The 222,332-nt window shown below is 67.3% G+C and carries 223 protein-coding genes, 3 tRNA genes, 1 pseudogene and 1 riboswitch (2 of these 228 only partly in view); of the genes and pseudogenes, 134 read left to right on the plus strand and 93 right to left on the minus strand.

Annotation, left to right across the window (positions count from 1 at the left end; all coding sequences use genetic code 11):
- The 4 genes from gltA to DFO45_RS12315 all read right to left on the minus strand — a co-directional run.
- Positions 1 to 824, minus strand: the 5' portion of a protein-coding gene (gene gltA, locus DFO45_RS12300) for a citrate synthase (protein ID WP_012170238.1). 481 nt of this gene lie to the left of the window's left edge; 824 of the gene's 1,305 nt are visible here — the first part of the coding sequence; its start codon is at positions 822 to 824; the stop codon falls past the left edge of the window.
- Between the two features lie 114 nt (positions 825 to 938).
- Entirely contained in the window at positions 939 to 1,568 is a 630-nt protein-coding gene (gene mobA / locus DFO45_RS12305; protein WP_133865086.1) for a molybdenum cofactor guanylyltransferase MobA, read from the minus strand.
- Between the two features lie 74 nt (positions 1,569 to 1,642).
- The gene (locus DFO45_RS12310; protein WP_208299784.1) at positions 1,643 to 4,264 is read right to left on the minus strand and encodes a glycosyltransferase; all 2,622 of its coding nucleotides are present in this window, start codon (positions 4,262 to 4,264) and stop codon (positions 1,643 to 1,645) included.
- A 214-nt stretch (positions 4,265 to 4,478) separates the two neighbouring features.
- The gene (locus DFO45_RS12315; protein ID WP_012170241.1) at positions 4,479 to 4,940 is read right to left on the minus strand and encodes a hypothetical protein; all 462 of its coding nucleotides are present in this window, start codon (positions 4,938 to 4,940) and stop codon (positions 4,479 to 4,481) included.
- Between the two features lie 231 nt (positions 4,941 to 5,171).
- On the opposite strand from DFO45_RS12315, the gene DFO45_RS12320 reads away from it, so the two are divergent.
- Positions 5,172 to 6,797, plus strand: coding sequence for a beta-1,6-glucan synthase (locus tag DFO45_RS12320; RefSeq protein ID WP_133865087.1), 1,626 nt, complete (start codon positions 5,172 to 5,174; stop codon positions 6,795 to 6,797).
- A 58-nt stretch (positions 6,798 to 6,855) separates the two neighbouring features.
- Here the strand turns inward: DFO45_RS12320 and DFO45_RS12325 are convergent, their stop codons facing one another.
- Complete coding sequence (locus DFO45_RS12325) at positions 6,856 to 7,230, minus strand: hypothetical protein (protein WP_133865088.1); 375 nt, start codon at positions 7,228 to 7,230, stop codon at positions 6,856 to 6,858.
- Between the two features lie 205 nt (positions 7,231 to 7,435).
- On the opposite strand from DFO45_RS12325, the gene DFO45_RS12330 reads away from it, so the two are divergent.
- The 4 genes from DFO45_RS12330 to glmS all read left to right on the plus strand — a co-directional run bounded on the left by DFO45_RS12330 (position 7,436) and on the right by glmS (position 11,958).
- Entirely contained in the window at positions 7,436 to 7,909 is a 474-nt protein-coding gene (locus DFO45_RS12330) for a TonB family protein (protein ID WP_133865089.1), read from the plus strand.
- 113 nt (positions 7,910 to 8,022) lie between these two features.
- Positions 8,023 to 8,442, plus strand: a complete 420-nt coding sequence (locus DFO45_RS12335; protein ID WP_133865090.1) for an energy transducer TonB — start codon at positions 8,023 to 8,025, stop codon at positions 8,440 to 8,442.
- A gap of 132 nt (positions 8,443 to 8,574) precedes the next feature.
- Positions 8,575 to 9,921, plus strand: a complete 1,347-nt coding sequence (gene glmU / locus DFO45_RS12340) for a bifunctional UDP-N-acetylglucosamine diphosphorylase/glucosamine-1-phosphate N-acetyltransferase GlmU (RefSeq protein ID WP_133865091.1) — start codon at positions 8,575 to 8,577, stop codon at positions 9,919 to 9,921.
- Between the two features lie 213 nt (positions 9,922 to 10,134).
- Positions 10,135 to 11,958 (plus strand): glutamine--fructose-6-phosphate transaminase (isomerizing), encoded by a 1,824-nt coding sequence (glmS, locus tag DFO45_RS12345; protein WP_133865092.1) that lies wholly within the window; start codon positions 10,135 to 10,137, stop codon positions 11,956 to 11,958.
- Here the strand turns inward: glmS and DFO45_RS12350 are convergent.
- Positions 11,945 to 12,511, minus strand: a complete 567-nt coding sequence (locus DFO45_RS12350; RefSeq protein WP_166657115.1) for a YcxB family protein — start codon at positions 12,509 to 12,511, stop codon at positions 11,945 to 11,947. The genes glmS and DFO45_RS12350 overlap by 14 nt on opposite strands.
- A gap of 440 nt (positions 12,512 to 12,951) precedes the next feature.
- On the opposite strand from DFO45_RS12350, the gene DFO45_RS12355 reads away from it, so the two are divergent.
- From DFO45_RS12355 to DFO45_RS12365, 3 genes are all read left to right on the plus strand, one after another.
- On the plus strand, positions 12,952 to 14,631 hold the full coding sequence (locus DFO45_RS12355) for a CHASE3 domain-containing protein (RefSeq protein WP_133865094.1): 1,680 nt from the start codon (positions 12,952 to 12,954) through the stop codon (positions 14,629 to 14,631).
- Positions 14,632 to 14,769: 138 nt separating this feature from the next.
- Entirely contained in the window at positions 14,770 to 14,949 is a 180-nt protein-coding gene (locus DFO45_RS12360; RefSeq protein ID WP_133865095.1) for a hypothetical protein, read from the plus strand.
- A 64-nt stretch (positions 14,950 to 15,013) separates the two neighbouring features.
- Complete coding sequence (locus DFO45_RS12365) at positions 15,014 to 15,526, plus strand: hypothetical protein (protein ID WP_133865096.1); 513 nt, start codon at positions 15,014 to 15,016, stop codon at positions 15,524 to 15,526.
- Positions 15,527 to 15,587: 61 nt separating this feature from the next.
- Here DFO45_RS12365 and DFO45_RS12370 read toward each other — a convergent pair whose 3' ends face one another.
- Positions 15,588 to 15,998: a YbaN family protein gene (locus tag DFO45_RS12370; protein WP_012170252.1), complete on the minus strand. Its 411-nt coding sequence runs from the start codon at positions 15,996 to 15,998 to the stop codon at positions 15,588 to 15,590.
- Between the two features lie 48 nt (positions 15,999 to 16,046).
- Positions 16,047 to 18,143 (minus strand): ATP-dependent DNA helicase RecG, encoded by a 2,097-nt coding sequence (recG, locus tag DFO45_RS12375; protein ID WP_133865097.1) that lies wholly within the window; start codon positions 18,141 to 18,143, stop codon positions 16,047 to 16,049.
- 142 nt (positions 18,144 to 18,285) lie between these two features.
- Here recG and DFO45_RS12380 point away from each other — a divergent pair, with 142 nt between their 5' ends.
- From DFO45_RS12380 to DFO45_RS12500, 25 genes are all read left to right on the plus strand, one after another.
- Positions 18,286 to 19,587, plus strand: a complete 1,302-nt coding sequence (locus DFO45_RS12380) for a YopT-type cysteine protease domain-containing protein (protein ID WP_166657116.1) — start codon at positions 18,286 to 18,288, stop codon at positions 19,585 to 19,587.
- A gap of 211 nt (positions 19,588 to 19,798) precedes the next feature.
- Positions 19,799 to 20,230: a hypothetical protein gene (locus tag DFO45_RS12385; RefSeq protein WP_133865099.1), complete on the plus strand. Its 432-nt coding sequence runs from the start codon at positions 19,799 to 19,801 to the stop codon at positions 20,228 to 20,230.
- Complete coding sequence (locus DFO45_RS12390; RefSeq protein WP_133865100.1) at positions 20,227 to 20,892, plus strand: L,D-transpeptidase; 666 nt, start codon at positions 20,227 to 20,229, stop codon at positions 20,890 to 20,892. The genes DFO45_RS12385 and DFO45_RS12390 overlap by 4 nt, the downstream gene beginning before the upstream one ends.
- A complete protein-coding gene (locus DFO45_RS12395; RefSeq protein WP_133865101.1) occupies positions 20,889 to 21,866 on the plus strand; it encodes an extensin family protein in 978 nt (325 codons plus the stop codon). Before DFO45_RS12390 ends, DFO45_RS12395 begins: the two co-directional genes overlap by 4 nt.
- 74 nt (positions 21,867 to 21,940) lie before the next feature.
- Complete coding sequence (locus DFO45_RS12400) at positions 21,941 to 22,594, plus strand: protein-L-isoaspartate(D-aspartate) O-methyltransferase (protein ID WP_043879119.1); 654 nt, start codon at positions 21,941 to 21,943, stop codon at positions 22,592 to 22,594.
- A 434-nt stretch (positions 22,595 to 23,028) separates the two neighbouring features.
- Positions 23,029 to 25,119: a TonB-dependent receptor gene (locus DFO45_RS12405; RefSeq protein ID WP_133865102.1), complete on the plus strand. Its 2,091-nt coding sequence runs from the start codon at positions 23,029 to 23,031 to the stop codon at positions 25,117 to 25,119.
- A gap of 107 nt (positions 25,120 to 25,226) precedes the next feature.
- A complete protein-coding gene (locus DFO45_RS12410; protein ID WP_245518073.1) occupies positions 25,227 to 26,465 on the plus strand; it encodes an alpha/beta hydrolase in 1,239 nt (412 codons plus the stop codon).
- A 155-nt stretch (positions 26,466 to 26,620) separates the two neighbouring features.
- Positions 26,621 to 27,652 (plus strand): M23 family metallopeptidase, encoded by a 1,032-nt coding sequence (locus DFO45_RS12415; RefSeq protein ID WP_245518075.1) that lies wholly within the window; start codon positions 26,621 to 26,623, stop codon positions 27,650 to 27,652.
- A gap of 114 nt (positions 27,653 to 27,766) precedes the next feature.
- The gene (nagZ, locus tag DFO45_RS12420; RefSeq protein WP_133865104.1) at positions 27,767 to 28,795 is read left to right on the plus strand and encodes a beta-N-acetylhexosaminidase; all 1,029 of its coding nucleotides are present in this window, start codon (positions 27,767 to 27,769) and stop codon (positions 28,793 to 28,795) included.
- A gap of 62 nt (positions 28,796 to 28,857) precedes the next feature.
- Positions 28,858 to 29,691 carry a ScpA family protein gene (locus DFO45_RS12425; protein WP_133865105.1) on the plus strand — a complete coding sequence of 278 codons (834 nt, stop codon included), beginning with the start codon at positions 28,858 to 28,860 and terminating at the stop codon, positions 29,689 to 29,691.
- Positions 29,692 to 29,786: 95 nt separating this feature from the next.
- Positions 29,787 to 30,485 (plus strand): SMC-Scp complex subunit ScpB, encoded by a 699-nt coding sequence (gene scpB / locus DFO45_RS12430; RefSeq protein ID WP_245518089.1) that lies wholly within the window; start codon positions 29,787 to 29,789, stop codon positions 30,483 to 30,485.
- Entirely contained in the window at positions 30,482 to 31,573 is a 1,092-nt protein-coding gene (locus DFO45_RS12435) for an ABC transporter ATP-binding protein (RefSeq protein ID WP_208299787.1), read from the plus strand. The genes scpB and DFO45_RS12435 overlap by 4 nt, the downstream gene beginning before the upstream one ends.
- A gap of 69 nt (positions 31,574 to 31,642) precedes the next feature.
- Positions 31,643 to 31,870, plus strand: coding sequence for a twin-arginine translocase TatA/TatE family subunit (locus DFO45_RS12440; protein ID WP_012170264.1), 228 nt, complete (start codon positions 31,643 to 31,645; stop codon positions 31,868 to 31,870).
- A 151-nt stretch (positions 31,871 to 32,021) separates the two neighbouring features.
- Positions 32,022 to 32,639, plus strand: coding sequence for a Sec-independent protein translocase protein TatB (gene tatB, locus DFO45_RS25225; RefSeq protein ID WP_245518076.1), 618 nt, complete (start codon positions 32,022 to 32,024; stop codon positions 32,637 to 32,639).
- A 33-nt stretch (positions 32,640 to 32,672) separates the two neighbouring features.
- Positions 32,673 to 33,473 carry a twin-arginine translocase subunit TatC gene (gene tatC / locus DFO45_RS12450; protein WP_133865106.1) on the plus strand — a complete coding sequence of 267 codons (801 nt, stop codon included), beginning with the start codon at positions 32,673 to 32,675 and terminating at the stop codon, positions 33,471 to 33,473.
- A 195-nt stretch (positions 33,474 to 33,668) separates the two neighbouring features.
- Entirely contained in the window at positions 33,669 to 35,147 is a 1,479-nt protein-coding gene (gene serS, locus DFO45_RS12455; RefSeq protein WP_133865107.1) for a serine--tRNA ligase, read from the plus strand.
- A gap of 394 nt (positions 35,148 to 35,541) precedes the next feature.
- On the plus strand, positions 35,542 to 35,865 hold the full coding sequence (locus tag DFO45_RS12460) for a septum formation initiator family protein (protein WP_012170268.1): 324 nt from the start codon (positions 35,542 to 35,544) through the stop codon (positions 35,863 to 35,865).
- A gap of 158 nt (positions 35,866 to 36,023) precedes the next feature.
- On the plus strand, positions 36,024 to 37,037 hold the full coding sequence (gene pdhA, locus DFO45_RS12465; protein WP_012170269.1) for a pyruvate dehydrogenase (acetyl-transferring) E1 component subunit alpha: 1,014 nt from the start codon (positions 36,024 to 36,026) through the stop codon (positions 37,035 to 37,037).
- Positions 37,038 to 37,047: 10 nt separating this feature from the next.
- Positions 37,048 to 37,395, plus strand: a complete 348-nt coding sequence (locus tag DFO45_RS12470) for a hypothetical protein (protein WP_012170270.1) — start codon at positions 37,048 to 37,050, stop codon at positions 37,393 to 37,395.
- A gap of 5 nt (positions 37,396 to 37,400) precedes the next feature.
- Positions 37,401 to 38,801, plus strand: coding sequence for a pyruvate dehydrogenase complex E1 component subunit beta (locus tag DFO45_RS12475; protein WP_133865108.1), 1,401 nt, complete (start codon positions 37,401 to 37,403; stop codon positions 38,799 to 38,801).
- A 15-nt stretch (positions 38,802 to 38,816) separates the two neighbouring features.
- Positions 38,817 to 40,196, plus strand: a complete 1,380-nt coding sequence (locus DFO45_RS12480; protein ID WP_133865109.1) for a pyruvate dehydrogenase complex dihydrolipoamide acetyltransferase — start codon at positions 38,817 to 38,819, stop codon at positions 40,194 to 40,196.
- Positions 40,197 to 40,343: 147 nt separating this feature from the next.
- Positions 40,344 to 40,580, plus strand: coding sequence for a YdcH family protein (locus DFO45_RS12485; RefSeq protein ID WP_012170273.1), 237 nt, complete (start codon positions 40,344 to 40,346; stop codon positions 40,578 to 40,580).
- 120 nt (positions 40,581 to 40,700) lie between these two features.
- Positions 40,701 to 42,119 carry a dihydrolipoyl dehydrogenase gene (gene lpdA, locus DFO45_RS12490; RefSeq protein WP_012170274.1) on the plus strand — a complete coding sequence of 473 codons (1,419 nt, stop codon included), beginning with the start codon at positions 40,701 to 40,703 and terminating at the stop codon, positions 42,117 to 42,119.
- A 145-nt stretch (positions 42,120 to 42,264) separates the two neighbouring features.
- Complete coding sequence (gene lipA / locus DFO45_RS12495; RefSeq protein WP_012170275.1) at positions 42,265 to 43,218, plus strand: lipoyl synthase; 954 nt, start codon at positions 42,265 to 42,267, stop codon at positions 43,216 to 43,218.
- 4 nt (positions 43,219 to 43,222) lie between these two features.
- Positions 43,223 to 43,681 (plus strand): type II toxin-antitoxin system RatA family toxin, encoded by a 459-nt coding sequence (locus tag DFO45_RS12500; RefSeq protein WP_133865110.1) that lies wholly within the window; start codon positions 43,223 to 43,225, stop codon positions 43,679 to 43,681.
- Positions 43,682 to 43,904: 223 nt separating this feature from the next.
- Here the strand turns inward: DFO45_RS12500 and aroC are convergent, their stop codons facing one another.
- On the minus strand, positions 43,905 to 45,020 hold the full coding sequence (gene aroC / locus DFO45_RS12505; protein ID WP_012170277.1) for a chorismate synthase: 1,116 nt from the start codon (positions 45,018 to 45,020) through the stop codon (positions 43,905 to 43,907).
- A gap of 193 nt (positions 45,021 to 45,213) precedes the next feature.
- Here aroC and DFO45_RS12510 point away from each other — a divergent pair, with 193 nt between their 5' ends.
- Positions 45,214 to 46,551, plus strand: a complete 1,338-nt coding sequence (locus tag DFO45_RS12510) for a hemolysin family protein (protein WP_012170278.1) — start codon at positions 45,214 to 45,216, stop codon at positions 46,549 to 46,551.
- A gap of 22 nt (positions 46,552 to 46,573) precedes the next feature.
- Here the strand turns inward: DFO45_RS12510 and DFO45_RS12515 are convergent, their stop codons facing one another.
- From DFO45_RS12515 to fabI, 4 genes are all read right to left on the minus strand, one after another.
- Entirely contained in the window at positions 46,574 to 47,164 is a 591-nt protein-coding gene (locus tag DFO45_RS12515) for a histidine phosphatase family protein (protein ID WP_133865111.1), read from the minus strand.
- A complete protein-coding gene (locus DFO45_RS12520; RefSeq protein ID WP_133865112.1) occupies positions 47,161 to 47,583 on the minus strand; it encodes a hypothetical protein in 423 nt (140 codons plus the stop codon). Before DFO45_RS12520 ends, DFO45_RS12515 begins: the two co-directional genes overlap by 4 nt.
- 35 nt (positions 47,584 to 47,618) lie before the next feature.
- Complete coding sequence (locus DFO45_RS12525) at positions 47,619 to 48,149, minus strand: hypothetical protein (RefSeq protein ID WP_133865113.1); 531 nt, start codon at positions 48,147 to 48,149, stop codon at positions 47,619 to 47,621.
- A gap of 69 nt (positions 48,150 to 48,218) precedes the next feature.
- The gene (gene fabI, locus DFO45_RS12530) at positions 48,219 to 49,046 is read right to left on the minus strand and encodes an enoyl-ACP reductase FabI (RefSeq protein WP_012170282.1); all 828 of its coding nucleotides are present in this window, start codon (positions 49,044 to 49,046) and stop codon (positions 48,219 to 48,221) included.
- A gap of 144 nt (positions 49,047 to 49,190) precedes the next feature.
- On the opposite strand from fabI, the gene DFO45_RS12535 reads away from it, so the two are divergent.
- The 3 genes from DFO45_RS12535 to DFO45_RS12545 all read left to right on the plus strand — a co-directional run bounded on the left by DFO45_RS12535 (position 49,191) and on the right by DFO45_RS12545 (position 49,916).
- Positions 49,191 to 49,267, plus strand: a tRNA-Pro gene (locus tag DFO45_RS12535).
- Between the two features lie 186 nt (positions 49,268 to 49,453).
- Positions 49,454 to 49,530: transfer RNA gene (locus DFO45_RS12540), tRNA-Pro, on the plus strand.
- Positions 49,531 to 49,664: 134 nt separating this feature from the next.
- Positions 49,665 to 49,916, plus strand: coding sequence for a Nif11 family protein (locus DFO45_RS12545; protein WP_133865114.1), 252 nt, complete (start codon positions 49,665 to 49,667; stop codon positions 49,914 to 49,916).
- Between the two features lie 18 nt (positions 49,917 to 49,934).
- Here the strand turns inward: DFO45_RS12545 and mgtE are convergent, their stop codons facing one another.
- The gene (gene mgtE / locus DFO45_RS12550; RefSeq protein ID WP_052285904.1) at positions 49,935 to 51,296 is read right to left on the minus strand and encodes a magnesium transporter; all 1,362 of its coding nucleotides are present in this window, start codon (positions 51,294 to 51,296) and stop codon (positions 49,935 to 49,937) included.
- 203 nt (positions 51,297 to 51,499) lie between these two features.
- Between mgtE and DFO45_RS12555 the strand changes: the two genes are divergently transcribed.
- Positions 51,500 to 51,739 (plus strand): hypothetical protein, encoded by a 240-nt coding sequence (locus DFO45_RS12555; RefSeq protein WP_133865115.1) that lies wholly within the window; start codon positions 51,500 to 51,502, stop codon positions 51,737 to 51,739.
- 36 nt (positions 51,740 to 51,775) lie between these two features.
- Here DFO45_RS12555 and DFO45_RS12560 read toward each other — a convergent pair whose 3' ends face one another.
- A complete protein-coding gene (locus DFO45_RS12560; RefSeq protein ID WP_166657117.1) occupies positions 51,776 to 52,924 on the minus strand; it encodes a glycosyltransferase in 1,149 nt (382 codons plus the stop codon).
- A gap of 487 nt (positions 52,925 to 53,411) precedes the next feature.
- On the opposite strand from DFO45_RS12560, the gene urtA reads away from it, so the two are divergent.
- From urtA to DFO45_RS12625, 13 genes are all read left to right on the plus strand, one after another.
- Complete coding sequence (gene urtA / locus DFO45_RS12565) at positions 53,412 to 54,674, plus strand: urea ABC transporter substrate-binding protein (protein ID WP_133865117.1); 1,263 nt, start codon at positions 53,412 to 53,414, stop codon at positions 54,672 to 54,674.
- 328 nt (positions 54,675 to 55,002) lie between these two features.
- Positions 55,003 to 56,625 (plus strand): urea ABC transporter permease subunit UrtB, encoded by a 1,623-nt coding sequence (gene urtB / locus DFO45_RS12570; protein WP_166657126.1) that lies wholly within the window; start codon positions 55,003 to 55,005, stop codon positions 56,623 to 56,625.
- Between the two features lie 5 nt (positions 56,626 to 56,630).
- The gene (gene urtC / locus DFO45_RS12575) at positions 56,631 to 57,755 is read left to right on the plus strand and encodes an urea ABC transporter permease subunit UrtC (protein WP_133865298.1); all 1,125 of its coding nucleotides are present in this window, start codon (positions 56,631 to 56,633) and stop codon (positions 57,753 to 57,755) included.
- Between the two features lie 6 nt (positions 57,756 to 57,761).
- Complete coding sequence (urtD, locus tag DFO45_RS12580; RefSeq protein WP_012170289.1) at positions 57,762 to 58,511, plus strand: urea ABC transporter ATP-binding protein UrtD; 750 nt, start codon at positions 57,762 to 57,764, stop codon at positions 58,509 to 58,511.
- Positions 58,512 to 59,069: 558 nt separating this feature from the next.
- A complete protein-coding gene (gene urtE / locus DFO45_RS12585) occupies positions 59,070 to 59,765 on the plus strand; it encodes an urea ABC transporter ATP-binding subunit UrtE (protein WP_012170290.1) in 696 nt (231 codons plus the stop codon).
- On the plus strand, positions 59,731 to 60,594 hold the full coding sequence (locus tag DFO45_RS12590) for an urease accessory protein UreD (RefSeq protein ID WP_133865119.1): 864 nt from the start codon (positions 59,731 to 59,733) through the stop codon (positions 60,592 to 60,594). The genes urtE and DFO45_RS12590 overlap by 35 nt, the downstream gene beginning before the upstream one ends.
- A gap of 10 nt (positions 60,595 to 60,604) precedes the next feature.
- Positions 60,605 to 61,225 carry an urease subunit gamma gene (locus DFO45_RS12595; RefSeq protein WP_133865120.1) on the plus strand — a complete coding sequence of 207 codons (621 nt, stop codon included), beginning with the start codon at positions 60,605 to 60,607 and terminating at the stop codon, positions 61,223 to 61,225.
- Positions 61,225 to 61,581, plus strand: coding sequence for a GFA family protein (locus DFO45_RS12600; RefSeq protein WP_133865121.1), 357 nt, complete (start codon positions 61,225 to 61,227; stop codon positions 61,579 to 61,581). Before DFO45_RS12595 ends, DFO45_RS12600 begins: the two co-directional genes overlap by 1 nt.
- A gap of 10 nt (positions 61,582 to 61,591) precedes the next feature.
- A complete protein-coding gene (gene ureC / locus DFO45_RS12605) occupies positions 61,592 to 63,307 on the plus strand; it encodes an urease subunit alpha (protein ID WP_133865122.1) in 1,716 nt (571 codons plus the stop codon).
- A gap of 44 nt (positions 63,308 to 63,351) precedes the next feature.
- Positions 63,352 to 63,969 (plus strand): urease accessory protein UreE, encoded by a 618-nt coding sequence (locus tag DFO45_RS12610; RefSeq protein WP_133865123.1) that lies wholly within the window; start codon positions 63,352 to 63,354, stop codon positions 63,967 to 63,969.
- Between the two features lie 21 nt (positions 63,970 to 63,990).
- On the plus strand, positions 63,991 to 64,689 hold the full coding sequence (locus DFO45_RS12615) for an urease accessory protein UreF (protein WP_133865124.1): 699 nt from the start codon (positions 63,991 to 63,993) through the stop codon (positions 64,687 to 64,689).
- A complete protein-coding gene (gene ureG / locus DFO45_RS12620; RefSeq protein ID WP_208299788.1) occupies positions 64,686 to 65,300 on the plus strand; it encodes an urease accessory protein UreG in 615 nt (204 codons plus the stop codon). Before DFO45_RS12615 ends, ureG begins: the two co-directional genes overlap by 4 nt.
- 22 nt (positions 65,301 to 65,322) lie before the next feature.
- The gene (locus tag DFO45_RS12625; RefSeq protein WP_133865126.1) at positions 65,323 to 65,967 is read left to right on the plus strand and encodes a DUF938 domain-containing protein; all 645 of its coding nucleotides are present in this window, start codon (positions 65,323 to 65,325) and stop codon (positions 65,965 to 65,967) included.
- A 5-nt stretch (positions 65,968 to 65,972) separates the two neighbouring features.
- Here DFO45_RS12625 and DFO45_RS12630 read toward each other — a convergent pair whose 3' ends face one another.
- The 5 genes from DFO45_RS12630 to DFO45_RS12650 form a co-directional block, all read right to left on the minus strand.
- A complete protein-coding gene (locus DFO45_RS12630; protein WP_133865127.1) occupies positions 65,973 to 66,857 on the minus strand; it encodes an MBL fold metallo-hydrolase in 885 nt (294 codons plus the stop codon).
- A 72-nt stretch (positions 66,858 to 66,929) separates the two neighbouring features.
- Complete coding sequence (gene scpA, locus DFO45_RS12635) at positions 66,930 to 69,086, minus strand: methylmalonyl-CoA mutase (protein WP_133865128.1); 2,157 nt, start codon at positions 69,084 to 69,086, stop codon at positions 66,930 to 66,932.
- A 261-nt stretch (positions 69,087 to 69,347) separates the two neighbouring features.
- Positions 69,348 to 71,180, minus strand: a complete 1,833-nt coding sequence (locus DFO45_RS12640) for a methylmalonyl-CoA mutase family protein (protein ID WP_133865129.1) — start codon at positions 71,178 to 71,180, stop codon at positions 69,348 to 69,350.
- A 25-nt stretch (positions 71,181 to 71,205) separates the two neighbouring features.
- Positions 71,206 to 73,233: an acetyl/propionyl/methylcrotonyl-CoA carboxylase subunit alpha gene (locus DFO45_RS12645; protein ID WP_133865299.1), complete on the minus strand. Its 2,028-nt coding sequence runs from the start codon at positions 73,231 to 73,233 to the stop codon at positions 71,206 to 71,208.
- A 144-nt stretch (positions 73,234 to 73,377) separates the two neighbouring features.
- On the minus strand, positions 73,378 to 74,910 hold the full coding sequence (locus DFO45_RS12650; RefSeq protein WP_012170303.1) for an acyl-CoA carboxylase subunit beta: 1,533 nt from the start codon (positions 74,908 to 74,910) through the stop codon (positions 73,378 to 73,380).
- A 211-nt stretch (positions 74,911 to 75,121) separates the two neighbouring features.
- Between DFO45_RS12650 and DFO45_RS12655 the strand changes: the two genes are divergently transcribed.
- Positions 75,122 to 76,543 (plus strand): short-chain fatty acyl-CoA regulator family protein, encoded by a 1,422-nt coding sequence (locus DFO45_RS12655; protein WP_133865130.1) that lies wholly within the window; start codon positions 75,122 to 75,124, stop codon positions 76,541 to 76,543.
- Here DFO45_RS12655 and DFO45_RS12660 read toward each other — a convergent pair.
- The gene (locus DFO45_RS12660; protein ID WP_166657118.1) at positions 76,521 to 77,753 is read right to left on the minus strand and encodes a glycosyltransferase; all 1,233 of its coding nucleotides are present in this window, start codon (positions 77,751 to 77,753) and stop codon (positions 76,521 to 76,523) included. The genes DFO45_RS12655 and DFO45_RS12660 overlap by 23 nt on opposite strands.
- Before the next feature lie 616 nt (positions 77,754 to 78,369).
- Between DFO45_RS12660 and DFO45_RS12665 the strand changes: the two genes are divergently transcribed.
- Both DFO45_RS12665 and DFO45_RS12670 read left to right on the plus strand, forming a co-directional pair.
- Positions 78,370 to 79,143 carry an SH3 domain-containing protein gene (locus DFO45_RS12665; protein WP_166657119.1) on the plus strand — a complete coding sequence of 258 codons (774 nt, stop codon included), beginning with the start codon at positions 78,370 to 78,372 and terminating at the stop codon, positions 79,141 to 79,143.
- A gap of 122 nt (positions 79,144 to 79,265) precedes the next feature.
- The gene (locus tag DFO45_RS12670; protein ID WP_133865133.1) at positions 79,266 to 80,621 is read left to right on the plus strand and encodes a glutamate--tRNA ligase; all 1,356 of its coding nucleotides are present in this window, start codon (positions 79,266 to 79,268) and stop codon (positions 80,619 to 80,621) included.
- Positions 80,622 to 80,688: 67 nt separating this feature from the next.
- Here DFO45_RS12670 and DFO45_RS12675 read toward each other — a convergent pair whose 3' ends face one another.
- Both DFO45_RS12675 and DFO45_RS12680 read right to left on the minus strand, forming a co-directional pair.
- A complete protein-coding gene (locus DFO45_RS12675) occupies positions 80,689 to 81,864 on the minus strand; it encodes a DUF2865 domain-containing protein (protein ID WP_133865134.1) in 1,176 nt (391 codons plus the stop codon).
- A 187-nt stretch (positions 81,865 to 82,051) separates the two neighbouring features.
- Complete coding sequence (locus DFO45_RS12680) at positions 82,052 to 83,149, minus strand: TRAP transporter substrate-binding protein (RefSeq protein WP_043879127.1); 1,098 nt, start codon at positions 83,147 to 83,149, stop codon at positions 82,052 to 82,054.
- A 165-nt stretch (positions 83,150 to 83,314) separates the two neighbouring features.
- On the opposite strand from DFO45_RS12680, the gene DFO45_RS12685 reads away from it, so the two are divergent.
- A complete protein-coding gene (locus DFO45_RS12685) occupies positions 83,315 to 83,854 on the plus strand; it encodes a CreA family protein (RefSeq protein ID WP_133865135.1) in 540 nt (179 codons plus the stop codon).
- A gap of 69 nt (positions 83,855 to 83,923) precedes the next feature.
- Here the strand turns inward: DFO45_RS12685 and DFO45_RS12690 are convergent, their stop codons facing one another.
- The gene (locus tag DFO45_RS12690; protein ID WP_133865136.1) at positions 83,924 to 84,259 is read right to left on the minus strand and encodes a hypothetical protein; all 336 of its coding nucleotides are present in this window, start codon (positions 84,257 to 84,259) and stop codon (positions 83,924 to 83,926) included.
- A gap of 478 nt (positions 84,260 to 84,737) precedes the next feature.
- On the opposite strand from DFO45_RS12690, the gene cysS reads away from it, so the two are divergent.
- Genes cysS through cimA form a run of 3 tightly spaced genes read left to right on the plus strand, consistent with a single transcriptional unit; the run spans position 84,738 to position 88,224 of the window.
- Entirely contained in the window at positions 84,738 to 86,126 is a 1,389-nt protein-coding gene (cysS, locus tag DFO45_RS12695) for a cysteine--tRNA ligase (RefSeq protein WP_208299789.1), read from the plus strand.
- A complete protein-coding gene (locus DFO45_RS12700; protein ID WP_012170313.1) occupies positions 86,123 to 86,614 on the plus strand; it encodes a GNAT family N-acetyltransferase in 492 nt (163 codons plus the stop codon). Before cysS ends, DFO45_RS12700 begins: the two co-directional genes overlap by 4 nt.
- On the plus strand, positions 86,611 to 88,224 hold the full coding sequence (gene cimA, locus DFO45_RS12705; RefSeq protein WP_133865138.1) for a citramalate synthase: 1,614 nt from the start codon (positions 86,611 to 86,613) through the stop codon (positions 88,222 to 88,224). Before DFO45_RS12700 ends, cimA begins: the two co-directional genes overlap by 4 nt.
- 14 nt (positions 88,225 to 88,238) lie before the next feature.
- Here cimA and DFO45_RS12710 read toward each other — a convergent pair whose 3' ends face one another.
- The 3 genes from DFO45_RS12710 to DFO45_RS12720 form a co-directional block, all read right to left on the minus strand.
- On the minus strand, positions 88,239 to 88,904 hold the full coding sequence (locus tag DFO45_RS12710) for a hypothetical protein (protein ID WP_133865139.1): 666 nt from the start codon (positions 88,902 to 88,904) through the stop codon (positions 88,239 to 88,241).
- Positions 88,901 to 89,983, minus strand: coding sequence for a hypothetical protein (locus DFO45_RS12715; protein WP_133865140.1), 1,083 nt, complete (start codon positions 89,981 to 89,983; stop codon positions 88,901 to 88,903). The genes DFO45_RS12710 and DFO45_RS12715 overlap by 4 nt, the downstream gene beginning before the upstream one ends.
- A gap of 246 nt (positions 89,984 to 90,229) precedes the next feature.
- Positions 90,230 to 91,654 carry an aldehyde dehydrogenase family protein gene (locus tag DFO45_RS12720; RefSeq protein ID WP_133865141.1) on the minus strand — a complete coding sequence of 475 codons (1,425 nt, stop codon included), beginning with the start codon at positions 91,652 to 91,654 and terminating at the stop codon, positions 90,230 to 90,232.
- Between the two features lie 307 nt (positions 91,655 to 91,961).
- Between DFO45_RS12720 and DFO45_RS12725 the strand changes: the two genes are divergently transcribed.
- The 3 genes from DFO45_RS12725 to DFO45_RS12735 all read left to right on the plus strand — a co-directional run bounded on the left by DFO45_RS12725 (position 91,962) and on the right by DFO45_RS12735 (position 94,963).
- Positions 91,962 to 93,059 carry an Ldh family oxidoreductase gene (locus DFO45_RS12725; protein WP_133865142.1) on the plus strand — a complete coding sequence of 366 codons (1,098 nt, stop codon included), beginning with the start codon at positions 91,962 to 91,964 and terminating at the stop codon, positions 93,057 to 93,059.
- A 90-nt stretch (positions 93,060 to 93,149) separates the two neighbouring features.
- Positions 93,150 to 93,941: a TOBE domain-containing protein gene (locus DFO45_RS12730; RefSeq protein ID WP_133865143.1), complete on the plus strand. Its 792-nt coding sequence runs from the start codon at positions 93,150 to 93,152 to the stop codon at positions 93,939 to 93,941.
- A gap of 179 nt (positions 93,942 to 94,120) precedes the next feature.
- The gene (locus DFO45_RS12735; protein ID WP_133865144.1) at positions 94,121 to 94,963 is read left to right on the plus strand and encodes a xanthine dehydrogenase; all 843 of its coding nucleotides are present in this window, start codon (positions 94,121 to 94,123) and stop codon (positions 94,961 to 94,963) included.
- 30 nt (positions 94,964 to 94,993) lie between these two features.
- Here the strand turns inward: DFO45_RS12735 and DFO45_RS12740 are convergent, their stop codons facing one another.
- A complete protein-coding gene (locus DFO45_RS12740; RefSeq protein WP_133865145.1) occupies positions 94,994 to 95,284 on the minus strand; it encodes a hypothetical protein in 291 nt (96 codons plus the stop codon).
- On the opposite strand from DFO45_RS12740, the gene DFO45_RS12745 reads away from it, so the two are divergent.
- Both DFO45_RS12745 and DFO45_RS12750 read left to right on the plus strand, forming a co-directional pair.
- On the plus strand, positions 95,267 to 95,977 hold the full coding sequence (locus tag DFO45_RS12745) for a carbonic anhydrase (RefSeq protein WP_133865146.1): 711 nt from the start codon (positions 95,267 to 95,269) through the stop codon (positions 95,975 to 95,977). The two genes, DFO45_RS12740 and DFO45_RS12745, sit on opposite strands and share 18 nt — an antisense overlap.
- 10 nt (positions 95,978 to 95,987) lie before the next feature.
- Positions 95,988 to 97,700 (plus strand): solute carrier family 23 protein, encoded by a 1,713-nt coding sequence (locus DFO45_RS12750; RefSeq protein WP_133865147.1) that lies wholly within the window; start codon positions 95,988 to 95,990, stop codon positions 97,698 to 97,700.
- A 33-nt stretch (positions 97,701 to 97,733) separates the two neighbouring features.
- Here the strand turns inward: DFO45_RS12750 and DFO45_RS12755 are convergent, their stop codons facing one another.
- The 12 genes from DFO45_RS12755 to DFO45_RS12810 form a co-directional block, all read right to left on the minus strand.
- Entirely contained in the window at positions 97,734 to 98,759 is a 1,026-nt protein-coding gene (locus tag DFO45_RS12755) for an Ldh family oxidoreductase (RefSeq protein WP_245518077.1), read from the minus strand.
- On the minus strand, positions 98,756 to 100,501 hold the full coding sequence (locus DFO45_RS12760; protein WP_133865148.1) for a hydantoinase B/oxoprolinase family protein: 1,746 nt from the start codon (positions 100,499 to 100,501) through the stop codon (positions 98,756 to 98,758). Before DFO45_RS12760 ends, DFO45_RS12755 begins: the two co-directional genes overlap by 4 nt.
- Before the next feature lie 23 nt (positions 100,502 to 100,524).
- A complete protein-coding gene (locus DFO45_RS12765; RefSeq protein ID WP_133865149.1) occupies positions 100,525 to 102,573 on the minus strand; it encodes a hydantoinase/oxoprolinase family protein in 2,049 nt (682 codons plus the stop codon).
- 19 nt (positions 102,574 to 102,592) lie between these two features.
- On the minus strand, positions 102,593 to 103,336 hold the full coding sequence (locus DFO45_RS12770; RefSeq protein WP_133865150.1) for an aldolase/citrate lyase family protein: 744 nt from the start codon (positions 103,334 to 103,336) through the stop codon (positions 102,593 to 102,595).
- 134 nt (positions 103,337 to 103,470) lie between these two features.
- Positions 103,471 to 104,265 (minus strand): ABC transporter permease, encoded by a 795-nt coding sequence (locus DFO45_RS12775; RefSeq protein ID WP_012170327.1) that lies wholly within the window; start codon positions 104,263 to 104,265, stop codon positions 103,471 to 103,473.
- Between the two features lie 12 nt (positions 104,266 to 104,277).
- The gene (locus tag DFO45_RS12780; protein WP_245518078.1) at positions 104,278 to 105,111 is read right to left on the minus strand and encodes an ABC transporter permease; all 834 of its coding nucleotides are present in this window, start codon (positions 105,109 to 105,111) and stop codon (positions 104,278 to 104,280) included.
- A 38-nt stretch (positions 105,112 to 105,149) separates the two neighbouring features.
- On the minus strand, positions 105,150 to 106,250 hold the full coding sequence (locus DFO45_RS12785) for an ABC transporter ATP-binding protein (protein WP_245518079.1): 1,101 nt from the start codon (positions 106,248 to 106,250) through the stop codon (positions 105,150 to 105,152).
- A 5-nt stretch (positions 106,251 to 106,255) separates the two neighbouring features.
- Positions 106,256 to 107,212, minus strand: a complete 957-nt coding sequence (locus DFO45_RS12790) for an ABC transporter substrate-binding protein (protein ID WP_332118352.1) — start codon at positions 107,210 to 107,212, stop codon at positions 106,256 to 106,258.
- A 190-nt stretch (positions 107,213 to 107,402) separates the two neighbouring features.
- Positions 107,403 to 108,074, minus strand: coding sequence for an RraA family protein (locus DFO45_RS12795; RefSeq protein ID WP_012170331.1), 672 nt, complete (start codon positions 108,072 to 108,074; stop codon positions 107,403 to 107,405).
- Positions 108,075 to 108,088: 14 nt separating this feature from the next.
- Complete coding sequence (locus DFO45_RS12800) at positions 108,089 to 108,895, minus strand: carbon-nitrogen hydrolase family protein (protein WP_133865153.1); 807 nt, start codon at positions 108,893 to 108,895, stop codon at positions 108,089 to 108,091.
- Positions 108,896 to 109,013: 118 nt separating this feature from the next.
- Entirely contained in the window at positions 109,014 to 109,976 is a 963-nt protein-coding gene (locus DFO45_RS12805; RefSeq protein ID WP_133865154.1) for a LysR family transcriptional regulator, read from the minus strand.
- A 107-nt stretch (positions 109,977 to 110,083) separates the two neighbouring features.
- Positions 110,084 to 110,293: a hypothetical protein gene (locus DFO45_RS12810; RefSeq protein WP_133865155.1), complete on the minus strand. Its 210-nt coding sequence runs from the start codon at positions 110,291 to 110,293 to the stop codon at positions 110,084 to 110,086.
- 106 nt (positions 110,294 to 110,399) lie between these two features.
- On the opposite strand from DFO45_RS12810, the gene DFO45_RS12815 reads away from it, so the two are divergent.
- On the plus strand, positions 110,400 to 111,092 hold the full coding sequence (locus DFO45_RS12815; protein ID WP_133865156.1) for an esterase: 693 nt from the start codon (positions 110,400 to 110,402) through the stop codon (positions 111,090 to 111,092).
- Between the two features lie 51 nt (positions 111,093 to 111,143).
- Here the strand turns inward: DFO45_RS12815 and DFO45_RS12820 are convergent, their stop codons facing one another.
- The 12 genes from DFO45_RS12820 to DFO45_RS12875 form a co-directional block, all read right to left on the minus strand.
- Positions 111,144 to 111,569, minus strand: coding sequence for an OsmC family protein (locus tag DFO45_RS12820; protein ID WP_043879140.1), 426 nt, complete (start codon positions 111,567 to 111,569; stop codon positions 111,144 to 111,146).
- A 385-nt stretch (positions 111,570 to 111,954) separates the two neighbouring features.
- Positions 111,955 to 112,749: an enoyl-CoA hydratase gene (locus DFO45_RS12825; RefSeq protein ID WP_133865157.1), complete on the minus strand. Its 795-nt coding sequence runs from the start codon at positions 112,747 to 112,749 to the stop codon at positions 111,955 to 111,957.
- A gap of 9 nt (positions 112,750 to 112,758) precedes the next feature.
- Positions 112,759 to 114,372, minus strand: coding sequence for an acyl-CoA synthetase (locus DFO45_RS12830; RefSeq protein WP_133865158.1), 1,614 nt, complete (start codon positions 114,370 to 114,372; stop codon positions 112,759 to 112,761).
- A 187-nt stretch (positions 114,373 to 114,559) separates the two neighbouring features.
- Positions 114,560 to 115,240: a ribulose-phosphate 3-epimerase gene (rpe, locus tag DFO45_RS12835; RefSeq protein ID WP_133865159.1), complete on the minus strand. Its 681-nt coding sequence runs from the start codon at positions 115,238 to 115,240 to the stop codon at positions 114,560 to 114,562.
- Positions 115,241 to 115,306: 66 nt separating this feature from the next.
- Positions 115,307 to 116,293 carry a class 1 fructose-bisphosphatase gene (locus DFO45_RS12840; RefSeq protein WP_012170339.1) on the minus strand — a complete coding sequence of 329 codons (987 nt, stop codon included), beginning with the start codon at positions 116,291 to 116,293 and terminating at the stop codon, positions 115,307 to 115,309.
- 106 nt (positions 116,294 to 116,399) lie between these two features.
- Positions 116,400 to 116,837: a dihydroneopterin aldolase gene (gene folB, locus DFO45_RS12845; protein WP_133865160.1), complete on the minus strand. Its 438-nt coding sequence runs from the start codon at positions 116,835 to 116,837 to the stop codon at positions 116,400 to 116,402.
- 53 nt (positions 116,838 to 116,890) lie between these two features.
- Positions 116,891 to 117,706: a hypothetical protein gene (locus DFO45_RS12850; RefSeq protein WP_133865161.1), complete on the minus strand. Its 816-nt coding sequence runs from the start codon at positions 117,704 to 117,706 to the stop codon at positions 116,891 to 116,893.
- Between the two features lie 80 nt (positions 117,707 to 117,786).
- Positions 117,787 to 118,917, minus strand: a complete 1,131-nt coding sequence (locus tag DFO45_RS12855; RefSeq protein WP_133865162.1) for an ATP-grasp domain-containing protein — start codon at positions 118,915 to 118,917, stop codon at positions 117,787 to 117,789.
- Between the two features lie 580 nt (positions 118,918 to 119,497).
- Positions 119,498 to 119,932, minus strand: a complete 435-nt coding sequence (locus tag DFO45_RS12860; protein ID WP_133865163.1) for an HIT family protein — start codon at positions 119,930 to 119,932, stop codon at positions 119,498 to 119,500.
- A gap of 164 nt (positions 119,933 to 120,096) precedes the next feature.
- Positions 120,097 to 120,939, minus strand: a complete 843-nt coding sequence (locus DFO45_RS12865; protein WP_133865164.1) for a transglutaminase family protein — start codon at positions 120,937 to 120,939, stop codon at positions 120,097 to 120,099.
- A gap of 101 nt (positions 120,940 to 121,040) precedes the next feature.
- Positions 121,041 to 121,991 (minus strand): alpha-E domain-containing protein, encoded by a 951-nt coding sequence (locus DFO45_RS12870; protein WP_012170345.1) that lies wholly within the window; start codon positions 121,989 to 121,991, stop codon positions 121,041 to 121,043.
- Positions 121,992 to 122,094: 103 nt separating this feature from the next.
- Entirely contained in the window at positions 122,095 to 123,510 is a 1,416-nt protein-coding gene (locus tag DFO45_RS12875) for a circularly permuted type 2 ATP-grasp protein (protein ID WP_012170346.1), read from the minus strand.
- A 162-nt stretch (positions 123,511 to 123,672) separates the two neighbouring features.
- Between DFO45_RS12875 and DFO45_RS12880 the strand changes: the two genes are divergently transcribed.
- The 3 genes from DFO45_RS12880 (at position 123,673) to DFO45_RS12890 (ending at position 127,467) form a co-directional block, all read left to right on the plus strand.
- Positions 123,673 to 124,422 carry a molybdopterin-binding protein gene (locus DFO45_RS12880; protein WP_133865165.1) on the plus strand — a complete coding sequence of 250 codons (750 nt, stop codon included), beginning with the start codon at positions 123,673 to 123,675 and terminating at the stop codon, positions 124,420 to 124,422.
- Positions 124,423 to 124,550: 128 nt separating this feature from the next.
- Positions 124,551 to 126,851 (plus strand): xanthine dehydrogenase family protein molybdopterin-binding subunit, encoded by a 2,301-nt coding sequence (locus tag DFO45_RS12885; RefSeq protein ID WP_133865166.1) that lies wholly within the window; start codon positions 124,551 to 124,553, stop codon positions 126,849 to 126,851.
- A 187-nt stretch (positions 126,852 to 127,038) separates the two neighbouring features.
- A complete protein-coding gene (locus DFO45_RS12890) occupies positions 127,039 to 127,467 on the plus strand; it encodes a cytochrome c (protein ID WP_081433957.1) in 429 nt (142 codons plus the stop codon).
- Between the two features lie 63 nt (positions 127,468 to 127,530).
- On the opposite strand, the gene DFO45_RS12895 is transcribed toward DFO45_RS12890, so the two are convergent.
- Complete coding sequence (locus DFO45_RS12895) at positions 127,531 to 128,196, minus strand: cytochrome b/b6 domain-containing protein (protein ID WP_133865167.1); 666 nt, start codon at positions 128,194 to 128,196, stop codon at positions 127,531 to 127,533.
- A gap of 251 nt (positions 128,197 to 128,447) precedes the next feature.
- Between DFO45_RS12895 and DFO45_RS12900 the strand changes: the two genes are divergently transcribed.
- A complete protein-coding gene (locus tag DFO45_RS12900; RefSeq protein ID WP_012170351.1) occupies positions 128,448 to 129,290 on the plus strand; it encodes a universal stress protein in 843 nt (280 codons plus the stop codon).
- On the opposite strand, the gene DFO45_RS12905 is transcribed toward DFO45_RS12900, so the two are convergent.
- Together DFO45_RS12905 and DFO45_RS12910 are read right to left on the minus strand one after the other, a co-directional pair.
- A complete protein-coding gene (locus DFO45_RS12905) occupies positions 129,284 to 131,833 on the minus strand; it encodes a cation-translocating P-type ATPase (RefSeq protein ID WP_133865168.1) in 2,550 nt (849 codons plus the stop codon). The two genes, DFO45_RS12900 and DFO45_RS12905, sit on opposite strands and share 7 nt — an antisense overlap.
- Positions 131,834 to 131,940: 107 nt before the next feature.
- Positions 131,941 to 132,177, minus strand: coding sequence for an Lrp/AsnC ligand binding domain-containing protein (locus DFO45_RS12910; RefSeq protein ID WP_043879143.1), 237 nt, complete (start codon positions 132,175 to 132,177; stop codon positions 131,941 to 131,943).
- Positions 132,178 to 132,397: 220 nt separating this feature from the next.
- A riboswitch (TPP riboswitch) is annotated at positions 132,398 to 132,503 on the plus strand.
- A gap of 39 nt (positions 132,504 to 132,542) precedes the next feature.
- Between DFO45_RS12910 and thiD the strand changes: the two genes are divergently transcribed.
- Positions 132,543 to 133,367 (plus strand): bifunctional hydroxymethylpyrimidine kinase/phosphomethylpyrimidine kinase, encoded by an 825-nt coding sequence (thiD, locus tag DFO45_RS12915; protein WP_133865169.1) that lies wholly within the window; start codon positions 132,543 to 132,545, stop codon positions 133,365 to 133,367.
- Between the two features lie 81 nt (positions 133,368 to 133,448).
- A complete protein-coding gene (locus DFO45_RS12920; protein ID WP_133865170.1) occupies positions 133,449 to 134,072 on the plus strand; it encodes a helix-turn-helix domain-containing protein in 624 nt (207 codons plus the stop codon).
- A 54-nt stretch (positions 134,073 to 134,126) separates the two neighbouring features.
- Here DFO45_RS12920 and DFO45_RS12925 read toward each other — a convergent pair whose 3' ends face one another.
- The 9 genes from DFO45_RS12925 to DFO45_RS12965 all read right to left on the minus strand — a co-directional run bounded on the left by DFO45_RS12925 (position 134,127) and on the right by DFO45_RS12965 (position 144,447).
- Complete coding sequence (locus tag DFO45_RS12925) at positions 134,127 to 136,808, minus strand: PepSY domain-containing protein (RefSeq protein WP_133865171.1); 2,682 nt, start codon at positions 136,806 to 136,808, stop codon at positions 134,127 to 134,129.
- 267 nt (positions 136,809 to 137,075) lie between these two features.
- Positions 137,076 to 137,849, minus strand: coding sequence for a ferredoxin--NADP reductase (locus DFO45_RS12930; protein WP_043880197.1), 774 nt, complete (start codon positions 137,847 to 137,849; stop codon positions 137,076 to 137,078).
- A 141-nt stretch (positions 137,850 to 137,990) separates the two neighbouring features.
- A complete protein-coding gene (locus DFO45_RS12935) occupies positions 137,991 to 139,034 on the minus strand; it encodes an HAD family hydrolase (protein ID WP_133865172.1) in 1,044 nt (347 codons plus the stop codon).
- A gap of 148 nt (positions 139,035 to 139,182) precedes the next feature.
- On the minus strand, positions 139,183 to 140,058 hold the full coding sequence (gene rfbA / locus DFO45_RS12940) for a glucose-1-phosphate thymidylyltransferase RfbA (RefSeq protein ID WP_012170359.1): 876 nt from the start codon (positions 140,056 to 140,058) through the stop codon (positions 139,183 to 139,185).
- Entirely contained in the window at positions 140,055 to 140,948 is an 894-nt protein-coding gene (gene rfbD / locus DFO45_RS12945) for a dTDP-4-dehydrorhamnose reductase (protein WP_348633841.1), read from the minus strand. Before rfbD ends, rfbA begins: the two co-directional genes overlap by 4 nt.
- Positions 140,948 to 142,003, minus strand: a complete 1,056-nt coding sequence (gene rfbB, locus DFO45_RS12950; RefSeq protein WP_043880200.1) for a dTDP-glucose 4,6-dehydratase — start codon at positions 142,001 to 142,003, stop codon at positions 140,948 to 140,950. The genes rfbD and rfbB overlap by 1 nt, the downstream gene beginning before the upstream one ends.
- A gap of 10 nt (positions 142,004 to 142,013) precedes the next feature.
- On the minus strand, positions 142,014 to 142,571 hold the full coding sequence (gene rfbC, locus DFO45_RS12955; RefSeq protein WP_133865173.1) for a dTDP-4-dehydrorhamnose 3,5-epimerase: 558 nt from the start codon (positions 142,569 to 142,571) through the stop codon (positions 142,014 to 142,016).
- 194 nt (positions 142,572 to 142,765) lie between these two features.
- Positions 142,766 to 143,554: a DUF296 domain-containing protein gene (locus tag DFO45_RS12960; protein WP_133865174.1), complete on the minus strand. Its 789-nt coding sequence runs from the start codon at positions 143,552 to 143,554 to the stop codon at positions 142,766 to 142,768.
- A gap of 143 nt (positions 143,555 to 143,697) precedes the next feature.
- Positions 143,698 to 144,447: a hypothetical protein gene (locus tag DFO45_RS12965; protein ID WP_133865175.1), complete on the minus strand. Its 750-nt coding sequence runs from the start codon at positions 144,445 to 144,447 to the stop codon at positions 143,698 to 143,700.
- Positions 144,448 to 144,748: 301 nt separating this feature from the next.
- Here DFO45_RS12965 and DFO45_RS12970 point away from each other — a divergent pair, with 301 nt between their 5' ends.
- The 4 genes from DFO45_RS12970 (at position 144,749) to DFO45_RS12985 (ending at position 148,159) form a co-directional block, all read left to right on the plus strand.
- Positions 144,749 to 145,555 carry a transporter substrate-binding domain-containing protein gene (locus DFO45_RS12970; RefSeq protein ID WP_043879147.1) on the plus strand — a complete coding sequence of 269 codons (807 nt, stop codon included), beginning with the start codon at positions 144,749 to 144,751 and terminating at the stop codon, positions 145,553 to 145,555.
- Between the two features lie 175 nt (positions 145,556 to 145,730).
- Positions 145,731 to 146,489: an amino acid ABC transporter permease gene (locus DFO45_RS12975; RefSeq protein ID WP_012170365.1), complete on the plus strand. Its 759-nt coding sequence runs from the start codon at positions 145,731 to 145,733 to the stop codon at positions 146,487 to 146,489.
- On the plus strand, positions 146,486 to 147,358 hold the full coding sequence (locus DFO45_RS12980) for an amino acid ABC transporter permease (protein ID WP_133865176.1): 873 nt from the start codon (positions 146,486 to 146,488) through the stop codon (positions 147,356 to 147,358). The genes DFO45_RS12975 and DFO45_RS12980 overlap by 4 nt, the downstream gene beginning before the upstream one ends.
- A 21-nt stretch (positions 147,359 to 147,379) precedes the next feature.
- On the plus strand, positions 147,380 to 148,159 hold the full coding sequence (locus tag DFO45_RS12985; RefSeq protein ID WP_133865177.1) for an amino acid ABC transporter ATP-binding protein: 780 nt from the start codon (positions 147,380 to 147,382) through the stop codon (positions 148,157 to 148,159).
- 24 nt (positions 148,160 to 148,183) lie between these two features.
- On the opposite strand, the gene DFO45_RS12990 is transcribed toward DFO45_RS12985, so the two are convergent.
- On the minus strand, positions 148,184 to 149,194 hold the full coding sequence (locus DFO45_RS12990) for an alpha/beta hydrolase (RefSeq protein ID WP_133865178.1): 1,011 nt from the start codon (positions 149,192 to 149,194) through the stop codon (positions 148,184 to 148,186).
- Positions 149,195 to 149,271: 77 nt separating this feature from the next.
- Positions 149,272 to 150,081, minus strand: a complete 810-nt coding sequence (locus tag DFO45_RS12995) for a CoA ester lyase (protein WP_133865179.1) — start codon at positions 150,079 to 150,081, stop codon at positions 149,272 to 149,274.
- A gap of 149 nt (positions 150,082 to 150,230) precedes the next feature.
- Here DFO45_RS12995 and DFO45_RS13000 point away from each other — a divergent pair, with 149 nt between their 5' ends.
- The 3 genes from DFO45_RS13000 to DFO45_RS13010 all read left to right on the plus strand — a co-directional run bounded on the left by DFO45_RS13000 (position 150,231) and on the right by DFO45_RS13010 (position 153,051).
- Positions 150,231 to 151,370 carry a CaiB/BaiF CoA-transferase family protein gene (locus DFO45_RS13000; protein ID WP_133865180.1) on the plus strand — a complete coding sequence of 380 codons (1,140 nt, stop codon included), beginning with the start codon at positions 150,231 to 150,233 and terminating at the stop codon, positions 151,368 to 151,370.
- Positions 151,367 to 152,050: a class I SAM-dependent methyltransferase gene (locus tag DFO45_RS13005; RefSeq protein WP_133865181.1), complete on the plus strand. Its 684-nt coding sequence runs from the start codon at positions 151,367 to 151,369 to the stop codon at positions 152,048 to 152,050. The genes DFO45_RS13000 and DFO45_RS13005 overlap by 4 nt, the downstream gene beginning before the upstream one ends.
- Positions 152,051 to 152,112: 62 nt before the next feature.
- Positions 152,113 to 153,051 carry a LysR substrate-binding domain-containing protein gene (locus tag DFO45_RS13010; protein WP_133865182.1) on the plus strand — a complete coding sequence of 313 codons (939 nt, stop codon included), beginning with the start codon at positions 152,113 to 152,115 and terminating at the stop codon, positions 153,049 to 153,051.
- A 20-nt stretch (positions 153,052 to 153,071) separates the two neighbouring features.
- Here DFO45_RS13010 and DFO45_RS13015 read toward each other — a convergent pair whose 3' ends face one another.
- Positions 153,072 to 154,874, minus strand: coding sequence for a class I poly(R)-hydroxyalkanoic acid synthase (locus DFO45_RS13015; protein WP_245518080.1), 1,803 nt, complete (start codon positions 154,872 to 154,874; stop codon positions 153,072 to 153,074).
- A 154-nt stretch (positions 154,875 to 155,028) separates the two neighbouring features.
- Between DFO45_RS13015 and DFO45_RS13020 the strand changes: the two genes are divergently transcribed.
- The 6 genes from DFO45_RS13020 to recJ all read left to right on the plus strand — a co-directional run bounded on the left by DFO45_RS13020 (position 155,029) and on the right by recJ (position 162,496).
- Positions 155,029 to 155,364 (plus strand): hypothetical protein, encoded by a 336-nt coding sequence (locus tag DFO45_RS13020; protein ID WP_133865183.1) that lies wholly within the window; start codon positions 155,029 to 155,031, stop codon positions 155,362 to 155,364.
- 184 nt (positions 155,365 to 155,548) lie between these two features.
- The gene (locus DFO45_RS13025) at positions 155,549 to 156,766 is read left to right on the plus strand and encodes an LL-diaminopimelate aminotransferase (RefSeq protein WP_012170375.1); all 1,218 of its coding nucleotides are present in this window, start codon (positions 155,549 to 155,551) and stop codon (positions 156,764 to 156,766) included.
- Between the two features lie 120 nt (positions 156,767 to 156,886).
- Positions 156,887 to 158,197 (plus strand): homoserine dehydrogenase, encoded by a 1,311-nt coding sequence (locus tag DFO45_RS13030; RefSeq protein ID WP_133865184.1) that lies wholly within the window; start codon positions 156,887 to 156,889, stop codon positions 158,195 to 158,197.
- A 7-nt stretch (positions 158,198 to 158,204) separates the two neighbouring features.
- A complete protein-coding gene (gene glpX / locus DFO45_RS13035; protein WP_133865185.1) occupies positions 158,205 to 159,188 on the plus strand; it encodes a class II fructose-bisphosphatase in 984 nt (327 codons plus the stop codon).
- A 239-nt stretch (positions 159,189 to 159,427) separates the two neighbouring features.
- Complete coding sequence (locus tag DFO45_RS13040; protein WP_133865186.1) at positions 159,428 to 160,567, plus strand: NAD(P)/FAD-dependent oxidoreductase; 1,140 nt, start codon at positions 159,428 to 159,430, stop codon at positions 160,565 to 160,567.
- A 117-nt stretch (positions 160,568 to 160,684) separates the two neighbouring features.
- Positions 160,685 to 162,496, plus strand: coding sequence for a single-stranded-DNA-specific exonuclease RecJ (gene recJ / locus DFO45_RS13045; protein WP_133865187.1), 1,812 nt, complete (start codon positions 160,685 to 160,687; stop codon positions 162,494 to 162,496).
- 3 nt (positions 162,497 to 162,499) lie between these two features.
- Here the strand turns inward: recJ and DFO45_RS13050 are convergent, their stop codons facing one another.
- Positions 162,500 to 163,786, minus strand: a complete 1,287-nt coding sequence (locus tag DFO45_RS13050) for a DNA polymerase IV (protein ID WP_133865188.1) — start codon at positions 163,784 to 163,786, stop codon at positions 162,500 to 162,502.
- 4 nt (positions 163,787 to 163,790) lie between these two features.
- Entirely contained in the window at positions 163,791 to 164,102 is a 312-nt protein-coding gene (locus DFO45_RS13055) for a DUF3572 domain-containing protein (protein ID WP_133865189.1), read from the minus strand.
- Positions 164,103 to 164,200: 98 nt separating this feature from the next.
- Here DFO45_RS13055 and DFO45_RS13060 point away from each other — a divergent pair, with 98 nt between their 5' ends.
- Positions 164,201 to 164,569, plus strand: coding sequence for a response regulator (locus DFO45_RS13060; protein WP_043879151.1), 369 nt, complete (start codon positions 164,201 to 164,203; stop codon positions 164,567 to 164,569).
- Positions 164,570 to 164,965: 396 nt separating this feature from the next.
- Here the strand turns inward: DFO45_RS13060 and rpmG are convergent, their stop codons facing one another.
- The 5 genes from rpmG to rnr form a co-directional block, all read right to left on the minus strand.
- A complete protein-coding gene (rpmG, locus tag DFO45_RS13065; protein WP_012115832.1) occupies positions 164,966 to 165,133 on the minus strand; it encodes a 50S ribosomal protein L33 in 168 nt (55 codons plus the stop codon).
- Positions 165,134 to 165,240: 107 nt separating this feature from the next.
- On the minus strand, positions 165,241 to 166,434 hold the full coding sequence (locus tag DFO45_RS13070; RefSeq protein WP_133865190.1) for an MFS transporter: 1,194 nt from the start codon (positions 166,432 to 166,434) through the stop codon (positions 165,241 to 165,243).
- A gap of 103 nt (positions 166,435 to 166,537) precedes the next feature.
- Positions 166,538 to 167,284, minus strand: coding sequence for an NUDIX domain-containing protein (locus DFO45_RS13075; protein ID WP_133865191.1), 747 nt, complete (start codon positions 167,282 to 167,284; stop codon positions 166,538 to 166,540).
- A complete protein-coding gene (locus tag DFO45_RS13080; protein WP_012170386.1) occupies positions 167,281 to 167,721 on the minus strand; it encodes a DUF983 domain-containing protein in 441 nt (146 codons plus the stop codon). Before DFO45_RS13080 ends, DFO45_RS13075 begins: the two co-directional genes overlap by 4 nt.
- A gap of 6 nt (positions 167,722 to 167,727) precedes the next feature.
- Positions 167,728 to 170,010 (minus strand): ribonuclease R, encoded by a 2,283-nt coding sequence (rnr, locus tag DFO45_RS13085; RefSeq protein ID WP_245518092.1) that lies wholly within the window; start codon positions 170,008 to 170,010, stop codon positions 167,728 to 167,730.
- 430 nt (positions 170,011 to 170,440) lie between these two features.
- Between rnr and DFO45_RS13090 the strand changes: the two genes are divergently transcribed.
- Positions 170,441 to 171,934, plus strand: a complete 1,494-nt coding sequence (locus DFO45_RS13090) for an MDR family MFS transporter (protein ID WP_043879153.1) — start codon at positions 170,441 to 170,443, stop codon at positions 171,932 to 171,934.
- An 18-nt stretch (positions 171,935 to 171,952) separates the two neighbouring features.
- On the opposite strand, the gene topA is transcribed toward DFO45_RS13090, so the two are convergent.
- Positions 171,953 to 174,631, minus strand: coding sequence for a type I DNA topoisomerase (gene topA / locus DFO45_RS13095; RefSeq protein WP_133865192.1), 2,679 nt, complete (start codon positions 174,629 to 174,631; stop codon positions 171,953 to 171,955).
- Between the two features lie 186 nt (positions 174,632 to 174,817).
- Here topA and DFO45_RS13100 point away from each other — a divergent pair, with 186 nt between their 5' ends.
- Positions 174,818 to 175,063, plus strand: a complete 246-nt coding sequence (locus DFO45_RS13100) for a hypothetical protein (protein ID WP_133865193.1) — start codon at positions 174,818 to 174,820, stop codon at positions 175,061 to 175,063.
- Here DFO45_RS13100 and DFO45_RS13105 read toward each other — a convergent pair.
- Positions 175,035 to 176,222 carry an MFS transporter gene (locus DFO45_RS13105; protein ID WP_208299790.1) on the minus strand — a complete coding sequence of 396 codons (1,188 nt, stop codon included), beginning with the start codon at positions 176,220 to 176,222 and terminating at the stop codon, positions 175,035 to 175,037. The two genes, DFO45_RS13100 and DFO45_RS13105, sit on opposite strands and share 29 nt — an antisense overlap.
- Before the next feature lie 101 nt (positions 176,223 to 176,323).
- On the opposite strand from DFO45_RS13105, the gene DFO45_RS13110 reads away from it, so the two are divergent.
- Both DFO45_RS13110 and DFO45_RS13115 read left to right on the plus strand, forming a co-directional pair.
- A complete protein-coding gene (locus DFO45_RS13110) occupies positions 176,324 to 176,899 on the plus strand; it encodes a TetR/AcrR family transcriptional regulator (protein ID WP_043879155.1) in 576 nt (191 codons plus the stop codon).
- Between the two features lie 67 nt (positions 176,900 to 176,966).
- Positions 176,967 to 178,232 (plus strand): cyclic nucleotide-gated ion channel, encoded by a 1,266-nt coding sequence (locus DFO45_RS13115; protein WP_245518081.1) that lies wholly within the window; start codon positions 176,967 to 176,969, stop codon positions 178,230 to 178,232.
- Positions 178,233 to 178,287: 55 nt separating this feature from the next.
- Here DFO45_RS13115 and DFO45_RS13120 read toward each other — a convergent pair whose 3' ends face one another.
- Positions 178,288 to 179,502 carry an NADP-dependent isocitrate dehydrogenase gene (locus tag DFO45_RS13120; protein ID WP_133865194.1) on the minus strand — a complete coding sequence of 405 codons (1,215 nt, stop codon included), beginning with the start codon at positions 179,500 to 179,502 and terminating at the stop codon, positions 178,288 to 178,290.
- Between the two features lie 261 nt (positions 179,503 to 179,763).
- Between DFO45_RS13120 and DFO45_RS13125 the strand changes: the two genes are divergently transcribed.
- The 5 genes from DFO45_RS13125 (at position 179,764) to DFO45_RS25235 (ending at position 183,541) form a co-directional block, all read left to right on the plus strand.
- Positions 179,764 to 180,663, plus strand: coding sequence for a cycloisomerase (locus DFO45_RS13125; RefSeq protein WP_208299791.1), 900 nt, complete (start codon positions 179,764 to 179,766; stop codon positions 180,661 to 180,663).
- A 139-nt stretch (positions 180,664 to 180,802) separates the two neighbouring features.
- The gene (locus DFO45_RS13130) at positions 180,803 to 181,672 is read left to right on the plus strand and encodes an RNA methyltransferase (RefSeq protein WP_133865195.1); all 870 of its coding nucleotides are present in this window, start codon (positions 180,803 to 180,805) and stop codon (positions 181,670 to 181,672) included.
- A 207-nt stretch (positions 181,673 to 181,879) separates the two neighbouring features.
- Positions 181,880 to 181,956: transfer RNA gene (locus DFO45_RS13135), tRNA-Met, on the plus strand.
- Between the two features lie 4 nt (positions 181,957 to 181,960).
- A complete protein-coding gene (locus DFO45_RS25230; RefSeq protein ID WP_245518082.1) occupies positions 181,961 to 183,130 on the plus strand; it encodes a hypothetical protein in 1,170 nt (389 codons plus the stop codon).
- A 27-nt stretch (positions 183,131 to 183,157) separates the two neighbouring features.
- A complete protein-coding gene (locus tag DFO45_RS25235) occupies positions 183,158 to 183,541 on the plus strand; it encodes a hypothetical protein (protein ID WP_245518083.1) in 384 nt (127 codons plus the stop codon).
- A 95-nt stretch (positions 183,542 to 183,636) separates the two neighbouring features.
- Here DFO45_RS25235 and DFO45_RS13145 read toward each other — a convergent pair whose 3' ends face one another.
- The 9 genes from DFO45_RS13145 to DFO45_RS13180 all read right to left on the minus strand — a co-directional run bounded on the left by DFO45_RS13145 (position 183,637) and on the right by DFO45_RS13180 (position 187,021).
- Positions 183,637 to 184,245: a MazG-like family protein gene (locus tag DFO45_RS13145; RefSeq protein WP_133865196.1), complete on the minus strand. Its 609-nt coding sequence runs from the start codon at positions 184,243 to 184,245 to the stop codon at positions 183,637 to 183,639.
- Positions 184,242 to 184,427 (minus strand): hypothetical protein, encoded by a 186-nt coding sequence (locus DFO45_RS13150; RefSeq protein ID WP_133865197.1) that lies wholly within the window; start codon positions 184,425 to 184,427, stop codon positions 184,242 to 184,244. The genes DFO45_RS13145 and DFO45_RS13150 overlap by 4 nt, the downstream gene beginning before the upstream one ends.
- Before the next feature lie 277 nt (positions 184,428 to 184,704).
- On the minus strand, positions 184,705 to 185,091 hold the full coding sequence (locus DFO45_RS13155) for a hypothetical protein (protein ID WP_133865198.1): 387 nt from the start codon (positions 185,089 to 185,091) through the stop codon (positions 184,705 to 184,707).
- 8 nt (positions 185,092 to 185,099) lie between these two features.
- Entirely contained in the window at positions 185,100 to 185,369 is a 270-nt protein-coding gene (locus DFO45_RS13160; RefSeq protein ID WP_133865199.1) for a DUF2312 domain-containing protein, read from the minus strand.
- A gap of 1 nt (position 185,370) precedes the next feature.
- Positions 185,371 to 185,742 carry a VVA0879 family protein gene (locus DFO45_RS13165; RefSeq protein WP_133865200.1) on the minus strand — a complete coding sequence of 124 codons (372 nt, stop codon included), beginning with the start codon at positions 185,740 to 185,742 and terminating at the stop codon, positions 185,371 to 185,373.
- A 25-nt stretch (positions 185,743 to 185,767) separates the two neighbouring features.
- Complete coding sequence (locus DFO45_RS13170; protein ID WP_133865201.1) at positions 185,768 to 186,289, minus strand: hypothetical protein; 522 nt, start codon at positions 186,287 to 186,289, stop codon at positions 185,768 to 185,770.
- Positions 186,286 to 186,414 (minus strand): hypothetical protein, encoded by a 129-nt coding sequence (locus DFO45_RS25410; RefSeq protein ID WP_280960284.1) that lies wholly within the window; start codon positions 186,412 to 186,414, stop codon positions 186,286 to 186,288. The genes DFO45_RS13170 and DFO45_RS25410 overlap by 4 nt, the downstream gene beginning before the upstream one ends.
- Positions 186,414 to 186,785 carry a hypothetical protein gene (locus DFO45_RS13175; RefSeq protein ID WP_133865202.1) on the minus strand — a complete coding sequence of 124 codons (372 nt, stop codon included), beginning with the start codon at positions 186,783 to 186,785 and terminating at the stop codon, positions 186,414 to 186,416. The genes DFO45_RS25410 and DFO45_RS13175 overlap by 1 nt, the downstream gene beginning before the upstream one ends.
- A complete protein-coding gene (locus tag DFO45_RS13180; RefSeq protein ID WP_133865203.1) occupies positions 186,782 to 187,021 on the minus strand; it encodes a hypothetical protein in 240 nt (79 codons plus the stop codon). Before DFO45_RS13180 ends, DFO45_RS13175 begins: the two co-directional genes overlap by 4 nt.
- Positions 187,022 to 187,183: 162 nt before the next feature.
- Here DFO45_RS13180 and DFO45_RS13185 point away from each other — a divergent pair, with 162 nt between their 5' ends.
- Positions 187,184 to 187,966 carry a WYL domain-containing protein gene (locus tag DFO45_RS13185; RefSeq protein ID WP_166657120.1) on the plus strand — a complete coding sequence of 261 codons (783 nt, stop codon included), beginning with the start codon at positions 187,184 to 187,186 and terminating at the stop codon, positions 187,964 to 187,966.
- 12 nt (positions 187,967 to 187,978) lie between these two features.
- On the opposite strand, the gene DFO45_RS13190 is transcribed toward DFO45_RS13185, so the two are convergent.
- A complete protein-coding gene (locus tag DFO45_RS13190; RefSeq protein ID WP_166657121.1) occupies positions 187,979 to 188,704 on the minus strand; it encodes a S24 family peptidase in 726 nt (241 codons plus the stop codon).
- 96 nt (positions 188,705 to 188,800) lie between these two features.
- Between DFO45_RS13190 and DFO45_RS13195 the strand changes: the two genes are divergently transcribed.
- Positions 188,801 to 189,085, plus strand: coding sequence for a hypothetical protein (locus tag DFO45_RS13195; protein WP_133865308.1), 285 nt, complete (start codon positions 188,801 to 188,803; stop codon positions 189,083 to 189,085).
- Between the two features lie 77 nt (positions 189,086 to 189,162).
- Here the strand turns inward: DFO45_RS13195 and DFO45_RS13200 are convergent, their stop codons facing one another.
- Complete coding sequence (locus tag DFO45_RS13200) at positions 189,163 to 189,384, minus strand: hypothetical protein (RefSeq protein ID WP_133865206.1); 222 nt, start codon at positions 189,382 to 189,384, stop codon at positions 189,163 to 189,165.
- A 479-nt stretch (positions 189,385 to 189,863) separates the two neighbouring features.
- Between DFO45_RS13200 and DFO45_RS13205 the strand changes: the two genes are divergently transcribed.
- The 3 genes from DFO45_RS13205 to DFO45_RS13215 are packed head-to-tail and all read left to right on the plus strand — an operon-like array spanning position 189,864 to position 191,426.
- The gene (locus tag DFO45_RS13205) at positions 189,864 to 190,364 is read left to right on the plus strand and encodes a phage regulatory CII family protein (RefSeq protein ID WP_133865207.1); all 501 of its coding nucleotides are present in this window, start codon (positions 189,864 to 189,866) and stop codon (positions 190,362 to 190,364) included.
- Positions 190,365 to 190,367: 3 nt separating this feature from the next.
- Positions 190,368 to 190,889: a helix-turn-helix domain-containing protein gene (locus DFO45_RS13210; protein WP_133865208.1), complete on the plus strand. Its 522-nt coding sequence runs from the start codon at positions 190,368 to 190,370 to the stop codon at positions 190,887 to 190,889.
- Between the two features lie 24 nt (positions 190,890 to 190,913).
- On the plus strand, positions 190,914 to 191,426 hold the full coding sequence (locus tag DFO45_RS13215; protein WP_133865209.1) for a helix-turn-helix domain-containing protein: 513 nt from the start codon (positions 190,914 to 190,916) through the stop codon (positions 191,424 to 191,426).
- Between the two features lie 50 nt (positions 191,427 to 191,476).
- Here DFO45_RS13215 and DFO45_RS13220 read toward each other — a convergent pair whose 3' ends face one another.
- Positions 191,477 to 192,145, minus strand: a complete 669-nt coding sequence (locus tag DFO45_RS13220) for a hypothetical protein (RefSeq protein ID WP_133865210.1) — start codon at positions 192,143 to 192,145, stop codon at positions 191,477 to 191,479.
- 99 nt (positions 192,146 to 192,244) lie between these two features.
- On the opposite strand from DFO45_RS13220, the gene DFO45_RS13225 reads away from it, so the two are divergent.
- Entirely contained in the window at positions 192,245 to 192,586 is a 342-nt protein-coding gene (locus DFO45_RS13225; RefSeq protein WP_133865211.1) for a hypothetical protein, read from the plus strand.
- A gap of 20 nt (positions 192,587 to 192,606) precedes the next feature.
- Here the strand turns inward: DFO45_RS13225 and DFO45_RS13230 are convergent, their stop codons facing one another.
- A complete protein-coding gene (locus DFO45_RS13230) occupies positions 192,607 to 192,858 on the minus strand; it encodes a hypothetical protein (protein WP_133865212.1) in 252 nt (83 codons plus the stop codon).
- Between the two features lie 107 nt (positions 192,859 to 192,965).
- On the opposite strand from DFO45_RS13230, the gene DFO45_RS13235 reads away from it, so the two are divergent.
- From DFO45_RS13235 to DFO45_RS13285, 11 genes are all read left to right on the plus strand, one after another.
- Positions 192,966 to 194,198 carry a site-specific DNA-methyltransferase gene (locus DFO45_RS13235; RefSeq protein WP_133865213.1) on the plus strand — a complete coding sequence of 411 codons (1,233 nt, stop codon included), beginning with the start codon at positions 192,966 to 192,968 and terminating at the stop codon, positions 194,196 to 194,198.
- Complete coding sequence (locus DFO45_RS13240; protein WP_133865214.1) at positions 194,195 to 195,199, plus strand: helix-turn-helix domain-containing protein; 1,005 nt, start codon at positions 194,195 to 194,197, stop codon at positions 195,197 to 195,199. The genes DFO45_RS13235 and DFO45_RS13240 overlap by 4 nt, the downstream gene beginning before the upstream one ends.
- Before the next feature lie 32 nt (positions 195,200 to 195,231).
- Positions 195,232 to 195,792: a transcription termination/antitermination NusG family protein gene (locus tag DFO45_RS13245; RefSeq protein WP_166657122.1), complete on the plus strand. Its 561-nt coding sequence runs from the start codon at positions 195,232 to 195,234 to the stop codon at positions 195,790 to 195,792.
- 10 nt (positions 195,793 to 195,802) lie between these two features.
- The gene (locus DFO45_RS13250) at positions 195,803 to 196,177 is read left to right on the plus strand and encodes an HNH endonuclease (RefSeq protein ID WP_133865216.1); all 375 of its coding nucleotides are present in this window, start codon (positions 195,803 to 195,805) and stop codon (positions 196,175 to 196,177) included.
- A 123-nt stretch (positions 196,178 to 196,300) separates the two neighbouring features.
- Positions 196,301 to 196,774, plus strand: coding sequence for an AraC family transcriptional regulator (locus DFO45_RS13255; RefSeq protein ID WP_133865217.1), 474 nt, complete (start codon positions 196,301 to 196,303; stop codon positions 196,772 to 196,774).
- Positions 196,775 to 196,781: 7 nt separating this feature from the next.
- Complete coding sequence (locus DFO45_RS13260) at positions 196,782 to 198,506, plus strand: terminase large subunit (RefSeq protein ID WP_133865218.1); 1,725 nt, start codon at positions 196,782 to 196,784, stop codon at positions 198,504 to 198,506.
- Positions 198,507 to 198,547: 41 nt separating this feature from the next.
- Positions 198,548 to 199,777, plus strand: a complete 1,230-nt coding sequence (locus DFO45_RS13265; protein WP_245518084.1) for a phage portal protein — start codon at positions 198,548 to 198,550, stop codon at positions 199,775 to 199,777.
- Entirely contained in the window at positions 199,774 to 200,361 is a 588-nt protein-coding gene (locus DFO45_RS13270) for an HK97 family phage prohead protease (RefSeq protein WP_133865220.1), read from the plus strand. Before DFO45_RS13265 ends, DFO45_RS13270 begins: the two co-directional genes overlap by 4 nt.
- Before the next feature lie 67 nt (positions 200,362 to 200,428).
- Positions 200,429 to 201,703, plus strand: a complete 1,275-nt coding sequence (locus DFO45_RS13275; RefSeq protein ID WP_133865221.1) for a phage major capsid protein — start codon at positions 200,429 to 200,431, stop codon at positions 201,701 to 201,703.
- A gap of 67 nt (positions 201,704 to 201,770) precedes the next feature.
- Entirely contained in the window at positions 201,771 to 202,139 is a 369-nt protein-coding gene (locus DFO45_RS13280; RefSeq protein ID WP_133865222.1) for a hypothetical protein, read from the plus strand.
- A complete protein-coding gene (locus DFO45_RS13285; protein WP_133865223.1) occupies positions 202,139 to 202,708 on the plus strand; it encodes a hypothetical protein in 570 nt (189 codons plus the stop codon). Before DFO45_RS13280 ends, DFO45_RS13285 begins: the two co-directional genes overlap by 1 nt.
- 166 nt (positions 202,709 to 202,874) lie before the next feature.
- Here the strand turns inward: DFO45_RS13285 and DFO45_RS13290 are convergent, their stop codons facing one another.
- Positions 202,875 to 203,261 carry a hypothetical protein gene (locus DFO45_RS13290; RefSeq protein ID WP_133865224.1) on the minus strand — a complete coding sequence of 129 codons (387 nt, stop codon included), beginning with the start codon at positions 203,259 to 203,261 and terminating at the stop codon, positions 202,875 to 202,877.
- A gap of 51 nt (positions 203,262 to 203,312) precedes the next feature.
- Between DFO45_RS13290 and DFO45_RS13295 the strand changes: the two genes are divergently transcribed.
- The 21 genes from DFO45_RS13295 (at position 203,313) to DFO45_RS13390 (ending at position 219,304) form a co-directional block, all read left to right on the plus strand.
- Positions 203,313 to 203,663, plus strand: coding sequence for a head-tail adaptor protein (locus tag DFO45_RS13295; RefSeq protein ID WP_208299792.1), 351 nt, complete (start codon positions 203,313 to 203,315; stop codon positions 203,661 to 203,663).
- Between the two features lie 8 nt (positions 203,664 to 203,671).
- Positions 203,672 to 204,148, plus strand: a complete 477-nt coding sequence (locus DFO45_RS13300) for an HK97-gp10 family putative phage morphogenesis protein (protein ID WP_133865225.1) — start codon at positions 203,672 to 203,674, stop codon at positions 204,146 to 204,148.
- Positions 204,145 to 204,534, plus strand: a complete 390-nt coding sequence (locus tag DFO45_RS13305; protein ID WP_133865226.1) for a DUF3168 domain-containing protein — start codon at positions 204,145 to 204,147, stop codon at positions 204,532 to 204,534. Before DFO45_RS13300 ends, DFO45_RS13305 begins: the two co-directional genes overlap by 4 nt.
- A gap of 19 nt (positions 204,535 to 204,553) precedes the next feature.
- Entirely contained in the window at positions 204,554 to 205,000 is a 447-nt protein-coding gene (locus DFO45_RS13310) for a phage tail tube protein (protein ID WP_133865227.1), read from the plus strand.
- The gene (locus DFO45_RS13315; RefSeq protein WP_133865228.1) at positions 204,997 to 205,428 is read left to right on the plus strand and encodes a gene transfer agent family protein; all 432 of its coding nucleotides are present in this window, start codon (positions 204,997 to 204,999) and stop codon (positions 205,426 to 205,428) included. Before DFO45_RS13310 ends, DFO45_RS13315 begins: the two co-directional genes overlap by 4 nt.
- A complete protein-coding gene (locus DFO45_RS24925; protein ID WP_166657123.1) occupies positions 205,428 to 205,583 on the plus strand; it encodes a hypothetical protein in 156 nt (51 codons plus the stop codon). The genes DFO45_RS13315 and DFO45_RS24925 overlap by 1 nt, the downstream gene beginning before the upstream one ends.
- Before the next feature lie 6 nt (positions 205,584 to 205,589).
- Positions 205,590 to 208,253: a tape measure protein gene (locus DFO45_RS13320; RefSeq protein ID WP_133865229.1), complete on the plus strand. Its 2,664-nt coding sequence runs from the start codon at positions 205,590 to 205,592 to the stop codon at positions 208,251 to 208,253.
- Positions 208,253 to 208,822 carry a hypothetical protein gene (locus DFO45_RS13325; RefSeq protein ID WP_133865230.1) on the plus strand — a complete coding sequence of 190 codons (570 nt, stop codon included), beginning with the start codon at positions 208,253 to 208,255 and terminating at the stop codon, positions 208,820 to 208,822. Before DFO45_RS13320 ends, DFO45_RS13325 begins: the two co-directional genes overlap by 1 nt.
- Positions 208,810 to 209,238 (plus strand): hypothetical protein, encoded by a 429-nt coding sequence (locus DFO45_RS13330; protein WP_133865231.1) that lies wholly within the window; start codon positions 208,810 to 208,812, stop codon positions 209,236 to 209,238. Before DFO45_RS13325 ends, DFO45_RS13330 begins: the two co-directional genes overlap by 13 nt.
- On the plus strand, positions 209,238 to 211,007 hold the full coding sequence (locus tag DFO45_RS13335) for a hypothetical protein (RefSeq protein WP_133865232.1): 1,770 nt from the start codon (positions 209,238 to 209,240) through the stop codon (positions 211,005 to 211,007). Before DFO45_RS13330 ends, DFO45_RS13335 begins: the two co-directional genes overlap by 1 nt.
- Positions 211,004 to 211,678, plus strand: coding sequence for a hypothetical protein (locus DFO45_RS13340; RefSeq protein WP_133865233.1), 675 nt, complete (start codon positions 211,004 to 211,006; stop codon positions 211,676 to 211,678). Before DFO45_RS13335 ends, DFO45_RS13340 begins: the two co-directional genes overlap by 4 nt.
- Before the next feature lie 25 nt (positions 211,679 to 211,703).
- Entirely contained in the window at positions 211,704 to 212,846 is a 1,143-nt protein-coding gene (locus DFO45_RS13345; RefSeq protein WP_133865234.1) for a hypothetical protein, read from the plus strand.
- Between the two features lie 40 nt (positions 212,847 to 212,886).
- Entirely contained in the window at positions 212,887 to 213,231 is a 345-nt protein-coding gene (locus tag DFO45_RS13350; RefSeq protein WP_133865235.1) for a hypothetical protein, read from the plus strand.
- A gap of 2 nt (positions 213,232 to 213,233) precedes the next feature.
- Positions 213,234 to 215,282 (plus strand): hypothetical protein, encoded by a 2,049-nt coding sequence (locus DFO45_RS13355; RefSeq protein ID WP_133865236.1) that lies wholly within the window; start codon positions 213,234 to 213,236, stop codon positions 215,280 to 215,282.
- A gap of 10 nt (positions 215,283 to 215,292) precedes the next feature.
- A complete protein-coding gene (locus tag DFO45_RS13360) occupies positions 215,293 to 215,586 on the plus strand; it encodes a hypothetical protein (protein WP_133865237.1) in 294 nt (97 codons plus the stop codon).
- A gap of 156 nt (positions 215,587 to 215,742) precedes the next feature.
- Positions 215,743 to 216,621 (plus strand): peptidoglycan-binding protein, encoded by an 879-nt coding sequence (locus DFO45_RS13365; protein WP_133865238.1) that lies wholly within the window; start codon positions 215,743 to 215,745, stop codon positions 216,619 to 216,621.
- A 1-nt stretch (position 216,622) separates the two neighbouring features.
- The gene (locus DFO45_RS13370) at positions 216,623 to 216,913 is read left to right on the plus strand and encodes a hypothetical protein (RefSeq protein WP_133865239.1); all 291 of its coding nucleotides are present in this window, start codon (positions 216,623 to 216,625) and stop codon (positions 216,911 to 216,913) included.
- Entirely contained in the window at positions 216,910 to 217,332 is a 423-nt protein-coding gene (locus DFO45_RS13375; RefSeq protein WP_133865240.1) for a hypothetical protein, read from the plus strand. Before DFO45_RS13370 ends, DFO45_RS13375 begins: the two co-directional genes overlap by 4 nt.
- Positions 217,295 to 217,546, plus strand: a complete 252-nt coding sequence (locus tag DFO45_RS13380; RefSeq protein ID WP_133865241.1) for a hypothetical protein — start codon at positions 217,295 to 217,297, stop codon at positions 217,544 to 217,546. The genes DFO45_RS13375 and DFO45_RS13380 overlap by 38 nt, the downstream gene beginning before the upstream one ends.
- Positions 217,546 to 217,773, plus strand: a complete 228-nt coding sequence (locus tag DFO45_RS13385; protein WP_133865242.1) for a hypothetical protein — start codon at positions 217,546 to 217,548, stop codon at positions 217,771 to 217,773. The genes DFO45_RS13380 and DFO45_RS13385 overlap by 1 nt, the downstream gene beginning before the upstream one ends.
- Positions 217,774 to 217,990: 217 nt before the next feature.
- Positions 217,991 to 219,304, plus strand: coding sequence for a hypothetical protein (locus DFO45_RS13390; RefSeq protein ID WP_133865243.1), 1,314 nt, complete (start codon positions 217,991 to 217,993; stop codon positions 219,302 to 219,304).
- 789 nt (positions 219,305 to 220,093) lie between these two features.
- On the opposite strand, the gene DFO45_RS13400 is transcribed toward DFO45_RS13390, so the two are convergent.
- Together DFO45_RS13400 and DFO45_RS13405 are read right to left on the minus strand one after the other, a co-directional pair.
- A complete protein-coding gene (locus DFO45_RS13400) occupies positions 220,094 to 220,339 on the minus strand; it encodes a hypothetical protein (protein WP_133865244.1) in 246 nt (81 codons plus the stop codon).
- A 215-nt stretch (positions 220,340 to 220,554) separates the two neighbouring features.
- Positions 220,555 to 221,295, minus strand: a complete 741-nt coding sequence (locus tag DFO45_RS13405; protein WP_133865245.1) for an SOS response-associated peptidase family protein — start codon at positions 221,293 to 221,295, stop codon at positions 220,555 to 220,557.
- A gap of 137 nt (positions 221,296 to 221,432) precedes the next feature.
- Between DFO45_RS13405 and DFO45_RS13410 the strand changes: the two genes are divergently transcribed.
- The 3 genes and pseudogenes from DFO45_RS13410 to DFO45_RS13420 form a co-directional block, all read left to right on the plus strand.
- Positions 221,433 to 221,657: a hypothetical protein gene (locus tag DFO45_RS13410; RefSeq protein WP_133865246.1), complete on the plus strand. Its 225-nt coding sequence runs from the start codon at positions 221,433 to 221,435 to the stop codon at positions 221,655 to 221,657.
- Positions 221,654 to 221,947, plus strand: coding sequence for a hypothetical protein (locus DFO45_RS13415; RefSeq protein ID WP_133865247.1), 294 nt, complete (start codon positions 221,654 to 221,656; stop codon positions 221,945 to 221,947). The genes DFO45_RS13410 and DFO45_RS13415 overlap by 4 nt, the downstream gene beginning before the upstream one ends.
- 309 nt (positions 221,948 to 222,256) lie before the next feature.
- Positions 222,257 to 222,332, plus strand: a pseudogene (locus DFO45_RS13420) (IS3 family transposase) (its annotated part continues 56 nt past the right edge of the window); the annotation flags it as partial.

Below are 222,332 nucleotides of genomic sequence, written 5' to 3' on the forward strand. Positions count from 1 at the left end.
GCTTCATTGGCGCCGCCGTGCGCCGGACCCCACAGGCAGGCGATGCCGGCGGCAATACAGGCGAACGGGTTGGCGCCGGACGAGCCGGCGAGACGCACCGTCGAGGTGGAAGCGTTCTGCTCGTGGTCTGCGTGCAGGATGAAGATCTTGTCCAGCGCGCGGGCGAGCGTCGGGCTCACCTTGTAGTCCTCGCAGGGGACCGCGAAGCACATGTTGAGGAAGTTGGAGGCGTAGTCGAGGTCGTTCTTCGGATACACGAAGGGCTGACCGATCGAATACTTGTAAGCCATCGCCGCCAGCGTCGGCATCTTCGCGATCATGCGGATGGACGCGATGAGGCGCTGCTGCGGATCGGAGATGTCGGTGGAGTCGTGGTAGAAGGCCGAGAGCGCGCCGACGCAGGCCACCATGATCGCCATGGGGTGCGCGTCGCGGCGGAAGCCGTTGAAGAAGCGGTTCATCTGGTCGTGAACCATCGTGTGACGGGTCACGGAGTGATCGAAGTCCGCCTTCTGGGCGGCGGTCGGCAGTTCGCCGTACAGCAGCAGGTAGCAGGTCTCGAGGAAGTCACCGCCCTCGGCGAGCTGCTCGATGGGGAAGCCGCGATAGAGGAGAACGCCTTCGTCGCCGTCGATATAGGTGATCTGGCTCTCGCAGGACGCGGTGGACGTGAAGCCCGGATCGTAGGTGAACATCCCGCTCTGGCCGTAGAGCTTGGAGATATCCACCACGTCAGGCCCGATGGTTCCTTTCTTGATGGGGAATTCCCAGCTCTTGTCGCCCACTGTCAGCTTGGCCGCGGTGGCGTTGTTGGTGGCGTCCATGAGATCTCCCTTGAAATCGGGCGGAAGCGCTGAGCGCTTCGCGGGTGCGAAGGCATCCGGGGCGCAGTCGTAAACCCTCCCTAAATCCGCCGCAAGCGTGACCACGCCTCCCCTTCAGGCAGAATTGCTGCCAGTCTGGCGGGCGAGATCCTCCGGTGCATTCAGGTTGGCAAAGGGGTCGTGCGGCTCGGTCGGCCATGGCACGCAAGCCGCTGCATGGGCTGACAGAAACTGCCCGACGCGGCGTTCGCCGGCCTCAAGATATGCACGCAGTGCATGACGCAGTGCGACCGGCCAGAGCGCGACGACCGGATGGGTGCGCGCCCCCGATGCGGCGTGTGCGAGATGCGGCCCATCCGCGCCGCCGGCCGCGAGGAGCCTCGTCACGAGATCGGCGGGAAGGCGCGGCGTATCCACAGGCGCACTGACCATCCATTCGACTTCGGGCTTCTCGGCCGCGAGGTGCTCCAGCCCCGCGAGCACGCCGGCCAGCGGCCCCGGATGGTCGGGCAGGGGATCGGGCAGCACCTGGAGGCCGAAAGCGGCGAAGCGCTCCGGTGGCCCGTTGGCGGACAGCAGCACGCCCTCCACTTGCGGGGCGAGGCGTTCCGCCACATGGGCCAGCAGCGGCCGCCCCTCGAACGTCACCAGCGCCTTGTCGACGCCGCCCATGCGCCGGGCCAGTCCGCCGGCGAGAATGAGGCCGAAGATGCGCGGGCGAGGGGGAAGCGGGAGAGCGGTCATCGGCCCACCATAGCAAAACGCCCGGCACAGGGCCGGACGTTCGCAGGATCAGCGGTGGGAAAGAGGCCGGAGCCTCACTCCGCGATGGGGGCCCGCAGGCGGGTGCGCAGGCCGAGCTTGGCGCGGAAGGCCTTCCAGGCGGCGAAGTCGTTGAGCTTCGAGCCTTCGCCCAGCGCTATCAGCGCGGCGGCGAGGAAGGGCAGGCTCTGGATCACCAGCGCGAGGGCATAGAGGTCCACTTCGCGGATGGTGTGCCAGTTCTGCATGTGCACCGCCACGCCGGCCGTGAAGAGCAGGCCGCCGATCACCGCTTCCCAAAGCGCCGGGAAGGAGCGGGCGGCGCCCGCCAGCCAGTTGCCGCCCTTCGCCGTGCGGGCGAAGGCCAGGTCCTTGTAGCGGAAGCCGTCGTACACCGCCTTGGCGACCGTGAACTGCACCGCCATGGCCGCGAAGGCGGCACCCAGCATGCGCAGCGGCGTGGTGGCGACGCGCATCCGGTACATGGCGATGAAGTGCAGCACATAGACCAGGAAGGTGGCGATGATCGGCAGCGTCAGCACGTGGGCCGGCACGGCAATGCCGAGGGCGAAGACGAAGGGCACGAACAGCAGCGACAGGATCGCGGCGAGCGCACCGACCGACTCGGCGCCGAGCCAGGTCACCCAGCCGAGCAGGAAGTGCCGGCGCTGGGCGGTGGTGAGGCGCGAGTTGCCGGGCAGGAACCGACGCCAGTGCTTCTTCACGATCTGGAAGCCACCATAGGCCCAGCGGTGACGCTGCTTCTTGAAGGCTTCAAACGTGTCGGGCAGCAGGCCCCAGCCGTAGCGCACGCGGGTGTAGTGCGTCTTCCAGCCGTTCTCGGCGATGGAAAGGCCGAGGTCCGTGTCCTCGCAGATGGTGTCGGACGACCAGGAGCCGGCCTCCATCATCGCCGCGCGGCGGATCAGGCACATGGTGCCATGCACCACGATGGCGTCTTCCTCGTTGCGCTGAACCATGCCGATGTCGAAGAAGCCGGCATATTCGGCATTCATCGCCTCGTGCAGCGGGCTCACCGCGCCGTCGCGATGGTCCTGCGGCGCCTGGACGAGACCCACGGTGGGATCGTCGAACATGGGCACGAGGTTCTTCAGCCAGTCGGGATGGACCACATAGTCCGCGTCGATGACGCCGATGATCTCGGCATCGTCCGCCGTGTGCTCGAGGGCGATGCGCAGGGCGCCGGCCTTGAAGCCCTGAACCTTCTCCGCATTGATGAACTTGATGTGGTCACCCAACGTCGCGCAGTGCGCCCGGACCGGCTCCACCATGGCGGGGTCGGGGGTGTTGTTGACGATGATGACCGCTTCGAAGTTCGGGTAGTTGAGGCGGGCGAGGCTGTCGATGGTCTGCTTCAGCATCTCCGGCGGCTCGCGATAGGCGGGCACGTGGATGGAGACCTTGGGGAAGCGAACCGGGACCGACGCGCGCTGGTTCTCTACCAGACGGCGCGGGGTGCGGCCGAAGGCGACGGAGGCCAGTTCCTCGGCGCGATAGAGCACCACCACCACCAGCGGGCCGAGCAGGAGGAAGCTCAGCGTGACGGTGATGTAGTTGCCGCCCGTCACATAGTGGGTCAGCCAGTAGTTGATGACGAGCGCCACCCAGGCGCCTACGCCATTGGCGGCGGCCGAGAGGGCGAGGCCCTGCGACATGGTCAGCGGCGCCATGCGCAGCATCGGCAGCGAGAACAGGATGCCCAGCAGCAGCGCGAGGACGGCGGCGTGGGTGTAGTTCGATTCCGTGATCGGGCCGGTGAGCGGGAACTTCAGGTGACGCTGGGCGTCCATGATGCCCCAATACTGGCCGACCGAGCCCTCGAACGACTTCCACGGGGCGTCGAACGCCTCGATGATGTTGTACTCGATGCCCAGAGCCTCGGCGCGGGCGGCGAAGGTGCGGATGACCTGCGCCTGCGCCAGCTCACCCGGCACGGAGGCGTCGCGGTTATAGCCCGCGCTCGGCCAGCCGAACTCGGCGATGACGATGCGCTTGCCGGGATAGGCGGCGCGCAGGCGGTTGTAGATGTCGATGGAGCGGTCCACCACCTGCTCGGCGGGGACGCCCTCCCAGTAGGGCAGGATGTGCGCGGCGATATAGTCCACCGCCGAGACCAGCTCGGGATGATCCAGCCACACGTTCCAGATCTCGCCGGTGGTGACCGGCGTGTTGGTCTGGCGCTTCACCTTGCGGATCAGCTCGGCCATCTCGGCGGCGCTCTTCTCGCCGCGGAAGATGGTCTCGTTGCCGACCACGAGGCCTTCGACGTTCGGGTTCTTGCGGGAAAGATCCACCGCGTTGCGGATCTCGCGCTCGTTGCGCGCCTCGTTCTTGTCGATCCAGGCGCCCACCGTGACCTTGAGGCCGCGCTCGGCCGCGATCGGAGGCGTCAGCTCGACGCCGCCGGTGGAGGAATAGGTACGGATGGAGCGGGTATAAGGAGCGACCGCCGCCACGTCGGCGCGGATCTGCTTCTCGTTCGTCGCCTCGCCGGCATCCGGGTCCGCCCCGCGCCCATAAGGCGCGAAGGACAGGCTCGTGAACCGATCGGTAACCGCAGGCGCGTTTACCTCGGGACGCAAGGATACCCACATCGCGGCGTGGAACGCCGTCACAACCGCAATGACTGCCGCCGCAGCAGCGAGACCGGGACGCATGGCCAGACCCACTCGAAAGGGAGATCGAACCTCAGAACGCACGCTTCCGACCAAGGTTCCTGGCGCGGAAGCGCGGGACATCCATTCGACCTGCCCCGTCGGTCGGCACTGTCGCGCTTAACGCAGTGCAATGAGACACTAACCGTCTCAAATCAAGTGGTAAATGTAGACTGTGGCGGCCGTTCGGCGCGGCTGCGTCCGCGCCAAGGTCTTATTATTGCGCAGGTGCAGCAACATAGTCGGGATTCACCCAGCATTGCTGCACGCGGCTGCCCAGACGCTCCTGCGTTTTTGGATCGATGTTGCCCTGGCGCACCAGGCAGCGGAAGGCCAGCTTCAGGTGCTCGCTCGGGCAGCCGAAGCGCTCGTAGAGCTCCAGATGACGGCGGGCGGTGTCGATGTCGTCGCGCCACAGCAGCGCGGCGATGCGGCGGCCGGTCCACACGCATTCGGGCAGGCCGGCTGCGCCGGGGAGCTTGGAGGCTTCGACGAATTCTTCCACCGAGCGGCGCTGCGCCTCGCGGGCGGCCTGCTGCTCTGGGGTGAGCTGCGGCTCGGCGGCCTGCGGCTTGGCGTCGCCGCCGCTCCCCTGGGTCTGGGCGGCCAGCGGCCCGGTGCAGGCGATCAGGAAGGCGCCCAGAAGGAGCGTGAGACGGAAGCTGTGCATGACGGCCATATGTTTGAAGACTTGTGCGGGGCGACGACGCGCATCGGCGAAGCGACGCGCAAATTAGAAGAAGGCTATGAGTTTGTCAGCAAGAGGACGCGAGCAAGCTTAAATCTCGTCCCCACAAGATGCGCGGCCCCGCCACGGCCATGCCGGCGCCTTGGTGGCTTCACACTGCCCGTGTGAAGCTTTATGCGGTTTTTCTCGTCCCGCCTGCGTCTTGGCGCCCCAGGAGTCCCCATGTCCGTGTCCTATCGCTTGCCGCTGCTGCTGGCCCTCGTCGTGTCGGCGGCCGTGGTCGGGCTGTGGGTCTGGGCCGGCCGGCCCGTGGCCATGCCGCCCTCGCCGCTGGCGGCGGGTGAGAAGCTGCAATGCGTCTCCTATGCGCCCTTCCGCGAGGGGCAGTCGCCGCTCGATCCGGGCCTCGTCATCCCCGAGAGCCAGATCGACGACGATCTGGCGCAGCTCGCCAAGATCACCGACTGCGTGCGCACCTATTCGGTGGAAAAGGGTCTCGACAAGGTGGCGCCCATGGCCCGCAAGCACGGCCTGACCATGCTGCAGGGTGTGTGGCTGGGCAACGACCGGGCGAAGAACAAGGTGGAGGTGGACCAGGCGGTCGCGCTCGCCAAGGCCTATCCCGATGTCATCAAGGCGCTGGTGGTGGGTAACGAAGTGATGCTCCGCGGCGAACTCTCCGCCACCGACATCTCCGCCATCCTGAAGGATGTGAAGGCGCGCGTGGCGCCGGTTCAGGTGACCTATGCGGACGTCTGGGAATTCTGGTCCCGCGCCCGCGCGCTCGCCAATGACGTCGATTTCATCACCATCCACATCCTGCCTTATTGGGAGGACCTGCCGGTCGCCGCCGACAAGGCCGGCCGCCATGTGGACGAGATCCGCCAGCACATGGCGCAGGAATTTCCCGGCAAGGACATCCTCATCGGCGAGACCGGCTGGCCGAGCGCCGGGCGCATGCGCGAGGGCGCGCTGCCGTCTCCCGCCGATCAGGCGCTCGTCATGCATGACCTGATGCGCCTTGCGAAAGAGAAGGGCTATCGGGTCAATGTCATCGAGGCCTTCGACCAGCCCTGGAAGCGGGCGAACGAGGGCACGGTGGGCGGCCATTGGGGCCTCATCGATTCCGGCACCCGCGCGCCGAAATTCATCTGGGGGCAGGGCGTCTCAAACCATCCCAACTGGCAGGCCCATGCGGTGGCCGGCGTCGTCGCCGTCTTCGCCAGCTTTGCCGCCGGCCTCTGGGGCGCGCGCCGCCGGGGCGCGGCCGTGCCGACCAAGGATTGGCTCGGCATTGCGGTGATCGCGTTCGCCGGTGGCGCGACGCTCGGTGCCGCCGTCTCCGCTCTGCCGCTGGAAAGCCTCGGGGTGGCCGGCTGGATGCGCAACGTCGGTTTCGTGCTGCTGGCGCTCCTGTCCGTGCTGGTGATTCCGGCAGTGATTGGGGCGGGCGTGCGTCTGCCGGCGCTGGCGGTGGCCCTTCATCCCGCCCGCCGTCGCACTGCTCCCGGCCTTCAGGTGGCGGCGGGCGTCGTTTTCGCGCTGGCGGTGCTGGCCATCGGCGAAGTGGGCTTCGAGCTGGTGTTCAACTCCCGCTACAAGGACTTTCCCTATTTCCCGCTGACACCGGTGGCGCTCGCCGTGGCGGTGCTGGCGCTGCTGCGCCGACCGGCCGGGGAGGCGCGGAGCCTTGCGGAAGATTTCGCCTTCTGGTGGCTGCTGTTCGCGGGCCTCTATATCCCGGTCAACGAGACGCTCCAGAACTGGCAGGCGCTGTGGTTCGGCGCCATCAGCCTCGTCGGCGCCCTCGCCCTGTGGCGGGTCCGGAGCGCCGCTCGCGTGGGGTGACCCCTGGGGCGGCTTTCACCTCGCCGGCGGAGGTCGCCTGAACGCGATGGCGAGCGGCTCAGGCCCGTCCGGGCCGGGCGAGGGAGAGTATGAGGATCATCGCGGCGATTGCGGACGCCACGTTGTTATAGAGCACGAGGCCGATGCCCGCGCAGGCGAGCGCGATGCCGAGCGTCACCACGTGCGGCCGCCAGAACTGGAGCAGGGCTCCCGCGAGCGCCAGAATGCCGAAGGCGCTGTACCCGAACAGCGCGATGACCGCCGAACGGGCCTGGCACTGGAAGGTCTGGAGTCCCGCCTCGCAGGCCAGCCCCACCACCGACGGCTCGATGATGACGTAGCGCATGTAGATCGCCCAGCTGGTCGCCAGCAGGGTGGAGGCGATCAGCCAGTTCATGGCGCGCGGGCTGGGGCTGAAGCTGCGGTCGGTCATCGGCGGGAGGCGTCCGGCATCGGGGAGCAAAGACATAGGCGGCCGAAATGGCACCGCCAAGGCGGGCTGACAATGAGTGAGGCTCGACTTTGGCCGAAATATCTCCAAAATGGCGGAATTCCGCGTGGTGTCCTGGGGCGTGCGGGAGCGCCTCGCACGCGGAGCGTCTTTCCGCGCCTGAGGCGTCCCGTTCCGGGAGGATGATATGAAACTGAAGCGCATGGCATTGGGTGCCGCGTTGAGCGCGCTGGCCTTTCTGCCGGCGGTGCCGGTTCTTGCCGCCGCCGATGCCCAACCCCAGAGCCGCAAGGACTGGATGAAGGCGGCCTGGTCACTCATGGCGACCCATCGGGCGCTGCCGGCGGACATTCCGGACCGCGCCGGGCGCTATGAAGTGGTGGTGGCCCTGCGGGTGCGGCGTGACGGGACGGTCTCGACCGCCGAACTCGTCCGTAGTTCCGGCCTGCCGTCCCTGGACAACAGCGTGCTGAAGATGGTGCTGCTGTCCGCGCCCTTCCCGCCCTTGCCGCCGGACATGCGGGAGAACGAGCTTCTGGCCATGCCGGTGGCCTTCTCCTTCGACCAGCCGGAAGGGCAGGAGCGCAGCGTCATCGACGCCAAGAGCCTCTTCGAATCGCGCAAGCTCATGGACAAGCGGCGGGCCGAGAACCGCCTCTGAGCGCCCCCTCGGGCGTGGGGCATGCAAAATTGTGCATTGCGTCAAGCTGGAGCTTGGCTATGACACCAACCGGTGTTGCCTGCCTTTCTTGATTCTTTGCCAAAGGCGCAGAAATGCTCCGTTTTTTGCTCTCGGCCCTGGTTCTGGGCGTGTGCGTTACGGCCGCCCAGGCAGAGGATCTGCCGCAGACGGTAGCCGAGTGGCGGCAGGCCGCCTGGACCCGCCTTGCGCAGTTGAGCAACATCCCACCTGAGGTTGTCGACAAGCCCGGTACCTATCAGGCGGAAGTCACGATCATCGTGCGCAGGGACGGCTCGGTGGCCCGCTCGGAGCTGGCCCAGAGCTGCGGCAAGGATGAGCTGGACGAGAATGCGCTGCGCCTCGCGCACATGGCTTCGCCCTTGCCGCCTCTGCCGCCGGACATGCCCTTCGCAACCATGAGCGTCACCCTGCCGGTGGTCTATGCCTATCCGCCCCGGCCGCCCCGGACGGTGCGGGAGCTGCGGCGGCTGCGCAAGGACATCTCCCGCTGATCGGTCGTCCGGTTTTCAGATACCGCGAGAGGCCGGCCTGCGGCTTTAGGGCGGTATTCATCCGGCAGGTGCATTCAATTTCCCCCGCTCGCCCTCTATGAGACGGGCATGAACGCGCAAGGGGAAAGTCCGATGTCCGAACGCAGCCTTCTGGTGGTGGTCCTCGCGGCGGGCGAGGGCACGCGCATGGCGTCCCGCCTGCCGAAGGTGCTGCACAGGATCGCCGGCCGTTCGATGCTCCACCATGTGCTGGAGACCACCCGGCAGGCGGGCGCCACCCGCGTGGCGGTGGTGATCGGGCCCGATCGCGAGGATGTTGCCGCCGAAGCGCACCGCGTGCGCCCGGACGCACAGGTGTTCGTCCAGACCGAGCGCCTCGGCACCGCCCATGCGGTGCTCGCCGCGCGCGCCGCGCTGGAAGAGCCGGCCGATGACGTGCTGGTGCTCTATGCGGACACGCCTCTGCTGAGGCCTGCGACGCTGGAAAACCTGCGCGCGCCACTGGCCGATGGCGCGGCCGTCGCCGTCCTCGGTTTCCGGCCCGCCGATCCCACCGGGTACGGCCGCCTGCTGACACAGGGCGATGCGCTGGTGGCCATCCGCGAGGAAAAGGACGCCACCCCTGACGAGCGCCGGGTGAATTTCTGCAATGCCGGCGTCATGGCGCTGCGGGGGCGCGAGGCGCTGTCCATTCTCACCCGCATCGGCAATGCCAACGCCAAGGGCGAATATTATCTGACCGACGCGGTGGAGATCGCCCGTGCCGACGGCCTCTCCGCTGTGGCCACCGAGGCCGAGGTGGACGAGGTGGCGGGCGTCAACAGCCGCCTCCAGCTTGCCGAGGCCGAGGCGATCCTCCAGGGCCGTCTGCGCCGGGCCGCCATGGCGGGCGGGGCGACGCTGGTGGCGCCGGAGACGGTCTTCCTCTCCGTCGATACCAGGCTCGGCCGCGACGTTCTCGTGGAGCCTAACGTGGTGTTCGGTCCCGGCGTGACCGTGGAGGACGACGTGGTCATCCACGCCTTCAGCCATCTGGAAGGCGCCCATCTGGAGCGCGGTGTCTCCATTGGTCCCTATGCCAGGCTGCGGCCGGGGACCCGCCTTGGGGAAGGCGTGCGCATCGGTAATTTCGTGGAGACCAAGGCGGCGGCCATTGATGCTGGCGCCAAGGTCAACCATCTCTCCTACGTGGGCGACGCCCATGTGGGGGCCAATGCCAATGTCGGTGCCGGCACCATCACCTGCAATTACGACGGCTTCTCCAAGCATCGGACCGAGATCGGCGCGGGCGCCTTCATCGGCACCAATTCCTCGCTGGTCGCACCGGTGAGCGTCGGGGCAGGGGCCTATATCGGCTCGGGCTCGGTCATCACCGATGACGTGCCGGCGGACGCCCTCGCGCTGGGGCGCGGCCGGCAGGCGGTGAAGGAAGGCTGGGCCGCCGCCCTGCGCGCCGCGCGGGGCAAGCCGAAGGTGTGACGATTGGAAAGGCGAAGTGATTCCTCACTTTTGCCCGAAGCAGGCTAGAGATTTGAACCTGAAGCTCGGCTTGCGGCGTGTCAGCCCAACGAACACCTGAAAGCTGCGTAGAAGAAAAGCTGTGTTGTTCGGTCGCGATGCAGGCCGGGCGACCTTCCCATACAGCACGTGCCGGAGCGCGTGCGGCGTGACCCTTGTGGAGTTCTATCCCTCATGTGCGGCATAGTCGGCATTCTCGGTCAGGGTCCGGTTGCGGAAGACGTCATCGATGCCCTGAAGCGGCTCGAATATCGCGGCTATGATTCCGCCGGCATCGCCACGCTGGAGCACGGGCATCTCGCCATCTGCCGAGCCGAGGGCAAGCTGCGCAATCTCGACCAGAAGCTCGCGCGCCATCCGCTCGCCGGCCACAGCGCCATCGGCCACACCCGCTGGGCCACCCACGGCAAGCCCTCCGAGCGCAATGCCCATCCCCACTCGGGCAAGAAGGTCGCGGTGGTGCACAATGGCATCATCGAGAACTTCCGCGAGCTGAAGGACGAACTGATCGCCGGCGGCGCACACTTCCTATCGGAAACCGACACGGAAGTGGTGGCCCTGCTGGTGGACCGCGAGCTGCGTGCCGGCCGCTCGCCCGTGGAGGCGGTGGGCAAGGTGCTGCCGCGCCTGCGCGGCGCGTTCGCGCTCGCCTTCCTGTTCGACGGCGAAGACGATCTCCTGATCGCCGCCCGCAAGGGCTCGCCGCTCGCCATCGGCTACGGCAAGGGCACCATGTATCTGGGCTCGGACGCCATCGCGCTCGGCTCCTTCACGGACGAGATCGTCTATCTGGAAGAGGGCGACTGGGCGGTCATCACCCGCGCCGGGGCGGAGATCCGCGACCTCAGCGGCGCGGTGGTGAAGCGGCCGATGGTGAAGGTACCGGCCGGGGCCATGCTGGTGGACAAGGGCAACCACCGCCACTTCATGGCCAAGGAGATCTACGAGCAGCCGGAAGTGATCCCCCACACCTTCGGCCATTATATCGACCCGACCAAAGAGACGGTGGTGCTGCCCGAACTGCCCTTCGATCTGGGCTCGGTGACGCACATCTCCATCACCGCCTGCGGCACCGCGCTTTATGCCGGTGCCGTTGCGGAATACTGGTTCGAACGCTTCGCCCGCGTGCCGGTGAGCATCGATATCGCCTCCGAATTCCGCTACCGCGAAACCCCGCTCCAGCCGGGCGGCATCACCATCGTGATCTCCCAGTCGGGCGAGACGGCCGATACGCTGGCCTCCCTGCGCTATGCGAAGGAACTGGGCCAGAAGGTGGTTGCGGTGGTGAACGTCCCCACCTCCACCATCGCCCGCGAGGCCGACGTGGTGCTGCCCACGCTGGCCGGGGTTGAGATCGGCGTCGCCTCCACCAAGGCCTTCACCTGCCAGCTCGCGACGCTCGCCTGCCTCGCCGTGGCGACGGGCCGGGCCAAGGGCGTGCTCACTTCCGATGATGAGCACCGCCTGGTGCGTGCCATGATGGAGGTGCCGCGCCTGATGACCGAGGCGCTGAAGCTGAGCCCGGAGATCGAGCTGCTCTCGCGCACCCTCGCGAAGGCGCAGGATGTGCTCTATCTGGGCCGCGGCACCAATTATCCGCTGGCGCTGGAAGGTGCGCTGAAGCTGAAGGAGATCAGCTACATCCATGCCGAGGGCTATGCGGCGGGCGAGCTGAAGCACGGCCCCATCGCGCTCATCGACGAAAAGATGCCGGTGGTGGTGATCGCGCCCTATGACCGGGTGTTCGAGAAGACCGTCTCGAATATGGAGGAAGTGGCGGCGCGCGGCGGGCGCATCATCCTCGTCACCGACCAGAAGGGCGCGGACCTTGCCAACGTCACCGCCATGCAGAAGCTGATCCTGCCCGAGATGCCGGCGACCATCGCGCCGCTGATCTATTCCATCCCCGTGCAGCTCATCGCCTATCACACGGCGGTGCTCATGGGCACGGACGTGGACCAGCCGCGCAATCTCGCCAAATCGGTCACCGTGGAGTGAGGGCAGGCGCCCTCATTTCCCCCCCGCCCATTCCCGTTTCGGCGGTGCGCAGCAGGTCGTCCTGCTGCGCCTGCGAGAGGAGGCGCCGGGGCACCATGCGGAACAGCGCGTCGCTCTCGAAGAAGAGGATCATGTGCCGGTCCTGCTTCATCTTGATGAGGTCGCGCCACGGCAGCGTCGCGTCGCCCTGCGGCGCCTGGGTCTGAAGCGCCTCGTCGGTCCACGCGAGTGTGAAGGGCTGGTTCAGCGATTTCTGCTGCGCAAAGATGCGGCGCGCGAGGCGGCCGTTGCGCCACCGGGTGGACCAGATCATGACGGCGGGAAAGAGCACTGCCAGCATCCCCGCCAGCGGCAGCGGGAGGTCGTCTCCTGACAGAGCCTTGATGGCAAAGACGGTGAGGCCCACCGTCACCAGATCAAGGAAGAGTACCGATAGGACGCCCCGCGCCGAGAGCAGGGCCTGGGTCTGAAATAGCTGATAGGCGCGCGCCACATCGTCGGCCGTGAGCTGGATCGAGATCGGGCCGCGCTGGGGGAGTGTCGTTTCCGTCATCAGTTTCTTTTTTGACCGTGTTCGGTCAATGGAATGCCATGACCGTCTTCTTGCAATGTTAAACGTGGATTTTCGTCTGTAAATGGTCGTGCCAAAGGTCTCGAAATCGCGATCACTACAATGGTGCCGACCTGATGTCTTGTGGTTCATCGTGCCGATAGTCTGGTTGCTGAGTGCTCAGGCACGCGCACCAGAGGGATATTCAAGAAAAGCGCGCGGTGGTTTGCGCATCGTGCACTGCGGTCTCGGCGTAAGTAAGTCCACGTATTCGCAGTCGCAATATTTTAAATGACGCAGGGGTATGCCGCGTTTTGGTTGGTTTTTGCCCCAACATGCTACCGCTTTGGAAGTTGATTCCGTATCCATCGCCACACGCACCGTGCCAATTTCGCCCCAGGCATCGAAACGGCTGTTGCTAGCCAAGAATTCCGGGGCGCCGTATGTTGAAGAACATGTCCATCAGGGCGAAGATCCTGCTCGCCTTCGCCGTCGTTCTGCTCGCCAATATCTGCAGCGGGGCGGTCATCCTGATGTCCAGTCGGACCGTTGACCGCAATGTGAACTGGACCATCCATACCTATGAGGTCCTGACGGAAGCTGATCAGCTTCTGATCTCGCTCATCAATCAGGAGACGGGCCTGCGCGGCTATCTCGTCACCGGCAAGACCTCCAGCCTTGAGCCCCTCACGGCGGGTGAAGCCGGCTATCGGCAGGCGTGGGCCAAGCTGAAGTCGCTCACCAGCGACAATGCCGTCCAGCAGCAGCGTCTCGATGCCATGCAGAAAGAGGTCGAGCAGTGGCAGCAGAACGTCTCGCGCGCCGCGATCGATCTCATGGGCAAGCCTGGACAGGAAAGCGCCGCGCAAGACATCGAGCGTTCCGGCAAGGGCAAGGCGAATTTCGACAAGATCCGGTCGATCCTGAGCGACTTCAAGGGCGCCGAGGCGTCGCTGCTTGAGGCGCGCGCCCAGGCCGTGGCGGCCGCGCAAACCGACATCGTTTATGCGGTCGTGCTGGCAGTGCTCGCCGTTCTGGCGCTGGCCGTCCTTGCAGCCGTCGCCCTGAATGCCCTGCTTGCCAAGCCCATCCGCCGTGCCATCTCCTCCATGGAGAAGATAAAGGGTGGCGACTACGCGACGCAGATCGACGATACGGACCGCCGGGACGAAATCGGTCTCATGGGCAATGCGCTGGTGTCGTTCCGCGACAGCCTCGGCGAGGCTGATCGCCTGGCCAAGGAAAACGCCGCGCGCGATGAAGTGGAGCGCCAAAGACTGGCCAAGCGCAACACCCTTGCGGCCGATTTCGTCTCCCGTATGACCGAGCTGTCGGCCGCCTTCGCCGCCTCTTCCGGGCAGGTGGCAAGCTCCGCCCGCAACCTGTCAGCCACGGCCGAGCAGACCTCCCGGCAAGCGCAGGCGGTGGCCTCGGCTGCGGAGGAAGCCGCGGAGAATGTTCAGACGGTTGCGGCCTCGTCCGAGGAACTGGCCGCTTCCGTTCGCGAGATCACCGGCCAGGTGAGCCATTCCGCTCAGGTTGCGGACGTCGCCTTCACTGAGGCTGAGAAGTCCAACAGCCGCATCGGCGAACTCGCCACGGCGGCTACCGCCATCGGCGACGTGATCTCCCTCATCAAAGGCATCGCCGACCAGACCAACCTGCTGGCGCTCAACGCCACCATCGAATCCGCCCGTGCCGGCGAAGCGGGCAAGGGCTTTGCCGTGGTGGCCTCCGAGGTGAAGCAACTCGCCTCCCAGACGGCCCGGGCGACCGACGAAATCGCGGCCAAGGTTGCGGAGATCCAGCAATCCACGCAGGGTAGCGTCACCTCCATGGCGGAGATCATGCGGGTGATCGCCAACATGAAGCAGATTTCCTCCTCCATCGCCGGCGCCGTCGAGGAACAGGGCGCTGCCACCGGCGAGATCGCGGAGAACTGTCAGCGCGCCTCCAGCGGCACGCAGATGGTGACGCAGAACATCAGCGGTGTCGGCCAGGCGGCCCAACTCACCGGCTCCGCCTCCACCGAACTTCTGGCGTTGTCCGAAGGGCTCTCCGGTCAGGCGGGCGATCTGAAGCAACTGGTGGAGACCTTCGTTCGGGACCTCAACGCCGCCTGAGCCGCAATCCGCCGCTCATCGCTTGACCCCAGCATCCCCCGCGACGCACGCGGGGGATGCTCTGCTTTCAAGGGGCCTGCTGCGCACGTCTCCGCGCCGATCTCGCCGCCCATCCCGACCTCGACCCTTCCGGCGCCGGTGCTGATCGCCACCATCGACCGGGTGGTCACCTGGGTCGAGGCCAATCCGCCCGCCAGCATTCCCGCCGCCGCTCGCCAGAGCACCCGCGCCGGCTGCGTTGCCCCGCGCGACCAGATCCGCACCGAGGCCGACAGCATCCGCGCCCAGCGAACCGCCAAGGGCCTGGAAAATCCCTGAGCGACGGCAACGCTTTCGCCGCCCGTGCGTTAGATTCAGGACAACTGGCAAGGGGGACCGCCGCATGCGCGTGTTGATCGCCGGCATGATGACCGTCACCGCAGCCCTGTCGCTGCCCGCAAACGTCCGGGCGGAGGGCTTTTCCACCCACGACCTCACGCCCTTCGCCACGCGGGTGACTGAGGCCATCGGCACGAACTGCCAGCCCGCCGCTGATCCCGCGCGCCTGACGCTGCTGTGCCCGGACGTCAAAGGGCCGCTCGTCGATATTTTCCTCAGGCGTCGGGACAGCGGCGACCGCATCGAACAGAATATGCGCGCCGGCAAAACCGGCCAGGCCGAGCTGGAGGCGCTCTGCCGCAAGATCAACGACCGTTGCACCGTGACGCTGCTCGACGTCGCACCTGCTGTTGGCTGGATCGGCGCGCAGCCGATGGGCCGGCAGGCCCTGTCCACCGCCGTCCTCGTGCGCGATGGCGATGAGCTGGTCGTTCGCGCCCTCGCCCCCGACCCGCAGGCCGCCCGCGCCGCAGTTGACAAGGCCCTCGCCATCGTCCGGCCGGTGATCGGCGACTGAGCCGCCCGCTTTCCCCTGCCCACCGACAGGAGACCACCGTGCGCCTGCGCACCGCCGCCCTCTATCCGTTCGGTCGCGTCGCCATGAAGATCGCGAGGCCGGCGAACAGGAGGCCGAGCCCCCACAGCACATAGATGGGCGCGCCGAAATACCAGGCGCCGGTCCAGCTTCCGATGAAGCTTGCGAAGGCAAACAGCTTGGCGATGAGCGGGATGGCGCCGGTCTCGCGCCAGCGCACCACGCTCGGGCCGAGATAGCGGTTGTTCAGCATCCAGGCCTCGAAGCGGGGCGAGGATTTCGCAAAGCACCAGGCGGCGAGGATGAGGAAGATGGTGCCCGGCATCATGGGCACCACCATGCCGATGGCACCGATGGTCACGAACACGAGCCCGGCGGAAAACAGCAGCCGCTGCAGCAGGATCTGGCGGAAGGTGGCGGCGGCGAACGGGGGCCGCGGCGGCTCGGTGGACACGGGGCAGGAAACCTTGGCAGGCGACGCACTGGGGCGCAGGGTGGCCCCTCAGCCGGCAGAGAGCAAGCGCACCGCCGCATCGCGCTCCTGCACATAGAGCAGCATGCGCACCCGCTCGCCCTCCGGGCCTTCGAGATCGGGATTGCCCGGCACCAGACGCGCAGCGGCATCGCGGGCCTGCGAGACGAGGGCGCCATGCACCTCCATGCGCGCCACCTTGAAGCCGGGCAGGCCGCTCTGCTTGGTGCCGAGCACGTCGCCCTCGCCGCGCAGGCGCAGGTCTTCCTCGGCGATGCGGAAGCCGTCCTCGCTCTCGCGCAGGATGGCGAGACGGGCCTTGGAGGTTTCGCTCAACGGCCCGCGATAGAGCAGCAGGCAGGTGGAGGCCTTTTCGCCGCGCCCGACGCGCCCGCGCAACTGGTGGAGCTGGGCGAGGCCGAAGCGTTCCGCATGCTCGATGACCATGAGGGTGGCGTTGGGCACGTTGACGCCCACCTCCACCACCGTGGTGGCGACGAGAATGCGCGCCTCCCCCGAGGCAAAGCGCGCCATGGCAGCGTCCTTGTCGGCGCCCGACATGCGCCCATGCACCAGTTCCACCGTCGGATCGCCGAACACCTTTTTCAGATGTGCGGCGCGCTCGGTGGCGGCGGCGAGGTCCGAGGTGTCGCTTTCCTCCACCAGCGGGCAGATCCAATAGGCCTGTGCCCCGTCGCGCAACTGTCGGCCGAGGGCGCCGACCACTTCGTCCAGACGCTCCAGCGAGACGGAGCGTGTGTCCACCGGCTTGCGGCCCGGCGGCTTCTCGCGCAGCTCGGAGCTGTCCATGTCGCCGAACAGGGTGAGGACGAGGGTGCGGGGGATGGGCGTTGCCGTCATCAGCAGCATGTCCACCGCCGCCCCCTTGCGGGAGAAGGTGAGGCGCTGCTCGACGCCGAAACGGTGCTGCTCGTCCACGATGGCGAGGGCAAGATCGGCGAACGCCACATCGTCCTGGATGAGCGCGTGCGTGCCCACAATGAGTCCGATGCGCCCGCTGGCGAGCCCCTCCAGAATGCCGGCGCGGGTGCGCCCCTTCTCGCGGCCGGTGAGCACCGCCACCTCGATGCCTGCGGCGGCGGCCAGCGGCGCGATGGTCTCCAGATGCTGGCGGGCGAGGATTTCGGTAGGCGCCATCAGCGCCGCCTGACGGCCCGCCTCGATGGCCGCGGCGGCAGCCAGCAGCGCCACCACGGTCTTGCCCGAGCCCACGTCGCCTTGCAGCAGGCGTAGCATGCGGGTGTCGGCCGCAAGATCGGCGCGGATGGCGGCGAGCGCCTCTTCCTGCGCGCCGGTGAGGCGGAAGGGCAGGGCCTTGAGGATGGCGGCGGCGAGCCGTCCGTCGCCGCGCGTCGGGCGGCCTCCGGCCTTCACCTGCGTCTGGCGCACGAGGGCAAGCGTGACCTGATGGGCATAGAGCTCATCGAAGGCGAGGCGCTCCCAGGCCCGGCCGGTGGGCAGGCCGTCCACCGGCGTCTCGGGCTGGTGGATGCGCTTCAGCGCCTCGCGGAAGGAGGGCCAGTCGCCCCGCTCCAGAAGCTCGGGCGGAATGGCCTCCGGCAGCTCGGGCACGCGGGCGAGCGCGGCCTCCATGGCGCGACGCACATGGCCGCCGGCGAGGCCTTCGGTCAGCGGATATTTCGGCTCCACCGGCGGCAGCCTGGCAAGACCGGCCGCATCGAGGATGCGGTCGGGATGGGTCATCTGCCGCATGCCGTCATAGAGCGTCACGCGCCCGCACAGCCAGCGCGTCTCGCCCACGGGCAGCAGGCGCTCGATGCGGGCCCGCTCGATGTTGAAATGCACGACGGTGAGATCGCCGCTGGCGTCGGAGACGAAGGTGCGATGCGGCGCGCGCCGGCCGGGGGGCGGGGCGCTGTGGCCATCCACGCGCACTTCCAGCGTCACGTCCGTTTCCGGCTCGGCCTCGAAGATGGTCGGCCGCGCCCGGCGGTCGATGAGGCCGGAGGGCATGTGGAAGAGGAGGTCGATGACGCGCGGATTTTCCCGCCCCAGCAGCCGCCCGAACGGGCGCACCATCTTCGGGCCGATGCCGGGAAGCGTGGTGAGGGGGGCGAAAAGCGGATCGAGCAAGGCCGGGCGCATGGGGCGCCGAAAGTGGCGGATGGGGGGGATTCGGGCAAGAGGAGGTACGGGGAGAGTGTTGCAGATTAGGAGGGTAACCGGCAGCCTTGGCGGCGCCAGGTCGCCCGTAGATCGCCGGTCGGCTTCGGGGGGAACATGTGCTATGAACCCGAAAGATCCCGCACACCTGATGGATAACTTCCGCGCGCTGGCTGGCATTGGCGTGGGAAACGGCATCAAGGTCAGTTTCAACCGGGCAACCTTTATGACCACGTTTCCGGGCGCATACTTCGAGCGCACGGATGTCATCGAGGACGAAGCGAAGAGCTCGTTCGTCGCCTCCAAGCTTCAAACCACCATTCAAGATGTGTTCGATACCGCCTATGGCGAAGTTGAGAAAAATCCGGCGCTCTTCGCGTCTGATCCCGGCTTGCCGCGTCGGGCCGTCGACGGCGTGAAGCAACTGGTTGAAAATTACAAACTTCTAATAATTATCGGTGGAATATCGCGCCTGGGAGAGCTCCCAGGTGAGCTCGAAAATTCATTCTATTTTTTTGAAAGTGAAGCGCCGCTCAATCTGGGTGTACGATATGCTGATTATCTGATTGTCTCTTTTTCGCAAGGGGATTATCTACCGCTAGATAATCTTGGCGTCTGCTGCGCGCTCTGTGTCGACTGGATTTCGCGTCGGCAGCAGGTTTGGCGTGCCAAGCCCTCTTTGGCGGTATCGAAAAAGATCAAGTCCGAGTTGGACGAGCCCCAGCGCACCGGCCTAGTAAAGGCGCTCGGCCTACCTACGCAGGTCGAGACTGCGCGCATCAAACGCAAGTTTCAGAGGCGCATCATACCGGCGCAGGAGGCCTATGAGAACTCGACTCGCTCCTCGTCGGCAGGGGTGTTGATGGTGATGCGCACCATGGAGGCGACAGCCAAGGACGTCGACGGCATGAAGTGGAAATTCGTTGCCGATGGGCCGAGGGTCTTACACGTCAAGCGCAGCATTAAGGCGGAAGAAGGAGAAGGCGAGCGCGTATTCCGCGAGATCTTCAGTAAGTGCAAGGCCCCCGTTGTCAGCGGGATGATTGCAACATGGGAAAAACAAGTGGCGTGGGCTAAGGAGCTCCGTGGTGGGGAGGCTCTCGTCCAATTGTACTCCAAGAAGTTGGAAGAAGAACGCGCCAAATTGCAAGGGCGCAGCCCCAATGCTGTTAACCCCAATGCCCTCACCTATGTTCTTTCCCTGAAGGGAGCCGAAGTGGCCGGTCATGCCATCGCGCTTTATCTAGACGATCTGCGTCTGACCATCTTTGATCCGAATTTCGGCGAGTTCGAGTTTCCCAAGGCTAACGAGGTCGATCTCTATCGATTTTGTTCCGATTTGTGGGAGCATTATCGGAACGCGAAAGAAGAGAAAAATCGGATGATTTTGTGGGCGCTGGAGGAATTTTATTTTGACGCTGAGTGAAGCGGGACAGGCTCGGTAAGAGGGCAGCCGCAGCTGCAATGGCGCGTGCGGCCTTTTGCGGGCATGGCCTCTGAGAGGCTCAGACGTTGGCCGTCTGGCTCATTTAAATTCCATATGTACGTCTGGGACCTTCCCATAGCTTCGGCGCGGCTGGAACAAGTCCGTCGTCGTGACGTTCCTTCACAGGTCTTAACACGACTTGGGAATGCCGATGTCCACGTCGCGCTTTGTTGGTCTGTCGCTTGCGCTTTTCTTGGCGCTCAGCGCCCCGGCGCTGGCGCTCTCCCCCGACGAGATCAACACAGCGCCCTTCGTCGCCGACCCGGCGACGCCGTCGGCCGCGAGCCCCTCTGACGCCACCAAGGAGCAGTCGGCCAAGTCCAAGTCTGGAAAAGCCGGAAAGGACAAGTCCGCCCGCAAGCGCGACAAGCAGAAGCCGAAGGGGCCGCAGGGGCTCATCGTCAAGGTGCAGGTGCTGCTCGCCCGCAAGAGCATCTCGCCAGGCGAGATCGACGGCAGGGATGGCGAGACTACCGCAAGGCCCTCGCGCAGTTCCGCCGCCAGAACAATCTGGGCGAGGGCGACCGGCTGGACGAGGCCACCTGGGCGGCGCTGGGCGGCCCGACCACCACGGACATCGTGACCACCTACACCGTCACCGCGAAGGATGCGCGCATGCGCTTCCCGCGCACCATTCCGCACGATTTCGCCAAGCAGGCGAGGATGAAGCGGCTCGATTTCACCAGCCCGACGGAGATGTATGCCGAGCGCTTCCACATGAGCGAAGGGCTGCTCAAGGCGCTCAATCCCCGTCTCAAGACGCTGAAGGCAGGCGATGCCATTTCGGTGCTTCAGGTGGCCCATGATCGCCCGACCCAGCCGGTGGAGCGCATGGAGGCGGTGAAGGCGACAGGCATGCTCGTGCTCTACGGGCCGGGCGACGCCATCATTGCCAGTTATCCCGCCACCATCGGCAGCGCGGACACCCCCTCGCCGGAAGGCGAATACAAGGTCCTGCGCATCGCCCATGATCCGCGCTACGAATACGACCCCAAGAAGAATTTCCAGCAGGGCCGCAACACCCGCCGCCTCATGCTGCCGCCGGGTCCCAACAATCCGGTCGGGACGGTCTGGATCGCCCTGTCGAAGCCGACCTTCGGCATCCACGGCACCCCCGCACCCTCGCAGGTGAGCAAGACCTCCTCCCGCGGCTGTGTGCGCCTCACCAATTGGGATGCGGTGGAGGTGGCGGCCCTCATCAAGCCGGGCGTGAAGATGCGCTTCGTCGAGCCCTTCGGCTCATGAGGCGGGTTGTGCGGGCCCTCGCCGGCTGCTTTGTGCTGCTCATGCTGGCGCCGAACGGGGCATCATCCGCGGCGGCAGCACCGCAGCGGCCGCCCGCCTCGGTGGGCCAGCCGCACCCGCCGCCAGCGCCCCTGCCGGCCGCGAAGCGACAGGGACGTCTGCCGCCCGATGGGGCGCCGCTGCCCGTGCCGTCGCCCCTGCGCATAGCAGTGGATGCCGTGAAGCGCCAGGGCGTGCCGGGCGCGCCGACGGTTCCGCTGCCTCTGCCGCGTCCGGTGGAGATCGGCAGAAAGCCGGCCGCGCCGCCGGTTGCCGAGGCACCCACACCCGCGCCCACGCCCCAGCCCAAGCCGGACATCGCCCCCGAGGACAGCGCTCCGACGCCCGAGCCCATGGAGGGTGAGGCCTATGCCGCCTGCCTCAAGACGTTCGAGGCCAAGGGCGGAGAGCCCGTGCCGCGGGAGCAGGGGGAGGGGACGTCGGACGGTGAGGGCGCCTGCACCATTCCCGGCGCCGTCACCTTTTCCCGCATCAAGCTGGCGGAGGGCGGCACGGTGGCGCTGGAAAGTGCCGTCACCGTGCGGTGCACGCTGGCGGTGGAACTCGCCGGATGGGTGCGGGAGGATCTGGTGCCGCTGGTGCAGCGCCAGGGCGGCGAACTCTCCGGCCTTACCGGCGTCGGCGGGCAGGCCTGCCGCCCGCGCAACGGCCAGAAGGGCGCGCAGATCAGCGAGCACGCCAGCGGCAATGCCTTCGATCTCCTCGGCCTCAAGCTGAAGGACGGCAAGGTGGTCGAGCTCTGGAAGGTAGAGGCGGGAACGAAGGATTTGCGAGCGGGCGTGCGCGAGAGCGCCTGTGCCCGGTTCCGCACGGTGCTGGGGCCGGGCGCGGATAGCGCCCACGCCAACCATGTGCATCTCGACATGCGCCAGCGCCGCAATGATTTCCGCATGTGCCAATGGAATGTGGACTAGGCGGGCGCCCGCGCCCCCGTGTTTCAATGGGGCGCGAAGGTGCTTTACAGTCGCATCGTCAGGGGGCGCTTGGCATGACCGACAGTGAAGCCGAACGGGCGGAAAGGGCCGCCTTCATCCTCAGCCTGCGGCGGCGGGGCATCCGGGATCTGGCGGTGCTGCGGGCGCTGGAACTGGTGCCGCGCGGCCTGTTCGTGGACCCGACTTTGCGTCGCCATGCCTATGAGGATGTGGCACTCCCCATCGCCTGCGGGCAGACCATGTCCCAGCCGAGCCTCGTCGCCCTGATGACCGAAGCCCTCGCGCTCAATGCCGAGCATACGGTGCTCGAGATCGGCACGGGCTCGGGCTATCAGGCCGCCGTCCTCTCCCATCTCGCGGCGCAGGTGGTGACCATGGACCGCTACCGGGCGCTGGTGGGCGAGGCGCAGACGCGCTTTCAGGTGCTCGGCCTGCGCAACGTCGCCGCCTTCGTGGGGGACGGCACGCAGGGCCTGCCGGGCCGCGCGCCCTATGACCGCATCATGATCACCGCCGCAACGGGGGAGGTGCCCCGCGCGCTGGTGGATCAACTGAAACCGGGCGGCGTCCTTATCGCCCCCATCGGCGCGCCCCGCGAAGTGCAGAAGCTTCGCCGGTTCATCAAGGATGGCGGCAACCTTGAGGCGAGCGACCTCATGGACGTGCGCTTCGTGCCGCTGGTCGCCGGGGTGGCCGCGCTGCTCTGATCCGTCCCGCCGACGCCGCGCGGACCCCTCCGATCTTCCCAAGGCCGACGAAGTCGCGCCGGTTCGCTCCGCCCGTGATGGGCGGTGGGGGCTGGCGTGTGCCCTCGATGCGCTTCCCGTAATCTTCCGGGTAGGGAGGTATTGGGTGGGGTAATTTTCATTTTGTAAAACTAAAATCTTCTGAAGAAGAAGTCCTCTAATCTGATCTTGATTTATTGACTCGGTCTAACGCAGATGTGAGCATGTATATGAAGTGAATTCGTGATCAATAAATTGGAGAGTTGCAGTTATTTTGTGGCTCTTCTTCTGGTGGTGGGATCGGGTCTGTGCAAATCGATATGAAAATCTCCGGCTCGGCTATGCCCAAGCCGGGGCTTCCCGTGCGGGCGAGCCTCTGCGCGTTTTCCGCCACGCTCGTCGCCGGATGCACGCTAATGGGCGCGGCGCCCGCTCTGGCGCAGCAGGCGGGTGGCGATGTGGTGCTTGATACCGTGACCGTTCAGGCAGATGGCCCCCGCTCGGCGCTGCCGCCGCCGTTCCCCGGCGGGCAGGTGGCACAGGGCGCGCAACTCGGCCTTCTCGGCAATACGGATCTCTTCAGCACCCCCTTCAGCCTCATCAGCTACACGAGCGAAGCGATCCGCGACCGGCAGGCGGTGACTGCGGCGGATGCGCTGATCCTCGATCCGTCGGTCCGCGTGACCAGTCCGCCCGGAGGGCTGCTGGATTCCTATTACATCCGCGGTTTTCCCATCAACGAAGGAACGGCAGGCGAAATCGCCTTCGCCGGCGTCTATGGGGTGGCGCCGTCCTTCCGCATCTTCAACGACTATGTAGAGCGCATCGAGGTCCTGAAGGGGCCGGGCGCGCTGCTCTACGGCATGTCGCCGAACGGCGGCGTGGGTGGCGTCATCAACATCGTCCCCAAGGTCGCCGAGGGCGATCTCACACGGCTGAGCACGGGCTATGCCTCCGATGCGAGCGGCAACCTCCATGCGGATGTCTCCCGCCGCTATGGCGAGGGTCAGGAATTCGGGGTGCGTTTTTCCGGCGGTCTGGCGGCCGGCGATACGCCGCTCGAGAACCAGTCCGACCGCTTCAAGGTTGGAGCGCTGGCCCTCGATTATCAGGGCGAGCGTTATCGCGCGTGGCTCAATGTCCTGGCGCAGAACGAGAACATCACCGCACCCTCACGTCCCTATTTCATGGCCAGCGGGGTCGCCGTGCCGCCGGCGCCCAACGGCAGCACCAACGTCACGCAGCCGTGGGAATGGTCCCGGACCGAGGACAAGTCCATCCTGCTGCGCAACGAGTATGACCTCACCGACAACATCATGGTCTTCGCCAACGCGGGCGGGGGCAATTCGCAGGTGGAGCGCTTCTTCGGCCTGCCGACCATCCTCAATCCCATTGGCACCACCTCGTCGGCGATCCAGTATTACGATCTCGACGTCAACCGCTACACGCTGGAGGGCGGCGTCCGCGCCAAGTTCCAGACCGGCTTCGTCAACCATACGCTGACGGTGCAGGGCTCCTATTATAACGAGACGCAGGACCGCGCCTTCCCGAAGAGCCCCGGCTCGGTGCTGTCCAACCTCTATGCGCCGGTGACCCGGCCGCAGCTCTATTACGTCCCGACGACGCCGACCCCTCTCTCCGACAGCACGCTCAGCGGCGTGTCGGTGGCCGATACGCTGGGCGTGCTGGAGGACCGCATCCAGGTCACGCTGGGCGCCCGCCTGCAGAAGGTGGAGTCCAACAATTATTCGGCGACCACGGGCGCGCGCACGAATCCCTATGACGAGACCGCCGTCTCGCCCATGGCTGGCATCGTCGTGAAGCCGCTGTCCAACGTCTCCTTCTATGCCAATTATATCGAGGGTCTGAGCCGCGGCGATCAGGCGCCTGCCACCGCGGCCAATGCCGGGCAGATCTTCGCGCCCTATCAGGCCAAGCAGGCCGAGATCGGCGTCAAGGCGGAGTTCGGCAAGCTGGTGACGACGCTTGCCCTGTTCCAGATTTCCAAGCCCAGCGCGGAGCTCAGCCCGACGCTCGTCTATTCGGTCAGCGGCGAGCAGCGGGTGCGCGGCATCGAACTGGAGGTGTTCGGTGAGGTGACGCCGGGCGTGCGGGTCGTCGGCGGCGTGACGCTGATGGACGGCGAGATCGTCCAGAGCGTGACGGCGGCGAGCCTCGGAAACACGCCCATCGGCGTGCCCGGCGTGCAGGCCAATATCGGCGGCGAATGGGACCTGCCCTGGATCAAGGGACTCACGGCCACCGGCGCGCTCATCTACACCGGCAAGCAGTACGTCAATCTGGCCAACACCCAGTGGCTGCCGGACTGGACGCGGGTGGATCTCGGCTTGCGTTACGTCACCACCATCGCTGACCACCGGACCACATTCCGGGCCAGCGTGCAGAATGTCGCGGACACCTCCTACTGGTCCGGCGTTGCCTCGTTCGGCACCTTCTCGCTGGGGGCGCCGCGAACCTTCCTCGTCTCCATGGACGTCGATTTCTGATCGGCCCGCATTGCGCCTCCGCTCCCGCTGATCTACCAAGAAGGCGGTGGCGGTGGAATGGTAATAGGATGCGTTTGATGCTGGCGGCGCGGCCTTTTCGATGCGTCATGGCCATCGCCGTGGTGCTGCTCGTCACCGCCTGCGGCGGTCGCCCGCCCGGTGTTCTCGTGCCCGTTCAGGCACCCGACGTGCCCGGCACCTCCAAGGTGTCGATGATCGTCGCCACCACCCGCGCCAAGGCCACCACCACGACGGACATGTTCTCCGGCGAGCGCGGCAAGGCGCCGAGCTTTGCGGAGATCACCGTCTCCCTTCCGCCGGACGCCGCCCGTCAGGTGGGCGAGGTGCAGTGGCCGCGCAGCGTGCCGGGCAACCCGGCCACCGACTTTGTCGTGACGGATGCGCAGGACCTCTCCATGCCGCAGGCGCAGGCCTGGCTGAACCGGGACGTCGCCAAGCGGCCGAAGCACCGCGTGCTGGTGTTCATCCACGGCTATAACAACCGCTTCGACGATGCCGTCTTCCGTTTCGCGCAGATCGTGCACGATTCCGGCGCGGACGTGACGCCGATCCTCTTCACCTGGCCTTCGCGCGGCAGCCTGCTGGCCTATGGCTACGACCGGGAGAGCGCCGTCTATTCCCGCGACGCCCTCGAGACCCTCCTCACCGCCCTCAACAAGGACCCCGCGGTGGGCGAGATTTCCGTGCTCGCGCACTCCATGGGCAATTGGGTGACCTTCGAGGCGCTGCGCCAGATGGCCATCCGCAACGGCCGGGTGCTGCCGAAGATCAAGAACATCATGCTGGCCGCGCCCGACGTGGACGTGGATATCTTCAACAGCCAGTGGCAGGACCTCGGCACGCCGTCGCCCAACGTCACCATCTTCGTCTCGCAGGATGACAAGGCGCTGCGCGTCTCCCAGCGCGTGTGGGGTTCGCGTGCCCGCCTCGGCCAGATCGATCCCGAGCAGGAGCCGTTCCGCAGCGAGTTCGAGGCCCGCAAGATCAACGTCTATGACCTCACCAAGCTGAACACGCCGGACGGGCTCAACCACGGCAAGTTCGCTGAGAGCCCGGAAGTGGTGCGGATGATCGGCGGGCGCATCGCCTCACAGTCCACCATCACGGATAGCCGCGAGGGCGTGGGCGATCGCATCGTGCAGGTGACGCAGGGTGCGGCTTCCGCGGTCGGCCAGGCGGCGGGCGTGGTCATCGCGGCGCCGGTGGCGGTGGTGGATTCCAACACCCGCGACAATCTGAGCTCGCAGGTGGAGAACCTCGGCGGCACCGTGTCCTCGACGGTGCATTCCACCACCAACATGATGACAACGCCCCCTTCACAATGAAGAGAGTTGTGGCTTGCGTGCCACAGTCTCGCTATTCTTGTGGCTGAGACGGATGCTTAAGCGGGCGTTTACCCGATCCGACTTTACTCCACGACATGTTCGGTGCGTGCGAGTTGGGTCACATGACATCTTCCGGCAAAATCTTGGGGCGTATTGTGACCGCGCGCTTTGCCGTGGTGGGCCTGTTGGCCGCCGGTGTGGCGGGTTGCAGCGCGGATGTGACACGATTCTCTGAAGCTGGCGGTGGCCCCCAGGCCTCCCTGCCGCGTCAGGGTTCGCCGGAGGTCACGGGGTCTCTGGGCGCCGCGCCCTCGGCGCGGGTTGATTCGGCGCCCATCGGCGCGCCGGTCGGTTCCGCCCAGACGGCCTATGCGCCGGCCAATACCTACGGCAATTCGGGCGGCCAGCCGCTCTACGGCTCCTCCGCCTACAACACGCCGCCCGTGGCGCCTGCGCCGCAGGCGGCTCCGGCGGCGCACACCGCCGCTGCTGCGGCGCCGCGCACCCCGGCGCCCGGTCCGCAGCCGCTCGGCACCTTGTCCTCTACCCAGCCGGCACCTGCCCGTGCGTCGCAGCCGGTTGCGGCCGCGCCGCTGGCTGCTCCGGCTACCGCGCCCGTCGCCGCAGCTCCCGCCGCGCCGAAGACGCAGCAGGTGGCTGCCGCGACCCCGGTCGTGACGCCCGCCACGCCGGCCGTTCCCGCCAAGACCGCGGCCGTGACGCCCGCCGCCACCTCCGCGCCCGCCGCGGCCAAGGTGGATGCTGCCGCCAAGGATGATGTGGACGAGGCTCGCTCGCCCGGTTCCGGTCCGCAGTTCCGCGCTCCGGTCCGTGGTCGCGTGATCTCCGGCTTCGGCCCCAAGCCCGGCGGCACCCGCAACGATGGCGTGAATTTCGCCGTGCCGGAAGGTACCGCCGTGCGGGCCGCCGAGGACGGCACGGTCGCCTATGCCGGCAACGAGCTGAAGGGCTACGGCAACCTCGTTCTCATCAAGCATGCGGACGGCTTCGTCACCGCCTATGCCCACAACAGCGAGATCAGCGTGAAGCGCGGCGACACCGTGCGGCGCGGCCAGATCATCGCCAAGGCGGGCCAGAGCGGCGGCGTCACCACGCCCCAGCTGCACTTCGAGATCCGCAAGGGTTCGCAGCCGGTCGATCCGAGCCAGTATGTGGCCGGCCTCTGACAGGCGTTCGGTTTCCTCCTGTCTTGACGGCCGGGCTTGCCCGGCCGTTTTTCTGTCTTCCCCGCAACTGGCGGGCCGCTTGACGCTCCCCGTGCCCGCCGATAGGCCGCAGTCATGACCTTTGCCCCTTCCGGAACCCGCGCCCTCATTGTCGGCCTCTCCGGCCTCCGCCTCACCGAGGGCGAGCGCGATTTCCTGCGCGCGGTGCGCCCCTGGGGCCTCATCCTGTTCGCCCGCAACGTGGATACGCCCGAGCAGGTGGCCCATCTGGTGGCCGAGGGGCGCGAGGTTCTGGGCTGGCGCGCGCCGGTGCTCATCGATCAGGAAGGCGGCCGGGTGCAGCGCCTGCGCCCGCCCTTCTGGATCGACTATCCCCCCGCCGAGCAGTTCGGCGCGATCTACAAGGCGGACAAGGCCCGCGCGCTGAAGGCGGTCCACCTCAACTCCCGCCTCATCGCCGCCGATCTCGCCGCCCTCGGCATCGACGTGGACTGTCTGCCGGTGGCGGACCTGCGCCTGCCGGAAGGCCACGGCGTTATCGGCAACCGGGCCTATGGCAGCGAGCCGTCCACGGTCGCCGCGCTGGCGAGCGCCGCCGCGCGCGGCCTCATGGAGGGCGGCGTCCTGCCGGTGCTCAAGCACATCCCCGGCCACGGCCGTGCCCCGGCGGACAGCCACGAGCATCTGCCCACCGTCACCGCCAGCCGTTCGGAGCTGGAGGCGACGGACTTTGCCGCCTTCATGTCGCTGAACACCCTGCCGCTCGGCATGACCGCCCACGTGGTCTATGCTGCCATCGACAAGCACAACCCCGCCACCACCTCGCGCGTCGTGCTGGATGATGTGGTGCGCGGTTTTATCGGCTTCGACGGGGCGCTGATGAGCGATGACCTGTCCATGAAGGCGCTCTCCGGCTCGTTCGCCGAACGCGCCCGCGCGTCCATCGCCGCCGGCTGCGATCTGCTGCTCCATTGCAACGGCCAGATGGACGAGATGCGCGCGGTGGCGAGCGAGAGTCCGCTGCTGGCCGGCCCGGCTGCCGAGCGCGCGGCGCGGGCGCTCGCCCGCCGCATCGATCCGCCGGCCACCGATCTCGACGCCATCCGTGACGAGCTGGCGGTGCTGCTCGAACAGCCGGTCTGATGGCGACCGGCGCGCCTCCGTCTGAGGAAGAGGGCCCCGCCGGGCCCGGTGCGTCCGATTTCATGGAAGACCAGCTCCCCGCCGCCGGTGAGGGGGCCTTCGTGGTGGACCTCGACGGTTTCGAGGGGCCGCTCGACCTGCTGCTGACGCTGGCGCGCACGCAGAAGGTGGACCTTCACCGCATCTCGATCCTGGCTCTGGCGGACCAGTATCTCGCCTTCATCGAGGAGGCGCGGCGGGTGCGCCTGGAGCTTGCCGCCGACTATCTCGTGATGGCGGCCTGGCTCGCGTACCTGAAATCCCGCCTGCTGCTGCCGGCGCCGCCCAAGGAAGACGGGCCGAGTGCCGAAGAACTGGCCGCCGCCTTCACCCGGCGCCTGCGGCATCTGGAGCGCATTCGCAAGGCGGCCGAGCAACTGATGGCCCGCGAGCGGCTCGGCGTCACCGTCTTCCCGCGCACCCCGCCGGACGAGAGCAATCCGGACACGCGGCCGGTGGTCTTCACCGCCACGCTCTACGACCTGCTCTCGGCTTATGCCACCCAGCGGCAGAAGCAGGCGTTGTCCTTCGTGACGCTGAAGACCCGCATGGTCTGGTCGCTGGCCGATGCGCGCGAGCGGCTGGAGCGGCTGCTCGGGACGACCTTGGGCGACTGGATGCGCCTCGACGAGTTCCTGATAGACTACATGACGACGCCGGAGCAGAAGGCGACCGCGCTCGCCTCCAGCTTCTCCGCCACGCTGGAGATGGTGCGCGAGGGCAAGCTGGACATCCGGCAGGATGCGCCCTTCGCGCCGCTCTGGCTGCGGTCGAGGACCGGGCAGGGTGCGGACCCGCCTGCGCCTTCGAGTGGCGAGGATACGGCTGAGGACGGGACGAAGGACGCGGGCGCTTGAACGGGGGACGCCGCTTGGAGGAAGGGGAGGGGCGGGAGCCCGAAGAGGTGGTGGCGGGCGCGCCAGCGTCGCGCCGTGCCGCTCCGCGCCTCGACCTGTTCGACGTCCGTCCGGACGACGAGCGCGCCGTCGCGCTGGCCCGCGATCTCCGGATCATCGAGGCGCTGCTCTTCACCGCTGCCGCCCCGATCGATTCCGCCGCCATTGCCGCGCGCCTGCCCGAGAAGACGGACATCGGAGCGCTGATGGACCTTCTCACTGCCGATTACGCCCGGCGCGGCGTCAATCTCGTGCGGGTGGCCGGCGGCTGGATGCTGCGCACCGCGCCGGACCTCGCGGCCGTGGTGAGCCAGGGTGCGGTGGAGACGCGAAAGCTCTCGCGTGCCGCGGTCGAGGTGCTCGCCATCATTGCCTATCACCAGCCAGTCACCCGCGCGGAGATCGAGGACATCCGCGGCGTATCCACCTCCAAGGGCACGCTGGATGTGCTGCTGGAGAGCGGCTGGGTGCGCCTGCGCGGCCGTCGCAAGGCGCCGGGTCGCCCCGTGACCTACGGCACCACGCCGGCCTTCCTCGTGCATTTCGGCCTCGACGCCCTTCAGGATCTGCCCGGCCTCGATGAACTGCGCGGTGCCGGCCTGCTCGACGGGCGCATTCCGGCCGGCTTCTCCATTCCGCTGCCTTCCGACGATTCGACCCTGCGCGACGATGAGGAGCCGCTGGAGAAGGAGCCGCTGGATCTCGCGCTGGCGCCGCTGCTCGATTATGCGGAGCGCGACGAGGAAGAGGAATGAACGCCGAAATGCCCATGCCGCGTGGCCGCTCCCCCGCAACCTTCGCCAAGGGGCTCGGCTTCGAGGCCATCACCCTGTCCTATGGTTCCGTCCAGGCGGTGCGCGGCCTCACGCTCGCGGTGGAGCCGGGGGAGGTGCTGTGCCTTCTCGGTCCCTCGGGTTGCGGCAAGACCTCGCTCCTGCGCCTCGCCGCAGGCATCGAGACGCCGGACAGCGGCCGCCTGACGGTGGACGGCATCGAGGTGGCGGGGCCGTCCGCCTTCGTGCCGCCGGAGCGGCGGGGCATCGGCCTCGTGTTTCAGGACTATGCGCTGTTCCCGCACCTGACGAATCTCGAGAACGTCATGTTCGGCCTCTCCCGCCTGCGGCGCGCGGAAGCGGAGGCGGAGGCCCGCCGGGCGCTGGCGCGGGTGGATCTGGAGCGCTTCGCGGGGGCTTATCCCCATGAATTGTCGGGCGGCCAGCAGCAGCGCGTGGCGCTCGCCCGCGCGCTCGCCCCCCGCCCTGGCATTCTCTTGCTGGACGAACCCTTCTCCGGCCTCGACCGGCGGCTGCGCGACCAGGTGCGCGCCGACACGCTGGCGGTGCTGCGCGAGGCCCGCGCCACCTGCATCATCGTGACCCACGACCCGGAAGAGGCCATGCGGCTCGGCGACCGCATCGCCCTGCTGCGGCACGGACTGCTGATCCAGCTCGGAACGCCGGAGGCGCTTTATCGCGCGCCCGCCGACATGGGTGTCGCCCGCTTCTTCTGTGAGCTTTATGAACTGCCGGGCGTCGTCTCCGGCGGCGCGGTGGAGACGGCGTTCGGGCGTTTTCCTGCCCCCGCGCATGTGCCGGATGGCCCGGCGGCGGTGGCGGTGCGGCCCCATGGCTTCCGGTTCTCCACAGGGGCGGGCGGCGCGCGGGGCCGGGTGATCGAGAAGCGTTTCCTTGGGGAAGTCGATCTCCTGGAAGTGATCGCGGAGGGTCTGGAGCGTCCGCTCGTGGCCCGCGTGCGGCCCGGCGGCGATATTTGCCGCGGTCAGGACGTGCAGATCCACGTCGATCCGGCCGAGGTTCTTGTTTTCGCCGCTTCCGAGCCCTAGTTTCTCAGGTCAAAGCGGATGGGCGGGGACACGCACGTTCCTCAAGGACGTCCTCACGGAGGGTGAGTTATGGGTTCGATGAGCATCTGGCACTGGATCGTGGTGCTGGCCGTGGTGCTCCTTCTGTTCGGTCGCGGCAAGATCTCCGACCTGATGGGCGACGTGGCGAAGGGCATCAAGTCCTTCAAGAAGGGCATGGCCGAGGACGACGACGCGCCCGCCAAGCCGGCCGAGCCGCCGCGCGCCGTGCCGCATCAGGCGACGCCCGCGCCGGAGAGCGAGAAGAAGGCGGTCTGACGGCCCCACGGCACGACGCTCGGCCGGGACATCGTTCCGGCCGATGGTATATCCGCGCGGCACTGAAGCGTTACCCCATCCGGCACCGGCGTTCCGCCAGGTGCCGTTGGCATGAAAGGGCCGCGGTTCCCGCCGCAGGCAGAGAGCCGTCATGTTCGATATCGGCTGGTCGGAGTTCATGTTGATCGGCGTCGTGGCGCTGATCGTCATCGGCCCCAAGGAACTGCCGTCCGTGCTGCGGACGGTGGGCAAGACGGTCACGAAGCTGCGCCGCATGGCGGGCGAGTTTCAGGGGCAGTTCAACGAGGCGTTGCGCGAGGCCGAACTGTCCGACATCCGCAACGATATCGGCAACATCGTCGGCGGCGTGAAGGACAGCGTCACCAAGTCCTTCCCCGGTACCGAGGCGTTCGACCCCCTGCGCAACATCCGCGAGGACATCCGCGCCTCGGTGGAGAGCGCCACCAAGCCGCCGGAGGCGGCGGTGACCCCCGAGGCGCCGGCGGTGCCGGCCTATGATCCCCATCGCGAGATGCGCGAAGCCATTGCGGGCGCCGTTGCCAAGGCGACCGGCAGCACCGCTGCGGCTGCCGCAACGGTTACCCCGCTCGCGGCCGCACCGACGGTTGCGGTGGAGCGCGCGCCGGCCGAGCCTCTCGTGCCCCTGCCGGGGCCGGCGGCGGAACCGGTGCTCGACACCGGCACCGATCTGTCGCAGAACCACGGCGCGCCTGCGCCGGCCGAGCACAAGTCTGCCACCGGCGCGTGACGCAGCGGAACAATCGAGGCATACGGACCTGACATGAGCGAGGAGGAAATCGACGCCTCGAAGGCCCCGCTGATCGAGCATCTGATCGAACTGCGCGCGCGACTGATCAAGTCGGTGATCGCCTTCCTGATCGCCTTCTTCCTCTGCTTCACCCTCGCCAAGCAGATCTACAACATCCTGCTGTGGCCCTATGAGTTCGCCTCCGGCTTCTCGGGCGGCGTGAAGCTGATCTATACGGCGCCGCAGGAATTCCTCTTCACGCAGATCAAGCTCGGCATGTTCGGGGCTGCGTTCCTGTCCTTCCCCATTGTCGCGACGCAGGTCTACATGTTCGTGGCGCCGGGCCTCTACCGGCACGAGAAGCAGGCCTTCCTGCCCTATCTCATCGCCACGCCCATCTGTTTCCTGATCGGCGCGATGTTCGTCTATTTCGTCGCCATGCCGCTGGCGATGACCTACTTCCTGAACATGCAGCAGACGGGCGGCGACGGTCGGGCGGAAATCTCGCTGCTGCCGCGTGTGTCCGAATATCTCTCGCTGATCACCACGCTGATCCTGGCCTTCGGCATCTGCTTCCAGCTTCCGGTCATCCTGACGCTGCTGGGCCGCATCGGCGTCATCACCTCGGACCAGCTCAAGAAGTTCCGGCGCTATGCCATCGTCGGCGTGTTCATCCTCGCCGCCGTGCTGACGCCGCCGGACGTGGTGAGCCAGCTGTCCCTTGCGATCCCGACGCTGCTTCTCTACGAAATCTCCGTCTATCTGGTGCGTGTCGTGGAGAAGCGCCGGGCGGCGGAAGAGGCGGCGCGCGAGGCCGGCTCCGGCGACGCCTGATCCTTCTCAAGGCACGCATCCTTTCGGGTTTCAACGATGGTCGGACGGCTCCCTTGGGGCCGTCATGGCCGGGCTTGCTCCGGCCATCCACGGACCGGGCGCCGCCGGCGCGGCGGGGCGGCGTGGATGCCCGGCGCGGGGCCGGCATGACGGCGAGGGGCGCCCGGCCATCCGGTCTGCGGCGGAGCCGGTTTCATGCATGACATCAAGTGGATTCGCGAGGAGCCCGAGGCTCTGGTGCGCGCGCTCGAGCGCCGTCAGGTGGCGAAGGACGAGGCGGTCGCGCTGCGCGACAAGCTGCTCTCCCTCGATACCGCACGCCGCGAGACGCTGACCAAGCTGGAAGGCCTGCTCGCCCGCCGCAATTCCGCTTCCAAGGAAATCGGCCAGGCCAAGGCCGCCAAGGACGAGGTCCGCGCCGCTGCCCTCATGGACGAAGTGGCGAAGCTGAAGGTGGACGTGCCGGAACTGGAGCAGTCCGCCAAGGCCATCGAGGCGGAACTGGACGGCCTGCTCGCCGCCATTCCCAACGTGCCGCTCGACAGCGTGCCGGAGGGCAAGGACGAGCACGACAATGTCGAGCTGAAGGTCGTCGGCACCAAGCGCAATTATGCCTTCACGCCGAAGCAGCATTTCGAGCTGGGCGAGGCGCTCGGCCTCATGGACTTCGAGACCGCCTCGAAGCTCTCGGGTGCCCGTTTCGTCGTGAACAAGGGGTCGCTCGCCCGTCTGGAGCGCGCGCTCGGCCAGTTCTTCCTCGACATGCATGTGGAGCAGCACGGCTACACGGAAGTGAACCCGCCGCTGCTGGTGCGCGACGAGACCATGTATGGCACGGCGCAACTGCCGAAGTTCCGGGACGACCAGTTCTTTGGCGTTAATCAGCAAGACGTTGTTGATCTCAATAAATTGTGGCCGGACGTTTCCGGTTGGTCGCAGGATACTCATTGGCCCGCAGAGCTTGGCACGCCCCCGAGTGATCCGGTTGCGAAGGCGTCTGAGTTTTGGAAGTGGGTTGGGCTCAAGCTGAAGCCGGACTTCACAAAAGCCGTACAGGAAATGGCGGGTCTTTGGCTCATTCCCACCGCCGAAGTGCCCCTGACCAATCTGGTGCGAGACTCGATCCTCTCCGAGGACGAACTGCCGCTGCGCTTCACCGCCAATACGCCTTGCTTCCGCGCCGAGGCGGGATCGGCGGGGCGTGACACACGTGGCATGATCCGCCAGCACCAGTTCACCAAGGTGGAGATGGTCTCCATCACCACGCCGGAGACCTCGGAGGAGGAGCATCACCGCATGCTCGCCTGCGCCGAGGCGGTGCTGCAGAAGCTCGATTTGCATTATCGCGTGGTGACGCTGTGCACCGGCGACATGGGCTTTGCCTCGCGCAAGACCTTCGACATCGAGGTCTGGCTGCCCGGCCAGAACGCCTATCGCGAGATTTCGTCCTGCTCGGTCTGCGGCGACTTCCAGGCCCGGCGCATGAATGCCCGCTACCGCCCCGCCGAGGGCAAGGGGCCGCGCTTCGTCCATACGCTGAACGGCTCCGGCGTGGCGGTGGGCCGCGCGCTGGTGGCGGTGCTGGAGACCTATCAGCAGGAGGACGGCTCTATCGTCGTTCCCGACGTGCTCCAGCCTTACATGGGTGGCGTGAGGGTCATCGCGAAGGCGTGATCCGAAGGGCGTTGCTGTTGTGCAGCCCGCTCCCTCCCCCCTTGCGGGGGAGGGCTGGGGAGGGGGGTAATACCCTCTCCACCTGAGCGTCCCATGAGCACCGCGGGGTCCGTTCCGGCGCCCCCGGTCGCAGCCGCGTGTACCCTCCTCCCAACGCTCCCCCGCAAGTGGGGAGGGCTTTTGCGCGGCGCGACACATCCTAACGTGCTGCTTCATCGGCTCGTTGGCAGTTCCCTCCCCCCTTGAAGGGGAGGGCTGGGGACGGGTAATGCCCTCTCCGTCCGAGCAGCGCCAAAGGTCCCCCCAGCCCGCCTCGGCCGCACTGCGCAGCAGGAGCTGCCGCGAACCTCACCCTTAACCGCGCTTCAACCTTACTGGGCCACACTTGGCGCCCATGCAGACCCGCTCGCGCATCCGTGCCTTCTTCTTCGCCCTGCTGCTCTATGTCGTGGCCGGCGGGGTGATCGGCTATTTCGCCTATCACGCCTACAATGGCGACCATGGGCTCATGGCCAAGCGGAACTACGAGCAGGACGTGGTGCGGCTGGAGACTGAACTCGCCGCCCTGAAGTCCCAGAGGCAGGCATTGGAGCACAAGGTCTCCCTGCTTGATCCCCGCTCCATCGACCCCGATCTGCTGGATGAAGAAGGTCGCAAACAGCTCGATTTCATCAATGCGAAGGACCTCGTATTGATCAAAGGGGAGAAAATGAACTGACAACAAGTTCATATCCCAAATGAACTTAAACGCAGTTCATTCCAGCAAAATCAAGCATTTGCAACGTGTTGCGGTGCAGCAAAGCACTTTTTCCGCTTTGGACTGTCCCTGAGGTGCGCTAGAGGAGAGGCCGGCTCTAGCGTTTCCTGAGGAAGTCGATGGCAGCGAGAAAACCTTCCGCCCGGGCAGAGGCGGCTCCGGCCGGCGTACCGACCTTCACCAAAGAGCAGGAATTGCTCGCCTATCGCGAGATGCTGCTGATCCGGCGTTTCGAGGAGAAGGCCGGCCAGATGTACGGCATGGGCCTCATCGGCGGCTTCTGCCACCTCTACATCGGCCAGGAAGCGGTCGTCGTCGGCATGCAGATGGCGATGAAGCAGGGCGACCAGGTGATCACCGGTTACCGGGATCACGGCCACATGCTGGCCACCGGGATGGAGTCGCGCGGCGTCATGGCCGAGCTGACCGGCCGCAAGGGCGGCTACTCCAAGGGCAAGGGCGGCTCGATGCACATGTTCAGCATCGAGAAGCAGTTCTTCGGCGGCCACGGCATCGTGGGCGCGCAGGTGTCGCTGGGCACCGGCCTCGGCTTCGCGAACCACTATCGCGAGAACGGCTCCGTCTCGGTCACCTATTTCGGTGACGGCGCGGCCAACCAGGGCCAGGTCTACGAGAGCTTCAACATGGCCGAGCTCTGGAAGCTCCCGGTCGTGTACGTGATCGAGAACAACAAGTACGCCATGGGCACCGCGGTGAGCCGCGCCTCCGCACAGACGGACTTCTCCAAGCGCGGCCAGTCCTTCAACATCCCCGGCGAGCAGGTGGATGGCATGGACGTGCGTGCCGTCAAGGCCGCCGGCGAGCGCGCCCTTGAGTTCGCCCGCTCCGGCAAGGGCCCCTACATCCTCGAGATGCAGACCTACCGCTATCGCGGCCACTCCATGTCCGATCCGGCCAAGTACCGGTCGAAGGAGGAGGTGCAGAAGATGCGGACCGAGCACGATCCCATCGAGCAGGTGCGCAACCGCCTGCTGGAGGCCGGCCTCGTCACCGAGGACGAACTGAAGAAGGTGGATGCGGAGATCCGCGACATCGTCAACGATGCCGCCGATTTCGCCACCCACGATCCGGAACCCGATCCGTCCGAGCTGTACACGGACATCGTGCGCTGACGAGCTGCCCGTGGCGGTCGTGGCCCTCATCGTCCTCTTTCTTGCGCTGGCGAGTGCCGTCGCCAGCTGGGGCGTTGCCGTGACCGAGGGATTGAAGGCGAAGGGGGCCGCGGAGGCGGCCGGCGGATCCCACGGCTCCGTCTCCATGGCCCATCTGGTGCTGTGGCCCTTCGCCGCCCGTCTGCTTTCCGGACCCGCCGCCGATCCTGCGCGCCGGGTGGGCAAGGCCCAGGTGGCCTTCATCGCAGCCTTGATGATCGCGGTTGCCGCGGTCTCCGTTTACACCAACCTTTCGGCCGTGCGCCCGCCGTCTGCCGCTCCGGCAGCCCCGGGAGCCGCTCCGTCCAGCAAGAGCTGACAGCCATGCCCGTCGATATTCTCATGCCGGCCCTGTCTCCGACCATGGAGAAGGGCAACCTCACGAAGTGGGTGAAGAAGGAAGGCGACACGGTCAAGGCCGGCGACGTCATCGCCGAGATCGAGACCGACAAGGCCACCATGGAAGTGGAGGCCGTCGACGAGGGCATCCTCGGCAAGATCCTGATCCCGGAAGGCACGCAGGACGTGGCCGTGAACACCCCCATCGCCGTGATCCTCGGCGAGGGAGAGGACGCCTCCGCAGCCAGCGCGCCGGCGCCGCAGCAGAAGGTCGCCGAGAGCGCCGCCCCGGCCTCCCCGGTGGCCGCCGCCGCCCCGGCGCCCCAGGCGAGCGTGCCCTCCGCCGTCGCCAACCCGCCGGTCGTCACCTCCCAGCCCGATCCGGAAGTGCCCGCGGGCACCGAGATGGTCACGATGACCGTGCGCGAAGCGCTGCGCGACGCGATGGCCGAAGAGATGCGCCGCGACGGCGACGTCTTCGTGATGGGTGAGGAGGTCGCCGAATATCAGGGCGCCTACAAGATCACCCAGGGCCTCTTGCAGGAATTCGGTGCCAAGCGCGTGGTGGACACCCCTATCACCGAGCACGGCTTCGCCGGCATGGGCGTGGGCGCCGCCATGGCGGGCCTCAAGCCCATCATCGAGTTCATGACCTTCAACTTCGCCATGCAGGCGATCGACCAGATCATCAACTCCGCCGCCAAGACGCTCTACATGTCCGGCGGCCAGGTGCAGTGCTCGGTGGTGTTCCGTGGCCCGAACGGCGCAGCCGCGCGCGTCGCCGCCCAGCACAGCCAGGACTATGCGTCCTGGTACAGCCACATCCCGGGCCTCAAGGTGGTGGCACCCTATACGGCCGCCGATGCCAAGGGCCTGCTCAAGGCGGCGATCCGCGATCCGAACCCGGTCATCTTCCTTGAGAACGAGATCCTCTACGGCCACTCCTTCGAGGTGCCGAAGCTGGATGATTACGTGCTGCCCATCGGCAAGGCCCGCATCGCCCGCGCCGGCAAGGACGTGACCCTCGTCTCCTGGTCCATCGGCATGACCTACACGCTGAAGGCGGCCGAGGAACTGGCCAAGCAGGGCATCGAGGCGGAGGTCATCGACCTGCGCACGATCCGTCCCATGGACGTGCCCACCATTATCGAATCGGTGAAGAAGACCGGCCGCTGCGTCACCGTCGAGGAAGGCTGGCCGCAGTCCGGCGTCGGCTCCGAGATCGCCGCCCAGCTCATGGAAAAGGCGTTCGACTATCTCGACGCTCCCGTGCTGCGCGTCACCGGCAAGGATGTGCCCATGCCGTATGCCGCCAATCTCGAAAAGCTCGCGCTGCCGAACGTCGCCGAGGTGATCGAGGCGGTGCGCGCGGTCACCTATCGCTGAGCGGGAGGAGCAGACATGCCCATCGAGATCCTGATGCCGGCCCTGTCTCCCACCATGGAGAAGGGCAACCTCGCCAAGTGGCTCAAGAAGGAAGGTGACAGCGTCAAGTCCGGCGACGTCATCGCCGAGATCGAGACCGACAAGGCCACCATGGAAGTGGAGGCCGTCGACGAGGGCGTCCTCGCCAAGATCGTGGTGCCGGAAGGGTCGCAGGACGTGCCGGTGAACCAGCTCATCGCGGTTCTGGCCGGCGAGGGCGAGGATGTCGCCGCGGCTGCGGCCTCTGCCGGCTCCGGCGGCGCCAAGCCGGCCGCGACGCCCGCTCCGGCTGCGGCCCCGGCTGCGGCTCCCGCCGCTGCCCCGGCGCCTGCGGCGGCTCCGGCTGCGGCCCCCGCTCCGGCGGCGGCGCCTGTCGCTGCGGCCCCCACCGGTGGCCGCGTGTTCGCTTCGCCTCTGGCCCGTCGCCTCGCGAAGGAGAAGGGCATCGATCTCGCGGTGCTGGCGGGCTCCGGTCCGCGCGGCCGCATCATCGCCCGCGACGTGGAAGGGGCGAAGCCCGGTGCGGCTCCGGCTGCCGCCGCTGCGGCCCCGGCCGCTGCTGCGCCCGCTCCTGCCCCCAAGGCGGCTGCGGCTGCCGCGCCCGCCGTGTCCGGCCCGACCGCCGATCAGGTCAAGGCGCTGTTCGCCGAGGGCACCTATGAGGAGGTGCAACTCGATGGCATGCGCAAGACCATCGCCAAGCGCCTCGTGGAGAGCGAGCAGCTCACCCCCACCTTCTACCTGTCGGTGGATTGTGACATCGACGACCTGATGAAGCTGCGCGAGACGGTCAACGCCTCCGCGCCGAAGGACAAGGACGGCAAGCCCGGCTTCCGCGTCTCGGTCAACGACTTCGTCATCAAGGCGCTGGCGCTGGCGCTCCAGAAGGTGCCCGCCGCCAATGCCGTGTGGGCCGAGGACCGCATCCTGCGCCTCAAGCACTCGGACGTGGGCGTCGCTGTGGCCATCGACGGTGGCCTGTTCGCGCCCATCGTGAAGAAGGCGGAGCAGAAGACGCTCTCGGCCATCTCCAACGAGATGCGCGACCTCGCCACCCGCGCCCGCACCAAGAAGCTGAAGCCCGACGAGTATCAGGGCGGCTCCACCTCGGTGTCGAACCTCGGCATGATGGGCGTGCGCGACTTCGTGGCCATCATCAACGCGCCGCAGTCCTCGATCCTGGCGGTCGGCGCCAGCGAGCAGCGGCCGGTGGTGCGTGGTGGCGAGATCAAGATCGCCACCCAGTTCACCGCCACCATCACCTGCGATCACCGCGTGATGGATGGTGCGCTGGGCGCCGAATTGCTCGCCGCGTTCAAGGGCTTCATCGAGAACCCCATGTCCATGCTGGTGTGACCGTCTGGCCGGGGGCGCCCCGCGCCCCCGGTTCCGCGCGGCCCGGTTCTGTCCCTGCGGCAGATCAAATCGCGGGGCGGCGGGACAGTGTAGCTGCTGGTGCCAGAGGCGGTGCGCCGCCTCAGCCAACACAGGAGGACGCTTCCCATGAGCCACACCCCGCACGAGATCCTCGCCGAGTTCCCCGAGCACGCGGACAAGATCCACGCTTTGCGGCAGGCGAACGCTCATTTCGCCCGTCTCTATGACGAGTATCACGAGGTCAACCGTTCGGTTCACCGGGCCGAGACCGATCTGGAGCCGCGCTCCGACGCCGACGTGGAAAGCCTCCGCAAGCAGCGGATGCGGCTCAAGGACGAGATTTACGCCCTGCTGACGCACTGATCCGGCGCGCCGGGGCCAAGCCTGTGCCAAGGCTTCGCTCCGGCCCCGCATCACGGGATGCTCGGCAGGAAGACCCCATCGACCCACCGGCCGCGCGCGGCGGAAGGGGAGGAGAGACCCATGGCTGAGACTTCCTACGATGTGATCGTGATCGGCGGCGGCCCCGGCGGCTATGTGGCCGCCATCCGCGCCGCGCAGCTCGGATTCAAGACCGCGGTGGTGGAGAAGAAGCACCTCGGCGGCATCTGCCTCAACTGGGGCTGCATCCCCACCAAGGCCCTGCTGCGCTCCGCCGAAATCTATCACTACATGGAGCACGCCAAGGACTACGGCCTCTCCGCCGAGAAGATCGGCTTCGACATCGGCGCGGTGGTGAAGCGCTCGCGCGGCGTGTCGCAGCAGCTGAACACCGGCGTCGGCTTCCTGATGAAGAAGAACAAGATCGACGTGATCTGGGGCTCGGCCACCCTGACGGCGCCGGGCAAGATCAAGGTCGAGGCCGCCCCCGATGCCCCCAAGGGCGCGCTGGGCGGCGGCGACTATCTCGGCAAGCACATCATCGTCGCCACAGGCGCCCGCCCGCGCGCGCTGCCCGGCATCGAGCCCGACAAGAAGCTCATCTGGACCTATTTCGAGGCCATGGTGCCCGATCGCATGCCGAAGTCGCTGCTGGTCATGGGTTCCGGCGCCATCGGCATCGAGTTCGCCTCCTTCTACAAGACCATGGGCGCCGACGTGACCGTGGTCGAGGTGATGCCGCAGATCCTGCCCGTTGAGGATGAGGAGATCGCCGCCCTCGCGCGCAAGCGCTTCGAGAAGCAGGGCATGAAGATCCTCTCCGGCGCCAAGGTGACGGGCGTCACCAAGCAGGCGGACAGCCTCACCGTGCACGTGGAGGATTCCAAGGGCGCCAAGCAGGACTTCCAGGTGGAGCGCATGATCTCCGCCGTGGGCGTGGTCGGCAATGTGGATGGCCTCGGCCTCGAGAACCTCGGCGTGAAGATCGAGCGCGGCATCATCGTCACGGACGGCTACGGCCGCACCAACGTGCCGGGCGTCTATGCCATCGGCGACGTGGCGGGGGCGCCCATGCTGGCCCACAAGGCCGAGCATGAGGGCGTGATCTGCGTCGAGACGATCAAGGGTCTCCACACCCACCCGATGGACAAGGCCAAGATCCCCGGCTGCACCTATTGCACGCCGCAGATCGCCTCCGTCGGCCTCACCGAGAAGAAGGCCCGCGAGCTCGGCCGTGACATCCGCGTCGGCCGCTTCCCCTTCATCGGCAACGGCAAGGCCATTGCGCTGGGCGAGCCGGAGGGTCTGGTCAAGACCATATTCGACAAGAAGACCGGCGAGCTGCTGGGCGCCCATCTCATTGGTGCGGAAGTGACCGAGCTCATCCAGGGCTTCGTCATCGCCATGAACCTTGAGACCACCGAGGAAGAGCTGATCCACGCGGTGTTCCCGCATCCCACGCTCTCCGAGACCATGCACGAGAGCGTGCTGGACGCCTACGGGCGCGTGATCCACACCTGATCGGGCGCCGGCGCCGGGGCGGCACTGTCGCGCCCGGCGCATTCCTCGTTTGCGGTGCGGCGCCTCGACGCTGGCGGCGGCCGCAGCTAAGACATATGTGAATGACGGCCCGGCTCGGGGCCGGCTCGAAACAGATGCGGTCCCCATGGTCACGGTCGTCAACACGCTGAACCGGCCCCGTCATCCGGAAAAGCAGAACCGTCCGGAAACGGAAGTCCTGCGCAAGCCTGACTGGATCCGCGTGAAGGCGCCGGGCTCCGCCGGCTGGTCCAACACGGCCGGCATCGTGCGCGCCAACGGCCTGCACACGGTGTGCGAGGAGGCCGGCTGCCCGAACATCGGTGAGTGCTGGGAGAAGAAGCACGCCACCTTCATGATCATGGGCGACACCTGCACGCGCGCCTGCTCTTTCTGCAACGTGCGCACCGGCATGCCCAAGGCGCTCGATCTCGACGAGCCGCAGAAGGTGGGCGAGGCGGTGGCCAAGCTCGGCCTTTCCCACGTGGTCATCACCTCGGTGGACCGCGACGACCTCACTGACGGCGGGGCCGAGCATTTCGCCCGCACGATTGCGTCCATCCGCAAGCTCAGCCCCGGCACCACTATCGAGATTCTGACCCCGGACTTCCTGCGCAAGCCGGGCGCCATCGAGGTGGTGGTCGCGGCCCGCCCCGACGTCTTCAACCACAATCTGGAGACGGTGCCGGGCAAGTATCTGACGGTGCGCCCCGGCGCGCGCTACTTCCACTCCCTGCGCCTGCTCCAGCAGGTGAAGGAACTCGACCCGTCCATCTTCACCAAGTCCGGCATCATGGTCGGGCTCGGCGAGGAGCGGAACGAGGTGCTCCAGCTCATGGACGACCTGCGCGCGGCGGAAGTCGACTTCATGACCATCGGTCAGTATCTCCAGCCCACCCGCAAGCACCACAAGGTGGAGCGCTTCGTGACGCCGGACGAGTTCAAGGCCTATGAGACGGTGGCCTATGCCAAGGGCTTCCTGATGGTCTCGTCCAGCCCGCTCACCCGCTCGTCGCACCATGCGGGGGACGATTTCGCCAAGCTCAGGGCCGCCCGCGAGGCGAAGCTCGGCCGGATCTGATCGCGTGCCCTCCTTCTCGACCAAGAGGGTGGTGCGCCACTCGCCGCTCAACATGTTCGATCTCGTGGCGGATGTGGAGCAGTATCCGGAATTCGTGCCGCTGTGCGAGGCGCTGCGGGTGCGCCGCCGGACTCAGAGTGGCGAGGGCGTCGAGATTCTCGTCGCGGACATGACGGTCGCCTACAAGCTCATCCGCGAGACCTTCACCTCCCGCGTGACGCTGGACCGCCCGCGCCGGGTGATTCATGTGGAATATCTCGACGGCCCCTTCAGCCGCCTCGATAACCGCTGGGAGTTCCTTACGGCGGGCGAGGGGCAGTGTGAGGTGCGCTTCTCCATTTCCTATGAGTTCCGCTCGCGCACGCTGGGCCTGCTGATGGGCGCCATGTTCGACGCCGCCTTCCGCCGCTTCGCGGATGCCTTCGAAAAACGCGCCGACGAGGTCTACGGCAAGGCCGCCTGAGGCGTTTGGCGGGTGAGCGCGGCCGGGCCATCGTGTTCGTTTCCGCACGACTGGCCTCCTCGTCTGATGGCACTACATCAGAATCGTGATGCCCGGACCTGATCCGGGCATCCAGAGATCGCGGCTTGGTGGGCCTTAAGAGGTCTGCGCCGTCCGCCCGGCGCGGACGGCCGGGACAAGCCCGGCCATGACATTCGGGCGGGCGAGCCCGCCTCTGGCGATGTCAGCCCCGCTGGAACGGCCACACCGGCGTCGTACCGACCTGCCCGCGATGGCGCAGGAGGTGGTCGGCCAGCACGCACAGCATCATGGCTTCGCCCACGGGCACGGCGCGGATGCCGACGCAGGGGTCGTGGCGGCCCTTGGTGATGAGGTCTTCCTCGGTGCCGAACTTGTCCACCGTGCGGCGGGGCGTGAGGATGGAGGAGGTGGGCTTCACCGCGAAGCGCGCCACCACGGGCTCGCCGCTGGAGATGCCGCCGAGGATGCCGCCGGCGTGGTTGGAGAGGAAATACGGCCGGCCGTCATTGCCGGTGCGCATCTCGTCCGCATTCTCCTCGCCGGTGAGGCGGGCGGCGTTGAAGCCCTCGCCGATCTCCACGCCCTTCACGGCATTGATGCTCATGAAGGCGGCGGCAAGGTCCGCATCCAGCTTGCCGTAGATGGGCGCGCCGAGGCCCGCCGGCACGCCTTCCGCCACCACTTCGATCACCGCGCCGACGGACGAGCCGCGCTTGCGGATGCCGTCGAGATAGTCGGTCCACACCGGCACCGTCTCCGGGTCGGGGCAGAAGAAGGGGTTCTCGCTCACCTGCGCCCAGTCCCAGCGGGCGCGGTCGATCTCGATCTCGCCGATACGGGTGAGAGCGGCGCGCACGGTCACGCCGGGCAGTACCTTGGCGGCGATGGCGCCGGCCGCGACGCGCATGGCCGTCTCGCGGGCCGAGGAGCGCCCGCCGCCGCGATGGTCGCGCAGGCCGTATTTCAGGTCATAGGTCACGTCCGCATGGCCGGGGCGGTAGCTGCCGGCGATGTCGGCATAGTCCTTGGAGCGCTGGTCCACATTCTCGATGAGCAGGCCGATGGGCGTGCCGGTGGTGACGAGGCCACCCTCCGGATGGTCCATGGTGCCGGAGATGACGCGCACCTGGTCCGGCTCGCGCCGCTGGGTGGTGAAGCGCGACTGGCCGGGCCGGCGCCGGTCGAGCGCAGCCTGCACCTCATCAACGGTAAAGCGCAGGCCGGGCGGGCAGCCGTCCACCACGCAGCCGATGGCCGGGCCATGGCTCTCGCCGAAGGTGGTGACACGGAACAGGTGCCCGAACGTGTTGAACGACATGAGGCTGGCTTCTCTAGAGATTGGCGCGCGGCGGGCCGGTTGATGCTCTGTAGAGCAGATGCCGCCGGGCTGGCAACGCAATGGCCATGCCCAAAAGCACTGTCGCACCTCAAACGGGCTTTTGACCGGCTGTCACGCACAGACGGGGCGAGCTGTGTTATGGAGGAGGTGACGGAAGGTCCAACACTCTCCCATGCCCATTCTCGAAATCGCGATTGTTCTTTTTCTTGTTCTCTTGAACGCCCTTCTCGCCGCGGCTGAGCTGTCCATCGTCTCGGTGCGTCCGGCGCGGCTCAAGGCCCGTGCGGACGCGGGCCATCGGGGCGCCAAGGCCGCCCTGCTGCTCGGCGCCGAGCCGGGGCGCTTCCTCTCCGTGGTGCAGATCGGCATCACCCTCATCGGCATCCTCGCCGGCGCCTTTTCCGGCGCCAGCCTCGGCGCCTATCTGGCGGAGGTCTTCGTGGGGGCCGGTCTGCCCCATTCGGCCGCCGATCCCCTGGGGTATGCCGTGGCGGTGGGCGGCATCACCTATGTTTCGTTGATCATCGGCGAGCTGATTCCCAAGCGCCTCGCCCTTCAGAACCCCGAGCGCCTCGCCTGCGTGCTGGCGCCGCTGATGCTCAGTCTTTCCAAGTTCGCGGCGCCGGCGGTGTGGGTGCTCGATGCCTCTGCCCGTGGCGTGCTGCGCCTGCTGGGCGAGAAGGACAGCAAGAAGGAAGCCGTCACCGACGAGGAAATCCGCGCCATCATCACCGAGGCGGAGACCGCCGGCGTGATCGACCCGGCCGAGCGGCGGATGATCTCGGGCGTCATGCGCCTGGCGGACCGCCCGGTCACCGCCATCATGACCCCCCGTCCGGATGTCGAGTGGGTGGATGTGACGGCCGATCCTGAGGAGATTCGCCAGATCCTGCTGGAGACGCCGCACAGCCGCGTGCCCGCCTGCGAGGGCTCGCCCGAGGAGACCGTGGGCGTCATCCAGGCCAAGAAGCTGCTGAACGCCTATCTGCGCGGCGAGACGCCCGATCCGCGGACCTTCGTGGAGGCGGTGCCCTTCGTGGTGGAAACCATCGGCGCGCTGGAGGCCATGCGCGTGCTGCGCGGGGCCAGCGTGCCCATGGGCATCGTGGTGGACGAGTATGGCGATATGGTCGGCGTCGTCACCGGCTACGACCTGCTCGCCGCCATCACCGGCACCATTCTGGAGCAGGGGGATGAGGCCACCATCGTGCTCGATGGCGACGAACCCCATGTGGTCCAGCGCCTCGACGGCTCCTATCTGATCTCCGGCGAGATGCCCATCGACGACCTGCACGATGTGCTGGGCGTGGAAATTCAGGTGGATGGCCGCTTCAATACGGTGGCGGGCTTTGCGCTGGCGCACCTGAAGGAGATGCCCAAGGTGGGCACGGTGTTCGACGCGCTGGGCTGGCGCTTCGAGATCGTGGACATGGACGGGCGGCGCATCGACAAGCTGCTGATCTCCCGCCCGCCGGTCCTGCACCGGCAGAAGACGCTCCGGACGGCCTGAGGGCCGTCCCGGGGATCAACGCCTAGTCCTTCACCTCGAAGGCGCCGTCGCTCAGCACATAGATGGCGCCCTGGCGGATCGGCACCACGGCGGCCTCGTTGGCCGGCATGCCGGCCCTGGCGTGCAGCAGGGCGCGGATGACGCCGCCATGGGTCACCACCACGCCATCACCCTTGATGCGGTCGATGGCGGCACCGGCCCTGTGGGCGAGGCCGGCATAGCTCTCCCCCTCCGGCGGCACGAAACTCCATGGATCGCGCTCGCGGGTGCGCACCCCTTCCGCGTCGCGGCGGCGGATCTCGGGCCACGTCATGCCTTCCCACTGGCCGAAGGAGAGTTCGGCCAATTGCGGGTCATGGGCGAAGTCGGAGGCCGGCAGGTTCATGGTGGTGCGCAGGATGCGCATGGTCTCCAGCGCCCGCCCGAGCGGGCTGGAGACGAAATGAAGGCCGGAGGCCTCACCCGCGAGCTGCGGCAGCACACGGCCGACGCGCGCCGCCTGGGCACGCCCGAGGCTGTTAAGGGGGATGTCGCGCCGCCCCTGGAGCCGGCCGGCCACGTTCCAGTCGGTCTCGCCATGCCGAACGAGAAAGAGGCGGCGCCGACCCGTCATCGCGCCGGCAGCGTCAGATAATGATCGTACCACTGGCCGAGCGGCGGGTAGGCCACGCGGATGTGGGCCTTGCCCGTGCCGCTGCCGCGCACGACGACGCCGGGCAGCGTTCGCCCGAGGCAGACGAGATAGCCATAATCGGTGCCGGTCACCGTGTAGGTGCCGGGCTCGACGGAGAGCTTCACGCCTGGCGAGGTGCTCACCACCGTGATGGTGGGCAGGCCGAGGTCGGTGCACTGCTGGTTGGCCGTGCCGGCGGCGAACAGAACGCCGCCCGAGCCGCCGCCGGTGTAATAGTTCACCACATAGGCGTCGGGGTCATTGTCCATGTGCTCGCCGGCACGGGACGCGGTGGCGCCCGCCGCCAGAAGCCCCAGCGCTGCCGCCAAGACGCGGCCGAAATGTCCGTTGCCCCTCATGGCTGCCTCCGGTTCCGGGCTGGCTTTCGTGGCGATCAGTTGCCCGGCACGTGGACGACGTGATCGTACCAGGCTCCGAGATAGGGATAGGTCACGCGGAGCGTTACGGCACCGCCCCCGCGCGGCGGCCGGCCGGCATAGCGCACGATGGCGCCGCCGACGGGCTGGCCGAGGCACTTGGTGGTCGCGCCGCCGTCGATGCCGGTCGCGACAAAGGTGCCGGGCGACACGCTCACCTTCGCGCCCGCGGGAGCCGAGATCACCTTGATGGTGGGCCGCTGGCCGGTCTGGCAGTTGAAGTCGGCCGTGCCGGCCGCGAAGATCGCGACGCCGGGGCCGCCCGCCTTGGTGGGCCCGGCGAGCGTCGGACCGGCGGCGATCATGTAGGAGAGGCCGCCTTCGGACGGCATGGAATAATTGGGGAAGACGGCGCCGCCCGGGCCGAAGAAGCGATCCCGCAGCGGGTACTGCTCCAGCGTCGGCGGGATGTCGGACCCGGCGAAGGCGGGAAGGGCGGAAGCGGCGAGGAGAAGGGCCGAGAGGGCAGGGCGCATCATCCGCTTCATCAATCGTCTCCTGATGTTCGATCCGGCCTGCCGCTCCGGGGAGGCCGCTTGCCGGTCACACCTTCCGCATCAGTCCCGCACGAGGGCGAGGTCCGGTGCGTCGGGGTGCTTCATGCCGACGATATGATAGCCCGCATCCACGTGCTGCACCTCGCCCGTAACGCCGCGGGAGAGATCGGAGATCAGGTAGACACCCGCATCGCCCACCTCGTCGGTGGTGACGGTGCGGCGCAGCGGCGAATTCAGCTCGTTCCACTTCAGGATGTAGCGGAAATCGCCGATGCCGGAGGCGGCGAGCGTCTTGATGGGGCCGGCCGAGATGGCATTGACGCGGATGTTCTTGGGGCCGAGGTCGGCGGCAAGATAGCGCACGCTGGCCTCAAGGGCCGCCTTGGCCACGCCCATCACGTTGTAATGGGGCATCCACTTCTCGGCGCCGTAATAGGTGAGGGTCACCAGCGAGCCGCCGTTCGGCATCAGCTTCTCCGCGCGCTGGGCCAGCGCCGTAAAGGAGTAGCAGGAGATGAACATGCTCTTGGTGAAATTGTCCGCCGTGGTGTCCACATAGCGGCCATCCAGCTCGTCCTTGTCGGAGAAGGCGATGCAGTGGATGAGAAAGTCGATGGAGCCGAACAGCTTCTCGGTCTCGGCGAACACCGCGTCGATGGTGGCGGGATCGGTGACGTCGCAATGGCCGACGATATGGCCGCCGAGTTCTGCGGCGAGCGGTTCCACGCGCTTCTTCAGCGCTTCACCCTGATAGGTGAGGGCGATCTCCGCGCCCTGCGCGCGCGCCGCCTTGGCGATGCCGTAAGCGATGGATCGGTTGTTGGCGACGCCGAAGATCAGCCCGCGCTTGCCCTTGAGGAGACCGCTCGCGCTGTCATTGGTCACCATGTCCACGTACTCCGTCGCTCGATCGTTGGCCCGCACCGGGCGGCGCTTCCTATGGCACGCGCGCGTTGGGGGTTCAAGCGAGGGCTGTGTGAGAACGCCCTTGCATGTGCGGACAGCGGCGTGCTAGAGGCAGCGCCCTGAGTTCGGAGTGTAGCGCAGTCTGGTAGCGCACCACGTTCGGGACGTGGGGGTCGCAGGTTCAAATCCTGCCACTCCGACCAGCATCCTCCGGATTATCCATCTTCTTCAGTGTTCCGCCCGCGGTCCTCGGCGACTCGCGCCTGCGATCCGGCGTTCTGCGCGGTCACGGGGCTGGCGATCTGCACAAACTGGGGAGAACGTCCATTTGCCGGCTTCTTGCCCATTCCCACCGACGGGAGCGCGTGCTACTCCGCCGCCACTGAGTTCGGAGTGTAGCGCAGTCTGGTAGCGCACCACGTTCGGGACGTGGGGGTCGCAGGTTCAAATCCTGCCACTCCGACCAGCATCCTCTCCGACTTTCTCCCCCTTTGCCGTTTTGCCCGCTGGTGGCGCCGCCCGGCGTTGCGGCTCGATCGTGGCAGGAACAGAGTGCGCTGCCGCGCGGTTGTTCCTCAGGACTGCGCAAGGAGGAGAAACATGTCCCAAGCCGATCTTGAGCGCCTGAAGGCGGACGCGTCGGGCAACACCGGCCTTGCCGAAGTGCTGGCTGAGTCGCTGTCGGGCTTCGCCTCGCCGGAGGATGCGGTGAACTTTCTGGCCTCGCGCGGATTCGACATCTCCGTGCGCGAACTCACCGACGCTGCGGCCGAGGAAGCCCGCAGCAGCGAGGGTGTCGGCCGCAACGAAGGCGCCTACGGCGCGCTGCTCCGCTTCATGGTCAATCACTGACGCGGCGTGTGGGCACCGTCAGAGGATGGTGCCCTTGAGGATCAGATAGGCGACGCTGAAGTAGATCATCAGCCCGGTGACATCGACCAGCGTCGCCACGAAGGGCGCCGACGCACTTGCGGGATCAAAGCCCACCCGTTTCAGGATGAAGGGCAGCATCGACCCGGCCAGCGAGCCGAAAGTGACGATGCCCACCAGCGCCGATGCGATGGTGATCGCGAGCAACTGCCAGTGCGGGCCGTAATCGAACAGGCCCAGCCCCTGCCAGACCATGATGCGGATCATGCCCAGCACTCCGAGGATGCCGCCGAGCATCATGCCGGTGGGGATTTCGCGCAGGGCGACCCTGAACCAGTCCTTCAACTGCACCTGACGCAGGGCCAGCGCGCGGATGATGAGGGAAGTGGCCTGCGAGCCCGAGTTGCCGCCCGAGCTCATGACCAGCGGCACGAACAGGGCGAGCACGATGGCCTTCTCCAGTTCGTCCGAAAACACCTGCATGGCGCTGGCGGTGAACATCTCCGAGACGAAAAGGATGCAGAGCCAGCCGGCGCGTTTCTTGATCATCTCCGTGAAGCTGATCTGCATGTAGGGCTCGTCTATGGCCTCCATGCCGCCCATGCGCTGCACGTCCTCGGTCTGCTCCTCGATCATGGCATCGATGACATCGTCGAAGGTGCAGATGCCGATGAGGTGGCCGGTGGAATCCACCACGGGAATCGCCAGCAGGTCGTATTTGGCGATCAGTCGGGCCACATCCTCGCGATTGGCCATCGGCGTCGTGGTGATGGGCGCATAAGGCTGCGCCACGGAGGCGATGGGCGCGGCCGGATCGCCCGAGATGAGGCGGCGCAGCGTCACGATGTTCTGGAGGCGCTTGGTCGCCGGATCGAGCACATAGATGGCGTATATGGTCTCGCGCGTGCGCTCGACGGCCCGGATGTGGTCGAGCGTCTGGCCGACAGTCCAGGTGGAGGGCACCGTGACCATCTCTGTGGTCATCAGGCTGCCGGCGCTGTCCTCGGGATAGGTGAGCAGGTGCTCGATGGCATTGCGGGCCTCCGGGGTGAGGCGGGCGCTCAGCGTGGCGTGGATTTCCGGATCGACCCAGCGCAGCACGTCGGCCGCCCGGTCGGTGGACATGCCCTCGAGGATGGCGACGGCCTTGTCGGCGGGCAGCATCTCGAGCATTTCCGAGGCCCAGGCGAAGGGCGGCTGGTCCATCACCTCCACGGCCCAGTCGGGGGGCAGGCGGGAGACGAATTCCGCCGCCTCCTCGGGCGTTTTGCCGTTCAGGAATTCGACGGTGTCGGCCACATGGGCGCCGCCGAGGCGCGTCAGCGGCAGCAGTCCCGAAGGAAGGGCGGTTTCGATGTTCATGCGCGGTCCCCCGGCGCTGTCGTCAGTCTTTCGTCCCACCGGCGGGGCCGGAAGGGACTGCTCGATTCTCGTCCTTCGTGGTGGCGGCCAGGAATGAACCGTGCGAACCCGCCCGGTCCCGCCGGGCGGCCAATCGACCTTGGAAGCCCGATCCGTCGCCTTCCGGAAGGGGATTTCCGGCGCGCGCATTCGAGTCATCCCGCATGCTGCTCGTCGGCATAAAGCGGAAACCGCCCGGCAAGACAATCCTGAACCGTTCGGAATCTGGCAGCGATCACCGGGTGCGGAAAGCCGCGCGCAAGGTTGCGGAACGTCAGCGGGGCGGGCGCGTTGAGAAGGAGAACTCACCTGTGGAGGATTTCCCCATGCGCGGCTTCGTTCTCTGGCTTCTCGGCGTGCCCTTTTCCGTGATCGTGCTGCTCTATCTCTTCAACGTGCTCTGATCGGCAGCACGCCATCCGACGCCGACGCGTCTTGCTTCAGGCGTCGGGCTCCTTGCGGCCCAGGAGTCGGCGCACGCCGCTCCTGATCCGCATTTCCGCGAGCAGGCCCACCGCCCGCGCCGTCTCCAGCGTCAGCTGGGAGGGAGCGAGGGGGTGGGGCGTCAAGAGCGGACTGATATTCTCAAGAACCGCCCACATCTGCGGAAAGCTCGGCAGGGCCGCGAGCTTGAAGGCATCCACGGGCGAGATGCGTAAGGTTGAGGCCCAGTTCGTCACCGTCCAGAGCTGGCCGGCGCCGAAGGCGCGCCGCATGGTACGGCGCAGACGCGCCCGGCGCACAACCTGCGCCACCGGCTCGAGACCGAGCGTGTCAAAAGCCACCTGTCCCTCGCTCCAGGCGCGGAACTGTCCACCGAGGCCGGCCGGATCCAGCCGCCAGGAGGCTGCGACCTGCACATCCGGATCGTGGCGGACGGAATGCCCGGTTCGCGTGAGGGCACCGAGGAGGCCGCTGGCGGCCGCCGAGGCTGAGGTGGGAATGCCACCGGCCTTCACATAGGCATCCACCGACACGGCGAGGCTTGCGGAAGAAGCTTCCCGGTGCGTCGGCCAGGGACTGCCATGCTCGCCGTCAATCAGATGGTCCACCTCGTTCAGGAGGCGGGCGTACCGATGGGCGCCCTGATAGCGGCGCCACAGGCCCTTCGGGAGCGACTGGTTGGCGTCCATCTCCACACGCCCCGCCACGGCATCCGCACCAAGGGCGATGTCCGCCACGTTGGCCGCGACCCAGTTGGGTGCGGGGCGGGCGTCGGCCTCGGTGGTGAGGATGATGCCTTTCGGCAGGCCGGAGGTGACGAAGAGAGACGCCGCCGCATCCATGACATGGCGGCGTGCCCAGGATGCGCCCGCCTTGTCCGAGGCCAACTCGATAGAGAGGATGCGAAGGGGCAGGGGAAGCGTCTCCCCGGCCTGGATCGCCACCTGCTCGGTGCGGTCGAGGCAGTTGTGCAGGAGGACGATGGTCGCGAAGTCGGGCGCGTCGCGCTGGGCCGCGAGCGCCTTCAGGCACTCCAGCAGGCGCACTTCTTCATCCTTGACCGGAATGGCCACGATCGCCTTCGGCGCCACAAGGGCGCGGCGCGGCGGCGCGACCACGCGGAAGGATAAGGGTTGATCCGCCATGCTCCTCGTCCCACCCACCTCACGAGGCCATTTGCCCCTGCCGTCGGCTCGTCCGGCGGAATAACCAAGCAGATTGGGAGGCGGCACCGGCAAGTCAACCCGAAGCCTCTCCATTGTGGCGTATTCGGGCGCCGTGCCACGCTGGCGCGCAATCCTCGCGAAAGCCTGCCTGCCTCTGTGCGACCCAGCGGAAGGGGGCTGCCATGGTGGCGCGAGCGATACAGGCGGGAGCCGGGTAGCTCAAACGGCGCTTTGGCCCGATCTTTATGCCTAAATTATAGCCAATCGCATCCGAAATGGTCTCAGTGTCGCCATGTGCCTGCGTTTTGAGCGCTATAACCGGCGCGTATACAATCATTCGGTGCCCTTCGCGGACATGGCACGCTGCTTGCTGATCTCCCTGCCGCTGGCACAGCGCCAGCCCATTTCATCGGGGAGAGAGCGGATGCTCGGTTTGCTGGGAAGAGCGGCTAAGGGACTTGGCGCGATGGCGGTAGCCGCCGCGGTTGCCGGTTCCATGGGGACGGCCGCCGCGCAGGAGACGATCAAGGTCGGCGTGCTTCACTCGCTGTCCGGCACCATGGCGATCAGCGAGACCACGCTGAAGGACGCCGTGCTCATGATGATCGAAGAGCAGAACAAGAAGGGCGGCGTGCTCGGCAAGAAGCTCGAGGCGGTGGTGGTGGACCCGGCGTCCAACTGGCCGCTGTTCGCCGAGAAGGCCCGCGAACTCATCACCAAGGACAAGGTGTCCGTGGTGTTCGGCTGCTGGACCTCGGTGAGCCGCAAGTCCGTGCTGCCCGTCTTCAAGGAGCTGAACTCCATCCTCTTCTACCCCGTCCAGTATGAAGGCGAGGAGAGCGAGCGGAACGTGTTCTACACCGGCGCCGCGCCGAACCAGCAGGCGATCCCGGCGGTGGATTACCTCGCCAAGGAAGAGAAGGTGGAGCGCTGGGTGCTCGCGGGTACCGACTATGTCTATCCCCGCACCACCAACAAGATCCTTGAGGCCTATCTGAAGTCCCGCGGCGTGAAGGCCGAGGACATCATGATCAACTACACGCCCTTCGGTCACTCCGACTGGCAGACCATCGTCGCCGACATCAAGAAATTCGGTTCGGCCGGCAAGAAGACCGCCGTGGTGTCCACCATCAACGGCGACGCCAACGTGCCCTTCTACAAGGAACTCGCGAACCAGGGCATCAAGGCCACCGACATCCCGGTCGTGGCCTTCTCGGTGGGCGAAGAAGAGCTCGCCGGCATCGACACCAAGCCGCTCGTCGGCCATCTCGCCGCCTGGAACTACTTCGAGTCCATCAAGACCCCGGAGAACGACGCCTTCATCAAGGCCTGGCAGACCTTCACCAAGAACCCGAAGCGCGTGACCAACGACCCCATGGAAGCCACCTACATCGGCTTCAACATGTGGGTTAAGGCCGTGGAGAAGGCCGGCACGGTCGATCCGGACAAGGTGATCGCCACCCTGCCGGGCACCAAGCAGCCGAACCTCACCGGCGGCGTCTCGGAGATGCTCCCGAACCACCACATCACCAAGCCCGTCTTCATCGGCGAAATCCAGGGCGACGGCCAGTTCAACGTGGTGTGGAAGACGGACGATCTGGTGCCCGGCGAAGCCTGGTCCAAGTATCTCGAAGGCTCCAAGAACCTCGTTGCCGACTGGGTGAAGTACAACTGCGGCAACTACGACACCACCAAGAATACCTGCCTCGGCGCCACCGCCGCCAAGTGAGCAGCAATGTGAGCTGAGGCCGCTCGGTCCTTGGGAAAAGCCATCTCCCGCTTGCGGGGGAGGGTTGGGAGGGGGCCGCCGCAAGGCGGATAGGTTGGCCCTTGTAAGCCGCCTCCTTCTCCTCCCCCCGGCCGTGCCCCCTCCCTATCCCTTCCCCGCAAGCGGGGGAGGGAACCTGTCCCGCAGCGTGGAGGGCGCACGCTTGTCTCTCCGCTTGCCTGACTGTCGCAGCGCCTTTCGCCGTTCGGCCAGCCCGACCCTTGAAGGTCGCAGAAGCGCCGGTGCCTTTGCCGCCCGCGCGCCGTGGGAAACGTCCCTGATGAGCCTGATCCGCCGCCTGCTGTCCGCCGCGCTGCTGCTCGCAGCCGCGCTTCTTCTCGCCTGGGCCGCGCCATCGGGCGTGCGCGCCCAGACCGCCGCCGGTGATCTTGCCCCGGCGCTCGCCAAGATTGCCGCCGACAGCTATTCCGACACCGAGGCCGCCCTCGGGATGCTGGCCACCAGCACCAATCCCCAGGCCGGCGTCATCGTCGCGGCGATCTCGGACAACCGCCTGCTGTTCGATCCGGCCTCCAAGGCCATCTATGTGCGCGCCAAGGATGGCAGCTTCACCGACGCGGCCACCGGCGCCGCCGTGAGCGCCGCGCCCGCCGGCCTCAAGCCCGTGCGCCTCAACAATCGCGTGCGCCGCGCCGCCGATGCGGCCGCCGGCGCCCTTTCGCTGCTTAATCCCGATCCGGCCAAGCGTCTTGAGGCGGCCGCTGCCGTCTTCAAGTCGCGCGATGCCAGCGCGCTTCCGACCCTGGATGCGGCGCTCGCCAAGGAAAGCGTCGCCAATGTGCGGGCCGCGCTGGAGCAGGCGCGCGCGGCCATCGTCCTCACCTCCGCCGCCTCCAGCGAGGCGGATCGGCTCGCCGCCGTGAACCTCATCGCCGCGCGCGGGGATCAGGAGGCGCTGGCGCTTCTGGCCAACGTGCCCGCCGATGCGCCGGCCTCCGTGAAGGCGGCGGCGGCCAACGGCACGGCCAAGATCAATCGCTCGCTCGCCATGTGGAACGTGGCCCAGAATGTGTGGTACGGCCTCTCGCTTGGCTCGGTGCTGCTGCTGGCGGCCATCGGCCTTGCCATCACCTTCGGCGTCATGGGCGTCATCAACATGGCCCATGGCGAGATGGTGATGCTTGGCGCCTACACCACCTATGTGGTGCAGGACATCATCCGCACCTCCTATCCCGGCCTCTTTGGCTGGTCGCTCGCCATCGCCCTGCCGCTGGCCTTCCTGTTCACGGGCCTCGTGGGCATCATCATCGAGCGCACGGTCATCCGCTTCCTCTATGGCCGGGCCTTGGAGACCCTGCTCGCCACCTGGGGCATTTCGCTCATGCTCCAGCAGGCGGTGCGCAGCATCTTCGGCCCCACCAACAAGGAGGTGGGCGCGCCCTCCTGGATGTCTGGCGCCTTCGACGTGGGCCAGTTGTCCATCACCTACAACCGGCTCTGGATCATCGTCTTCGCGCTGCTGGTCTTCTTCGCGCTGCTGGTGGTGCTCAAGCGCACCTCGCTCGGGCTCTATGTGCGGGCGGTGACGCAGAACCGGCGCATGGCGGCGGCCATGGGCATCCGCACCGGGCGCATCGATGCGCTCACCTTCGGCCTCGGATCGGGCATCGCGGGCATCGCCGGCGTCGCCCTCTCGCAGATCGACAATGTGAGCCCGAACCTCGGGCAGGGCTACATCATCGACAGCTTCATGGTGGTGGTGTTCGGCGGCGTGGGGAACCTCTGGGGCACGCTGGTGGGCGCGCTGACGCTTGGCGTCGCCAACAAGCTGCTGGAGCCCTTCGCGGGCGCGGTGCTCGGCAAGATCGCGCTCCTCGTCTTCATCATCCTCTTCATCCAGAAGCGCCCGCGCGGGCTGTTCGCGCTCAAGGGCCGGGCGGTGGAAGCGTGAACATCATGCGCGGCTCAGGCATTCTCGATCGCCGTGGGGCGATCTTCATCATCCTCGTGCTGGCGGCGGGCGTGCTCGTGCCGGCCGGCAATCTGCTGGCGCCCGCCGGCAGCCCGTTCCATGTGTCGGACTATCTGGTGCCGCTGCTCGGCAAGTATCTGTGCTACGCGCTGCTCGCCGTGGCAGTGGATCTCGTGTGGGGCTATTGCGGCGTGCTCTCGCTCGGCCACGGCGCCTTCTTCGCGCTCGGCGGCTATGCCATGGGCATGTATCTGATGCGCCAGATCGGCCCGCGCGGCGTCTATGGCAATCCCGTCCTGCCCGACTTCATGGTGTTCCTGAACTACAAGGAGCTTCCCTGGTTCTGGCTGGGCTTCAACCATTTCCCCTTCGCCGCGCTGATGGTGCTGGTGGTGCCCGGGCTGCTCGCCTTCGCCTTCGGCTGGTTCGCCTTCCGCTCGCGCGTTACGGGCGTCTATCTGTCCATCATCACGCAGGCCATGACGTTTGCGCTCATGCTCGCCTTCTTCCGCAATGACATGGGCTTCGGCGGCAACAACGGCCTCACCGATTTCAAGGACATCCTCGGCTATTCCATCACCGCCGGGACCACGCGTGGGGCGCTGTTTTTTGCTTCCGCCGTGGCGCTGGTGCTGGGCTATCTCATCTGCCGGGCGCTGGTTGTCTCGAAATACGGCAAGGTGCTGGTGGCGGTGCGCGATGCGGAGAGCCGCACCCGCTTCCTCGGCTACAAGGTGGCCAACTACAAGCTCGTCGCCTGGACGCTCTCCGCTATGCTGGCAGGTGTCGCCGGTGCGCTCTACGTGCCTCAGGTTGGCATCATCAATCCGGGCGAGTTCGCGCCTGCCAATTCGATCGAGACGGTGATCTGGGTGGCGGTGGGCGGTCGCGGCACGCTGGTGGGCGCGGCGCTGGGCGCGCTGGTGGTGAATGCGGGCAAGACCTGGTTCACCGGCGCGCTCCCCGAGGCGTGGCTGTTCGCCCTCGGCGCGCTGTTCGTGGTGGTGACGCTGTTCCTGCCGCGCGGCATCATCGGCCTGTGGGGGGATCTCTCCTCCCGCCTGCGCAAGCCAGCCGGCCCCGTGCCCGCGCCCAAGCCTGCGGAGTGAGACGACATGGAACCCGTTACCCAGTCGCTGCTCTATCTCGACAACATCTCCGTCGTGTTCGACGGTTTCCGGGCGCTCAACAAGCTCTCGCTGACCATCGAGGAAGCGGAGATGCGCGCCATCATAGGCCCCAACGGCGCCGGCAAGACCACGATGATGGACGTCATCACCGGCAAGACGCGCCCCACCGCGGGCGAGGCCATGTTCGCCGGCATCCACGACCTCACCACCATGGATGAGGCGGACATCGCCCAGCTCGGCATCGGCCGCAAGTTCCAGACGCCCACCGTGTTCGACATGCACACGGTGGAGGACAATCTGCTCCTCGCGGTGAAGTCCGACCGGCGGGCCTTCGCCAACATCACCTGGCGGCGCACGGCCCATGAGCGCGCGCGCATCGACGAGCTTCTGGAGCGCATCCGCCTCAAGGACCAGCGCCACCGGCAGGCGGCCGAACTCTCCCACGGGCAGAAGCAGTGGCTGGAGATCGGCATGCTGCTGGCGCAGGAGCCGCGCCTCTTGCTGGTGGACGAACCTGCCGCCGGCATGACCGATCAGGAAACCGCCGACACCGCCGAACTGCTGCGTGACATCGCCAAAACGCGATCCGTGGTGGTGGTCGAGCACGACATGCAGTTCGTGCGCGACCTCGGCGTGAAGGTGACGGTGTTACACGAGGGCTCCGTTCTCGCCGAAGGCTCGCTCGATCAGGTGAGCGCCAACGAGCGCGTCATCGAAGTCTATCTGGGGCGGTGAGGATGGCGTCCTCGCTTCGTTCCCGGCGTGCCCCCTCTCAACTCTCCCGCCCTGGCGCGCGAGCGCTTCTGGGTGCGCCCTCGCCACGCGCCTTCCCTCCCCCGTTGTGGGGGAACGTCCGGGCGGGGGCTGAGCGCGTGGGGTCTCGCGCATCGCGCAACAGCATAGGCGCACCCTCTCCGTTCGCTTTCCCTCCCCCCTTGAGGGGGAGGGCAGAGAGGGGGGTAATGCCCTCTCCATTTGCGCGGCGTTGCGCTTTGGGTGGTTATGGCGTCGTGTCTTCCGGCACGCGGGTGGATGGCGCGTATACCCCCCTCCCCAACCCTCCCCCGCAAGGGGGGAGGAGGTTAGAGGGTGCGCCAGGCTACGACCGTGCGCGTTGGTCTGAAGCGTTTTCCTCGCTCGGTGCGACAGGCCTCCTCGAGCCGCGGGCTCCCTCTCCCGCCTGCGGGGGAGGGCTGGGGAGGGGGCAAGTCGGGCGCTATCGACCCGCGGACCGCACCTCACCAAACCCCGCCCCACACAGACGCCAGTCCCAAAAATGAGCGGAGCCTCATCATGCTGAAGGTCGAGAACCTCGATCTCTATTACGGCGCCGCCCACACGCTGCGCAAAGTCTCGCTCGAAGCGGTGAAGGGGCAGGTGACCTGCGTGCTCGGCCGTAATGGCGTCGGCAAGACCTCGCTCCTGCGCGCCATCGTCGGGCAGCGCGCCATCGCGGGGGGCAGCGTCTCCTTCAACGGGCAGGACATCACCAAGATGCGCACCTATGACCGGGCGGCGCTCGGCATCGGCTTCGTGCCGCAGGGGCGCGAGGTGTTTCCGCTGCTCACCGTGAAGGAAAATCTGGAAACGGGCTACGCGCGCCTCGCCCGCAAGGACAAATATGTGCCGGACGAGGTGTTCGAGCTGTTCCCGGTTCTGAAGTCCATGCTCGGGCGGCGCGGCGGCGATCTCTCCGGCGGGCAGCAGCAGCAGCTCGCCATCGGTCGCGCCCTCGTGACCCGCCCGAGCCTCCTGGTGCTGGACGAGCCCACCGAGGGCATCCAGCCCTCCATCATCAAGGACATCGGTCGCGCCATCTCCTATCTGCGGGACAAGGGAGACATGGCCATCGTGCTCGTGGAGCAGTATTTCGAGTTCGCGCGCGAGCTGGCCGATTCCTTCATCCTGATGGAGCGCGGCGAAGTGGTGGCGCGCGGCGATAGGAGCGGGCTTGATGGGGACGACGTCCGCCGCCTCATGGCCATCTGAGGCGGCAAAAGGAGAGGGCGGTGCCCCGCGCCGGCAGCGGGCGGTGGGGCGCGTGCGCCTCGGCGTCAATGCCATCGCCGGCAGAAGCCGCGTCAGCGATGTGGCGGAAGCCGGCTCCATGCGGGTGCGGATGCCGCGCGTGTCGGGACCGGCGGTGGAGGGCGTGCTGGTCAATACGGCCGGCGGCGTCGCTTGCGGCGATCATTTCACCATCGAGGTAAAGGCCGAGGCGGACGCCCATGCGGTGGTCGCCACCCCCGCAGCCGAGAAGATCTACCGCTCCGACGGCGAGACCGCCCGCATCGACGTGGCGATCACGGTCGAGACGGGCGCGCGCGTGGACTGGCTGCCGCAGGAAACCCTGCTCTATGACGCCGCACGGCTCGCCCGCCGCTTCACCGTCGATCTTGCGCCCGATGCCACCTTCCTCGCCTTCGAGGCGATCGCCTTCGGCCGCGTGGCGCGGGGCGAGGAGATGCGCACCGGGCATCTGGAGGACCACTGGCAGGTCACCCGCGGCGGCGGCCTCATCTATGCCGATGCGGTGCGCCTGTCCGGCCCCCTGGGCGAGCTGCTGCGCCGCCCCACGGTTGCGGCCGGCAACCGGGCGTGGGCGACTTTGCTTTATGTGGCACCCGACGCCGAAGCGCGACTGGACGAAGGGCGCGCGCTCATGGAATCTGCGCGCAGCGAATGCGGCGCCAGCGCGTGGAACGGCCTTCTGGCCGCCCGCTGGCTGGCGCCCGATATCGAAACCCTGCGGCGGGACGCCGTCGCATTCCTGACTGCCTTCCGGGGGGCGCCGCTGCCCCGCGTCTGGGCCTTATGAGGAGACTGCCGTGCTGCTGACGCCGCGGGAGAAGGACAAGCTCTTTATCGCCATGGCCGCCGAAGTGGCGCGCAAGCGCCTCGCGCGCGGCGTGAAGCTCAACCATCCGGAGGCGGTGGCGCTCATCACCGATTTCGTGGTGGAAGGCGCCCGCGACGGCCGCACCGTCGCCGAGCTGATGGAGGCGGGCGCCCGCGTCATCACCGCCGACCAGGTGATGGAGGGCATCGCCGAGATGATCCACGACATCCAGGTGGAGGCGACCTTCCCGGATGGGACCAAGCTGGTCACGGTGCACAACCCCATTCGCGGACAGGCGTCCGAGGACGTGCCGGGCGAGTTCGTGACGCCGGAAGGCGAGATCGTCTTCAACGAGGGCGCCGAGCGGGTGACGCTCTCGGTGGCCAATACGGGCGACCGCCCCATTCAGGTGGGCAGCCACTACCATTTCTATGAGACCAATCCGGGCCTCGCCTTCGAGCGCGAGAAGGCACGCGGGATGCGCCTCGACATCGCCCCCGGCACGGCGGTGCGCTTCGAGCCCGGCGCCACCCGCGAGGTCACGCTGGTGCCGCTGGGCGGCAAGCGCGAAGTTTATGGGTTCCGTGGCGACGTGATGGGCAAGCTCTGATGGCACTCCAGCATTATTCCGGCAGCTGCCAGTGCGGCGCCGTGGCCTTCGAGGCCGATCTTGATCTGGACCGCACGGCCACCTGCAACTGCTCCCGCTGCCGGCGCGTGGGCGGCATCCTCTCCTTTGCTTCGCCGGAAGGTTTCAGGTTGAAGCAGGGCGAGGAAAAACTGACCGAATATCGCTTCAATACCGGGCGGATCAGCCATTTCTTCTGTGCCACCTGCGGCATCGAGCCTTTCGGCCGTGGCCTTGCGCCGACCGGTGAGTTCAAGGTGGCGGTGAATGTGCGCTGCCTCGACGACGTGGACCTGAAAGCGCTGACCCCCCGCGAATTCGACGGCGCGAGCCTCTGAAGGATACGCCATGACCAAGGCCCGTATGTCCCGTTCCGCTTATGCGCACATGTTCGGCCCCACAGTGGGCGACAAGGTGCGGCTCGCCGATACCGCGCTCTATATCGAGATCGAGAAGGACTTCACCGTCCATGGCGAGGAGGTGAAGTTCGGCGGCGGCAAGGTGATCCGCGACGGCATGGGCCAGAGCCAGGTGGCGAATGCCGATGGCGCGGTGGACACCGTCATCACCAATGCGGTGATCCTCGACCACTGGGGCATCGTGAAAGCGGACGTGGGCCTGAAAGACGGGCGCATTTTCAGGATCGGCAAGGCCGGCAATCCGGATGTGCAGAACGGTGTCGACATCATCATTGGCCCGGGCACCGAGGTGATTGCGGGTGAGGGCAAGATCCTCACCGCCGGCGGCTTCGACAGCCACATCCATTTCATCTGCCCGCAGCAGATCGAGGAGGCGCTATTCTCCGGCGTCACCACCATGCTGGGCGGCGGCACCGGTCCGGCCACCGGCACCTTTGCCACCACCTGCACGCCCGGCCCGTGGCACATCGCCCGCATGATCGAGGCGGCGGATGCCTTCCCCATGAACCTTGCCTTCGCGGGCAAGGGCAATGCCTCTCAGCCCAAGGCGCTGGAAGAGATGGTGCGTGCCGGCGCCTGCGCGCTGAAGCTCCATGAGGACTGGGGCACCACCCCCGCCGCCATCGACACCTGCCTCTCGGTGGCGGATGCCTTCGACATTCAGGTGATGATCCACACGGACACGCTGAACGAAAGCGGCTTCGTGGAGGACACCATCGCCGCCTTCAAGGGCCGCACCATCCATGCCTTCCACACGGAAGGCGCGGGCGGCGGCCATGCCCCCGACATCATCAAGGTGGCGGGCCTGCCCAACGTGCTGCCGTCCTCCACCAATCCGACGCGGCCCTATACGCGCAACACCATCGACGAGCATCTCGACATGCTCATGGTGTGCCACCACCTCTCGCCGTCCATCCCCGAAGACCTCGCCTTCGCCGAGAGCCGCATCCGCAAGGAGACCATCGCGGCCGAGGACATCCTGCACGACATCGGCGCCCTATCCATGATGAGCTCCGACAGCCAGGCCATGGGCCGCGTGGGCGAGGTGGTGATCCGCACCTGGCAGACGGCGGACAAGATGAAGCGCCAGCGCGGCGCGCTGCCCGGCGAGAGCGGCGGCAACGACAATCTGCGCGCCCGCCGCTATGTGGCGAAATACACCATCAACCCGGCCATCGCCCATGGCGTGTCGAAGCACATCGGCTCGGTGGAGGCCGGCAAGCTCGCCGACCTCGTGCTATGGTCGCCGGCCTTCTTCGGCGTCAAGCCGGATCTGGTGCTGAAGGGCGGCTCTATCGCGGTGGCCCAGATGGGCGATCCCAATGCTTCCATTCCGACCCCGCAGCCGGTGCATTACAGGCCCATGTTCGGCGCCTATGGCCGCGCCCGCACCCATTCCAGCCTGACCTTCGTCTCCAAGGCGGCAGTGGAGGATGGTCTCGCCGCCCGGCTCCAGACGGCCAAGACGCTCGTGGCGGTGGAGAATGTCCGCTCCGGCATTTCCAAGAAGGACATGGTGCTGAACGGCGCCACGCCCCATATCGAGGTGGACCCGGAGACCTATGACGTGCGCGCCGATGGCGAGCTTCTGGTCTGCGAGCCCGCCGAAGTGCTGCCCATGGCGCAGCGCTACTTTTTGTTCTAACCGGGCGCGACCGCCTTCGCCGGCCTCTGCCTCGGGAGCCTTACATGATCCGTTCGACCAAGATCGTCCGGCACCTCGCGGTGCGTCCCGACCGGGTGGTGGACACCATCACCCTCGACCATCACGCGCGCCATCGCCGCCGGGTCGCCATGACCGCCGACGGCGGGCTGGAGTTCCTGCTGGACCTCGACCGCGCCGCGGTGCTGGACCATGGCGACGCGCTGGAACTGGAGGACGGTCGCCTCGTGCAGGTGAAGGCGGCGGACGAGCAGTTGGTGGAGATCACCACATTCAATCCCGTGCGCCTGATGCGGGCCGCCTGGCATATCGGCAACCGGCACATTCCGGCGGAGATCACCGAAGAGGCGATCTATATCGTTCAGGATCCCGTGCTGGAGGCCATGCTGCGCGGCCTCGGGGCGGCGGTGAAGCCGGTGGTGCGTCCCTTCAAGCCCGAGCGCGGCGCCTATGAGGCCGCCGAAGCCCACGGCCATGGCCAAGCCCACGCGCATGACCATGGGCACGACCATGCCCATCATGACCACGCCCGTCACGATCATGCGCACCATGACCATGCGCACGACCACCACGGGCATGACCACGCCCACGATCACGCCCATGGGGCCTCCTGCGGCTGCGGCCACACGCACCACCATGACTGACGCCGCGACCGGGCGGCGGCCATGACGATGGCGGAAACGGGCGCGCCGCCGAGCGCGCTCGCGCTCTTTGCCTGGCTGTCTCCCGGTTTTCCGGTGGGGGCCTATGCCTATTCCCACGCGCTGGAATGGGCGGCGGAAGCGGGCGATATCACCGATGAGGCGAGCCTCGAAAGCTGGCTGCGCGATCTCATGCTGCTCGGCTTCGGCCGGGCCGATGGCATATTGCTCGCTCATGCCTATGTGGCTGGCGCGACCGGGGATATGCCGGCGCTGGCACAGGTGAATGCCCGCGCGGTCGCCCTTTCGCCCACCGCCGAACTGCGGCTGGAGACCTGCCAGCAGGGCCGCAGCTTCCTTGATGCCGTGCGCGCCGCATGGCCCCACGGCGGGTTGGACGCGGCGGCGGCGCATCTGCCGCCTGATGTCGCCTATCCGGTGGCGGTGGGCTATGCAGCGGCGCTGCATGACGTGCCCCGCGCGGCGGTGCTGGAAGCGTATCTCTTCGCCGTCACGCAGACGCTGGTTTCCGCCGCGCTGCGCATCGCGCCCATCGGCCAGACGGCCGGCACCCGCGTTGTGGCCCGCCTCATGCCGGCCGTGCAGGCGCTGGCGGGCGACATTCCGACCCTCACGCTCGACGATCTCGGCACCGCCAACTTCCGGGCCGATCTCGGCAGCATGCGACACGAAACCCAATACACGAGGCTGTTTCGATCATGACCAGCAACGGACCCTTGCGGGTTGGCATCGGCGGGCCGGTGGGCTCCGGCAAGACGGCGCTCATGGAAGCGCTCTGCAAGACCTTCCGCGAGCGCTACAACATCTGCGCCATCACTAACGACATATATACCAAGGAGGACGCCCGCCTCCTGACGGTGGCCGGCGCGCTGGAGCCCGAGCGCATTCTCGGCGTGGAGACCGGCGGCTGCCCGCACACCGCCATCCGCGAGGACGCCTCCATCAACCTGCGCGCCGTGGCCGACATGCAGGCGAAATTCCCCGGCCTCGAGATCGTGCTCATCGAGAGCGGCGGCGACAATCTGGCCGCCACCTTCTCGCCGGAGCTGGCGGACATCACCATCTATGTGATCGATGTCGCGGGCGGCGAGAAGATCCCGCGCAAGGGCGGGCCGGGCATCACCCGCTCCGATTTCCTCGTGGTGAACAAGACCGACCTCGCCCCGCTGGTGGGCGCGGATCTCTCCATCATGGAATCCGACACCCAGCGGATGCGCGGCACCCGGCCCTATGTCTTTGCCGCCATCCGCCATGGCAAAGGCGTGGAGGACGTGGCCGCCTTCATCGAGAAGGCGGGCGGCCTCGCGGCCTGAAGCGGCGCGAAAGGGAAGGGCGATGAGCAATTCCGTGCCCGACGCGCTGCCGGCGGCCGCCACCGGCCCGGATGGCCGCCTCGCCGCGCCCGCCGTCGCCCGCAACCGCGACGTGATCCTCGACGTGCTGCGGCCGCTTCTGCCGGCGAGTGGGCAGGTGCTGGAAATCGCCAGCGGCACGGGCGAGCATCTGGTGCATTTCGCCCGCGCTCTGCCGGGCCTCACGTGGCAACCCTCCGACCCTTCTCCCGCCGCCCGCGCGTCCATCGCGGCGTGGGCCGGGGCGGAGGGCCTTTCCAACGTGCTGCCGCCGCTGGACCTCGATGCGGCGGCGGCCGAATGGCCGGTGACGCAGGCGGACTCCATCGTCTGCATCAACATGATCCACATCAGCCCTTGGGCCTCGACGCAGGGCCTGCTCGCCGGGGCGCAACGCCTGCTGCCGCCGGGCGGCGTCCTCTATCTCTATGGCCCCTACCGGCGCGCCGACGTGCCGACCGCCCCCAGCAATGAGGCCTTCGATGCGGACCTCAAGCGCCGCAACCCGGCCTGGGGCCTGCGGCTGCTGGAGGATGTGGCCGCATTGGCGGGCACGCACGGGCTCATCCTGGAGCGTGTGGTGGAGATGCCCGCCAACAATCTTTCGGTGGTGTTCCGCCGCGCGTGAGGCCGTCAGGAGGCCTCGGTGACGGCCGTAAGGTTCTGCCGGTGCACCGCCTCATAAGGCGCGAAATAGCCGATGGCGCCAGAGGCGAAGTCCTCCGGTACGAAGGCGCGCAGATCGCGGACGGCGAGGCCCGGATCGGTGCGGGCGGCGATGAGGCGCTCCACATAGCGGCGGGTGGCGGCGATGAGGTCCGGCTGATAGCCGCCCGCTGCAATCACCTCGGCCGCTCCGTGATTGGGCAGGATGCGGGAGAGCGGCCAGCGGGCCATCTGCGCTAACGCCTCCAGATGGATCGCCAGGCGCTCGGGCTCGTCCACATAGGTGATGGGGTCTTCCACCGTATCACCGGCCAGCAGCAGGCCATCGGGCAGCAGGGCCACCGTGCCGTCGCAGCTGTGGATGTCCATCTGGCGCAGGGTCACGGGCAGCACGCCGACCTGCAGCGTGATCTCGCCTGAGAAGGTGCGGTTCGGCAGGACGAGCGGCCGGATGGGCGGATCGCCGCTCTCCAGCTTCGCGCGCTTCTCCGTGAGGATGTCCGCCGTCAGCGCGTTGGCGAGGATTTCGCAGTCCGCGAAGACCTCGTTTCCGGCCACATGGTCGTCATGCCAGTGGCTCAGCACCACGCGCATGTGCCGCACGCCCATGTCCTCCAGTGTCCGCCGGATGAGCCGCGCGTGCGCGAGCGAGATGTGCGTGTCATAGACCAGCGCCTCCTTGCCCTCCACGATGGCGTAGGAGGCGATACCCAGCGCATAGGCGCCATCATCCAGCCAGTTCGGAGCCTCGCTCCAGAGCCGGGTGTCCGCCACGCGCCCATCATAGAAAGCGAGCACGTTTGGCGCCGGCCGCAGCACGCGCAGGGTCGAGCCCATGGGGGCGAGGGGCATTGGGGGCTCCGGTGAGAGAAGGTCGCAGGCGGGAGAGGGCTTCGCGGAGCACCGGGAAAAGCCCCTCTGTCCTTACTCCGCCGCTTCCTGCGCATGTCCCAGGCGCTGGCTCAGCGTTGCCAGCAGATCGCGGGCGGCGTCGGCGATGACAGTGCCGGGGGGGAAGATGGCTTCCGCACCGGCGGCTTTCAGCGCCTCATAATCCTGCGGCGGCACGACGCCGCCCACCACCACCATGATGTCGCCGCGTCCTTCTGCCTCCAGCGCCGCCTTGAGCGCGGGCACCAGCGTCAGATGGCCGGCGGCGAGCGAAGAGATGCCCACCACGTGGACGTCATTCTCCACCGCCTGCCGGGCGGCTTCCTCGGGGGTGGCGAAGAGGGGGCCGATGTCCACGTCGAAGCCGAGATCGGCGAAGGCGGAGGCGATCACCTTCTGGCCCCGGTCGTGCCCGTCCTGTCCCACCTTGGCGACGAGGATGCGGGGGCGGCGGCCCTCATTGTGCTCGAAGGCTTCGGTGAGGCGCTGCACCTGCGCCACCTTGTCGGTCATGGCGCCAGCCTCCCTCTTGTAGACGCCCGAAATGGCGCGGATTTCCGCCCGGTGGCGACCGAAGACGGCTTCGAGCGCATCCGAAATCTCGCCCACCGTCGCCTTGGCGCGGGCGGCATCGATGGCGAGCGCCAGCAGGTTGCCGTTGCCGCGCGCCCCATTGGTCAGCGCCTCCAGCGCGGCGGCCACGCCCTGCGGGTCGCGCTCCGCCTTCAGGCGGCGCAGCTTCTCGATCTGCGCGGCGCGGACGGCGGAATTGTCCACCTTCAGCACGTCGATGGGTGTCTCGCGCTCGGGCTTGAACTTGTTGACGCCCACCACGATCTGGGCGCCGCCGTCGATGCGGGCCTGCGTGGTGGCGGCGGCTTCCTCGATGCGCAGCTTGGGGATGCCGGCCTCGATGGCCTTCGCCATGCCGCCCAGCGCCTCCACCTCCTGAATATGGTCCCATGCCTTGGCCGCGAGGTCGGCGGTGAGGCGTTCCACGAAGAAGGAGCCGCCCCACGGGTCGATCTGGCGGGTGGTGCCGCTCTCCTGCTGCAGCAGGATCTGCGTGTTGCGGGCGATGCGGGCGGAGAAGTCGGTGGGAAGGGCCAGCGCCTCGTCCAGCGCATTGGTGTGAAGCGACTGGGTGTGGCCCTGCGTCGCCGCCATGGCTTCCACCATGGTGCGGATGACGTTGTTGAACACGTCCTGCGCGGTGAGGCTCCAGCCGGAGGTCTGCGAATGGGTGCGCAGGGGCAGGGACTTGGGGTTCTTGGCCCCGAGATCGCTCATCAGCCGCGTCCACAGGAGGCGGGCGGCGCGCAGCTTCGCCACCTCCATGAAGAAGTTCATGCCGATGGCCCAGAAGAACGAAAGGCGCGGCGCGAAGGCGTCGATAGGCAGGCCGGCTTTGGCGCCCGCGCGCACATATTCGACGCCATCCGCCAGCGTATAGGCTAGCTCCAGATCCTGCGTCGCCCCGGCTTCCTGCATGTGGTAGCCGGAAATGGAGATGGAGTTGAAGCGCGGCATCTCCTTGGATGTGAAGGCGAAGATGTCCGAAATGATGCGCATGGAAGGTGCGGGCGGATAGATATAGGTGTTCCGCACCATGAATTCTTTCAGAATGTCATTCTGGATGGTGCCGGAGAGCTTGGCCGCCGGCACGCCCTGTTCTTCCGCAGCCACTACGAACAGCGCCAGAATGGGCAGCACCGCGCCATTCATGGTCATGGAGACGCTCATCTGATCCAGCGGAATGCCGGAGAAGAGCGTGCGCATGTCATAGATGCTGTCGATCGCGACACCGGCCATGCCCACGTCGCCGGCCACGCGCGGATGGTCCGAGTCATAGCCGCGGTGGGTGGCGAGATCGAAGGCGACCGACAGGCCCTTCTGCCCCGCCGCGAGGTTGCGGCGGTAGAAGGCGTTGGAATCCTCCGCCGTGGAGAAGCCGGCATATTGCCGGATGGTCCATGGCTGGGTGGCATACATGGTGGGGTAGGGCCCGCGCAGGAAGGGCGCGATGCCGGGATAGGTGTCGATGAAGGAGAGGCCCGCGATGTCCGCCGGACCATAGAGCCCCTTCACCGGAATGCCTTCCGGCGTCAGCCAGGGCGCGGGCGCATCCGCCGGCGGGGCAAGCTCCGGCGCGCGCCATTCGATATCGGCAAAGGCGGGCAAGCGGCTCATGGCGGTCATCCTACCTCATTTCGGGTGCGCGTTGGCGTCGCCCGTTCCATCCCGTTCCATCGGCCGTTGCGGCTCTTGTTGGGGCGCGGCCCTGTTCTCTCTTCGCGGCTCGCTCCCTCCCCCCTTGTGGGGGAGGGCCGGGTAGGGGGTAAACCGGGCGTGCCCTCTGGTCTTCCCCGTTCCCCAGCGTGCCCTTTCGGAGAGGGCATTACCCCCCCCCCTCTCAACCCTTCTCTGCACGGGGAGCGCTTAGCCAGGGTCTCACCCGATTCCCAGCGCCCGGTGCGCGCTCTTCAGCACCGCCAGCACGTCGCAGCCGGCGAAGATGAAGTCGTCCACGCCCGCTGCGCGCCACGTCGCCTCAAGATCGCCGCCCCGGCCCGCGAGCCACACCTGCCGGGCGCCCGCGGCCTTTAGCGCGGCCGCGATGGTGGCGGCCTCCGCTTCGTAGATCTCGTCGGAGGAGGCGATGCAGGCGATGGCCGTGCCGGAAGCCTTGAACGCGGCGATGAGAGCATCGAAATCCGCATAACCGTCGGTCACGGTCACGGCGAGGCCGCCCGCCTCGAACAGCGCCTTGGCGAAGGTGGCGCGGGCCGTGAAGGCGGCTATGGGGCCGAGCGTCGCGAGGAACACGGGCGGCGTACCCGCCGCCTCGGCGGCATCGCGCAGGGCTTCGAAGGGCTCCGCGAGCCGCTGGGGCGCGAGGGCGAGATCGTTCGGCGCTTCTTCCCGCGCGGGGGCAGGGGCGAGCACCTCCGGCAGGCTCTGGCCGAGGATGGGGAATTCCGAGGTGCCGGTGAGCGGCTCCCTGCGGGTGGCGATGTCCTTCGCCCGGCGCGCGCGGGTGGCCGCAACCTCTCCCTGCCACCAGCCGGAGGCCAGCGCCTCCGCGAGCCCACCCTTGCCTTCGATGGCGCGGAAGAGATCCCACGCGGCGGCCGCAAGGCCCTCCGTATGCGCTTCCACTGCGCCGGCCCCGGCACCGGGGTCGGCGACCCGATGGAGCTGGCTTTCCTCCAGCAGGATCAACTGCGTGTTGCGGGCGAGCCGCCGCGCCTGCGCGTCCGGCAGGCCAAGGGCCTGCGTGAAGGGCAGGACGGTGAGGCTGTCCGCCCCGCCCACCCCCGCCGCGAAGGCGGCGATGGTGCCGCGCAGCAGGTTCACATAGGGATCGCGCCGGGTGAGCGAGCGCCACGCCGTGGTGGCGTGCACCTTCAGCGGCCCTGCATTGATGCCGGCCTCCCGCAGCACCGCGCCCCACAGCAGGCGGATGGCGCGGACTTTCGCGAGCGTCGCGGTCTGGTTCACGTCCGCCGTCAGCGCCACCTCGATGCGGCCGGCGGCCTCTTCCAGCGGGAAGCCGCCCTTTTCCAGCGCCCGCAGATAGGCGACCGCCGTCGCCAGCACCGCCGCGAGTTCCTGCGCATCGCTCGCGCCGGCGGCATGGTGGATGGCGCCATCCGCTCGCAGCAGCGGCCCGGTGAAGCCGCGCGCCTTGAGGATGGACGCGGTTTCCGCCACCCGCTCGGCCAGAGCCGACCAGGGCATGGGCGCGCTGCCGCGCGCGGCCATGTCCGCGAGCGGATCAAGGCCGAAGGAGACGCTCACCCGCGCCGGATCGAGCCCGCGTGCCGCGATGAAATCGGCGAAGGCGAGGGCATTCTCGCGCCCCTTGAAGGCTCCGCTCTCCAGCCGCGTCTCGATGAGGTCCGGCATCACGCCGGCGAGCAGCGTCTCCAGCGCCGCACCGTCCGGCAGGCCGAAGCCGTGGGCGGAGGGAGACGAGGCATAGACGAGGGTGAGGCCCGACGCGCCATTCTCCAGATCATCGAGGATCTGGGCATTGGCGGCCGTAAGGTCTGGCTGGTCGACGCGCGCGCTGATCGTCCACGGCGCACCTGCCGCCCGTCCTGCGATGGGGGCGGCCTCTTCCTTGCGCGGTGGGAGGGCGTCCAGCGCAAGGCCCTCATAGGTGCGGGTCACGAGGCGCTTGTCATAGGGCGCGCCTTTCAGCACGCCTTCCACCAGCGACAGCCAGTCCGCCCGCGTTAACGGGCCCGCCTGCGTCACGAAGGGCAGGGTTGCGGTCATTGTGCGCCCCTTCCGTGTTTCGCGCTCACGCGAATTCGAGGATCACCGCGTCCACGGCGAGGCTATCGCCCGCCTTGGCGTGGACGGCCTTGATGACGCCGTCGCGCTCCGCGCGCAGGACGTTTTCCATCTTCATGGCTTCCACAACGGCCAGCGCCTCGCCCGCCTTCACTTCCTGACCCTGAGTGACGGAGATGGAGACCACGAGGCCAGGCATGGGGCACAGCAGCTCCTTGCCGCCGCCCGCGCTCTCCTTGATGGGCATGAGCATGGCGAGCGCGGCCTCGCGCTCGGTATAGACGCGGGCCTGCACGGCGACGCCACGGTGGGAAAGAGCAAAGCCGTTGGGGATGGGCCGCACCTGAACGTTCACCACGTCGTCATAGATGGTGCCGGCCCAAACGAGATCGCCGGGCTTCCAGGGGCTGCGCAGCATGTAGATGTTGGTCACCTGGCCGTGCCAGGTGAGCAGGTCCACGCGGTAGCCGGTCTCCGTGGTCTCGATCTCGGCGGGGAAGAGTTCCGGGCCGTGCTCGCCGATGAGCTGCACCACGCGGCGGCGCTCGAAGGTCACGGTCGGGCCGGAGATCTGGCCGGAAATCTTGCGCTTGCGCGAGTTCATCACGTGGTCGAGCGTGGTCGCGACCGCACAGAGCACCTTGGCGATCTCGCCTTCCGCCGGCGTCGCATGGAAGCCGGAGGGATATTCCTCGGCGATGAAGCCGGTGGAGAGATAGCCCTCCTGCCAGCGCGGATGGGACATCAGCGCCGAGAGGAAGGGGATGTTGTGGCCGATGCCCTCGATGGCGAAGGCGTCGAGCGCATCCGCCTGCGCCTCGATTGCCTTGCGGCGGGTGGGGCCGTGGGTCACGAGCTTCGCGATCATCGGGTCGTAGAAGATGGAAATCTCCCCGCCCTCATAGACGCCCGTGTCGTTGCGCACGGTGAGGCCGTTATGCGTGCCCTCGGCGGGTGGCTGGTAGCGCACGAGGCGGCCGGTGGAGGGCAGGAAGTTGCGGTACGGGTCTTCCGCATAGACGCGGCTTTCGACCGCCCAGCCGTTGAGCTTCACGTCGTCCTGCGTGAGCGCGAGCTTCTCGCCCGCCGCCACGCGGATCATCTGCTCCACGAGGTCGATGCCGGTGATGAGTTCGGTGACGGGATGCTCCACCTGCAGGCGGGTGTTCATCTCCAGGAAGTAGAAGCTCTTGTCCTGCCCGGCGACGAATTCCACCGTGCCGGCGCTGTCGTAGCCCACCGCCTTGGCGAGGGCGACGGCCTGCTCGCCCATTTGTCTGCGGGTCTCTTCGTCCAGCAGCGGGGAGGGGGCTTCCTCGACCACCTTCTGGTTGCGGCGCTGGATGGAGCATTCGCGCTCGCCGAGATAAATGACGTTGCCGTGCTTGTCGCCCAGCACCTGGATTTCGATGTGCCGGGGATCGACGATGAACTTTTCCACGAACACACGGTCATCGCCGAAGGAGGATTTGGCTTCCGACTTCGCGCGGTCGAAGCCGTCCTGCACCTCGTCGCGGGAATAAGCGATGCGCATGCCCTTGCCGCCGCCGCCGGCGGAGGCCTTGATCATCACCGGATAGCCGATCTCGTCGGCGATCTTCGCGGCTTCCTCGCCATTCTCGATCACGCCCAGATAGCCTGGGACGGTGGAGACCTTCGCCGCCGCCGCCGCCTTCTTGGATTCGATCTTGTCGCCCATGGCGTCGATGGCATGCGGGTTCGGGCCGATGAAGACGATGCCCGCTTCCGCCAGCGCGCGCGGGAAGGCGGCGCGCTCGGAGAGGAAGCCGTAGCCCGGATGCACGGCCTCGGCGCCCGTCTTCTTGCAGGCCTCGATGATCTTCTCGATCACCAGATAGGACTGGGCGGCCTGCGGCGGGCCGATGTGCACCGCCTCGTCCGCCATCTCCACATGGAGCGCGTCCTTGTCGGCGTCGGAATAGACGGCCACGGTCTTGATGCCCATCTTGCGCGCGGTCTTGATGACGCGGCAGGCGATCTCGCCCCGGTTCGCAATGAGGATCTTCGAGAACATCTGTTCGGTCCCTCGGCGCTTGGCGCGCTTGATGTCTTGCGCCGTCATGGCCGGGCTTGTCCCGGCCATCCACGGCCATCCCTGAAGCGTCGCCCTTGCGGCGCCGCGTGGATTCCCGGGACACGCCCGGGCATGACGACCCTGCTACAGGGGGAGGTTGTCGTGCTTCTTCAGCGGCTGCTCCACTTTCTTGGAGCGCAGCATGGCGAGCGCGCGGGCGATGCGCCGGCGCGTGGAATGGGGCTTGATGACCTCGTCGATATAGCCGCGCTCCGCCGCTACGAAGGGCGAGAGGAAGCGCTGCTCATATTTGCGGGTCTGCTCGGCGATCTTCTCCGGATCGTCCATGTCGGACCGGAAGATGATCTCTACAGCGCCCTTGGCGCCCATCACTGCGATCTGGGCGGTGGGCCAAGCATAGTTCACGTCGCCGCCCACGTGCTTTGAGGCCATGACGTCATAGGCGCCGCCGAAGGCCTTGCGGGTGATAATGGTGACGAGCGGAACGGTCGCCTGCGAATAGGCGAACAGCAGCTTGGCGCCGTGCTTGATGAGGCCGCCATATTCCTGCGCCGTGCCGGGCAGGAAGCCGGGCACGTCCACGAAAGTGACGATCGGGATCTCGAAGGCGTCGCAGAAGCGCACAAAGCGCGCGGCTTTTCGCGACGCATCCGCGTCGAGCACGCCGGCGAGCACCATGGGCTGGTTGGCGACGAAGCCCACCGTGCGGCCCTCGATGCGGCCGAAGCCGGTGACGATGTTCTTGGCGTAGGCGGCCTGGATCTCGAAGAAATCCGCCTCGTCCGCCACCTTCAGGATCAGCTCCTTGATGTCGTAGGGCTTGTTCGGATTGTCCGGGATCAGGGTGTCGAGGCTCTCCTCGACGCGGTCGGGGGCGTCGAAGGACGGCCATTCGGGCACGCCCACCTGATTGTTCAGCGGCAGGAAATCGATGAGACGACGGGTCTGGAGCAGCATCTCCACGTCGTTCTCATAGGCGCCGTCCGCCACCGAGGACTTGGTGGTGTGCACCTTGGCGCCGCCCAGCTCCTCCGAGGTGACGGTCTCGTTCGTCACCGTCTTCACCACGTCCGGGCCGGTGACGAACATGTAGCTCGTGTCGCGGACCATGAAGATGAAGTCGGTCATGGCCGGCGAATAGACGTCGCCGCCCGCGCACGGACCCATGATGAGGGAGATCTGGGGGATGACGCCCGAGGCGGTCACATTGCGCTTGAACACCTCGCCATAGCCGCCGAGTGCCGCCACGCCTTCCTGGATGCGGGCGCCGCCGGCATCGAACAGGCCGATGATGGGGGCGCGGGTCTTCAGCGCCAGATCCTGGATCTTGGTGATCTTCTGCGCATGGGCCTCGGAGAGGGAGCCACCGAAGACTGTGAAGTCCTTGGCGAAGACGAAGACCTGCCGGCCGTTGACCGTACCCCAGCCGGTGACGACGCCGTCGCCGGGGATCTTCTGGTTCTCCATGCCGAAATCGCCGCAGCGATGCTGCACGAAGGTGTCGAACTCCTCGAAGGAGCCATGGTCCAGCAGGAGCTCGATGCGCTCGCGCGCGGTGAGCTTGCCGCGCCCGTGCTGCGCCTGGATGCGCTTCTCGCCGCCTCCCAGCCGGGCGACGACCCGGCGGTTCTCGAGCTCTTCCAGGATTTCCTTCATCTGATACCCCCGCCGGTTTCCCTGCGGTCCTCACTCTAGCGATGGGGAACCCGAGAGGGAAAGACCACTCAGGGTTTCAGGCGCAAAGAATACTCCACTGCGGAGCGGACTCGTTGCGCCATCTCAACGGGGTAGCAGGTGCAAAGCGAATGCCGAAGATGTAAAAGAACCATTCTGCGAATTGTAAAAAATTCGCAATTGAGGAGGGGCCATGCGCCAGAAGGTCTTCGCCGGCCACGCGGTCCGCCGCCTGCGCGAAAAATTCAACCTGAAGCAGACGGAGCTCGCGGCCCGCCTTCAGGTCTCGCCCTCCTACATCAACCAGATCGAGAGCAACCAGCGCCCGCTCACCGCGCCGGTTCTCATCGCCATCAGCCGGGCCTTCGGCGTCGACATCACCACCTTCGGGGCGGAAGACCTCGACCGCATCGTGGCCGACCTGCGCGAGAGCGCGGCAGATCCCATGTTCCGCGATCTCGATCTCGGCCTTCAGGACATGAAGGCGGTGGCCAATCTCTCGCCCGCCTTCGCCCATGCTTTCCTCCGGATGCATGTGGCTCTGCGCCGCACCGCCGAATGGCGGGCCTCCCTCGACGACATGCTCACCGCCGGCGGGGACGGGGCGGACGAGGCCAAGCTCATCCCCTATGAGGAGGTGCGCGACTATTTCCACTACATCGACAATTACGTGGATGATCTCGACCGGGCGGCGGAGGCGCTGGCCGAGCGGCTGGGCGTGCTCGCCGGCAGCGATCCGGCCGGCGTCTTTGCCGAGCATCTGTCGCGCGTTCGCGGCGTGCGGGTGGACGTGGGGGCGGCCGACCCCGGCGCGCCGCTCTCCGCCCTCGACGCGCGGACCAAGCGTCTGGTCCTGTCCGGCGCCCTGTCCCCGCAGGCGCGGGCCTTCCGCCTCGCCGCCACCATCGCGCAATTGGAGCAGGCGGATCTCGTGGAGGGGCAACTCGCCCGTGCCGCCTTCCGCAGCCCCACCGCCCGCGAGATCGCCCGTCTTGCGCTGTTCAATTACGTGGCTGGGGCGCTGATCCTGCCCTACAGCCGCTTCCGGGCGCTGGCGCGCGAGCGGCGGCATGATCTCGATCGGCTGGTGCTGGAGACGGGGGCGAGCCTCGAACAGGTGTGCCACCGGCTGTCGACCCTCCAGCGGCCCGGTGCGCGCGGCGTGCCCTTCTATTTTGCCAAGGTGGACCGGGCGGGAAACATCACCAAGCGCCACAGCGCCACGCGCTTCCAGTTTGCCCGCCACGGCGGGGCTTGCCCGGTCTGGAACGTGCATCAGGCGTTCGAGGCGGGCGGGCAGACGCTGGTGCAGATCGGCGAGATGCCAGACGGCGTGCGTTATCTCTGTCTCGCGCGCGCCATCACCGTGCCGACGCTGCGCTACGGGCAGGCGCCCCGCGCTTATGCGCTGGGGCTCGGCTGCGAGGTCTCGTTTGCCGACGACATGATCTATGCGGACGGGCTCGACCTGAAGGCCGCACCCGCGGCGCGGCTCGGCGTCTCCTGCCGCATCTGTCCGCGACGGGATTGCGACCTGCGCGCCTTCCCGCCGCTGGACCGCGATATCCGCACCGACCCTGCGGTGCGGGGCGTCATCCCCTTCGAGATTCTTTGAGGGCGCGCCGCTCCGCCCGCAGTGTCTCGATGCGTGCGGCGATCGCCGCGCCCACCGCGTCCACGCCGTATGTGCTGCGGATCAGGGCTGCGCCGGCGGCGGCGCGGGCATCTGCGGCCGGGCCGTCGAAATAGGCGGCACGCAGCGCGGCCACCGCCGAATCGTGGCGGGGCTCGGCCCAGACCTGCCCCTCGGACCAGGAGTAGTCGCCCGGCGCCACCGGAACGAGGTCGTACTCGACGGGATAGCCGGTCTCTTCCGTCAGGAAGTCGGTGTTGCCGGAGAAGTTGGTGCCCACCACCCGTCGCCCGAAGAGCAGGGCTTCCGCCATGCCGGAGCCGAAGCCTTCCGACCGATGAAGCGAGACGTAGCAGTCGCAGGCGCGGATCAGGCTCACCATCTGCCGGCGCGGGATGTCCTGATGGATGATATGAATCCGCGGGTCGGCCTCAGCCGCCTGCTGCAGGGCGTCGTGCGTTGCCTGATGCAGCGTGTGATCGCCAATGGTCTTGATGATCAGTCGGACATCGCGGCTCGTCTGCGGGAAGGCCTCCGTGAAGGCGCGCACCACGGCCAAGGGATTCTTGCGTGCCGTGGATGAGTGATAATCGAACGAGAACAGGACGTAGAAGGCCTCCGGGGACAGGCCAAGGTCGGCGCGCTCCAGGAAGGGACCGTCCGTAACGTCTACGCAGGGCGGAACCACATGGATGGTGCCCCCGAAAATGGGCCGGAAGGCATCGCCCACGAAGCTGTTCGGCACCCAGATCTCGTCGATCGGCTCCAGCAGCGGGGCCCAGGCTTGGGGCGCGGCCGGCAGCTCCCAGAAGGTGCGCAGGACGACGTAGCTGTCCTTCAGGAGCATCTGGCTGATGTGCCCATAGAGATGGGGCAACTGGTCCGTCGCCAGATCCAGCACCGTGACCTCATAGCGGCGGAACAGATCGTAATGCTCGGGCAGGTAGGGCCCGATCATCCGCCTCTCTATGCCGAGCCGGAACGGATAGATGGAGAAGCGCCGGCTGTACTGGGCATAGGCCCGGATCTGCGTGCGCAGGGTGTGCCCGAGGCCGAGGCTTCCTTCCACATAGCCGAGGAAGCGCACGCCGCGTCTGGGCGGCAGGGGCAGGTGGGTGCTCAGCCAGGTCCGGGCCAGAATGTAGCGGGCGCTCCAGCGGGCGCGGCGGCGCGCCCATCGGGCGCCCGTCATGCTCTGCCCCAGCCGTTCAACGCCGCGCTTCAGCGCGCGCACCCACGCGCTCGCGCCCCGTGCTGCGCGGTCGCCGGGCTGTTCGTGGAAGATGCGAACCGGACGCCGGGCTGCAGGCGCCTCATCCTCGCGGCCCAACGCAATACGCCCGCCATCGAGGATGGCTGGGATTGCAGAGGAATACCGTTCAAAGTTGTTTGCCATTCGCCAACCTTGCGGGGCGCTCCCGCATCAGCGCCACGTCAAACTGGAGGTAAGAGCCCCATCTCCGTGCACCCACCCACGTTCCTCTCCGTTTGACCGCAAGGAGAGGAGGACGCAAGTCACAAATCTGTTCATGCCTCCACCAAGCTGCAGAATATAAAAGATAAAAAGTAAACGAAGAGATGTTGCTGAATGAAAGCGAATGTGGCCGAGAACCTTCCCGTGCGTCCGTCAAACCCATGCGTGCGGCCCTGAACCGCGGCCTCACGGATTCCTCTCCGGCATGCCCGAATGCGGCCATGCTCTCGGATGACAAAGGATATTCAATAAGGTGCAGGCCGAAGAGCGGGGCAAGCGGACGATGGGTTGGTGGCGTAAGGCCGGGGCGGCCGTTTGTTTCTGGATCTGCGGTGTGGGAGCGGCGCTGGCCGCACCCGGCTTCACCACCGGCAATGTGAACATGCGCGCCGGGCCGGACACCGCCTATCCGCGCGTGACGGTGATTCCCCCCGGCCAGCCCGTCGAGATTGTCGGCTGCCTCTATAATCAGTCCTGGTGCGACGTGATCTGGGGTCGGGCCCGCGGCTGGGTCTATGGCGAATATCTGGGCTTTGCCTATCAGGGCCGCACCGTGCTCGTGCCGGAATATGCGCCGGTGATCGGCATTCCGGTGGTGGGCTTCAACTTCAATAATTACTGGGGGACCTATTACCGGGGCTCGCCCTGGTGGGGCCAGTATGGCCGGTGGCAATATTACCAGCCGCGCCCGCGTCCCGGCTGGGGCCCGCCGCCTCCGGGGCCGGGGCCGCGTCCGCCGGGCTGGTGGCATGGCGGTCCGGGACCGCAGCCCTATTATCGCGGCCAGCCGGGCTGGAACGGTGGCTACGGCCGCCCGCCAGGACCGCCTCCGGGTCCTCCGCCCGGCCAGTACCCTCCGGGCCAGTACCCTCCGGGCCAATACGCTCCGGGGCACTATCCGCAGGGCCAGTATCCGCTGGCGCCCAATGCGCCGCGCCCCAACCAGTATCAGGTGGCGCCGCCCCCGCAGCGCCCGCCGCCGCAGCAGTATCAGACGGCGCCCAACCCGCCGCGTCCGCAGCCGCAACTGGTGAACCCGCAGGGGCAGTATCCCCGCGCGCCCAATGCTCCGCCGTGCCCGCCGCAAGGCTGCCCGCCGGGGCAGTGAGGGCGAAGGTCCCGCCGGGGAACCGACCGTTCCCCGTGCTTGCGGCTTGAGACGTTTTTGCCGGACGGTGCCCCGACCGAGGCGGTGGCCTTCCGGCGGCCGCCGCTCTATAGCGTCGGCCCATGCCCTACACGCCGCCCCCCGTCTTCCGTTTCGCTCCGTCGCCCACCGGCCTCATCCATGTGGGCAATGCGCGCACCGCCTTGCTGAACGCGCTGCTGGCCCGGCGGGCCGGCGGCACTTTCGTGCTGCGCTTCGACGACACCGATGCGCTTCGGTCCCGCGCCGAATTCGCGGAGGCTATCGCTCAGGATCTCGTGTGGCTGGGCATTCCGCCGGACCACACGGTCCGGCAGTCCGACCGGCTGCCTCTCTACGAGGCGGCGGTCGAGCGGCTGAAGGGCATGGGGCGGCTTTATCCCGCGTACGAGACAGAGGAAGAGCTCGACCTCAAGCGCGGCCTGCAGCGGGCCCGTGGCCTTCCGCCGGTCTATGACCGGGCGGCGCTGGCGCTCAGCGCGGCCGACCGGGCGCGGCTGGAGGCGGAAGGACGCCGTCCCCACTGGCGCTTCCGGCTGGACCAGCGGGTGGTGAGCTGGATCGATGGCGTGCGCGGCCCGCAGCAGGTGGACACGGCGAGTCTCTCCGATCCGGTTCTTGTGCGTGCCGACGGCAGCTTCCTCTACACGCTCCCCTCCGTGGTGGACGATCTCGACATGGGCGTCACCGATGTGGTTCGCGGCGAGGATCATGTCACCAACACCGCCGTCCAGATCGAGCTGTTCGAGGCGCTGGGCGGCACGGCCCCGCGCTTTGCCCACCACAATCTCCTGACGCTGCCGAATGGCGAGGGCCTGTCCAAGCGCCTCGGGCATCTGTCCCTGAAGGCGCTGCGGGAGGCGGGCGAGGAGCCGCTCGCGGTGGCGGCGCTGGCGGTGCTCGTGGGCACGTCTGAAGCGGTCGCGCCGGTGGAAAGCCTTGATGCGCTCACCGCCAAGGTGGATCTCGCCCGCATCTCCCGCGCACCGGCGCGGTTCGATCCGGCCGATCTGCCGGGCCTCACCGCGCGCACGCTCCATCTCCTGCCGTTCGCGGCGGTCAAGGCGCGTCTGGCGGAACTGGGTCTTGCCCCCGACGAAGCCTTCTGGCTGGCGGTGCGCGGCAATCTTGAACGCCTCGCCGACGCACGGGGCTGGTGGGACGTCTGCCGGTCCGACATGGCGCCGGCCATCGCCGACGACGACCGGGCCTTCCTCGCCGTGGCCGCAGACGTGCTGCCACCGGAGCCATGGGACGGAACGACCTACAAGGGCTGGATCGCGGCGGCCAAGGCAGCCGGCGGGCGCAGCGGCAGGGCGCTGTTCCATCCTCTGCGGCTGGCGCTGACGGGGCGCGAGACGGGGCCGGAGCTAGCGGCCTTGCTGCCGCTGATGGGCCGGGCGCGCGTCGAGGGCCGGCTGCGCGGGCGCACCGCCTGAGACCCTCCGGGCGCGGCGCAAACAAAAAGGGCGGGGAAGCCCCGCCCTTGGTCATGCCGCTGGCAGATCAGTAATTGCCGGTGCCGCCGGTGGAAGGCACCACGCGCACCGGTCGCTGCCCGGGCTGCTCGGAGGCGGGGGCCAGCGGGGCCGCATTGGTGGCCGAGGTGGCGTCCAGCTGGTTGCCGCCGCTGCTGCGCGGGGAGGCATTGCGGTTGCTGCGGCTCGACGCGGCGTTCTGGTCGCCCATCGGGCGCGGCTGGGACATGGCCTTCGCCTGTTCCTCGGTGACGAGGATGTCGCCCTTTTCCAGAGTGGACTGGTCGTCGAGGCCGGCAAGCGCCTGCGCCCAGGACTGGCCGGGGGCGCGGCAGGAGCAGCCCGAGACCATCTGCTTGCGATAGAGCAGGGCCGTCGGCAGCGACATGTAGGGCTTGCCGGTGACCGAGGTCGCCTGCTGGATGTCCTCACCGGGATTGCGATAGGTGTAGAGCTGGGCTTCCGCCGCCGGGCAGAGGCGGTGGCAGAGCGCGTCATCGCTGGCGAACTTGGCCGGGATGGTGGCGTAGGAAATCGGGAAGAAGAAGCCGTCGCAGGTGCGCACGCACACGGTGCGATAGGTTGAGGACTTCGGCAGGTCCATCGGCTGGACGTCGACGCCGGGCGCTTCCTCCGGCTCGCTGTTCACCGGACCGCCGAACAGGGTCTCGAAGAAGCCGCGAGGACGGGCCGCCTGGCGCTGCTGTTGCGGCTGCGGCGCAACGATGTTCTGGGCGGCGGCGCGGTACTGCGGCCCGCAATTGTTCTGGGCGAGGGCCACGATGAGCTGGCGGCGCTGGCCGTCCTTGTCGCCGTTGGCCCGATCAAGGCTGGCGATGGAAGCACGCAGACGCGAGATCTGGTCGTCCACCTGATCGCACTGGGCGGGGCGGGGCGGGCCCTGGAAGATGAAGAAGCCGCGCGGGGCATCGCAATTCATGCCCTTGGCCTGCGAGACCAGCTGGTCCAGCTGGAGGCGCATCTGCTGGGCCTGCTGGGCGCGCTGCTGGGCGGCCGGGTCGCCGCCGCGATCGATCTGGGCGAGCGCCCCTTCGAGCTGCATGCAGGAGGGGCCCGGACCCTGGGCCTGGGTCTGAACGGGCTGTCCCTGCGCCTGGGCCGGCATCACCGCCTGGGCCCCGGCCGCCACCGGCGCGAAGGCGAGCGCCGCCACCGCAAGGCTAATCCACCGCACTGCTGTCATTCTCATTCCCGCGCGCGGAGGTCTTGCGCCCGATCCCGTCGGGCCTGCATGCCTCCACGCCATGTCACGTGTCGCGCTTATAGCGCCCATGGGGCACGTGAACGATGTCCAAAGTTAGGACCCCAACAAAATCTGCGTGAGCAGAAATGCGATGGCCGGGGAGTGAGGCTCCCCGGCCACGGCACCATCAGTTCCGGCCGCGCATGCGGATGGAGAAGCTGTCGTAGGAGTATTCGGCGATCTGCCACCACACGAGCTGCTCGTTGCGCATCGCCAGCATGCTGTCGAGCGCCTTCTTGAAGCTGGGGTTCTGGGCCGCCAGCTCGTGATAGAGCTCGAAGGAGGCCTTGTAGCCCGCCTCCATGATCGGCTGCGGGAAGGCCCGCAGCTCCGCGCCCTGCTGCACCAGACGGCGCAGGGCGGGCGGGTTCACCGCGTCATACTTCGCCAGCATCCAGTTGTTGGCCGCCTCGCAGGCGTTGCGCAGAATGGCCTGATAGTGCTTGGGCAGCTTGTCCCACTGCTCCTGGTTGATAATGAGGTGCAGCATGGCGCCGCCCTCCCACCAGCCGGGATAATAATAATACTTGGCCACTTTCACGAGGCCGAGCTTCTCGTCGTCATAGGGGCCGACGAATTCGGCCGCATCGAGCGTGCCGCGCTCCAGCGCCGGATAGACGTCGCCGGGGGCGAGTTGCTGCGGCACGACGCCGAGCTTGGCAAGAACCTGACCGCCGATGCCGCCGATGCGGAACTTCAGGCCCTTGAGGTCGTCCAGCGTATTCAGCTCCTTGCGGAAGAAGCCGCCCATCTGGCAACCGGAGTTGCCGGCCGGAATGCCGAGGACGTTGTAGTTCTTCAGCACGCTGTTGATGATTTCATCGCCGCCGCCGAAGAACCACCAGGAGTGCTGCTGGCGCGAATTGAAGCCGAAGGGCACGCCGGTGCCGAAGGCCAGCGTCGGATCCTTGCCGATGTAGAAATAGGTGCCGGTGTGGGCGCATTCCACCGAGCCGTTGGACACGGCATCGAGCGCCTGCAGGCCTCCGACGATCTCTCCCGCCGGGAAGGTCTGGATCTGGAACTTGCCATCCGTGGCGTCGGAAACCATCTTGGCCAGCGTCTGGGCGGTGCCGTAGATGGTGTCCAGCGAGCGCGGGAAGGATGACGTCAGGCGCCACTTCACCTCGGGGCTCGTCTGGGCGATGGCCGGCATGGCGACCGTCGTCGAGGCAAGGGCGGCCGTGGCAGAGGCGCCGAGGAACCGGCGGCGTTGGCGATCCATGGGAACTCCTGGGGCTTCCTTGGTCTTGTTGGCGGGCTTGGTGTCATGCCGCGCGCGCGCCGTCAACGCTTCGTCACCTGAATGCGCGATCGCCGTCGCCGCAGCCCTTATCCCGTCGCATCCGCCGGCTTATATGACGTGCGCATCTGGAGGCGTGCCTTGCCCATGACCCCGTCCGTTTTCCGTTCCCTTCGCGGCGCCGCTCTCTTCGCCGGCGCCCTCCTGCTGGGCCTGTCCGCCATCAGTGCGGAAGCCGCCTCCCAGGAGCCGGATCCCATCTTCAAGAAGTCCACCGTTTGGAAGTTCATGACGCCGGACGACAAGCTCGCCGTCTATGGCATCGACGACCCGGTGGTGAACGGGGTGGCCTGCCATTTCACGACGCCTGAGAAGGGGGGCGTGAAGGGCATGATCGGCATTGCCGAGGAGGTGTCGGATATCTCGCTCGCCTGCCGGCAGATCGGACCCATCACCATCAAGGAGAAGTTCGAGCAGGGGGACGTGGTCTTCCGCCAGTCGCGATCGCTCTTCTTCAAGAAGATGCAGATCGTGCGCGGCTGCGACACCAAGCGCAACGTGCTCGTCTATCTGGTCTATTCGGACAAGCTGATCGAAGGCAGCCCGAAGAATTCCACCTCGACCGTGCCCATCATGCCCTGGGGCACATCGGGCGACGTTCCGCGCTGCGCGGATTACGTGAAGTAGACGTCTGGCGCAAAAGGCCGCCCGCGCCCTGTGTCGGGCGGCGGCGCACTCGGAAACGGGGCAGGTGCTTCAGCGGGTGCAGGCGATGGCGACCACGGGCTTGCAGGCCGGGCCGGTGCAGGCCTGCTCGGCCTCGGAAGAGGGCTTGCTGGCGCTGCCGGTCGAGCCGGTCACCGCGATGCGGCCGAAATCCAGAGCCCGGCCGTAATCATGGGTGCGGCACCAGGCGTTGGCGACTTCCGTGCCACAGGGCTCGCCATTGGCGAGGCAGGAATCCACGCCGTAGCCGTCCGAATTCTCGATCAGGAAGATGCGCGTGTCGGACGCCTTTGCGGGTTCCGCCGCCACGGCCGGGCCGGACGCGAGAAGGGCAAGGCCGCATGCGGCCGTCAGCAGGCGCGGCATTACGCGCGCGATCCGAGAATAAGGCTTCGTCATGAGGATGAAGGGCGACCTCTGATCGGAAGGGGGAGCCTTCTCGCGTGGATCGAACCGCCCGTTCTATCACCCGCGGCGAATCCGCCCGCGCATGTGTCCCGTGCAGTGCAGCACGGGCATAACCTCGGCGAGGTGTCACGGTCAATCCTGCCGATGGGGGAGAACGGAGGCGGGCGGGCGCAGCGAAAAGTCTTGACGGCGCCACGGCCGCCCACCATTGTCCGCGCCATGAACGGCCTTCAGATCATGTCCGGCATTTGCCTGCCGATTATTTGCGGTTAGCCCGAAAAGCTGGCCGCGGCCGTCCCTTGCTGCATCCCTGACGAGGAAGAATGGACGCTCCGGCCTGCGGGACGGGAGCGTGTGTTTTCATAATGCCGTGACAGCGGCACGTCTGCCCGCCGGCCCCGTGCGCCGGATGCGGCGCCAGAGGGAGAGCGGACCTATGGAGCTGCGGCTCTACAACACCCTGACGCGGTCGAAGGACGCCTTCCGCCCGCTCGATCCCAATCTCGTGCGCCTCTATGTGTGCGGCCCCACGGTCTATGACCATGCCCACATCGGCAACGCCCGTCCGGTCATCGTCTTCGACGTGCTGTTCCGCCTGCTGCGGCGGCTCTACGGCGCCGACCATGTGCGCTATGTGCGCAACATCACGGACGTGGACGACAAGATCAACGCCCGCGCGGCCGAGCGCAGCATCTCCATCCGCGAACTGACGGAGGAGACCTATGCCTGGTTCCGGGACGATACGGCGGCGCTCGGCTGCCTGCGGCCGGACGTGGAGCCCCGCGCCACCGAGCACATCCTTGAGATGCAGGCGCTGATCGAGCGGCTGGTGGCGAGCGGCCATGCCTATGTGGCCGAGGAGCACGTGCTCTTCCACGTGCCGTCCATGCCGGAATACGGCAAGCTCTCCCGCCGCCCGCTGGACGAGATGCTGAATGGGGCCCGCGTGGACGTCGCCCCCTTCAAGCGCGACCCCATGGATTTCGTGCTGTGGAAGCCGAGCACCGAAGGCCAGCCCGGCTGGCCCTCGCCCTGCGGCATCGCCACGCCCGGCCGTCCCGGCTGGCACATCGAATGCTCGGCCATGTCCTGGCGCCATCTGGGCGAGACCTTCGACATTCATGGCGGCGGCATCGACCTCGTGTTCCCGCACCATGAGAACGAGATTGCTCAGTCGCGCTGCGCCTTTGACAGCGGGTCCATGGCGCAGGTGTGGATGCACAACGGCTTCCTGCTGGTGGAAGGGGAGAAGATGTCGAAGTCGCTCGGCAACTTCGTCACCATCCGCGAGCTTCTGAACGACTGGCCGGGCGAGGTGCTGCGCCTCGCCATGCTCTCCACCCATTATCGCCAGCCCATCAACTGGACCCGGCAGGGCATCGGTTTCGCCGCCAAGACGCTCGACAAGTGGTACCGCGTCATCGGCGACGTGGAAGCGGAGACGGGGGAGGGCAATCCGTTCGAGAGCGAGATCGCCGACCGGCTGGGCGATGATCTCAACTCGCCCTCGGCCATCACCCACCTGCACCATCTGGCGGACGTTGCCGAGCATGAGGACGCCTCCTCGGCGCTGAAGCGGCGCTTCAAGGGCGCGGCCAATCTCATGGGCCTCCTGCACGAGACGGAGACCGAGTGGCGCGCCCGCCAGCGGGCCGCGGTCTCCGTGGACCCGGATGCCATCGCGGCACTGATCGCCGATCGCAACGCCGCCCGCAAGGCGCGCGACTTCGCCACCGCCGATCATATCCGCGAGCAGCTGGCCTCGCAGGGCATCGTGCTGATGGACAATAAGGACGGAACCACCTCCTGGGAGCTGACGCGATGAGCACCACGGCCCTGCGCCCCGCCTTGCCCGGCGACACCTCCATGCTCGCCTCCATCTTCCGCTCGTCCATCTTCGAGCTGACGGAGGAGGATTATGACGACGACCAGCAGGAAGCCTGGGCGGAGGCCGCCGATGACGAGGAGGCCTTCGGCACGCGTCTGGCTGACCAACTGACGCTGGTGGCGACCCGCGATGGCGAGCCCGTTGGCTTCGTCTCTGTGAAGGACAATGCCGTCATCGACCTGCTCTATGTCCGCCCGGACGTGGCAGGGGAGGGTGTCGGCACGCTTCTGTGCGATGCCGCCGAGAAGCTGGCCGAGGCCCGTGGCGCCAAGAGCCTGAAGGCGGATGCGAGCGACACGGCGCTCGGCTTCTTCCAGGCGCGTGGCTACGTGCCCCAGCGGCGCAACACCGTGCCGCTGGGCGAGGTGTGGCTCGCCAACACGACAGTCGAGAAGACCTTCGGCCCCGGGAGCGCCATGCAATGACCGCCGCCAGCCCCGCTGCGCGCGAACGGCTCTATCTGTTCGACACCACCCTGCGCGACGGGGCGCAGACGAATGGCGTGGATTTCACGCTGGCCGACAAGCTCAACGTCATCGGCCTCCTGAACCGGCTGGGCGTCGATTATGTGGAAGCCGGCTATCCCGGTGCCAATCCCACCGACACCCAGCTCTTTGGCCAGAAGCGACCCTCGGCCGCCAAGGTGACGGCCTTTGGCATGACCAAGAGGGCCGGCCGCTCGGTCTCGAATGATCCGGGTGTGGCCGCGCTGCTGGCGGCGGAGGCGGATGCCATCTGCTTTGTCGCCAAGGCTTCCGCCTTTCAGGTGCGGGTGGCGCTGGGGACCACGGAAGAGGAAAACCTCGCCTCCATCCGCGAGAGTGTCGCGGCGGCGGTCGCCGCCGGCCGCGAGGCGTTGGTGGATTGCGAGCATTTCTTCGACGGCTTCAAGGAAAATCCGGATTTCGCTCTCGCCTGCGCCGAGGCCGCCTATCAGGCCGGTGCCCGCTGGGTGGTGCTGTGCGACACCAATGGCGGCACGCTGCCCCATGAGGTGGAGGCGATCGTCGCCCGCGTGACGGCGCGCGTGCCGGGTAGCCACGTGGGCATCCACGCCCATAATGACACCGAGCAGGCGGTGGCCAACTCGCTCGCCGCCGTGCGGGCTGGCGCCCGGCAGATCCAGGGCACGCTGAACGGTCTGGGCGAGCGGTGCGGCAATGCCAATCTGTGTTCGCTGATCCCCACGCTGCTGCTGAAGGGCGACTATGCCGAGCACTTCGAGACCGGCGTGAGCCGGGAGGCGCTGGCGGAGATCGGTGTCGTGTCCCGCACGCTCGACGAGATGCTCAACCGCTCACCGGATCGCCACGCGCCTTATGTGGGCGAGAGCGCCTTTGCCACCAAGGCGGGGATCCATGCCTCTGCGATCCTGAAAGACCCGGCGACCTACGAGCATGTGCCGCCCGAGGCGGTGGGCAACCAGCGCCGCGTGCTGGTCTCCGATCAGGCCGGGCGCTCGAACGTGCTGGCGGAGCTGGAGCGCCTCGGGGTGCCGGTGGACCGGGCCGATCCGCGCCTCGCCCGCCTGCTGGACGAGGTGAAGAGCCGTGAGGCGCTCGGCTATGCCTATGAGGCGGCGGACGCCTCCTTCGCGCTACTGGCGCGGCGCATGCTGCATAGCGTGCCCGACTTCTTCACCGTGGAGCGCTTCAGCGTGAAAGTGGAGCGTCGCTACAATGCCAAGGGCGAGATGACGACGGTGGCGGAAGCCATCGTGAAGGTGCGGGTGGGGGACGAGGTCTTCATCTCCGCTGCCGAAGGCAACGGCCCCGTGAACGCCCTCGACGTGGCGCTGCGCAAGGATCTCGGCAAGTACCAGCCCTATATCGCGGGCCTTCGGCTGACGGACTATCGCGTCCGCATCCTCAATGGCGGCACCGAGGCCGTGACCCGCGTGCTCGTGGAGAGCACCGACGAGAGCGGGGCGCGCTGGACGACCGTGGGCGTCTCGCCCAACATCATCGACGCCTCATTCGAGGCATTGCTCGACTCCATCACCTGGCAGCTTCTGCGCAGCGGCGCGCCGGGCTGAGGTGTCCGTAGGCGTCAGGCGGTCTCCTCGATCGGGAAGGGCGTCGGCTGCCAGTATGGCGTCAGCTTACAGGCAGTGACCGTCTTCTGTTCCCAGTGATGGAGCACTCGAGCGACGGCGGGCCGGTCGTTCCTTATGAGCGCCGGCCATAGGTGTTCAAGAATGTCATTGAAGAGTGGGTACGGCTGGACCGCGGCCGTTGGGTTGGCCTCGCGCAGAACCTCCACCGATTTTTGAGCGTCTGATATTTTTCCAAGTGCCGCCTGTATAATAACCCGTGCCAGCGGAAGAGCGGTCCAGGAATAATTAATCTCCGAACATTCAGTGAAATTCAAAAAAGATTCGAAGCTATTCATTTCGCGGAGCCTTGGGAGGGCTTCTGATTCTGCTATTTCAATAAATGCGGATTGGTGATCTGGATGGTCGATTTCCCATATGCCTATAGGCCTGTATGGGAATTGTATGTTCCAATGAAAAGAGAGGGACGTTCGTTCGCGAAATAGGTAAGTTGCGCCCCAGCGGGGGTTAAATCCCGTCTTTCCGGCGCTGCTATCCATAATGATCCCGCGTGCAATATGAGTGACGGGCTTCAGGATTATCGTCCGGCCTATCCAGGCAAGATCGGGGTATTTTTGTAAAAGCGGCTCGGCAATTTTTTTCATTTGAGATGCGGTTGTCATCTGCTTCGGGGCCTCATTTCGGTTACTAATATGCGGCGTGTATTTGGCCTGAATTTCTGTGCGGCAAAGGCGATTTCGGTCATGCGTGCCTGGCTGAGGCCGCTCTTGCCGGTTTTTATGTCATAGACGCAAACTGTATTCTGAGGAGCGGCTTCTAAAACGTCGACCCTGATGCTCCCCTTTTCTCCGCGTCTTGCATCGTTTTCATCTTCGTTCTTGAGGTAAGATTTTTCCGAGGCCAGATCTGGATCATGCAGCGCTTTGATCCGTTTATCCAGTTCCACATGCACCGCAGTCCCGTAACTGGCTGCAGAATCGTAGTTTTCTCGCCTTAATTTGGAAGCGGATTCGTCAGTGTATTTTTGCACCTCGGCTAATCTTTTACATGCGCCAGAGAGCGTTTCTGTGTCCGGTTGGCCGATGTAGATGACCTGAAATGAGGCTGGATTTTCTTTGAAATACTCTCCTATCTTGTACGCAAGTAGAGGAGAGATGCCGTTCGTGGACATCCAAGTAAAAAGGGCGGATAAGAGCTGTTGCGTTTGCCTTGTAGGAAAATAAGCCGGTTGGACCTGATCTGCCGTCTCTGGGCCATGTTTGCCCCAGACACTCTGGCTGAGCAGGTCGCCTCGACCATCCCGGATGGTCTGGCTATTACCTGCGTTCTCGACAACCAACACGCTGCCGTCTATGTCCTCCACCGTGTGACGTGTGTCCCAGTCATCGGTGCCGTCGGGCGTATTATATTCTGAGAAAATGCGGCTGCCGTCGCGGTTCAGAACATGCTCGCTCGCAAGAGATCCGTCCGGGCGGTGGTGGGTACTGTGATATAGCCAACTCTCCTCGCCCGTTTCATCTTGCCGAACGCGGATGTGCTGCTGGTTGGGGCGAGATGGGGTGCCCGCGCTTTCACCATCGATCCATTGCCCCCCAGAGGGCGAGCCGGCAGGCGCCCGCGGCTGATCCACCCGATAGCGCTGCTCCAGACCGAAGCGCAGCAGCTTTAATTGGAGCGCCGCGTAGCTGATCTCGCTCCGCACCCGGTGAAGTTCGCGATCCTCAAACTGGCTCCAGGCCACGGCCGTCTCCAAATCAGATGTGATTGGAGACAGTATGTAGGAAATTATACCTAGGGGGATAACTTAGGTATCGGCGGGTCGGTTGCCCGGCGGCCTGAGTAGGAAAGCCGAGTTTTATCTGGATCTTGACCGCAGGACGCAGGATTGCGCGGCGCGGAACGGTCGAGACTTATCCCCCTTGCGGATGTCCTGTTCCTGCTCCGTCTTACGGAGGCGGCGGGCCTTCGCCCGCCGCTCCAGTTCAACTCACCCCCAGCCGATAGCGCCCTTGATCTCAAGGAAATCGTGAATGCCCCAGTCGGCATATTCGCGCCCGTTGCCGGACTGCTTGTAGCCGCCGAAGGGGGCGAATGTGTCCCAGGCGGGATAGTTGATCTGCACCGTGCCGGCCCGCATCCGCCGTGCAACCGTGCGGGCGTGGGCGATGTCCTGCGACTGCACATAAGCGGCGAGGCCATAGATGGTGTCATTGGCCATCCCGATCGCCTCTTCCTCGTCGCCATAGGAGAGGATGGAGAGCACCGGGCCGAAGATTTCCTCCCGCGCGATGGTCATGTCCTGCGTCACATGGCCGAAGACGGTCGGGCGCACGTAATAGCCGCGGTTGAGGCCCTCCGGCCGGCCGGGGCCGCCGGTGACGAGGGTCGCGCCCTCCTTGATGCCGGTCTCGATCAGCGCCTGGATCTTGTCGAACTGGATTTCGCTCACCACCGGGCCGAGCAGCGTGTCCTCGGCGCGCGGATCGCCCACCTTCACCCGCTCGGCGGTGGCCTTGGCGATGGCGAGCGCTTCCTCGTGCCGCTCGGCCGGCACCAGCATGCGGGTGGGCGCGTTGCAGGACTGGCCGGAATTGCCGAAGCAGCCGAGTACGCCCTTTGTCACCGCCTTCTCGAAAGCGGCATCGCGCAGAATGATGTTGGCGGACTTGCCGCCCAGCTCCTGCGAGACCCGCTTCACCGTGTCCGCCGCCGTCTTGGCGACGATGATGCCGGCACGGGTGGAGCCGGTGAAGGACACCATGTCCACGTCCCTGTGGCCGGCCATCACCTGGCCCACGTCCGGGCCGTTGCCATTGACGAGATTGAACACGCCGGCCGGCGTGCCGGCGGCTTCCATCACCTCGGCGAAGATGAGGCCGGTGATGGGCGCGATCTCGGAAGGCTTCAGCACCATGGTGCAGCCGGCGGCAATCGCCGGGGCGACCTTGCAGGTGATCTGGTTGAGCGGCCAGTTCCAGGGCGTGATGAGGGCGCACACGCCCACGGGTTCATACAGGATGGTTGTGGTGCCGCGCGTCTGTTCCAGCTCCATCTGCTCGAAGGCGGTGATGGTGGCCTCGATATGGGCGCGGCCGGAGGAGACCTGCGCATTGCGGGCGAAGGCGAGCGGCGCGCCCATCTCGCGGCTCACCGCCTGCGCGATGTCCTCGAAGCGGTCGTTATAGGCGGCGAGGATGCGCTTCAGCAGGGCAAGGCGCTCGGCCTTCGGGGTCTGCGAAAAGGACGTGAAGGCCCGCTTCGCCGCCGCGACCGCCTTGTCCACGTCCGCCGCCGTGCCCATGGCGATCTCCGTGAAGGCTTCCTCGGTCGAGGGATCAATCACCGCCAGCCGGCGCGGCTCCACCGGCTCGACCCACTGGCCGTCGATATAGAACTGGAGATGGTGGCTCATCATGCGTCCTCGGCTGTTTCCGCTCGAAGGGCGGGGCCTGCCGCCCCGTTGGAGTGCGCCATCTGAACCGGTTCGCCCGCCGCTGCCAAGCTGGAAAGGGGGGCTGCCGCACCGCGGTGCGGTTCCGAAGCATTTGCAACGGCTTGGCCTGTGCCTTAGGCTGGTGTCCGCGTCAGCGGGTCCGCCCCATGAGGCCTGCGGCGGCTTGGGAGAAGAGCCATGGTAGCACTCGCGGCCAGCGCCCTGAGGGCGCGTCCGGGCACGGCTTTACGCCGTGCCGCGCATCGCACGCGGGAGGTCGGGCACCATGGCTGAGCCGCGCTCCCCCATCCCGGTCTATGCCGCCCGCTATCGCGAGGCGGACCTGTCCGCGTTCTGCGAGGCCGCGTTGCGCGCTGCCGGCGCCGATGCGCCGACCGTCGATGCGGCGACGCGCGCCATGATGCACGCCTCCCGCCTGGGCGTGGACAGCCACGGCGTGCGGTTGCTCAACCATTATGTCTCGGCGCTGGAGGGCGGGCGCGTCGCCCGCGCGCCGCAGCTCACCTATGTGCGCGAGACGGGTGCGGTGGCGACGCTGGATGCCGGTGCCGCCCATGGGGCCCTTGCCGCCTATACGGCCATGGACCGGGCCATGGATCTCGCGAGCGGCTTCGGCATCGGGGCGGTGGCCATCCGCAATTCCTCTCATTTCGGGCCGGCGGGGGCCTTTGCCCTGGCAGCGGCGGAGCGCGGGTTCGTCGGGCTCGCCTTCTGCAATTCCGACAGTTTCGTGCGTCTTCATGAGGGCGCCGAGCGCTTCCACGGCACCAATCCCATCGCCGCCGCCGCGCCCGTGCGCGGTGCCCGGCCGTGGCTGTTCGACATGGCGACCAGCTCCGTGCCGTTCAACCGCGTGCTGCTCTACCGCAGCCTCGACATTCCGTTGCCGCGCGACGCCGCCTCGGACGCTGAGGGGGTGGATACGCAGGACGCGAATGCGGTGGATATGCTGGCGCCGCTTGGAGGAGCGTTCGGCTTCAAGGGCGCGGGCCTCGCGGGCCTCGTGGAGATCTTCAGCGCGCTGCTTTCCGGCGCGCTTCTCAGCTTCGACATCGCGCCCATGGTCGGGCCGGACATGGCGACGCCGCGCAATATCGGAGCCTTCGTGCTGGCGGTGCGCCCCAGCGCCTTCCTGGAGCCGGAGGCCTATGAGGAGGGCATGGCGCGCTATCTGCGCACGCTGCGCCGCTCCCGCCCCACCGCCGGCGGCGAGGTGCTGGCTCCCGGCGACCGTGAATGGCGCGAGGCGGACAATCGGGCGCGCATGGGCATTCCCGTGGATCCGGCGACAGCGGAGGCTTTCGCCCAGCTCTCCCTGCGCTATGGCCTTTATCTGCCCGAGACGCAGCCCACCGCGTACTGAACGGCCGATCACAGACGGGATGTGACGTCGCCCGCCTTGCGGCGCCGGCGCGCCGGGCGTTCAATGCCGTCGTCAGGCATGGGGAACGTGGTGACGGCGGGAAAGATCGACGCCCTTCTGGCGCTGAAGAGCGATGGCCGGCTGCTGGTCGGGCGCGACCGCATCCGGCTGCTGGAAGCGGTGGCGGAGCATGGCAGCATCACCCGGGCGGCAAAGGCCACGGGCTTCAGCTACAAGACCGCCTGGGAGGCGGTGGATGCCATCAACAACCTGCTGCCGACGCCGGCCTTCATCACCCGCACCGGCGGCCGGGCGGGTGGGAATGCGGCTATTACCGACGAGGGGCGGCGGCTGATCGCCACTTTCCACCGGCTGGAAAGCCGCCTCGCCGCCCTCTCCAGCCTCATCGCCGAGGACGGGCTCGATGGCCTGAGCGAGACGCTGCTCTGGACCGTGGGTGTGCGCATCTCGGCCCGCAACATGTTCCAGACCGAGATCACCCGTGTGCAGCGCTGGCCCGTGGACGTGGAGGTGAGCCTGAAGGTGAGCGAGATCGTCTGTCTGTGCGCGATCGTTACCAATTCCGCCGTGGAGGAACTTGACCTCAGGCCGGGGAGGCGGGTGCTGGCGCTGGTGAAGGCCTCCTTCGTGCATGTGCATGCCCCCGACGCCGTGCCGCCCGAGGCGCGCAACCGCTTTCCCGGCATCATCGCCGCACGCACCGATGCGGAGGTGAACAGCGAGATCCAGCTCGACATCGGCAATGGCAAGACCATCACCGCCGTCGTGCCGCGCCGGCTGGTGGATGCGGCAGGTTTCGCGGAGGGCGATGCCGCCGTCGCCACCTTCGATCCGGATCATGTGATCCTCGCCGGCGATTAGGATCGCGTGGCCTGTCGCTTTCTCGACAGGCGGCTGTCGGGCGTGCAGGACGTTATGTTGTGAAGCTGACGGCCGGAGCCGCGAAGGTTGTCCATTTCAGCCTGCAATAGCGTCAATCGCAGTTGGCCCCGCCTTTGCTTCATTCTCATTATGTAATCGTCTTACATAATGAGGCGGCAATGGATGGGACAGCGGCAGCCTTTCTGCGCAGCCGGCCGGAAGTGGCGATCGTGCTCGGCACGAACGAGATCGCATCCGCCGTGGCGATTCACCTTCACCGGGCGGGCTATGCGGTGGTGATGTCCCACGATGCCGCACCGCCGGTGATCCGCCGCCGCATGGCCTTCCATGATGCGCTGTGGGGCGATCCCGCTCCTGTGGAGGGCCTCGAGGCGGTTCCGGTGGAGCGCGTGAGCGAACTCTTTGCCATCTTCACGCACGGCGGGCGCCTCGCGATCACGCGCATGGGGCTCGTCGAACTGATGGTGATCGCGCCCTTCGCGCTGCTGATCGACGCCCGGATGGACAAGTATGCGGTGAAGCCGGATCTGCGGCATCTGGCGGATGTCACCATCGGTCTCGGGCCGGGCTTTGCCATCGGCCGCAATTGTGATGTGGCTGTGGAAACCCACCCCCGGCTCACCGGGCAGGTCGTGGCCCAGGGCGAGACGCAGGCAGGGGACCGTGTATCCCGCCGCCTGGGCAATTCCGGTGCGGAGCGCTTCGTCTATGCCGGCCTGCCCGGCCGCTGGCACACGGCCCACAGCATCGGCTCGCGGGTCTTCCGGGGCATGGTCCTCGGCCATCTGGAGCGGACGCCGGTGCTGGCGCCTCTCGACGGCGTGCTGCGTGGTCTCGCGCGCGACGGCATCGAGGTGCCCGGCGGCGTGAAATTGCTGGAGATCGACCCCCGCAACCGCTGGCAGGCCCGCTTTACCGGCATGGACGAGCGCGGCCGCGCCATCGCCGAGGCCACGCTCGCTGCCGCACGCGCCCACCGGGCACCGGCACCGCTGCACTGAGCCGCCACGCTGCCGTTGCTTCGGTAGACATCACCCCGCGCCATCCCTGAGCGTGCTTTGCCGGCTCTGGCGGGTCATCGGCGCCCGTGCGCCACGGCGGCTTGCGGCCGCGACGCTTCGCTCAAAGCCGGCTGCGCTTTCTCTGAGGCGCGCGGTCTGCCCGTCAGACACCTCATCTATTTCTGCGCGGATCGAGAGTTCTTCCTCGAACATTCCGGGGCGTGCAAAGGCACGAGATTCGGGGCATGATCGGTAATACTGCCCCGCTCGCCTGGATACGGCGCGCATCTTGAGGAACATGGGATGATCGACGACAGTCATACGGGTGATACTCCGTCCGCGTGCGCCGCCGAATGCCGGGATGTTGATCATCTTCTTGAGGGTGTCCGCCGCTTCAAGGCACGCTTCTACGACGAAGCGCCTGCGCTGATGCAGGGGCTGGTCGAGAAGGGCCAGAAGCCGGCGGTCCTGATGATCTCCTGTTCCGACTCGCGCGTCGATCCTGCGCTCCTGACGGGGGCCCTGCCGGGCGAACTGTTCGTGGTGCGGAACGTCGCCAATCTCGTGCCCGCCTATGCCCCGGACGACGGGCTGCACGGTACGGGCGCGGCGCTGGAATATGCGGTGCGCGACCTCGGCGTCGATCACATCGTGGTGCTGGGGCACGCCCATTGCGGGGGCATCAAGGCGATGCTGGCGACCGCCGGTGGCGAGCGCCAGCCGCGCGAGTTCGTGGGGCCGTGGGTGGAGATGGCGCTCGCCGCCAGCCGCCTGCATCTGCCCGCCGAGGATGGCGAACAGCGCGAGATGCCCCTCGACCATCTCAAGGCCGTGCCCTTCCTCGCCGAGCGCGCCTCCATCCTCGGCTCGCTGGACAATCTCATGACCTATCCCTGGGTCCGCGAGCGCGTCGAGGCCGGATCGCTGAGCCTGCACGGCTGGTGGTTCGATCTCGAAAGCGGTGACCTCTGGGTCACGGATGCTCCCGGAACGCCTCTGATGCCGGCCACCTGAGCCGGCCCCCATGCGCAAACCCCAGAATCTCGTCTATGGCGTGGACGATCTGCCGCCCGCGCGCGTCGGCCTATTGAGTGCGCTCCAGCAGGTGGCCTTCCTCAGCGCGCTGCTGAGCGTGCCCAGCATCGCGCTCGCAAACCTCGGGCTCGATGACGACCAGTTCCTGCGTCTCGCGGCGGCCACCCTGTTCTGCTCCGGCTTCGTGCTGGTCCTCCAGGGATTTGGCATCGGTGGGGTCGGCGCCCGGCTGTTCTATCCGCTCCAATGCACAACGGCGGCCATTCCAGCGCTCGTCTATGCCTCGTCCGCCGGCCTGTCGCTGGCCGAGAATTTCACCATGGTCGGCATGGTGGGCGTGTCCCAGGTGCTGTTTTCCTTTGTCATCTTCCGCCTGCGGGCGATCTTCACGGTGGAGGTGGCGGGGCTCGCGGTATTTCTCATCGGTGTCGGCCTCGGCCAGCAGGGCCTCTTTCTCGTGCTGGACCTGCCGCCGGACAGGCCCGACGCCATTGCCCATCTCACCATCGTCGGGGTAACGCTGGCGACGCTGGTCATCCTGCATGTGTATGTGCAGAGCCGGTTAAGGCTGTTCACCAACCTCATCGGCCTCTGCGTGGGGATGGTGCTGAGCGTCGCCCTCGGACAACTCGATCCCCATGACCTGCGCCTGTTCGCGGATGCGCGCGTCGTGGATTTCCCCCGTCCGCCGCTTTTCGGCTGGGCCTTCAACCTCGGCGCGGTCATCCCCTTCATGGTCACCGGCTTCGTCTTCGCGCTCACCTCCATGGGCGTGCAGACCATTGCCCAGCGCAACAATGACCGAGACTGGAAGAGCCCTGACCTCGTCTCCATCGGCCGGGGCATCCGTGCGGAAGGCGTGATGCATATGGTGGCGGGTTTTCTGAACGCCATGCCCATGGTGGCGTCGGGCGGCGCGGTGGCGCTGGCGGCGGCCTCCGGCTGCACGGCACGAGCGCTCGCCTTCTGGACCGGCGGCCTGTTGATGACTTTCTCGCTCCTACCCAAGGTGATCGGCTTCTGGCTGCTGATGCCGGTCTCGGTCACGGGCGCGCTCTTCATCTTCCTGTCCACCTTCACGACGGTGAACGGCATCCAGCTTGTGGCGAGCCGGGTGCTGGATGCCCGCAAGGTGTTGGCCATCGGCATGGGGTTCGTCGCCGCCATCGCCTACGAGCCGCTGCACCGGCTGCTGGACGGGCAGGTGCCGGGCCTGCGGCTGTTCACCTTCTCCGCCTTCGCGGTGTCCATCCTCGTCACGGTGGTGCTGCTCGCCATCTTCCGCATCGGCGTCACGCGCAAGGTGGTGCGGCGCTTTCCGGCCAGCGGTGCCCGGCATGACGACGTGGCGAACTTCATAGAGGCGGAGGGCGCGCGGTGGAGCGCGCGGGTGGACGTGGTGCAGCGCGCCGCGCAGGTGACCTGGCATGCGCTGGAACTGATCGGCCGCGATTATGTGGATCCCGAACGGCCGGTGATCGAGGTGACCACCCGCTATAACGATATCCTGTTCGACATCGTGCTGCGCTACGAGGGCACGGCGCCGGCCTTGGCGAGCCGCCCGCCGACGGCGGAGGAACTGCTGGAAAATCCTGCGCTGGCGGAGCAGTTGACGGGCTTCCTCATTACCCGCCTCGCGCCGGACCTGAAGATCCAGCGCATCGGCAGTTCGTGGGAACTGCACTTCCGCCTCCCGGTATGAGGGGGGAGCGGGTGTACCCGCCCCCGCACAGGATCAGCCGGCGATGGCCGTCAGCTTGTCCAGCAGCGCCTGAGGGATCTTCACGCCCTCGCGCGCGGTGCGCACCCGTGCCGCCGCGCGCCGCCCGCCGGGAAGGCGCGCACCCTCCTGATCGGTGATGGCGGCGAACAGATGGGCCATCCGCGCCGCCGCGTTCGGCCCTGCGAGCGGGCCGGGATCGACGGCGATGAACATCTGGCCCGTGCGCGGCGAGCCGCCCGCATTGTCCGCGAAGGAGGAGGCGTCGATGGAGAGATGCGCGCCCGTGAGCCAGGCGGCAAACATCTCCACGATGAGCGCAAGCCCCGCGCCCTTGTAGCCGCCGGCCGGCACCATGGTTCCCCCGGCGAGTGCCGCCTTCGGGTCGGTGGTGGGCTGGCCGTCCCTGTCCAGCGCCCAGCCGAGGGGAATGGCTTCGCCGCGCTGGTCGTGGACCACGATCTCGCTCTTTGCCACCACGCTGGACGACTGGTCCAGCACCAGCGGTTCGCCATCCGCGCGCGGCACCGCGAACGCGATCGGGTTGGTGCCGAACACCGGCTTCGTGCCCCCCACGGGCGCGATGGAGGCGGGCGCATTCACGAAGCCGAGCGCCATCAGGCCTGCCTTCGCGATGCGCTCCACGTGATAGCCGACAACGCCGCAATTGTAGGAGTTGGTCACCGCCAGCGCCGCGATGCCCTGTGCCCGCGCGGCATCAAGAAGAGCCGGCAGGCCGAGGTTGATGGCCGGATGGGCGAAGCCGTCCGCGGCATCCACGCGCACGAGGCCGGGGCGCGGGCGGGACAGGGTGGGCGTGGCCTTGCCGTCGATCTTGCCCACCTTGGCGTGGGCGCAATAGGTGGGCAGGCGGGCGAGGCCGTGGCTGTGCACGCCTTCCGCCTCCGCCGCCACGACGGAGGCCGTGACGGAGGGCTCGTTGGCCGGGCTGACGCCGCTCGCCTGTAAGGCCGCGCGGGTGAGGGCCTCCACCTCGGCAAGCGAGAGGAAGGCCATGGGAACGGATGCCGGGGCGCTCATGCGGCGACCCCGGTCTTGGCGCGGGCAGGGGTCTTGCTGCCACAGGTCTTGACGGTGGCGGCCGCGGCGGCAAGCTCCGGCGCACCATAGAGGGTGCGGGCCGCCTCGGGCGTCACGAGGCCTTCCGCCAGATCCTCGGCGAGCTTGGCCCGGTCGCGGCCCTTCGGGTCGCCGTAGCCGCCGCCGCCGGACGTCTTGATGGTCACGAGATCACCGGCGGAGAGCGGAATGCCGGAGACCTTGGAATTGAGACTCTCGGTGGTGCCGTCCGCATGGGTGACGGTGGTCGAGGAGAGGGAGCCCGGCTCGCCGCCCTTGATGCCATAGGGCGGGAAGCGGAAGCGCTCGAAATTGGTGGAGAGGGAGCCTTCCGCCGCCTCCAGCCGGAACTCGCGCACGAGGCCGAGGCCGCCGCGATGGGTGCCGGCGCCGCCCGTGTCCGGCAGCAGGCCGTAGCGAGTGAACACCACGGGGTATTTGGCTTCCACCATCTCGATAGGGGCGTTGGTGTTGTTGTGGAGGCCGCAGGAGAGCGCGCTCGCGCCATCACCCCCCGCATGGCCGCCCCAGCCGCCCACCTCGATGTCGAAATAGACCTGGCGCTTGGCGTTCGGCTGCACCAGCGAGACCGCATAGACATAGGAGATGGCGTAATAGGCCGCCGGAATCCGTTCCGGTGCGATCTGTGCCAGCGCGCCGAAGACGCAGGTGGCGATGCGGTGGTTCACCACCATTCGGCCGACCACGGGGGCGGGGAACTGGGCGTTCACCACGCTGCCCTTGGGCAGGTTCACGCTCACGGGCCGGTAGCAGCCGGAATTGGCTGGAATGTCGGAGCCCAGCGCCGCCAGCAGCGCGTAATAGACCGCCGAGCAGGTCATGGCCGGCGTGTTGTTCACCGGGCCACGCACCTGCGGGCTGGAGCCGGCGAAGTCGAGCGCGATGGTGTCGCCTTTCTTTGTGATGGTGATCTCAAGGCGGATGGGCGTGTCCGACTGGCCGTCGTCATCCACCGTCTCCACGAAGGAGGCGGTGCCGTCCGGCAGAGCCGCAATGGCGGCGCGCATCATGCGCTCCGAGCCATCGAGGATGGCGGACATGGCGGCGGAGAGGTTGGCGCTGCCATACTTCTTCGCGATGCGCGCCACTGCCCGCGCGCCGATGCCGAGCGCGGCGATCTGGGCGTTGAGGTCGCCGCGCGTCTCATCGGGCTGGCGCACGTTGTAGAGCAGCATCTCGAACACGCTGGTGTTGAGCGTGCCCTTGTCCACGAGGCGCAGCGGGGGAATGCGGATGCCTTCGTGGAAGATCTCGGTGGCCGCCGCATAATAGGAGCCCGCCGCGCCGCCGCCGACGTCCACATGGTGGCAGAGCGTGCCGACGATGCCGACGCGCTCGCCATCCACGAACACGGGGCGGAAGGTCTGGATGTCGGGGAGATGCTGGCCGCCGGCATAGGGATCGTTGGTGACGATGACGTCGCCCTCGTTCCAGCTCTCCAGCGGAATGTACTGCTCCAGAATGGTCTTCAGGCAGTCCGACATGGAGTTGAGGTGCACCGGAATGCGCGCGGATTGGGCGATGTTGCGCCCCTGCGCATCAAAGACGGCGGTGGAGAAATCGAGGATCTCGCGCACGACCGTGGAGCGGCTGGTGCGCCAGATGGTGATGCTCATTTCCTCGGCGGCGGCGACCAGCGCATTGCGGATCACCTCGAGGCGGACGGGATCGATGGGGCTCATGGCTCTCTTGTCCTTGGAGGCGATCAGTGGGTGGCCGCGCGCTCGGCGATGAGCGCGCCCGTGGCGTGGGCGCGGATGGTCCAGCCGGCCGGCACATAAGTGGCCGTGTAGGTCTCCTCCACCACGGCCGGGCCGGGCACGCCGGCGGGGCCGATGGCCTCGCGCGCCCAAACCTTGGTCTCGACGAAACCGCCGCGCCCATAGACCGGACGGGTCTTCGAACCGGAAGCGGTGCCGGCCGACGCGGGCGCCGGGGTCGGCTTGGCGAGGCGGCCGATGGCGGTGAGGCGCAGGGCCACGATCTCCACCGGTACGGCGGGCTCGTCATAGGAGAAGCGCTGCTTGTGGATGGCGTGGAAGGCGCTCGTCGCCGCCGCGACACCACGGGGCGAGAAATCCGCCGTGTCCAGCGGCACGCGCAGGTCGAAGGCCTGGCCCGCATAGCGCAGGTCCACCGCCCATTCGAAGCCGCAGTTCTCCGGTCGCACGCCGTCCTCGGCCAGCAGGCGGTTGGCCTCGGCGGCGAGGGCCTGCGCCTTCTGGGCCATGGAGGGGGCGAGATCGGAGAACAGGCCGATCTGCGTGGCGGAGAGGTCGTGGGTGATGTCCGACCACAGGATGCCCCAAGCCGAAAGCGTGGAGGCGTGGGCGGGGAAGATCACCTTGCGCATGCCGAGTTCCTCGGCCACCTCGCAGGCATGCACGCCGCCCGCGCCGCCGAAGGATAGGAGGGCGAAATCCTCCGGGTCCATGCCCTTCTCGAACAGCGAGAGGCGGGTGGCGGTGGCCAAGCTCGAATTGGTGACGGCGATGACGCCGGCCGCCGTCTCCTCCGGCGAGAGGCCGAGCTTGCCGGAAACCGCCTCTGCGGCCTTGGCGGCGGCCTCCCGATCGAGCCCCATCTTGCCGCCCATGAAGCTGGAGCCGTCCAGCCGGCCCAGCAGCAGGTTGGCGTCCGTCACGGTGAGCTGCTGGCCGCCGCGCCCGTAGCAGGCGGGGCCGGGCTCGGCACCGGCGCTGTGCGGGCCGATGCGCAGGCGCCCGCCGTCATCCACCCAGGCGATGGAGCCGCCGCCCGCGCCGATGGTACGCATCTCGATCATGGGCAGGCGCACTGGCAGGCCATCCACCTCGCCCTCGTTGACCATGGCGACGGCCCCTTCATGCACGACGGAGACGTCGAAGCTGGTGCCGCCCATGTCCACGGCGACGAGGTTCGGCTCGTCGAGGTCCGCCGCGAGCCGCTTGGCCGCCGCCGCCCCGCCCGAGGGGCCGGAGAGCAGCAGCCGGGCGGGCTCGCGCCCGGCCTTGGCGAGGCCCGAGACGCCGCCGTTCGACTGCACGAGATACACCTGCGTGGAGGGCACTTCCTCCTTCAGCTTGCCAGCGAGGCGGTCCGTATAGGTCTGCACCACGGGCACCAGCATGGCGTTGAGCACGGTGGTGGACATGCGCTCATATTCCCGCAGCTCCGGCGAAATATCGCTGGAGAGGGTGATGGCGACGCCCGGCAGCAGCTCGCGCAGGATTTCGCCGGCCCGGCGCTCGTGGGCCGGGTTGGCATAAGCGTGCAGGAAGCAGATGGCGACGGACTTCACCTCCGCCTCGCGCAGCTTGCCGGCGAGGAAGGCGACGGAGCGGTCGTCTAGCGGCTTCAGCACGCGCCCGTCCGCACCGATGCGTTCGGAGACGCCGAAGCACAGGCGGCGCTTCACCAGCGGCGCCGGGGGCGAGGCGGTGATGGCATAGACGTCGGTGCGGCCATGCCGGCCGATCTGCATCACGTCCTCGAAGCCGGCCGTCGTCACTACCGCGCCGAGCGGCAGCTTGCGCTCCAGCACGGCATTGGTGGCGATGGTGGTGCCGTGCAGCAGATACTGGACGTGATCGAGCGAGAAGCCGAAGCGCGCACTCGCTTCCTTGATGCCGGTGAGGAGACCGATGGACGGATCCGAGGGCGTGCTCGGCGTCTTCATCTGGTGGATCTCACCCGTCGAGGCGTCGAGAATCTCGATGTCGGTGAAGGTGCCGCCGATGTCGACGGCGATGCGGATGGGGGCCTGGGAGGTCATGACACGTTCCGGATGAGGATCACAGGAGGCCTTCGGAGCCGAGGCTATCCACGAGGCCGTGGAAGGCGGAGCGGATGAGGGCGTATTGCGCGCCCACCACCGTGATGTCGGCGCGGTGCAGCTTGCCGAAGGCGCGCTCGGGCGCCGTCCAGGCGGGCAGCACCCAGGGCTTGCCAGCGGCGCGAGCGGCGGCGCCGATGCGGGCGATGTCGTTCTTGTCGCTTTCGCTGAAGCTGTAGCGCGGGTTGCCGGCGGCCATGGACAGGTCGGTGGGGCCGGCGAAGAGGCCGTCCACGGTGGGCAGAGCGGCGATGGCCTCCACGTCATTGAGGGCTTCGCGGCTCTCGATCATCGGCCAGCACTTGGTGCGGGCGTTCTCATTGGCGCTGAAGCTGTCGTCCACCGGGCCGTAGCCCATGGTGCGGCCACCCGCATAGGAGCGCACGCCAAGCGGGGGATATTTGGTGGCCGCCGTCACGGCCTTCGCATGATCGAGCGCGCCGATGTGCGGGATGATGATCGCGTCCGCCCCGAAATCGAGCGCCTGCTGGATCGGCTCGGTGAGCGGGCCGAGCACCTTGGCATAGACCTTGATGCCGAGCGCCCGGCAGAAGGGGATCACCCGGTCGAGGTCATCGAGATTGAAGGTGCCGTGCTCGATGTCGAGCACCACCGCCGTGAAGCCGGCGCCCCGCGCAATCTCGATGTGCGGGAAAGAGGGCGAGGAGAGCCAGAAGGCGAACTGGGCGAGCTGCTGGGACATGAGCGATCTCCGGGCGAAAGCGTGAGTTCCCCCGTTCCCGCGCGAGGCGCAGGTCGGGGCGGACGGGTCTGGGCAAGGTCAGGTGCGGGCGGATCCCGCGAACTTGGGGCCGGGCGGGCGCAAGGCCCGTCCGGTCACTTCACAAAGGTCTTCGCAAGTCCGGCGGTGCGGTCCACCACGATGACAACGGCCAGGGTGAGCACCACCAGCAGCACGGAGATGGCGGCGACCAGAGGATCGGCCTGCTGTTCCACGTGGCGATACATGGCGACCGGAAGCGTGGAGATGCGCGGGCCGGTCATGAAGAGCGAGAGCACCACCTCGTCGAAGGAGACAAGGAAGCAGAGGGCGGCGGTGGACACCATGCCCGACCGCATCATCGGCAGGGTGACGCGGAAGAAGACGGTGAGCGGCGGCGCACCGAGCGTCGAGGCGGCTTCCTCCACCGGGATGGGCAGCGTGGCGAGCGCGGTGGAGAGCACGCGGATGGCATAGGGCAGGGTGACGATGAGATGCGCCACCACGAGCCCCTGAAAAGTGCCGAGCAGGCCGAGCGGGGCGAACACCAGCAGGATGGCGAGGCCGAGCACGATGGTCGGCAGCAGCAGCGGGGCGGTGAACAGGCCGCCCAGCGCCTCGGCGCCCGGCGGCTTGAGCCGAACCAGCGCATAGGCCGCCGGCAGGCCGACCAGCAGGGAGATGACCGTCACCACCACCGCCAGCAGGAGGCTCACCGAGAAGGCGGCGGTCATCTTGCTGTCGGAGAAGATGGCGCCGTACCACTTCAGGCTCCAGCTCGACGGCGGGAAGTTGAGGTAGGCGTCCCCGCTCAGGGACATGGGCACGATGATGAGGATCGGCGCCAGCAGGAAGAGGAACATCACGCCGGCAGCGATCTTCAGCGCGGGGGAGACGGGGCGTTCATCCATGGGCCGTCTCCGTCAGGCAATGCGCCGCAGGGCGCGGGTGTAGAGGGCCAGCGCTGCGCCGAACAGCACCAGGATGATCATGGAGAGCGTCGCGGCGACCGGCCAGTTGAGGGTCACGATGGCCTGATCGTAGATCTCGGTGGCCAAGAGGAACACGCGCCCACCCCCCAGCAGCTTCGGCGTGACGAAGGAGGAGATGGCGAGCACGAAGCAGAGCAGGCAACCCAGCGCCATGCCCGGCGCGGTGAGCGGCAGCACCACGCGCCAGAAGGTCTTCAACGGTGTCGCGCCGAGCGTCAGCGCCGCTTCCTCGCAACGCGGATCGAGCCGGCCGAAGCCCGAAAGCAGGGCGAGGATCATGTAGGGCATCAGGATTTCGGTGAGCCCGATGATGACGCCCGTGAGGTTGAACATGAGGCGCGGCGGCGTGAGGCCGACGAGGCCGAGCACATTGGCGATGAGCCCCTGCGAGGACAGGATGGCGATCCAGCCATAGGTGCGCACCACGGCTGAGGTGAGCAGCGGCGCAATGACCAGCACCAGCAGGATGGTGCGCCACAGGCCGGACGAACGGTGCAGATAGAGCGCGATGGGGTAGGAACACAGCAGCGTCAGCACCGTGATGAAGAGGCTGACGCCGATGCTGTTGCCGATCAGCTCCAGCGTGAAGCTGTCGCCCAGCACCGTGGACCAGGTGGTGAGCGAAAAGGTCTCTACCAGCGCGCCGGTCGCCTGCGATTCCTTGAAGGACATGCGCAGCAGGTTGAACACCGGCCACAGGAAGCCCACCGCATTCACGAGCGCGATGGGCAGGAGCAGCAGCATGGCAACCGCGGTCGGGCTCATGGGGCGCGCCGCGCGGGGTGCGGGAACGGCGAGCGTGCTCATGATGCGGCGTACACGAAGGTGTCCTGCGGGCGCCAGGACAGGGTGACGGGGGTTCCCGGCGCCAGCACCTGCTCGCCGCCGCGCGTGGAGGCTTCCGTCTTCAGCAGGGTGCCGCCGGCCTCCACCTCATACTCGAGGATGTCGCCGGCGAAGGTGGCCCGGGTGACGGTGCCGGAGAGGCTGTGAAGGTCGCCGCTTGCCGGCGCGGCGCCGGGAGAAAGCACGATGCGATGCGGACGCACCATGACCTCAACCGGGCCGTTGAAGCCGGGCGCGGCGACCTTCACGCCCGCCACCTCTGCGATACCCCCCGCAGCGGTGCCGGACAGGCGGTTGATGCGGCCCACGAAGCCCGCCACGAAGGCGGTTTTCGGGTGTTCATAGATTTCGTGCGGCGTGCCGAGCTGCTCCAGACGGCCGTGGTTCATCACCGCCACCTTGTCGCAGATGGTGAGGGCTTCCATCTGGTCGTGGGTCACGAAGATGGCGGTGATGCCGAGCCGCTTCTGGATGTCGCGGATCTCGTTGCGCATCTCGTCGCGCAGCTTGGCGTCGAGGTTGGAGAGCGGTTCGTCGAGCAGCAGGATGGAGGGCCGCACGACGAGCGCGCGGGCGAGCGCCACGCGCTGCTGCTGGCCGCCGGAGAGCTGGGCGGGGCGGTGGTGCTCCTTGCCGGTGAGGCGCACCATGGCGATGGCCTCGCGCACCCGCTCCGCCGCCTCGGCTTTCGAGACCTTGCGCATCTCAAGGCCGAAGGCGACGTTCTTCGCCACGTCCATGTGCGGGAAGAGGGCGTAGGACTGGAACACCAGCCCCATGTCGCGCCGGTAGGGCGGCACGCCTGTGATGTCGCGCCCGTCCACCACGATATGGCCGGACGTTGAGGGGGCAAGGCCGGCGATCATCCGCAGCGAGGTGGTCTTGCCGCAGCCGGAGGGGCCGAGAAAGGCGACCAATTCGCCCTTGGCCACGTCGAGATTGAGGTCGTCCACGGCATTGAAGGTGCCGTAGCGGCGGGTGAGGCCGCGCAGGGAGAGGAAGCCCTCGCCCTGCGTCTGGCGCTGGATCTCGTCGGGCGAGGTGCGGATCATGGCCATGTGCCTCACCGGCTGGCGGGCAGCACGCGGCGGCGCCACTGTTCGCCGATGGCGTCACGCACCTTGGCGAGCGCGATCCAGTCCACCGGGATCACCTTGTCCATGAACTTCACGGCGGTGCGGTCGAGCGCTTCGGGCGAGATGTCCGCTTTGGCGTTGGTGGGAGCGTAGAACATGCTCTCGGTGAAGGCCTTCTGGGCCTCGGGGCTCAGGGCATAGTTCACGAAGGTCTTGGCCGCATCGCCGCCGGGGCCGTTGGCCACGAGGTTGATGGTGTTGATCTGGAACACCGTGCCTTCCTGCGGGATGGTGGCCTTGAGCTTGCCGCCGGAGGTCTGGCTGTTGACCTGCGCGCGGGCGTTCCAGCCGGCGCCGACGGCGGCCTGCCCGGTGACGATGGGCGCATAGACCTCGGGCTTGGGCTCCCAGGTCTGGACGTTGGGCGCGATCTCGACCATCGCCGCAATGCCCTTGCTCACGTCCTTCAGATAGTCCGTGCCGCCGTTCGCCTTGTTGAGGATGATGACCAGCGAGAGCCCCTGAATGTCGGGCATTCCGGGGATCACCACCTTGCCCGCATAGCCCTTGTCGGCCATGGCCATCCAGGACTTCGGCGGCTCCTTCACCTGATCGGTGTTGTAGAGCATCACGAGATTGTCGAAGGTCACCGCGACGCCCGCCACGTCCGGAATACGGGCGTTGGGATAGAGATCCTTCACGTTGGGCGCGTTGGTCTCGTCGATCTTGGTGAACAGGCTCTCATCGGTGCCGGCCTTCGACACCGAGACGTCCATGATGGCGACGTCGGTCTGCGGCGCGGCCTTCTGGGCACGCAGGTTGCCGAGCATGGCGGCGGAGGAGGGCAGGGGGAAATAGGTGACCTTGATATCCGGATGCGCCTTCATGAAGGGCTCGATCACGGCCTTCGTGTAACGCTCCTGGAACAGGCCCGAATAGGCCATGACGGTGATGTTGCTCTCGGCCCAGGCGGCCTGAGAGAAGAGACCGAGGGCGAGCGCCGCAGCGGCCCCGAACTTCGCAGACGTCGTCATGTGGATCCCCTCTGGAAAAGGTGTGGGACGGGCCGGTGGTCCAGCCTCGGCTTCATGGTGACGGCCGGGCGGCTGAGTGTTGGCTCAGCCGCCCTCATGTTCAGGTGGCGGGCGCGAGCTTGGCTTCCACCATCGCGCGGGCGCCGGTGATGTCCGGCAGCTTCTCGCCGGCGGCGAGGCGGGCGAGCAGCTTGATCTCGTTCTCCTGCATCTGGATGGCGCGGGCGGCGATGGCGGGGGCCTGCGCCGGCTTCAGCACCACCACGCCGCTCTCGTCGCAGAGCACGGCGTCGCCCGGCTCGATGGTCTGGCCGCCCACATTCACCGGCACGTTCATCGCGCCTTCGAGGCCGAGAAGCTTGGTGGTGATGGGCGAGGGGCCACGGCACCACATGGGCATGTCCACCTTCACGATCTCGGAGAAATCGGTGGCCGGGCCGTCGATGACGCCGGCCTTCACGCCCGCCATCTTCATGGCGTTGGTGATGACGCCGCCCCAGCAGGCGTGCTTGTCGTCGCCGCAGCGCTCGATCACCACCACGTCGCCGGGGCGCACATAAGCGGTGAGATAGTGCAGCAGCGTGGAATCCGCGTGCGGGATGCGCAGCGTCACGGCGGTGCCGGCGACGCGCTTGCCCGGCAGCACGGCGCGGATCTCGCGGTCCACGAAGCCGGAATGCAGCACATGGCCGATGGTCGCCACCTCGCACTTCTCAAGCTCGGTCACGAGCTCGGGCGCGATCTGGGCGGGCATGGGATTGACGATGAACATAAGTGCGCTTCCGCTCAGGCGAGAACGTGGTGATTGGCGACGGGGACGTTGGCCCGCACCTTCTCGGTGTAGCCGAACTCCAGACGGCCGGTGGTGAAGCCCACCCCGTCGGAGGCCTGCGCGGTGATGTGGCCCCACGGGTCGATGACCATGGAATGGCCCCAGCACCACTTCTTGCCGCCCGCGTGCGGGCCGGTCTGGCCGACCGCGAGGAACCAGGTCTGGGTCTCGATGGCGCGGGCGCGGGCGAGGATTTCCCAGTGGTCCTTGCCGGTCATCAGCGTGAAGGCGGCGGGCAGGACGATGATGTCCGCGCCCTTGTCGCGCAGCTTGCGGAACAGCTCGGGGAAGCGGATGTCGTAGCAGATGGCGCAGCCGACCGTCTTGCCGCCGAGCGCGTAGGTGACCACGTCCTCGCCGCGCGAGACGGTGTCGCTCTCGCGATAGACGGTGCCGCCGGTGATCTCCACGTCGAACAGGTGGATCTTGCGGTAGCGGGCCAGTTCCTCGCCATCGGGGCCGAAGACGACGGTGGTGTTGTAGAAGGAATTGCCCTCGCGCTCGGCGACGCTGCCGGCGTGGATCGCCACCTTCAGCTTCTTCGCGAGCCCCTTCATGAGCTGGTAGGACTCGCCATCCGGGAAGGTCTCGGCGGCCTCCTGCGCCTGCGCCGGCGTATCACCGAGAAAGGCGTAATATTCCGGCAGCACGACGAGGTCGGGCTTGTCGGCGGCCACCGCCGCTTCGATCAGGGAGGCGGCGGTCGCGAGATTCGCGGCCTTGTCCCCCTGCGTGTTCATCTGGACCAGCGATACCTTCACGTCAGGTCTCCTGCCTTGGGTGACGGGAGCAGACCAGACCAAACCACGTCCGACAAACGCGAAATAATTGTCGGCGCTTACAAGAAATGCTTATGACAGCGGCACGGGCGGCGCGTGCCTATTTTGTGTGCGATGCAATGCGGATCTGGTTGCGGCGCGCATTGGCCGATGGCGTGAGCGTGGCCGCGTCTTCCGCCTTCGCCACTTGCGCCGCCATCCGGGCGATCAATGCGGGCAGGGTGCTGCCCGGCTCCTCGCGATAGACAGCGTGGAGGTGCAGGGGCGGCAGGTCCGCGTCCACGTCGAGCTGCATCAGTTCGCCCCGTTCCACCATCTCGCGAGCCACCTCAGTCGGCAGGACGGCGACGCCCATGCCGTCGCGGGCGAGGCGGGTGATGGTGGCGAGCGAGTTGGAATTGAGGATGCGCACCAGATTGAGGTTCGCGTCGAGGCCGGCGGACTCCATCAGACGCAGCACGTTCTGGTGGGGTTGCGAGCCCTTTGAGAAGGCGAAGATGGGGTTCGCCACGATGTCCACGAGCGAGAGGCGGCGCCCGTGCAGGCCGAGGTGCGGCGCGGCAAACCAGTGGCACTGATAGGTGCACAGGTCGATATTGCTGCACTCGGCCGCCAGTACGGGCCCGGCGATCAGCGCCAGATTCACCTGCCGGTCCAGCAGCAGGCGGGAGACCGTGAGGCTGTTATCCACCGTGAGGTCGATGTCCACGTCCGGATAAGTGGCCTTCACCGCTTCGATCAGCTTGGGCAGCCACGCATAGACGATGGAATCGATGGTGCCGATGGCGATGCGCCCGCGGAGGCTGCTGGCCTCGCTCACCCCGAGCCGCAATTCTTCGGTGAGGCGAACGATGGTTTCCGCCTGCGCCAGCGCCCGCTCGCCTTGCGGAGTCAGGCTCACATTGCGCAGGTCGCGCTCGAACAGCCGCACGCCGAGATCGCGTTCGAGGGTCGCGATGCGGTTGGAAACAGTCGCCTGGGTCGTGCAAAGCTTGTCCGCCGCGCTGGAGAAGCTCCGCAGCCGGGCGACCCACACAAAGGTTTCCAGGAAACGGATATTCATCGGCGTGCGCGGTCTCCGGCCAGTGGCGGAACAGACAGGCGCCGATGATGGGCTCTGGGGGACCGAACTGCAATGCAAGCGATGCGCTACCGGTCCCCCATTTCGCCTCAGGGGCGCCTGCTCTGATCGGGCGGTACGCGCACGTCCGGCGGGCGACGATCGTCCGGAGCGCTGTCCTCATATTCGGCGTCGTTCGGCGCAAGTGGCGCCTCCAACGGCGGCCGGGCCGGCGAGGGGCGGTCATTAAGGACTGCATCCTCATTGGCCGGGTCGACCACGAGCGGGTTCTGGTCAAGGGTGCGCGGGTCGCGGGTCATGAAGCCTCCCTGTCTGTGCTTGGGGCTTCAACGGAAGGCGGACGGCTTCGTTCCGCCATGTTGCACCGCGCCTTGATCCGGGGCAGGCATTCCGTAATGTTGTATTATGGATGCCAATCTCGCCGGACGGCTCAATTTCACCCATCGCCCGCCCACCAAGGAAGCCCTCCCGCCGGGACGGCACGACCTTGGGCTTTTCGAGCAGCGCGACGCGGTGCTCGTGGTGCCGGAGGGAATCGACCCAGCGCGACCGACCCCTCTCGTGGTGCTGTTCCATGGCGGTGGGGGCAGTGCGCAGAAGATCCTGCCCATGCTGGAGGCCCATGCCCAAGCCAACGGCTTCCTCCTGCTGGTGCCGCAATCCCTCTATCCCACCTGGGACATCGTGATCGCCGGCAACGGGCCGGACCGGGAGAGGCTCGACATCGCGGTCGCCGAAGTGGCGGACCGCTTTACCCTGGACCCGGAGCATCTCGCCTTCGCGGGCCATTCGGACGGCGGCAGCTACACGCTCTCGCTCGGCCTCACCAACGGGCAGTTCGTCACCCACCTCATCGTGTCGTCGGCGGGCTTCATGTCGGTGCACCATCAGGAGGGTGCGCCGCGGGTCTTCATCTCGCACGGCATCAATGACGAGCAGATCCCCATCGACCGCAGCGGCCGGGCGCATGCGGACCTGCTGAAGCGTGCCGGCTATGACGTGACCTATATCGAATATAACGGTCCGCACGCCTACCAGCCGCCCGTCGTGGCGCTGGCCGTGAACTTCTTCCTCGCCGACCTGCTCGCAACCGCCTGACCTCTCCGCCGGAAGCGGAGCCGCGAGCGGAGAACCGCCCGCGGCCCGCGCTCACGCGACCAGCGCGGCGTCGAGGCTGATGTCGGCCTTGAGCAGCTTGGAGACGGGGCAGCCCGCCTTGGCCTTGGCGGCGAGCTGCTGGAAGGTTTCGGCGTCCGCGCCGGGGATGGTCGCCCGCAGCGTCAGGTGGACGGCAGTGATGGCGAAGCCGTCCGACTGCTTTTCTAGTGAGACTTCGGCCGTGGTCTCCATGTGCGTCGCCGTGAAGCCGGCCTCGCCGAGGATGAGCGACAGGGCCATTGTGAAACAGCCGGCGTGGGCGGCCCCGATGAGCTCCTCCGGATTGGTCCCCGGCTTGCCCTCGAAGCGGCTGGCGAAGCCATAAGGGTAGGCGGAGAGCGCGCCGCTCTTGGTGGAGATGGCGCCCTTGCCGTCCTTGATGCCGCCTTCCCAGACAGCAGAACCCTGGGTCTTCATGCGTTGCTCCTTGCGTCGGTTCGGGCGCGCAACACGAAAGGGCCGTGCGCCACACCCTGTATAACGCGGAAGTCGTGAAACGGGTGCGACCCACGGGAGGTTGATCGTGCGGGTGGGCAAAGACGGCTGTTGAAGTCCAGCGGAAAAACGAGGGGGGAGATGTCTCTTTTACCGCCGCAGCGCGCTCCATGTTCCATATGGTGGAACACTTTCGGGCCCCGGCCTAACCTTTGTGAGCAAGTGATTTATTCACTTGCTTCATATGCTTCGTCTCCCTTAGCTTCTGGCCATTGGACCATTCCCGCGTGATGGTCTGGACGCCGGTCAGGCGCATCCTGCCGGTGAGGTTCAGGGGGGCAACCTCACCGGCGGATGATTCCGCGGGTCAGCGGCCGCGCCAGTCCGGCCGCCGCTTTTCGAGGAAGGACGCGATACCCTCCTTGAAGTCGGCACTGCCATAGACCTTGCGGATCAGATCCGAGTCCGAGGGCTGCAGTTCGGTGGCGAGACGCCGCAGGGCTTCCTTGGCCGTCTGCATGGTGAGAGGGGCATGGCCCTTCAGCTGCGTGCAGACCTCGACCAGCCTTGCCTCCAGCGCCTCGGGCGGGACGATTTCCGCATAGCCGGGCGGCAAGGTTTCCACCGCCGGCATTTCGGCGAGCATCAGCATGCGTTTCACGAGGCCGACGCCGAGTGTCGACGTGAGGCGGCGCAGATTGCCGGCCGAAAGCCCGTTGCCGAGCGTCCGCGCAATAGGGGCGCCGAACCGGCTGCCGGGCGTGGCGATCCTGAGATCGCAGGAATTGGCGAGGATGAAGCCGCCGCCTACCGCCCAGCCCTCGACTACCGCGAGGGTCGGCATGGGCAGGGCCTCGAGCGCGCTCACATAGGTCTCCACCCGCGCCTCGTAGGCAACGCCGTCCTGCCCGGAAAAATCGCGGAACTGCTCGATGTCCGTCCCGGCGACGAAGGCCTTGCCGCCGGCGCCGCGCAGCACGGCCACCTTGATCTCGTCGGTGCGCGCCAAGATCTCGCGGCAGGCGGCGTAGAGCTCCTCATACATCCGCCAGGTCATGGCGTTGCGTGCCGCGGGACGGTCGAAGGTAAGGGTGGCGATGCCGTCGCCAATGGCGAGGCGGGTGGTGCCGGCGTCCGGCGAGAGGGGCGGGGTTGATGTCATGGCGTTTCCTCAACCGAGGCGGCGCAGCTCGCGGCGCAGGATCTTGCCGGTCGCCGTCATGGGCAGCGCATCGGTGAAGGAAACGTAGCGGGGATATTCGTGCCCGGAAAGGCGGGTGCGCACATGGTCCTGAATTTCCGCCGCCAGCGCGTCGGAGCCGAGTTGGCCCGGTTTCAGCACCACCCAGGCCTTGATGGCTTCCGTGCGGACCGGGTCCGGCACGCCCACGACGCCCACCATGGCGACGGCCGGATGGCGCAGGATGCAGTCCTCGATCTCGCCGGGCCCGATGCGGTAGCCCGCGGACGTGATGACATCGTCCGAGCGGCTCATGTACCAGAGGTAGCCCTCCTCCTCCTGCCGGCCGAGGTCGCCGGTCAGCAGGAAGTCGCCGGCGTATTTGTCGGCGGTGGCGGCCGGGTTGTTCCAATATTCCAGCATCATCACTGGGTCGCCCCGGCGCACGCCGATATGGCCCTGCTCGCCGGTCGGCACCTCGACGCCGTCCTCGTCCACGATGCGCACGTCGTGACCGGGAATCGGCTTGCCCATGGCGCCGGGGCGGATGGGGAAGAAGTTCGAGTTGGAGCCGACCACCAGATTGCATTCGGTCTGGCCGTAGATCTCCCGGGCCTCGACACCCAGACGCTCCTGCACGAAGACGCCAAGCTCCGCGCCCAGTGTCTCGCCACCCGTCAGCAGGGAACGCAGGACGAGACCGGGGTGTCGTACGTCCGCCTGCCGCAGCAGCTTGAGCGCGGTGGGCGGCAGGAAGACGTTGCGCACCTTGTGCGTCGCCATCAGCGCCATCGCCGCATCGGGATCGAACTTCTTCGCGCGGTGCGCGAGCACGGGCACGCCGAGATAGAGGGTCGGAAACAGCACGTCGAAAAGGCCGCCGATCCACGCCCAGTCCGCGGGCGTCCAGTGCAGGTCACCCGGCTGCGGCATCCCTTGGTGGATGAATTCGATGCACGGCAGATGCCCGAGCAGGATGCGGTGGCCGTGCAGAGCGCCCTTGGGATTTCCGGTGGTGCCCGAGGTGAAGATGATGATCGCGGGGTCGTCCGGCCCTGTGTCGGAGGGCGTGAAGGCGTCCGATGCGCGGGCCATGGCGGCGTCGAAGGAGATGGCCCGCCCGTCGCCTTGATCCGGACCGGTGACGAACACATGGGTGAGGTCGGGCACCTCGTGCCGGATGCGGTCCAGTTTGGCGAGGCCCGCAAGGTCCGTCACCAGCGCCTTCGCGCCCGAATTGGCGAGCCGGAAGGAGAGCGCTTCGTCGCCAAAGAGCGTGAACAGCGGCACCGAGACCAGCCCCGCCTTGAAGGCTGCCAGATGCGCGATGGCGGTTTCGGGCGCCTGCGGCAGGAACACCGCCAGCCGATCTCCCCGCTCCAGTCCGCAGGCGGCGAGCACATTGGCGAAGCGGTTGGTGAGGCGCTTCAGTTCGTCGAACGTGTAGGTGACGAGTGCGCCGCTTTCCTCCACGAACAGCAGCGCCGGCTTTCCCGATCCGTCCGCATGGGCATCGACGCAGGCGGTGCCGATGTTGAAGCGATCGGGAATCCGCCAGCGGAAGGCTCGGACGAGATCGTCATAGCGCGCGGCCTCAGGCAGCATGGGCATGTCCTCCGGCGCCGCTTGCGGGCGCTTATCGTTCCTGTGCTGGCGCACAGCCGGCCGGAGCGTTGGCGCGCTCTGCCGGAGATCGGAAACGATCGAACGTTTTTTTAATGCGGAGGTCAAGGCGGCAGGAGCGTGGCCCCGCCGCATGAGTGATCGTCGGGCCGTGCGCGCCGGCGGCGGTTCAGGCCACGAGGCCGAGGGCGCTGGCGGCCGAACTGCGGATGGCGGCGATGTTGGCGCGGTAGCCTTCGATGCCGCCCTTGAAGACGGCCGAGCCCGCCACCAGCACGTCGGCGCCCGCCTTGGCGCAGAGGGCGCCGGTGGTGGGGTTCACGCCGCCGTCGATCTCCAGGCGGATGTCGCGGCCCCGGATCATGTCGCGGATGCGCTCCACCTTGGGCAGCACGTCGGGAATGAAGGCCTGCCCGCCGAAGCCGGGGTTCACCGTCATCACGCAGACAAGGTCGATCTTGTCGAGCAGGTAGGTGAGGACGTTCTCATGGGTCGCCGGATTGATGGCGACACCCGCCTTTTTGCCGAGGCCCCGGATCACCTGCAGGCAGCGGTCGAGATGGTCGGTGGCTTCCGCCTGCACCGTGATGATGTCCGCGCCCGCCGCCGCGAAGGCCTCGAGATACGGCTCCACGGGGGAGATCATCAGGTGCACGTCGAACACCTTGTCGGTGTGCGGTCGCAGCGCCTTGATGACGTCCGGGCCGAAGGTGATGTTGGGCACGAAGTGGCCGTCCATCACGTCGAGATGGATGTAATCAGCCCCCGCGGCGGCCACGTCACGCACTTCCTCTCCCAGCCGGGAGAAGTCCGAGGCGAGGATGGAGGGGGCGATGAGGGGACCGGTCATGAGGGGGCTCCGAGAAACAACGGCGGGAGGCGCTTGGCCTCCCGCATATGGGTGCGTTCTGCGCGTTCAGTAATAGCTGGCGATGTGTGCGACTTCCTCGCGCGAGCCGAACACCAGCGGGATGCGCTGGTGGATCTGCTTGGGCTGGATGTCGAGGATGCGGGTGGTGCCGTCGGTGGCCGCGCCGCCCGCCTGCTCGGTCACGAAGGCGATGGGGTTCGCCTCATAGATCAGGCGCAGGCGGCCGTCCGCATAGCCCTTCCGGCTGTCGCCCGGATAGAGATAGACGCCGCCGCGGGTGAAGATGCGGAAGGCATCCGCCACCAGCGAGCCCACCCAGCGCATGTTGAAGTCCTTGCCGCGCGGACCGTCCTTGCCGGCGAGGCAGTCGTCGATATAGCGCTGCGTGGCCTTGGCCCAGTGGCGCACGTTCGACTGGTTGATGCCGTATTCCTTGGTCGCGGCCGGAATCTCCACCTTCTCTCGGGCGAGGATGAAGGTCGCGGTGTCGTGGTCGAACACGAACACCTGCGTGCCCTGGCCGAGCGAGGAGACAAGGATGGTTGCCGGACCATAGACCAGGAAGCCGGCTGCGATCTGCGCCGAGCCAGGCTGGAGCAGCGCTGCGGCCGGGTCCGGATGCTGTTCCAGGTCGTAGGGCAGGATCGAGAAGATGGTGCCGATGGAGACGTTGGTGTCGATGTTGGAGGAGCCGTCGAGCGGGTCCACCGCCACCACCACGCGGCCGTGCGGATCGAGCGGGATCGGCGTCTCGCTCTCCTCGGAGGCGAGGAAGGCCACCGGGGCGCGGCCGAGCGCGTCCACCAGTTCTTCCTCGGCGATCACGTCCAGTTCCTTCTGGGCGTCGCCGCCGGCATTGGCCTCGTCGCCGCGCACCTTGCCGAAATCCTCGGCGAGGGGGCCACGGGCCACGAGTTCGGCGATCGAGACGCCGGCCTCGGCCAGACGCTCCACGGTGGCGGCCACGGCGCACCGCAGCGGATCGGCACCGGCCCAGTCGTCCAGGAAGGCCTGCAGGGTCACCTCGCTCACCGCGTCTCTCCTTTTACCGTTCGGACGGCGTCCTTATGGCCCAAGCCGGGCAGAAGGTCACGCCTCGCCCGGCCATAAAATGCGGCTGTGGCGGCGGTGGGGCGGCTCAACGGCCGCGGGTGATGTCCACGCCCACATCCCCGAACACGCCGGTGATGGGCGCTCCCGGCTTGCGCACCGCGATCCGCACCTGCTCGATGAGCGGGAAATGGTCGAGGAGGCGGGTGGCGATGCGCTCGGCGAGCGTCTCGATCAGGCGCACCGTGTCGTCCTCCACCACCGCTTTGATGTGGGTGTAAACGTCCTGATAGGAGACGGTGAGATGGGCATCGTCGGCCCAGGCGGCGGGGCGGGTGTCAAGCCACCAGTCCGCATCCACGATGAAGCGCTGGCCGAGCACCTGCTCCTCGGGATGCACGCCGTGGCGGGCGAAGAAGGGCAGGTCGCGCAGGAACAGCCGGTCGTTGCGCCGGGGACGGGGGGCGGCCTCCGGGGCGCTGCTCTCTTGGGGGCTCGGGAAGGCTTCGGGATCGGGAGCGGACATGGACGCCTCGCGCAACGGGACAGCGGCCGCCGGTGGGCGGCCAGTCCCTTCCGTCATGCGCGCAATTTGAGCTCGATGGCAACCGGTTGCGGCAGATGGGGCATCTGGGGCGGGCGCCCGTTGCGGATGAAATCCGGCAGGAAGGCCACGGGATTGACCCCGAGCGACTTGTGCAGCCCCACATAGCTGAGGGCAAGTCCGGGCGAGATCGCGGTGACGCAGGGGCCATCCGGCGTCCGGCAGATGTCGATGTCGAAGAGGCCGCTCAGTCCCGGCACGGCCCGGACGACAGACAATGCGAGGGAGGCGAAGGGACCGGAACGCTCCGCTGCGGCACCGATGGTCATCGCCGCAAGCCGCCCGTCGGGGGCGAGATGCCGATGGTGGAGCGCCAGCACCGCCAGTCCGTCCGAGCGGGCGAGGACCGAGAGCGACAGGGCATCGCCCCGCGCATTGGGGTCGGCCGGGATGCCCGCGGCGGTCAGGGCGGCAGTCAGGCGGTCAGGGGCCGAGAGCAGCTCGAGTGCCTCCGCCCGATGACCGATTACCCGCCGCCCGCACGCGCGGAAGGCACCGACGAGGGCGGCGGTGCGGCTCGCATCCCGCGACAGGGGCCAGACCAGATCCGCGTCTGCGCTCAGGGCACGCCAGGCGGCGCGGGGATCGACCCCTTCTCCCACGGCGGCCATGATCCCGTCCCCGGCGCCGAGGCGGTCATCCTGTGCGACGGTCACGGAGAGGCCCGGCACCGATTCCAGATCGTGCACGAGCACCGTGCGCAGCAGCAGCGCCTCGGCAACCGCTTCGCCGGGCAGGGGCTCGGCCCGCATGCCGCCGCCCGTGAGGAACTCGCAGACAAAGATCCGCATCCTCTTCCCCGCTTCGAAGCGGCCTTGCGCGCCTCGAGAGCTTCGGGGCCCGCCGTAAGGCCGGATCTTGCCGCCGGCGTTCAGACGGCGAGCGCGATCCGTTCGAGACCCAGCCATTCGCGCACCTCGTGCACGCGGTCCTCCAGCACCCGTTCTGCGGCTTCCGCGGTGGGGCCACCCGCCCGCACGGCGCAGATGTGGGCACCGGCGCGGACCGCGGTGCCCGGCGCCGGCCGGTCCACGGCCGCTGCGGGCCAGTCACTGTCCGGGATCAGCACGTCCTCTTCCGCATAAAGCAGGGCGCTGGCGCGATGTTCCGCTGGGACTGCGAGGGAGGAAGGCAGCTTTCCGCCGCAGGCGGCCAAATGCAGGCCCATGAGCGGCGGCAGAGGATCGGTGTCGAGAATGTCCAGCATGGCGCTGAGGCGGGGCGTGACCTCCACCAGCCACCAGCCCTCGCGGCCCACCACCACGTCGATGGAGACGAGGCCGACAAGGCCGCAGGCGCGCGCCACGGTCAGCGCCGCCGCGATCATCCGCCCCGCATGGGCGGTGGGCAGGGCGACCGGGCCCACCATGCCACCATAGCGGAAGGGTTGGACATCGTCGGGGTAGTGCCACTGCCGGCAGGCACCCACGAACAGGGCCTCTGTGCCGTTGGCCAGAAGCTGGATGGAATAGGTCTCGCCCGCCACCTCGCGCTGGAGGAAATGGCCGGGGGCAGGCGGCGTGAGGTCACCGAAATCGCGACGCCGGATATGCCCGCCGCCGGCCCCGCCGATCTTCTTCTCCAGCACCGGCCCGGCGGCAAAGCCGCTGTCGGGCGCCTCGATAGTGACAGCAGGGAAGGGAATCGAGAGCGCTCCGCACAAAGCGGCGAGGGCGAGCGGATCCTTCAGCACGCGCACGGTATCGGCCGTATTGCCGAGGATGGGATTGCGCGCGGCGATCCGTTCCATCAGGGCCGGATCGTCCTCGAGTCCGCTGCCGAGCACCACGGGCAGGCCAGCGGGAGCAAGGCCGGTGAGGGCGGCAATGAGGTCATCACCGTCGAAGGCATGGCCGTTGGCCCGGTGCACGCGCACGCAGCGCGCCGCCTTCGCGCAGGTGTCGAGATTGGCGAAAAGGTCCAGCGAGAGGGGCGACAGCCCCGCGCGCGCCGCGCTGGCAACGAGGGGACGGGCGCACAGAGAGATGATGGCAAGATCCATGTTGCGTCGGTCCGTCAGGAGCGAAAACGCCGCCAGGCAGCGCTTTCGGGAAGAGGAGGCGGCCGCGGAGCGGCCGGCAGGTGGCTCGTGCGGCAGGCTGCCGGCCCCGATCCGCGCGATCCTTGATCGGACCGGGGAAAGGCCTGCGCCCTAACGTCGCTCGGCGTGGGAACCGATGCGCGTCCTGCCGGAGGCGCCTTCGCCCGCCCTGCACCGCAGCCGGATCGAAGACAGTCCTTCGGCATCCTTGAGACTGACGGACCGATCAGACGGGTCTGACGGGATCAGGCTCGGCGGCGTTCTGCGGGCGTGTCGGTCCGGCCTCTGGCCGAAACCGCGACACCTGCGGGCCGGCGGCATGCGCCGCCCGCTTCCCGGAGTGCCACGCGGGACAGGCCTTCCACGAAGGCTGCGCACGGCGTGGAGACGATATCCGCGACGAGCCGGTCCATTCCGGCCGCCGCGTCAGATCCCCCCGCACGCGGTCAATCACCATAATGGCTTGTTAAGCATACCGGCCGAGGGCCCACGGTGGGAAGGCCCCTTCCGTGCGGCGCAGCATAAGCTTGGCCATAGGGGCTCAGCCGGCGAGGGCGGCCTTCAGCCGGGCCGCGTGGTCGGCCAGCACGTCATTGTTCTCCATTTCGCTGGCGGGCGGCTTCATGGCGACGCCGGCGACGCGCGGGATCACATGCACGTGCAAATGGAAGACCACCTGCCCGCCGGCTTCCTCGCTGAACTGCTGGAGCGTGATGCCGTCGGCCTTGAACACGCCCTTGGCGGCTCTGGCCACCTTCTGCGCCACCTTGTGCACATAGGCGAGATCCTCGGGATCGATGTCGAGGATGTTGCGGGCGGGGGCCTTCGGGATCACGAGGGCATGGCCCGGCGCGCGCGGCATGATATCGAGGAAGACGAGCGCCCGGTCGTCCTCATAGACCTTGTGGGCTGGCAGCTCGCCACGCAGGATCTTGGCAAAGACGTTGTTGGGATCGTAGGCGGGCGTCTCGCTCATGGTCTGTCCTCCGGGGACGGTCCCAGCGGGCCACGTCCCTTGCTCTTGTCATGGAAAGCGGCCGGCCGGACTGCGGCGCCCGCATCGGGAGATGCGCATCGCAGGCGCGGGCGAGCGGGTCAAGGTGCGCCCGCGCCGCGCCGGATCATGCTGCCGCTGCCGGGCTATTGCTGGCGCTGTTTCTGGCTTTGCTTGGCGGGCGAAGCCGGGCGCGCCTTCTGCAAGGCGTCGCAGGCCACCGCCTTGTTCTGTGCGCTGATGCCGGTGGAGAGCATGGGCGCGACGCCGTGGGAATCGAGCCCCGCGGCGAGGCGGACATAGGATTCCGTCGGGCAGAGATTGGCACCGCAGTCGAAGCCGACCCAGCCGATTCCGGGCACATGGGCTTCCGCCCATTCGCGGTAGGCGGCGGAGGCATCGTCCTGCGCCGCATAGCCGGAAACCTGCCGCGCCGGGATGCGCAGGGCGCGGGCCGCGCTCAGGAACAGGTGACTCAGCTCCGCCGAGGTGCCGGTCCCGGCCGCCAGCACCTTGGCGGCGGGAAGGGCGGCGGTCTCCGCATCGGCGGCGGCCTCGGGGAAGCGCTCGTGCAGGCCCACCATGAGAGCATGCAGCCGCGCCAGCGGCTCCTTCGCCTCGGCGGCGATCTCCGCCGCCAGCGCGTGGATGGCCTCGTCCGGCTCGGTGAGCATGGTCTGGCGCAGGAACAGGGACGGCGGGAAGCGCTCGGCGCTGCCGGCAACGATGCCGGTGGTGTCCTGCGCGTCCACCTCGCCCTCGGCGACCACCGTCATGGCCTCCACCGTGCCTTCGGCGGAAAAGCTATGGACCAGATTGCCGAAGGCATCCTCCTCCGCCATCAGCCGGGCGTCCGGCGTGACATCGAGCGTCCATCGCAGGATGTGCTGGCCCACATGGCTGCGCGGCGTCAGCCGCAACGTGGCAATGGCCTGCCGGGCTGCCGGCTCGAACCGATGCGTGATCTCATGGCGCACGCGCACCCGCATTCCCGCTCCCCCTCGCTCCGGCCGCGCCTTTCGTGCGGTCCGAATCCCAAGACCTCTGTATCCGGCAGGTATCCCATGCCCCTGGCCGGAGATCCGGCCCGTCAGGTCAGGTACTGCTCGGTGATCTCGTTGCCCAGTTTATAGTTGTCGACGATGAAATCGCTGATGAATTCGTGCAGTCCCGCCTGAAAGATGTCCTCGATGGAATGGTTGGACAGCTTGGCGAGCGTCGCGCGGGCAAGGCGCTGGGCCGGGCCCTGCCGGCCATAGGCGCCGGCGATGTCGTCGAGGCTGCGTGACAGGTTGTCGTAGCAGGCGGCGAGCGAGCGCGGCATCTGGCGGTTCAGGATCAGCAGGTCCGCCACCAGCCACGGCTTCACGCTGTCGCGATAGACCCAGTGGAAGGCGGTCAGCGCCGAGACAGAGCGCAGGATGGAGGCCCACTGGAAGTAATCGAGCGGCCCGCCGACGTGCTCCTTCTCGGGCAGCAGCACGTGGTACTTCACGTCGAGGATGCGCGCGGTGTTGTCCGCCCGCTCCACATGGGCACCGACGCGGGAGAACCAGTAGGCGTCGTTTCGCAGCATGGTGCGGAAGGTGGCGCCGTCGAAGCGCAGGGATGTCTCCTTCACGAAGGCGAGGAAACGCGCCAACTCTTCTCTGGTCATCGCCTTGTCGGGGAAGGCCCGCAGCTCGATCCAGGCCGAATTGATCACGTCCCACATCTCGGAGGTCAGCGCGGTGCGCACCGAGCGCGCATTGGTGCGGGCCACCTCGAAGGAATTGCGGATGGACGAGGGATTGGCGGGATCGAAGGCGAGGAAGGAGACCACATTCTCCTCGGTCGCATTCTCCAGCGGTCCATGGCGGGCAATGAAGCCGTCCGTGCAGCCGGCGGTCAGCACGGCCGAACTCCACTCATTGGTGGAGCCGCCGTAGGTCACCGGGGTATGGGACAGGCGCTGGGCCACGTCGAGGATGCGCGCGAGGCAGTCGGCGCGTTCCACATAGCGGCTCAGCCAGTAGAGGTTGTCGGCAGTACGGGAGAGCATGACCAGCCCATCTCACAGGAAGAAGGCGTGCGGCGCCAGAGGTGCCGCGGCGTTGTGACGGTTGCGTCCGCAGGACGGGACATGCGGACGCGCCCACCGGTCCTCAGGTATCCAGCACCCAGGTGTCCTTGGTGCCGCCGCCCTGGCTGGAGTTCACCACCAGCGAACCCTCCTTCATGGCAACGCGGGTGAGGCCGCCGGGCACGATGCGCACCTTGTCCGAGCCGGACAGGATGAAGGGCCGCAGGTCCACGTGGCGCGGGGCGATGCCCTGATCCACCAGCGTCGGGCAGGTGGAGAGCGCCAGTGTGGGCTGGGCGATGAAATTGGAGGGATCGGCCTTCAGCTTGGCGCGGAAGGCTTCGATCTGCGCCTTGTCCGACTTCGGCCCCACCAGCATGCCGTAGCCGCCGGAGCCGTGGACTTCCTTCACCACCAGCTCTTCGAGGTGCTCCAGCACATACTTCAGGTGATCCGCCTCGCGGCAGCGCCATGTCGGCACGTTGGCGAGCAGCGGTTCTTCCCCGAGATAGAATTTGATGATCTCGGGCATGTAGCTGTAGACGGCCTTGTCGTCCGCGACGCCGGTGCCCACCGCATTGGTGAGGGTGACGTTGCCGGCCTTGTAGGCGCTCATCAGCCCCGGCACGCCGAGCACGCTGTCGGGCCGGAAGGCGAGGGGATCGAGGAAGTCGTCGTCGAGGCGCCGGTAGATCACGTCCACGCGCTTCGGCCCCTCGGTCGTGCGCATGTAGACGATGCTGTCCTTCACGAAGAGGTCGCGCCCCTCCACCAGATCGACGCCCAGCTTGTCGGCGAGGAAGGAGTGCTCGTAATAGGCCGAATTGTAGATGCCGGGGGTGAGGATCACCACGTTCGGCTCGTGCGCGCCGTTGGGCGAGAGCGAACGCAGGGTGGCGAGGAGATCGTCGGCATAATTCTCCACCGGCGCCACGCGATGGAGCGAGAACAGTTCCGGGAACAGCCGCAGCATGATCTCCCGGTTCTCCAGCATGTAGGAGACGCCGGAAGGCGTGCGCGCATTGTCCTCGAGCACGTAGAAGGTGTCGGGATCGGTGCGCACGATGTCGATGCCGGCGATGTGCACGTAGAGATCGTGCGGCACCGGCTGGCCGTTCATCTCCGGCCGGAAGGCGGGGTTCTGATAGACGAGATCCTCCGGCACGATGCCGGCGCGCAGCACCTCGCGCTTGGAATAGACGTCCTTGATATAGAGGTTGAGCGCCTTGACCCGCTGCTCAAGGCCGCGCGCGAGCCGCGTCCACTCGTCATTGGTGATGATGCGCGGAACGATGTCGAAGGGAATCAGGCGTTCCTGGGCGTTCTGCTCGCCATAGACCGCGAACGTGATGCCGATTCGGCGGAAGATGAATTCCGCTTCCTTGCGCCGATGGTCCAGCACGTCGTGCGGAACGTTGGACAACCAACGGTTTAGCGTTTCATAGGCTTTACGAACGCTGCCGTCGTCACTGGACATCTCGTCGAACGCACGCGCCATCGGGACTGCCACTCCGCTTCGTTTCAGCCTATGTACAAACATCGTGCCAAGGAAGGGCTAACGCGCCAGCGCCATCCTTATTCCAGCGCAATGATGAAACGTGTGACTAATATTTAGGCTGCAGCGGGCGGTATGGCCGTGCTGCGGGCAGGAGAGCGGACCATGACGGAGGCACTCGGCACGCGAACGATCACCGCAGCGGTGCTGGTGATCGGCGACGAGATCCTTTCGGGGCGGACGAAGGACAAGAATGTCGGCCATATCGCGGAGCGTCTGACCGAGATCGGCGTCGATCTGCGCGAAGTGCGGGTTGTGCCCGATGTGGAGGAAGAGATCGTCGCGGCGCTCAACGCGCTGCGCCATCGCTATACTTACGTCTTCACCACCGGCGGCATCGGCCCGACCCATGACGACATCACCGCCGACAGCGTGGCGAAGGCGTTCGGCGTCTCCATCGATGTCGATCCCCGTGCCCGCGCGATGCTTCTCGAATACATTGCCGAAAAAGATCTCAACGAGGCCCGCCTGCGCATGGCGCGCATTCCGGCCGGCGCCGATCTCATCGTCAACGAGGTGTCCAAGGCGCCGGGCTTCAAGATCGGCAATGTCATCGTGATGGCCGGCGTGCCGCGCATCATGCACGCCATGCTGGAGGCGGTGCTGCCGACCCTCGACACCGGACCGAAGATGCTGTCGGAAACCATCCTGGCCAATGCCAAGGAGGGCGACATCGCCGGCCCGCTGCGGGAGATCGCCGAGCGCTTCCCCGGTGTGTCCATCGGCTCCTATCCCTTCCTGTCGGAGACGGGCCCCAACACCAATCTCGTGGTGCGCTCGCGCGATCCCGAGCTGCTGGCCAAGGCCGCCAAAGAGGTGGCCGACATGGTGGCGGCGCGTCAGCCGGCGGCCTGATACCGCAAGGCATGCCGGAGGTTCATGGGCTTCCGGCCCGCCATGCGGCGGCGCATCATCGCGCCTGCGCATGGGCGTGCTACCGATGAGCGTGCTACCCATGGGCGGCAGAACCGGTGGAGGTGCGGATGAAGTTCGGCGTCGGTCAGCCCCACACGCGCGTCGAGGACGCTGCCCTGCTCTCCGGTGCCGGCCGCTATGTGGGCGATGCCGCCGCCCGTGCGCAGGCCTACGCCGCTTTCGTGGTCCGCTCCCCCCACGCCCATGCGCGCTTCTCCTTCCCCGATCTCGGGGCGGCGCGCGTGCTGCCGGGGGTGAAGCTCGTCCTGACCGCCGAGGACATTGCCGAGTTCGGCTCCATGCCGGTGGCGGCCACCATCACCGTCACCGGTGAGGACCGGCTCTGGATCCCGCCCCATCCGGCGCTGGCGGGCGGCATTGCCCGCCACGTGGGCGATCCGGTCGCTGTCATCGTGGCCGAGACGCTGGACATGGCGCGGGATGCGGCCGAGGCGATGGAGATCGACTGGGAGCCGCTTCCCGCCGTCGCCGAGCTTGCCGCAGCCGCCGAGGACGAGGCACCGCTTGTCTGGACGGAGCGGCCCGGCAACATCGCCTTCACTTCGGAATTCGGAGACGCTGCGGCCGCCGACACCGCCTTCGCCGGTGCGGCGCATGTGGCGCGGCTGCGGCTCGTCAACAACCGCATCGTCACCAATTACATGGAGACGCGGGGCGTCATGGCGGAGGTGGAGGAGACGGGACGCATCCGTCTCACCCTCGGCAGCCAGGGCAGCCACCTGCTGCGCAATGCCATCGCCGACAAGGTGCTGAAGTGGGACCGCGAGGACCTGCGCGTGGTCACGCCGGACGTTGGCGGAGGCTTCGGCACCAAGATGTTCCCCTTCAGCGAATATCCGCTCATCGCCTTTGCCGCCCGCGTGCTGGGCCATGCGGTGGCGTGGATCGGCGACCGCAGCGAGCATTTCCTCGCCGACAGCCAGGGCCGCGACAACATCACCGACGTGGCGCTGGCGCTCGATGCCGATGGCCGCTTCATCGGCCTTGAGGTCGATACGATTGCCAATATGGGCGCCTACCTCTCCTATTACGGCCCGTTCGTGCCGTGGGGCGGCGCCTCCATGCTGCCCGGTGTCTATCGCATCGGCGCCTTCCATGCGCGGGTGCGCGGCGTCTATTCCCATTCGGCCCCGGTGGATGCCTATCGCGGGGCGGGCCGTCCCGAGGCGGCCTATGTGATCGAGCGCATCGTGGATGCGGCCGCGCGCGAGACGGGCATTCCGCCCGAGGAACTGCGCCGGCGCAACTTCATCCAGCCCGAGGAGATGCCGTTCCGCACGAAGACTGGGCGGCTCTATGACAGTGGCGAGTTCGATGGCCACATGACCCGTGCGCTGGAAGTGGCCGACCATGCCGGCTTTTCGGAACGGGCGGAACGCTCGGCGGCGGCCGGCAAGATGCGCGGCTTCGGCTTTGCCTGCTACATCGAGGCCTGCGGCGGGGGCACGGCCGAGCCGGCCTTCCTCACGCTCGGCACGGATGGCGGCGTCACCGTGAAGATCGGCAGCCAGTCGAGCGGGCAGGGGCACCAGACCGCTTATGCCCAGCTCGTCGCCTCCGAGCTGCAACTGCCGCTCGAACAGGTGCGGGTGCTCCAGGGCGACACCGACGATCTGCCGGCCGGTTCCGGCACCGGCGGCTCGCGCTCCATCCCCATCGGCGGCGCGGCCGTGAAGGGCGCGGCGCGGCACATGGCCGAGAAGCTCAAATCCCTCGGGGCCGAGGCGCTGGAGGCGGATGCGGCGGACCTCGAATTCCTTGATGGCGCCCTCGTGGTGGCGGGCACCGACCGGCGCCTGACGCTGGCCGAACTCGCCAACCATCCGGCGGCGACCGCCGAACATCTGTCGGCGACCGACGCCTTCTCGGCCTCCGAGGCCACCTATCCCAACGGCACCCATGCCTGCGAGGTGGAGATCGATCCCGACACCGGCGCCGTCGAGATCCTGCGGTATGTGGTGGTGGACGATTTCGGCGTGACGCTGAACCCGCTGCTGCTGGCCGGACAGGTGCACGGCGGCATCGTACAGGGGGTGGGGCAGGCGTTGCACGAACGCACCGTCTATGACGAAGACGGCCAGCTCCTTACCGCCAGCTTCATGGACTATGCCCTGCCGCGCGCGGCGGACCTGCCGGACATCCATTTCGAGACCCGCAACGTGCCCTGCCGCACCAATCCGCTGGGCGTGAAGGGCGCCGGCGAGGCGGGCGCTATCGGCTCGTGCCCGGCAGTCATGAACGCAGTGGTGGACGCGCTGGCGCGGGGCTGCGGCGTGACGCACATCGACATGCCGGCGACGCCGCTTGCGGTGTTCGACGCCATTACGAGCGTACAGCCGGCAACCTGACGCAACGTTCCCGGTTTCCTGGAAGAAACGTACCGGCGGACGGGAAAGGCAAAACGACCTGCAACTCTTGCGGGATGATCTGTGTCTTTACCATCACGCTTTCGAGAGTCGTCGCGAAGGCGGATGGTGACTGTCATCTGCGCAGTCTAGAACCAGTCTGGTTCCAATCGACTCGCAGGAGTTGTCGATGCGCATTGCGGTGCTTGCCGCCCTTCTCGTCCCCCTCGCCGCGACGGTGGTTGTCGCCCAGACCGATCCGATCGCCCAGCGCAAGGCCGTCATGAAGGAGATCGGCGAACAGACCAAGGCCGCCGGTGCCATCGTGAAGGGCGAGGCGCCCTACGATGCGGCCAAGGCCGCCGCCATCTTCAAGACCTATTCGGAAGGCGCGGACAAGTTCGGCGCGCTGTTCCCCGCGGGCTCCGACAAGGGCGACACCAAGGCCGCTCCGGCCATCTGGTCCGACCGCGCCGGGTTCGACGCCGCGCTCGCCAAGTTCAAGGCGGCGGTGGCGGCCAATATCGACAAGGTCGGCACCGCCGACGGCTTCAAGACCGCCATGGCGGCCGTCGGCCCCGAGTGCCGCGCCTGCCACCAGAGCTACCAGCAGCGCTGAGCGCATTCACCGGTCAGGGCAATCGGGCCGCGCCTTTCGGGGGCGGCCCTTTTCGTTTGGGCCTCAGCCGAGGGTCGAGATGAACCAGGCGATGCCCGCCGCCACCGCGAACAGGACGACCGCGAGCCCGGCATTGGCCATGCGCGGCGCGGGCATGCTCTCCGGCAGGCGCTTCCAGCCCGTCACCATGGGTCGCACCAGATCGTGGCGCTTCACCAGCGCATAGGCCATCACGGCCAGGACGTGCAGGATCACCGCGATCAGGATCAGGTTGAAATTGAGCTCGTGTAGGCCCGTGAGACGGTCGCTCATGGCGGAGCCCACGTATTTCGCCAGCGGGCCTTCCGAGAAGACCTGATCGTTCGAGAACAGGCCCGTGCCCACCTGGATGAGCAGCAGCGCCAGCAGGCCCAGCACCATCCAGCCGCCGGCGGCGTTGTGGCCGATCTCGGTGTCCGGCTCGCGGCGGGTGAAGTGGGCGAGGTGCTGGATGGCCTTCAGCGGGTTCTGGAGGAAGCGCGAGAAGCGCGCCGTGTCGCTGCCCACGAACCCCCAGGCCAGACGGAACAGCAGCAAAGCGATGATCGCGTAGCCGGTGCGGAAGTGCCAGTCGATCAGGCCGAACTCGGCCGTCAGGTAGGCGGCGGCGATCAGCAGGACCAGCGACCAGTGGAACAGGCGCGTGGGCGCGTCCCAGACCGTGACCTTGCGCAGCGGCGTGCTCGACATCAGAACCCCTCTCGTTTCGAGACCGTCTCTTGCGTATCCCTCTCGCGCCGCCAAGCGACAAAAGCGTGAATTTCACGGCCTTTGGCGCGCGCACGCGGAAATGATCGGCGGCGGGCATTGCCCTTGTCCCATATCAAGGGAGGCGACGTTACGTCATCTAGAGTGCGGTCGATACCACGGCGCGGAAAGCGGAACCGTGGGTCCATCGATCCGGCTCCCAGGTCGAGGCAAATCCCGAGCGGAGGCGCGCCATGCTCTACAATCTCAAGAACATTTTCACCGCCCTGTGCTGCTCCACCGAGGAGACGGAAACATCCAGCGCGCTGGCCTATGCCCTGTCGCTGGCGCAGGAGGCGGGCGCGCGGCTGACCGTCCAGGCGTCGGCGCAGAAGCTGTCGCTCCCTCACACCCGCGTCAGTTCCACCATCGGCGGCCTCGTGGCGGCGGAGAACGAGCGTCTGGCGCAACTCGCCGGAAAGCTTGCGGACGATGCCCGCGCCGCCGCTGAGCTCGGCGGCGTGGCGGTGCGCACCGAAGTGCCCCTGCTGCCGCACCTCGAACTGGTGGAGCGCTTCGTGGCCGAGGCCCGTGTCCATGACCTGACCGTCGTGGATGCGGAGAGCAGCGCCCTGTCGCCGGACCGCGCCCTCATCGAGGCGGCGCTGTTCCAGTCCGGCCGCCCGCTGCTGATCGTGCCGGAGGGCCACCCCGTGTTCCGCGGCCGCCGTATCCTCGTGGCCTGGGACGGCAGCGCGCGGGTGGCGCGGGCGGTCAACGAGGCCCTGCCGCTGCTGCGGGCCGCCGCCATGGTGGAGGTCCTCTCCATCATCGGCGAGAAGGATCTGTCCAAGGCCGTCCCCGGCGCGGGCATCGCCCCCCACCTGTCCGCCCATGGCGTCACCTTCGAACTGAAGGAGATCGCCGCGCCGGATGGCGATGCGGGCGAGGCGCTGCGCCTGCACGCGGTGGCGAGTGGCGCCGATCTGATCGTGATGGGCGCCTATGCCCATTCCTGGCTGCGGCAGATCACTTTCGGAGGCGTCACGCAGTCGCTGCTGCGCGCCGCCCCGCTGCCGCTGTTCCTGTCCTACTGAGGAGCCGGCCCCAGGCGGCGGACGATGCCCGTCCAGCCGCCTGCGAGCGCCGCAACGGCAAGCACCAGCAGGCACTGGCCGGCCGTCGGCCGCACGAGGCGGAAGATGTCCGTCAGCGTGGGGATCAGCAGGATCGCCGCGAGGACGCTGGCTGCGAGGGCGCCGATGATCCAGAACGCGGCCCGCCGAAGATCGAAGAATGCGGTGTCGGCCTCCGCCGATTCGGCGAAGGCGAGCACGAGATTTCCCAGCAGCAGCGCGCAGAAGGCGAGGGTGCGGGCTTCGCGTTCCGGGTGGCCGGCGTAGGACGACCACAGATAAAGTCCCAGCACCGCCGCCAGCAGCACCCCGCCCTGAAGACAGCCGAAGGCGATCTGCCGCAGGCCGAACAGCGTTTCTGAGGCGGGACGCGGCGGGCGTTCCATGGCGTGCCGCTCGCTGGGCTCGCTTTCGAAGACGAGGGCCGAGAGCGGGTCCACCACCAGTTCCAGCAGCACCACATGCACCGGATAGAGCAGGGGCGGCAGCCCCAGCAGCACCGGCAGCAGTGCGAGGCCGGCGATAGGGATGTGGATGGCGGTTACGTAAGTGAGCGCCTTGCGCAGGTTGGCGAAGATGCGCCGCCCGAGCCGGATCCCGGACAGGATCGAGACGAAGCGATCGTCCAGCAGCACGAGGTCCGCCGCCTCGCGCGCGACATCGGTGCCGCGCTGGCCCATGGCGATGCCGATATGGGCGGCCTCCAGTGCGGGCGCATCGTTGACCCCGTCTCCGGTCATCGCCACCACCGCCCCACCGGCCTTAAATGCTTCGATGATGGCGAGCTTCTGTTCGGGCATGATGCGGGCGAACACGTGCACGCCCTGCACCCGCTGCGGGAGGGCGTCTTGCGGGAGCGCGGCAAGTTCAGGGCCGGTCAGGGCGCCTGCCTCGCTTTCGATCCCGGCCTGCCGGGCAATGGCGAGCGCGGTTGTAGGATAGTCGCCGGTGATCATCACCACCGAGATGCCGGCGCGGCGGGCCTCCGCAATGGCGCCGGGAACATCCGGACGCACCGGATCCGCGAAGGCGATCAGGCCGCCAAAGGCGAAGGGCCGGTCCTCGGGCGCCTCCGAAGCGTCCTGTGCCGCCCGGCTCGCCACCGCCAGCACCCGCAGCCCCTGCGCCGCCAGGCCGGAGACGTCGCGGTCGAGATCGGCGTGCTCGCCCGGGGTGAGCCCGCACAGATGTGCGATCGCCTCCGGCGCGCCCTTGGCGGCGAACAGGAGCCCGTCCGGCAGATGCCAGAGCTGGAGGAAAGCGAGACGGTCAGGCTGCAAGGGAAAGGTGGACAGGAGCGCCAGCGTCTCGTCTTCCGGCGCCGGAACCGCCGCATGCACGGCGCGGTCCATGGGATCGACGGGCTGGGGGGCGCTGGCAAGGCGTGCAAGGCGCAGCAGATCGCCCGCCGCGCCGGCAGGCGGGCCTGCGGGCGCGACCGGGACCGTTCGCCCGGCGACCTGCGCCGCGACGAGCGCCATGCGGTTCTCCGTCAGCGTCCCGGTCTTGTCGGTGCACAGGATGGTTGCGGCCCCCAGCGTCTCGATGACCGCGCTCCGCCGCACCAGCACCTTCTGCCGGGCCAGCCGGAAGGCCCCGAGCGCGAGGAAGATGGCGAGCACCATCGGGAATTCCTCGGGAACCAGCGCGATGGAGAGCGTGATCCCGGCAAGCGCACCCTCGATCCAGTCGTGCCGCAGCAGGCCGTAGACCAGCGTGACGAGACCACAGAAGCCGATGGCGAGGAGGCCGAGCTTGCCGATGAGGCGGCTCATGGTCTGCTGGAGCGGCGTGGCTGCGGTCTCGATGGTGGCGAGGGAGGCACCGATGCGCCCGAGACGGGTGTCGGCTCCGGTGCGCACCACCTGCACCACGCCCTGTCCGCGGACGTTGAGGGTGCCGGCGAAGATGGCGCAACTGTCCTCGCCGCCCGGCGCGCGGCTGAGCGCCTCGGCCATGCCGTCCGCGGCGACACGCTTCATGACGGGCACGGATTCCCCCGTGAGGGCGGATTCGTCCACGGTGAGGGCATCGCCAGCCACCACGGCCCCGTCAGCCGGTACGCGGTCGCCTTCGCCGATCAGCAGAAGGTCTCCGGGCACGATCTCGCGGGCCGGGATCCGCAGGTGGTCGCCGTCGCGGAGGACGCGTGCCACCGGCTCGGCCAGCGCCCGGAGCGCAGCGAGGGCGCGTTCGCTGCGGGCTTCCTGGAGGACCACGAGGCCGATGGAGACCAGCGCACCGGCGCTGAGAAGCAGGCCCTCGCCGATGTCGCCGAGGAGGAGATAAAGCCCCGCGGCGAGCAGCAGCAGCAGGAAGAGCGGCTCGCGCAGGGTTCCGCCGATGATAACGGCGAAGGAACGCGTCCGGCTCCGCTGGAGCGCATTCGGCCCGTGGCGCACGAGACGCTGGCGCGCCTCCTCGGCGGACAGTCCGGTCGGCGGAGTGGCCGCGGGGGGAGGCTGCGGCACGGAGGCAGCGGGAGAACGGGTGGCGAGCGGCATCGGGGACCTGTCTGGTCTCGGCACCGTCACCCTTGCCCTCGGGCGCACCGGGTGCCTTGATCCGACGCAACGCATGATGACGCTGCGTCGGAAGGCGGATCGGCTGCTCAGAACGCCTTGAAGGTGATGATGGTGCGGGTGTCCTGGATGCCCGGCAGCTTCTGCACCTTCTCGTTCACGAAGTGCCCGATGTCGGTGGCGTCGGGCACGTAGAACTTCACCAGCAGGTCAAAATCCCCGGCGGTGGAATAGATCTCCGAGGCGATCTCGGCATCGGCGAGGGCGTTCGCCACTTCATAGGACTTGCCGAGCTGGCACTTGATCTGAACGAAGAAGGGGGTCACCGCGAACTCCTCAGGGCATTTCAGGCGAAGCGGCGCGCGTGAAGAAAATGCAGCCGGCCATGGGCGGGAGCCTTGCCGCGATTCGCCTGACGGCGGAAAGCCCCGCGCGCCAGCGGGCTCCGTCCGGCGCCGGCACACGTTGGACAAAAGCCTCGCCCCTGACAAGGGACAGCCGCCGCCTCCCACCTTGAAGCGGCGGGAGGCGGCAGCTACATCTTCTTCCATCTCGTCGGGGTGCCGTCCGTCACGGGCGGCTGAGAGGCCAACGCCAACCCGCGAACCTGATCCGGATCATGCCGGCGGAGGGAACCGAGACTGCGGCGCGCTTGCGTCCGCGCTCCCCGTCCGTGGAAGCGAGGCGCCAGATGAGCCAGAAGTCTCCCCCCATCGCCGTAACCATCGCCGGCTCGGATTCCAGCGGCGGCGCCGGCATCCAGGCGGACCTCAAGACCTTCTCCGCCCTCGGCGTCTACGGGGCGAGCGTCATCACCGCCCTGACCGCGCAGAATACGCTCGGCGTCACCGCCATCCACGACGCGCCGCCCGATTTCATCACCGCCCAGATGGACGCCGTCTTCTCCGACCTCAAGGTCGCGGCGGTGAAGATCGGCATGCTCTCGCGCCCCGCCACCATCGCGGCGGTGGCGGATGCGCTTGAACGGCTCGGGGCGCGCAACATCGTGCTGGATCCGGTCATGGTCGCCGCCTCCGGTGCCCGCCTGCTGGAAGACGCGGCCATCGCCACCCTCAAGACGCGCCTGCTACCGCTCGCCGACGTGGTGACCCCCAATCTGCCGGAAGCGGCCGCTCTGCTGAACGCGCCGGTCGCAGCGGACGAGGCCGCCATGCGGACGCAGGGCGAGGCTCTGCTGGCACTGGGCGCCAAGGCGGTGCTCATGAAGGGCGGGCATGGCGAGGGCGCGGAAAGCGTCGATCTTCTGGTGACGCGCGACGCCGTTCTGCGCCTGCCGGCGCCGCGCCACGCCACGCGCAACACCCATGGCACCGGCTGCACCCTCTCCTCGGCCATTGCGTCGGGCCTCGCGCGCGGGCTGACGCTCGCCGAGGCCGTGCGGGCGGCCAAGACCTATATCACCGGTGCCATTGCCGCCGCCGATCAACTGGAGGTGGGGCAGGGGCATGGTCCCGTCCACCACTTCCATGCCCTGTGGGGGCAGGCGGGGCTCTAAGGGCCGCTTTTGCTTGCTCCGTGCCGCTCCTTGCCGCTATCGTCCGAGGAAACGGACGAGTGTTCGGTAAAAGGGAGCGTCATGGCGCAGCGCGAGAAACCCCCGGAGCGGGGCAGCGGATTGGAACCGGGCGCCCATGCGATCACGGGCCAGCTTGGCAAGACCATCCAGCGGCTGCGGAAGGCCTATAATCTCTCGCTGTCGGACCTCGCCGAACAGTCGGGCGTGGCCAAGTCCATCATCAGCCAGATCGAGCGCAACGAGACCAATCCGACGCTCGCCACGGTCTGGCGCCTGTCGCAGGCGCTGGATGTGACGGTGGAGCGGGTGCTGGCCTCCTCCGACGAGGCGCCCTTCGTCGAGAAGCTGACCCGCGCCGACACGCCCATGCTCCAGTCGGAGGACGGCCTGTGCCGCCTCGCCATCATCGGCTGGATCAAGACGGTGGAGTGGCTGCAATATTACGACTTCCACGCTGAGCCCGGCGGCGTCCTCGATTCCGAGGGGCATCAGCTCGGGTCCATCGAGTGCCTCTCCGTGCTGGAGGGCGAGCTTGAGGTGGAAGTGGGCGGCGTCATCGAGACCGCCAAAGCCGGTGAGACGCTGCGCTATCGCTGCGACCGCCAGCACGTCATCCGCAATGTCGGCAGTGTGCCGGCGCATGCGCTGATGGTCTGCCTGCTCAAGGCTGCCGTGCTCGACTGAGCGGCCCGATGGCGGCGCGGGCGCCGCCATCGCGTTCTTCCGGGTCCATTCGGATCAGTACACGTCCCGCCGGTAACGGCCGTCCTGCGCGATGGCTTCCAGCGCATCGGCCCCGAGGATGTCGGTCAGCGCCTGATGCACCGCCGGCGCCATCCCCTTGAGGCTCCCGCAGACGTAGATGGCCGCGCCCTCGGCGACCCACGCCTTCACGCGGTCGGCCTCGCGCTTCAGCACATCCTGCACATAGAGCTTCTCCGCATCGCGCGAGAAGGCGGTGTCCAGCCGCTCCAGCGCGCCCGAAGCCGTCCAGCCGGCCAGCTCCTCGCGGAAATAGAAGTCCTTGTCCGCATTGCGCTCGCCGAAGATCAGCCAGTTGCGGTCCTGCCCCGCGTGAATGCGGGCTTTGAGCAGGCTACGCAGGCCGGCAAGACCGGTGCCGTTGCCGATGAGGATCAGCGGGCGCCCGTCCGACGGGGCATGGAAGCCGGAGTTCGGACGGATGCGCAGCGCCACCGTGCCGCCGATGGGTGCGTGGACCGTGAGCCAGCCGGAGCCGAGGCCATAGCCCTCCGGCGTGCGCGCCTGCCGCACGACGAGTTCCAGCCGTCCGTCCTGCGGGATGGAGGCCATGGAATATTCGCGGTGCGGCAACGGCTTCAGCCGTTCGGTGAAGTCCTGCGGCTGCCAGCCCGCGGCCTCCGCGGGAGCGGGCAGGTGGCGGCGGGCGAGGACCTGCCGCAGTTCCCCGTGGCTCTCCGCCACCGCAAGCTCCGCCGGCGCCGCCTTCTCCCAGGCGGCGAAGAAGGCATCGAGCGTGGCGGGTGCGTTCTCCGGCCCCACCTCGGCGACGTCGCCCGCACTCCAGTCGAGATCGGCGCCGTCGGCAGGCTCCAGCACCACATGGAAGGTGGGCAGGCCGACGCTGCCGGGATTGAGCTCCCGCCGCGAGACGAGCCGCCAACTGCGATAGGCCGGCGCGGTCCAGTCCGCCTCTACGGAGGTTCCCGTCAGCGCGCCGAGTTCGGCCTGCCAGTGGCGCAGCGCGGCCGCGTCCTCATGGTCCGCCTCCACGCGGTCGAACAGCGGCGTGGCGCCGCTGGTGCGCAGCCAGACATCGAGATCGCGGCCGAAGCCGCAGAAATGGGCATAGCTGCGTTCGCCCAGCGCCAGCACACCGTATGTGATCCCCGCCAGCGCTGCCGGCCCGGCCTGCATCAGCTTGGCGAAGGGGCGGGCGCTGTCCGGCGCCTCGCCCTCGCCGAAGGTGGAAACCACGAACAGCACCTGCCGCGCGGCAACCAGATCCTGCGGCCGCAACGTGCCAAGGGGAGTGACCCGCACCGGGCGGCCGGCGGCCTTCAGGAGGCCGGCGCTCTGCCACGCGAGGCGCTCGGCGGTGCCGCTCTGGCTGGCGAAGGCGATGAGGACGGGCGCGGCATCGGAGGTGACGCCGTCCGAAAGGGCCGCCGCCTGCCGGGCGACCTCCTTCTTCTTGCGGCGCCGGTCGAGATAGAGGAGCCAGCCGGTGATGGTGAACAGCGGCATGAGCAGACTGGCGATCATCATCAGGATGAGGCCCGGCATGCCGAAGAAGCTGCCCGCATGGAGGGGAAAGATGCTGCCCGCCAGCTTCAGGTTTAGTGGCAGGTCGGAATAGCGCTTGTGCTCCCGCACCTTGCCGCTCGCATCCAGCACGAGGGTGTTGCTGGCCCGCTCATGGTCCGCATTGAGCGGGATGTATTGGATGCTCAGGCTGGCGCCCTGCACCGGCAGGCGAAGCGAGGCCTGCGTGAAGCCGCCGCTTTCCTTCACGAACACCGGCCACAGCGTCGCGAGGTCCGCGCGTCCGCCGCCCTGTCCGCCTTGACCGCCCGCGCCTCCGGGGCCCCGCTGTCCGCGCTCTCCGCCGGGTTGGCCATTCTGTCCGCGCGCGCCCGCTTCGCCGGCCGGTGGCGTTCCGGTCTGGCCGGCCTGCGGTGGCGCACCCTGCGCGCCATTCGCCGCCTGCTGGCCCTGAGCCTGCTGCGGCGGGGCGCCGCCGGGTCCACGCTGGGCCGGCCGCGGGGCGCCCAGCACGTCGTAATAGGCGTTGCGATACCAATCGTACGACCACGTGAGGCCGGTGAGCGCCGCCAGGAGATAGAAGGGCAGAACCCAGGTGCCGACGATGGAATGCAGTTCCCAGAACAGGGAGCGGCCGCGCCGGCTGAAATCGATGAAGACCCACGTCTTCAGCGAGGTCCAGTTGCGCGGCCAGCGTAGATAGAGGCCGCTGAGCGCGAAGAAGATGAGGATGGCGGTGGAGGCCCCGACGATCTGCTTGCCCACCTCGCCCGCCGCCAGCCAGCGGTGGATGAACATGATGGTGAACATGGCATCCTCGCCCCGCGGCCGGGGCAGGAGCTTGCCGTCATAGGGATTCACATAGAGGAATTCGCCGCGCCGCTCTCCGGGCGGGGGCGCGAACATCACGCGGGCGGAGCGCTCGGGATCGCCGTAGACGGTGAGGCTCGTGACCGTCTTGTCCGGGGCCTGCGCCCGGATGCGCTGAATGAGCGCGTCCGGGGCGAGCGGCGCCGTTTCGGCCTTGCCGACGGTGAGGATGCCGGGGTTCAGAGCGACGAGGATCTCTCTCTCGAAGGAGAGCATGCCGCCGGTCACGCCCACCACCGCCAGCACGATGCCGGCCGTGATGCCGAAGAACCAATGCAGCTGAAACAGAACCCACTTCACCATCGGCGTCACGCCCCTCGACCTTGCGTGACTTGAACCCTGCCGTAACGGGAATCCTGCGGTGCTGGCGCAAAAAAGAATGCAGCGGCAGAAGGGATGCGGCGACGTGCTCAAGAACACCGCACAGGCATAGCAACGGGGAAAACACAGCTCAACGAGCCGGCCGATCAATGGAATAGTTATAAGTAAAAACAGGAGCGCCGCGCCCGGTAAAATCTCCGGCGCGGCGCTTTCCTTTTCGAGCCATCCTGCCTGCCGACGGATGCGGGGTCAGCGCTCCACGAACGCCTTCTCGATCACGTATTCCGCCGGGCTCGACTGGCTGCCCTCGTTGAAGCCGCGCGCTTCGAGCTGCTCCACCACATCCTTCAGCATCTGCGGGCTGCCGCAGAGCATCAGGCGGTCCTCGGCGGGGTTCAGGACGGGCACACCGATGTCCGTGAACAGCTTGCCGCTCTCGATGAGGGCCGTGATGCGCCCCTGATTGCGGAAGGGCTCGCGGGTCACGGTGGGGTAGTAGATCAGCTTCTCGCGGACCTGCTCGCCGATATATTCGTCGTTCGGCAGGTCCTTGGTCAGGAAGTCGTCATAGGCGAGTTCCGCCACCGTGCGGCAGCCGTGGATGAGGATGATCTGCTCGAAGCGCTCGTAGGCGTCCGGATCCTTCACAACGGAGAGGAAGGGCGCGAGACCCGTTCCGGTGGAGAGCAGATAGAGCCGCTTGCCGGGGGTGAGATTGTCCTGGATCAGCGTGCCCGTCGCCTTGCGGCCGACGAGGATCTTGTCGCCGGGCTTGAGATGCTGGAGGCGGGAGGTGAGGGGGCCGTTCTGCACCTTGATGGAGAAGAACTGGAGGTCCTCCTCATAGTTGGCGCTGGCCAGCGAATAGGCCCGCAGCAGCGGCTTGCCCTCCACCATCAGGCCGATCATCACGAACTGGCCGTTGAGGAAGCGGAAGCCCGGATCGCGGGTGGTGGTGAAGGTGAAGAGGTTGTCCGTCCAGTGGTGGACGCTCTTGACCGTCTCTTCGTTGAGATTGCTCATGAAACCCACTCGAACTGAAAGCCGGCCGGCGCGGGGCCGGTCTCCGTCTCGCGCACATCCAATCACGGTCGCGCACTGTGAAAGCTTTGCTTCCACTCTATAGCACGTATTTCCCGCGCTGCACTGCGGCGGCGCGTCTTTTTAACCGCTGCAAGGAGCGCCGGTCAGATGCGGCGCCACCAGGGCATCCAGATCGCCGCCCGTGAAGAGGAGGCCGCGCACACCCGCTGCCGCTCCGGCGGCGATATCGCTGTCCTTGTCGCCCACCATGAGGCTCATCTCGCGCACTGTGGGCCAGTGCGCCATGAGGTCGATCAACATGCCCGGCTCGGGTTTGCGCCAGCCAGTGGCGACGCGATAGCGCGGCTCCTCCGCCTCCGGATGGTCGGCGGCATAGCGGATGTCGTCCAGATGGGCGCCATGGGCGCGCAGCATCTCCTGGAGTGCCGCATTGCAGGCGATGGCATCGGCCTCCGCATAATAGCCGCGCCCGATGCCGGACTGGTTGGTGACGAGAAAGACGTTCCAGCCGAGATCGTTGGCCCGCTTCACCGCCTGCGCCGCGCCCGGCAACAGGACGAGCCGGGCGGGGTCGCTCACATAGCCATAATCCTCGTTCAGCGTGCCGTCGCGGTCGAGGAAGAGGGCGGGGCGCTCCGGACGCCCTGGGGTCGCCGCATGGCTGTCGCACACGGCAGCGGCCGGCAGCCGGAGACGGGCGACACCGGAGACGGTGCCGAGACGGGCCAATACGTCTCGTGGCGCATCCGCACCGGAGAGCGCGGGCAGGAGATCGCGGGCGAGGCCCGCGAGGCCCGCCGGCGCCGCGCCGTCGGGCCCCGCCACGATGGCCTGGGCGGGCGTTGCGAACAGATCGAGCCAGTTGGCCTGGATCACGCGGCCGGGATCGACCAGGAGGAAGCGGCGATCAAGCGGCAAAGCGGAGAGACCGCTCAGCCTGTCGAGCGCGTGGACGGCGATCCGCGCCAGATGGGGCAGGGGCGGCAGGGCCGCGATGATCGCATGGGCCCGTCCGGCGTGGTCCGGCGGCACAGGCACCAGAAGGCGGGTGAAGCCGAAGCGGGCGGCGTCGGTGAGGGCGCGGGCGAGGCCCGCGGCGTCCTCCCGGGCAAAGCCCCATGGGATCACCGCCTGCGTTGGCGGGGAAAACGCTCCGTCGCCCATGGCTCAGGCGCCCGGCTGCCGCGCCTGCGGCGATAGGAACGGTTCGCGGAGGATCGGGCCCACGGGCGGCTTCTTTCAGGCTGCCCCGGCGAAGGCCGCCGGGGGTGATCGTCAGGGTGCGGGCCGCGCCCGAGCCGGGCAGGCTCCGTCAGAGGAGGGCGCCGGAGGCGAGCTTGCCGAGATATTGGCCGTAGGTGGACTTCGCCTGCTCCTGCGCGAGCTTGGCCAGTTGCTCGCGGCTGATGAAGCCGGAGCGGAAGGCGATTTCCTCGGGCGAGGAAATACGCAGGCCCTGACGCTGCTCGAGGATCTGCACGAACTGTGCGGCTTCCACGAGCGAAGCCGGGGTGCCGGTGTCGAGCCAGGCAAAGCCCCGGCCCATGATGCTCACATTGAGCTCGCCGAGGTCGAGATAGGCCTTGTTCACGTCCGTGATCTCGATCTCGCCCCGCGGCGAGGGCGCGAGATTGGCGGCGATGTCCACGACGCGGTTGTCGTAGAAATAAAGGCCGGTCACCGCGAGGTTGGACTTGGGCTTCAGCGGCTTCTCTTCGAGGGAGAGCACCTTGCCGGTCTCGTCCATCTCCACGACGCCGTAGCGCTCGGGATCGGTGACGGGATAGCCGAAGACGGTCGCGCCGGTCTCGCGCGCCTGCGCGGTCTTGAGCAATTCCGGCAGACCGTGACCGAAGAACAGGTTGTCGCCCAGCACCAGCGCCACCCGGTCATTGCCGACGAACTCGCGGCCGACGATGAAGGCGTCCGCGAGACCGCGCGGAGAGGGCTGCACCGCATAGGAAATGTTCAGGCCGAACTGGCTGCCGTCCTTCAGCAGCTTCTGGAACAGCTCGCTGTCGTGCGGCGTGGTGATGATCAGGATGTCCCGGATGCCCGCCATCATCAGCGTGCAGAGGGGATAATAGATCATCGGCTTGTCGTAGACCGGCAGCAGCTGCTTGGACACGACGAGCGTGATGGGGTGGAGACGGGTGCCGGAACCTCCGGCGAGGATGATGCCTTTCACGATGCCTCCACGGGGCTCTTGGCGAGCAGCGTGTCCACCACCTCGACCGTGCGCTGCTGCCAGGGCGCGGCGCGGAAGTGGAATGTCCGCTCGAACAGGCTGGAATCAAGTTCGGAATTGGCCGGCCGTCGGGCCGGGGTGGGATACTCGGCGGTGGTGATGGCCGCCACCTCCGGCCTGCGGCCGGTGTAGGTCGCCGCCCGGTCGATGATCGCCTGCGCGAAGCCGTGCCACGTGGTGACGCCCGTGCCGCCCAGATGATAAGTGCCCCAGCGGGCACTCCCCGCCACGGCGGGCGCTGCCGCCGCGAGGATGCCCTCGGCGATGTCCCGGGTGGCGGTCGGACAGCCGCGCTGGTCGGCGACAATGGTCAGCCGGTCGCGGTCCTTGGCGAGCCGCAGCATCGTCTTGAGGAAATTGTTGCCATAGATGCCATAGACCCAGGCGGTGCGCAGGATGAGGTGCTTCTCGCCGGCGGCGCGGATGGCCGCCTCGCCCGCCGCCTTGGTGCGCCCGTAGACGCCGAGCGGCGCGAGCGGATCGCTCTCCACATAGGCGCCGATCTTGGTGCCGTCGAAGACGTAATCGGTCGAGATATGGATCAGCGGCACGCCCGCGCTGGCGCAGCGCTCGGCGATGAGGCCGGGCGCCACCGCATTCACCTTCGCGGCGAGATCCGGCTCGCTCTCGGCCTTGTCCACCGCCGTATAGGCGGCGGCATTCACCACCACGTCCGGCTTGTGGGCCTCGAGCGCCTTTGCCACCGCCACCGGATCGGTGATGTCGGTGGCGGCGCGGTTGAGCGCCGTGAGCGCAGGGCCCCGCTCGGCCGCAAGAGCCGTGAGTTCCCGGCCGAGCTGACCGTCGGCGCCGAGCAGGAGGACGCGCATCAGGAGGCGAGCCCCAGACGCTGGCCGGCATAGCGGTTGCGCAGCGGCTCCCACCAGGCGCGGTTGTCGAGATACCAGTGCACCGTCTTGCGCAGGCCCGTCTCGAAGGTCTCGCGCGCCTTCCAGCCGAGCTCGGTGGTGAGCTTGGTGGCATCGATGGCATAGCGCGCATCATGCCCCGGCCGGTCGGTCACGAAGGTAATGAGGTTTTCGCGCGGGCCGATCTTCGCGTCGGGGCGGATCTCGTCGAGGATAGCGCAGATGGTGCGCACCACGTCGATGTTCCGGCGCTCGTTGAGGCCGCCCACATTGTAGCTCTCGCCCGGCGTGCCGGTGGCGGCAATCAGGGCGAGGGCCTCCGCATGGTCTTCCACATAGAGCCAGTCGCGGATGTTCTCGCCCGTGCCATAGACCGGCAGCTTCAAGCCGTCGAGCGCGTTGAGGATGGTGAGCGGGATCAGCTTCTCGGGGAAATGGTACGGCCCGTAATTGTTCGAGCAGTTCGACATCACCGTCGGCAGGCCGTAGGTGTGGTGCCAGGCCCGCACCAGATGGTCTGACGCTGCCTTGGAGGCGGAATAGGGCGAATTGGGCTGATACGGCGTGTCCTCGCGGAACAGGCCCTCGGCCCCGAGGCTTCCGAACACCTCGTCGGTGGAGATGTGGTGGAAGCGGAAACCCTCCTGCGCGGCGCTGCCGAGCGTGCGCCAGTAGCGCAGCGCCTCCTGCAGCATCACGTAGGTGCCGTTGATGTTGGTGGTGATGAAGGCGCCCGGCCCGTCGATGGAGCGGTCCACATGGGACTCGGCGGCGAGGTGCATCACCGTGTCCGGCTTGAAGCCTTCCAGCGCGCCGCGCACCGCCTCGGCATCGCAGATGTCGGCCTGCACGAACTGATAGTTGGGATGATCCGCGACCGGGCCGACGGAGGCGAGATTGCCCGCATAGGTCAGCTTGTCGAAGTTGAGGACCGTGGCGCCGGTGGCGACGAGATGGCGCACCACGGCCGATCCGATGAAGCCGGCGCCGCCGGTGACGAGAACACGCTTGGCCATGTTGTCCACCTCAGGCGTAGATGAAGGGGCTGTCGAGATCCTTGAAACGCGGCAGGATCTCGTCCTTCTCGGAGACGAGCGCGTGCGACACGGGCCAGTCGATGGCCAGATCCGGGTCGTTCCAGATGATGCCGCCCTCGCTCGCCTTGGAATAGGCGCCGTCCACCTTGTAGAGCACGCGCACGTCGGGGGTTAGCGTGCAGAAGGCGTGGGCGAAGCCGTGCGGGATGAGGAGCTGCTCGCCCTTTTCCGCTGTCAGCGTCGCGCCGACCCATTTGCCGTAGGTGGGCGAGCCCTTCCGGATGTCCACCGCCACGTCATAGATGGCACCCGACACCACGCGCACCAGCTTGGCCTGGGAGAAGGGCGGGGCCTGGAAATGCAGGCCGCGGATGATGCCGGGGACGGTGGAGAGCGACTCGTTGTCCTGGATGAAGACGTGGTTCAGACCGGCGGCGTCGAGCGCGGACTTCTTGTAGGTCTCGCTGAAATACCCACGGGGATCTGCGAAGCGGGGCGGGGTGATAAGCACGACCTCGGGAATGTCGAGGCGGGTGATCGAAGTCATGTGGTCCAGCGTCTCCGCCAAATCGAGGACGACGGGTCAAGCCCGGCGCGGTTTGTCGATTACGGCCGTGTTTAGCGTCAAGCCGTCCATCTGTCTAAGCGATGTCGGGCAGGGGGCCTGCCGACGATGTCGCGCTCGTGCACCGGCTGATCGGCGTCCTTTCCGGCGTTTTGGCGGCAGCGGCCCTCCTGTCTTCAGGCGGCGTCCACCTCCAGCGCGAATTCGCAGGTGATGCACACGGGGTTGCGTCCCTGCGCCAGCCAGCCCTCCCGCAGCGTGCCACTGAGGCCGACGATGGCGATCTTCAGCCGCGTCCGCAGGTCGCCCGTCTCGTCGGGAGCGACCGTGCCATCGAGGACAAGGAATTCCGTCGCATAGTCCGCAAGGACCGGCCCGTCCTCGAACTCCGCCCCGATGATGCTCCCGAGGCTGCCTCGCACCCGCGCCCGGCTCACGCCGTGGGCGCGGCAGACGTCGGCGAGCGCCGCGCCGATTTCCACGTTCGGCCGCAGCCGGGCGAGGATGAGGCGGCGGCCGCTCTCGGGTGCGGGGGCGTCGCTCTCCGGCGTGAACAGGGTGAAATTGGTCTCCGCGTCGGGCCGAGCGGCGATGCGCGCCGTGCGCGAGCCGAAGGCGCGGGCAGTGATGGGGCGGGAGACCTGCGTTTCCAGCGGCAGGATATGGCCGCCGCCGCGCACGCCATCCGCCATCCGCCATGTGGCATGGCAATGGGTGAAGGGGCCCCCATCGCGAAATCCGAAGGTGATGTTGGCCTGCTCGATCCGCGCCTCGCCGTCCGGCGAATGGGTCTGGCTGTACCAGGCGGCATGGGTTTCGTCCGGCGCCGGCGCGGGCATCACGAAATGGAAGGGCGCAAGCCAGCCGTCCGTGAAGCACACGCTGCCGCCGGTCCATCCGGCGGCCAGCAAGGGCCGCGCGATGGCCTCGTTGAGGCTGAGACCGGGTTCGAGGGTGATGTCCATTTCTTCAAGACCGGTGCACACGCTCTCAAAGCGGCGCGCGGCAGCCGGTCCCGGCTGTTTCAGGGCCCTCAGCGACACAGGCGGTTCCTCACGACGTTCTTGTTCTTTGGACACTCTTGGCGCCCCAGACGGGAGATCAAGAGTTAGGTCGCGATGGCAGCGGTGTCCATGGCCCGCGTCCGGGTCGCGCGATCGCTCGCCCAAATCCAGAGCGCTGCCGCCAGCAGCAGCGAAAAGCCGATGGGGCCGTGCGGGGAAGCATGCGCCACCTGGATCTCCCAGCCGAAGCCCACGAGCAGCAGGGCTGCGGGCCAAGGCGCGCGGCGCGTGAGAACCAGCGCCAGCGCGGCGCTGACGGCGGCGATGAAGATGGCCCACGAGCCGCCGAGACTGATGACCGAGCCGATGCCGCCGGTGAGCGGATCCACCCAGTCGGCATTCAGCAGCTTGATGGCGCCGGCCGCCTCGTCCGCGGTCATGGCACCGGAGGTGCGCATGGATTCCACATTGAGGATCGAGCGGCCGAGGCCGATGCCGCCGATGGAATCAAGCGCCGTGTAGAAAATGAGGAACGCGAAGGTGGCGATGCGGGCCAGCCAGGCGAGGCCGCCCGCCACACCGCCCTCGATGGGCGCCATCAAGCGCCACAGGCCGACGGAGACGAGGCCGATCATCGGCAACTGGATGACGTGCAGCGTCACCCACCAGCGGGGGCCGAAATAGGCCAGCGCCATATGCTCGGGCTTGTAGGGCTGCTCGACGCACAGGAAGGCGAACATGCCGGGATCTCGGGTGAAGTTCGCCGGATGGAAAAGCTGGATGGACACAAGGACGATTGGTGCAATCACCAGCGTCAGCCAGAACAGAAGTCGATCCGAAAGCCTGTGTCCCATGCCGACTCCGTCGCATCTGCTGGTTGAATCTTAATGGCTTGCGGCCACCCGTCCATCATGCAGTGTGCACGGACGGTTGTATTCATGGCTGCATATTTTTTGTGCGCGACGACCGCCGCCATGTCATGCTGGAAAGGCGGATGCCGTAAGGTCCGGTTCGGCGGGAGCGTTGCATGAGGCGCGCGCTCGACTGGCTTGGTTCTTGCTGTGGCGTCGGCAGTCCCGCGTGAGTCTCGCCTCGCCGGTTCTGAATAATCGCGGCTCGGGGAGCTCAGCCCTCGGCCCAGGATGGGGATCCTCCATGAAAAAGCTTCTGATTGCGTCCGCCCTTGCCCTGCTCGCGGGCACCGTGGCGGCTTCCGCCGACGTGCTGGACAAGATCAAGGAGAAGGGCGTCCTGACGGTTGGCGTGAAGGCCGACTACAAGCCGTTCGGCTTCCGCGATCCCTCGGGCGCCATCGTCGGCATCGAGCCGGATCTGGCCGCCGACGTCGCCAAGCGCCTCGGCGTGAAGCTGGAGCTGGTGCCGGTGGTCTCCGCCAACCGCATCGAGTTCCTCCAGCAGGGCAAGATCGACCTGATGATCGCCACCATGTCCGACAAGCCGGAGCGCCGGAAGGTCGTGCTGGCCATCGACCCGCCCTATTATTCCGACGCGGTGAACATCCTTCTGTCCAAGAAGGTGAAGAACGTCACCAAGTGGGAAGACCTGAAGGGCAAGGTGCTCTGCGGCACCTCGGGCGCTTGGTACAACAAGGACGTGTCCACCAAGTACGGCGCCGAGGTGAAGGCCTTCGACGGCTCCGAGAAGCCGCTGTTCGCGCTCAAGGGCGGCGAATGCATCGGCTACCTGTATGACCAGACCTTCATTCAGGGCAAGCTGCTCGACGCCGAGTGGACCGCCGACTACGCGATGCCGCTGCCGGGCGTGATGGAAGCCCCGTGGATTCTCGCGGTGGCGCCGGGCGAGGACAAGTTCGCCAAGTTCATGACCGACACCACCCTCGACTGGATGAAGACCGGCTTCATCGTGAACGAGGAGAAGAAGTGGGGCATCGAGCCGACCGACTATTCCAAGCGCATGCACGAAGAGAAGAAAGGCTCCTGAGCCCAAAGGGGCGCGCGGCTTCGGCGGCGCGCCCTTCTGTGTACAGAACCGGCTTTCCGGACGCCCCCGCGGGCAAGCGGGTTTCCTGATGGTGAAAAATGTGTCAGGGGCCAAGCCTGCGGCAGGCTCCGGCCACCCGCCGCTCTCCCTCCTTCCCTGATCGACGGGCTGATCCATGGATCTCGTCGCGGAGTGGTTCCGCAACCTCTACGACACGACCGGCATCAACCTGACCATCGTCTATGATGCCTACGACCGGCAGCGCTTCGTGTCCGGCGTCGGCATGACGATCTATCTGTCGGTGGTGTCGATCCTCATCTCCATCGTCATCGGTGCCATCGGCGCCTGGGCGCAGGGCTCGCCCGTGCGCGCCATCCGCGCGCTGGTGAACGGCTTCGTCGTCCTGTTCCGCAACACCCCGCCGCTGGTGCAGATCTTCTTCTTCTACTTCGGCCTCGGGCAGATCCTGCCGCGGGTGGAGAATGACGACGGCATGATGGTGCAGATGATCTCCAACGTGCAGTGGGCGATCATCTCTCTGTCCCTCTTCGCCGGTGCCTATAACGTCGAGATCTTCCGCTCCGGTCTCGAGGCGGTGCCGCGCACCACGTCGGAGGCCGCCGAGGCGCTGGGCTATACGCGCATCGGCGTCTATCGCCACGTGCTGCTGCCGCTCGCTTTGCGCATCTGCCTGCCGGCGCTGAACAACAATCTCGTCAATCTGCTCAAGACCACCACGCTCGCCTATGCCATCGCCGTGCCGGAGACGCTCTATGTCTCCAAGCAGATCTGGAACGACAGCCAGAACGTGCCGGTGATGATGGTGGTTCTGCTGCTGGTCTATACCGGCCTCGTGGGCATCCTCGTCTACATCATGCATCGCTGGGAACGGGCGCTCGCCATTCCCGGCTATGGCCAGGGAGCGGCCTCATGAGCGGCGCGCCGTCCTCCACCGGCACCCTGCCGGCCAGCCCTCTTCCCGTCCTGCTGCCGTTCCGGCTTGGCGAACGCCAGCGGCGCTTTCCGCCATGGCGGATCACTTTGCTCCATGCGGCCGGCATCGTCGGCATCGGCCTCGTGGTCGCCGGCGGCGCCCATGCGCAGGGCGCACCGGGCCAGCTTTCCGCCTTCGGGGTGATCTGGAAGTGGTTCCCGCTGCTCATGTGGGGCTTCGGGTTCAACATCCTGATCTCTGTGCTGTCCATGGCCTTGGGCACGGTGGCGGGTCTCGGCCTCGGCCTTGCCGCCATCAGCCAGTCGGCGCCGCTGCGCCAGACGGCGTGGGGCGCGACGCAGTTCTTCCGCAACGCGCCATGGCTGGTGCTGCTGTTCTTCGCCATGTTCATGATCCCGTTCCAGTTCACCATCCTGGGCAAGACCATCCCCTTCCCGGACTGGGTGAAGGCGGTGATCGGCTTCGCCCTGCCGGTGATGGCGAACATGGCGGAGATCGTGCGCGGCGCCGTGAAGTCGCTGCCGAGCGGCCAGTGGGAGGCGGCGGAATCGCTCGCCTTCTCCCGCCGCCAGACGCTGTGGATGATCATCCTGCCGCAGTGCGTGAAGCGCATGCTGCCGCCTTGGATGAACCTCTACACGCTGGTCACCATGGCGACCGTGCAGGCCTCCATCGTGGGCGTCACCGAAATGCTCACCCTCATCGCGCAGGTGCATGCGGCCGAGGGCGGACGGCCTGACCTGCTGGCGCCGCTCTACGGCTTCGCCATGCTCTGCTTCTTTGTCTACTGCTACCCCATCGAGCGCTTCACGCTTTACCTTGAGCGGCGCTTCCAACTTCACCAATGATTGCCGTGCCGGAGACGCGCCTTGGCCGCCCCCACTTCCACTCCTGAGAATGAATTCGGCTGGACCCCGGACCAGCCGCTCGTCCGCGTGGTGGACGTGCACAAGTCCTTCGGCTCGCTCGAGGTGCTCAAGGGCGTCTCGCTCGACGTGCGCAAGGGCGAGGTGATCTGCATCATCGGCCCGTCCGGCTCGGGCAAGTCCACGCTGATCCGCTGCATCAACGCCCTCGTGCCTATCGACAGCGGCACCATCCGCGTCGAGGGGCAGGAGGTGAACGATCCCAAGCTCGACAAGCTGGCGCTGCGCCGCAAGGTCGGCATGGTGTTCCAGCAGTACAACCTCTTCCCCCACCGCACGGCACTCCAGAACGTGATGATGGCGCCCGTCCACGTGCTGAAGCAGAGCCGCAAGGAAGTGGAGGAGCGGGCCCGGGCACTGCTTGCCAAGGTGCGCCTTCAGGGCAAGGAGAACGCCTATCCCGGCCAGCTCTCCGGCGGCCAGCAGCAGCGCGTCGCCATCGCCCGCTCGCTCGCCATGAAGCCGGACGTGATGCTGTTCGACGAGGTGACGGCAGCGCTGGACCCTGAGACGGTCAAGGAGGTGCTCGTCACCATCCGCGAACTGGCGGAAGAGGGCATGACCTGCATTCTCGTGACCCACGAGATGGGCTTTGCCCGCGAGGTGGCGGACCACATCTATTTCACCGACAAGGGCCTCATCGTGGAACACGGCCCGCCGGCCGAGTTCTTCGCCAATCCCAAGGACGAGCGCACCAAGGCCTTCCTCGGCCAGGTGCTCTGAGAGCCGTCCCGCCGAGGCCGGCGCTCAGGGCTGCGGCACGAGAGGCCGCCGGCTCGCCTCGGCGAACAGGGGACGGCGCGCGGGCGCGGTGGCGAACTGCGTTTCCGCATGCGCCACCTCGTCGATGGCGGCCATCACCTCGGCCTGCGCGAAGTGGTGCACCATGTGACCCGCGTTCGGGATGACGCGGAGCGTGCTCTGGCGGATCTGGGCATGCAGGCGCTCCGAATGATAGGAGGCCGAGACCAGCCGGTCCTCGCCCCCCACCACGATGGCCACCGGCATGTCGAGGCCGTGATAGCGCAGCATGTTCTCCTGCGTGGCCGCGTTGAGGCGGGAGACGTCATCCGCCACCGCCACCAACTGCCAGGGCCGGAGCGTCATGCCCTGCATGACCGGCGTGAACAGGGCGGGCACGGGGTTTGGGCCGTAGATGTCCTCCATCATCTGCGGCCAGAAAAGACGCAGCAGCGGCGGCATCAGCGTGTAGTTGAGGGTCTCGTTGAGGCCTGGCGTCGCCAGCGCGCTGGTCAGCTTCATGTCCAGGCGCGGATCGGGGTAATAAAAGCCGGAGATCAGCACGAGCCCGCCGGCAAGGGATGGGTCCTGCAGGGCCATATTGACGGCCACCTGCGCGCCGAAGGAATGCCCGACCAGAATGGCATGGGAGACGCCGAGCCGGGCCAGCGCGCCGCGCAGCAGTTCGGCCTGCCGCTGCGGCGTCCAGGCGATGTCGCGCGGGCGCGGCGTGGTGCCATAGCCCGGCCGGTCGAAGGCGATGACCCGATAGCGCCGCGCCGCTTCCTTCAGAAGCCCCGCCAGGGCAAAATCGTTGAGGGATGAGCCGGCACCGTGGATGAAGACCACCGCATCGCCTTCGCCCATCTCCACATAATGCACCGGCACCCCATCGATGCTCACCTCCTGCCCCACATGGGGGCGGGCCGCTTCCGCCTGCCGCGCGCTATAGGTGTTGTAGCCGGCGAGCAAGGCGAGGGTGACGAGCACGAAGGCAAGGATACGGGCGAGGCGCATGGGAACTCCGGACCGCCCGCCGGTGCGGGCGGCGCCACCATGCCACGGGAGCGCGGTCGACGCGAAATGCCTGCGGCTCAGCCGATCTCCGCACGCTTCAGGATCTGCTCGGCTCGAATCCGGACCGGCGCATCCACCATGGCGCCATCCACCTTCACCGCCCCTTCGGATGCCGCAGCAAGGATGCGCTGCGCCCAGGCGATGTCCGAGGGGCTTGGCGCAAAGCCAGAGAGGACTGGGGCGATCTGGCTCGGATGGATGCACAGCTTGCCGGCAAAGCCGAGCCCGGCGGCATAAGCGGCATCGTCCCGCGCCAGCGTTGCGTCCGCGACCGTCGCCGTGACGCCGTCGATGGGGCCGGCGCGGCGGGCAAGGCGGGAGGCGAGCACGAGTTCCGAGCGCGCCATCAGCAAGGCCTCGCGGCTGTGGCTGCTGCCGAGATCGGCGCAATAGTCGATGGAGCCGAAGGCGAGCCGGGCGACCCCATGGGTGGCCGCGAGCGCGCGCGCATTGGCAAGGCCCAGCGCGCTCTCGATGAGCGCGATCACCGGCACGTCCGGCACGGCCGCATGGACGGTCGAGATGTTCTGCGCCTGCTCGGCCTTGGGCAGGATGATGCCGCTGAGGCGCAGCCGGCGGGCGAGGGCGAGGTCGTCCGCGAGGAAGGGGGTGCCGCAGCCATTGATGCGCAGCAGCAGCCGGCCCTCTGTCGGCCAGTGGGCGGCGATGGCGTCGCGGGCCTTGCCCTTGTCGGCGGGCGCCACCGCATCCTCCAGATCGACGATCACCGCATCGGCCCCGGCGGCGAGCGCCTTGCCGAAGCGCTCCGGCCGATCACCGGGCACGAACAGCGCTACGAGGCGCTCGGTATGAAGGAAGGTGGTCATGGGCAGCCCCCCGCTGTCGGACGGCGCCTAAAGTGCCGTGCGCGGACGCTGGGGCAAATAGCAAAATCAAAGCGCCGCCATCGCAAAGTCCTATGGGCGCGCACAGGCACTGGGCCGGTAGCTTTCGCGGGGGTGTGAGGAGAACGGACATGGCGGGCGATCTCGACGGCCTCCTGGTGGTCAGCGTGGAGCAGGCGGTGGCGGCGCCCTATGTCTCCGGGCGGCTGGCCGAGGCAGGGGCGCGGGTCATCAAGGTGGAGCGGCCCGAAGGCGATTTCGCCCGGGGGTACGACCATCTCGTACAGGGGGAGAGCGCCTATTTCGTCTGGCTGAACCGGGGCAAGCAATCGGTCTGCCTCGACCTGCGCCTCGAAGCGGACAAGGCCCTGCTGGCGAATCTCATCGCAAGGGCCGACGTCTTCATCCAGAATCTCGCCCCCGGCGCGGTGGCCCGCCTCGGCTTCGATCCGGAGGCGTTGCGGGCCGCGCATCCGCGCCTCATCACCTGCTCCATCTCCGGCTATGGGGAGGAGGGGCCGTACCGCGATCTCAAGGCGTACGACCTGCTCGTGCAGGCGGAGACGGGCCTCTCCTCCATCACGGGCACGGCGGAGGAGATGGCGCGGGTCGGCGTGTCCGTCTGTGACATTGCCGCCGGCATGACCGCCTTCCAGTCCATTCTTCAGGCGCTCTATGCGCGCGAGCGGACCGGGCAGGGGCGGCACATCGCCGTGTCGCTCTTCCATGCGCTCGCCGACTGGATGAACGTGCCCTATCTCCAGTACGCCTATGGCGGCCGCACGCCGCCGCGCGCCGGCCTTTCCCATCCCACCATCGCGCCCTACGGCGCCTATGCCTGCGGTGACGGGCGTTCGGTGCTCTTCTCCATCCAGAACGAGCGCGAGTGGGCGGCCTTCTGCCGCGAGGTGCTGCGCGCGCCGCAGCTCGCGGACGATCCGCGCTTCCGGGACAATTCCGCCCGCGTCGCGGCCCGGCCGGCGCTCGATGCCGTCATCGCCGAGGTGTTCGGTGCTCTCGGCCGGGACGCGGTGGTGGCGCGGCTGGAGGCGGCGCGCATCGCTTATGGCCGGGTTTCCACCCTGGCCGACCTCGCGGCGCATCCACAAAACCGATATGTGTCTGTGGAAACGCCGTCCGGCCCGGTGCGCATGCTGGGAGCGGGCGCGCTTGTGGATGGAATGTTGCCGCAGCCCGGTCCCGTGCCGGCCCTCGGCGCCCAGACGCAGGCCGTCCGCGCGGAGTTCGGCGGAAGAGGGAGTACAGAATGAGCCGTCCGGTCCGCACCAGCCTGTCCGTCATCGAAGACGCTCTGGGCCCGCTCGAAGGCAAGCATGTCCTCGACCTTGGCTGCGGCCACGGCGCGCTTGCCAAGGCGCTGGTGCGGCGCGGGGCGGAGGTGACGGGTGTTGATCCGCAGATCGAGGCGGTGGAGGCAGCCGAACAGGCGGTGCCGGAAGCGCGCTTCGTCCAGGCGGGCGCGGAGCATCTGCCCCATCGCGATGGCCTGTTCGGTGCGGTGGTGATCCTCAATGCCCTGCACCACGTGCCGGCGCCCCTCATGCGCGCGGCGCTGCGCGAGGCGGTGCGGGTGAGCGCGGGGCCCGTTCTGGTGATCGAGCCGCTGGCCGAGGGTTCCTTCTTCGAGGCGGTGCGGCTGGTGGACGACGAGACCGAAGTCCGCGCGCTGGCGCAGGCGGCGCTCACCGATGCGATTGCCGCGGGCGACGTCACCCTCGTGCGCATGGAGGAGTATGAGGACCACCGCGCTTTTTCCGGTCCCGAAGCCCTGTTGCGCAAGATCGTGGAGGTGGACCCCGCCCGCGCCGAGATCGCCGCCCGCCGGGCGCCGGAGGTGGCGGACGTGGTGCGCGCGGTGGCCGAGCCGCAGGGCGAGGGCTTCGTCCTCATCCAGCCCCACCGCGCCCATCTGCTGCGCCGCCCGTCATAGGTTTGCGCGCAGCTCCGGCGCGGGGATAGACTGAAAACTTATCCCCTGCCGGAGCCTGATCCTTGGACCTGCGCCAGCTTCGCTACTTTCTCGGCATCGTGGAGGCGGGCTCCTTCTCCAAGGCCGCGCAGCGTTTGCATGTGGCCCAGCCGGCGCTGAGCCAGCATGTGCGCAACATGGAACTGGACCTCGGCGTCGAGCTGCTGTTCCGCACGCCGCAGGGCGTCACCGTGACCGAGGCGGGCGAGACGCTGCTGCGCCATGCCCGCGCCGTGCTCGCCCAAGTGGCGGTGGCCCGCGAGGAGGTCATCGCCCGGCAGGCGGAGCCGGAAGGCGAGGTGCGCTTCGGCCTGCCGGGCACCATTTCCGAGCGCATCTGCGTGCCGCTGATTCTGGAGGCCCGCCGCCGCTTTCCGAAGGTGAAGCTGCGGATCGCCGAGGCCATGAGCGGCTTCGTGCTGGACTGGCTGCGCGAGGGCAAGATCGACCTCGGCGTGCTCTATCGCACGGTCTCGGATCGCAGGCTGGGCGCTCGTCTCGTGCTGCGCGAGGATCTGTGCCTGCTCGGCCCGGCAACGCCTCTGGCCCCCGAGCCACGCCTAAGCAAGGGCCATGTGTCGCTGGCCGCCGTGGGCGCGCTGCCGCTCATCCTGCCGAGCCCCGGCCACGGCCTGCGCGATCTTCTGGACGAGAGCGCGGCGGCGGCTGGCGCCGAACTCTCCACCGTCACCGATCTCGACACCTACGGCCAGATCAAGCTGCTGGTGGAGGCGGGGGTCGGCTATTCCATCCTGCCGGTGGCGGCCGTGCGCCGCGAGGTGGACGAGGGACGGTTGCGCACCTGGCCAATCGGCACCCCCGCGCTGACCCGCGACCTGCATCTGGTGCACCCCGCCGATCGACCGCTGGGCAATGCGGTGCGGGCGGTGGAGCAACTGGCGCTCGGCATCCTTCAGGAGCAGGTGCGCGACGGCACATGGCCGGCGACGCTCGCCGACTGAGGCGAGCGACACCCTGCCGCTCAGGCCTTCTCGCGCACGTAGCGGCCCGGGGCATCCTCGATGGGATTGAAGGCGGTGCCGCCCGGTTCGCGGGCAGGGACCTCGTCCGGATGCAGGGTGCTGAACCACTGCGCCCAATCCGGCCACCACGAGCCCTTGTGCTCCTGCGCCCCCTTCAGCCAGACGTCATAGTCCCCGCCGGTCGGACCGCCGGTCCAGTATTGGTACTTGTGCTTCACCGGCGGATTGACCACGCCCGCAATATGGCCGGACCCGGCCAGCACGAAGCGCACGGGGCCGCCGAGCAGGCCTGCGCCGATATAAGCGGAGTTGGGCGGCGCGATATGGTCCTCGCGGGTGGCGAGCGAATAGACCGGGATCGTGACCTTGCCCATGTCGATCTTCACGCCCGCGATCTCCGCCAGCCCCTTGGCGATGTTGTTCTGGAGATAGCAGTTGCGCAGGTAATAGGAGTGGTTCGCCGCCGGCATCCGCGTGGAATCAGCGTTCCAGAACAGAAGATCGAAGGGGAAGGGCTGTTTCCCCTTGAGATAATTGTTCACCACATAGGGCCAGATGAGGTCGTTGGACCGCAGCATGTTGAAGGCGTCGGCCATCTTGCGTCCTTCAAGATAGCCCATCTCCTTCATGCGACGCTCGATGACCGAGAGCTGCGCCTCGTCCACGAAGACCTTGAGATCGCCCGCGTGGGTGAAGTCGATCTGGGTGGTGAGGAAGGTGGAACTCGCCACCCGGTCATCTCCGGTCGCCGCCATGTAGGCAAGCGTGACCGCGAGCAGCGTGCCGCCCACGCAATAGCCGATGGTGTGCGCCTGATGTTCGCCGGTCGCCTTCTCCACCGCATCGAGCGCGGCGAAGATGCCATCGCGCATATAGTCGTCGAAGCCCTTGTCGGCGAGACGGGCGTCCGGATTGACCCACGAGATGACGAAGACCGTCAGCCCCTGATCCACCATCCACTTGATGAGGGATTTTTCGGGTGTCAGGTCGAGGATGTAGAACTTGTTGATCCAGGGCGGCACGATCAGCACCGGCGTCTTCTTCACGCTGGGCGTCGAGGGCGCATACTGGATGAGCTGCATCAGCTCGGTCTCGAAGATGACCTTGCCGGGGCTGAGCGCCAGATTGCGGCCCACCTCGAAGGCGCTCATATCCGTCTGGCGGATCTTGAGGTCGCCTTTGCCCTCCACCAAATCCTCGGCCAGATTCTTCATGCCGCGCACGAGGTTCTCGCCGCTGGAGGAGAGCGTCTCGCGGATCAGCTCCGGATTGGTCATGAGGAAGTTCGAGGGCGCCACCGCATTCGAGAGCTGGCGCACCAGGAATTCGGCCTTGTGCTTGGTGTGGGGATCGAGCCCCTCGGCCTCCTTGACCATGGACTCGGCCCAGTTGCTGGTCACGAGATAGGTCTGCTTCAAGGCGTCGAAGAACGGGCTTTCCCATTCCGGGTCCTTGAAGCGGCCGTCCTTGGGGTCGGCCTTCGCGATGGGCTCGGCCTTCTCGCCGGAGAGCTTCTGGAGCGCCCCCGCCCAGACGCCCATGTAGCCCATCATGAGGCGCGACTGGGCCTCGAAGGAGCGCTTTGGATCGGACATCCAGTAATTGGCCACCTCGCCGATGGTCTTGAGCGCATCGGCGATATCGTCCGCCATGTCGTCCGGCTTGCCCTCCTCGCGCGGACGCATGTAGGCAGCAACGGCCTTGCCGCCTTCCTCCACCATCTTCGCAAGGTTCTGGGCGAACGCCTCCATGTTTACGGAGGCAGGGCGCTCTGTCGTGGTCACGTCGCTCGGCGAGGCCATGGGGATTCCTTGAGACGATTCCGTCCTTTATAGATCGTTTTCCCGACGGATCTGTTTCGCGCCGTCAGCTTTGGCCATATTAATGCGGCCAGCAAGCGGGGGCGAGTGGCAGACGGGCGCAGGTCCGTCGAGACGCGTGAGGGATAGGATGGTCATGAGGCCACAAGGGGGCGCGCTGCGCCGGGCGGACAGGACGACGGGCGCGCGCCGGCTGGCGCTGCGGGCCGGGCGATTCGCCGCGGTCGTCGCTGCCGCCGCGCTGCTCGCCGGGTGTGCTGCGGGGCCGGATTCGCCCTTCGCCGTCTTCCAGCCGCGGGTGCCGGACCTGCCGAAGGTGGACCCCGCCGCCTATCCCAACCTCTCGACCCCGGATGTCGCCCGCAAGCCCACCCTCACGCCCGAGGCGCAGGCCAAGCTCCAGAAGGATCTGGAGCGGGTGTCCAAGGATCAGGGCAACAGTGTCCTTCAGTCCATCGAGAAGGGCCCCTAGAGGCTCAAGCTCCATTGCGCGCAATGACCCGCCGTGCGGCGGGCTTCGTTGCGTTGCAGCATGCCGAAGCGGGGGTCGAGGCCCTGAATGCACCGCTTTGGGTGGTTTTTGATTCACGGAAGAGTGCTAAAAGGGCCGTTCGCCGCGCCGGGAGGACAAGCGCGCGGCCTTTGGAGCTCGTGTCATGACTGACTTTCACCGTATTCGCCGGCTGCCGCCTTATGTCTTCGAGCAGGTGAACCGTGTGAAGGCCGCCGCCCGCAACAACGGCGTGGACATCATCGACCTCGGCATGGGCAATCCCGATCTCGACGCGCCGGCGCACGTGATCGAGAAGCTCAAGGAAACCATCGGCAAGCCGCGCACCGACCGTTACTCGGCCTCGAAGGGCATCCCCGGCCTGCGCCGCGCGCAGGCGGCCTATTACGAGCGCCGCTTCGGCGTGAAGCTCAATCCCGAGACGCAGGTGGTGGCGACGCTCGGCTCGAAGGAAGGCTTCGCCAACATGGCGCAGGCCATCACCGCCCCGGGCGACGTGATCCTGACCCCGAACCCGTCCTATCCCATCCACGCCTTCGGCTTCCTCATGGCCGGCGGCGTCATCCGCTCGGTGCCGGTGGAGCCCGATGCGCAGTTCTTCCACGCCATGGAGCGGGCGGTTCAGCACTCGATCCCCAAGCCCATCGCGGTGGTGGTGTGCTATCCGTCAAACCCCACGGCCACCGTGGCGAACCTCGATTTCTACAAGGACGTGGTGGCGTTCGCGAAGAAGAACGACCTCATCGTTCTCTCCGACCTCGCTTATGCCGAGCTCTATTTCGACGACAACGAGCCGCCGCCCTCCGTGCTCCAGGTGCCGGGCGCCATGGATGTGACGGTGGAGTTCACCTCCATGTCGAAGACCTTCTCCATGGCCGGCTGGCGCATGGGCTTTGCGGTGGGCAATGAGCGGCTCATCGCCGCGCTCGCCCGCGTGAAGTCCTATCTCGACTATGGCGCCTATACGCCCATCCAGGTGGCGGCCACTGCCGCGCTGAACGGCCCGCAGGAGTGCATCGCCGAGATGCGCGAGACCTACAAGCGCCGCCGGGATGCCATGGTGGACAGCTTTGGCCGCGCCGGCTGGACCATTCCCGTGCCCAAGGCGTCCATGTTCGCCTGGGCGCCGATCCCGGAGCCCTTCCGGGCCATGGGCAGCGTGGAATTTTCCAAGCTGCTGATCGAGAAGGCGGAAGTGGCGGTGGCGCCGGGCGTCGGCTTCGGCGAGCACGGCGACGAATATGTGCGCATCGCGGTCGTCGAGAACGAGCAGCGCATCCGTCAGGCGGCACGCAACATCCGCCGCTTCTTCGAGCAGGCCGGCACCCTGCACAATGTGGTGCCGCTGTCCGCCGCCCGTTGATCCGCTGACGGAAGGGGCGTCCCTCAGGGCGTCCCGTGCCAGCCTCGCGCTGGCACCGTGTCTATGATCCCGCCGCGGCCTGCCGGGTCGCGGCTTTCTTACAGGACATATGTTCGTTCCATGAGCCAGTTGAAGATTGGTCTGGCCGGCCTCGGCACGGTCGGCGCCGCCGTGGTTGGGATGCTGGAGCGCCGCGCCGGCGAGATCGCGGCCCGCACCGGCCGTGCCGTCAAGGTGGTCGCCGTCTCCGCCCGCTCGAAGTCCAAGGACCGCGGCGTCGATCTCTCCGCCGTGCGCTGGTATGACGACCCGGTGGAACTCGCCCGCGACCCGGACATCGACGTCTTCGTCGAGCTGATGGGCGGCGAGGGCGATCCGGCCAGGGCGGCGGTCACCGCCGCGCTTCAGGCCGGCCGCGCGGTCGTCACCGCCAACAAGGCGCTGCTTGCCCGCCACGGCCTTGAGCTGGCGAAGATCGCCGAAGCCTCGGGCGGCAGCCTGCATTTCGAGGCGGCGGTGGCCGGCGGCATCCCCATCGTGAAGACGCTACGCGAGGCGCTGGGCGGAAACCGCATCGGCCGCGTGTCCGGCATCCTTAACGGCACCTGCAACTACATTCTCACCCGCATGGCGGACGAGAAGCTGGCCTTCGACACCTGCCTGTCAGAGGCCCAGCGCCTCGGCTATGCGGAGGCTGATCCCACCTTCGACATCGACGGCCACGACACGGCCCACAAGCTGGCCCTGCTCACCAGCCTCGCCTTCGGCACACAGGTGGATGCGGACTCCATCTATGTGGAGGGCATCCGCTCCCTGACCCTCGCCGATCTGGAAGCGGCCGACGAACTCGGCTTCAACGTGAAGCTGCTGGGCGTTGCCGTGCGCACGGACGAAGGCATCGAGCAGCGCGTGCATCCGACCATGGTGCCCAAGGGCTGGCCCATCGCACAGGTCTCCGGCGTCACCAATGCGGTGGCGGTGGATGGGGACGCGGTGAACCTCACCCTCGTCGGTCCCGGTGCCGGCGGCGCGGCCACCGCTTCCGCCGTGGTGGGCGATCTCATCGATGTGGCCAAGGGCAACCGGGGCTTTGCCTTCGGTCTGCCGGTTTCGGCGCTTGAGCCCTGCGAGCGCGCGCCCATGCAGCGCCACGGCGGGGGCTACTACATCCGCCTGGCCGCCGTGAACAAGCCGGGCACCGCCGCCACCATCGCCGGCCGCATGGCGGAGGAGGGCATCTCGCTCGCCTCCATCGTGCAGCGCCAGCCGGCCCGGGCCGCCGGCGCCAAGACGGTGGGCCCCGAGGATGTGGCGGTGATCCTCATCACCTACGCCACCACCGAGGATGCCGTGCGCAAGGCCATCGACGCCATAGAGGCGGACGGGGTCATTGTCGGTCGCCCGCAGGTGATCCGCATCGAGAAGGACTGACGTCTCCATGTCCCGTGTCCCGCCCCAGCTCGACCGCCGTCTCGCCCTCGAACTCGCCCGCGTGACCGAGCGCGCGGCGGTGGCGGCGGCCGTCTATCGCGGGCGTGGCGACGAGCAGGCGGCGGACGAGGCGGCGGCCAACGGCGCCTTCAGCGAACTGTGCGACATGCCCATCTCGGGCGAGGTGGTCATCGGCCCCGGCCTTGAGGGCGAGGTGGCGCACCTGTTCCAGGGCGAGACGGTGGGCCGGGGCGGCGAGGCGGTGGAGATCGCCGCCGATGCCCTTGAAGGCACCACCTTGTGCGCCAAGAACATGCCGGGCTCCATGTCCGTCATGGTCATGGCGGCGCCCGGCGCGCTGCTGAAGGTGCCGCCGGTCTATATGGACAAGGTGGCGGTGGGACCCGGCTATCCCAAGGGTGTGGTCTCGCTCGCGGCCAAGCCCGAGGAGAACATCAGGGCCCTGGCCGAAGCCAAGGGTGTGCCGCCTTCGGAAATCACTGCCCTCGTGCTCGACCGGCCCCGCCATGCGGGGCTGATCGCGGCGGTGCGGGCGGTGGGAGCCTCAGTGAAGCTCATCACCGATGGCGACGTGGCGGGCATCATCCACACCACCGATCCCGCCGGGAGCGGGGTGGACATCTATCTCGGCATCGGGGGCGCGCCGGAAGGCGTGCTGGCCGCCGCCGCCTTGCGCTGCATCGGCGGCCAGATGGAAGGCCGCCTCATCCTCGACAGCGAGGACAAGCGCAGCCTCGCCAAGAAGCTGGGCATCCGCGACGGCAGCAAGGTCTATGGCCTCGAGGACATGGTGCAGGGCGACTGCATCGTCTCGGCCACCGGCGTCACCGACGGTGCGCTGCTGCACGGCGTGCGCATGCTGCGCGGGCGCGTGGTGACCGAAACGCTGCTGATGCGCGCCGCCACCGGCACCGTGCGCCGCATCTCGACCGAGCACCGCGACCCGCAGAAGTTCAACATCGAGGACTGAGCGGGATCGTCGCCCGCGACAGACCAGCCGCGCGGTCGCGCCGGCTTGCCCGGCCGCGCCCGTGCCTGTATCGAAGTCTTCGTCGCGAAAAACGATGCCCGTCCCTCGGGCATCGCGAACACGCCAGCCATGGGGTCTCCCCGGCTCGGCCAGCGTCTCCGAAAGCAACTGCCTGACCATCAGGCTCGCGCACCGTGAGCGTTCCCGCGCTCTGCGGCCGCGACGACTGGAGCGCACCCATGCGAACCCCCGTGACCATCATTGGTGCCGGCCTCGGCGGCCTGACGCTCGCCCGCGTGCTGCAAATGCACGGCGTGAGCGCCACGATTTATGAGGCGGAAGCCTCCCCCGACGCCCGGCCGCAGGGCGGCCTGCTCGACATGCATGCGAACAGCGGCCAGCGGGCGCTGAGGGCCGCAGGGCTGTTCGAGGCCTTCCTCCGCCTCGTGCGCCCGGCGGAAGATGCCAAGCGCATCGTGGACAAGACCGGCCGCATCCTCTTCGACAAGCCCGGCACGGCCTGCGGGGAGCGTCCCGAGGTCGACCGGGGAGACCTTCGGCGGCTGCTGATCGCCTCCCTCGCGCCGCAGACGATCCGGTGGGGCCGCAAGGTCGTGTCGGTCGTGGCGCGCGACGGCGGGCGCCACGAGGTCACCTTTGCCAATGGCGCGACGGTGATGTCCGAACTTCTCGTCGGTGCCGACGGGGCCTGGTCAAAGGTGCGCCCGCGCCTTAGCGACGTGCAGCCGGCCTATACGGGCACCTCGTTCATCGAGACGCTCCTGCCGGCAGGGACCGGCCGCCACGCGGCGAGCGCGGAACTCATCGGCAGCGGCACGCTCATGGCGCTTGCGCCCGGAAAGGGCATCCTGGCGCATCGCAACGCGGACGGCACGTTGCACGCCTATATCGCGTTGAACGAAGCGGAGGATTGGTTCCGCGCGCTGGACTTCAGCGACCCGAGTGGCGCTCTCGCACATGTCGCCGCCTGCTTCGAAGGGTGGGCGCCACCGCTCATCGCACTCATCTGTGAGGGGCGGCAGGCGCCCATTCTGCGTCCCATCCATGCGCTCCCCGCCGGCCTGCGCTGGCCCCGCGTGCCCGGCGTGACGCTTCTGGGCGATGCGGCGCACCTCATGTCCCCGTTCGCCGGCGCGGGCGCGAACCTTGCCATGCTGGACGGCGCGGAATTGGCGGGTGCGATCCTCGCGTCGCCGGATGACACCGAGGCGGCGCTCGCCACCTATGAAGCGGCGCTCTTTCCCCGCAGCGCGGCCGTCGCCGCAACATCGGCGCGCAACCTCGCCTGCTTCTTCGGCGAGACCGCTCCGCAGGGCGTGGCAGACCTGTTTGCGGGGGAGGTCGCCGGCCGGACATGACCGGCCACGGAGGCCACTTTCCCCACGGGCCAAGGCCTCTCTCAACCCGCCCGTCTGCGTGCCACGCGGGGGCGGGTCCCATTTTCAGGCTCGACGCGGCGCAGTTGCTTGGGCTTCATGCCTTTCGTGAACATCGCCCTGACGAATCGTCCCTTCCTGTCCGTCGCTCGCTCGGCCACCGGCCGCACCTGGCGCGACCGGTTGGACGTGCGCGCCTCGCAGATGGCGCTTGCCATCGCCCAGCGGCATTTCGTGCCGGATCTCGTGGCCCGTATCCTCGCTGGGCGGGGTGTCGACATCGACGACGTGCCCGCCTTCCTCGACCCCACCATCAAGGCGCTGCTGCCGGACCCGGACACCCTCACCGACATGGGTGGGGCGGTGGAGCGCATCGCTCGCGCCGTAACCAATGGCGAGCAGGTGGCGGTGTTCGGCGATTATGACGTGGATGGCGCCACCTCCACGGCTCTGCTCGTGGACGTGCTGCGCGGGGCGGGGCTTGATCCCTTCTTCCACATTCCCGACCGCATCTTCGAGGGCTACGGCCCCAATGTGAACGCCATCGAGCAACTGGCGGCGCGGGGCGTGACGCTTCTCATCACGGTGGACTGCGGCACCACCAGCACGGAGCCTCTGGCGGCAGCCCGGCGGCTCGGGCTCGATGTGGTGGTGATTGACCACCATCAGGCGGGCGAGCATCTGCCCGATGCCAACGCCATCGTGAACCCCAACCGGGAGGATGATCTTTCCGGCCTCGGGCATCTGTGCGCGGTGGGCCTCGTCTTCGTGACCGTGGTGGGACTCGTGCGCAAATTGCGCGAGATGGGCCACTGGACCGGCGAGCGCCCCGCGCCGGACCTGCTCGCCGCCCTCGATCTCGTGGCGCTGGGCACGGTGGCGGACGTGGTGCCGCTCAAGGGGCTCAACCGCGCCTTCGTCACCAAGGGCCTCATCGCCCTGCGCCGCCGCCAGCGGCCGGGGCTGACCGCTCTCATGGACGTCTCCCGTCTCGACGGGCCGCCGCGCCCCTGGCACCTCGGCTTCCTGCTCGGTCCGCGCATCAATGCCGGCGGGCGCATTGGCGATGCGACGCTCGGCACGCGCCTGCTGCTGACACAGGATCCCGCCGAGGCGCGCGCCATCGCCGCTGAACTCGACCGCCTCAACACCGAGCGTCAGGCCGTGGAGCAGGGCATCCTCGCGGATGCCGAGGCCGAGGCGCAGGCGGCCATGGGCATCGCGGGCGACGGCGCCTCCACCGTGGTTGTGAGCGGGCAGGGGTGGCACCCCGGCGTGGTCGGCCTCGTCGCCTCGCGCCTCAAGGAGCGTTTCAATCGCCCGGCTTTCGCCATCGCCTTCACCGGCGAGACCGGCACCGGCTCCGGCCGCTCCATTCAGGGCGTCGATCTCGGCAAGGCGGTGCGCGCGGCCGTGGAGGAGGGGCTTCTGGTGAAGGGCGGCGGCCATGCCATGGCGGCCGGCCTCACGGTGGAGAAGGCCCGCCTCGGCGACCTGCGGGCCTTCCTCGAAAACGCGCTCGCCCCCGACGTCGCCAAAGCGGCGGGCGAGGGCACGCTGACCATCGACGGGGCGCTCACGGCCAGCGGCGCCACGCCGGCGCTGCTCGATCAGGTGGCGAAGGCTGGGCCTTTTGGCGCCGGCAATCCCGAGCCGGTCTTTGCCTTCCCCTCCCACCGGCTCACCTATGCGGAGACCTTCGGCAACGGCCATGTGCGCGCCCGCCTCGTGGCCGGCGACGGCACCACGCTCAAGGCCGTGGCCTTCCGCTGCGCCGAGGAGCCGCTGGGCCGCGCCATCCTCAATGCGCGCGGGCGCAACCTGCATGTGGCCGGCGGCCTCGACATGGACCACTGGCAGGGCGAGGCCCGCGTCAGCCTGCGCATGCGGGACGTGGCCGAGGTCGGCTGACGCCTATCGACCCGCATCCGGCTTGCGTGCCGGCTTGTCCAAGAGGATGCCGCGCTTCAGCGCCCCGGCGCCGAATTTCGCCCGCACCGCATCCATGGCCGTTTCCGTCGCCTTGATGCGCTGGGTGGAGGTGTCCACGAGATCGGCCGGGTCCGCATCGCTGCCGGGCGAGAGATCGGAGAGGCCGACGCCGATGAGGCGGAAGGCGGTGCCGTCCACTTCCTTCAGCAGCAGGTCGTGTGCCGTGGCATAGAGCCGGGCGGCCAGATGCGTGGGGCTGTCGAGGCCGCGCGAGCGGGTGCGCAGGCGGAAGTCCGCCGTCTTCAGCTTCAGCGTTACCGAGCGGCCGGCGAGGTCCGACTGCTTCATGCGGGCGCAGACCTTTTCGCACAGGGCGTAGAGCGTCTGCTCCAAAGGGCGCAGGTCGCGCACGTCGGTATCGAAGGTGGTCTCCGTGGAGACGCTTTTCGCCTCCCGGTCCGGGGTTACGCTGCGGGCGTCGATGCCCCGCGCCAGCCGCCACAGCCGCAGGCCCTCCGCGCCGTAGCGGCGGGCGAGATCCTTCTCGTCCACCCGCTGGAGATCGCCGATGAGCTTGAACCCGTCCGCCGCCAGCTTGCCGCCGAACGAGGGGCCGACGCCCCAGATGAAGGTGACCGGACGGGGTGCGAGGAACTCCGGCGCTTCTTCCAGCCCCAGCACGGAATAGCCGCGGGGCTTGTCGAGGTCGGAGGCCGTCTTGGCGAGGAACTTGTTGGCGGCGAGACCCACGGAGACGGTGATCCCCACATCCCGCTCCACCTGCGCCGCGAAGCGCGCGAGCACGCGGGCGGGGCTCATGCCGTGCAGGCGCTCGGTGCCGGTGAGGTCGAGGAAGGCTTCGTCGATGGAGAGCGGCTCCACCAGCGGGGTCAAGGCCTGCATCATGCCCCGCACCTGCCGGCCCACGGCGGCATATTTCGCCATGTTGGGCTTCACCACCACAGCATCGGGACACAAGGCACGGGCCTTGAACATGGGCATGGCCGAGCGCACGCCGGAGATGCGGGCGATGTAGCAGGCGGTGGAGACCACACCCCGCGTGCCGCCTCCGATGATGACCGGCACGTCGCGCAGGGCCGGATTGTCGCGCTTCTCCACCGCCGCATAGAAGGCGTCGCAATCCACATGGGCGACGCTCAGGGCATGGATCTTCGGATGGCGCACGAGGCGCGGGCTGCCGCAGACGGTGCAGCGCGGGCCATCGCCTGCGTCCGCCAGGCAGTCGCGGCAGAAGCCCGGCGCGGCCATGGCGTCAGTGCCGCCGCACCACCGCGTCGGGATCGGCCGGCGGGCTCAGGAGATCGTGGGCGCGGGCCACCTGCTGCGGATCGAGATTGGCATGGGCGCAGAAGACCAGCAGCAGCGGCTCGTCGGACAGAATGTAGGAGAGGACGCCCGCCCCGAAATCCTTCCGCTTCACCGCGTCCCTGAGGCCGGAGGGGTCCATGCCCGTGGCTTCCAGGAAGCCGGCGATGCGCTCGCCGTCGCCGGCGAGGAAGGTCAGGGCCGCGAGGGCGATCTCGTCCGCCCGCGCCGTGGCGTCGGGCCGTTCCTTGATGGGCATTTGCGCTTCCGCAACGATTGGTCTCTAGCTATGCCATCTTGTCCGATCCGCTCGCCGGTGCGAAGCGGCAATGCGGCGGCCCGGGGGGCGATGCACACATGGCGAAGACCGTGATGATCGTGGAGGACAACGAGCTCAACATGAAGCTCTTCCACGACCTCCTGGAGGCGCATGGCTATCACACGGTCGAGACCCGCAACGGCATCGAGGCCATGGATCTCGCCCGCCAGCACCGGCCTGACCTCATTCTCATGGACATCCAGCTGCCCGAAGTCTCCGGCCTCGAAGTCACCAAATGGCTGAAGGCGGATGCCGAACTCAAGGCGATCCCGGTGGTGGCCGTGACCGCCTTCGCCATGAAGGGCGATGAGGAGCGCATCCGGGCCGGCGGCTGCGAGGCCTATCTGTCCAAGCCCATCTCCGTGGCGAAATTCCTCGAGACGGTGCGCCGATTCGCCGGCGGCTGAGGCGATCGGGTGCTCCCGATCCTGTGATTCACCATTCGTTCAGCTGTGTGGTTTCCAAAAGGCGAGCTTTGGGATAGCTTTACATCCCAGAAGGACAGCGGACGTTGCCCAGCGCCTTGGCGCGCAACGCCTGTTCTAGCCCTGCGGAGTGCCTAGGTCCGCCGCATCTCCTGGGTCCGTGGGGTTCGGCCGGCGGGTGGACGATCACGGGTGGCCTCCCCGTCCGTCCACCGCCGGCCACCTCTCCCTGACATGTCTGATCCTGCTGCCGCCCCGTGCGGGTTTCCGTGCGCGCCCCGCGGATATCCGTGCAGGTTGGGCGCCCACGGGGCCAAAGAAAAAGGCGCCTTCCGATGAAGGCGCCTTTCAGTCGGTCACAAATCGCGTGCGATCAGATCACTTGATCTTGGTCTCGCGGAATTCCACGTGCTTGCGCACCACCGGGTCGTACTTCTTGAGCACGATCTTGTCGGTCTTGGTGCGGGAGTTCTTCTTGGTCACGTAGAACACGCCCGTGTCCGCGCTGGACAGGAGCTTGATCTTGATGGTTGCAGCCTTGGCCATGTTCGTTCCTTGATGCCGTTCCGGCGCGCAGTCCGGATGGGCCGGCTTGCGGGAAAAGAATTACGGACGCGCTGCCGGTACGGCGGCTCGTGGGCGCGGAAACTCCCTCATCGGCCCTGGCTTGTCAAGCCGTCCCGTGCCTCCGCGCGCACGAGGCAGGCCACCACCACGGCCACATAGGTGCCGAGAAGCCCTGCAACCACAAAGGCGAAGCCGTAGGGATTGTAGGCATCCATGCCGAAGCCGACCACCGGCGGGCCGATGACGAGGCCGATGGAATAGAGCATCACGAAGGCCGCATTGGCGGCGGCAAGGTCCGCGCCACGGAATCGCTCGCCCAGATGCGCGAGGCCGACGGTGTAGATGCTGCCGACGATTCCCGTGGCGAGGAACACGGCCACCTTGAAGGCCAGCGTCTCCACGGGAACGAAGGGAAGGGTGGCCGCCCCCACGGTTCCGGCGAGCGCGCAGAACAGCAGCAGGTAGCGGCGGTCGATCCGGTCGCTGATGAGGCCGAGGGGGATCTGGAACACCACATTGCCCAGCACGGCGATGGTCAGAAGGAGCGAGGCTTCCGCGGCCGACAGGCCGAGCCGCACGCCATAGAGCGGCAGGAAGCTCATGACGGCGGTCTCCACCGCGCCGAACATCAGCGCCGCCAGCGTCGCAATGGGCGAGCGCCTTACGAATCCGAGGACGCCGTGGTGGTCTTCCTCATGGATCTTGGGCGTCACGCCGTGGGCGAGCAGGATGGGGATGAGGCCGAGCATCATCACCGCGGCGCCGGCGAGATACGGCTCCCAGCCGCGCGAACCGAGCACGCCGAGGATGACCGGCCCCATGGCGGCACCGATTGAGAGGCCGGTGGCATATAGGCCCATCATGAGCCCCCGTCGCTTGGGGGAGCAGACGGCGTTGATCCAGAATTCGCTCACCGCGAACAGCACGCAGAGCGCAGCGCCGAAGACGAATCGCAGCGGAAACCACATGGCGAAGGAGGGAATCGCCTTGAAGCCCAGCAGGGTCACGGCCGTCAGCACGATGGCGAGCGAGAGCACGCCCCGCACACCGAGCTTGCGGACCATGAGCGGCACGAAGGGGGCGGTGAAGATGGTGGCGATGCCGGCCACCGCCGTGTTCACGCCGATCCAGGTGTTGGCGATGCCGCGGCTCTCGAGCTCCAGCGCCAGCAGCGGGATCGACAGGCTGAGGCCGATGCCGACCACCGATACCGCGCCGATGGCGGCGGCAATGGAGGCGGTACGGCCCGCGCCGGAGATGGCCTGCTCGGGAGCGTGCATGAAAACCCTCGGTACCCTCGGCCCGCCGGCAGGAGGCGGGTGAACAGAACAAGCGACAGCCGCCGGATCGGCCCGGCGGCAACGGAAAGGCGCTGCGGCCGGTCTAGTCCAGCAGCGACCGGACAAACGTGCCGCGGCGCATGGCGTAGAACGGCACGGGCGCGTGACGGGGCAGGCCGGCGGCGAGCCGTGCGCCCACTTCCTCCAGCACGACGCGGGTGATGGTGGGCAGTTCCGCCTTGGCCGTTTCCTCGACCGTCAGCCAGCGCAGCTCGATGAGTTCCGAATCCGGCCCCACCTTGCCGTCCACGCGATGGGCGACGTCGGACACGTCGGCGAGGAAGAAGCGGGTGTCGAAGCGTTTCGGCCGGCGGGGCGGCGTGATGGCCCGCAGCACGAAGGAGAGTGCTTCGAGATTGGGATAGACGCCGTGCGCGGCAAAGGCGCTCCATTCGCCCTCCGGCGCCTCGGGCGCGCCCGCCTCGGTGGTGCCGATGAGCAGCCCGGTCTCCTCGAAGGTCTCGCGGATGGCGGCGGCGGCCAGCGCCCGCGCCCGCTGGGCGGAGGGCCGCTGGACATTGGCCATGAGGCGCCGCTCGCTGTCGGCGTCGAGCATGCCATAGACCGGCATGGCCCGGTCGCTGGCTTCCACGCGACCGCCGGGGAAGACGAACACGTTGGGCATGAAGCGGTGGCTGGGATGGCGCAGGCCCATGAGGATGCGCGGCGCCTTGCGGCTGCGGTCCACCAGGATCAGCGAGGCGGCATCGCGGGGGCGCACATTGGGCGAGTCCTGGCGGCGCTCGGCAGCGGTGAGGCGCTCGGCGAGGGCGTGGGTCGGCTGGGTCATGGGGTGAGCGGCGTCTTTCCGGCGGCCGCGGCAGGCGGCAGGGCCTCGTGTTCGGGACTGTCGGGATCAAAGCCGTGCATGCGCAGGGCCCACTGAAGGCCCACCAGGGCGCCCTTGGTGACGGGCAGCAGCGCAAGGCTGAGCAGGAGGGTCAGCGGCAGCCACAGGGCGAGATGCACCCACACCTCCGGCCGGTAGGCTTCCTCGACGATGACCAGGAGCGGCACCACGATGTGGCCGACCACGAGAATGGTCATGTAAGGCGGGGCATCGTCCGCCTTCTGGTGATAGAGCGCCTCGCCACAGGCGGGGCAGTGGTCCGCGACCTTGAGGTAGCGGCGGAACAGCTTGCCGACGCCGCAGGCGGGACAGAGGCCACGGGCGCCGCGCATCATGGCGCTGGCAGCGTCCCGTTCTGCATTCATGGTCTGCGTCATGCGTGCCTATCGTCCCTTGCGTGGCGCGCGCCCGGCGGTGCGCTTGGCAAAACCGGCCCGCGCCTTCGCGGCCTTGGAGGCGGGCCGTTCGGTCCCCCGTCCCTTGGCGGACTTGCCCCTCCCCAAATAGGAGCCTTCCGACAGAAGTTCAAACCGCAAGGCTCCCGCTACGGGAGCCGCTTCCACCAGCTTCACCTCCACCCGGTCCCCGATGCGGTGCATTTCGCCGGTGCGATCACCCACCAGGGCCTGCCGGGTCTCGTCGAAGCGGTAATAGTCCTGGCCGAGGCTGGCGGCGGGCACGAAGCCGTCCGCGCCCGTCTCGTCCAGCGCCACGAACAGGCCGGCGCGGGTCGCCCCGGTGATGCGGCCCTGGAAGACGGCGCCGATCTGCTCGGCGAGATGATGGGCGATCAGCCGGTCCACCGTCTCGCGCTCCGCCGCCATGGCGCGGCGCTCGGTGGCTGAGATGTCGGCAGAGATTTCCGCCAGCGTCTCGACGGTCGCGGTCTCGGGAAGTGCGTCCCCATCCGCGCCCAGCGTCCGCAGCAGGCCGCGATGCACCACGAGGTCCGCATAGCGGCGGATCGGCGATGTGAAATGGGCGTAGCGGCGCAGGTTGAGGCCGAAGTGGCCGTAGTTCTCCGAGGAATATTCCGCCTGCGACTGGCTGCGCAGGATCACCTGATTGACGAGGGGGGCGCTGTCGCCGCCGTCCACCATGCCGAGGATGCGGTTGAAGTGGGAGGGGCGCACCTGGTCGGTCTTCGGCAGGGAGATGTCGAGCGTCGCCAAAAACTCCCGCAGGGCCGACAGCTTGGCGAGCGTCGGTCCGTCATGGACGCGGAAGATGAGCGGCACCTTCTTCTGCTCGAGCGTCTCGGCGGCCGCCACATTGGCGAGGATCATGAATTCCTCGATGAGGCGGTGGGCGTCGAGCCGGGGCGGGACGATCACCCGGTCCACCGTGCCGTCCTCCTTCAGGAGGATCTTGCGCTCGGGCAGGTCCAGTTCCAGCGGTTGGCGGGCGTCACGCGCCTGCTTCACGCAGGCATAGGCGGCATAAAGCGGGCGCAGGACGCTTTCCAGCAGCGGCGCGGTGGTGTCGTCGCTCGCCCCGTCGATAGCCGCCTGCGCCTGCGCATAGGCGAGCTTGGCCGCCGAGCGCATGAGGATGCGGTGGAAGGAATGGCTGCGCTTGCGCCCGTCCTTGCCGATGACCATTCGGACGGCAAGCGCGGCACGGTCCTCCTGCGGGCGCAGGGAACACAGGTCGTTGGAGATGCGCTCGGGCAGCATGGGCACCACCCGGTCCGGGAAATAGACCGAATTGCCGCGCAGCAATGCCTCGCGGTCCAGAGCCGAGCCCGGCCGCACATAGGCGGCGACGTCCGCGATGGCGACCGTGACGATGAAGCCGCCCGCATTGTCCGGGTCTTCATCCGGCACCGCATGGACGGCGTCGTCATGGTCCTTGGCGTCGGGCGGATCGATGGTGACGAGGGGCAGCTTGCGCCAGTCTTCGCGGCCCTTGGCGGTCGCGGGCCTTGCGGCCTCGGCCTCGGCGATCACCTTGGCCGGGAAGGCGTTGGGAATGCCGTGGGCGTGGATGGCGACGAGGCTGATGGCCTTCTCGGTGGCGAGCGAGCCGAGGCGTTCCTTCACCCGCGCGGTGGGCAGGCCGAACACGCGCTGGTGCATCATCTCCACCGAGACGAGGTCGCCGTCCTCCGCGCCATTCTCGGCACCGGGCGGCACCTGAAGCTCGCGGCCGAGGTTCTTCTTGTCGATGGGGATGATGCGCCCGCCACCACTGCTGCCGGGAGGCGCCTTGCGGAAGACGCCGAGCTGCTGCTTGCGGGCTTTCTCCAGCACCTTGATGACGCGGCCGGTATAGCCGATGCCGGGCGCGGGATCGTTCGGCTCCACCCGCACCAGAATGCGGTCCGAGAGGCCGGGGGCGGGGCCACGCAGCTTGTCCGGGACGTGCAGCAGGATCACCGGCGCATCGCCGTGTTCCTCGCTGTCCCATTCCGTCGGCACGGCCAGCAGTTCGCCGTCGCCATCGCGACCGGTCACATCCACCAGCACCACGCTCGGGAGGCTGCCGGGCACATGCATGCGGCGCCGGCCGCCTTCCACGGCGCCCTCGTCCTTGAGGTCGCGCAGCAACGCCTTCAATTCGATCTTCTGGCCGGAGCCGAGGCCGAAGGCACGGGCGATGTCGCGCTTGCTCACCTTGCCACCCTGCGAGGCGATGAAGGCCAGCACCTCCTCCTTGCCGGGCAGCACGCCGGTGGCCTTGAAGGCGGGCGCGTCGGGCGTACGGGCCGCGCGGGTCTTGCGGCTGGGGGCAGGGCGTTTCGGCGTCGAGGGGCGTTTGGGCAAGGGCGTGTCCCGTGGCCCGCGGCGGCACGGGCAAAGATCCAGTTGCGCCGGGCGGCCTGACAACCCCGTGAGGCGCGCGAGGCCCCGGCACGGGCCGCAGGCTAGTGCAGCGGGCCCCTGATTTCAAAGTCATTCCACGATTTGTGGAAGGCAGCGGCCTCGGCTTGTGGCAGGATTGTGGTGGCGGCGCGCACCTGCCGCATACGTTGCGTCGGCGCCATGCGGCACCGGCCTTGTCCGGTTGGTGGTTGTGAAGAACAATAATCAGTACAACTTAGCATCTGAGGGCACCCCGGACACCGCCGCGCCGCCGGGCGTGCCAGAGGCCCCCATGTCCGTCACTGCCGCCGCTCCTGCCCAGCTCGACCATTCCGAAATCCGCTCCATCCTCTTCGGCGTCATGCTGGCCATGCTGCTGGCGGCGCTGGACCAGACCATCGTGGCCACGGCCCTGCCCACGATCGGCGCCGATCTCGGGGATTTCGAGAGCCTGTCCTGGGTCGTGACGGCCTATCTGCTCACGTCCACCGCCGTGACGCCGCTCTATGGCCGGCTCAGCGACGTGCATGGGCGGCGCATGATGATGCTCATCGCCATCTCGATCTTCTCGGTCGGCTCGCTCGCCTGCGCGCTCGCCCCCAACATGGTGGTGCTGATCTTCGCGCGCGGTCTTCAGGGGCTCGGCGGTGGTGGACTGATCTCGCTGGCCCAGACCATCATCGCGGACATCGTGTCTCCCCGCGAGCGCGGACGCTATCAGGGCTATTTCGCAAGTGTCTTCATGGCGAGCAGCCTGTGCGGGCCGGTGCTCGGCGGCGTGCTGGCCCAGCATCTGCATTGGTCGCTCATCTTCTGGATCAACCTGCCGCTCGGCCTTGCGGCCTATTTCATGACCGACCGCCAGCTCCGCCGCCTGCCGCGCCACGAGCGCAAGGCCAAGGTGGATGTCATCGGCGCGGTGCTGATGGTCGTCTCCACCATCTCTCTGCTGCTGCTTCTGACCTGGGGCGGTGTGCGCTACGCTTGGGACGCGCCGGAAATCCTCGCGCTCGGCGGTGCCGCAGTGATCTTCGCCGTGCTCTTCGTCTGGCGCTTGCGCACCGCCGACGAACCTTTCCTGCCGCTGCCGGTCCTCCTGCATCCGGTGGTGGCGCGCGGCACGGCCACCGCTCTGATGACCATGGGCACGCTGATCGCCCTGTCCATCAACGTGCCGCTCTATTTTGAGACCGCGCGCGGCCTGTCTGCCAGCCAATCGGGCCTCGCCCTCATTCCGCTCATGGGCGGCGTGGTGCTGGGGGCTCTCCTGGCCGGCCGGGCGCTGTTCATGCTCGAGCACTACAAGCGCGTGGCCATCTCCGGTATCGCGGTGGCCATTCTCGGGCTGCTGTTTCTGTCGCTGGGCCCGGAACGACCGCCGCTGCCGCTGATGCTGCTCGTGTTCGGCCTGATGGGCATCGGCATCGGCTGCGTGCTGCCCATCACCACGGTTTCGATCCAGAACGCCGTGGAGCCGCATCAGATGGGCACCGCCACCGGCACCATGAACTTCTTCCGCTCGCTCGGCTCGGCGGTTCTGGTGGCCGGCTTCGGCGCGGTGCTGATGGCCGCCCTTGGCCTGGGGCCGGGGCAGGGCAATCTCGAACAACTCATCGGCGGCGCCGATCAGGCGGGGCTCGCCTCCGCCTTCCGTATCGTCTTCGGCTGCGCTTCCGTCACGCTGATGCTGGGGCTTCTTGCGCTGATGAGCATGGAGCAGAAGCCGTTGCGCACGAGCGTCCGAAAGACCTCCGAAGAAGGCGGCGTGGTCGGCGTCGGCGAATAGCGCCGACGCCCTGTCCCGTCACTCCTCGGCCGCGGCGTCCGCCTTGGCCTTGGCGGTCTTCTTCGTCCCCGCAGCCTTGGTGGTGGTCTTCTTGGCGGCGGTCTTGGTCCCAGTCTTCTTGGCCGGGGCCTTCTTCGCGGCGCCGTCGGCGGACGCGCTCTTGCGTGCCGGCTTGCGGGCGCTCGGGGAGGCGGCGGCCTTGGCTTCGATCAGGGCAAGGGCCTGTTCGAGCGTCAGGCTGTCCGGATCCTGCGACTTCGGCAGCGTGGCGTTGATCTTGCCGTGGTTCACGTATGGCCCGAAGCGGCCCGCGCGCACCGTGATCGCCCCGCCTTCGGTGGGGTGATCGCCCAGCGTGCGCCCGGCCGGCGCCGTGCCGCGACCGCCGCGGCCGCGGGACTGCTTCTCCGCCAGCAGCACCACGGCCCGGTTCAGGCCGACGGTGAGCACGTCGTCCGCCGCTTCCAGATTGGCGTAGACCTTGCCGTGCTGGATATAGGGGCCGAAGCGGCCGATGCCGGCGAGGATGGGTTCGCCATCTTCCGGATGGGTGCCGACGCGGCGGGGCAGGGCCAGCAGCGCGAGCGCCGTCTCCAGGTCCACGTCCGCCGGGGCAAGGCCCTTGGGCAGGCTGGAGCGCTTGGGCTTCTCGCCGTCCACCGCCTCGCCGAGCTGGAGATAGGCGCCGAAACGGCCGTCTCGCAGAGTGACTTCGAGGCCTGTCTCGGGATCGGTGCCGAGCTTGCGCACGCCGTCGCCGCCCGCTTCGCCCTCGCCGCCCGAGAGCGGGCGGGTGTAGCGGCATTCGGGATAGTTCGAGCAGCCGATGAAAGCGCCGAACTTGCCCATCTTGAGCGACAGGCGGCCGCTGCCGCAGGTCGGGCACAGGCGCGGATCGCTGCCGTCTTCCTTGGCCGGGAAGAGGTGCGCGGTCAGGATCTCGTCGAGGGCGTCGATCACCTGCGAGACGCGCAACTCCTTGGTGGCGTCCACCGCCAAGGAGAAGTCGTTCCAGAAGTCGCGCAGCACCTGCTTCCAGTCGATCTCGGCGGCGGAGATCTCGTCGAGCTTCTCCTCGAGGTCGGCGGTGAAGTCGTACTCCACATACTTCTTGAAGAAGCTCTGGAGGAAGGCGGTGACGAGCCGGCCCTTGTCCTCGGGAACAAGGCGCTTCTTCTCCAGCTTCACATATTCGCGGTCGCGCAGCACCGCGAGCACGGCGGCATAGGTGGAGGGGCGGCCGATGCCGAGCTCCTCCATGCGCTTGACGAGCGAGGCTTCCGAATAGCGCGGCGGCGGCTCGGTGAAGTGCTGGTCGGTCTTGATCTCGCGCTTGTCGAGGGCCTCGCCGGCGCTCATGGCGGGCAGGCGGCGGCTCTCCTCGTCATCGTCCTCGTCGTCCTTGCCCTCGCGGTAGAGGGTCAGGAAGCCGTCGAACTTCACCACCGTGCCGGTGGCGGTCAGCTCCAGCTCGCGACCGGCGGCCTTGGCGATGATGTCGGCGGTGGTGCGTTCGAGCTCGGCCGATTCCATCTGGCTCGCGATCGTGCGGGTCCAGATCAGCTCGTAGAGCCGGGCCTGTTCCGCATCGAGATGGCGGGCCATTTCGCGCGGATGGCGCGAGGGATCGGTCGGACGGATGGCCTCGTGGGCCTCCTGCGCATTCTTCGCCTTGGTGGTGTATTTGCGTGGCGTTCCGGGCAGGTAGCGGGCGCCGTATTGCGCCGAGATGGCATTGCGCGTGGCAGTCACCGCCTCCGGCGCCATGTCCACGCCGTCGGTTCGCATATAGGTGATGAGACCGGCTGTTTCGCCGCCGATGTCCACGCCCTCGTAGAGGCGCTGGGCGATCTGCATGGTGCGGGCCGGCGCAAGGCCGAGCTTGCGGCTCGCCTCCTGCTGGAGCGTCGAGGTGGTGAACGGCGGCTGCGGATGGCGCCGCACGGGCTTGGCTTCCACGTTGCGCACGCTGAAGGCCGCCGTGTCGAGGGCCGCGCGGAAGGCGGCGGCCTCCTCGGCCGTGCCCACCGAGAGGCGGGTGATCTTCTTGCCGTCGGCCCCAGACAGGCGGGCTTCGAAGGTGTCGCCGCGCGGCGTCGCCAGCGTCGCGGCGATGGACCAGTATTCCTTGGCGACGAACAGCTCGATCTCGCGCTCGCGGTCGCAGACGAGGCGCAGCGCCACCGATTGCACGCGGCCGGCGGAGCGGGCGCCGGGCAGCTTGCGCCACAGCACGGGAGAGAGGGTGAAGCCGACGAGATAGTCCAGCGCGCGGCGGGCGAGATAGGCGTCCACCAGCGCCACGTCCACGGCGCGCGGGGCCTTCATGGCCTCCAGCACGGCCTGCTTGGTGATGGCGTTGAAGACGACGCGCTCGACCTTCTGGCCCTTCAGCGCCTTCTTCTCCCGCAGCACTTCCAGCACGTGCCAGGAAATGGCCTCGCCTTCGCGATCCGGGTCGGTGGCGAGGATCAGGCCGTCAGCCGCCTTGACCGCCTTGGCAATGTCGTTGAGCCGCTTCTGGGCCTTGGGATCAACCTCCCAGAGCATCCGGAAGTCCGCTTCCGGGTCCACCGATCCATCCTTGGAGGGAAGATCGCGGATGTGCCCGTAGGACGCGATGACCTCGTAGCCTGGTCCGAGATATTTGTTGATCGTCTTCGCCTTAGCCGGCGATTCGACGATGACGACCTGCATTGGACAACAATCTCTTGAGAAACGCCGCGGCCCCTGGCGGCGGTCGCAACATGGGGGGCGATGGCTGGGCTGTCAAATCCCCCCGTCCCCCGCGGCAGGCTCCGGGCATGTCCTCATTATACAACCTTAGGTAAGTTGTTGTTCTTCTCATATCCTTCAGGATGTATGTGGGTGGGGAGAGAGCAGATGGCGGCAGAGACGCACGGCGCCGGCAAGGAGGAGTTTCTCGCTTATGTGGGGCCGCTTGCGGGCGAGCTGGCCCGTCTGGCCCGCGCGCACCATCTGACCACGCTCGCCTATCTGCTGGACATGGTGCGGCTGGAAGCCAAGGGGCAGGCGAGCGTCCATCCGCTGAAGCCCGGAGCGCCTGCGCCGCGGCAGGACCTCGGGTCGGCGGTTGGCCTCACGGCAGACGCACCAGCGCGCCGGTGAGCGCGAGCAGGATGATGAAGGCTCCATAGAGATCGGCGGTGGCCACCAGACCCAGCGTGTGGGCGAGGGCCCCGGCGGCGAGGGCCGGGAGGCTGAAGGCGAGATAGCTCTCCACATAAAAGGCCGACAGCAGCATGCCCCGCTCACCCGGCGTTGCGAGCGGCACCAGCAGGCGCACCGCATTCATGAAGGCGCCGCCGAAGCCGAAGCCCGTTACCAGCATCCCGCCCACCATCACCGGTGCCGAGCCCACATGGGTGCCGGCGAGGATCACCAGAAAGCCGCCGGCGACCAGAAGGCTGCAGATGCGCAGCCCGAGGGGCGGCGCGACCGGGCGCATCAGCAGAACGGCGGAGGCGCCGGGGAGGGTGAGGGCGCACACCAGCAGTCCCCCGAGGATCGGCGAGGTGATCCCGGTTGCCGCCTTTACCAGCGAGGGCATCAGCGAAAGCGAGAAGGCGCCCACGGACCACAAGGCGATATTCGGCGCCGAGACCCGCAGCAGCATGCTGCGCGCCGCCACCGGCACCCGCACCCGCGGCACCAGCGAACCGAGCGCGCCCGGCTTCGTCGGTCCCGTCTCCGGCGTCGCCCAGATGAGCGCCGCCTGAAGGGCAAAGAGGCCGCCGAGCAGCGCATAGACGAGGTGCAGCGGCGCGGGTGCATAGAGAATGAGTGTGGCGGTGCCCAGTGCGCCGACAGCCATGCCCACCATGGGCGTGATGCTGCTGACCAGCGGCCCGACCCGGCGGTCGCAATCGATCACCCCGGCGCCGATGGCGGCCGTCGCCGCGCCGCTGGCATAGCCCTGCACGAGGCGGGCGAGAATCAGGTGGTTCACGTCCGCAGCGGCGAAGAAGAGCCCCATGGAGGCGAGTTCCAGCGCCAGCGCGCCAAAGATCACCGGCCGGCGGCCCACATGATCGGACAGGGCACCGATGGTGAGGAGTGCCGCCAGCAGGCCGAAGGCATAGCTGGCGAAGACGAGCGTCAGCATCGTCGGCGAGAAGCCCCACTGCTCCTGATAGAGGCGGTAGAGCGGCGTCGGGGCTGCGGAGGCGGCGAAGAAGGTGCCGAGGATCGCCCCCTGCAACGCGAGCGTCAGGGAGAGCCGAAGGCCCGTCGGGGGGAGGGGTGCGGCGTCCGTAGCCATGGACATGGGAGGCCTGAACTCTTATTGCAAAGAATGTGCGTTAGTGCGTTCTTAGCGCCTTCGCGCGGCTAAAGCAAATTATTTGCGTTAATAGGACCGCAGTGAGAATGGGTGAGGAGACGGGTCGCAAGGGGCTGAGGCCGGGCGGGCGCAGTGCGCGCGTGCAGGCCGCTGTCCATGCCGCCGTCCGGGACCTTCTGGCCGAGCGCGAGCGGGGCGAGATCAGCGTGCCGCTGGTGGCCGCCCGCGCCGGCGTCACGCCCTCGACCATCTATCGCCGCTGGGGCGATCTGCAGGACCTTCTGGCCGATGTGGCGCTGGAGCAGATGCGCCCCGACACGGATCCGGCGGAGACCGGCACGCTCCGAGGCGATCTCATCGCCTGGGTGGACCAGTATCGCGAGGAGATGTCCTCGGCGCCCGGCACGGCCATGATCCGGGATGTCCTCGCCAGTCTCGAAGGCTCCGACCCCGCACGCCAGTGCTGCGCCATCTCGCAGGCGCAACTGTCGGTGATCTTCGCGCGGGCGGCAGCCCGGGGGGAGGCGGTGCCGGACCTCGATCTGGCAACCGACCTGTGCATCGCGCCTGTCGTCTACCGCATCCTCTTCACGGACCGCCCCATGGACGGCGACTATGTGCGCACCCTGGTGGACCGCCTTCTGATGTCGCTGCGGCCGTAAATCTCTCTGGACGAAGATGCGACAGTCTTGCGCTGCGTCAGGACGCCATGCTGCCTCTTGGAGCATCATGGAACCGTCTGGATCGGGCGAGGCGGCAGTGGACGCAACGTGGGATATGAAGCGGTGGCGCAAGCGCGTCTATGAGGTGCTTGAGCGCGACGCCGTACGCGACACGACCGCCCATGTGGTGCATGTGGGCCTCATCCTGCTCATCCTCGGCAATGCGGCGGGGGCGGTTCTGGAGACGGTGCCGGAGATCGATACGGAATACCGGATCGAGCTGCATCTGTTCGAGATGTTCTCCTTCCTCGCCTTCAGCACGGAATATGCGCTCCGCCTCTGGGCGGCGCCCGAGCATCCCCGCTTCCGGGGGCTTCCTTCCGCCAAGGCGCGCTTTCGCTATGCGCTGACCGCCAACGCCATCATCGACCTTCTCTCCGTGCTGCCCTTCGGCCTCGTGCTGCTGGTGCATGCGGACCTGCGCACGCTGGCCCTCTTCCGGCTGGTGCGCTTCATGAAGCTTGCCCGCTATTCGCCGGGCCTCGCCTCGCTGGTGGAAGCGATCCGCAACGAGCGTCACGCTCTGGTGGCCTGCTTCGGCATCATCGGGGCGGTGGTGCTGATTTCCGCCTCCGCCATGTATATCGCCGAGCGGGAGGTGCAGCCCAAGGTCTTCGGCTCGATCCCGCTCGCGGCCTGGTGGGCGGTGGTGACGGTGACCACGGTCGGCTATGGCGACGCGGTGCCGGTGACCCTCGTCGGGCGGCTGATCGCGGCCGCCACCATGCTCTGCGGCCTCATCATGCTGGCGCTCCCCGTGGGCATCATCGCCTCGTCCTTCGCGGACGTGATCCGGCGGCGGGACTTCGTCGTGACCTGGGGGATGGTCGCGCGCGTGCCGCTGTTTGCGGACCTCGATGCCGCCGGCATCGGCGAGATCCTGCGCATCCTCTCCTCCCACACGGCCCAGCCCGGCGAGATCCTGGCGCGGCGGGGCGACCCGGCCCGCTCGATGTATTTCATTCTCTCCGGCGAGGTGCAGGTGGAACTGGAAGAAGGCATCGTGCTCTTGGGAGAGGGGCAGTTCTTCGGCGAGATGGCGCTGCTCTCCCGCACGGTGCGGAGCGGCACCATCCGCTGCCTCACCCGCACCCAGCTGCTCATCCTCGACGGTCGCGACCTTGAGGACCTGATGGCGCGCCGTCCGGAAATCCGCAAGCGCATCGATGATCTTCGGGGCACGCGCACGCTGCATCCGCTGAAGCCGCGTGGCGACATCCTCTCCGAGGAAATGGGCGACGCCCAGAACGACGACGGCCCGCGCCGCTCCTGACGAGCGAGGCGGGCCGCGGGAAAGGACCGGGCGCCGGTAAGGGCGCCCGGCGGCATCAGGCCGCGAGGGCCTTTGCGAGGTTCTCGGACACCTTGTCGAGGAAGCCCGTGGTGGACAGCCACTTCTGGTCGGCGCCGACCAGCAGGGCGAGATCCTTGGTCATGTCGCCGGCTTCCACCGTATCGACGCAGACCTTCTCGAGCGTGTCGGCGAAGCGCTTCAGTTCGTCATTGCCGTCGAGCTTGGCGCGGTGCGCGAGGCCACGGGTCCAGGCGAAGATGGAGGCGATGGAGTTGGTGGAGGTCTCCTTGCCCTTCTGGTGCTCGCGGTAGTGGCGGGTCACCGTGCCGTGAGCGGCTTCGGCCTCGACAGTCTGGCCATCGGGAGTCATCAGCACGGAGGTCATCAGGCCGAGCGAGCCGAAGCCCTGGGCCACGATGTCCGACTGCACGTCGCCGTCGTAGTTCTTGCAGGCCCACACATAGCCACCGGACCACTTGAGGGCGGAAGCGACCATGTCGTCGATCAGGCGGTGCTCATAGGTGAGCTTGCGCTTCTCGAACTCGGCCTTGAACTCGGCGTCATAGACTTCCTGGAAGATGTCCTTGAAGCGGCCGTCATAGGCCTTCAGGATCGTGTTCTTCGTGGAGAGATAGACCGGATAGTTCCGCATCAGGCCGTAGTTCAGCGAGGCGCGGGCGAAATCGCGGATCGACTCGTCCAGGTTGTACATGGACAGGGCAACGCCGGCGCCCGGGAACTTGTAGACTTCCTTCTCGATCTTCGTGCCGTCCTCGCCCACGAAGGAGATGGTCAGCGTGCCCTTGCCGGGCACCTTGAAGTCGGTGGCGCGATACTGGTCGCCGAAGGCATGGCGACCGACCACGATCGGCTGCGTCCAGCCCGGCACGAGGCGCGGCACGTTCTTGCAGATGATCGGCTCACGGAAGATCACGCCGCCGAGGATGTTGCGGATCGTGCCGTTCGGCGACTTCCACATTTCCTTGAGGTTGAATTCCTTCACGCGGGCTTCGTCGGGAGTAATCGTGGCGCACTTGACGCCCACGCCGTGCTTCTTGATGGCGTTCGCCGCGTCGATCGTGACCTGATCGTTGGTCGCGTCGCGGTTCTCGACCGAAAGGTCGTAATACTCGAGGTCGATATCAAGGTAGGGGTGGATCAGCTTGTCCTTGATATACTGCCAGATGATCCGCGTCATCTCATCGCCGTCGAGCTCGACGACCGGATTTGCGACCTTGATCTTCGCCATGGGTGACACCTCACGCGGATTCGTATCGTAATGGGGCCTCAGCGCCGGTCCACGCAGCCAGGCGCCGGTGTGCGCGTGATACTCCGATGCCGGCCCGAGCGGAAGAAGGGCATTGCGCCGACTTTAGGACAAGGTTTTCAGCCGGGCGGGCCGAGACGGCCTGTGGGAATGGGCGAGGGGTGTCGCGCGCCCGTCACAGCCGCTTGATAGGGGGGCGCCGGATCGAAGCCTTGCGGGGCGCCGCCCCGACCGGAGCCCGCCATGACCGTCCGCCCCGTTCTGACCATCCGCCCCGTTCCGACCGTGCGACCCGCGAGCGCAATGGCCCGCCGTGCCGGCGCCGGCCTTGCGCTCGCCCTCGTTCTGGCCACGCCCGCCGCCTCGGCGCAGGAACTGCGCCCCGCCGCCCAGACCATCGCCCGCTTCGAGGTGCCGGAGGCCCGGCAGGCCGTGGCGGTGACAGACCGTTATGCCTATGCCATCGACAACCGCATCATCGTCAAGCTGGACAAGGCGACCGGCAAGCCCCTGGCCAAATGGGAGGGGCCGAAGGCCGGCCCCATCATCCACATGGACAGCGGCGTGGTGCGCGACGGCAAGCTCTACACCGCCCACTCCAATTATCCCGACTGGCCGATGACCAGCTCCATCGAGGTCTGGGATGCGGAAAGCCTGAAGCATCTGGAAAGCCACAGCTTCGGCATCGAGCGGGGCTCGCTCACCTGGCTGGATCGCGATCCACAGGGCCGCTGGTGGGGCGCCTTCGCCAACTACAATCGCGTGTTCGACAAGAGCCCGCTCGCCTACGGCAACAAGTACGCAACGCAGGTTGTGCGCTTCAATCCGGACTGGAGCATCGCCGAGGCCTTCGTCTATCCCGATGCGCTGGTGGCGAAGTTCCAGGACATGAGCAATTCCGGCGGCGCCTTCGGGCCGGACGGGCGGCTCTACATCACCGGCCACGACAATGCGGAGCTTTACGTGGTGGCGCCGCCCGAGATGGGCTCGGTGATGCGCTGGCAGGAGACCATCCCGCTGGAGATTGCCGGCCAGGGCTTTGCCTTCGACCCTTCAGATCCCGGCGTGGTGTGGGGCATCATCCGCGGCAAGACCGCCGCCAGCAGCCTCATCACCGTGAGCCGCCTGCCCGCGCGGCCCTGAGGCGGCGTGCCGGAACCGGCGAGGGCACGAGGCGGCTTTGCTCCATCCGGTTCCGGCTCTATGACGGGCGCATGTCTGAGCACGTTCTTTCTTCCATGCCGCCCGCTGTCCCTTACCCGTCCTGCCGGGGAGGGCGCTGATGCCCGGCGCCGGAACCGACAGCACGAAGCCCTGGATCGCCGGCGGGCCGGTGGTGATCCTCGTCGAGCCACAGCTCGGCGAGAATGTCGGCTCGGCTGCGCGGGCCATGGGCAATTTCGGCCTCTCCCGTCTGCGCGTGGTGAACCCGCGCGAGGGCTGGCCGAACGAGAAGGCGCGCATCTTCTGCGCCGGTGCGGACCGAATCCTCGAAGACGCCCAGCTCTTCCCGGACCTGCGCAGCGCGCTGGCGGACGTGTCCTATGCGGTTGCCACCACGGCCCGCGAGCGGGGCATGGCCAAGCCGGTGAACGGCGCCGATATGGTCGCGCAGGATGCGGTGGTGCGCCTGAAGGCCGGTGAGGACGTGGCGCTGGTCTTCGGCCGCGAGCGCACCGGCCTCTATACGGAGGAGGTGTCGCTCTGCGATTCCATCCTCACCCTGCCGGTCAATCCCGCCTTCGCCTCGCTGAATTTGGCTACCGCCGTGGCTGTGACCGCCTACGAATGGTCGAAGGCGGCCACCGGCAATGCTCTGCCCTTCGCCATGCCCGAGCGCTCGCCGCCGGCGGACCGGGTCGATCTTTTCGCCTTCTTCGATCATCTGGAGCGGGAACTGGAGGAGGCGGCTTTTTTCCGTTCGCCGGAAAAGGCGCCTTCGACCACGCGCAACATCCGCAACATCTTCCATCGCTGCGAGCTCACCAAGCAGGATCTCGCTACCCTGCACGGCATGATCACGGCGCTCGTCGAGGGGCGCGAAGGCCGTGAGCAGCGCAAGGCCGAGCGCAACGCCAAGGCCGCCGCCAAGCGCAATCCGGCCTCCAGCACGGATATTGGCGCAGCCGGGGAGGGCGGCGCGGAGGGTTGAGCCCGACGCGGGTCTGCCATCCCCACCTCTTTCCGGGTCCCGAAACCTTTGCCGGGAAAGGGGTTGGATGGCAAAGCCGCTCGTGGCCATCCACAGGCGGCTCTTCCGCGGCGCTTTTTTTGGGCTTGGGGGTTTCAATGCCGGGGGGCGCTTGCTACATACGGCTCACCGAAGCAGACGGTTCGCCGGCAAGCAGTTCGGTTCTGACGCGGGGTGGAGCAGCCCGGTAGCTCGTCAGGCTCATAACCTGAAGGTCACAGGTTCAAATCCTGTCCCCGCAACCACTTTATGCATACCTTTGCGGCCCTGTTCGGTAACCCCGAGCAGGGCCGCAAGCGTTCCATAGAGCTCAAGGTCCCGGCCCGCAGCGTCGTCGTTCGGATAAATGATGACACTCTCCACCAGCGGGCGGGCCATGTCGATGATCTCGGCCCGCTGATCGGGCGGCAGGTGCTGCAGGCCCTCGCGCAGGGTGCGCACGAGATCGCGATACCAGCGCACCGCGCCGGGATGAAACTCCACCACCTCCGGTGCCGGCGCCGCTTCCGCCTTGAGGGCCTTGCCCTCGGCCGTCAGTTCGTTGAGCCGCGCCACCAGCGCCGTGGGGTCTGGCAGATCGGTCTTGGCGATGGTGTCCACGATGCGCGCCGTCTCGCGCTCGATCTCTCCCAGCCGCTTCGCCTTGCGGGCCGCCTCGCGCGCCGCGCCTTCGCGCAGGCGCTTGCGCTCGGCCACATATTCCGCACCTGCCGCCTCGATCACGTCCGGATGCAGCAGGTGGTGCTCCAGCGCGGAGAGGATGCGGTCCTCCAGCAGATTGAGCGAGATGAGCCGGCGGTTGCCGCAGGTGCCTTTCTCGCGCCGTGTGGAACAGCCCAGCTTGCGCGGCGCCGAGACCACGAACGACCCGCCGCAGGTGCCACAGCGGCACAGGCCAGAGAGCAGGTGCTTCGGCCGGCGGGACCGTGCCGCCTGGGGCGGCCGGTTGCCCAGCCGGGCCTGCACCGCATCCCAGAGCCCGCCGGGCACGATGCGCAGCTGGGGCACTTCCGTCACGTGCCGCGCCTCGGGCGCATTGGGGCGGGAGATGCGCTTGCCCGTGTCGGGGTCCTTCACGAAGCGCTGGCGATTCCAGACGAGCCGCCCCGCATAAAGCTCGTTGCGCAGGATGCCGTTGAGCCGCTCGCGGCTGCCGTTGATGGTGCTGGCGTTCCACGGGCCGCCACGCGGGCCGGGGATGCCGGCGGCGTTGAGCCGTCCCGCGATCTCGCGCGGCGAGCGGCCGGCGGCGAATTCCTCGAAGATGCGCCGGACGGTTTCTGCCTCGCCCTCGTGGATCTCGCGCTCGCCCGTGCCGGCGACGCGGTAGCCATAGCAGCGGCCACCGGCGCTCTTGCCCTCGCGCACGCGCCCCTGCAGGCCGCGATGCGTCTTGGCGGCGAGGTTGCGGAGGAATAGGGCGGACATGGTGCCCTTGAGCCCCACATGCATCTCGGTCACGCGGCCATCGGCCACCGTCCAGATGTCGATGCCGGCGAAGGCCATGCGCTCGTAAAGGGCGGCGATGTCCGCCTGGGAGCGGGAGAGCCGGTCCAGATCCTCCGTGAGGATGAGATCAAGCGCGCCGCGCCGGGCATCCGCCACCATGCGCTCGAAGGCATGGCGGCCGTGCACGCTGGCGCCGGACATGGCGTAATCGGCGTAAATCTCGGTGATCGCCCAGCCCTGGCGGGCGGCATAGGCGCGGCAGAGCGCCACCTGATCCTCAATGGACCGCTCGCTCTGCATCTCGCTGGAAAAGCGGGCATAGATGCCCGCGCGCCGCATGCTCACCCGCCACTCCCGGCCTGCGCGTCCTCGCGGGCATGATCCACCCTTGCCATGGCGCGGGCAATGGCCCGCGCGAGCGCGATCACCTGCGGGTGGGGCGGGGTAACGGTGGGAGGTGAGGGGAGGGGCATGGGTCAGTCCTCCCCGTTGGCGCCGGTCCTGCCTGCGGAGGCGGTGGTCGCGCGCCCATCCTCATATGCAATCCGCGTCTCTGGTGTGTCGGGATACCAAGGGTGCCCAGTCGGGATGGGCTCACCATCTTCCAGCGGGGACCCGTCGTCGAGGCGCACATAGGCGTCCCGCTCGGGGCCACAGCAGGTGGCATGCATCAAACCTTCGGTGATGTCGTGGATCACCATCTGGCCAAGCTGGAGGGGCTCGCGGCAGGCAAAGCAGCGGGGCGGTTCGTCAGCCATAATCCGATGAGGGAAGCCGTATTTCTCGGATGTCCTGTTGAACTTGGCGATGGCGGCGGCGTCGAGATCCACGCCCATTTTCTCCGCCAGATTGTAGAGGCAGATCAGGGCATCGCCGAATTCGTCGGCCAGATCCTCCGGCGTGGCGCGCGTGCCGCGCCAGCCGCCGGCCTCTCTCAGGATCTTCTTGATGACGTTGAACAGTTCGCCCACCTCACCGACGAACTCGATGGCGCGGAATCCCACATCCGGTTCCTGGCCGCTGTCCGCCACCCATTCCTTCTGCCGCGCGATGAGCGCTGTGCGCAGGTCGGTGAAGGTCGTCATGATGCCTCTCCGTTCTCGGGCTTGATGGCGAGCGGGCCGGCGAAGACGAAGATGCGGTCGCCGGGCTCGAAATCTTCCATGGCCGCGCCGGCATGGCGTGCCGGGTCGAAGCGCTCTTCCTTCAGCAGACCGAGCGCGCAGGCCTTGTCCTGAACGGCGCCGCCGCACAGGTCCGCGCCCAAGAATGAGCTGGCGCAAAGACCCATTTGGCGAAGGCGATGAGGCTGGCCACGTCGCCGCCCTCGGCCGGGGCGAGGGTCATTTCAGCGGCTGATGCCTCTGGCGCGGACTGCGCCGCGCTGGGCTGGGTCGCTGTCTCATCCCGATCAAGCGCCGTCTCGCCACGCGCCCATGACTGACGCTGCGCTTCGCGGTGCGCATGCTGCTCTTCAGGCGACAAAGCTTCAAAGCGCTGGCGGGCAAGCTCGATCTGGTCCGCGAGGGTGGCGTTTCGGCCCATCACACCCCTCCCAGCTTGGGAGCGCGTTCATCGCGCCAGGCCTGCCAGTCGGCATGGACCAGCGGATAGAGCGCGCCGACGATGGACTGCCAGCGCGAGGCGGTGTCGCGGTCGGCCAGCGTGCCGGTGCTCATGAAGATGTGGCGCAGGGTGGTGTTGCAGGCCTGCGCCAGAAGCGGCCACGCCTCCCGCATCTGCCCCCGCTCCTGCGTGCGGGCGAAGCTGGCGGCGGCGCCCACGGCCTCGATAAGATCCGGCATCTCGTGCCACTTGCGGGCGAGATCGGCATCCGGCCCATCGGCCGTGATGACATCCTGCGCCACCTTCACCAGGCGCCAGAGCGCGAGGCGGTGGGGTGTGTCGTCAGGCGGCGTCCGCTGATCCATCGCACACCTCACGCCATTCCGAGGGCTTGGAGATAGAGTTCCAGGATGGCTTCCTGCTCCTGGCGCTCCTGCGTGTCCTGCCGGCGCATCTTCACGATGGTGCGCGTGGCCCTGGTGTCGAAGCCTCTGGCCTTGAGCTCCGCATAGACATCCTTGATGTCGTCCGCGATGGCCTTCTTCTCTTCCTCGAGGCGCTCGATGCGCTCGATGAACTGCCGCAACTCATCGGCGGCAATGCCGGTGTCGGCGATATCGGCGGGGGCGTTGGGGGCGAGCATTTCAGCCCGCCGTCTCTATGAGGGCTGCGTGCTGCTGCGCCTCCTCGGGCGTCGCCACCTCAAAACGCGGATGGGCCCGCCCCTCGTCATCAACGACCTCAAGTTGATGAAGCTTGAGGAATCCTCCCAACGTCCAGTTGCACGGCCTGCCGTCGGGCTTCTTGCGAGGCGCACCTGCACCAGTCCACCGACCGATGCAGCTGAAGCCGAGATACTTTTCGACATCGTCGAAGGTGTTGCCGGCAAACGCCGCAATAAAATCGGAGGCGGACTGAACAGTGCCGCACAGAGGGCACTTGAAGGCCAGATGCACCTTGGCAACGCCCTGCGCCTTCAACGCCGAATGAAACTCGGGGATGCTCACGCGCTTCATGTCCTGGCCTTTCTGAATGGGTGGCTCACCCTTCGGCGGGCGCGCCGTCGTCTTCGCCGCAGCCGCGGCCAACTGTGCGGCCACCGTCTGCCGGGTTGGTGAAGTCGCGCCAGTGCACCCAGCCGCGCGGGCAGTGAAAGCCCCATGACCGGACGTTCGGGCCGGTGATGAAGAGCGTCCAGCACGGGCCGGCGTGCAACTCGATGCGATGCGCCGCCTTCGGGCCGCGCAGCTTCACGTCTCCCGCGCGGCGCAGGGTGCGGCGGTTGATGCCGCCGGCTGCGATGGTGTGCTCGGTATATTCCCCGCGCAGCAGGATGGAGCAGTTGAGCCACGGATGATCGTGCAGCGCGCGGTCATCATCAGACCGCAGGAAGCGGTGCAGATAGATGTTGAACAGGCGGTTGCGCGGGATGACCCACCAGCGCAGCAGATAGGGCGCCTCCTGCCCGCCGATGACCACATCCGGCGAGCGGCGGACCGCGACGCGCACAAGAGCGCGGGCAAGCGGGCCGGTGATGAAGGCGCGGACGGGATTGCGGATCATAGGTTCAGATCCTCCCCATAGGGGTCATTGGCGATGATCTGCGCCACGCGGCGCGCGAGGCAGAAGAGGGCGATGGCGAGCGCCAGGCCGCAGAGGCCGGCGGCGATGAGAAGGGCCGTGCCCATCAGGCATCGGGAAAGGACGGGGAGGCACCGGCACGGGCCTCCCCGTCAGGCTGGGTCCGCCGGGAGGAGGCGGGCCGGGAAGGGAAGAGCGATTGCGACGGGCGCTCGCCGACGAAATACGTCATCCCTTTGGGGATGCTGACCAGTCCGCCCTGCGCAAGGCGGGCACATAACTGGTCAAAAGGGGTGGCGGAGGCGCTCCGCTGCGCCTCCGCCGTTTCGCCGGACGGGGCGGGGGCAAGGTCCGGCAAAAGGATGCGGGCCGTGGGACAGCGACCCTCGAGCGTGGCGCGCACCGCAGCATCTTGCGGGCGCTCGTAATTGCGCTCGTTCTCGATGGGGCCGCGCGCAGCGGGCGTGCGGGCGCTCATCGCGTCGCCCTCGGCAGCACGCCTGCCTGCATCTGTGCGGTGAGGCGGCGGGTGTGGGCAATGGAGCGGGAGATGGCGCGATCGAGCGTGAGATAGGCGCTCACGAACACCACGCCGCAGGTGGCGAGCGTGCCGCCGATGACCACGGCGGGAATGCGGATTTCAGCCGGCGCCAGCGCGCCGAGCGCGATGCCGCACGCTGGCAGAGCCAGCGCGGCAAGCTTGCGAACAGTCATGGTGTGGTCCCCGCCGCTCATGGGTGCGGTGTGAGGGGAAAGCTAGTGAGGGAAATTTCCCCCGTCAAGCGCAATATGAGCAAAAAATCGCGCTACGCGCTTTGGTGGCCAGCGTCATTAAATGCGCCTTATCCGTGCTGTGCGCTTCGGGGGAGGCGACTGGTGTCTCAGAATGGCGGCGATGATGCCGGCGACATGATCGTTGGCGAGATCGAGGAAGACGTTGCCCAGGCGGGCATGGTCCTACACTTCCGCTACATCGCGTCAGATGGTGAAGAGACGGAGCGGCAGGTCTACATCTATCGCGTGGAGATGCGGCCCAACGGTCTGGTGCTTCTGGCTTTCTGTTTCATGCGCGATGCCGTGCGCGCCTTCCGGGTTGATCGGATCCGGTCGCTGATGAATGGCCGGACCGGTGAATTCATCGACGATCCTGTGGCGTTCCTGTCGGTCATTGCGCAGCAGGTCGAGGCGCCGAAGCGTCCGGAGCGCGCGCCTTCACTTCGTGTGCCCAAGATTGCCATGAAGCCCGCTCGGGAGATCGAGGTGAGGGTGCCGCGCCTGACGTCCGCTGACTACGCGCGCGTGCGGGACGTCGTGCGTCCTGCCTGCATTGCGCTCATGTCCATGGCCCGCGCGGATGGCACCCTTCATGATGCGGAAATCGAGATCGTGGCCGATCTGGTTTACGAGGCGGCGCGCCACCTGGGCATGGATGTGCCGCGCGAATCCCTTGCCGCTCTGATCTCGGAAATGACAGGGCTTTCGCCTTCCGGAAACCTGGTCACGCGGGCCATGCGGGCGCTGCGTGAGCCTGATGCGTTTCCTTTGGATCTGCCCGCGCGGCTGACACGCATGGCGCGTGCAGATGGGCTTGCAACGGAGGAAGAGCTCGCTGCGTTCCGTCTGATGATAACGACCCTGAAGCGGATCGAGATCACCTGAGTTACGCCGGCTCTAATCGCCGAAAACGTCCGCCATCGTCAGCACCCGGTGGACCGATGACACATACTCGCGGGGGATTTCGATCGTTGCTTCAGGGTTCGTCTGCCTGAGTGCGATGCGTGCGCCGGACCGTGAGGCGAGAATCTTCACATAGGTCTGGCCGGGGTCGGTGTCGTAATGCTGCGTCTGGACGATCACCGTATCGCCGGGCATCGCCGTCTCGTTGGGGTCCACGATGCACAGGTCGCCGCTGCGCAGCATGGGTTCCATGGAGCGGCCGGTCACCCGCACGGCATAGGCATTGGGAATTCCGGCGAGCCGGGGCGGGCGAAGGATGTAGCCGAGCGGTGCTCTTCCAAGCTTGAGGCCTGAAACGCCCTGAATGATCGAGCCGGCTGCCGTGCCCAGTACCGGAAGATCCTTGTTGAAGCTGTCGAGCGGCAGGTTGCTGGTGGCTGCTCGTTCCGGCTTCGGGTTGCCGGGTGGGGCTGGCGTTGTGGATTCCTCGGTGCCCGTCAGCAACCAGTCCGGCGTCGTCTCCAGCGCATCCGCAATCCGCTTCAGGCTGGTGGTGTTGATGCCGCGCTGCGTGCCTCTCTGAAGGCCATTTCGGATCACCCGCAGCAAGCTGGGCGATCCTGCGCGCACCCCTGCCTGTCGCTCGGTGATGCCGAGTGTGCGCAGGCGCTCGGAGACGCGGCGCAGGAAATCGTCTGGTTGCAGGGTGGTGCGGTCCATAGTGCGGGACATTACCCGCGCCTCATGGGTCCAAGGAGCGCTGAAAAAAGCTCACGCGCTTGACGGTGGGGGAAATATCCCCCATTTTTGCGCACCATGTCGCTCACATCCCATCTCATTCAGGTTGAAGAGGCGTTCCGGCGCGGGCGCAAAATCTCCCGCGCGCGCCTCTCTTCGCTGCTGTTCAACGATGGCAAGCGCCTGGGCGTGATTGCCGGCGGCGGTGATCTGCAGACGCGCAATTATGAGCGGGCGATGTGCTGGCTCTCGGCGAACTGGCCGGAGGGCGCAGAGTGGCCGGAGGGAGTGGCGCGGCCGGTGGCCGGTGCTCCCGATGAGCAGGCGGGCAGCGCGCAAGCCGCGCAGGAGGTGGCGCCGTGATCGGCGGGCCGGTCGCCCCGGCAGCCCGCGTCACGGCATGTCCCGCCCCCGGCACGCGCCGGGAAACGGGGCAGCGCCTAACCGGCCGCGTCGCGCGCGGCGGCAAGCGCCTCGATGATGCCATCGAGGGAGGAAACCGGAACAATCAGGTTTCCCACCACGGCGTCCATTTCCATTCCGCTTATGCCGTGCGGAACCGTCCATGTGAGCCTGGCGCACTGGCCTTCGAGGATCTGCACCTCGGCCAGCCTTGTCGTGAAGATGTCTCTGATCTCGAAAGCTTCGTGCCGCTCCCCCATACGTGTCCCCGCACCAAGAATGGTGGTCTATCCGCGGGGGCAATCGGATCATCTGGCGTCCTTAAGGTCAAGCATACGCAAGTGTGCGTAGTGGCGGGTTTTCTTGCCCTGTGGCGCCAGGAACGCACTTGTTACACGCCAAATCCGATCTTTTCTGCATTGCGTGCGATGGAATTTTGTCGTGTGTGGTCTGTCTGGCCGGGCGCGATATCTATCCGCTCGCGCCCGTTCGGCGCCGCGGCCGGTCCGGACCCCCTCCGGGGCCGGCTGCGGATGCCGCTGCGCATCTGCGCATCGCGCGCGCGCCGCACCTCTTCCACACCATCCCGCTCCTGCCGCCGCGCCGTCTTTGCGCGTGGCCTGCCCCATGGGCGCGACCTCTTTCCGACATCCGATCATCTGCGCACCTGCTCATCTGGCGCGCAGCTTCCGCTTCGTGGCGCGCACCGTCACGGAAAAACGCAAGGGAGGGCCTGACAATGAGCATCTATGAGGCGCTGAAGGCGGCGACGCGGGATCTGGTGGCCGCTGCCGGCGGCTGCACGCGGGCGGCCAAGGTCTCGCGCGTGGAGGCTGCGGCCTTCTCGCGCTACGGCCAGTGGGGCGATCCGCGCTGCATTCCCGTGGATGTGGTGGCGGATCTGGAGCAGGACGTGGGCGAGCCCATCCTCACCCGCATCCTGGCCGATGCGGCCGGCTATGTGCTGGTGCCCAAGGCGCAGGTGGCCGAGCGCGCCGCCCTGCCGCAGCACATGGCGGATGTGGCGGGTGCTGCGGGTGCCGCTGTCGCCGATCTTGCGCAGGCTCTGGCCGATGGCGTGGTGGATGCGCGCGAGGCGCGCGCCCTCAAGGCCACCTTTGCGAAGGCCCAGACCGAGCTGGCGGAAGCCGAGGCGGTGCTCGCCGATGTGGCGCAGGGCGGCTCGGCCGCGCCTGAGGCCACGGGCGCCAGCATCACCAGCCTGCGGCGGGGGGCGTGAGCCATGGATGCGGCTTCTCGCCTCGCGCAGCGTCTTGCGCGCCACCCATTCACAGATGCGGAGCGCGCGGCGCTGCGCGCCCGTCTCGCCCTCGGCCCCGATGAAAGCCTCGCGCGCCTCATAAGCGCGATGAAGGCGGACCGTCCCGTGCGGGCGGATGTCTTCCTCGCCGCCCACGCGGTGAAGGGCTGGGACCCGCTCACCTCGCGCCCGCTGCTGCCGGGCGTGCCGGCGGCGCGAGGGCCGATGGAATGGGGCTTTCTCGCACTCTCCCTGCGCCTTGCGCGCATGCAGCCGGGCCGGCCCGATCTCACCGGGCGGGCGGCGGCGCGGCTGGCGCGCGTCACGGCTTCCACATGGTGCCGGGCCGAGGGCGGCAAGGCGGTGAGCGTGCCCAGCCTCTTCGCGCTCTGTGCCTTCCTCGGACGCCACCCGCACGAGATGTGCGAACCGCGCCGTTCCACGGGAAACGCGCACTGCAACGCCTTGCAATCTCACAGCTACGCCGCTGCAGCGGTGGGCTGACAGACCCGAGCGGGGGAGGGGAGCATGCCAGCACTTGAGATGGACATCCCGCTGCTGCCCAAGGGCGTGGCGAGTGCCGCCGATTTGGCGCGCGCGGGGAATGAGCGGCGGCGGCGGATGATGCGGGATCCGATGATACGCGTTCCCGCACCGAAGCTGGATATGGCGGCGGATGCGCCCATGGTGGCGCAGCGTGCTCCGGCCCGCGACTGGCTGGCCGTGGCCTCGCTGGTGGAGGGGCTGACGGTGACGCCGCAGGAGGTGATCACCACCGTCTGCCGCCACTTCCGCATCGCGCCCGAGATGGTCCTCTCGCATCGGCGGGATGGCGACATCTGCCACGCGCGCCGCATCGCCATGTATCTGGCCGTGAAGCTCTGCGCCGTGTCCTCGGCCTATCTGGCCGAGGCCTTCAATCGCGACCGCTCCTCCGTGCTCCAGGCGGCCAAGGCGCTCAAGCAGTCCCTTGATGAACGCCCGACGCTCATCGCCGAGGTGGAACGCCTCTGGGACATGCTCGATCGGAGGGTGGGCTGATGACCTTAAGCGTCACAGGCATTGGGCAACCCAGAGATGTGTCGTTTGCCTCAGTTTCCGTGGACTTTCATCAGTCCGATAATACGCGTCCTGCTGGCCGCCATGCTCCGGTGGTAGCGGCCGAATTCAAGAACAGTCATCTTTCGGGCCTGCCGGCCAAATTCATCCTTCTGGATGCTAGAACGCATCCTGTCAGCTACTCTATCAGCAGATTTGCTAAATTTAATAAAAGAAATAATCGGAACAACAAGTGTCATGGGGATCATGTCCATGCGGGTTTCGATATATTCACGAAGCGTCGGGGCATTTATGTCGTCCATCATGGCGAAGTAGCTGTTGGCGCAGGCCATAAGTATGGTGACATCGTCAGAATCCGCCACAGATGTGAGACTGTCGTTGGTTACCCTCACGATGGCAGAGTTGTGGTTAATATATGTCGTGATTATCTGAGACATGCGATCGGTGTTCGATCGAGCGATCTGCTTATCAGACTCAATCTGTGCACTGACGGCGTTCCAGGCTTCTCTTGCGGCATACAACGCGGCAGCGACCGTGATCATGCCGGCGATGACGGCGCCGATGATGGCGCCCCAAAAGCCCAGCCATTCGCTTCTATGTTCGGCCAACAGTGTGTTCACTGTGCCATCGGCGAACGTTCCCACCGCCGATGCGCCCATAACGCACCCCAACACCAGTGCCGCCGCCATAGAAGGCAGCATGCTCCAATTTCTCATTTTTCCCATTCGCCCTCCCGTCCGCATCTGCCGAGTTTAGGGAAGCGGCTAGCGGCCCGTAAAGCGTTGGCGGGGGGTGCGTCCATGAAGCCCCGCCCCATCCACGTCTCGGACCACGCGCTCGTGCGCTATCTGGAGCGGGTGCACGGCATCGATTTCGACGATGCGCGGCGCAATGTCTCCCGCATTGATGCCCATCTCGTGCAGGTGGCGCGGGAGACCTTCAACCTGCCCGTGGATGCCGTGCGCGCGCACATCGCCGCCAGTGTCGCCGTGGCGATGGAGGCCCGCGCCCGCGCCATCGTGATCGACGGCTGGCGTTATGTGCTCGATCCGGTTGGCCGCATGGTCATCACCATCACCTGGGCGGCCCACAAGCACAGCGAGCCTGTGCGCCGCTGCACGCGGCGGGAGGCGGCGGAGTGACCGCCGCCTCGAATGCGCTCTCAGGCGCTCTCGCTAAAGGAGATTGTCGGATGTTGCATCTGCAGGGCAGCTGCGATTTCCAGCAGGCAGATCGCGCGCCAATCCGCGGACTCCGGCTTGGAGCCAGACCATGCGGGGTCAAAACTCAGGGACCAGTTTGGGCCGCCCGGCTGGTTATGCTCGTCAATTACAAGTCCGCCTTCTGGGAAATCCTCCTTGCGGTGTTCAAAATAGATGGCGGATATAAGTGTCGTTATTATAGTATCGTTCATACTAAAAGCTCCGATATTATGGGCGCAAAAGAAAAAGCGCCGCGCATATTTGGTGCCGGTCGCGGAAAAGCGCAAGGGTCTCGCTTCTCGATTCTGCGAGGCGTCCTATGAGCACGCCCACCACCTTCCTCGACGGGCGCGTGGCGCTCTGGCTGGGCGATGTGCGCGCCGCGCTGGCGGCCATGGCGCCGGACAGCGTGGATTGCGTCGTCACCAGCCCGCCCTACTGGGGCCTGCGGGACTATGGCGTGTCCGGCCAGATCGGCTTGGAACCGACGCTTGGCGAGCATCTGGCCGTGATGGTGGAGGTGTTCGATCTGGTGCGCCGGGTGCTCAAGCCCTCCGGTACGCTCTGGATCAACTATGGTGACTGCTACGCCACGACGCCCAATGGCCGCTCCGCCGCCGCCGTGAAGGCGCTCGGCAGCGATGACCGGACGTTCCGGGACAAGCCGATCTCGACCATTGGCGGCGCGCTGAAGCCGAAAGACCTCTGCATGGTGCCGAACCGCCTTGCCATCGCCTTGCAGGAGGCGGGGTGGTGGGTGCGCAGCGAGATCGTGTGGGCCAAGCCCAACCCCATGCCCGAGAGCATCCGCGACCGGCCGGCGACCGCGCACGAGAAGATCTTCATGCTCTCGCGCAGCGAGCGCTACTGGTACGACGCCGAGGCGGTTCGGCAGCAGCGCGTGTCCACCGGCGATTACAAGACTCCAGATGGGTGGGACACCGGGCCGGGCGGCCATGGGTCCGTCCACCGGCAGGGGCGCCAGAAGGGCGAGAGCGTCGCGGACAAGCGGCTGAAGCAGGACGCGACTGCCGCAGCCTCACCGTCGCCCGCTCGGTCCAGGCGGGTGGCTGGTTTCAACGAACGGTGGGATGCGACGCAGAAGGTGCGCGCCTCCGATGTCGCAGCACCCCGCCATGCCGGTGGCATTAACCACACCGGCATAGAGGACGTGCCGCGCGGCTCCCGCAACCTGCGCAACTGTGAGCCGGCGCCCGTGGCCGTCTGGCCCATCGCCACGCGGCCCTTCAAGGAAGCGCATTTCGCCACCTTCCCGCCGGATCTGGCGGAGCGCTGCATCCTCGCAGGCTGCCCGCATGGTGGACTGGTGCTCGATCCATTCGGCGGCGCAGGCACCACGGCCCTTGCCGCCTTGCGCCACGGGCGCCGCGCCGCGCTGATCGAGCTTAATCCCGAATATGCCGCCATCGCCCGCACCCGCATCGAAAGCGAGTGGATGGGCGAAGACGAACGCCGCCGCGCCCGCATGGCACGCGACGTGCCGGCCAGTCTTGGCAGCCTGTTCGACGGCATTGCGGAGGCGGCGGAATGAGCATCGAGGCCCTTCGCTGGGTGGAAGCGCAGGAAACCGGCTCTCCCGGCACGCAGCTGGTGCTCTTCGTGCTCGCCAATTACGCGGACGAGAACGGGGAGTGCTATCCCGCGCTCTCGCTGCTGGCCAAGCGTTCGCAGCAGAGCGTCGATACGGTGCGCCGCAAGCTGCAGGTGCTGGAAGAGCAGGGCTATATCGAGCGGCAGGAGCGCTGGCGGGAAAACGGCACGCGGACATCGGACCGCTTCCGCCTGCTGATGCGCCGCGCACCGGGCGGCGACCCACTAGATGTTGTGGGTACCCTAGCAGATTGCGAGGGTACCCACCCTGGCAATTTGCAAGGGTGTACCCCCGCAAGCTTTGCGAGGGGGACCCTAGCAACTGTGCTACCCCAAGAACCCCCATTTAACCCCCAGTTGAATAACCCCCCTGACCCCCCGGTGGGGGGCGGTGGGGGTGAACCAGATGTGGGTGAGGGGGATGGGAGCCAGCTGGATGCCTTCCTCACGGCCTTCGGCGAGGAACCCTCCGCCATCGTCAGCCGTCCGCCGGCGGCGCGGGCCTGGGCCAAGCTGACCCCGGTGGAGCGTGCCAACGCTCTGGCGGGCCTGCGGGCCTATCTGGACCACTGCCGGCGCCACAAGCGCAAGGTCTGCTCGCCTGCCACCTATCTGCGGGATCGATATTGGGATTCCTTCAAGGCCGCTCCCGAGCCCCAGCGGGCGGCGCCCGCCCGCAAGCTCGATGGCCGCAGCCAGGCGGTGGCCTGGGCGCGCAGCGCGGCGGACCGCTCGCGCTGGGTGTTCGTCGAGGAGGGCTCGGAGGCGTGGCGCGAGTGGGCCTCGGCCTTCCGGGAGGAAGGCGCGGCCTTCGCCACCGGCAGCATGAAGATGATCGACGTCGGCGGCGGCCGATACGAGCCGCGCCGTGGCCGCAGCTTCCCGATGGAGCGCCCGCCGCCCCGCGGCACCCCGGCCACGGATGCCGACGCTGCCGAGTGATGAGCCTGTGATTTCTGGGGATGGAGAGTGCGATGCGCGATGGGCACGACATCGGATGGACGGTGGTTCGAGTGGTCTCCGGCAAGGAATTCCATGTGCAGGCGCGCCTCGCCGGTCGCGGATATCGCGTCTGGTGTCCGTGGCACCTGAAAGAAGTGGAGGCTTCCGCAGGCCATGCGCGCTATGAAAAGACGGCTTATTACCCGTCATACATCTTCGTCTATTTCGCTCTCGGCCAGTCGACTGAGCGGGTGCGGCGCACCAAGTCTGTTGTCTCCATCATGACAATCGGGGCGGAAATCGTGAGTGTGCCGCCCCGTATCATGCAGAGACTGATGCGCGCGGCTGCGGAAGATGGCTACGTCTCGGCCAAGATTGAGGCTGCGCCAGCGGCTGATGTCTTCCGTGTGGGCGATGTGGCGCAGGTCAATAGCGGTCCCTTTGCGGACGTAATGGGCAAAATAGCGGCTATTGACGCTGACGGAGAAATCACCCTATGGATCGAGGCGTTCGGACGCCTAAGCCCCTTGCGCTTGACCCCGAACCAACTCCGTGAACCGCAGCCGGCCGAAGCCGGTCCCGTTTCACCCTGAGTGCGACGCTGTGGCGAAACTCAAATCGCTTGCGCCTCGGCTCTCTTCCACTTCCCACCGCATCGCGCCGCTGGCCGACAACACGCTGACCGAAAGCGCGCGCGACCGCACCGCCGCCGCGCCTTGGCGTAACTGGTACAAGCTCAAGCGCTGGCGCGATCTGCGGCTGGAAGTCCTGATCGACGCCAGCTTCCAGTGCCAGCGCTGCGGCCACATCGAGGACGACACCAGCAAGCTGGTCTGCGACCACAAGCGCCCACATCGCGGTGATGAGCGCCTGTTCTGGGATCGCACCAATCTCCAGTGCCTCTGCTCCACCTGCCACGATACGGCCAAGCAGGCCGAAGAGCAGGCGACCCTGCATCACAAGGGTATCTGGTATTGACCCTCGGCCGATGGCCGTCCGAGTTCACCCACCGCGCCGCCCACGGCCGGAGGGGGTGGTTCCATCCCTCAACCCCCCTCATCGCCCGGACCGGCGTCCCCCTCACGCGGAGATTTTTTTGGCATGGACGGGATTTTCGACCTGTTCGGCCAGCCGGTCACGCTGCGGGAGCGCAAGGCCGGTCGGCCCGAGCATGAGGCGACGCCGGAAAAGCGCAACAGAGTCATGATCTTGCTGGCGCTCGGCTGGACCAATGAGCGGATCGCAAGTGCACTTGCCATCTCCCAGCCGACGCTGCGCAAGTATTATGTTTCAGAGCTGCGGCAGCGTGACATCGCCCGCGACCGGCTCGATGCCACCCGCTTCGCCATGTGCTGGGAGCAGGCCAAGGCGGGCAACGTCGCGGCGCTCAAGGAGTTCGGCCGCATGCTGGAGCGCAGCGACCTGATGCTGACCCAGCGCGCCTATGGTGAGATGCCGGAGCCTGCCCCGCGCCCGCTGGGGAAGAAGGAGGCCGCCGCCCTCGAGGCGGAAACGGCAGGCGAGGGGAGCGAGTGGGGTGATGACCTGCGCTTCCCCGGCAGCACGGTGAACTGACGGCGCCATGTCCCTGCATGCCGAGAGCGGGCAGTTCCGCAGCCGCTGGGTGACAGCGGTCCCGGACTGGGAGGACCGCATCATCAACCGGCGCTCCCTGGTGCCGGATCTGCCGCTGTTCGAAGAGGAAGCCGACAAGGCGCTGCGCGTCTTCAAGCGCCTGCGCGTTCCGGACGTGATCGGCAATCCCACTTATGGGGAGTGCTGCGATCAGTGGGTGTTCGACTTCGTGCGCGCCCTGTTCGGCTCGTATGACGTGGCGCTCAAGCGGCGGATGATCCGCGAGTTCTTCCTTCTGGTCCCGAAGAAGAACGGCAAGTCCTCCATCGCCGCCGCCATCATGGTCACGGCGGCGATCCTCAACCACCGGCCCGAAGCCGAGCTGCTGTTGATCGCGCCCACGAAGAAGATCGCGGAAATCTCCTTCAAGCAGGCCGCCGGCATCATCCGCCTGGACCGGGATCTCTCCAAGCTCTTTCACCTGCAGCAGCACCAGAAGACGATCACGCACCGCCGCTCGCTGGCTGTCATCGTCATCAAGGCCGCCGACGCGGATGTCATCACCGGCTCCAAGGCCACCTTCATCCTGATCGACGAAACCCACGTCTTCGCGCAGAAGGCCAAGGCCTCGGAGGTGTTCGTGGAGATCCGGGGTTCGCTGGCCTCCCGTCCGGATGGCTTCCTGCTCCAGATCACCACCCAGTCCAAGGCGCCGCCCTCCGGCGTGTTCAAGACGGAACTGGACATCGCCCGGCAGGTGCGTGACGGCAAGATGGACCTGCCGCTCCTGCCGGTGCTCTATGAGTTGCCGCTCTATCTGTCCCGCGATGGCGGCTGGAAGGATCGGCGCACCTGGGGGATGGTCAATCCGAACCTCGGCCGCTCCGTGGATGAGGCGTTCCTTGCCGACGAACTGCTGAAGGCCGAGCGGGAAGGGGCCGCGCAGCTGGCGTTGCTCGCATCGCAGCATTTTAACGTGGAGATCGGCACGACCACCAGCGACGGGCGTTGGGCTGGCGTCGATTTCTGGGACGCCTCGGTGGATCCGTCGCTGACGCTGGAAACGCTTCTGGAGCGGTCCGAGGTCTGCACGGTGGGGATCGACGGCGGCGGGCTGGATGACCTGTTCGGCTTTGCCATCATCGGCCGCGAGCGCGGCACGCGGCGCTGGCTCTGGTGGGGCCGGGCGTGGGCGCATGGCGAGGTGCTGGAGCGGCGAAAGGATATCGTCGCCAACCTCATGGACTTTGAACACGACGGCGATCTGGTGATCTGCCGGAGCGCCACGCAGGACCTGACGGACGTGGCCGATCTGGTGATGCGCGTGCACGATGCCGGTCTGCTGCCGGAGCAGGCGGCCATCGGCCTCGATCCGCTCGGCGTCGCCGCGCTGGTGGACGAACTGGCACAGCGCGGCATTCCCGATGAGATGCTTGTGGCCGTGCGGCAGGGCGCGGGCCTGTCGCCCGCGAGCTGGGGCATGGAGCGCAAGCTGAAGGACGGCACGCTCGTGCATGCGGCCCAGCCGCTCATGGCCTGGTGCGTCGGCAATGCGAAGGCCGAAGTGCGCGGCGGCGCGGTGCTCATCACCAAGCAGACCGCCGGGCGCGCCAAGATTGATCCGCTCGTGGCCGGCTTCAACGCCGCCATGCTCATGAGCCGCAATCCGGAAGCGGCGGGGCAGGCCTTCTGCCCGTGGGATGACCCGGAATTCAGCCTGGTGACCGCATGAAATTCTGGCCCTTCCGGCGTGAGGTGCGAGGCGTCCCTTCGGTGGAAAATCCCACCGTTCCGGTCAGCGCGCACAACTTCCTCGCTTTCTTCGGCGTCGGCGGCAACCAATTGCCGCATGTCACGTTGGAAAGTGCGCTCACGGTGCCGGCCGTTCTGGCCGCAGTGAGCTTTTTGTCCCAGACGCTCGCGAACCTGCCGCTTCATGTCTACAAATCCCGACGCGGCGGAGAGACTGGGCGCGAGGATGGCCGCCTCCAGCGCATCTTTAATGAAGCGCCAAATGGCGAATGGTCGAGCTTCCGCGCGCGTACCTATTTCTGGCAGCAGGTGTTTACCTGTGGCCGGGGTCTTATGTGGGTTGAGAAGGGGCCGGCGGGGCAGGTGCTTGGGCTGTGGCCGCTTGACGCCTCCCAGACGCTGGTGACGCGACAGGGCGGCAAGGTGTTCTTCACCTATGCCGGGAAGACATATCCGGCTGCCGACGTGATCGACATCCCCTTCATGCTGAAGGACGATCAGCTGCAGTCGCGCTCGCCCATCGCGATGGGCGCCAAGGCCATCCAGCAGGCGCTGGCTATGGGCGATTACGGCAGCAATTTTTTTGCTGGCGGCGGGGTGCCACCGCTGTCGATGGAAGGTCCGATGCCGGCGGGCGCCGAGGCCATGAAGCGGGCCATGAGCGATGTGCGCACGTCGATCACGGCGGCCAAGGAGAGTGGTTCCGGCATCTTCACCATTCCGCCCGGCTACAAGCTCCAGCAGGTGGGCTTTGATCCAGCCAAGGGGCAGATGGTTGAAGGCCGGCTTTTCCAGATTCAGGAGATCGCCCGCGTCTGGGGCTTGCCGCCGGTATTCCTCATGGACTTGTCGCGCGGCACCTTCACGAACACTGAGCAGCAGGACCTGCAGCTGTCGAAGCATGTGATCTCGCCTCGGGCGAAGGCACTCGAGGACGAAATCAACCTGAAGGCCTTCGGCCCGACGCGCAACGCCACCTATGTGGAACATTCGCTTGACGGCCTGATGCGCGGCGACCTCTTGGCACGCATGGACGCGCTGGCCCGTGCCGTGAATAGCGCGCTGCTCATGCCCGACGAAGCGCGCGCCCTCGACAACCGGCCGCCGGCACCCGGCGGAAACCGCCTCTACATGCAGGGCGCTACCGTTCCGCTGGAAGCGCAGAATGCAGCGCCGCCCGCCAATCCCAATGCCACCGACCCGACACCCGCCGATCCGCAGGCAGCGCCGGCCGATGGAGCGCCCCAATGAGCCTGGAAAAACGCACGCTCTCGCGGCCGATGGAAGTGCGGGCCGCTTCCACCGGGCGCACCGCCGTGGGCTATGCCGCAGTTTTCAATTCGCCCACCCAGATCGGCGACTGGTTCATCGAGGAAGTGGCGCCCGGTGCCTTCGATGATGCGGTGGCCGGCGGCGATGTCCGCGCTCTGTTCGATCATAATTCGGCTCGGCTGCTTGGTCGCACCACCTCCGGAACACTGCGCCTCGGGCAGGACGCCATCGGCCTGGCCGTGGAGATAGACCTGCCGGATACCGGCGACGGCCGGGATGTGGCGACGTTGCTGGAGCGTGGCGACATTACCGGCATGAGCTTCGGCTTCATGGTCACCAAGGAGACGTGGGACGAAACGGGGAACATCCCCAAGCGGACGATCCAGAAGGTGGATCTGCTGGAAGTCTCCATCGTCTCGTTCCCGGCCTACGCGGATACGTCCGTGGCGCTCCGCTCGCTGGAAGGCCGGCGCAAGGAACAGCGCCGCCAGAACTTCAGCGCCGCCGCCCGCAGGCTGCGCATGAAAGCCCACCTGGACCTCGCCGTCCGGAGTAAAGCGTAGGCGCTCGCCTCCGCCCAATCCCTGCCATCGGCCTCGCATCGGCGAGGCCCGTATCAAGGATATCCCCATGCCCACCATCAGCGAACTGCGCGAGCGCCAGAACGTCATCATTTCCGAGGCCCGCGAGCGTCTCGACCAGATCGGCAAGACCACCGATGAGGCCCGCGCGAAGGAGCTGGAAACCCAGCACGATGCCGCCATGGCCGAGCACGACAAGATCGAGGCCCTGATCGCGCGTCAGGAGAAGCTGGATGCGCTCCAGAAGCGCGCCACGGAGCGCGAGGAAGAACAGCGCGCCAGCCGCCGGCCGATCCCGCCGGACGGCACCGGCTCCGCCACCGATGGCGGCGGCAAGGAGGTCTCCTATCGCGACGTGTTCGCCAAGGTGGTCTGCGGCGCCGAGCCGTCGAGCCTGTCGGAGGAAGAGCGGCAGATCCTGCGCAAGGGCGTCGCCGAGTTCCGCACCCAGACGGCGGGCACCAACTCCGCCGGCGGCTATACCGTGCCCACCGATCTGCTCAACCAGATCGAGATCAGCATGAAGGCCACCGGCCCCATGTATGACGGCACGATCACGCAGGAGTTTCCGACCGCCAGCGGCAACCCCACCAAGCTCCCGACCATCGATGACACGTCCAAGTCCGGCGGCGCTCACACCGAGGGTGCAGCCCTCACGGACGACGGCTCGGAGGACGTGACCTTCGGCCAGAAGAGCCTGGACGCCTATTCCTTCGACACGGAATTCGTGAAGTGGTCGTGGGAGCTGAGCATGGACTCCATCTTTGCAATGGAGGCCCTGCTCGGCACGCTTCTCGGCGAACGCCTGGGTCGCATCGCCAACCGCCAGCTCACGGTTGGCACCGGTTCGTCCGCACCCAACGGCATCGTCACCGCCTCTGCCCTCGGCGTCACCGCGGCCTCGGCCACGGCGATCACGGCTGATGAACTGATCGACCTCGAGCACGCCATCGATCCGGCCTACCGGAACGCGCCCACGGTCGGTTTCATGCTGCATGACACCACCCTGAAGGCGATCCGCAAGCTGAAGGATGGCGAGGGCAACTATCTCTGGACCAAGGGCGATTTCCAGGCCGGCGTACCGTCCACCATCAACGGGCGCCGCTATTTCATCAACCAGGACATGGACACGCTGGCCGCCGCCAAGAAGGTGGTGCTCTTCGGCGACTTCAAGAAGTACTGGGTGCGCAAGGTGGGCTCGCCCGTCATCGGCGTGCTGCGCGAGCGCTTCTGGCCGGATCTCGGCATCGCCGGCCTCATCCGCTTCGATGGCGAGCTGGCGAACAGCGCTGCCATGAAGCATCTCATCACCGCCGCGTCCTGACGCTTCGCGCTCAATGGCGGGCGCCTCACATGGCGCCCGTTCCCACCAAGATCAGGAGTGGCTTCCCATGAAGATCCGCATGCTCGTCAGCATTGCCGGCTCCGATTTTGCGCTGTCGCGGAATGATGAGACCGAGCGCTTTTCGCCCAATGAGTGCGCCCGCCTCATCGCCGCCGGCTATGCGGTCTCTCTGGAGCCCGCTGCGCCGACTGAGGTGTCTGCCTCCGAGGGCTCCGATGCCGGTGCCACGGGCGACACGCCGTCCGATGCTGCCGATGAGGCGGCGGCCGATGTGGCGCCTGCCGCCACGACTGAGGTACTCACCACTGAGGTCGCCGATGCAGCCGCCGAAGGCGACGCCCCGGCGGATGCCGAAGGCGAGGCGGAGCCCGCTCCGAAGTCCTCCAAGTCCAGGGCGAAGGGCGCCGACGCCTGATGTGGGCCACACCGCGCCGCACGTCGCAGGATGCCCTTGCCGAGCCGGTGACGCTCGAAAAGGCGAAGGGCCAATGCAACATCCTCGAGGATGATGCGGCCTTCGACGACAAGCTGGGCGACCTCATCACCACTGCGCGCGAGCATGTGGAGGCCTATTGCGGCGTGCTCTTCATCTCGCGCGGGCTGACCGCTTCCTGCGACTGCTGGCGGGATCTCGCCCGCCTTCCGGTGGGGCCTGTCTCCAGCGTCTCCGCCATCACCTATGTGGATGCGGACGGTAACACCCAGACGCTTGATGGGTCTGCCTGGGAACTGCGCATCGATGGGCTGGAAGCCGCCATCGTGCCCGCCTTCGGCGTCACGTGGCCCGCCATCCGGGCCGGTTCGCGCATCACGGTGACGCTCACCGCCGGCTTCGGCGCCGAGGGTGAAGAGCCATGCCCCAAGCCCGTGCGCCACGCCATCCTGCTTTTCCTCTCCCAGCAGTTCGAACAGCGGGAGCCGGTGCTGATCGAGGGACAGACCGTCTTCGACCACCTGCTGACCAACTTCCGGCGCTACGCCTGATGTGGGTTCGCTTCGTGCGGGATTTCTCGTGGGAGCCGCCGGAGCGGAAGGGGCGGGTGGCTCTCGCCTTTCGTGCGGGCGCGGTCGCCTTCGTGCGTCGGGCTTGCGGTTCGGCCGCTCTGGCAGCCGGGAGTGCGGTGCCCGCCCGCCGCCCCGAGAGACGGGTCTAGCGCCGGCTGTCGCTGGCCCGTGCCGTCTCCAGACGCTCCACGCGGTCGCTGATGCGCACATCGCATGTGACCGACGCACGGTCAGATGGGCCATAGGGCGGTTTCAGAACGGTGATGGTGGCGCGCCGCAGGGTGCCGCTGGCATCAGCGGATTGCACCGTGTCGCTCACCGCCTGCGGAGATGCATCAGCCAGCCCGAGACGCGCCAGGCAAGCGGAATGCACTTCGGAGAGACCGATGCCGTCCGGCTTGCTGGCGGGCACCAGCATGATCACCAGCAGCGCGCTTGCGGCAAGTCCTGCCGCGATCAGCAGCGCGTGCCGCACGAATGCGGAGCCGACCAGAAGGATGAGCGCGATGATGGCCACAAGGATCGTGAGCATGGCCGTGCAGCCTATGCCGTACCGGGATGACGTGCAAACGGGCGTAAGCGCATGATGGGTGCCGGTCGCCTCAATCGCCGCCTGCGCTTCGAGAAGCGGGCCGCCGTCGCCGAGGGCGACGGGCTCGGCTCCTATGAGGGGGCGTGGGAAGAACAGTTCACCGTCGCCGCCGCCATCAAGGCTTTGCGGAGCGGGGAAAGCGTCATCGGCGCCCGCCTCACCGGAACGCAGCCCGTCATCATCACGGTGCGCCTGTCCTCGCAGTCGCGGGCCATCCGCAGCGACTGGCAGGCGGTGGATGCCCACACGGGCGAGATCTTCGCCCTCACGTCGCCGCCCGCCGATACGGCGGGAGCGCGGATGTATCTCGACATCATGGCCACGTCCGGCGTGGCTTCCTGAGGCTTGCCATGGCGCTCAAGGGAACGGACAGGCTCACCCGCAAGATGCGGCGCATGCCGCCGGAGGTCCGCGCGCAAGCGCAGGAGGACGTGCTCAAGGGTGCGCAGGATGTGGCCGAGACGGCGCGGCAGTTGGTGCGCAGCCGCACGGGCCGCCTCAAGCGCTCCATCGGTGCGGTGGCGGGAGATGCGCCGGCCACCCGTGCCACGCAGGCGCTGCGCGGCGGCGGGCGCAAGGGGCTGAAGACGGACACCGATGCCATCTATGCCACGGCCTATGCGGGCGACGATGACGCCTATTATGCCGGCTGGGTGGAGAACGGCACGGCCCCCCACAAGCAGGGCGGCAAGTTCAAGGGCACGCACCATCCAGGCACGGCGGCGCAGCCCTTCTTCTTCCCCGCCTTCCGCGCAAACAAGAAACGCGCGAAATCGCGCATCGCGCGCGGCATCAGGAAAGCCATCAAGAAGGCGGCGCAGGGATGACGGCGCCCTCCGTTGCCCTGCAGAGGGCGGTCGTTGCGGCCCTCAAGGCGGTGCTCGCCGCGCCGGTCTTCGACCGGGTGCCGCCTTCCGACGAATGGCCGCGCGTGGTCATCGGCGAAGGGCAGGAACTGCCGAACCGCGCCGACTGCATGAACGGGCGCGAGATCTATCTCGATGTCCATGTGTGGTCGCGGGACGTGGGGCAGGGCGAAGCCAAGCGCATCGCCGGCCAGATCGCGGATGCCCTCGATGATGCGGACCTGACGCTGGACGGGAATGCCCTCGATCTCCTGCACCTCGATGGCGCGCGCTTCCTGCGCGACCCGGACGGGCGCAGCAGCCACGCGGTGGTGACCATCCGCGCCTTCACCCAGCCCGACCCCTGATCTTCCACGGAGAGACGCGATGACCCGGCCCACCACCCAGAAAGGCTCCAAGCTCCTGATCCGCCTTGGAGATGGCGCCAGCCCCGAAGTGTTCGCCGCGCCCTGCGGCCTCACCACCAAGGCGTTGAACTTCTCGGCCTCGTCCAATGAATTCAACGTTCCGGACTGCGACGATCCCGACGCGCCGACCTGGACCGAGCGCGTGGTCAGCGCCCTGTCCGCCGGCATCACCGGTTCGGGAACGCTGGCCATGGAGAGTCTGGAGACCTGGCGGGAGTGGTTTCTCTCCGCGCAGGCCAAGAACATTCAGGTCAAGTTCGATGCCACCGGCGCCAACGGCGGCGGCCATTACGCCATGTCTTCCATCCTCTCCACCTTCAACGTCACCGGCGAGGTTGGCGGTCTTTGCCAGATCGAGGTGGAGATGGCGTCCAACGGCGAAGTGACCTGGGTGCCGGCCACGTGAGCCGCAACGGCGACATCACGATGGATTGGGCGGATGGCACTTACACGTTCCGCCTGGGTATCGGCGAGCTGCGGGAACTTCAGGAGAAGGTGTCCGCTGCCCGCGTGCGCATCGGGGCCGAGCCCTGCGGCCCGGCCTTCCTCGCGGCCGAGATCGGCGCCGGCCGCTGGCTGGTGGACGATCTGCGCGAGACGCTCCGTCTCGGTCTGATCGGCGGCGGCCTCAAGCCGGCAGAGGCCTTGCCGCTGGTGCGCCGCTATGTGGAAGAGCGCCCGCTCAACGAAAGCGTCATTCCGGCCTATGCGGTGCTCACCGCTGCGCTGGTGGGCGCGCCCGACGAGCCGGTGGGAAAAAAGACCCGGCGGAGGCCAAGACAGAGGGCCGCGGCGTCCTCGCCTTCGCCGGCTGGTACGGCACCGGCGCCGTGATGGGGTGGACGCCGCGCGAGGTGGATGCCTGTTCCCTCTGGCAGTTCGCCGCAGCCGTGGATGGCTGGAACACCGCCAATGGCGGCGAGGAGGCCATGCCTGCCCCGCCTTCACCACGGGAGTTTCAGCAGATGCTTGACCGGGCCGGATGGTGATCGCTCATGGCGACTGAAGTCGAACGGCTGGTTGCGGTGCTTGAGGCGCGGACCACGGCCTTTGAAAAGGCCCTGGCCAAGGCCGTGGACACCACCAACACGCGCTCCCGCCAGATCGAAAAGCGTTTCGAGGGTTTGTCCACCAAGGTCAACTCCACGGTAGGGCGCTCCATGGGTGCGCTCGTGCCGTCTCTGGCGGGCGTCGCGGCGGCCCTGGGCACGGATCGTATCCTTGCCTATGCCGAGGCCTGGACCAGGGCGCAGAACGCGCTGCGCACTTCCGGCGTCGCGTCAGATCAGGTCAGCGGCACCCTCAACAGCGTGTATGAGATCGCGCAGCGGCAGGGCACCGCGCTTTCGCCGTTGGTCACGCTGTATGGCCGGGTGGCGCAGGCGGGCAAGGATCTCGGTGCGTCGTCCAGCGACATTGCCCAGTTCACCGAGGGCGTGGCCACGGCCCTGCGCGTCGCAGGTACGTCTTCTGAGGAGGCCTCCGGCGCGCTGCTCCAGTTGTCGCAGCTTCTGGGTTCCGGCACGGTGCGTGCCGAGGAATTCAACAGCGTGATGGAGGGCGCGCGGCCGATCCTCCAGACGGTGGCCTCCGGTCTTGAGGGTGCGGGCGGCTCTGTCAATCGCCTGCGGACGCAGGTGCTCGCGGGCACCGTGTCCTCGCGGGAATTCTTCCAGGCGTTCCTGCGCGGTATGGACAGCCTGGAGGCGGACGCTTCCAAGGCGACCGATACGGTCGGGCAGGCGATGAACCGCCTCACCAATGCGCTCACCAGGTTCATCGGCGAGACGGACCAGACGCTGGGCGTCACCCAGCGCATTTCCCAAGGCCTCACGGCCTTTGCCAAGAATTTCGATACGGTCGGCAACGCCGCCCTGATCGTGGGTACAGCGCTTGGCGTCGGCTTCGTCACCAATGTCGTCAAGAGCACGGGCGTGCTGCAGGCGCTTGGTTCCGCCGCGACCATCGCGGCAACGGACCAATACGGCGTGCAGCGGGCCATCCTCGCCACCACGGTCGCCTCGCGGGCTGGCACCATTGCGGTCGGCGCGTTTCGAGGCGCGTTGTCGCTGCTCGGCGGTCCGGTCGGCCTTGCCATCACCGGCGTTTCCGTCGCGCTCGCCATCATGTCTGCCCGCACCGCGGAAAGCGAAGCGCGCTGGGCAAGCTATACGGCGGCGCTCGACCGGGCAAAGGGCAAGGCGGCGGAGGTGGCGGCAGCGACTGGCGCTGCGGCGGCAAAGCTGAGCGAACAGCAGCGCAACGCCATCAGCAAAAGCATGACGCAGCAGAGTGCGGACATGCAGCAGGTGCTGGCGGACATCAATGCTGCCTTCACCCGCATTCAGAACACGGGCTCGAAAAGCTTCTCCGTCATCAACGGCGCGGCCGGTCTTGCCGAACTGGAGAGAATCCGGGCGAGCCTCGGCACCACGGTGGAAGAGGCCCTGAAGGCGAAGGAGGAACTTTACCGCCTCGCCAATTCCGATCCGCGCTTTCAGATGCTGGCGGACAAGCTGGCGCCGCTTCTGGACAAGCTGGCTGCCGTTCGTGCGGCAGCCGGCGAGGCGCGCACGGCCCTGGAGAATGTCGGCCCTTCCGCCGCGTCCATGATCGATGCTCAGGTGGGCAAGGCGCCGCCCGCCTACGATGCCCAACTGGACCCGACGCTGCGCGGTGCTGCAACCACCGGCTACATTAACGAACAGACGAAGGCTTACCGGCTGGCTGCGCGCGAGCGGAAGCTCCAGGCAGATGCGGAGGCGATTTATCAGGATGCCCAGTCAAAGGGTATCGAGCTCACCAAGAGCCAGGCGCGGGGTATCGCCGAATTCCGGGAACAGGCGGAGAAGGCCGATCAAGCGGCTGAGCGGTTCAAGGGCTTCCAGCAGGGGCTGAAGGGCTACGGCCTCCAGACGAACGAGCTGGAGCTTGAGGCCAAGCTCATTGGCGCCTCCACCTTCGAGGCTACGCGGCAGATTGAAGTGCTGCGGATGCTCAATCAGGCCAAGATGGACCAGATCGCGCTCTCGCCGCAGATGCTCGCGACCATCGAGGCGGAGGCCTCCCGCCGGGCGGCGGCCACTGCCGCCATCGAGGACGCGCGGGAAAAGCAGCAGCGCTTCATGGACCTTCAGCAGGAATTCGGCGATCTCGGCGTCAGCAGCATCCAGGGGCTGATCGAGGGCACCAAGTCGTTCAACGATGTGCTGAAGGATGGTTTGAGCCTCATCACACAGATGATCCTCAAGGCTACACTGCTGGGGCAGGGGCCGCTCGCCGGCCTCTTCGGCGGTTCGGTCGCCACCAGCAACAGCATGGGCGGCCTGCTGGGCATGATCTTCGGCGGCTTCCGGGCTGGCGGCGGCCCTGTCGCCAACGGGCGCAGCTATATCGTGGGCGAGAAAGGGCCGGAGCTCTTCACGCCCGGCACCTCGGGCGCCATCACGCCCAACAATGCCCTGCCACGCATGGGCGGCGGCCAGTTGCAGGTGGGCGTGAGCGTGGATGATGACGGCAAGATCCAGGCTTATGTGAAGAGCTACAGCGCCGCCGCCGCGCAGCAGGGCGCCGCCGCCGGCGCCTCCATCGCCATGCGGGCGACGCCGGGCATTGCTCGTTCCACGTTCGCTGATGACACAAAACGGCGGGGCCGCTGATGGCGCTCGATATCTCCGAGACCATCGCCGCGCAGATGGCGGGGCGGGTGGTGCGCATGAGCGTGCTCATCCATTTCGACTTCCTGTCCGGCCCGGTGCGCTGCTGGCCCGGCACAGGTCCCATCGTCTCCGGCGGTCACACCTGGACCGGCCTGCCGTTTGAGCTGGTCACCATCAATCCGGGCACGCCTTCGGTGGATGGGGCTGCGGAGGCAATGTCGGTCACCGTGTCCGGCGTCTCGCCGCTGTTCGTGTCCAAGGCGCTGGCAGAGGCAAGCGACGCCATCGGCCGGCGGCTCCAGATGTTCATGCAGTTCTTCGATGCGGACTGGCAGCCGCTGGATGGGCCGATCTCGCTCCGCAGGGGCAAGATGACCGGATTCTCGGGCTCGGACAGCGGGCCGAAGACGCGCACGCTCACCGTGAATGCCGAGGGGCCTTTCACCGCGCGGGGTCGCCCGCCGGCCACGTACCTCTCGAGCACCACGCAGCAGGCGCGCTTCCCCGGTGATCGCGGCTGCGAATTCCTCCCCGGCCTCCAGAACAAGGAAGTCGTATGGCCCAAATGACGCCACTGGCGGCCTATCTGCGCGCGGCAGCGGCGCGGCGCTTCTGCTGGGGCGCGTGGGGCGAACGCTCGCACGACTGCTGCACCTTTGCCTGGGACTGGGTGCATCTGCGCACGGGTGTTGATGCCATGGCCGATCTGCGTGGGCGCTATCGCACGTGCGATGACGCGCTGGCGCTGTTGCAGGCGGCCGGCTGCGCCACGCTGGCGGATGCGGTGCGCATCGGCGCCGCGCGCGCCGGCCTTCAACAGACGGACGATCCGCGGCCGGGCGATGTGGGGCTTGTCGATATGCATGATGGCCTGATGCCTGGAGGCATCCTCTGCATCCGCATGGATCATGCGTGGTGCGCGCCGGCCCTGCGCGGCATTGCGGAGACGCGCGTGCCGGCGCTCATCTGCTGGCGGGTGCCCTGATGGCGTTCCTGCTCGCAGCCCCCATCGCGGCCGGCCTCGGCGCCCTCGGCGTCGGTGCCGGCACGCCGCTCATCATCACCGGATCACTGGCCGGCGTCACGGTGGGCGCTGCGGCGGTGGCGAAGGTGGTCTCCGGCGTGGTCGCCCTCGGCGCCACGGTGGGGGCGAGCCTGCTGCTGAATCGCAGCAAGAAGTCACTCCAGCCCACCACCAACACCATCAACCAGGCGCTGCCCAACCGCTTTATCGACTGTGGGCGCGTGAAGACGGGCGGGGCCACGGTCTATTATGCGGCGCCGGGCGTGGCGCTGTGCGTGGGCAAGGTGCTCACCTGCGCCAAGATCAACGCGATTGAAGCCATCATGGTGGGCGATTATGCCAATGCGCCGGCGGGCGAGGGCGTGGCCTTCCCAGTCGCCGGCCCGTGGGCGCCGCGCGTGCAGGTGGAATATCGCCTCGGCTCGCCCGACCAGCCGGCCCTTGACCTGCTGTACGGCACCGGAGAATGGACCTCGGATCATCGCCTGCGCGGGCTGGCCTGCATCGCCGAGGTGTGCGTGCAGGCGGACGAGAAACAGCAGGCCAAGGCCTATCCCAACGGCGCGCCCAACGTCACGGCGATCATAGAAGGCGCCATGGTGCCGGACCCGCGCAACCCCGCGCACGATCTGGCCGACCCGGAAACCTGGACCTATTCCGACAATTTCGCGTCGGTGCTCCTGCGCTGGTGCCTTGATATCGATGGCTGGGGCCTCGATCCGGATGTCATCAACACCAGCCTCTGGCAGCAGGCCTGCACGGACAGTGATGCCGCCGTGGCGACGCCCGACGGAACCGAGCCGCGCTATCGCGCCTGGGGCCGCTACTCGACCGCCGCCGAGCGCAAGAGCACGCTGGATGATCTGTTGCAGACGGCCGGCGCCACGCTGATCGAGCAGCCGGATGGCACGGTGGGCCTGTTCGTCGGCAAGCACCGCGAGCCGGCCATCACCATCAGGGCGGAGCACATCCTCGAAAAGCAGTATGAGCGCTGGCCGGATGCGCTGGAGCGCGTGGATGGCGTCTCCGCCCGCATCACCTGGGAGGATGCCGACTGGCAGGAGCAGGAGGTGCCCACCGTCTGGTGGCCGGACGCCACCGGCTCGGACGTGGATGACCTGCCGCTCGCATGGTGCCCCTCGCCCTGGCAGGCCCAGCGCCTTGCCAAGGCGCGCCTGCGCCGCCTGCGGCCGGACTGGACGCTGACGCTGAAAACCACCCTCGTGGGCCTGCAATGCTATGGCGAGCCCGTGGTGCGGCTGGTGATCCCCGAGCTCGGCATCGACGGGACATTCGAGATCACCCAGCAGCCGACGCTCGATCCCACGGACATGACAGTCTCCCTTCAGGTGCGCTCCTATGCGGCGGACACCTGGACCATGGATCCGTCCGAGATGAATGCCATGGGCGCGGTCACGGAAGGCGGCGGCAGCTATGGCGTGCCGGAGCCTGAGGGGCTTGCCTCCAGCGTCAGCGGCACCACCACCATCACCGTCACCTGGGACACGGTGGCGGAAGAAAGCGCCTATACCAGCCAGGCGCAATGGCGCGTCTATTCGCCTTCGGCCGGTGCCGAGGATGGGTGGGCCGATGCGGCCTCGGTGGCGGCCGGCACCGCCACCGTCACCGTGCCGGGGCCGGACAGCTATGACGTGCGCGTGCGCCGCGTCACCGCCCGCGGGACCGAATCCGATTGGGCGATCCTGCCGGAAATCGAGGTGGCGCCATGACGATCCTGTGGCCGGACGTGCTGAAGGATGCGAGCTGCTCGCCGCCGGAGCTGCGCAATGCCGCGCGCGGCGGCGGCGCCTCCTTCACCGGCGCCGAGCAGCAGGTCTATTCCGACGCCGGCCGCTGGGAAATCTCCTACAAGGTGCCGGTGCGCAACCGCGCCCAGCGCCTCGCCTGGCGCGCGCTCATCGCCCGTCTGCGCGAGGGCGAGCCCATCTTCGCCAAGGTGTTCGACAAGGACCGGGCCAAGGGCTTCAACGGCGCCGCGCCCGCCGCCGCGCTCTCGGCTTCCGCCGCGGCCCGCGCCACCACCATCAGCCTCGCCGCGGCCAATCTGGCGGTGGAGGCCGGCGTGCATCTCACCATCGGCCAGCGGCTCTATCGGGTGAAGGAGGTGACGGCCTATACGCCCGCCGCCTCCATCCATCAGCAGCTCATCACCGATGGCCCGTGGTCGGACAGTGCGGTGTGGGTGGACGACGGCAGCCAGCCCGCCGCCTACACGCTCAAGATCACGCCGCCCCTGCGCGAGGCTGCCGCCAACGGGGCCACGGTGGACTTTGTGAACCTCGTCTGCCTGTGCGTGCAGGCAAGCGACGACGGCAACGGCGATCTTGCGCTGGACAACGCCAGCACCGGAACGCCGACCCTGAAGCTGGTCGAATACTGACCACCCCACACATCGAGGGCACATCATGACCATTGGGCATGTCGCCGTGAGCGACAGCGGCGCGACCGTGCGCGCCAAGATCAATGCGGCCATCGATGCGGCCAATGACGTGCCGGGCAAGGCGGACGCGGCGAGCGTCGCCGCCGCCATCGAAGCCGAGGCGGATGCGCGGACGCAGGCGGATGCGGACGAAGTGCAGGCCCGGCAGAATGGCGATGCCGCCGTGCGCCGGCTGCTGGCGCCGGTCAGCGGCTGGTCAGGCCGCCTTGCGGAAATGAGCCTGTTCGCCACTGCCGTCACCGCCGGCAAGCCGGAGGATGTGGCGCCGCTGGGGGCGGGCGCCTATGGGCTCTCGGCCTTGGATGGCGCGGTGGTGGTGCTGGCGGGCGCTGCCACGGTGGCGCCCATCGCGCTCACGCGCATCGAGCCGGGCCGCGTCTATCGCGCCCGCTATGTACTGCGCCGGGTGGTGGATACGGCGGATCCGGATGGCGACGGCGTGCGCCTTGCGCTCCACTGGCACACGGCGGCCATGGCGCCCCTGTCCGTGCAGGTGCTGGAAGACCTGCTGGGCATTGCCGTGGTGTCCGGCCGGCAGGAACACACCTTCACGTTCGCCGTGGCCGATGATGGCCAGGTGCAGGCCGTGGCGCCGGCGGGCGGGCTCTATGTGCGGCCCTTCATCCAGACCTATGGCTCGGGCACAACGCATGCCCTGCTGGCCCAGATCGAGGACATCACCGCGGCTGTGGACTGGTCTCCGGATGTGACCGAATTCCGCAACGGCCTCTCGGCGGCGCAGACGCAGATCAGCCTTCTGCAATCCGGCGTGAGCGATCTTCAGGAGCAGGTTGCGGCGTTCGATCTGCGCGCGCGGCAGGCGGCCTATCAGGAAATCGACAGCAACGCCGACATCCTGCTGTCGGTGGGCGCCAGCGCCACGGTCATTCGCCACACGGGCACGCTCACGGCCGCGCGGCGCGCGGTGCTCAACACCGTGGATGCCATCGAGGGGCAGACCTTCCGCATGGTGCGCACGGGCTCCGGCGCCTATCCGCTCAACATGCGCAATGGCGCCACCACGCTCAAGGCGATGATGCCGGCCACCTGGGCGGAATTCACCTTCGACGGCACCGGCTGGTTCCTTGCCGCCTCCGGCACGCTCTGACCTTCGGCGGCGCCGCCGCCACCTTCCCGAGGACATCCCCATGGCGACCTTTGAAGTCGCCGCAGGCACCGACTGGATCGCCACCTTGCAGGTGGGCGAGACGGCGGATCGCTGGCGGCTGGACGATTACGACATCTGGCTTCAGGCGCGTGTGCCCGGCACCAATGTCGTGCTGCTGGATCTCAGTCTCGATGATGGGCGGCTGGTCATCAGTGATCCGGTGGCTCGTCGCCTGGAGATCAATGTGGGCTGGGCGGACATCGCGCCGCTCGATGCCACCACCCTCGAATTCGATCTCCTTTACGCCAACCGCACCACCGAAATCCGGTCGCGCGGCGAGCGGCACACCCTTGTCATCACCCCCGGCATCACTGTGGAGCCCTGACCATGGCGCGCGCGCTTGCCAATCCCGTTCCCACGTCCGCGCCCCGCCAGGGTGTCGATGGCCGCACCACGCTTGCGAAGGCCCGCGCGCCGCTGGTGACCGATGGCCGTATCGGAGACTTCTTCATCGATACGGTGGCCAAGAAGCTCTATGGCCCCAAGGGTGCCGGCGGCTGGCCGGACAATGGCCTGATCAAGGGCGATCGCGGCTGGCTGCCCGTCCTCGCCGCCAAGAATGACGGCGCCCGCCGCGTGCACCAGGTGGTGGACTGGGCGGGCGGCGAGGGCGCCAAGCCGGCCACCGGTTCCTATGTGGGTGCCACCGGCCTCGTGAGCGCCATCGGCGACGCGGTGGACGTGCGCGGCCCGCAGGGGCCGGAGATGCTGATCTCCAGCCTGACGGCGGCCAGCGGCGCGGCGAGCTATGACACGCTGTTGCCCGTGGCGGAGGAGGGCGGAGACAATCGCCAGCGCGCCGTGCAGGGCATCGTGGGCGCCGGCGGCCATCTGCCCTTCAAGACGGTGAGCGATGCGGCTGCGGCCGACCTGCTGCCCACGGTCAAGGTGGTGACCATCCTTGACGCGACGGATGCGGACGGTGGCCCCGGCCACATCCGCGTGCGCGTGGATGCCGAGCCGGTGGATGGCCCCAAGCATCGATCCGCGGACCGTTACCTCTCGACGGGCGTCACCGACAGCGCCAACGGCGGATGGTGGGCGCTCGACACGAAGAGCATTGCGGCCGGGTCGCTCGTGCCTGTCCCGGTTGATGCAGACGCTGGCAAAGAGCTGATCGCGGTGGGGCTCCGCGCCTACATCTCTGTCCCGCCGCGCCGCATCAAGCTCACCGAATTCGGAGCTACCGGAGAGGTCAACCCCACCGTTGACACCGCGGCTTGGGCGGCGGCGCTCGCACGGATTGATGCTGATGGTGCGGGCAAGATCATTGAGCTGCCCACCTGCAAGCCCGGCCCGACTGGGGGGACTTATCTTGGGTCATCTTTGCAACTAACCAATGCTGCGCGCAATAAAACGTCCATTGTCGGTTCGGGGTTTGCGGGTCCGCAGTCAAGCACATATTCCGGCGGAAGCCGGGTTGTGACTAATATATCTTCCGGGTTCCCGATCGTATTGGGCAGCTCTCTTGCGCCGTATACGCACTTTTCGCTTCATGAGTTCACGATTGACAATCAAGGATCCCCCGCAAGTGGGGCAAATATACTTGTAAACAATGCGGCACAGGTAGATATCTACGTAGAGCATTGGCGTGGATATCATGGTGTGCAAATTGAAAATGCGGGAGGGCAAGCAATATGCCGGCTTAATGCGTCGACTTACTATTACTTGACTGGCAGAAGTATGGTTTTTGGGCTGGCTCAGCCATACTTTGCAAACGGTGTTTATGTTGATGGTGGCGGGAGCTATAGCTGCCAGTCCGCCGCCCTATTCATGAGGGCATCCGGCGTCTACATCAGCAAGCATGAAAGCTATCAGGCTACTGATGTTGCATGGGATTTTTCTGCTACCGGCATTGGTGTGCAGGGCGTGTGGCTGACGGACGTACTTGCTGATAGTGGCGCGTCACATGGCTACATTTTCCGAGGGACCGGCCCGATGGCGGAAATAAACATGACTGCGGCACAGGCGGGAAGCAATAACGGCGCCGGCATCGCCACGGAAGCGTCGACATTGCTCAATGGGCTGTATGTAAACGGCGGCCTTTTTGTCAACAACTTGCTTGATCTTGATCTCTATGGGGGCAAGAATCTCAATGTGAAAGGGTTGCAGGCTTGGTACGCTGCCACGGCTACGGCGCGGCTCAACCCGACCATGACAGGCGGCGTGGTAATCGAGGGGTGCCAAATGGGGCACGGCGGGTGGTTCCAGGCAGGTGGACTGCCATCCAGGACGCCTTATTGCGCTCTGATTGCAACTGGCGCGGATAATTATTTCGTGACGGGAAATACGATGCGCGGCGCCACGGTCTCTGCCGTTGCCGATGGCAATGCCGCATCCGCAACCCGCGTATCCACCGGCAACCGCATCTATTGAGAGGCTGATCATGGACGCCCTTAAAGCTCTGCCGCTGGCGCGCGCCGGCCTCACCGTTGGCGCGCTGCGTGCGCTGGCGTCTGCCGCCGCCACAGAGATGGGGGACAGCGTGGTGGACCCCAAGTTGCCCCGCTCCGCCGCCGCTGCGGCCTATCTTGAGGCTCTTGCGGGCCTCGACGATGCGACCGTGATCCGCGCCGACATTGCCGAGGGCGCGCGGCGCGGCGGCGCGGCCTGCCCCCTGCGCCAGACGGCGCTCAACATCCTGCGCGACTGCGCGCCCGATGACTGGAGTGCGTCGTGATCTCAGTCTCGCCGACGCTCTATGACGTACGCAATGTGGTGATAACGGGCAGCATCCGCATCATCGCGCCCAGCCGGCCAATCCTCATCGACGGATGACGGCCAGCCATGGGACGCGCCATGGCAAAGCCCTTCACACAATCCGGAGACCATCCCGATGCGAGCAATCGACATCGTGCGACGGGTCGCGCCCAAAGCGCGGCCCGAATACCTTGCCGCGTTTGAGGGCGGGGACGCGCAGCTTGAGGCGGCGGGTGTCACCACGCCGTTGCGGCTCGCCCACCTGCTGGCGCAGGTGCTGCATGAGACCGGCAGGCTCACCATTACGCGGGAAAGCGGGGCCTATCACGCGCCCCAGATTCTCGCGGTCTTCGGCCAAGGGATCCACTCGGCTGCCGTGAGACCTACCGAGGCAGCCAAGCTGGCGGGCGACGGGCCGAGCCTCTTCGAGAGGGTCTACGGCCTCGGCAACCCGTCCATGGCGAAGGCACTGGGCAACACCCAGCCGGGCGACGGCTGGACCTTTCGCGGCAACGGCCTGCTCCAGACCACCGGGCGCGGCCAGCATCGCGAGATGGGGCAGCGGTCGGGCGTCGGCGACCTTTTCGAGCGCGACCCGTCGCAGGTGACCGCGCCCGAACATGCGCTCAAGCCGGCGCTCGCCGAGTGGACGCGTGGCAAGTGCAACACGCTCGCCGACAAGGGCGATATCCGCCAGATCACCCGTATCATCAACGGCGGTTACAATGGCTACAGCGACCGGGTGGCGTGGCTGAACAAGGTCTGGGCGGTGCTCGGGACGGGCGAAGTGTGGCAGGCGGGAGCGGCCGATGATGCGATCGCCGACCTGCAAGAGAGCCTGAATACCTTGGGCTACGGCCTCAAGGTGGATGGGCGGCAGGGGCCGGCCACCACAGCGGCCATCCGCGACTTCCAGAGCCGGAACAACCTGACGGCGGATGGCATCGCCGGCCCGGTCACACTCGCGGCGCTCGCCGCCCGGCTGGCGCCGGCCAAGTCTCCGAAGGCGGCCTGACATGGCGGCGCACCCTTCCGGCGAGCCCTCCTGGCGCTGGCGACGCCTTGTCATCTTTTCGGTGGTGGGCGTCGCCATTTGGCGGCTCATCGTCCTCGAGGACAATCCCGACACCACCATCAACCTCGAGCTGGTGCGCGGATGGCTCATCCTCGTGGGCCTGCTCGTGCTCGGCTACACGGGCCTCGCCACCGTGCAGGACCTGCTCGCCATGTGGCGCACCGGCAGTGCGCTGCCCTATGCGCCGCCGCCACCTCCGCCGGCGGACAGCCAGACGGGAGGCCAGCCGTGACCATCCTCCTCTCCTTCCTGCCGTCGTGGTTCACCGCAGCGCTGGCTGGGCTCTCCATTGTGGCTGGCGTCGGAGCGGTGCTCTATGGGCTCCTTCCGGTCGCGCCATATCGGCGGATCGCCACGGTGGCCGGCGCCGGTCTTGTCGCGGCCGGCTGTTGGTTCTCCGGCGTCTCGGCCGGGCAGGCGCAAAGCGAAGCCGCCGCGCTGCGCCAGCAACTGGCCGACGCCAAGGTGACCGCCGCCGTTCAGGCAGCCCAGCTCAACGCCCTGCAGAGCGACAGCGCCGCTGCCGCCGCCCAAGTTTCCGACCTCACCAAGCTCAAGGATGCCGCCGATGCGCTCACCTCTCGCACGCCTGACGGCGCTTGCCTGCCTGCCGATGCTGCTGACGGCCTGCGATCCCTCTGGCCGCGCTGACATCTCGCTGGCGGACGTGCCGGCGGGTCTGCGGGCCTGCGTAGCTCAGGTGACCGGCCGGCCGGCGGGGCAGGGCGCCATGAGCCAGCGGCAGGTGGTGGCGCTCATTGCGGAGCTCCGCGCGTCCGAGCTGCGCTTGTCCGGCTGCGGAAAGAGGCTTCTGGCGCTCTATGACGCGCAGGCTGCGGCATTTTCGGGGAATGGCGCGCAGTGATGGACGAACATATCGACACGCGCGACCGCGTGATCCGCCTCGAAACACAGATCGAGCACATGGACCGCCAGATGGCAAGCATGTCGGCCAAGGTCGACGAAATGCATGCACTTTTGCAACAGGGGCGGGGCGCGAAATGGTTCATCTTCGCCTCCATTGCGGTCGGCGGCTTCGTCGCTGGGTTGCTCGGTAAACTTGCTGCCTTGGCGGCGCTATTACCTAGGTAACGCCAGCCGGCGCACTTCGGTCGGCATGCGCGAAGGTACGGTCCGCACTCCGGCCGACAAAGCAGCATATCCGCAGATGGCTGCCTATGCCTTGCATAGCGCCAATGCCGGCTAAGAGGATTGATTTGGCTTCTATTTTTGGGTGCACCTGTTGCGAGTGGACCAAACTGCACTCATTGTCTCGACCGGTCGCATGCCGCGCCGGAGGTCGAATCCAATGTCTGACTTCGCTTTCTCAGTGCAAATCCCAAGCAGCGGAAATTATACCGTTCAGCGGCCATTCATTAACCGGCTACAAGATAAGCGGCTACTCACCGATTACATCTCGCGCGACCAGTGGGCAGGAATTCGGTCTGGCAGTCCTATTGGAAAAATGACCAATGATTTTGGCCAAGACTCATTTCTCGCCGCTCTTGCTGATCTTTCTAGTCTGGGCGGCTGTATCGAAGTCCCTGAAGGATCATTCGCTGCCAATACCTACGTCATCACCGGGCACGACAACCTTTGGATCCGCGGCTCTGGGAACTCGACCAATTGGATAACGAACACTCCAACCGGGCACCTAATGGATTTCCGGGGACTGGCAGGATCCATTTCTGATCTCCGCTTCATGGCAGATCCTCTGGCAGGACGCTCGCCTGAAATGGGGAATGCATGCATTCACTTGGGATGGCAAGCATCGCGTTTCTGGTGCGAGAGGGTCGAGGCAATCAATCACGGAACATTTCTTCAGCTTGACGGCCAGAATCCTGATAATCCAAACGAGAACCTTATGTTCTGCGAGATAAACTCGCCTCGCGTTTTTGGAGCTATTGCAGGTTCTCACGTTATGATCATAAACGGTGGTTACGCTGTCCGCATAAATGATCCGCGTCTCACTGTTGATAGTTTGGATCCTAGCGAGTTTGCTGCAACTGGAATACTAGTCTTGTCGACTGCTGATCTCAGTATTGACGGTGTGACCCAGATTCTGGGTTTTGATCGCCCGATTGATGTCAGGCCGCCTGTCGGTTCTGTGGTGGCCTCTTTCAGGATGAAGGATGGCTTCCTTGGGACGTCAAATAAGGGGTCGCGGTTTACTGCGGCCGATGGTGGCACAATCGTCAGCGCTTCTATGAACGGTGTTTGGTGTGGACAGAACAAGGATGCGACCTCGCCGGGGGCTCTTACCCTCGTAGGCTACCGCCCTGGTGGCATTCAGCAGATGCTGCTTACTAATATGGAATTCCCAGAGTGTGCATCCGACGGCCTAAATGCGGACGAGTATGTGAGGGGGCTTAGCGTCATGGGCGGGTGGGCCGATGGCTGCCCATCTGGGGCCGGGATCTCTATCCGGTCGCAGGGTTTTCGCGTGATGGGTTTCCGATCGGGAGGTGATCGCTTCGCGCCTAACGCATATGGCGCGTGGCTTGGCGCCGGTTGCGACGATTTCATCTTCGCGCTGAACGACCTCCGTGGGAACGGAACGAACTTCATCAACGGCGCCGGTACTGGCCCGTCCAAAGTGATCTATGGCAACCTAGGAACCTGACGGGCCGCCGGCCTGTTCGGGCTCCCCATAGAGCCTACGTTTGGAGTTTTCGGCCCCGCCTATACGAGGCGGGGCCGTTCGTTTGGCTAGGTTGGCAGGGGCGGATAGGATTCTGCAGATGCAGTTTCCTTCCGCGCGTCCTCATCAGGGAAGCCGGGGGCTCAACTCAAGGCGGCGTCGAGATGGGCTCGCCCGCGGCCTGCGGATTTGGCACGGTAGAGGGCAATATCCGCCCGTTTCATCGCCGTCGTCAGATCCACTCGATCCCTGATCAAAGCAATACCGAGGCTAGCCGTGATGCGGCGATCTGCGTGCGAACGCTGAGATGCTCTCCCAGATCGGCGGCGTGCGCGAGGATCTGGCTGGCATCAAGGTGGGGATTTCGGTGCCGCGGTGAGTATTCCTGAATAGAGCGAGAGTGCCACCGTTGATGGCACGCATACGTTGCGTCACGTATCCGAACTCAATGCTTCCGATTTTCATCTAATTCGTGGAAGGATTATGGTTTCCTAAGCATAGTGGGGACTACATATCGCCTCGTGATCCAGCGGCTATGCCATACTTGGATAAGATCATTTCCGCTCTGGCGGCTAAGCCGGCTCCAGGGATGATCAAGGCCCCGAGTTTCAAAAAGCCCAGGCGGCAAGCGTCTTAGATTTGAGCGAAAGGTCGTCTTTGCCGCGGGCATCATGATGATCGTCGGCATGATTATTGATCGATGCTCGTCGCGGGCTCGAAAGGCGCGCGATGAACAGGAGGTGGCGGGCGTGAGCCCGCCACCTCTGAAGATCAGTCGCCCATGGCGTGCTCGCATCTCGGGCAATCGAAAGGCAGCTCACGAGCAGCGCCACGAATTTCAGCGCAGAACTCGGCGATTTCTGAAGGTCGCATAGTGCCCTTTAGCTCACCGCGTGCCGCACGAATCGCATCATCGACAGCGGCGATGTCGCCCAAATCGAGCATCACTTCATCGTGAAACGGGCACGCTTCAACGGCGTTGTGCAGTAAGAGGAAATCGATGGCGGTTCTGTTCATGGAAAGCCTCAATCATGGAGGTGAGGCTTGGCACGCCGAAGCCTCACCCTAGGGGAGAAGGCCGGCGGCCGGGCACATAGTGCGGGGCGGGCAAGCGCGCGATATTTTCGAGCGCCCGGTGGCGGATGCCAATTTCCTGCTACGGCAGTCTGGAACAGCGAAGCGCCGTTTGCAACCCTTCAGTCCGCTGACTCAGTGCGCGGGATGCAGACGATCTATTCGCCTCTAACGGATGTCCCAGCATCCAGTTTTTGGCCGCGAGCGACGATGGGCAACGTACCCGCCGGGAGCGGCCGCTGTAGCGCTTTCGCCTCATTCCACGGCGCCGCCATCCACGCCTCCCATTCCGCCGGCTCCGTCAGGATCACCGGCATGGCCTTGGGATGGACGCTCGCGACCGGCTCTGTCGGCTCGCACGTGAGGAAGCCATAGAGGTCCGCCGTGACCTCGCCCTCCTTCATTTTGCGTACGCTGGTCCAGCCCTGCACCCAGATGCCGGCGAAGAAGGCGAGGGGGCGGTCCTCGCCCAGGGCGAACCACACATCGCCGCCGTGATCCTTGTGGAACTCGCTGAAGGACGTGAACGGCACCAGGCACCGGTTCGCCGGGCCGAGCCATCGCTTCCAGTGGGCCGAGCTCGTGTTGCGGATGTTCGTGGTGCCGCTGTCCGGTTCCATCCGCAGAAGCGCCTTGAAGTCCTCCACCGGCTTGCCCTTCGCCGCGAGCTTCTGCGCGCGCTTCGTCGCGGCGTCGAGCAGCGCCTTCTGTGACGACGGCATGCCCCACCGGGCGAGCACCAGTTCCCGCACGCCGTCCTGCGCCGTGCGCACGATAGGCGCGGCATAGTCTGGAAAGATGCCGGGCATGGGCGGCAGGTTGCCCGTGGTGTCGCGCATGGCGCGCGCCAGTTCTGCGATGGCCCGCTGGCCTTTCGTCAGCGAATAGAGATTGCACATCGACGGTCCCGCCTCCTCGCATCGCGCGCGGCGCCACCATGCCACAACCGGATGGCGCGGTGGATAGTCCGCCATGGGGCTTGTTCTTATTTTGTTCTCATGGAATCGATAGAGGCGCAACAGCGTTGGAGATGAGTATGCCGAGCGAGGCCGTTCGCGCGGACGGGGGCGCCTTCATCGGTGACGATGAGGATGTGGACGAATTGCTGGCCGCGCACGGAGGGGATGTGCGCGCGGCCCTGAGGGAGTGCCTTCAGTGTATCGCCACGCTCCAGATCGAGGCGGCGCAGGCCTCGCGCGGGTTTCTGCGCCGGCCGCCGGCATCGTCCGATTTGCAGGCGAAGGAGCGCGCCGTGCCGTGAAGCGGGTGGTTTCGCGCATCGTCCAGTATCCACACGTGGTGGTGACGATCCGCTGCCGCTTCTGTAGCCGCCACGTGCGCCACTATCGTCTGGCGCGCCTGGCGCATCGCCTCGGGCCGGACACAGATATCGAAACCATTCTGGATGTGGTGGCGTGCCCCTACGGCAGGCCGAAAGGTGTCCGCAAGCCGCGCAGCTTCTGCGGCGTCTATTTCTCTGATCTGGATGTGGAGATTCTGGATGCCCTGGCCGAGGGTCGGTGCGGCTTCCGATACGTCACGCGCGATTAGGCAATCCTGATCTTGCGAGAACAGATCGGGATCATGACGGGCGCCAGAGGGGTATGGGATGGAACAAATCCTGTCCCCGCAACCAAATTATAAATGAAATCAAGGGGTCGGACGAAAGTCCGGCCCCTTTTTCCATCTGAAGCACCCAAGCACAAGCCTGCCACAAAATTTGTCGGCCATTTCGGTTGTGACATATTCTGGAATATCAGAATGCGAGCATGGCTAGACACGAGATCCTTGGCGGTCTGAACCGCTCCCGATTTGCCGGGACTCCCGAGCGGCGCGATCCGCGGCGGATGTCGGCCAGGGCGCGGCCCCTGGCGATCCGACGAGGCGCTCGAGTACGCCACGCTCGAATGGGGCGACTGGTTCAATACCCACCGGC

It is taken from the genome of Azorhizobium sp. AG788 (assembly GCF_004364705.1).
In the GTDB taxonomy this organism is placed as follows: domain Bacteria; phylum Pseudomonadota; class Alphaproteobacteria; order Rhizobiales; family Xanthobacteraceae; genus Azorhizobium; species Azorhizobium caulinodans.

Coding starts and splice junctions, on each gene's coding strand:
- DFO45_RS13195 (WP_133865308.1), top strand. CDS start 188,801: ATGTCGCTCACATCCCATCTCATTCAGGTTGAAGAGGCGTTCCGGCGC.
- DFO45_RS13330 (WP_133865231.1), top strand. CDS start 208,810: ATGGCCCAAATGACGCCACTGGCGGCCTATCTGCGCGCGGCAGCGGCG.
- DFO45_RS12680 (WP_043879127.1), bottom strand. CDS start 83,149: ATGGATCGCCAACGCCGCCGGTTCCTCGGCGCCTCTGCCACGGCCGCC.
- DFO45_RS13225 (WP_133865211.1), top strand. CDS start 192,245: ATGAAGCCCCGCCCCATCCACGTCTCGGACCACGCGCTCGTGCGCTAT.
- ureC (WP_133865122.1), top strand. CDS start 61,592: ATGACCAAGGCCCGTATGTCCCGTTCCGCTTATGCGCACATGTTCGGC.
- DFO45_RS12770 (WP_133865150.1), bottom strand. CDS start 103,336: ATGTCCCAGCAGCTCGCCCAGTTCGCCTTCTGGCTCTCCTCGCCCTCT.
- mobA (WP_133865086.1), bottom strand. CDS start 1,568: ATGACCGCTCTCCCGCTTCCCCCTCGCCCGCGCATCTTCGGCCTCATT.
- DFO45_RS12660 (WP_166657118.1), bottom strand. CDS start 77,753: ATGACGGGCGCCCGATGGGCGCGCCGCCGCGCCCGCTGGAGCGCCCGC.
- DFO45_RS12380 (WP_166657116.1), top strand. CDS start 18,286: ATGAACCCGAAAGATCCCGCACACCTGATGGATAACTTCCGCGCGCTG.
- scpA (WP_133865128.1), bottom strand. CDS start 69,086: ATGAGCCGCTTGCCCGCCTTTGCCGATATCGAATGGCGCGCGCCGGAG.
- folB (WP_133865160.1), bottom strand. CDS start 116,837: ATGTCCGCTCCCGATCCCGAAGCCTTCCCGAGCCCCCAAGAGAGCAGC.
- tatC (WP_133865106.1), top strand. CDS start 32,673: ATGAGCGAGGAGGAAATCGACGCCTCGAAGGCCCCGCTGATCGAGCAT.
- DFO45_RS12795 (WP_012170331.1), bottom strand. CDS start 108,074: ATGTTCATCGTCAATCCCATGCCCGCCCAGATCGCGCCCGAGCTCGTG.
- urtA (WP_133865117.1), top strand. CDS start 53,412: ATGGCGGTAGCCGCCGCGGTTGCCGGTTCCATGGGGACGGCCGCCGCG.
- DFO45_RS12325 (WP_133865088.1), bottom strand. CDS start 7,230: ATGACCGACCGCAGCTTCAGCCCCAGCCCGCGCGCCATGAACTGGCTG.
- DFO45_RS12485 (WP_012170273.1), top strand. CDS start 40,344: ATGAGCCACACCCCGCACGAGATCCTCGCCGAGTTCCCCGAGCACGCG.
- DFO45_RS13345 (WP_133865234.1), top strand. CDS start 211,704: ATGACCATTGGGCATGTCGCCGTGAGCGACAGCGGCGCGACCGTGCGC.
- DFO45_RS13180 (WP_133865203.1), bottom strand. CDS start 187,021: ATGACTGTTCGCAAGCTTGCCGCGCTGGCTCTGCCAGCGTGCGGCATC.
- DFO45_RS12385 (WP_133865099.1), top strand. CDS start 19,799: ATGTCCACGTCGCGCTTTGTTGGTCTGTCGCTTGCGCTTTTCTTGGCG.
- DFO45_RS13280 (WP_133865222.1), top strand. CDS start 201,771: ATGAAGATCCGCATGCTCGTCAGCATTGCCGGCTCCGATTTTGCGCTG.
- DFO45_RS13275 (WP_133865221.1), top strand. CDS start 200,429: ATGCCCACCATCAGCGAACTGCGCGAGCGCCAGAACGTCATCATTTCC.
- DFO45_RS12425 (WP_133865105.1), top strand. CDS start 28,858: ATGGAAGACCAGCTCCCCGCCGCCGGTGAGGGGGCCTTCGTGGTGGAC.
- DFO45_RS12760 (WP_133865148.1), bottom strand. CDS start 100,501: ATGAGCCCCATCGATCCCGTCCGCCTCGAGGTGATCCGCAATGCGCTG.
- DFO45_RS13210 (WP_133865208.1), top strand. CDS start 190,368: ATGGATGCGGCTTCTCGCCTCGCGCAGCGTCTTGCGCGCCACCCATTC.
- cysS (WP_208299789.1), top strand. CDS start 84,738: ATGGAGCTGCGGCTCTACAACACCCTGACGCGGTCGAAGGACGCCTTC.
- DFO45_RS12855 (WP_133865162.1), bottom strand. CDS start 118,917: ATGGATCTTGCCATCATCTCTCTGTGCGCCCGTCCCCTCGTTGCCAGC.
- DFO45_RS12745 (WP_133865146.1), top strand. CDS start 95,267: ATGATCGACGACAGTCATACGGGTGATACTCCGTCCGCGTGCGCCGCC.
- DFO45_RS13205 (WP_133865207.1), top strand. CDS start 189,864: ATGAGCATCTATGAGGCGCTGAAGGCGGCGACGCGGGATCTGGTGGCC.
- DFO45_RS13120 (WP_133865194.1), bottom strand. CDS start 179,502: ATGGCGAAGATCAAGGTCGCAAATCCGGTCGTCGAGCTCGACGGCGAT.
- DFO45_RS25410 (WP_280960284.1), bottom strand. CDS start 186,414: ATGGGCACGGCCCTTCTCATCGCCGCCGGCCTCTGCGGCCTGGCGCTC.
- DFO45_RS12600 (WP_133865121.1), top strand. CDS start 61,225: ATGGCACTCCAGCATTATTCCGGCAGCTGCCAGTGCGGCGCCGTGGCC.
- DFO45_RS13360 (WP_133865237.1), top strand. CDS start 215,293: ATGGACGCCCTTAAAGCTCTGCCGCTGGCGCGCGCCGGCCTCACCGTT.
- DFO45_RS13410 (WP_133865246.1), top strand. CDS start 221,433: ATGCCGAGCGAGGCCGTTCGCGCGGACGGGGGCGCCTTCATCGGTGAC.
- DFO45_RS12830 (WP_133865158.1), bottom strand. CDS start 114,372: ATGCTGCCTGAGGCCGCGCGCTATGACGATCTCGTCCGAGCCTTCCGC.
- DFO45_RS12685 (WP_133865135.1), top strand. CDS start 83,315: ATGACCCCGTCCGTTTTCCGTTCCCTTCGCGGCGCCGCTCTCTTCGCC.
- DFO45_RS13380 (WP_133865241.1), top strand. CDS start 217,295: ATGCTGCTGACGGCCTGCGATCCCTCTGGCCGCGCTGACATCTCGCTG.
- DFO45_RS13325 (WP_133865230.1), top strand. CDS start 208,253: ATGGCGCTCGATATCTCCGAGACCATCGCCGCGCAGATGGCGGGGCGG.
- DFO45_RS13320 (WP_133865229.1), top strand. CDS start 205,590: ATGGCGACTGAAGTCGAACGGCTGGTTGCGGTGCTTGAGGCGCGGACC.
- DFO45_RS12980 (WP_133865176.1), top strand. CDS start 146,486: ATGAGCGGCGCGCCGTCCTCCACCGGCACCCTGCCGGCCAGCCCTCTT.
- DFO45_RS13310 (WP_133865227.1), top strand. CDS start 204,554: ATGACCCGGCCCACCACCCAGAAAGGCTCCAAGCTCCTGATCCGCCTT.
- DFO45_RS13055 (WP_133865189.1), bottom strand. CDS start 164,102: ATGCCCATCAAGGAACGGCCCGACGCCACGGCGCGGGCGGACGAGATC.
- DFO45_RS12475 (WP_133865108.1), top strand. CDS start 37,401: ATGCCCGTCGATATTCTCATGCCGGCCCTGTCTCCGACCATGGAGAAG.
- DFO45_RS13270 (WP_133865220.1), top strand. CDS start 199,774: ATGAGCCTGGAAAAACGCACGCTCTCGCGGCCGATGGAAGTGCGGGCC.
- recJ (WP_133865187.1), top strand. CDS start 160,685: ATGCCTTTCGTGAACATCGCCCTGACGAATCGTCCCTTCCTGTCCGTC.
- DFO45_RS12675 (WP_133865134.1), bottom strand. CDS start 81,864: ATGACAGCAGTGCGGTGGATTAGCCTTGCGGTGGCGGCGCTCGCCTTC.
- DFO45_RS12740 (WP_133865145.1), bottom strand. CDS start 95,284: ATGACTGTCGTCGATCATCCCATGTTCCTCAAGATGCGCGCCGTATCC.
- DFO45_RS12590 (WP_133865119.1), top strand. CDS start 59,731: ATGGGGACGACGTCCGCCGCCTCATGGCCATCTGAGGCGGCAAAAGGA.
- DFO45_RS12865 (WP_133865164.1), bottom strand. CDS start 120,939: ATGCGGGTGCGCGTGCGCCATGAGATCACGCATCGGTTCGAGCCGGCA.
- DFO45_RS12750 (WP_133865147.1), top strand. CDS start 95,988: ATGCGCAAACCCCAGAATCTCGTCTATGGCGTGGACGATCTGCCGCCC.
- DFO45_RS12970 (WP_043879147.1), top strand. CDS start 144,749: ATGAAAAAGCTTCTGATTGCGTCCGCCCTTGCCCTGCTCGCGGGCACC.
- DFO45_RS13290 (WP_133865224.1), bottom strand. CDS start 203,261: ATGCTCACGATCCTTGTGGCCATCATCGCGCTCATCCTTCTGGTCGGC.
- DFO45_RS13255 (WP_133865217.1), top strand. CDS start 196,301: ATGGACGGGATTTTCGACCTGTTCGGCCAGCCGGTCACGCTGCGGGAG.
- DFO45_RS12935 (WP_133865172.1), bottom strand. CDS start 139,034: ATGGGCGACGGAGCGTTTTCCCCGCCAACGCAGGCGGTGATCCCATGG.
- DFO45_RS12330 (WP_133865089.1), top strand. CDS start 7,436: ATGAAACTGAAGCGCATGGCATTGGGTGCCGCGTTGAGCGCGCTGGCC.
- DFO45_RS12860 (WP_133865163.1), bottom strand. CDS start 119,932: ATGAGCGAGACGCCCGCCTACGATCCCAACAACGTCTTTGCCAAGATC.
- DFO45_RS12990 (WP_133865178.1), bottom strand. CDS start 149,194: ATGCGCCTCGCCCGTATCCTTGCCTTCGTGCTCGTCACCCTCGCCTTG.
- nagZ (WP_133865104.1), top strand. CDS start 27,767: ATGACCTTTGCCCCTTCCGGAACCCGCGCCCTCATTGTCGGCCTCTCC.
- DFO45_RS12710 (WP_133865139.1), bottom strand. CDS start 88,904: ATGACAACCGCATCTCAAATGAAAAAAATTGCCGAGCCGCTTTTACAA.
- DFO45_RS12435 (WP_208299787.1), top strand. CDS start 30,482: ATGAACGCCGAAATGCCCATGCCGCGTGGCCGCTCCCCCGCAACCTTC.
- DFO45_RS25230 (WP_245518082.1), top strand. CDS start 181,961: ATGCATACCTTTGCGGCCCTGTTCGGTAACCCCGAGCAGGGCCGCAAG.
- DFO45_RS12480 (WP_133865109.1), top strand. CDS start 38,817: ATGCCCATCGAGATCCTGATGCCGGCCCTGTCTCCCACCATGGAGAAG.
- urtC (WP_133865298.1), top strand. CDS start 56,631: ATGCGCGGCTCAGGCATTCTCGATCGCCGTGGGGCGATCTTCATCATC.
- thiD (WP_133865169.1), top strand. CDS start 132,543: ATGAGCCAGAAGTCTCCCCCCATCGCCGTAACCATCGCCGGCTCGGAT.
- DFO45_RS12880 (WP_133865165.1), top strand. CDS start 123,673: ATGACGGAGGCACTCGGCACGCGAACGATCACCGCAGCGGTGCTGGTG.
- DFO45_RS13145 (WP_133865196.1), bottom strand. CDS start 184,245: ATGACGACCTTCACCGACCTGCGCACAGCGCTCATCGCGCGGCAGAAG.
- pdhA (WP_012170269.1), top strand. CDS start 36,024: ATGGCAGCGAGAAAACCTTCCGCCCGGGCAGAGGCGGCTCCGGCCGGC.
- serS (WP_133865107.1), top strand. CDS start 33,669: ATGCATGACATCAAGTGGATTCGCGAGGAGCCCGAGGCTCTGGTGCGC.
- topA (WP_133865192.1), bottom strand. CDS start 174,631: ATGCAGGTCGTCATCGTCGAATCGCCGGCTAAGGCGAAGACGATCAAC.
- DFO45_RS12975 (WP_012170365.1), top strand. CDS start 145,731: ATGGATCTCGTCGCGGAGTGGTTCCGCAACCTCTACGACACGACCGGC.
- DFO45_RS12555 (WP_133865115.1), top strand. CDS start 51,500: ATGCTGCTCGTCGGCATAAAGCGGAAACCGCCCGGCAAGACAATCCTG.
- DFO45_RS12335 (WP_133865090.1), top strand. CDS start 8,023: ATGCTCCGTTTTTTGCTCTCGGCCCTGGTTCTGGGCGTGTGCGTTACG.
- DFO45_RS13025 (WP_012170375.1), top strand. CDS start 155,549: ATGACTGACTTTCACCGTATTCGCCGGCTGCCGCCTTATGTCTTCGAG.
- DFO45_RS13215 (WP_133865209.1), top strand. CDS start 190,914: ATGCCAGCACTTGAGATGGACATCCCGCTGCTGCCCAAGGGCGTGGCG.
- DFO45_RS12925 (WP_133865171.1), bottom strand. CDS start 136,808: ATGGTGAAGTGGGTTCTGTTTCAGCTGCATTGGTTCTTCGGCATCACG.
- DFO45_RS13075 (WP_133865191.1), bottom strand. CDS start 167,284: ATGACCCAGCCGACCCACGCCCTCGCCGAGCGCCTCACCGCTGCCGAG.
- DFO45_RS12690 (WP_133865136.1), bottom strand. CDS start 84,259: ATGCCGCGCCTGCTGACGGCCGCATGCGGCCTTGCCCTTCTCGCGTCC.
- DFO45_RS13240 (WP_133865214.1), top strand. CDS start 194,195: ATGAGCATCGAGGCCCTTCGCTGGGTGGAAGCGCAGGAAACCGGCTCT.
- DFO45_RS12920 (WP_133865170.1), top strand. CDS start 133,449: ATGGCGCAGCGCGAGAAACCCCCGGAGCGGGGCAGCGGATTGGAACCG.
- DFO45_RS12995 (WP_133865179.1), bottom strand. CDS start 150,081: ATGACCACCTTCCTTCATACCGAGCGCCTCGTAGCGCTGTTCGTGCCC.
- DFO45_RS13220 (WP_133865210.1), bottom strand. CDS start 192,145: ATGCTGCCTTCTATGGCGGCGGCACTGGTGTTGGGGTGCGTTATGGGC.
- lipA (WP_012170275.1), top strand. CDS start 42,265: ATGGTCACGGTCGTCAACACGCTGAACCGGCCCCGTCATCCGGAAAAG.
- glmU (WP_133865091.1), top strand. CDS start 8,575: ATGTCCGAACGCAGCCTTCTGGTGGTGGTCCTCGCGGCGGGCGAGGGC.
- DFO45_RS12510 (WP_012170278.1), top strand. CDS start 45,214: ATGCCCATTCTCGAAATCGCGATTGTTCTTTTTCTTGTTCTCTTGAAC.
- DFO45_RS12755 (WP_245518077.1), bottom strand. CDS start 98,759: ATGAGCGCCCCGGCATCCGTTCCCATGGCCTTCCTCTCGCTTGCCGAG.
- DFO45_RS13230 (WP_133865212.1), bottom strand. CDS start 192,858: ATGAACGATACTATAATAACGACACTTATATCCGCCATCTATTTTGAA.
- DFO45_RS12725 (WP_133865142.1), top strand. CDS start 91,962: ATGGCTGAGCCGCGCTCCCCCATCCCGGTCTATGCCGCCCGCTATCGC.
- urtE (WP_012170290.1), top strand. CDS start 59,070: ATGCTGAAGGTCGAGAACCTCGATCTCTATTACGGCGCCGCCCACACG.
- DFO45_RS13060 (WP_043879151.1), top strand. CDS start 164,201: ATGGCGAAGACCGTGATGATCGTGGAGGACAACGAGCTCAACATGAAG.
- DFO45_RS13175 (WP_133865202.1), bottom strand. CDS start 186,785: ATGAGCGCCCGCACGCCCGCTGCGCGCGGCCCCATCGAGAACGAGCGC.
- DFO45_RS13030 (WP_133865184.1), top strand. CDS start 156,887: ATGAGCCAGTTGAAGATTGGTCTGGCCGGCCTCGGCACGGTCGGCGCC.
- DFO45_RS13130 (WP_133865195.1), top strand. CDS start 180,803: ATGCCCGGCGCCGGAACCGACAGCACGAAGCCCTGGATCGCCGGCGGG.
- DFO45_RS12900 (WP_012170351.1), top strand. CDS start 128,448: ATGCTCTACAATCTCAAGAACATTTTCACCGCCCTGTGCTGCTCCACC.
- DFO45_RS12645 (WP_133865299.1), bottom strand. CDS start 73,233: ATGTTCTCGAAGATCCTCATTGCGAACCGGGGCGAGATCGCCTGCCGC.
- DFO45_RS12700 (WP_012170313.1), top strand. CDS start 86,123: ATGAGCACCACGGCCCTGCGCCCCGCCTTGCCCGGCGACACCTCCATG.
- DFO45_RS13005 (WP_133865181.1), top strand. CDS start 151,367: ATGAGCCGTCCGGTCCGCACCAGCCTGTCCGTCATCGAAGACGCTCTG.
- DFO45_RS13115 (WP_245518081.1), top strand. CDS start 176,967: ATGGAACCGTCTGGATCGGGCGAGGCGGCAGTGGACGCAACGTGGGAT.
- urtD (WP_012170289.1), top strand. CDS start 57,762: ATGGAACCCGTTACCCAGTCGCTGCTCTATCTCGACAACATCTCCGTC.
- DFO45_RS13100 (WP_133865193.1), top strand. CDS start 174,818: ATGGCGGCAGAGACGCACGGCGCCGGCAAGGAGGAGTTTCTCGCTTAT.
- DFO45_RS12895 (WP_133865167.1), bottom strand. CDS start 128,196: ATGTCGAGCACGCCGCTGCGCAAGGTCACGGTCTGGGACGCGCCCACG.
- DFO45_RS13350 (WP_133865235.1), top strand. CDS start 212,887: ATGGCGACCTTTGAAGTCGCCGCAGGCACCGACTGGATCGCCACCTTG.
- DFO45_RS12765 (WP_133865149.1), bottom strand. CDS start 102,573: ATGACCTCCCAGGCCCCCATCCGCATCGCCGTCGACATCGGCGGCACC.
- rfbB (WP_043880200.1), bottom strand. CDS start 142,003: ATGGCCAAGCGTGTTCTCGTCACCGGCGGCGCCGGCTTCATCGGATCG.
- DFO45_RS12670 (WP_133865133.1), top strand. CDS start 79,266: ATGCCCTACACGCCGCCCCCCGTCTTCCGTTTCGCTCCGTCGCCCACC.
- DFO45_RS13300 (WP_133865225.1), top strand. CDS start 203,672: ATGGCGCTCAAGGGAACGGACAGGCTCACCCGCAAGATGCGGCGCATG.
- DFO45_RS12640 (WP_133865129.1), bottom strand. CDS start 71,180: ATGACCGCAACCCTGCCCTTCGTGACGCAGGCGGGCCCGTTAACGCGG.
- DFO45_RS12655 (WP_133865130.1), top strand. CDS start 75,122: ATGCGCCAGAAGGTCTTCGCCGGCCACGCGGTCCGCCGCCTGCGCGAA.
- DFO45_RS12735 (WP_133865144.1), top strand. CDS start 94,121: ATGGATGGGACAGCGGCAGCCTTTCTGCGCAGCCGGCCGGAAGTGGCG.
- DFO45_RS12810 (WP_133865155.1), bottom strand. CDS start 110,293: ATGACCCGCGACCCGCGCACCCTTGACCAGAACCCGCTCGTGGTCGAC.
- DFO45_RS12875 (WP_012170346.1), bottom strand. CDS start 123,510: ATGGCGCGTGCGTTCGACGAGATGTCCAGTGACGACGGCAGCGTTCGT.
- DFO45_RS12560 (WP_166657117.1), bottom strand. CDS start 52,924: ATGGCGGATCAACCCTTATCCTTCCGCGTGGTCGCGCCGCCGCGCCGC.
- DFO45_RS12520 (WP_133865112.1), bottom strand. CDS start 47,583: ATGAGGGGCAACGGACATTTCGGCCGCGTCTTGGCGGCAGCGCTGGGG.
- DFO45_RS13190 (WP_166657121.1), bottom strand. CDS start 188,704: ATGGACCGCACCACCCTGCAACCAGACGATTTCCTGCGCCGCGTCTCC.
- DFO45_RS12365 (WP_133865096.1), top strand. CDS start 15,014: ATGCGCGTGTTGATCGCCGGCATGATGACCGTCACCGCAGCCCTGTCG.
- DFO45_RS12525 (WP_133865113.1), bottom strand. CDS start 48,149: ATGAAGCGGATGATGCGCCCTGCCCTCTCGGCCCTTCTCCTCGCCGCT.
- DFO45_RS13355 (WP_133865236.1), top strand. CDS start 213,234: ATGGCGCGCGCGCTTGCCAATCCCGTTCCCACGTCCGCGCCCCGCCAG.
- DFO45_RS13260 (WP_133865218.1), top strand. CDS start 196,782: ATGTCCCTGCATGCCGAGAGCGGGCAGTTCCGCAGCCGCTGGGTGACA.
- DFO45_RS12320 (WP_133865087.1), top strand. CDS start 5,172: ATGTCCGTGTCCTATCGCTTGCCGCTGCTGCTGGCCCTCGTCGTGTCG.
- DFO45_RS12515 (WP_133865111.1), bottom strand. CDS start 47,164: ATGACGGGTCGGCGCCGCCTCTTTCTCGTTCGGCATGGCGAGACCGAC.
- DFO45_RS25235 (WP_245518083.1), top strand. CDS start 183,158: ATGCATCTCGGTCACGCGGCCATCGGCCACCGTCCAGATGTCGATGCC.
- DFO45_RS12630 (WP_133865127.1), bottom strand. CDS start 66,857: ATGCCCCTCGCCCCCATGGGCTCGACCCTGCGCGTGCTGCGGCCGGCG.
- DFO45_RS13110 (WP_043879155.1), top strand. CDS start 176,324: ATGGGTGAGGAGACGGGTCGCAAGGGGCTGAGGCCGGGCGGGCGCAGT.
- glmS (WP_133865092.1), top strand. CDS start 10,135: ATGTGCGGCATAGTCGGCATTCTCGGTCAGGGTCCGGTTGCGGAAGAC.
- rpmG (WP_012115832.1), bottom strand. CDS start 165,133: ATGGCCAAGGCTGCAACCATCAAGATCAAGCTCCTGTCCAGCGCGGAC.
- DFO45_RS12315 (WP_012170241.1), bottom strand. CDS start 4,940: ATGGCCGTCATGCACAGCTTCCGTCTCACGCTCCTTCTGGGCGCCTTC.
- DFO45_RS12775 (WP_012170327.1), bottom strand. CDS start 104,265: ATGGATGAACGCCCCGTCTCCCCCGCGCTGAAGATCGCTGCCGGCGTG.
- rfbD (WP_348633841.1), bottom strand. CDS start 140,948: ATGCGCGTCCTCCTGCTCGGCGCCGACGGTCAGCTCGGCCGGGAACTC.
- DFO45_RS12400 (WP_043879119.1), top strand. CDS start 21,941: ATGACCGACAGTGAAGCCGAACGGGCGGAAAGGGCCGCCTTCATCCTC.
- DFO45_RS13305 (WP_133865226.1), top strand. CDS start 204,145: ATGACGGCGCCCTCCGTTGCCCTGCAGAGGGCGGTCGTTGCGGCCCTC.
- DFO45_RS13080 (WP_012170386.1), bottom strand. CDS start 167,721: ATGACGCAGACCATGAATGCAGAACGGGACGCTGCCAGCGCCATGATG.
- DFO45_RS13295 (WP_208299792.1), top strand. CDS start 203,313: ATGATGGGTGCCGGTCGCCTCAATCGCCGCCTGCGCTTCGAGAAGCGG.
- DFO45_RS13405 (WP_133865245.1), bottom strand. CDS start 221,295: ATGTGCAATCTCTATTCGCTGACGAAAGGCCAGCGGGCCATCGCAGAA.
- DFO45_RS13070 (WP_133865190.1), bottom strand. CDS start 166,434: ATGCACGCTCCCGAGCAGGCCATCTCCGGCGCGGGCCGTACCGCCTCC.
- DFO45_RS13370 (WP_133865239.1), top strand. CDS start 216,623: ATGGCGGCGCACCCTTCCGGCGAGCCCTCCTGGCGCTGGCGACGCCTT.
- DFO45_RS12825 (WP_133865157.1), bottom strand. CDS start 112,749: ATGACATCAACCCCGCCCCTCTCGCCGGACGCCGGCACCACCCGCCTC.
- DFO45_RS12790 (WP_332118352.1), bottom strand. CDS start 107,212: ATGGCCTATTCGGGCCTGTTCCAGGAGCGTTACACGAAGGCCGTGATC.
- DFO45_RS12930 (WP_043880197.1), bottom strand. CDS start 137,849: ATGAGCAATCTCAACGAAGAGACGGTCAAGAGCGTCCACCACTGGACG.
- ureG (WP_208299788.1), top strand. CDS start 64,686: ATGACCAGCAACGGACCCTTGCGGGTTGGCATCGGCGGGCCGGTGGGC.
- DFO45_RS13365 (WP_133865238.1), top strand. CDS start 215,743: ATGCGAGCAATCGACATCGTGCGACGGGTCGCGCCCAAAGCGCGGCCC.
- DFO45_RS13050 (WP_133865188.1), bottom strand. CDS start 163,786: ATGGCCGCGCCGGGCTTCTGCCGCGACTGCCTGGCGGACGCAGGCGAT.
- fabI (WP_012170282.1), bottom strand. CDS start 49,046: ATGGTGACCAATGACAGCGCGAGCGGTCTCCTCAAGGGCAAGCGCGGG.
- DFO45_RS12905 (WP_133865168.1), bottom strand. CDS start 131,833: ATGCCGCTCGCCACCCGTTCTCCCGCTGCCTCCGTGCCGCAGCCTCCC.
- DFO45_RS12960 (WP_133865174.1), bottom strand. CDS start 143,554: ATGGACATCACCCTCGAACCCGGTCTCAGCCTCAACGAGGCCATCGCG.
- DFO45_RS13165 (WP_133865200.1), bottom strand. CDS start 185,742: ATGAAGCGCGTGAGCATCCCCGAGTTTCATTCGGCGTTGAAGGCGCAG.
- DFO45_RS13170 (WP_133865201.1), bottom strand. CDS start 186,289: ATGATCCGCAATCCCGTCCGCGCCTTCATCACCGGCCCGCTTGCCCGC.
- DFO45_RS12780 (WP_245518078.1), bottom strand. CDS start 105,111: ATGAGCCCGACCGCGGTTGCCATGCTGCTGCTCCTGCCCATCGCGCTC.
- DFO45_RS13200 (WP_133865206.1), bottom strand. CDS start 189,384: ATGGGGGAGCGGCACGAAGCTTTCGAGATCAGAGACATCTTCACGACA.
- DFO45_RS13090 (WP_043879153.1), top strand. CDS start 170,441: ATGTCCGTCACTGCCGCCGCTCCTGCCCAGCTCGACCATTCCGAAATC.
- DFO45_RS12395 (WP_133865101.1), top strand. CDS start 20,889: ATGAGGCGGGTTGTGCGGGCCCTCGCCGGCTGCTTTGTGCTGCTCATG.
- cimA (WP_133865138.1), top strand. CDS start 86,611: ATGACCGCCGCCAGCCCCGCTGCGCGCGAACGGCTCTATCTGTTCGAC.
- DFO45_RS13105 (WP_208299790.1), bottom strand. CDS start 176,222: ATGTCCATGGCTACGGACGCCGCACCCCTCCCCCCGACGGGCCTTCGG.
- DFO45_RS24925 (WP_166657123.1), top strand. CDS start 205,428: ATGGGGTGGACGCCGCGCGAGGTGGATGCCTGTTCCCTCTGGCAGTTC.
- DFO45_RS12965 (WP_133865175.1), bottom strand. CDS start 144,447: ATGGGACACAGGCTTTCGGATCGACTTCTGTTCTGGCTGACGCTGGTG.
- DFO45_RS13385 (WP_133865242.1), top strand. CDS start 217,546: ATGGACGAACATATCGACACGCGCGACCGCGTGATCCGCCTCGAAACA.
- DFO45_RS13390 (WP_133865243.1), top strand. CDS start 217,991: ATGTCTGACTTCGCTTTCTCAGTGCAAATCCCAAGCAGCGGAAATTAT.
- tatB (WP_245518076.1), top strand. CDS start 32,022: ATGTTCGATATCGGCTGGTCGGAGTTCATGTTGATCGGCGTCGTGGCG.
- lpdA (WP_012170274.1), top strand. CDS start 40,701: ATGGCTGAGACTTCCTACGATGTGATCGTGATCGGCGGCGGCCCCGGC.
- DFO45_RS13335 (WP_133865232.1), top strand. CDS start 209,238: ATGGCGTTCCTGCTCGCAGCCCCCATCGCGGCCGGCCTCGGCGCCCTC.
- aroC (WP_012170277.1), bottom strand. CDS start 45,020: ATGTCGTTCAACACGTTCGGGCACCTGTTCCGTGTCACCACCTTCGGC.
- rpe (WP_133865159.1), bottom strand. CDS start 115,240: ATGACCGGTCCCCTCATCGCCCCCTCCATCCTCGCCTCGGACTTCTCC.
- DFO45_RS12460 (WP_012170268.1), top strand. CDS start 35,542: ATGCAGACCCGCTCGCGCATCCGTGCCTTCTTCTTCGCCCTGCTGCTC.
- DFO45_RS12870 (WP_012170345.1), bottom strand. CDS start 121,991: ATGCTCTCCCGTACTGCCGACAACCTCTACTGGCTGAGCCGCTATGTG.
- DFO45_RS13040 (WP_133865186.1), top strand. CDS start 159,428: ATGCGAACCCCCGTGACCATCATTGGTGCCGGCCTCGGCGGCCTGACG.
- glpX (WP_133865185.1), top strand. CDS start 158,205: ATGTCCCGTGTCCCGCCCCAGCTCGACCGCCGTCTCGCCCTCGAACTC.
- DFO45_RS12440 (WP_012170264.1), top strand. CDS start 31,643: ATGGGTTCGATGAGCATCTGGCACTGGATCGTGGTGCTGGCCGTGGTG.
- DFO45_RS13340 (WP_133865233.1), top strand. CDS start 211,004: ATGACGATCCTGTGGCCGGACGTGCTGAAGGATGCGAGCTGCTCGCCG.
- DFO45_RS12355 (WP_133865094.1), top strand. CDS start 12,952: ATGTTGAAGAACATGTCCATCAGGGCGAAGATCCTGCTCGCCTTCGCC.
- DFO45_RS12610 (WP_133865123.1), top strand. CDS start 63,352: ATGATCCGTTCGACCAAGATCGTCCGGCACCTCGCGGTGCGTCCCGAC.
- DFO45_RS12350 (WP_166657115.1), bottom strand. CDS start 12,511: ATGACGGAAACGACACTCCCCCAGCGCGGCCCGATCTCGATCCAGCTC.
- DFO45_RS13125 (WP_208299791.1), top strand. CDS start 179,764: ATGACCGTCCGCCCCGTTCTGACCATCCGCCCCGTTCCGACCGTGCGA.
- DFO45_RS12625 (WP_133865126.1), top strand. CDS start 65,323: ATGAGCAATTCCGTGCCCGACGCGCTGCCGGCGGCCGCCACCGGCCCG.
- DFO45_RS12785 (WP_245518079.1), bottom strand. CDS start 106,250: ATGGCCATGATCCGCACCTCGCCCGACGAGATCCAGCGCCAGACGCAG.
- DFO45_RS13155 (WP_133865198.1), bottom strand. CDS start 185,091: ATGGATCAGCGGACGCCGCCTGACGACACACCCCACCGCCTCGCGCTC.
- DFO45_RS13400 (WP_133865244.1), bottom strand. CDS start 220,339: ATGAACAGAACCGCCATCGATTTCCTCTTACTGCACAACGCCGTTGAA.
- DFO45_RS13245 (WP_166657122.1), top strand. CDS start 195,232: ATGCGCGATGGGCACGACATCGGATGGACGGTGGTTCGAGTGGTCTCC.
- DFO45_RS12890 (WP_081433957.1), top strand. CDS start 127,039: ATGCGCATTGCGGTGCTTGCCGCCCTTCTCGTCCCCCTCGCCGCGACG.
- DFO45_RS12815 (WP_133865156.1), top strand. CDS start 110,400: ATGGATGCCAATCTCGCCGGACGGCTCAATTTCACCCATCGCCCGCCC.
- DFO45_RS12410 (WP_245518073.1), top strand. CDS start 25,227: ATGGCCATCGCCGTGGTGCTGCTCGTCACCGCCTGCGGCGGTCGCCCG.
- DFO45_RS13020 (WP_133865183.1), top strand. CDS start 155,029: ATGAGGCCACAAGGGGGCGCGCTGCGCCGGGCGGACAGGACGACGGGC.
- mgtE (WP_052285904.1), bottom strand. CDS start 51,296: ATGAACATCGAAACCGCCCTTCCTTCGGGACTGCTGCCGCTGACGCGC.
- DFO45_RS12720 (WP_133865141.1), bottom strand. CDS start 91,654: ATGAGCCACCATCTCCAGTTCTATATCGACGGCCAGTGGGTCGAGCCG.
- recG (WP_133865097.1), bottom strand. CDS start 18,143: ATGCGCCCGGCCTTGCTCGATCCGCTTTTCGCCCCCCTCACCACGCTT.
- DFO45_RS12405 (WP_133865102.1), top strand. CDS start 23,029: ATGGGCGCGGCGCCCGCTCTGGCGCAGCAGGCGGGTGGCGATGTGGTG.
- DFO45_RS12545 (WP_133865114.1), top strand. CDS start 49,665: ATGTCCCAAGCCGATCTTGAGCGCCTGAAGGCGGACGCGTCGGGCAAC.
- DFO45_RS12615 (WP_133865124.1), top strand. CDS start 63,991: ATGACGATGGCGGAAACGGGCGCGCCGCCGAGCGCGCTCGCGCTCTTT.
- DFO45_RS13000 (WP_133865180.1), top strand. CDS start 150,231: ATGGCGGGCGATCTCGACGGCCTCCTGGTGGTCAGCGTGGAGCAGGCG.
- rfbC (WP_133865173.1), bottom strand. CDS start 142,571: ATGACTTCGATCACCCGCCTCGACATTCCCGAGGTCGTGCTTATCACC.
- DFO45_RS12650 (WP_012170303.1), bottom strand. CDS start 74,910: ATGAAGGAAATCCTGGAAGAGCTCGAGAACCGCCGGGTCGTCGCCCGG.
- DFO45_RS12885 (WP_133865166.1), top strand. CDS start 124,551: ATGAAGTTCGGCGTCGGTCAGCCCCACACGCGCGTCGAGGACGCTGCC.
- DFO45_RS13015 (WP_245518080.1), bottom strand. CDS start 154,874: ATGGCCTCGCCGAGCGACGTGACCACGACAGAGCGCCCTGCCTCCGTA.
- DFO45_RS12820 (WP_043879140.1), bottom strand. CDS start 111,569: ATGAAGACCCAGGGTTCTGCTGTCTGGGAAGGCGGCATCAAGGACGGC.
- DFO45_RS13235 (WP_133865213.1), top strand. CDS start 192,966: ATGAGCACGCCCACCACCTTCCTCGACGGGCGCGTGGCGCTCTGGCTG.
- DFO45_RS12805 (WP_133865154.1), bottom strand. CDS start 109,976: ATGAATATCCGTTTCCTGGAAACCTTTGTGTGGGTCGCCCGGCTGCGG.
- DFO45_RS12850 (WP_133865161.1), bottom strand. CDS start 117,706: ATGCGGATCTTTGTCTGCGAGTTCCTCACGGGCGGCGGCATGCGGGCC.
- DFO45_RS13285 (WP_133865223.1), top strand. CDS start 202,139: ATGTGGGCCACACCGCGCCGCACGTCGCAGGATGCCCTTGCCGAGCCG.
- DFO45_RS13160 (WP_133865199.1), bottom strand. CDS start 185,369: ATGCTCGCCCCCAACGCCCCCGCCGATATCGCCGACACCGGCATTGCC.
- DFO45_RS12310 (WP_208299784.1), bottom strand. CDS start 4,264: ATGCGTCCCGGTCTCGCTGCTGCGGCGGCAGTCATTGCGGTTGTGACG.